Origin of the sequence: Micromonospora sp. DT48, from assembly GCF_049844495.1 — a bacterium.
Taxonomy (GTDB): domain Bacteria; phylum Actinomycetota; class Actinomycetes; order Mycobacteriales; family Micromonosporaceae; genus Micromonospora.
Genome location: NZ_JBNCLE010000007.1, coordinates 115,343 through 344,404 on the forward strand (window position 1 = coordinate 115,343; position 229,062 = coordinate 344,404).

Consider the following 229,062-nt stretch of genomic DNA (forward strand, 5'->3'; position numbering starts at 1 on the left):
ATGCTCGGCCTCTGCACGATCCTGCTGATCACCGGCATGAGCAAGATCGACCCCTCGCTCTACGAGGCCGCGCGCATCGACGGCGCCGGTCCGGTACGCGAGTTCTTCGCGGTGACCCTGCCCAGCCTGCGTCAGGAGATCGGGATCTGCCTGACCGTGACCATCATCGCGGCGCTGGCCAGCTTCGACATCGTCTACATCTCCACCAGCGGTGGACCGGGCATCCAGACCACCGTGCCCGGCCTGGAGATCTATCGGCTCGCCTTCTCCCAGCGTCAGGTCGGCCTCGCCTCGGCCCTCGCGGTGGTGCTGATGCTGCTGGTGCTGGTGTGCGTCCTGCCGATCCAGCGGCTGACCCGGGGAGAGAAGTGATGAACCTGACCACCCGCAGCGAGCGGCTGACCGGACGCATCTTCCTGATCGCGCTGGTCGTGGTCACCCTGCTGCCGTTCCTGAGCATGTTGTCGGCGGCCCTGCAACCACGCGGCACCGTGCCCACCGGCCTGGCCTGGCCCAGCGATCCACAGTGGGGCAACTTCGCCGACGCCTTCACCGCCGCCAACATGGGCGCGCTGCTGAAGTCGAGCGCGCTGATCGTGGCCGGGGTGGTGCCGGCCGGTGTGCTCATCGCGACCATGGCCGGATTCGGCCTCGGTCACCTGCGGGTGCCCGGCGGTCACATCGCCTTCGGGCTGCTGCTGCTCGGCCTCACCCTGCCCTTCGAGGCGGTGGTGACCCCGCTGTACTACCAGATGCGGGACCTGGGCCTGCTCAACACGCGATGGGCGATCGTCCTGCCGTTGATCGGCCTCTACATGCCGTTCGCGGTCTTCTGGATGCGCGCCCACTTCATCAACGTGCCCCGCGAACTGTCCGAGGCGGCACGGGTCGACGGCAGCAACACCTGGCAGCTGTTCTGGCGGGTCCACGTGCCGTTGGCCCGGCCGGCCATCGCCTCGCTGACGATCCTGCTGTTCCTGTGGACGTGGAACCAGTTCCTGCTGGCCATCGTGCTCGTCGACGACGCGACGAAGCGGACGATGGCCGGTGCGCTCGGCGCCTTCCAGGGGCAGTGGGGAACAGATCTGGTGCTGCTCTGCGCTGGCTCTCTGCTCATCCTCACGCCTACCCTCATCGTATTCCTGATCTTCCAACGGCAGTTCATCAAGGCTCTGCTCCAAGGCTCCGTGAAGGGATAGCTGGCGTGAGTGACACCCCCCAGATCCACGGTGACGTCGACGAGGGCTTCGGTCGGGTCGCCGACGTGTTCCGGGACAACTTCGCCCACCGTCAGGAGGTGGGTGCGGCCGTCGCGGTGTACCTGCGCGGCCGGAAGGTCGTCGACCTGCACGGCGGAGTCGCCGACCCGAGGTCGGGACGTGCGTGGTCGGCGGAAACCCCCGCCGTCGTCTTCTCCTGCACGAAGGGGATGATGACGATCTGCGCGTACCTGCTGGTGCAGGAGGGGCGGCTGGACCTCGACGCGCCGGTGACCCGCTACTGGCCGGAGTTCGGCCAGCACGGCAAGGCGGAGATCCCGGTCCGGTGGCTGCTCACCCACCAGTCCGGTCTGTCGGCGTTGGACCGGTCCTTCACCCGCGAGGAGGTGCTCGCCTGGGATCCGGTCATCAAGGCGATCGAGGAACAGGCTCCCCTGTGGAAGCCCGGCACCGCGCACAGCTACCACCCGATCACCTTCGGCTGGCTGATCGGTGAGGTGATCCGCCGGATCACCGGTGAGCTGCCCGGCAACTACTTCCGCCGGGTCCTCGGCGAGCCCCTCGGCCTGCGTACCTGGATCGGACTGCCGGCCGCCGAGCGCGACGCCGTCGCCTGGATGCTGGGGCCGATCGGGGATCCCGGCCCGGACTTCGACCCGGTCTCCGAGCGGGCCATCACCATGGGCGGTGCCTTCCCGTTCCCCGCTGACGCGGACGGCCTGGTCAGCTTCAACGATCCGGCGATCCAGGCCGCCCAGATCCCGGGCGCGGGCGCGGTCAGCACGGCGGAGAGCCTGGCCCGCCTCTACGCCGCCTGCGTGTCCGAGGTCGGCGGCGAGCGGCTGCTCAGCCCCGAGTCCGTCGAGGACGCCATCGCGGTCCGCGTCAGCGGGCAACAGGTCTACGGCCTGCCCGACGCCGGACACCGATGGGGCACCGGTTTCCTGGTGCACTCGGTGCCACGGCCGATGCTCGGCGTACGCAGCTTCGGCCACGACGGTGCGGGCGGGCACCTGGCCTTCGGTGACGACGCCCACCAGGCCGGGTTCGGCTACGTCGTCAACCAGATGGGCGGCGTCGACGACGAACGCGCCAACCTGCTCTGCGCCGCCGTCCGGGACTGCCTGGAGCGTTAGAGCCGGTGCCCGGCCGCGTCCTGTCGACGCGGCCGGGCCCGGTGGACGCCCTGCGAACCAGCCGATCTGCCGAACCTGCGCACCGGACCGGACGGGACCGGTCCGCCGCCGACCGGCGTACGGTGGGCGGATGTCACTCGTCGATGCGGATCTGGCCATCCAGGCCGCGCGGGCCGGTGCCGCGGTGGTGCGCTCGCACTACGGGACGCCGGTGGCCCGGATCGCGAAGTCGGGGTGGGATTTCGCGACCGCGGCGGACATCGAAGCCGAGGCGGCCATCCTCGCCGTGCTGCGGGCCGCCCGGCCCGAGGACGCCCTGTTGGCCGAGGAGAGCGGACTCAGCGGTTCCGCCGGTGACCGGCGCGTCTGGTTGGTCGATCCGCTCTGCGGGACGCTGAACTTCGCCGTGCACACCATGCTGGTCTCGGTCAACGTGGCCCTGCGGGTCGACGGGAAGGTCGTGGTGGCCGCCGCTGCGGACCCGTTCGCGCAGGAGGTCTTCTGGACCGACGGCACCGGCGCCTGGGTGCGGCGTGCCGGCACGGACCAGCGACTCACACCATCGGCCGAGTCCGCGTTGGTGGACGTCAACCTTGATCCGCCCTATCCCAACGAGCGGGTGTTCCGGGCCGCCCGGCTGCTGGCCCAGCAGGGTTTCGCCGAGCGGTTCCGGCCCCGGGTGGTGTCGACCTCGTTGGCGTTGGCCTGGGTCGCGGCCGGGCGGCGGGCGGCGTACGTGACGGACGGCCAGCCGCGCGACAGTGTCCACTTCGCGGCCGGTATCGCGCTCTGCGCGGCAGCGGGTTGTGTGGTGACCGGGATCGACGGCCAGCCGTGGGGGAGCGGCCTGGGTAGGCTCGTCGCGGCGGCCGACGCCGGTACGCACGCCGAACTGGTGGCGCTCATCGCACAGCAGCGCGAGTCGGCGTAGGGCCGGCACGGCTGCCGGCCCTACGCCTCGTGGGTAAGGTCGGCCCGGTGCGGCTCGGCGGCCCGTCAGTCGAGGCAGAACTCGTTGCCCTCGGGGTCGGTCATCACGATGAAACCGGCCTCGAGCGGGGGTGCGGGCTCGACCCGACGCACCTGCGTGGCGCCCAACGCGACCAGCCGATCGCTCTCGGCCTGCAACGCGGCCATCCGTTCCGCGCCGGTGAGCCCGGGTGCGGCCCGTACGTCGAGGTGCACCCGGTTCTTGACCATCTTGTCCTCGGGCACCTGCTGGAAGAAGAGTCGCGGGCCGATGCCCTCCGGGTCCTCGATGGCCGCCCTCGTGTTGCGCTGCTGCGGCGGTACGCCGATCCGGGCGAGGAAGTCGTCCCACGCGGCCAGCGGGTCGGCTCCCTCGGGCAGGTCCACACCGGGCGGGCCGGGATGCACGTAGCCCAGGGTGTCCCGCCAGAACGTCGACAGCGCCGTCGGGTCGTGGGCGTCGAAGGTGACCTGGATGTGGCGGCTCATCGGGTGCCTCCAATCGTCGTGCGTTGCGGATCCACCCTGCCAGCCGGGGCTGACATTCCTGCTGGATTCGCGACGAACGATCGCGGCACCTCCTGGTCGTTCGAGCGGAGGCTAGCAGTATCAACCTCGTCGATGTTAACGTTCGCAGGAGCCTCCTCAGCAGTGGTAACGGCCGTTGTGGCGAGTGCCGATGTGATCGTCAACATCAGGCGACCTCCGACGAGCCGTCCCGAACGTCGCGTGGATGTTCGCCGGATTCGGCCCGGGAAGTGGCCGCTTGCCGGCCGTCATCCATCTGATGTATTCGGCTGGGTTCGTGTCCGTCGGGCAGCCTGATCGCCTTACGGGCAGGCTTTGAAAGCGTTGACGTCACACGTCTGTAACCCCTAACGTCTGATGTCTGAGGTACGCGAACTCCACCACCCATCACCGTGTTCCTGGAGGGATCGCCATGTCCCGTCCCCCTGCCAGCCGTCGGGCCCGGTCGAGGCGTCCCCGGTGCGGGTGGGCGCCCGTGGTCTGGTCCGTCGACCCGCATGAACCCTTCGCACCTCACATCCGAGGTGTACGTCGCCGCCCGGTAGCGGGCGTGACGACGCGCTTCGGGTGATGCCCCGGATATGGAGGAACGACCATGGCAAACAGGGCGCTGCTGAGCCTGGGCCTGACGTTGACACTCGGCGCCTCGGCCACCTTGGTGGCCGGCTGCGGTGACCGTGCGGCCGACGGATCCGGATCGACCGATTCCCCGGTCGTCGGGGTGGACTACCCCCGCTCCGACACGGACTTCTGGAACTCCTACATCACTTACGTTCCGCAGTTCGCCAAGGAACTCGGTGTCGAGATCAAGACGACGAACTCACAGAACGACATCGCCAACCTCATCTCGAACACCCAGACCTTCATCAGCCAGGGGGTCCAGGGGGTGGTGATGGCACCGCAGGACACCGCCGCCATCGCGCCGACGCTGTCCCAACTGGACGACAGGAAGATCCCGGTGGTCACCATCGACACCCGACCGGACACCGGCAACGTGTTCATGGTCGTCCGTGCCGACAACCGTGCCTACGGCATCAAGGCGTGCCGGTTCCTCGGCACCAAACTCGGCGGCACGGGCAAGGTCGTCATGCTCCAGGGCGGCCTCGACTCGATCAACGGCCGGGACCGCACCGAGGCGTTCAACGAGTGCATGCAGCAGGAGTTCCCGGACATCACCGTCTTCGGCGAGGCCACCGACTGGAAAGCGGACGTGGCCGCGTCGAAGCTCCAGACCCGGTTCGCGTCGGACCCGGACGTCAAGGGCATCTACATGCAGTCCTCCTTCGCCCTCTCCGGAACCCTCCAGATCCTCAAACAGCGCGGTCTCCAGGTGCCACCGAGCGATCCCAAGCACGTCTTCGTGGTCTCCAACGACGGCATTCCCGAGGAGCTGAAGCACATCGGTGACGGTCTGATCGACGCCACCGTCAGCCAGCCGGCCGACCTCTACGCCAAGTACGGCCTGGAGTACGTGCAGGCGGCGATCGAGGGCAAGACCTTCCAGCCCGGACCGACCGAGCACGGCAGCACCATCATCCAGGTGCGCGACGGCCTCCTTGAGGACCAGCTGCCGGCGCCGCTGGTGACGCTGGACGGTGCGCCGATCGCGGGCGAGCCCACGGTGAAGTACGACGACGCCTCCCTGTGGGGCAACAACCCGTGAGCGTCGAGCGACCTGGCGACGAGCTGGCCCGAGCCGACCAGCCGGTCGTCGAGGCGGTGAACATCACCAAACGGTTCGGCTCGACCCTGGCGCTGGACGACGCGGGGATCGTGGTCCGGCGGGGCGAGACCCACGCCCTGGTCGGGCGCAACGGTGCCGGCAAGTCCACCCTGGTCAGCATCCTGACCGGGCTACAGGCCGCCGACAACGGCGCGGTGGCCTTCGACGGGCGCCCGGCACCGCCGCTGGGGGATAGGGACGCCTGGCGCAGGCGGGTCGCCTGCGTCTACCAGAAGTCGACCATCATCGGCACGCTGACCGTCGCGGAGAACCTGTTCCTCAACCGGCACGCCCGCGGTCCGGGCGGGTTGATCCGGTGGTCGCGGCTGCGTCGGGAGGCGGAGCAGCTGTTGGCGGAATGGTCGGTGGAGGTCGACGTACGCCAGCCCGCCTCGACCCTCTCGGTCGAGCAACGACAGTTCGTCGAGATCGCCCGGGCGCTCTCCTTCGGCGCCCGGTTCATCATCCTCGACGAGCCGACCGCCCAGCTCGACGGAGCCGGCATCAACCGGCTGTTCGCCCGGATCCGTCAGCTGCGGGCGCAGGGCGTGACCTTCCTGTTCATTAGCCACCACCTCCAGGAGATCTACGAGATCTGCGATCAGGTGACCGTCTTCCGCGACGCCCGACACATCGTCACCGCCCCGGTGGCGCGGCTGAGCCGACCGGCGTTGGTCGCCGCGATGACGGGTGAGGACGTGACGATGCCCGAGGCCGACCACCGCCCGCTGGTAGGCGATGCCCCGGTGCTGTTGTCCGTCCGGGACCTGGTCACCACCTCCGGTGCCGAGCTGTCCCTCGAGACCCGGGCGGGTGAGGTGGTGGGCATCGCGGGCGGTGGCGGCAGCGGCAAGGTCGAGGTCGCCGAGGCGATCGTCGGCCTGGCCCGGCCGGTGGGTGGGACGGTCGTGGTCGACGGTCGGACGCTGCGTCCCGGCAGCGTGCCCGACGCACTCGACGCCGGTGTCGGCCTGGTGCCGCAGGACCGGCACCGGGAGGGCCTGGTTCCGCTGCTGTCCATCGCCGAGAACGTCACCATGACCGTGCCGGGTCGGATCGGCCGACGGGGCCTCATCTCGCCGGCCCGGCGCGACGCCCTGGCCCGGGACACCATCGCCGACCTGGCGATCAAGGCGTCCGGCCCGCAGGTGCCGGTCGCCGACCTGTCCGGCGGCAACCAGCAGAAGGTGGTCATGGGCCGGGCCCTGGCCAGTGACCCGAAGCTGCTGGTCCTGATCACCCCCACCGCCGGTGTGGACGTGCGCTCCAAGCAGACCCTGCTCGGCGTGGTCGAGGAGGTTCGTCGTCGCGGCACCAGCGTGTTGGTCGTCTCCGACGAACTCGACGACCTGCGGATCTGTGACCGCGTCCTGGTGATGTTCCAGGGACGCCTCGTCCGCGAGATGCCCCACGGCTGGAGCGACAACGAGCTGGTAGCCGCCATGGAAGGGGTGGATCTCCACCATGTCTGAGACGCTCTCCACCACGCGGTCGGCGGCCACGCCGCCCGCGTCCGCACCGGGTGCCTCGTCGCGCAGCCTGGCCATCGCCCGACTCCGTGATCTGGCGCTGGTGCCGGCGATCGTCGCGGTCGCGATCGTCGGGTCGATCGTCAGCCCGGTCTTCCTCAGCACCGACAACATCATCAACGTGTTGCAGAGCATGTCGGAGATCGCCATCGTGGTCCTCGCCCAGACCATCGTGCTGATCACCGGCAAGATGGACCTGTCGCTGGAGTCCACCTTCGGTCTCGCGCCCGGCATCGCGGCCTGGCTGGTCGTGGACCCGGCGTTGACCCGGGGCCTCGGCCTCGACCTGCTGCCGGACGCCTGGTCGGTCCCGGTGGTGCTGCTCGTCGGCGCTCTCGTCGGCGCCTTCAACGGGCTGCTCATCGTCCGGTTCGGCCTCAACGGCTTCATCGTCACGTTGGGCATGCTGATCGTGCTGCGTGGTCTGCTCACCGGCATCTCCGGTGGCCAGACCTTCTTCATGCTGCCCGACTCGATGACCTATCTCGGCTCCGCCACCTGGGTCGGCGTGCCGGCCTCGATCTGGTTGTCGCTGCTGCTGTTCGCCGCCGGGATCGTCGTCCTCGGCTACACCCGTGCGGGTCGGGCGCTGTACGCGATCGGCGGTAACGCCGACGCGGCCCGCGCGGCGGGCATCCGCACCGACCGGGTGCTCTGGATGGCGCTGATCGTGGCCAGTGTGCTCGCGGCCCTTGCCGGTCTGCTGATCAGCGGTCGGCTCGCGGCGGTGCCGTCGGCCCAGGGCAGCGGCGCCATCTTCCAGGTGTTCGCGGCGGCGGTGATCGGTGGCGTCAGCCTCAACGGCGGCAAGGGCAGCGTGTTCGGCGCCTTCACCGGCGTGCTGCTGCTTTTCATGATCATAAACGTGTTGACCTTGGCCGGGGTGCCCGCGCAGTGGACGAACTTCCTCAACGGCACCGTCATCCTGGTGGCCCTGGTGGTCTCCCGCATCACCGGAGGCAAGGCGCAGACGTGAGGCGGCCGACCGGCCGGCGTCGCGAGGCAGACAACCAGGGCACACCTGTTCGACCCCTCAGGAGTTGTGGTGAGTGAGCGCGTCTCGTCCGTAGAAACCATCGACGTACGGTTCCCCACGTCCCGGCATCGTGACGGGTCGGACGCGATGAACCCGTTTCCCGACTACTCCGCCGCGTACGTCATCGTGCGGACGTCGGCCGGGGCCGAAGGGCACGGCTTGATCTTCACCGTGGGGCGTGGCACCGACCTTCAGGTGGCGGCGGTGCAGACGCTCGCCTCGATGGTGGTCGGCGAGCGGGTCGACGAGCTGATCGCCGATCCGGGCGCGCTGGCCCGCCGGCTCGTCGGGGACAGCCAGATCCGTTGGCTCGGGCCGGAGAAGGGCGTCGTGCACATGGCCGCCGGTGGTCTGGTCAACGCGGTGTGGGATCTCGCGGCCCGACGGGCGGGGAAGCCGCTGTGGAAGCTGCTCGCCGACCTCACCCCGGAACAGCTGGTCGCGCAGGTCGACTTCCGCTACCTGCGGGACGCCCTCACCGAGGACGAGGCACTGGCGTTGCTGACCGCCGCCGAGCCCGGCCGGGGCGAGCGCGAGCGGCGGCTGCGCGCCGAGGGCTACCCCGCGTACACCACCACCCCGGGCTGGCTGGGTTACGACGACGAGAAGCTGGCCCGGCTCTGCCGGGAGGCGGTCGAGTCGGGCTACCGGCTGATCAAGCTCAAGGTGGGCGGGAACCTGGCCGACGACATACGCCGGATGGGCATCGCCCGGCAGGCGGTCGGTCCGGACGTGCGGATCGCGGTGGATGCGAACCAGATCTGGGGCGTACCCGAGGCGATCGGATGGATGCGGGAGCTGGCCGCGTTCGACCCGTACTGGATCGAGGAGCCGACCTCGCCGGACGACGTGCTCGGGCACGCCGCCGTCCGTAAGGCTCTCGCTCCGGTCAAGGTGGCCACCGGCGAGCACGTGCACAACGCCGTGATGTTCAAGCAGCTGCTCCAGGCCGACGCCGTCGACGTGGTGCAGATCGACGCCTGTCGCGTCGGCGGGGTCAACGAGAACCTGGCGATCCTGCTGCTCGCCGCGAAGTTCGGGGTGCCGGTCTGCCCGCACGCCGGGGGAGTGGGGCTCTGCGAGCTGGTCCAGCACCTGGCCATGTTCGACGTCGTCGCGCTCAGCGGCAGCACCGAGGACCGGGCCATCGAGTACGTCGATCACCTGCACGAACACTTCGTCGATCCGGTACGCGTCAGCGGCGGACGCTACCGCGCGCCCGAGGCTCCCGGGATGGGCGCGCGGATCCGGCCCGACTCGTTGGCGCGGTACCGCTTCCCGGACGGCCCGGCGTGGGTGGACGCGTGGGTCATCGCGGAAGCGCCGGGAACATGACCGGCGGCGGGCGGTCACCGACCGGGTCCGGATGCTGCCCCGTGCCGGTCGGATCATCTGATGTCTGGCGTGGTCCGACCATCCGGGTTAGCGGTGGGTGGCTACTCGTCGGCCGAGCCGGCGGCCAGCACCGTACGCAGCCAGGCCTCCGAGGTGTTGACGTGCAGCAGGGCGCTGGCCTGGGCCAACAACTGGTCCCGGGCGCGCAGGGCGAGGTAGATGGTGTGGTGTTCCTCGATGGTCTGGTGCGCCGCGTTGCCCTCTATCAACCCGCGCCACACCCGGGCGCGCAGCGTACGACCGGAGAGCCCGTCGAGCAGCGAGGTGAGGGTCTCGTTGCCGGTGGTGGCGACGACGGTGTGGTGGAAGGCGGTGTCGTACCGGATGAGCTGCTCGGCGTCATCGGCCGCCGCCCGCATGTCCGCCAGGATCTGGCCCAGCTCGTCGAGGTCGGCATCGGTCATCCGCAACGCCGCCAGGCCGGTCGCCATCGGCTCCAGCATCCGGCGTACCTCCATGACCTCCAGGAGGGTGTCGTCGCGCAGCAGTTCCACCGCGACGCCGAGCCCCTGCAACAGCAGGCGGGGGGCGAGGCTGGTGACGTAGGTGCCGTCGCCGCGCCGTACGTCGAGCACGCGGGCCGATTCGAGCACCTTGACCGCCTCTCGGACGCCGCTGCGCGACAGTCCCATCTGGGCGGCCAGCACCGGCTCCGGTGGCAGTCGCGTCCCGGGGGGCAGCTCACCGCTCTGGATCATGCTCCGGATCTTCGCGATCGCGTCGTCGGTCAGTGCCATCCACGCCCCCTCCGGACCGGTCAGCCGTACGCCCCCGGCCTGGACCCGGAATCCGTGGCCGCCCCGGCGATCCTCACCACTATAGAGACATCGGACGTTTCCCGGCGACGCAAGCGCGGCCGGGGCCGAAAGCGACTCACTGCCCTGGAGGGGGAGACCTGCGACGTGACGCATTGGTGATCCGACCCGGGGCGCAGCACCGGGTCGCCGGTCGGCGACGGCCTGCCGCCGCAGTGGTCTGGCCGCGCCCCGCGCCGGGATACATCTGACGAATACGGTCGACGGATCGCACCTAGCCCGGTGTGCGATCGGGCCCGACAGGGTCGGTTGATGGGTGTGGCGGCATCCTGCCCGAGATGCTGAAATACCTGCTGGAGTGCACTTCTCTGGCTCGACGGCGAGTCTGCGCGTCGCCTGCTATTCGCATAGATCGATCATTGCCTATCGGGATCGGCGGCGGTAACATTCGCGAAACACCTCAGATGTTTGACCGTTCTGGGCCTGCCGGCGATCCGTGGGGCTTCGGATGGCCGGATCGGTCACGGTTGGAGGATCGATGTCAGACCTGACTCGACGGCAGGCCCTCAAGATCGGAGCGGCGGGCGCGGGCGGAGCCCTGCTGCCGGTGCCGTGGACCGCCGTCGCCCGAGCGAACTCGTCGGCGCCGCCCCAGGTGCTCGCCGCCGGTGACCTGGCGCTCTGGTACGACGAACCCGCCGGCACCGACTGGCTGCGGGCACTGCCGATCGGCAACGGCCGGCTCGGCGCCATGGTCTTCGGCAATGTCGACACCGAGCGGCTACAGCTCAACGAGGACACCGTCTGGGCCGGTGGGCCGCACGAACCGAGCAATCCCCGTGGGCTGGGCGCACTGGCCGAGATCCGGCGGCTCGTGTTCGCCAACCAGTGGACCCAGGCCCAGAACCTGATCAACCAGAACATGCTCGGCAACCCGGTCGGGCAGTTGGCGTACCAGACCGTCGGCAACCTCCGGCTGGCCTTCCCGACCTCCGGCGGCGCGTCGCAGTACGACCGGCAGCTGGACCTCACCACCGCGACCACCACCGTGTCGTACGTGATGAACGGCGTGCGGTACCAGCGGGAGACCTTCGCCAGCGCGCCGGACCAGGTCATCGCCATGCGGCTGACCGCCGACCGGAGCGGCTCGATCACCTTCACCGCGACCTTCGACAGCCCGCAGCGGACCTCGGTCTCCAGCCCGGACGGCTCCACCATCGCCCTCGACGGCATCTCCGGCAACCAGGAGGGCGTCAACGGCGCGGTGCGTTTCCTCGCGCTGGCCCACGCCACCGTCAGCGGCGGCAGCGTGAGCAGCTCCGGTGGCACGCTGCGGGTGACCGGTGCCACCAGCGTGACCCTGCTCGTGTCGATCGGCTCCAGTTACGTCAACTACCGCAACGTCAGCGGCGACTACCAGGGCATCGCGCGTGGGCATCTCACCGCGGCGCGGGCCAGCAACTACGACCAGCTGCGCAGTCGGCACGTCGCCGACTACCAGGCGCTGTTCGGGCGGGTCAGCCTCGACCTGGGGCGTACCTCCGCCGCCGACCAGCCGACCGACGTGCGGATCGCCCAGCACAACAGCGTCAACGATCCGCAGTTCTCCGCGCTGCTGTTCCAGTTCGGTAGGTACCTGCTGATCTCGTCCTCCCGACCGGGCACCCAGCCGGCCAACCTCCAGGGCATCTGGAACGACTCGCTGACCCCGGCCTGGGACTCGAAGTACACCATCAACGCCAACCTGCCGATGAACTACTGGCCGGCCAACACCACCAACCTGTCCGAGTGCCACGCGCCGGTCTTCGACATGATCCGGGAACTCGCGGTGGCCGGAGCCCGCACCGCGCAGGTCCAGTACGGTGCCGGTGGCTGGGTCACCCACCACAACACCGACGCCTGGCGGGCCACCTCCGTGGTCGACGGCGCGTTCTGGGGCATGTGGCAGACCGGCGGGGCCTGGCTGGCCACCCTGATCTGGGACCACTACCTGTTCACCGGAGACATCGAGTTCCTCCGGGAGAACTACCCGGCGATGAAGGGCGCGGCGCAGTTCTTCCTCGACACCCTGGTGACCGAGCCGAACCTCGGCTATCTGGTGACCAACCCGTCTAACTCGCCGGAGATCGGCCACCACGCCGACGCCAGCGTGTGCGCCGGGCCGACGATGGATAACCAGATCCTGCGCGACCTGTTCGACGGATGCGCCCGAGCGAGCGAGGTCCTCAACACCGACGCCACCTTCCGGGCCCAGGTGCGGGCCACCCGGGACCGGCTCGCGCCGAACCGCATCGGGTCGCGCGGCAACATCATGGAGTGGCTCTACGACTGGGTCGAGACCGAGCGCAACCACCGCCACGTCTCACACCTGTACGGGTTGGCGCCCAGTAACCAGATCACCCGCCGGGGCACCCCGGCGCTGTTCGAGGCGGCCCGGCGCACCCTCCAGATCCGGGGCGACGACGGCACCGGCTGGTCACTCGCCTGGAAGATCAATTTCTGGGCGCGGATGGAGGAGGGCAACCGGGCCCACGACCTGATCCGCTACCTCGCCACCCCGGCCCGGCTGGCGCCGAACATGTTCGACCTGCACCCGCCGTTCCAGATCGACGGCAACTTCGGCGCCACCGCCGGCATCGCGGAGATGCTGTTGCACAGCCACGTCGGCGAGCTGCACATCCTGCCGGCCCTGCCGGCGGCCTGGCCGAACGGGCAGGTCAGCGGATTGCGCGGCCGGGGTGGTCACACCGTCGGCATCACCTGGCGCAACGGTCAGGCCACCGAGATCCTCGTCCGGCCGGACCGGGCCGGCACGGTCCGGTTGCGGGGCCGCATGTTCACCGGCGACCACACCGTGGTCGACGCCGCCGACGGCAGCACGCCCCGGACCACGAGGATCGAGAGCGACCTGATCGAGGTCACCGTCGCAGCCGGGCGCACCTACCGGGCCACCGGCTCCGGTGCCGGGCCCACCGCGCCGCCGCTGGAGCAGAGCTTCACCAACGTCAGCACCACCAACGACAACAACACCGGTGCCGGGAACTTCGACGGCAACGGGGCCACCCTCTCCGCGCAGGCCCTGGCCCAGGCCGGGGTCACCCCGGGCAGCACGGTGAGCCGCAACGGCGTCACCTTCCGCTGGCCCAACGTCGCACCGGGCGGTGCCGACAACGCCATCGCCTCGGGCCAGTCGATCGGTCTGACCGGCACGGGCCGTACGCTCGGCTTCCTCGCGACCGGCACGTACGGGACCGTGTCGGGCACCGGTGCCGTGGTGTACGCCGACGGCACCCGGCAGACGTTCACGCTCAGCACCCCCGACTGGTACGGCGGACCGCACTCCGGTGGCACGGCGGCCATCGTGATGGCGTACCAGAACCGCCCGGGCAACCAGCGGCAGAACACCACCGCCTGCATCTACTACGTCGGGGTGAGCCTGCAGAACAAGCCGGTGACCCGGGTGGAACTGCCCAACATCAGTGCGGGCCCCGCGGCCTACGTACCGACCATGCACATCTTCGCGATCGCGATCGGCGGCTGAGCCCGGACCACCGTCGACGGATCCGAATGGGCTCGCCGGCCACGACGTACGCCCGTCGTGGCCGGCGAGCCCGGTCTCCTTCCGCTCGACAGGTGCCGGTCGTCAGCGCTGGGCCAGCAGCCAGCGCAGGATGCTCTGGTCGTCGTAGGTCGGGCCGTAGGCCGCGTGGTAGTCGGGCAGCGAGAACGCCTCGTCGCCGTACTCGGTGTAGCGCAGCAGTTCGGCGACGCGCTGCGCCGGCACGCCCCGCGCCTCGTACGCCGACCGCAGCGCCTCCCGCGAGTTGCGGGCCAGCGAGATGTTGAGCAGGTGGTCGCTGACGCCGTGGGTGATCCACAGCGGGATCTCGGCGGCGGCGATGGCCGCCGCCTGACCGGCGCTGACCTGGAATCCACCGGTCACCAGGCCGGCGGTGAACAGGTCGGGGCGCTTGGCGAAGGCCTCCCACAGCAGCCGTGAGCCGTACGACACGGTGGTGGCGTAGACCCGTTCGGTGTCCACCGCGTGGTCCTTGCTGAACTGCTCGACCAGCTTGACCAGCAGGTCCGCCTCGGCCACGTCGCCCACCCGCTGGTTCTGCGGGGCGAGCACGATGACCTCCTCCTGGCTGCCGGTGACACCCGGCTGGAGCCAGGCCGTCGCCGGGATGTCGGCGGCGATCTGCACACCCGTGTTGTCACCGTCCCAGCCCATGCCGTGTCCGGGCAGCACGACCATCAGCGGGTACGTCCGGTCGGTCCGGTAGTTCTTCGGCAGGTGGTAGTGGTACGGCAGCACCATGCCGCCGCTGAGGTACGAGTCGTAGCGGAACTCGTCGACCAGCAGGTTCACCGGCGCCTCGGTTACTCCGTGCGAGGTGTGCGGCGCGCCCTTGGCCAGCACCGGTCCGTTGCCCTTGCCGTTACCCGGCTGGGCGTGCACGTCCTTGCGCTGGGTCACCCGGGTCGGCAGGTCCGGGTTCACCTTGACCGTGCACATGAAGGTCGGGCACTTGGAGACGATGACGGTCCAGCCGGCGTTCTGGTCGGGGTCCAGCTCGACGATGACGTACCGGCCGGGTACGGACTGACGGTCGGCACGGACGGTGGCGGTGCTGTTGGTGTACGTGTGGGTGATCGTCCGCTCGGTCAGCTTGGGCAGGTCCTCGATGGGGTTGAAACGGAAGTTGTAGCTGGTGTCGGAGACCGTGAAGGTCGAGTTGTCGAGCTTGCGGGGGTTGACCGTCGCGTCGTACTCCACGGCGACCGCCGAGACCTTCTGGCCGTAGCTGTAGACCGTGGTGATGGGGGTGATGCTGCGGATGCCACCGGTGTCGCCGCCGTGCTCCCGGGTGGCGGAGTAGGCGGCGGTGCCGGACGTGGCGAGCAGCAGCACCGCAGCGACGGAGACGAGCGTCCTGCGCAGTCTCATCGGCCCTCCTCATTGGACGCGTCCGCCTGGGTCCGGCTCGCGCGAGCGGCATTGCCGGGCGTCGAGAACAGCGGGCGCTAAACTGATTTAGCAGAGCATCGGCGTCCGCCCTTGGGGATGTCAAGACCCCAGGACCGGTCACGGCGCGAACACCGAGCGTCGACGGCGACGACTCGGGTAGGGCGGGTCGCGGGGTGGGCTGAACTGTGCACGGAGGTCGCCGTCGGGGGTGTTCGCGGGCCCTGGCTTGCCGTATTCTTCTCTGTCGATGAGCGTCGCGCGGTCGGGCGGCGCGACTCCGCGGCGAGGCCGGGTCATCACCGACCTGACCTGCGACGACGTAGTCGCCGGGTGGAGCGCGACGTTCGTTACGAGACCGTGACCGCGGTATTTCGAAACAGGTGTTGACCTCCGCAATGTGAGCGCTAACACTTGGGCCCCAAGTGCGACCCGCGCAGCCGCGACGACGGCGCGAGTTCCAGATTGGGGAAGCCAGTGAACAGAAAAGTCCTGGCCGTTCTCGGTAGCGCCGCCCTGGCGCTGAGCATGGCGGCCTGCAGTGGTGAGGGTGCCGGCGGCGGCGGAAACGACGGCGACAAGCCCGCTGAGCTGACCATCGGCGTCTCGATGCCGACGCAGACCTCCGAGCGGTGGATCGCGGACGGCAACTCGGTCAAGGAGAAGCTCGAATCCAAGGGCTACAAGGTCGACCTCCAGTACGCCGGTGACGACATCCCCACCCAGTCCCAGCAGGTCGACCAGATGATCACCCGGGGTGCCGACGTGCTCATCATCGCGGCGATCGACGGCACGGCGCTCAGCGGCCAGTTGCAGGCGGCGGCCGACGCGAAGATCCCGGTCATCGCCTACGACCGGCTCATCCGGGACAGCCCGAACGTCGACTTCTACGTCAGCTTCGACAACTACAAGGTCGGCGTCGCCCAGGCGACCGCGTTGCTGGTCGGCCTCGGGGTGCAGACCAAGGACGGTGGGAAGGGCGAGGCGACCGGGCCGTTCAACATCGAGCTGTTCGCCGGATCGCTCGACGACAACAACGCGCACTTCTTCTTCGACGGCGCGATGGACACCCTCAAGCCGTTCATCGACAACGGCACCCTGAAGGTGACCTCCGGGCAGACCAAGATCGAGCAGGTGGCGATCCTGCGGTGGCAGCAGGAGGCCGCGCAGAAGCGGATGGAGGACCTGCTGACCGCCAGCTACAACAACGGCACCAAGGTCGACGGCGTGCTGTCGCCGTACGACGGGCTGTCGCGGGGCATCATCACCGCCCTGCAGAACGCCGGCTACAAGGGTGCCGACTTCCCGGTGGTGACCGGTCAGGACGCCGAGATCGCCTCGGTCAAGCTGATCGACGACGGGGTGCAGAACTCCACCATCTTCAAGGACACCCGGCTGCTGGCCGAGCAGGCCGTCATCGCCGCCGAGGCGTTCCTGAAGGACACCACGCCGCAGGCCAACGACACCGAGACGTACAACAACGGCGTCAAGGTCGTCCCGTCGTACCTGTTGCCGGTCCAGACCGTGTACAAGGACGACATCAAGCCGGTCCTGATCGACTCGGGCTACTTCACCGCCGAGGAGGTCGCCGCCGGCCAGGCCGGCTGACGGCGCTGCCGGGCTCGGTGGCGCATCGCCGCCGAGCCCGGCACCACCCCCGCCCCCACCCGACGATCCGGAGGCTCAGGATGGTGCCTACCAACGACAACATCCTCGAGATGCGTAGCATCACCAAGACCTTCCCGGGCGTGGCGGCGCTCCAGGACGTCAACCTCGCCGTACGCCGTGGGGAGATCCACGCCATCTGCGGGGAGAACGGCGCCGGCAAGTCCACCCTGATGAAGGTGCTGTCAGGGGTCTACCCGTCCGGCAGCTACGACGGCGAGATCCTGCTCGACGGCGAACCGGTGCACTTCCGGGGCATCCGGGACAGCGAGAGCCAGGGCATCGTCATCATCCACCAGGAACTCGCCCTGGTGCCGTACCTGTCGATCGCCGAGAACATCTTCCTCGGCAACGAGCAACGCGGGCCCGGTGGGCTGATCGACTGGAACCGCACCAACGCCGAGGCGGCGAAGCTGCTCGCCTCGGTGGGGTTGGCCGAGAACCCGGTGACCCCGGTGGTGCAGCTCGGCGTCGGCAAGCAGCAACTGGTGGAGATCGCCAAGGCCATCTCCAAGAAGGTCCGGCTGCTCATCCTCGACGAGCCGACCGCGGCGCTCAACGACGTCGACTCGGCCCACCTGCTCGACCTGATGCGCCGCCTGCGCGACGAGGGCATCACCTGCATCATGATCTCGCACAAGCTCAACGAGATCACCGCGATCGCCGACTCCACCACGGTGCTGCGCGACGGGCGGACGGTGGAACGGCTCGACGTGGCCGCCGGCGAGGTGACCCAGGAACGGATCATCCGGGGCATGGTCGGCCGCGACCTGAACAGCTTCTACCCCGACCGGGTCTCCACGCCGGGCGAGGAGGTGCTGCGGATCGAGAACTGGTCGGTGCGGCACCCGACCCAGGACCGCCTGGTCGTCGACGGCGCGAGCCTGAACGTGCGCGCCGGTGAGGTGGTCGGTATCGCCGGGCTGATGGGCGCCGGACGTACCGAACTGGCGATGAGCGTCTTCGGGCGCTCGTACGGTCGGGACATCACCGGCCGGTTGTTCGTGCACGGCCGCGAGGTCCGGGCGCGCACCGTCGCGGAGGCCATCCGCAACGGCATCGCGTACGCGACGGAGGACCGCAAACGCTTCGGGCTGAACCTCATCGAGGACATCCGGCGCAACGTCTCGGCGGCCGGACTGCGTCGACTCGCCCGGTTGGGCTGGGTGCACGACAACGAGGAGATCAAGGTCGCCGAGACCAGTCGGCGCGACATGAACATCAAGGCGCCGAGCGTGATGTCGGTGGTGGGCAAGCTCTCCGGTGGCAACCAGCAGAAGGTCGTCCTGTCGAAGTGGCTGTTCACCGATCCCGACGTGCTGATCCTGGACGAGCCGACCCGGGGCATCGACGTCGGGGCGAAGTTCGAGATCTACACGATCATCAACCGGCTGGTGGCCGACGGCAAGGCCGTCATCATCATCTCCTCCGAACTGCCGGAGCTGCTCGGCATGTGTGACCGCATCTACACGTTGTCGGCGGGTCGCATCACCGGCGAGGTGCCGGTCGCTGAAGCGACCCAGGAGAAGCTCATGGAACTCATGGCGAAGGACAAGGAAAGCGTCGGATGACCAGCACCAGGCCCTCCTCGGTGGGTAAGAGGCCGACCGAGAGCGCTCCCGCCGCGGCACTGCACGCCGGCACCAGCGACCCACGTACGCTGATCATGAACAACCTGCGGCAGAGCGGCATCTTCGTCGCCCTCGTCGTCATCGTCGCCCTGTTCGCGTTCCTGACCGACGGTCTCTCGCTGAGCCCGGGCAACATCACCAACATCGTCCTGCAGTACTCCTACATCCTGGTCCTCGCCATCGGCATGGTCATCGTGATCATCGGCGGGCACATCGACCTGTCGGTGGGCTCGGTGGTGGCGCTGACCGGCGCGGTCTCCGCCGTGGTCGTCATCCGGCAGGGGCAACCGTGGTGGGTCGGCGTGCTGGCCGCCCTGGTGGTGGGACTCGCGGTCGGTGCCTGGCACGGCTTCTGGGTGGCGTACGTCGGCATCCCGGCCTTCATCGTGACCCTCGCGGGCATGCTGCTGTTCCGTGGCCTCACCCTGCGGGTGCTGGACAACATCTCGCTGTCGCCGTTCCCGGCCGAGTACAACCGGATCGCCGCCGGGTTCCTCAACGGCCTGATCGGTGGTGACGGCTATGACGCCTTCACCCTGCTCATCGGCGGCATCGCGGTGGCCGGCTACGTGGTGAGTTGCTTCCGCACCCGGTCGGCCCGGGTCCGCTACCAGCAGCCCGTCGAGTCGTTCGCGCTGTTCGTCGCCCGGATGGCGCTGGTCGGCGCCGTGGTGATGTGGTTCGCCTGGCAACTGGCCCACGCGCGGGGCCTGCCGATCGTGCTGATCATCCTGGCCGCCCTGGTGCTCGTCTACGGGCTGCTCACCCGGCGCACGGTCTTCGGTCGACAGGTCTACGCGATCGGTGGCAACCTCTCCGCGGCGATGCTGTCCGGGGTGAAGGTCCGCACCGTCAACTTCTGGATCTTCGTCAACATGGGCTTCCTGTCCGCGGTGGCCGGCATCATCTTCTCCTCCCGCTCCAACGGAGCGCAGCCCGCGGCGGGCAACATGTTCGAACTCGACGCGATCGCGGCGGCGTTCATCGGCGGTGCGGCGGTCACCGGCGGCGTCGGGACCGTCGTCGGGGCGATGGTGGGTGGACTCATCATGGCCGTGATGAGCAACGGCATGCAGCTGATGGGTGTGGACCAGTCGTTGCAGTCGGTCGTCAAGGGGCTCGTGCTGCTGGTCGCCGTGGCCTTCGACGTCTACAACAAGCGTCGAGCGGGCGCGAGCCGCTGACCGTGGCCAAGGTTCGCGCTGCCGGTTTCTCCACCGGGGCAGCCGGCCTGAGCAGGGCGAAGAGGTGCCGGAGGCGAGGCGACGCGGTAGCGCGGGGTAGCCGACCGGCGGGTGGGCCTGCGACCATGCAGTCCGTTACGGAGCTGTTGCCGGGGGGTGTCTTGACGACATCGGATGTGAGCGTTAACACTGAGGTCCGTCATCGGCCGGAGGTGAAGATGAGCGGTGTGGCAGCAGGCGACAAGTACGTCGTCGGCGTCGACTACGGCACCCTTTCGGGGCGGGCTCTGGTGGTCCGCGTCCGTGATGGTGCCGAGCTGGGAACCGCGGTGCACGAGTACCGCAACGCGGTGATCAGCTCAGCGCTGCCGGACGGAGGCACGCCGCTGCCGCCGGACTGGGCGTTGCAGGATCCGGAGGACTACCGCGAGGTGCTGCGCCAGGCGGTGCCGGCCGCGGTGGCCGCCGCCGGGGTCGACCCGAACGACGTCGTCGGCATCGGCATCGACTTCACCGCCTGCACCGTGCTGCCGACGCTGGCCGACGGTACGCCGCTGTGCGAGGTGCCGGAACTGCGTCAGCGTCCGCACGCCTGGGTGAAGCTCTGGAAGCACCACGCCGCCCAGCCGCACGCCGACCGGATCAACGCGCTGGCCCACGAGCGGGCGGAGCCCTGGATCGGTCGCTACGGCGGCAAGATCTCGGCCGAGTGGCAGTTCGCCAAGGGCCTGCAGATCCTGGAGGAAGATCCCGAGATCTACCAGCGGGCCGAGCGGTTCATCGAGGCCGCGGACTGGATCGTCTGGCAGTTGTGCGGCGTCGAGACCCGCAACGTCTGCACCGCCGGCTACAAGGGCATCCACCAGGACGGCCGCTACCCCTCGACGGACTACCTCACCGCGCTCAACCCCGACTTCGGCGACTTCGTGTCCAAGCTGGACGGCCCGCTGATGCCCCTCGCCGCTCGTGCGGGTGGACTGACCGCCCGTGCCGCGGCCTGGACCGGGCTGCCGGAGGGGATCGCCGTCGCGGTCGGCAACGTCGACGCGCACGTCACCGCCGCCGCCGCCCAGGCGCTCGACCCGGGCCGGCTGGTGGCGATCATGGGGACGTCGACCTGCCACGTGGTCAACGGCACCCAGCCCGCCGAGGTGGCCGGGATGTGCGGTGTGGTCGACGGTGGCATCAGCTCCGGAGCCTGGGGCTACGAGGCCGGGCAGAGCGGCGTCGGCGACATCTTCGGCTGGTTCGTCAAGCACGCCGCCCCCGCCGGGGTCGACTCGCACGAGCGACTCACCGAGTTGGCCGCCGCCCAGCCCGTCGGCGCGCACGGCCTGATCGCCCTCGACTGGTGGAACGGCAACCGGTCGCTGCTGGTCAACCACGACCTCAGCGGGCTGATCGTCGGGATGACCCTGGCCACCCGGCCGGAGGACATCTACCGGGCGCTGCTGGAGGCGACGGCGTACGGCACCAGGATGATCATCGAGGCGTTCGTCGAGGCCGGGGTGCCGGTCGACGACCTGGTGATCGCCGGTGGTCTCACCTCGAACAAGCTGCTGATGCAGATCTACGCCGACGTCACCAACCGACCGTTGGGGATCATCGGCTCCGCACAGGGCCCGGCGCTCGGCTCGGCGATCCACGCCGCCGTGGCCGCCGGTGCCCATCCGTCCATCCACGCCGCGTCGCAGGCGATGGGTCGGATAGCGGCGGCGGTCTACCAGCCGGACCCGGACCGGGTTCGCGCGTACGACGCCCTCTACGCCGAGTACCGGGCGCTGCACGACCACTTCGGTCGCGGTGCCAACGACGTGATGCTGCGGCTGCGCGCGATCCGTAACGCCGCCGTGGAGTCCTCGCCCCAGGAGGTGTTCGCATGACCGTCGACGTGTCCCGCCAGATCAGCGAGCTGCGCGAGAGCGTGGCCCGGCTGCACGGGGAACTGACCCGGTACGGCCTGGTCGCCTGGACGGCCGGCAACGTCTCCGCGCGGGTTCCCGGCCAGGACCTCATGATCATCAAGCCGAGTGGCGTCGACTACGACGACCTGTCGGCCGACAACATGGTGCTCTGCGACCTCGACGGCAACCCGGTGGAGGGGGAGTTGTCGCCGTCGAGCGACACCGCGGCGCACGCCTATGTCTACCGCGCCATGCCCGAGGTGGGAGGTGTCGTGCACACCCACAGCTCGTACGCCACCGCCTGGGCGGCGCGGGGTGAGTCGATCCCGTGCCATCTGACCGCGCAGGCCGACGAGTTCGGCGGGGAGATCCCGGTGGGCCCGTTCGCCCTGATCGGTGGCGACGACATCGGCAAGGGGATCGTCAGCACGCTCACCGGGCACCGTTCGCCCGCAGTGCTGATGCGCAACCACGGCGTCTTCACCATCGGGCCCAACGCCCGTGCCGCGGTCAAGGCCGCGGTGATGTGTGAGGACGTCGCCCGAACCGCGCACCTGGCGCGCGCGCTCGGGCAACCGGTGCCGATGGCGCAGGCCGACATCGACGCCCTCTACGACCGCTACCAGAACGTCTACGGCCAACGATCTTCGCCTTCGGCGAAGTCCTGAACCGGTCCCGGTCCGACCGGGGCTGTTGGTACCAACCGACGCACAGGATCGCACCACCAGCGCTGGCCGCTTCCGTACCTCCGCAGCCGGCGAGAACAACCGCACCCCCACCCGAGGAGATCCGATGAGGAACATGCGAATGCCCATGGCGCGTCGGCGCGCCATGGCGGTCGTCGCTGCCGTGCTGCTCGCCGGCGGCGTGGCGGCCTGCGGCAACAGCGACACCGGCGGCGACGGCGGCGACGACGGCAAGCTCGTCCTGGGCTTCTCCCAGGTCGGCGCGGAGAGCGGCTGGCGTACGGCCAACACCAACTCCATCAAGGAGGCGGCGGCGGAGGCCGGGATCGAGCTGAAGTTCGACGACGCGCAGCAGAAGCAGGAAAACCAGATCAAGGCGATCCGCAACTACATCCAGCAGAAGGTGGACGTGATCGCCTTCTCGCCGGTGGTGGAGTCCGGCTGGGACACCGTCCTCAAGGAGGCCAAGGACGCCGGTATCCCGGTCATCCTGACCGACCGCGCGGTGGACTCGGCCGACACGTCGCTCTACAAGACCTTCCTCGGCTCGGACTTCGTCAAGGAAGGCCGGCTCTCCGGCGAGTGGCTGGTGGAGAACAAGAAGGACGCGACCGGCGACGTGAACATCGTCGAGTTGCAGGGCACCACCGGCTCGGCCCCGGCCAACGACCGGAAGAAGGGCTTCGCCGAGGCGATCGCCGCCGACCCCAAGCTGAAGATCATTGCCTCCCAGTCCGGCGACTTCACCCGGGCTGGCGGCAAGCAGGTGATGGAGCAGTTCCTGAAGGCTCACCCGAAGATCGACGTGCTCTTCGCGCACAACGACGACATGGGCCTGGGCGCGCTGGAGGCGATCACCGCGGCTGGCAAGGAGCCCGGTAAGGACATCACCATCATCACGATCGACGCGGTCAAGGACGGCATGCAGGCCCTGGCCGACGGCAAGTTCAACTTCATCGCGGAGTGCAGCCCGCTGCTCGGCCCACAGCTGATGGACCTGGCCAAGAAGGTGCACGCCGGCGAGGAGGTGCCGCCGCGGATCGAGACCGAGGAGACCACCTTCACGCAGGAGCAGGCCAAGGAGGCCCTGCCCAACCGTAAGTACTGATGACGCGCGGGGCCGCCGCACGTGAGGTGGTGGCCCCACCGCGTCGCCCATTCCCGGACGGGCTGGGCGTCTGGTCCGACATCCCGCGCCACGCCGTCCGGCCGGCCCGCAGGCCGGTCCGGGCGGCGTGCCGGGATAACTGGCCCTTCCGCATCCATAAAAATTAGAAGAGGATCGATGGGATGACGGATAGTCGTCCGGTCCTGACGATGACCGGGATCAGCAAGTCCTTTCCCGGGGTGCGCGCACTCCACAATGTCGACTTCCGGCTCTTCCCTGGCGAGGTGCACGCCCTGATGGGCGAGAACGGCGCCGGTAAATCGACCCTGATCAAGGTGTTGACGGGCGTCTACGGCATCGACGAGGGCAGCGTCACCCTCGACGGCGAGCAGGTGGCCTTCAACGGACCGATGCAGGCCGCCGCGGCCGGGGTCAGCACGGTCTACCAGGAGGTCAACCTCTGTCCGAACCTGTCCGTGGCGGAGAACATCTTCATCGGGCGGGAGCCGCGCAGGTTCGGTGCCGTCCGCTGGGGCGAGGTCCGGCGGCGGGCCCGACAGCTGCTGGCCCGGCTGGATCTCGACATCGACGTCACCGCGCCGGTGGCGAGTTTCTCGCTGGCCGTGCAGCAGATGGTCGCGATCGCCCGGGCGATCGACGTGCAGGCCCGGGTGCTGATCCTGGACGAACCGACGTCCAGCCTGGACGCCGGTGAGGTCGCGCAACTGTTCCGCATCATGCGGCAGCTGCGTGACGAGGGCATCGCCATCCTCTTCGTGACCCACTTCCTCGACCAGGTCTACGGCATCGCGGACCGGATCACCGTGCTGCGCAACGGCACGCTGGTGGGGGAGTACCCGACCGCCGAGCTGCCGCAGCTCGCGCTGGTCGAGAAGATGATCGGTAAGGAACTCGACGTCCTCGAAGGCATCGAGGAGCAGCCCCGGCCCGAGTTGGCGGCCATCGAACGCGGCACGCCGTTCGTCCAGGTGTCGAAGCTCGGTCGTCGGGGCGCGGTCGCCCCGTTCAGCCTGACCATCCACGCCGGTGAGGTGGTCGGCCTGGCCGGGCTGCTCGGCTCCGGGCGTACCGAGGTGGCGCGGCTGCTGTTCGGCGCGGACCGGGCCGACCGTGGCGAGATCGAGGTGAACGGCACCCGGACGGGTCTGCGTAACCCGGTGCAGGCCATCGACCACGGCATCGGCTTCTGTTCGGAGAACCGCCGCACCGAGGGGATCATCGCCGACCTGTCGGTCCGGGAGAACATGATCCTGGCCATGCAGGCCGCTCGCGGTTGGCTGCGTCCGATTCCGCGCCGCCGCCAGGACGAACTGGTCGACCGGTACATCAAGGCGTTGAGCATCCGCCCGGCCAACCCGGAGATGCCGGTACGCAACCTCTCCGGCGGCAACCAGCAGAAGGTCCTGCTGGCCCGTTGGCTGATCACCGAGCCACGGCTGCTGATCCTCGACGAGCCGACCCGGGGCATCGACATCGGCGCGAAGGCCGAGATCCAGAAGCTGGTGGTGCAGCTGTCCGACGGTGGCATGGCGGTGCTGTTCATCTCCGCCGAGTTGGAGGAGGTCCTCCGCCTCAGTCACAAGATCGCGGTGATGCGCGACCGGGAACTGGTCGCCCACCTCGACAACGACGACACTGTGGACGCCGACCTCGTCATGCAGACCATCGCCAGCGGCACCGCACGTGAGGAGGCGAACCGATGAGCGACGCCGGGAACCGCTTCCGTCCCCTGCTCGGGCACCGACTGTTCTGGCCGGTCGCCGTGCTCGTGGCCATGTTGGCGGCGAACACCATCTACCGTCCGGGGTTCCTCGCCATCGAGGTGAACAACGGGCACCTCTACGGCACCCCGATCGACATCCTGCGGCTGAGCGCCCCGCTGATCCTGGTCGGGCTGGGCATGACCCTGGTCATCTCCACCGGCGGCATCGACCTGTCGGTCGGCTCGCTCTGTGCGATCAGCGGCGCCATCGCCTGCCTCTACATCAGCCGGGCACCGGACCAGAACAACCTGGTCACCGTCCTGACCGCGCTCGCGATGGCGCTCGGGGTCGCGCTGGTGCTCGGCGCCTGGAACGGCGTGCTGGTCTCCGTCATCGGCATCCAACCGATCATCGCCACGCTCATCCTGATGGTGGCCGGTCGCGGCCTCGCACAGCTGATCGCCGAAGGGCAGATCATCACCATCAACTCCGGCCCGTACCGGGCGATCGGGTTGGGGCACCTGCTGACCCTGCCCCTGGCGATCTTCATCGCGCTGGCCGCGGCGCTGCTGGTGGCGGCGTTCACCCGCCGCACCGCGCTCGGCATGATCGTCGAGTCGGTGGGCGGCAACCGGGAGGCCAGCCGGCTGGCCGGCATCCGATCGGGTCGGATCGTCTTCCTGGTCTACGTCGTCAGCGCTGCCTGCGCCGCGATCGCCGGGTTCATGATGACCGCCAACGTCTCCAGCGCCGACGGCAACAACACCGGCCTGTGGGTGGAACTCGACGCGATCCTCGCGGTGGTCATCGGCGGCACCTCGCTCGCCGGTGGCCGGTTCTACCTCAGCGGCACGATCGTCGGCGCGCTGATCATCCAGACCCTGACCACCACGGTGTACGCCATGAACATCTCACCGCAGACGGCGCTGCTGTTCAAAGCGGTAGTCGTCATCGCCGTCTGTCTCATCCAGGCGCCCGCCTTCCGGGCCAAGTTCCGCCGTCGACGGCGCGGGACTCCGCCACCGACGCCGTCGGCACCGCAGCCCCAGAAGGAGCAGGTGACAGCATGAGTGAGCGTCAGCGAGCGAATCATCGGCTCAGTGTGGTGGTGCCTCATGACGGCACGGAGCGAAGCGGAGTGCTGGCATGAGTACGACGGCTTTGAGCAGGGTTCCGAGGTGGGCCAAGGTGCCCCGGCAGCACATGCCGGTGTTGGCGACCCTGGCGCTGCTGCTGGTGATGTACGGCATCGGTGTGTCCCAGTACCGGGCCTTCTCGAACATCCAGGTAATTTTCAATGTCTTCATCGATAACGGTTTCTTGCTGGTCATCGCCGTCGGGATGACCTTCGTGATCCTCACCGGTGGGATCGACCTGTCGGTCGGTTCGGTGGCGGCGATGACCGCGATGGTCTCGGCCTGGTTGCTGCAATCCGGCCTGCCGGCGGCGTTGGTGCTGGTGATCGCGCTGCTCATCGGGCCGACGCTCGGGTTCCTGATGGGCTGTGCGATCCACTTCTTCGACATCCAACCCTTCATCGTCACCTTGGCCGGGATGTTCTTCGCCCGTGGCATGTGCACGTTCATCAGCAACGCGTCGATTCCGATCACCGACGGGTTCTGGACCACGATGTCGCAGCACCGGATCGGTGATCCGCGCGGCAACTTCGTCTCGATCAGCGTGTTGATCGCGTTCGCGGTGGTGCTGATCGCCGCGTACGTGCTGGCGTACACGCGTCTGGGGCGCAACGTCTACGCGATCGGGGGCAACCCCCAGTCGGCGCTGCTGATGGGGCTGCCGTTGGGGCGTACCCGGATCGCCGTCTACACCATCAGCGGTCTGTGCGCGGCGATCGGCGGGATCCTGTTGTCGTTCTACACGCTCTCCGGTGCCCCGCTGATCGCCATCGGTATGGAGCTGGACGTGATCGCGGCCGTGGTCATCGGTGGCACCGTGCTCACCGGTGGTTCGGGATACATCTTCGGCACGGTGCTGGGTGTGCTGGTGCTCGGCGTGATCCAGACCTTGATCACCTTCGACGGCAGCCTCAACTCCTGGTGGACCAAGATCGTGATCGGAGGCCTGCTCTTCGCGTTCATCCTGCTCCAGCGCCTCATCGGCATCCGCCACAAGTGACCGCCCCTCTCGCGGAAGGCAACCCCATGGCAACACACCCTGAACCCGAGGTCTGGTTCCTCACCGGAAGCCAGGCAATGTACGGCGAGGACACGCTCCGGCAGGTAGCCGACCAGTCCCGTCAGATCGCCGCTCTGCTCGACGAATCGCCGCACATTCCCGCCCGGGTGGTCTGGAAGCCGGTCCTGACCACCAGCGCCGACATCCTGCGGATCTGCCGGGATGCCGCGACGCAGGGGGCGGTCGGGGTGATCGCCTGGATGCACACCTTCTCGCCGGCGAAGATGTGGATCTCGGGCCTGGACGCGTTGCAGACCCCGTTGCTGCACCTGCACACCCAGGCGAACGTCCTGCTGCCGTGGGACGACATCGACATGGACTTCATGAACCTGAACCAGGCCGCGCACGGCGACCGGGAGTTCGGGTTCATCCAGACCCGCCTCGGGGTGGCCCGTAAGACGGTCGCCGGGCACGTCTCCGATCCGCGCGTGGTGGCTCGCGTCGGCGCCTGGACCCGGGCGGCGCTCGGCTGGTCGGCCATGCGCTCGTTGCGGCTGGCGCGATTCGGCGACAACATGCGCGACGTGGCCGTGACCGAGGGGGACAAGGTCGAGGCGGAGCTGCGCTTCGGGGTCTCGGTGAACACCTACGGCGTCAACGACCTGGTGCGGGTGGTCGACGAGGTGGCCGATGCGCAGATCGACGACCTGGTCAAGGAGTACGACGACACCTTCCGGGTCGCCGCCGAACTGCGGCCCGGCGGTGAGCGGCACGACTCGCTGCGGTACGCGGCCCGGCTTGAGCTGGGTCTGCGTACGTTCCTGGACGCCGGTGGCTTCCGTGCCTTCACCACCAACTTCGAGGACCTGGGCGGGCTGCGTCAGCTGCCCGGTATCGCGGTGCAGCGCCTGATGGCCGACGGCTACGGCTTCGGTGGTGAGGGGGACTGGAAGACCTCGGTGCTGGTGCACACCCTCAAGGCGATGGCCGTCGGCACCGAGGGTGGGACCTCCTTCATGGAGGACTACACCTACGACCTGACCCCCGGACAGGAACTGGTGCTCGGTGCCCACATGCTCGAGGTGTGTCCCTCGATCGCCGGTGAGGTGCCGAATGTGGAAATTCATCCGCTGAGCATCGGTGGTCGTGAGGACCCGGTCCGGTTGGTCTTCGACGCCGCGCCGGGGCCGGCTGTGGTGCTCGGCCTGGCCGACATGGGCGAGCGGTTCCGCCTGGTGGCCAACGAGATCGACGTGGTCGCTCCGCCGCAGCCGCTGCGCCGCCTGCCGGTGGCCCGGGCGGTCTGGCGGCCCCGTCCGGACCTGCCCGTTTCGGCCGAGGCGTGGATCACCGCGGGCGCTCCGCACCACACCGTGCTGTCCCAGGCGGTGGGCGTGGAGGAGCTGCACGACCTCGCCGAGATGAGCCGGACCGAACTCGTCGTCATCGACGCCGACACCAAGCCCCGGCGGTTCGCCGACGAGTTGCGCTGGAACCAGGCGTACTACCGGCTCGCCCGGGGTTTCTGACCGTCCCTCGACGCCGCGTGGCGTGCCGGGCGCACCTGGCCCGGACGCCGCGTTGGCGGCTGCCCGCTGCTGCGGGCGGCAACGGTCCCCGGCCGGCGCGCCACCCCCGCCGGCCGGGGACCGTTGGTCGTCGATGTTACGTCTTGACGAAGGCCGTGTTATCGCTCACAGTCATAGTGAAGACGGGCGATATCTGTGGCCGTCCGGGACCGGGCACGTCCTGAAGCTGGTGGGTCTATTGATCTCTCCCTTGGGCAGAGCGGTCATGTTAGCGATCACACGCCGCGATGGAACTGGCTGGCGTTGCCGCAGAGACCGTCCCATTGTTCGTTCTGCTCGCATCCTGAAGGAGGATCATGGTTGCCAATGGTGAGGTCCCACGGACCAGGCCAAGCCGACGCGGCCTGCTGTCGCGTGCGGTCGCCATCCTGGCGGCGATGGTGGTGGGTGGTTCCCTCGCAGCGGTGGCGCCGACACCCGCAGTCGCGGCAACGGTCGACACCAACGCGTGGTACGTGTTGGTCAACCGCAACAGTGGCAAGGTGCTCGACGTCTACAACCAGGCCACGAACGACGGCGCGCGGATAACCCAGTGGTCGCGTAACAACGGCGCCTGGCAGCAGTGGCAGTTCGTCGACTCCGGCGGCGGCTATTACCGGCTGCGTTCCCGGCACTCGGGCAAGGTGCTCGACGTGTACAACTTCTCCACCGCCAACGGCGCGTCGATCGTGCAGTGGAGCGACCACAACGGGACCAACCAGCAGTTCCGGTTGGCCGACTCGGCCGGCGGCTACGTCCGGCTGATCAACCGCAACTCCAACAAGGTGCTGGAGGTGCAGAACGCCTCGACCGCCGACGGCGGCAACATCGTGCAGTACGACGACTGGGGCGGGGCCAACCAGCAGTGGCAACTGGTGCAGGTCGGCGGTGGCGACGACAACCCGCCGCCCAGTGGCACGTTCACCAACCCGGTCGTCTGGCAGGACTTCGCCGACGTCGAGGTCATCCGGGTCGGCGAGGTGTACTACATGACCGCCTCCACCATGCACTACTCGCCCGGTGCCCCGATCCTGCGCTCGTACGACCTGGTCAACTGGGAGTTCGCCGGGCACTCGGTACCCCGACTGGACTTCGGCACCAAGTACGACCTGCCCAGCGGGCAACAGGCGTACGTGGAGGGCATCTGGGCCTCCACGCTGAACTACCGACCGAGCAACCAGACCTACTACTGGGCCGGGTGCATCAACTTCGCCCAGACGCACATCTACACCGCAACGGCCGTCGACGGCACCTGGAGCCGGCACGCCACCCTGCCGCAGTGCTACTACGACGCGGGGATGCTGATCGACGACAACGACACCATGTACATCGCGTACGGCAACGGCACCATCAGCGTCGCGCAGCTCTCCGCCGACGGTCGCAGCCAGGTCCGGGCCCAGCAGGTCTACCAAACCCCGTCGAACATCGGCACCCTGGAGGGCGCGCGCTTCTACAAGCGCAACGGCGCCTACTACATCTGGCTGACCCGCCCGGCCAACGGCCAGTACGTCCTCAAGTCCACGAACGGTCCCTTCGGCCCCTACGAGCAGCGCCAGGTGCTGCTCAACATGCAGGGCCCGATCTCCGGCGGCGGGGTGCCCCACCAGGGCGGCCTGGTGCAGCTGCCGAACGGTTCCTGGTACTACATGGCCTTCACCGACGCGTACCCGGGCGGTCGGGTGCCGACGCTCGCACCGATCACCTGGACCGCCGACGGTTGGCCGCAGGTGCAGACGGTCAACGGCGCCTGGGGGGTCAACTACCCGAACCCGCTGCCGCTGCGCCCGGTCAAGCCGCTCACCGGTGCCGACACGTTCGCCGGCACCACCCTCGGCCCGCAGTGGGAGTGGAACCACAACCCGGACAACAGTCGCTGGTCGGTGAACAACGGCCTGCGGCTGGAGACCGCCAGCGTGACCAACGACCTCTACCAGGCACGCAACACCATCACCCACCGCATCCAGGGCCCGACCTCGACCGGCACCGTCGAGATCGACTACTCGACGATGCGAGACGGTGACCGCACCGGCCTGGCCATGCTGCGTGACGTCTCGGCGTGGATCGGCGTACGGCGGGACAACGGGAACACCCGGGTGGTCATGACCAACGGGCTGAACATGAACAGCAACTGGGACACCACCAGCACCGGCAGCGAGATCGCCAGTGCACCGGTCTCCGGCGGGCGGATCTGGCTGCGGGCCAACGCCGACATCCGGCCCGGCTCCGGTCGGCAGGCGCGCTTCTCGTACAGCACCGACGGGGTCAACTTCGTCCCGCTGGGCAACGCCCTCACGCTGAACAACAACTGGACGTTCTTCATGGGATACCGGTTCGCCATCTTCAACCACGCCACCCAGGCGCTGGGCGGTTCGGTGACGGTCCGCCGGTTCGAGTTGAGCACGCCGTGACACGGCGGTGACCGGCCCGGCGCGGGATCGCCGGGCCGGTCACCCACCGGCCGGGGCCTGTCGTCTGCCCGCCGAGCGGACGACAGGCCCCTTCTGTGCGTCCACGGACCGTCGGACACCGCCTCGTACACATCGCCACTGCACCGCCCACCGCAGCCGGAGCAGACCGACCACTGCACCGCGTCACCGCAGCCGGAGCAGACCGTCCGGAGCCGGAGATTAATCGCCTGGACCTGGCGGAGGCCGCCCGGGCTGCGGCCGTCCGGCCGCCGGGTCCGCATCGCCCGTACCCGCAACCGCGAGGCCGCCCGTACCCCCGGGATCCGCTGGGCTGCCCGCCCCGCCCCCGCTTCGGGGCCGACGGACCCGGCCGTGACGTGGCGGTCGGGACGGGCTCCGCGTCCAGCGGGCGGCAGGCCGGACCTCGGGCGCGGGTGACCGGGTCAGTGTCGACGCCCGAAACACGGGTGCCGGGTGGGAAACTCCCACCCGGCACCCGTTCGCGCGCTACCGGTCAGGTGGCGCGGGTCCACTGCATACTGGACGCCGAACTGCACGTCCGCTGCTCCAGGGCGGCGCCGGGAGCGGTGGAACCGCCGACCACGTTCAGGCACTTGTTGCTGTTGACGTTGACCAACTGGTAGTAGCCGTCGCCGGTCGACCGCCAGCTGAACACCTGGTTCAGGCCGTCATGGCAGGTGTACTGGATGATCTGTGCGCCGTCGGCCGTGGAGACGTCACGCACGTCGACACACTTGCCGCTGTGCACGCTCTGCAGCCGTACGTTGCCGTTGCCGACGTCGAGGAAGCGCCACTGCTGCCAGGGGTTGCCGTTGCTGCTCCACTGGCCGATCACCGCGAGATTGTCGAGGTTGGGCTGCTGCACGTCGACGACCTGTCCGCTGTTGCGGTTGATGATCCGGTACGCCGTGGGGGCACTGCCGTTGCCGGCGAACTGCCACCAGTCGACGTTGAACAGGTTGCCGCTGCCGCCGGTGAAGCGCAGGTACAGATCGCGCGTACCGGTGGCTCCGCTGACCCCGCAGCTGGTGGTCGTCCAGTTCTGCCAACCACCGGTACCGGACACCGTGCAGGTGCCGACGATCGGGCCGCTGGCGCTGTCCAGTCGGATCTCGATGCGGCCACCGCTGGTCGCCGAGGCGACCCGCGCGGAGAAGCTGGTCGCGCCGTTGCCGAAGGCGACCCCCTTCACCTTGATGTAGTCGCCGTTGTCGATCCAGCCGACGTTCATGCCACCCTCGCTGGACGGCTCGGTCTCGATGCCGGACCCCCAGGCGATCGTCTCGGCCTCCTGGCGCACGTACGGGTTCAACGTGCCGACCTGCGGAGCCCCGGTGGTGGTCATGTTGATGGTGGGGATGGTCCCGTTCGAGTTGTAGGTGAACTTCTCCACCGCGACCGAACGGGTGTAGCCGCCACCGCCGGGTAGCGCCCCGTTGTGGTAGAAGAAGTACGACCCACCGGCGAAGTCGATCACCCCCGGGTGGTTGGTGAAGCTGGAGCCCTGCCGGGGCATGACCGTTCCCCGGTACGTCCACGGACCGGTCGGGCCGGGTGCCGTCGAGTAGCCGATGAACTCCGAGCAGCACTCCGCCGCGAACACGTTGTAGTAGAGCCCGTTCCGCTTGTAGACCCACGGCCCCTCCTCGTAGAGGGTGGGCCGACTGGCGTTACCGGTCCGGGTACCGAATCCCGCGGTGGTGAGCGGAATCTGGGTCGGGCTGCCGGAGTACGAGATCATGTCGGAGTTGAGCCGGACGTACCACAGGTTCGGGTTGCCCCAGTACAGGTACGCCTGACCGTCGTCGTCGATGAACGCGTGCGGATCGATCTCGCCGTTGCCGACGAGTGGGCGGCCGAGCGCGTCGCGGAACGGCCCGGTCGGGCTGTCCGCGACCCCCACCCCGATGACCATCTGGCCGTTCGAGCGTTGCCGGACCGGCACGTACCAGTAGAACTTCCCGTTCCGGGCGATGACGTGCCCGGCCCACGCGTTGGCGTCCGCCCAGGCGAAGGTCGACAGGCTCATCGGCGTGCCGTGGTCGGTCCAGTTCACCATGTCCGCCGAGGAGAAGACCCGCCAGTCGCGCATGGTGAAGTAGGTGGAGCCGTCCTCGTCGTGGCCGGTGTAGAGATAGATCCGGCCGTTGTGCAGCATGGGCGCCGGGTCGGCGGTGTAGATGTGCTGCACGATCGGGTTGTCCGCCCGCGCGGTACCGGGTAGCAGGGCGAGCGTGCAGGCCAGGGTCGCGAGCGCGGCGACGATCCGCCGCGCCGTGGTACGAGCGGTTGTCATGCCCGGCTCCACCGTTGGTTGGCGTTGCCGTGGCAGGACCACAGGATCACCGCGGTGCCGTTGGCCGTGCCGGCGCCGTTGACGTCCAGACACAGTGACGGGAAGCGGACGCTGCTCACCGTGCCGTTGCCGTTGAACGTCCACTGTTGGTTGGTGCCGCCGTGGCAGTCCCAGATCTGCACCCGGGTGCCGTTGGCCGCGTTCGTCGGCACGTCCAGGCACTTACCGAGGATCCGCAGCGACTGGCCCTCCTGGCTGATCTGCTGGTTGGGGTTGCCGTGGCAGTCCCAGATCAGGGTGCCGGTGCCGTTGGCGGTGTTGGAGTTGTCGAGGTCGAGGCAACGCCCGGACGCCTCGCTGCGCAACCGGAAGGTGGTCGGGAGCGGCGGGTCGGTGGTGTCGCCACCGCTGACCCGGTACACCACCGTGCCGTGCGCCGGGACGCTCGCGGAAATGGTCCCGGTGGTGGTGGAGGTGTTGTTGGTCCATGCGTCGAGCAGGGTGAACGAGCTGCCGGTCTTGCCGATCGCCGCCGCCGTGGTGGAGACCGTCGTGGTGGAGTTGCCCTGGTTGAACAGGGCGACCGCGACGTCTCCGTTGGCCAGACGCTTGGCCAGGACCCGGCGGGTGCCGTCGTGCGAGATCTGGACGGCCTGCAAGGCCAGCGGATCCTGGTTGATCGCGACCAGGTGCTGGTTGCGCAGGATGTTCAGGGTCGCCGTGCTGGCCGAGCGCAGGTCGTTGCCCATCATCAGCGGGGCCGCCATGATCGCCCACAGGGCGAAGTGGCTGCGCATCTCGGTGTCGTTCATGCCACCGTTGCCGACCTCCAGCATGTCCGGGTCGTTGAATCCGCCCGGTCCGGCGTAGCCGGCCAGCGGCACGTTGACGTTGACGATGTTCTGGATACCCATCGGGTAGCCGTTGGTCTGACCGCTGTCCCAGGTGTTGGTGATGTCCTCGGTGGTGCGCCAGAGGTTCGCCACGTCGCTCCAGTTGCGCTGCGGCCCGGTCTTCTCGTGGATGCTGTTCGAGTTGATGCTGTAGACGATCGGCCGGCCGGTGGCCGCCAATGCGTCACGCATGATGCTGAACCGCGCCACCTGGTCGTTGATGGTCCCGGTGGGGGAGCACCAGTCGTACTTGAGGTAGTCCACGCCCCAGGCGGCGAACTGCCGGGCGTCCTGGTACTCGTGGCCAAGGCTGCCGGTGGCGCCGGGGAAGGAGTTGAAGTACTGCGCGCAGGTGCGGTCCAGCGGGACCTGGTAGATGCCGAACAGCAGGCCGCGCGAGTGCAGGTAGTCGCCGAGGGCCTTCATGCCGCTGGGGAACCGCTGCGGGTGGGCCTGGAGGTTGCCCTGCGCGTCCCGGTTTGGGTTGAACCAGCAGTCGTCGACGACGACGTACTTGTAGCCGAGGTCGCGCAGACCGTGGTCGACGATCGCGTCGGCCATCTGGCGGATGAGAGTCTCGTTGATGTTGCAGCCGAACGTGTTCCAGGTGTTCCAGCCCATCGGCGGGGTGCGGGCCACGCCGTTGTTGAGCGCCTGGGCCGGCTTGGGGGAGACGACCCCGTCGGCGAAGCTCGCGGTGAGCGTCACCGCCAGGATGCCGAGGGCGGCGGTCAGCCACCTTCTTGCGCTACGCACGTTGAATTCCTCCTTGTCGGTGCGGTGATCGGTGCGGCCACCGGTCGCCGGTCAGGCGGCGTCGGCGGGGGTGCGGCCGTGGAGCTGTGTTGGTGGAGCCCGGACACCCCGCCGCGCTCACTCGCGCGCTCGTCCGGGGCCGACGCGACCCCCGGGTGGCACCGGATCGTCGCGCTGTTTCGGGCCTGGACGGGGCAGCCCCGGCGTTGCCGACAGGTGCCGTTCCGATGACAGGAATGTTATCGCTATCATCAATGCCTGTAAATTGTCTGGGCGGTCCGGTACGCGCACTCTCGTCAGGCCCCGCGCGGACGGCCGACCGAGCACGACAAAGGCGAGTGTGACCGCTAACAGAGCGCGTCGGAGGAAATGTCGACTCGACTCGGTCGGGGCGGCGGCCACCGGATCGGTTGCTGGCGCTAGACTGTGCGTGATCTAGCGCTCTCCACCCGGACGGCACGGGCCGGTGTGGGCACCGCGCGAGGGGATCTTTGTACTGAGCCGTGCCAGTCATCGCCGACGGGCTGCGGCGAGCGACTGGATTGCGGGGAGTGTGAGATGGCCGTACGCGATCCTGCGATGACGGACGTGGCCCGCCTCGCCGGTGTGTCCCATCAAACGGTCTCACGGGTGCTGAACGGTCATCCGAACGTGCGCGAGCAGACCCGCCTGCGTGTCCAGGCGGCCATCGCGGAGTTGGGCTACCGGCCGAACCGGGCGGCCCGCGCGTTGGTCACCGGGCGTTCGCAAGTGATCGGGGTGGTGGCACAGAACACCACCCTCTACGGTCCCGCCTCGCTGCTGGCCGCGCTGGAACAGGCCGCCGCGGAGTCCGGCTTCGCGGTCAGCGTGGGCAGTGTGCGTGACCTCGACCATCGGTCGATATCCGCGGTGGTCGAGCGGCACCTGGCTCACCGGGTCGCCGGCATCGTGGTGATCGCACCGGTGGAGTCGGCAGGCGAGGCGCTGGAGCGACTGCCCAAGGACGTGCCGCTGGTGACCGTGGACGGGGACCCCCACCGGCCGATGCCGCTGGTGACGGTGGATCAGGCGGCCGGGGCACGGGCCGCCACCCAGCACCTGCTCGACGCCGGTCACCCCACGGTCTGGCACGTCTCCGGTCCGTCGGACTGGTTCGACAGCGCCGGGCGCATCGAGGGCTGGCGGGAAGCGCTGACCGCAGCCGGCGCGGAGGTCCCGCCGCTGGTGCCGGCGGACTGGTCCGCGGCGGCCGGGTACCGGTGCGGACAGATGCTGGCGCGGATGCCGGACGTCACCGCGGTCTTCACCGCCAACGACCACCTGGCTCTCGGGGTGCTGCGGGCCCTGCACGAGCACGGTCGACGGGTGCCGGACGACATCAGCGTGGTCGGCTTCGACGACGTGCCGGAGGCTGCCTACTTCATCCCGCCGCTGACCACCGTACGGCCGGACTTCGGCGCGGTGGCACGGGCGAGCCTGGAGATGCTGCTCACCCAGATCGAGTCGGTCAGCGGCGGCGCGCTGCGCGAGACCGTCGCGCCGACCCTGGTGGCGCGCCGAAGCGTCGCCCCACCTCCCCGTCGCTGACGACCGAGTGAGTTGATCAAGAGGTTTTGGTCGCGTCCGGCCCGGATCGCGACCAAAACCTCTTGATCAACTGGTCAGGGGTCAGGGGTCAGATGAAGCGCCAGCGGTGGTCGGCGGCACCGTTGTCGTCCCAGAGCACGATCTGGGCCCCCTGGCTGGACGAGGCGCCGGTGACGCCGAGCACCCGTCCGCCGTTGGCGGACTGGATCCGGAAGTAGCCGTTCGCGGCGTACCGCAACCGCCACCGGTTGCTGGCCGCCCCGTTGTCGGCCCACTGCACCACCCGCGCGCCGTTACCGCTGCTGCCGTTCTCCACGCCCAGCACCTTGCCGCTGTGCGAGTTGCGCAGGCGCAGGAAACCGCCGTCCACGATCGCGGTCCAGAGGTGGTCGGCGGTGCCGTTGTCACCCCACTGGATCACCAGGCCACCGTCGGCGGTGGACATGTTCTGCACGCCCAGGACGAGACCGGTGGCCAGGTTCTGGATCCGGCGGGCCCCGTTGGGCACGAACCGCCACTGGTTGTCCGGCGTGCCGTTGTCCGGGTCCTGGACCACCCGGGCACCCTGGGCGGTGGAGTTGTTGAGCACGGCGAGCAGCTTGCCCGTGTGCCCGTTACGGATCTTGTGTGTTCCGTCGCCGACGTCCACGATCGTCCATCGGTGGTCGGCCGTGCCGGTGTCCGACCATTGCAGCACCTGCGCGTTGTCGGCGGTCGACATGTTCTGTACGCCGAGCACCTTGGCGCTGTGGGCGTTGCGGAACTTGACCGCGTTGCCGTCGACGACGAGGTGCCAGTCGTGGTCGGCGGTGCCGTTGTCGCCCCACTGCAACGCCGGCGCCCCGTCGGTGGTCGACATGTTCTCGATGCCGAGCACCAGGCCACTGGCGGCGTTGGCGAGCCGGAACGTCGCCGTACCGGTGCCCGGCGACTGGCCGTTGGCGCTCCAGTAGACGGTGTAGTTGTGGCCGTGCGCGTCGTAGAACGGCAGCAGGTTGACCGTCGAGCCGTTGGCGGTGGCGGTGAAGGTCAACGCCGAGGTGCTGGTCCGGTTGACCGAGGTGGTGGCCAGGGCGGGCAGCGCGGAGAGCGCGGTGTTGCCGTAGTTGCCGGAGAGCACCGCCGGGCCGTAGGTCAGGGCGACCACGTTCGGGTCGTCGTTGGCCGCCTCCACGATCACGCGCATCGGCAGCCGGACGGTCACCGTGTCGCCGGAGGACCACGACCGGGTCAACGTCGCGTACGTGCCCGGGGTGGTGGCGATGTCCTGGGCGGTGCCGTTGACGCTGACCGTCGCGCCCTGGGTCCAGGCCGGGATGCGGATCCGCATCGTCCACGATCCGCTGACGTTACCGGTGACGGTGAGGGTCGTGGTGTCGCCGACCGGGTAGGTGGTGGTCTGGGTGACCGTGATGCCGCGCTGCGACCAGTCGAGCACCGAGGGCATGAACATGTTCACCGTGAGGGTGTTGCCGTTGTGGAAGTAGATCGAGTCCATCAACGTGGTGTTGCTCTCCAGCGCAGTGCCCTGGCAGCACCAGAAGGAGTTGTAGTCGGTGCTCCAGGTGCCGCCGCCCCACGCCGGGCCCACGCCTCGCCGTCCACCGGGATTCAGCGGCGTGAAGTAGGTGATGTGACCGTGGCTGTCCGCCGGGTTCTGCGCCCCGATGAGATGGTTGAGCAGCGCCCGCTCGTAGAAGTCGAAGTACGCCACCCGGTTCGGGTCCAGCAGCCACAGTTCCCGGGTCAGCTTCAGCATGTTGTACGTGTTGCACGCCTCGCAGGTGTCGGTGCGCAGGTATCCGGCGATGGCGTTGGGCGGCCGGAAGTGTTCGGCCTGGCTGTTGCCGCCGATGACGTAGGTGTGCGCGTTCACCGTCATGTTCCAGGCGTTGCTGGCGATGTCCCGGTAGCGGGTGGTGCCGGTGGCCTTGTACTCCCGGGCGGCACCGATCCACTTCGGCACCTGGGTGTTGGCGTGCAGCCCGCTGAGCTGGTCGGTGTTGTTCGCGAGCGGGTTGAACACGGCGGCGTGGTCGAACCGTTGGGCGGCGGTCAGCCACCGGCTGTCGCCGGTCTGCTGGTAGAGGTCGGTCAGTACGGCGTTCATGCCCCCGAACTCGGTGCCCAGCATCGCCTGCATCTGGGCGGAGGTCAGTCGGCCGGTGCGCCAGTCGACCCAGCCGGCGAAGGCCAACAGCACGTCGCGTGCCTGGTTGTTGCCGATGAGCCGCCACACGTCGAGCAACCCGGCCAGGGTCTTGTGGATGGCGTAGTACGGCACGTTGCCGTTGTTGAGGGTGCGGTTCTCCACGGCCGTGAAGTCGGACTCGGGGAAGCCGCTGAGGTAACCGGTGTTGAAGCCCGCCGCCGCGTTGTTGGCCTGGCACTTGGCCAGCTCGGCCACCATGTAGTTGGCCTTGTCCCGACAGCTGGTGTCGCCGAGCACGGCCCAGGTGTACGCCCAGGCGCTCAGGAAGTGCCCCTGGGAGTGGGTACGGAACGGGAAGTTGGGGGCCTCCCAACCACCGAGTGCCGCGGCTCCGGCGGTGGAGAGTCGATGGTTGGCGCGGAAGTTGTAGAGCAGCCGGTTGACGTCGACGAAGCGCAGGTAGTTGACCGTACGGTTCTGGTTGTCCAGCCAGCGACTGGCGGTCAACCGCACCTGGCCCGGCTCGAAGGGGTAGGCGGAGACGCCGAGGTCGGGCCGGGCCGGGGGAAGTGCCGCGCTGGCGATGCCATGGGTCAGCGCGGGGCCGACGGCCGCGGCGACGGCCGCCGCGCCGGCGGCCCGGAGCACGTGTCGACGGTTGAGGGACGGGTAGGGCATCACGACCTCCGTGGGGCATGAGGGCAGCGCCGCCCGGCCCGGTGGGGGTGGTGGCCGACCGGACGGCGAGGAACTGTGCGATGACGTCGACGTGTGATGCGCGGCACGCGTCGACCGGACCCGGCGGGTGTTCGTCGCGGTGGCGGCTTATGCCAAGCCCATCGATGTTATCGCTAACATACGCGCTACGTCGGCGCGTTCGCAAGACGCGTGGACGCACCCGACGGTGACTCGCGGGCTCGGGCTGGGATTTCCCGACCGGGATGCTGCCCTCGACGCAATTCCTGACTAAAGTCAGGAATTATGGATCGTGCACTCGTCGACGTGGTGCGGCGTTTCAACCGCACCGTGACCCAGCGCGTCGGCGCGCTGGACGACAGCTACCTCGCCCGCGACCGGCCGCTCGCGCAGTCACGGCTGCTCTGGGAGATCGGTCCCGAGGGCGCCGAGGTGGCGGCGCTGCGGACGCGGCTCGATCTCGACGCCGGCTATCTCAGCCGGCTGCTGCGCACCCTGGAGGGAGCGGGCCTGGTCGTCGTCGGGCCGGGCGAGGGGGACGCGCGGGTGCGTACCGCCCGCCTCACCGAGGCCGGTCGGGCCGAGTGGGAGCTGCTCGACCGCAGCTCCGACGACCTGGCCTGGTCGATGCTGGCGCCACTGACCGACGGCCAGCGGACCCGACTCACCGCCGCCATGGCCGAGGTCGAGCACCTGTTGATGGCGTCGCTGGTCGCCATCGAGCCCTGTCACCCGGGCGAGCCGGGCGCCCGCGCCTGCCTGCGGGCGTACGCGCGGGAACTCGCGGCGCGGTTCGACTCGGGGTTCGACCCGGACAGCAGCGGAGTCGACGACCACGAGGTGGTGCCGCCGGCCGGGTTGTTCCTGGTGGCAACCGTCGGCAGCGAGGCGGTGGGCTGTGGCGCGGTGCGGTTGCCGTCGGGTGAGCCCGCCGAGATCAAGCGGCTGTGGGTGTCGCCGTCGGTGCGGGGACTCGGCGTCGGCCGTCGCCTGCTCGACGAGCTGGAACGGCACGCGGCCGCCGCCGGGGCGGACAGCGTACGGCTGGACACCAACCGCAGCCTCACCGAGGCGATCCAGCTCTATCGCAGGTCGGGTTACCGGGAGATCCCGCCCTACAACCGCAACCCGTACGCACACCACTGGTTCGCCAAATCGCTGACCTGACCGGTCGAGCGGGATCGGGGCCGCTTGTGGTCAAGAAATGAATGATGATTCAATTCTTGCGTGGCGTACCGGAGCACCGAGCGGGTGAGGGCACGGCTGACCGCCTCGCGGGAGCGGATCATCGACGCGGCCCTGGGCATCCTGGCCGAGCACGGCTACGCCGGGTGCTCGGTGGCGGCCGTCGCCGCGCGGGCCGAGGTGGCCACCGGAAGCGTCTACCGGCACTTTCCGACAAAGGCGGACCTCTTCGCCGAGGTGTTCCGCACCGCCAGCCGACGCGAGGTCGACGCCGTCACCCGGGCCGCCGCCGCCGAGGACACGGCCGCCGCCCGGGTCCGGGCGGTCATCGAGACCTTCGCCGGTCGGGCCCTGCGCGCCCCACGACTGGCGTACGCCCTGCTCGCCGAGCCGGTCGACCCGGCGGTGGAGGCCCAACGGCTGGTCTTCCGGCGCGCCCACGCGACGCTGCTGGCCGGCTACATCGCCGATGGTGTGGCCGGTGGCGAGTTGCCCCCGCAGAATCCCGAGCTGACCTCCACCGCCGTGGTCGGTGCCCTGGCCGAGGCGATGGTGGGCCCGCTGGCCGCCGGTGTCGCGGGCCCGGACACCGTCGACGGTCTGATCACCTTCATCCACCGCGCGTTGGGAGTTCCGTCGTGAGCACGCACGAGGTGTTCAACCAGGTTCCGCCGCTGGTCGGCCATGACACCGCGGACGAGCCCGCCCTGCTCGACGCGCTGGAGCGGGAGGGCGCCGGCTGGGCCACGGCCGAGCTGCACGAACTCGGCCGACTGGCCGGCACCGAAGAGGCGGCCGAGCACGGTCGGTTGGCCAACGAGCATCCACCGGTGCTGCGTACCCACGACCGCTACGGCCACCGGATCGACGAGGTCGAGTTCCACCCCTCCTGGCACGAGCTGATGCGTACCGCCGTGACCCACGGCCTGCACGCCGCGCCCTGGGGCGACGAGCGCCCCGGAGCCCATGTGGCGCGGGCCGCGAAGTTCTACGTCTGGCGTCCTGACGCCGGGCACGGCTGCCCGATCTCGATGACGTACGCGGCGGTGCCCGCGCTGCGGCACGCCCCCGACCTGGCCGCGCGTTACGAGCCGCTGCTCACCGCCCGCACCTACGACTTCGGGCTGCGGGTGCCGCTGTCCAAGCAGGGCCTGCTGGCGGGCATGTCGATGACGGAGAAGCAGGGCGGCTCGGATGTGCGGCCGAACACCACCACGGCGCGCTCGGCACCGGACGGCAGCTACCGGCTGGTCGGGCACAAGTGGTTCACCTCCGCGCCGATGTGCGACGTCTTCCTCACCCTGGCCCAGGCGCCGGGTGGGCTCACCTGCTTCCTGGTCCCGCGCGTGCTGCCCGACGGCACCCGCAACCCGATGCGGTTGATGCGCCTCAAGGACAAGCTCGGCAACCGCTCCAACGCCTCCGGCGAGGTGGAGTACGACGAGGCGGTGGCCTGGCGGGTCGGTGACGAGGGTCGGGGCGTACGCACCATCATCGACATGGTGAACCTGACCCGCCTGGACTGCGTGATCGGCGCGGCCTCCGGCATGCGGCACGGGGTGGTCACCGCCGCGCACCACGCGGCCCACCGGCGGGCCTTCGGCCGCTACCTGGTGGACCAGCCGTTGATGCGCAACGTCCTGGCGGATCTCGCGGTGGAGTCCGAGGCCGCCACCGTGCTGATGATGCGGCTGGCCGGGGCGACCGATCGGGCCGCGCACGGTGACCAGTCCGAGGCGGCGTTCAAACGGATCGCGCTCGCCGTGGGCAAGTACTGGGTCTGCAAGCGGTGGCCCGGTCATGCCGCCGAGGCCCTGGAATGCCTGGGCGGCAACGGCTACGTGGAGGAGTCCGGGATGCCCCGCCTGTTCCGCGAGTCGCCGCTCAACTCGATCTGGGAGGGCTCCGGCAACGTCGCCGCGCTGGACGTGCTGCGCGCGCTGGGCGGTCAGCCGGAGGTGATGGCGGCGTTCCAGTCCGAGGTGGACGCCGCTGCGGGCGCCGACGCCCGGCTCGACGCCGCCGTCCGCCAGGTGCGGTCCGCCCTGGCCGATCCGACCGATCTGGAGGTACGCGCCCGTCGGCTGGTCGAGCAGTTGGCGCTGGTCTTGCAGGGGGCGCTGTTGGTGCGCCACGGTCACCCGGCGGTCGCCGACGCCTTCTGCGCCTCCCGGCTCGGCGGCGATCGGGGGCACGCCTACGGCACGTTGCCGGCCGGTGTCGACTTCGCCGCGATCATCGACCGGGCCACCCCGAAGATGGGCTGACCGCCCGGCAGTTGCCGATGATCACCACATGATGTACCGAATCGGGCATTGAGCCGGACCCGATGCTGTGGGATTCTTGGACGCCGATGCGTTGTCGCGCGTGTGAGCGACCGTCGCCCGATGGGCAACCGGGACCGGGTCCCGGGGGACGACGGCCGAAGACGGATTCGTCTCCGTATCCATCGGTCCCGAGCCCGGCCTGCCGGGCTCGGGACCGATGGATCTCCGCGTGATCGACAAGGAAGCCCATGACGTCCTCGAACCGGCACGGCGTTCGACCGCTCACCCCACCTCGACGCTCCACCCGACGCGGGTTCGCCGTCGTCGCGGTCGGTCTGCTGCTCGGCACCGCCGCGGTGGTGGTCGACCAACCGATCGCCGACGCGGCGACCACGCCCGCGACGGTCACCGTCAACACCCGGGCCGGGTTGGCGACCGTGCCCGACACCGCGCTCGGCGTCAACCACGCCATCTGGGACTCGCAGCTGGGGACCACCGAGACGTCGGACCTGCTGCGTGCGGCCGGGGTGCAGATGATGCGTTATCCCGGCGGCTCCTACGCCGACATCTACCACTGGCGGGACCACACCGCCCCCGGTGGCTACGTCGCCCCCGGCACCGACTTCGACACCTTCATGGCCGGGGTACGCCGGGCCGGCGCCCAACCGATGATCATCGCGAACTACGGCACCGGCACCGCCGAGGAGGCGGCCGAGTGGGTCCGGTACGCCAACGTGACCAAGGGCTACGACGCCCGGTACTGGACGGTCGGCAACGAGAACTACGGCAACGGCCACTACGGCGCGTCGTGGGAGGCCGACCACCACCCCGACAAGAGCGCCACCTACTACGCGAACCTGGTGGTCGAGTACGCCGACGCGATGAAGGCCGTCGACCCGAGCATCAAGGTCGGCGCGGTGCTCACCATGCCGGCGAACTGGCCCGACGGGCTGACCGCCGGTGAGGACCCGGGCCCGTGGAACCAGACCGTGTTGTCCATCGCCGGTCAGAAGATCGACTTCGTGGACGTGCACTGGTACCCGGGCGGCAGCGCCGCCGAGTCGCTGCCGCGTACCAGCCACATCACCGACGCGGTCCACCTGCTGCGCGAGCAGATCACCCGGTACGCGGGCCCGAACGCCGGGCGTATCGGCATCAGTCTGACCGAGGTGAACGTCACCTCGGAGGGCATGACCAGCCAGCCGGCCGCGTTGTTCCTGGCCGACGCCTACAGCGGACTGCTGGCCGACGGGGTGTTCACCGTCCACTGGTGGAACGTACGCAACGGCATCGGCCGGGTGTCGACGGTGGCCGGGCAGACCGACTACGGCGACTTCGGCATGCTCTCCAGCGGCACCTGCACCTCGGACGGATCGGTCTGCGAGCCGCCGCTGAACACCCCCTTCGCCCCCTACCACGGGCTGTCCATGATGAGCCGTTTCGCGCGTACCGGTGACCAGTTCATCCGGGCGGCCAGCGACGATCCGCTGGTCGCCGCGCACGCGGTCCGCCGGGCCACCGGCGAGGTCGCGGTGCTGCTGGTGAACAAGGACCCGGACAACGCCCGGGAGGTCGACATCGACTACGCCGGCTTCGCCCCGTCGAGTGGGGAGCCGACGGTCCACACGCACACCAACGGCGCCACCGCCATCGCCACCAGCCGCTCCGGCAGCGCGACCAGTCGGACCCTGCCGCCGTACTCGCTGACCACGATCGTGGTGGCTCCGGCCGGTGCCACCACCGGACAGCCCGGTGCCCCGGGACAGCCCACGGTCACCGACGTCACCGACCGGACCGCCACCATCGCCTGGGCGGCGGCGACCCGGGGCGCGAGCCCGATCGCCAAGTACGAGGTGCACCGGCAGTACGGCGCGGTCAGTGAGCAGCTCGGCGAGACCCCGGGCACCTCGTTCACCGTCGGCAACCTGGTGCCCGGCCGCAGATACACCGTCAACGTGCTGACCCGGGACACCGCAGGCCGGGTCTCCTGGGCGTCGCCGCCGCTGACCTTCACCACCGGCAGCCCGGCAAGCAGCGCGTGCGGGGTCCGCTTCACCAACACCACGGACTGGGGCAACGGGTACGTGGCGAACGTGGACATCGTCAACAACACCGCGCGGCCGATCAACGGGTGGACGCTGACCTGGACCTGGCCGACCACCTGGCAGCAGGTGGGCAGCGGCTGGAACGCCAACTGGGAACAGATCGACACCACCGTCCGGGTGACCCACAACGACGACAGCCGCCAGATCGCCGCCGGAGGCACGGTGAGCGTCGGCTTCGTCGGGGAGTACAGCGGGCCGAACGTCACGCCGACGGCGTTCCGGCTCAACGGCACGCTCTGCACGGCTCTCTGATTCATCCGTGCCGTCGTGAGGCTTCGTGCTTCAACAGCGTTCGTGCGCGCGACTGTTAGGAAGGGGCCCTTCCTCTACCGGAGGCGTTAATAGGGTGCCCTTCCTTTCACCTCCCAGGTCGGGTGGGGACTGGTGATTTTGCCGATGCGGCACCGGCAGGTCGCCCCAAACACTGATCACAGTCGATACCGCTCCAACCCAAGGGAGTATCCGACGTGCGATCAACCACCACCACCCGTCCCCGTACCGTCACTCTCCTGGCCCGGCTGGCGATGGCCGCCGTCCTGGCCGCCGGTGGCGTCGTCGCCACCTCGTCCCCCGCCCAGGCCGCCAACCCGTACGAGCGGGGGCCGGACCCGACCCACGCGATCCTGGAGGCCAGTCGTGGCCCCTTCGCGACCTCGTCGACGAGCGTCTCCTCGCTGGTCCTCGGGTTCGGCGGCGGCGTCATCTACTACCCGACCACCACCACGGCGGGCACCTTCGGCGCGGTGGCCATCTCGCCCGGCTACACCGCCTCCTGGTCGAGCCTGGACTGGCTGGGGCCACGGATCGCCTCGCACGGCTTCGTGGTCATCGGCATCGACACCATCACCCGGCTGGACCAGCCGAGCAGCCGGGGTCGGCAGCTGTTGGCCGCGCTGGACTACCTGACCGAGCGCAGTTCGGTGCGCAACCGGGTCGACGCGAGTCGGCTCGCGGTGGCTGGCCACTCGATGGGTGGCGGCGGCAGCCTGGAGGCTGCGGCGAGCCGGCCGTCGTTGCAGGCCGCCGTGCCGCTGGCACCGTGGAACCTGACCAAGAACTGGTCGAACCTGCGGGTGCCGACGCTGATCATCGGTGGTGAGTCCGACTCCGTCGCCTCGGTCTCCTCGCACTCCGAGCCGTTCTACAACAGCATCCCGGCCGCTACCGAGAAGGCGTACCTGGAACTCAACAACGCGGGTCACTTCTTCCCGAACACGGTCAACACTCCCACCGCCAAGCAGATGGTGGCCTGGCTGAAGCGGTTCGTCGACGACGACACCCGCTACGACCAGTTCCTCTGCCCCGGCCCGAGCGGCTCGGCGATCGAGGAGTACCGGAACACCTGCCCGCACTGAGGCCGACCGGGGGCGGACGTGACGCGTCCGCCCCGGGTCGTCCGGCCGCCGGTCTTCCGTCCCGAGGACCGGCGGCCGTATATTGCATTGGCAGTGCAATAATCCTGGAGGTGGTGAGTGTCCGACCACACGGCCGACGGGCTACGCGAGCTGGTCGCCGCGTTCCTGCGTAGGCACGATCCGGGCGGTGACCGCACCGGTTTCCTGCGCGCCCGCTTCGACGCCGGGCTGGCCTGGGTGCATCACCCACCCGGTCGCGGTGGCCTGGGCGCGCCCGCGCACCTCCAGACGGTGGTCGACGCGGCCTTCGCCGAGGCCGGGGCACCGGACAATCAGCCCCGGCGCAACAGCATCGGTCTCGGGATGGCCGCGCCCACCCTGGTGCGCCACGCCACCGACGCCCAGTGCCGGCGCTGGCTGCGACCGTTGTGGACCGGCGAGGAGGTGTGGTGCCAGCTGTTCAGTGAGCCCGAGGCCGGATCGGACCTGGCGAGCCTGCGCACCCGTGCGGTGCGCGACGGTGACGACTGGGTGGTCGACGGCCAGAAGGTGTGGACCTCCCTGGCCCACCGGGCGCGCTGGGCGATCCTGTTGGCCCGCACCGACCCGGCGGCCCCGAAGCACCACGGCCTCACCTACTTCGTCTGCGACATGAGCGCGCCGGGGGTGCGGGTACGCCCACTGCGGCAGGTCACCGGTGAGGCCGAGTTCAACGAGGTCTTCCTGACCGGGGTCCGGATACCCGACGCCCACCGGATCGGCGAGGTCGGGCACGGTTGGCAGATCGCCCGCACCACGCTGATGAACGAACGCGTCGCCATCGGTGGTCGGCCGTTGCCCCGGGAGGGCGGGATGGTGGGTGTGCTGGCGCGGCTGTGGCGCGAACGACCCGACCTGCGTACCGGTGGGCTGCACGAGGAGGTGCTGCGCGCGTGGGTACGCGCCGAGGCCGCCCGGTTGGCCGCGCTGCGCCTGCGTCAGCTGGTCGCCGCCGGTCAACCCGGTCCCGAGGGGTCCGCGGTGAAGCTGTCCTTCGCCGAGCTCAGCCAGCGGATCAGTGGCCTGGAGGTGGAACTGCGCGGCGCGGAGGCGCTGCGGCACGACGACTGGACGATGCGCCGCCCGGCCGAACCCGACCTGCTCGGCCGCACCGCCACCTACCGCTACCTGCGTGCCCGAGGCAACTCCATCGAGGGCGGCACGTCGGAGATCCTGCGCAACATCATCGCCGAGCGGGTGCTGGGACTGCCCGCCGAACCCCGGGTGGACCGATGACCGACCTGCTCTACGACGCCGACGAGGAGGCGCTGCGCGACAGCGTCCGGGCGCTGCTGGCCGCGCACGCGCCGTGGCAGCGGGTGCTCACCGCCGTCGACGACGGTGACCCGCGCGACGAGACGCTGTGGCGCCGGCTGGTCGACCAGATCGGGGTGACCAGCCTGGCCGTGCCGGTGGAGCACGGCGGCGTGGGGGCCGGCTTCCGCGAGGTCGCGGTGGTGCTGGAGGAACTGGGCCGATCTGTCGCGCCGGTGCCCTTCCTGGGCGCGGTCGTGGCCACCCGGGCGCTGCTCGCCTGCGGCGAGACCACCCTGCTGTGCCAGGTCGCCGCCGCCGAACGCGAGGTGGCCTTGGCGGTCGGTCTGGCCACCGCGCCCGACGCCGACCCGCCGCCGGTGACGGTGGGTCCCGGGCCGACGCTGTCCGGTCGGGTGACCGCTGTGGCCGACGCCGCGCCGCGCGGTCTGCTGCTGGTCCCGGCCGGCGACGGGCTGTACGCGGTCGACGCCGTCGAGCCGGCGGTCCGGTACGAACCGGTGGTGTCGCTGGACGTCACCCGGCCGCTCGTCGACATCGAGTTCACCGCGGCGCCGGCCCGTCCGGTCGCGGTGGGTGCGGCGGCCGAGGCGGCGGTGACGGAGGCGCTGACCGCAGGCGCGGCACTGCTCGCCTCCGAGCAGGTCGGGGTGGCGCAGTGGTGTCTGGACACGACGGTCGAGTACGTGCGGCAGCGGCATCAGTTCGGCCGTCCGGTCGGCTCCTTCCAGGCGGTCAAGCACCGGTTGGCCGACCTCTGGGTGGAGCTGACCGAGGCGCGGGCGGTGGCCCGGTACGCCGCCGACCGGCTCGACGCCGGTGACGAGGCGGCGCTGGCTGCCGCGCTGGCGCAGGCGTACTGCGGCCCGGTGGCGGTCAGGGCGGCGGAGACCTGCGTCCAGTTGCACGGCGGACTGGGCTTCACCTGGGAACACCCGGCCCATCTCTACCTCAAGCGGGCCAAGAGCACCGCGATCGCCTTCGGCACCGCGGATCGGCACCGGGCGGCCCTCGCCCGGCTGGTCGACCTGCCCGCGCCGCCGGTTGCGCAAGGCGCGGCCGTCCGGTGATGACCGCCCTATCGAAGGTGTTGACGAAACACTCGCGAAATGTACACTCCGAGTGTAATAAGTTGACCGCGAGGTGAGAGGCGGGTTGATGGCCGACGGTCTCGCACTGCACCAGGTCGGCGTGCGCTTCGGCGGCCTCACCGCCCTCGACGACGTCTCCCTGGAGGTCAATCCGGGCGAGGTGGTCGGGGTGATCGGCCCCAACGGGGCCGGCAAGACCACGCTGTTCAACGTCGTGTGCGGCTTCGTCACCGCGCACACCGGGACGCTGACCCTCGACGGCCGCCCGTTGCGACCACGACCGCACCGCCTCACCCGGCTGGGCATCGCCCGGACGTTGCAGGGCACCGGCCTGTTCGCCGGGCTCACCGTCCTGGAGAACGTGATGGCCGGGGCCAGCCACACCGCCCGCGCCGGCCTGTTGCCGGCGCTGCTCGGGCTGCCGCGCAGCGACCGCGACGAGCGTCGGCTGCGCGAGCACGCCCGCGCCGTCCTGGACGAGCTGGGCATCGGGGGGTACGCCGACGCCGCGCCCGACACCCTGCCCTTCGCGGTACGCCAGCGGGTCGGGCTCGCCCGCGCACTGGCCGCCCGCCCCCGTCTGCTGTTGCTCGACGAACCGGCCGGTGGCCTCGGCGCGGACGACGTGGACACCCTCGCGGAGCTGATCCGAGGGTTGCCGCACCGGGCCACCGACCCCTGCGCCGTGTTGCTGGTGGAGCACCACATGGACCTGGTCATGGCGGTCTGCGACCGGATCGTGGTGCTCGACTTCGGGCGGGTCGTCGCCGCCGGGCCGCCGGAGGCGGTCCGCGAGAACCCGGCCGTGGTGGACGCCTACCTCGGTGCGACCGTCGACGAGGCCGCCTGATGAGCGGCGACCTGCTCACCGTCGAGACCCTGGCCGCCGGCTACGGGCCGGTGCCGGTGCTGCACGACGTCGACCTGCGGGTGCCCACCGGCACCATCGCCGCCGTCATCGGCGCCAACGGCGCCGGGAAGACCACCCTGCTGCGCACCCTCTCGGGGATGCTGCGCCCTACCTCGGGCCGGATCCTCCTCGACGGCCGTGACCTGCGCGGCACCCCGGTCGAGCAACTCGTCCGGCGCGGGGTGGCGCACGTGCCGGAGGGCCGTGGCGTGATCGGCGAACTCACCGTGGAGGAGAACCTGCGCCTCGGCGCGCTCTGGCGGCGGGACCGCGCCGACGCCGCGCGTGCCCTCGACGAGATCTACGAGCTGTTCGCGCCGCTGGCCACCCGGCGGCGACACCTCGGCCACCAGCTCTCCGGTGGCGAACGGCAGATGCTGGCCCTCGGTCGGGCCCTGGTCGGCCGACCCCGCCTGCTGCTGCTGGACGAACCGTCGCTCGGTCTGGCCCCCCGCGTGGTGGCCCAGACCATGGCGCTGCTGCGCCGACTGCGCGACGACACCGGGCTGACCGTGCTGCTGGTGGAGCAGAACGTGCGCAGCGCCCTGGCCGTGGCCGACCAGGGCATCGTGATGTCGCTCGGCCGGGTCGTCCTGGCGGCCCCGGCCGCCCGGCTGCGCGACGACGCCGACCTGCGCCACGCGTACCTCGGATTCTGAAACTCAAGGAGGACCGTGGACCGCTTCCTCTTCCTCACCCTCGACGGCCTGTCGAGGGGCGCGGTCTACGCCGCGTTCGCGCTGGCCCTGGTGCTCATCTGGCGGGCCGGTCGGATCGTCAACTTCGCCCAGGGCGCGATGGCGGTCGCCGCCGCGTACGTCGCGTACAGCGTCACCGCCGCGACCGGCTCGTACTGGCTCGGTTTCGGCGCGGCGCTGCTCGCCGGGCTGCTGCTCGGGGCGGTCGTCGACCTCGCGGTGATGCGGCTGGTGGACCACCGGTCACCGCTCAACCCGGTGATCGTCGCACTCGGTCTGGTCCTGCTGATCCAGGCGGTGCTCGGCATGGTGTACGGCAACGAGTACCTGCCGGCGCAGGCCCCGTTCAGTCGGACCGCGATGACGGTGGGCGGCACCGCCGTGCTGTCCCCGTACGACCTGTTCGTCTTCGCCACCGTCGGGGTGGTCGTGGCGGCACTCGTCTGGATCTTCACCCGGACCGCGATCGGGCTCCGGATGCGGGCGGCGGCGTTCGCCCCCGAGGTGTCCCGGCTGCTCGGGGTGAACGTGGGCGGCATGCTCACCCTCGGCTGGGCGCTGGCCTCGGGCGTCGGTGCCCTGGCCGGGATGCTGGTCATCCCCACCGAGCTGGGCGTGCACCCGCACGCGATGGACCTGGTCTTCGTCACCGCGTTCACCGCCGCGGTGATCGGCGGGCTGGACAGCCCGCCGGGCGCGGTCGTCGGTGGCCTGGGGGTGGGTCTGTTGCTCTCCTACGTCAGCGGGTACGCCGGCGGCGACCTCATCCCGCTGGCGGTGCTCGCGTTGCTGCTGACGGTGCTGCTGTTGCGCCCCGGCGGGTTGTTCGCCGCGGTCACCGCGAGGCGGGTGTGAGCGCCACCCGGGCGTCGGCGCCGCCCGCCCGAGCCGCCGCCGTCGAGTCCACCCGTCCCGGCTGGACGGTGCCGACCCTGCTTCGCCACCTCGTCGTCGCGGCGGGCGTCGCGTTGCTGGTGTTGGCCGCCAGCTACCAACTCGACTCGTTCCGCAACTTCCAACTGGCAACCGTGGCCGCCTACCTCTGCGCCACCGCCGGGCTGACCGTGCTGACCGGGCTCTGCGGGCAGCTCTCGTTGGGGCACGGCGCGTTGATGGCCACCGGCGCGTACGCCCTGGCGCTCACCCAGAACGCGTTCGCCGACCGGGGGCTGACCGCCGGTGGGTGGCTGATCGTGTCGCTGATGGTGGCGGTGCTGGCGACGGTGGTCGTCGGCGCGGTCGTCGGGGTCGCCGCCGCCCGCCTACGCGGGCCCTACCTGGCCGGTCTCACCCTGGCCGTGGCGGTGGTGGTGCCGGCGTTGACCGTCACCTTCGACGGCGTCTTCAACGGCGAGCAGGGTCTGGGGGTGCCGATGGCGCCCGCGCCGGAACGTCTGGGCGTCTACTTCCCGCACGAGCGGTGGCAGCTCTGGATCGCCGCCGCGGCGACCCTGCTCTGCCTGGTGCTGCTGGCGAACCTGGTCCGCAGCCGGTACGGCCGCTCCTTCCGGGCGGTACGCGACGACGAGGTCGCCGCCCGCCTGGCCGGGATCCACGTGGCGCGTACCCAGGTCATCGCGTTCGTGGTGAGCGCGGCCAGCGCCGGCCTCGGCGGTGCCCTGCTGGCGGTGCTCGCGCAGAGCGTGTCACCCGGCGCCTTCGGCCTGACGTTGTCGCTGTTCCTCCTGATGGCAGTGGTCATCGGCGGTCTCGGTCGCCTCGCCGGGGCGGTCTGGGGTGCCTTCCTGCTGGTCGTCCTGCCCGACCTGACGCACTCGCTGACCAACCTGTTCACCCTCTCACCGGCGGCGGCGCAGCGGCTGGAGGGCAACCTGCCACTGGCGATCTTCGGCAGCACGCTGATCGTGGTCATGATCGCCGCGCCCGGCGGCGTGCAAGGGCTTCTGTCCCGGCTGGCCAGGGCGCTGCGCGCGCGCTGGCCGGTCGGGCGGTCGTAACCGCTCCACCTCCTCACCCCCCAACCAACCATCTACCGCTACCGGACCGATGAAAGGTCGGTGTCCCATGCGCAGCACGACACGGCGCGGTCTCGTGATCGCCACCACCCTCACCCTTTTGCTCAGCTCCACCGCCTGTGGTTCCGACGACGGTCCCGGATCGGGGGAGCCGGTGCCCGGCGTCACCGACACGGAGATCACCGTCGGCACGCACATGCCGCTGACCGGTCCGGCGTCCGCCGGTTACTCGAAGATCTCCCCGGCGACGAAGGCGTACTTCGACTACGTCAACGCCAACGGCGGGGTGCACGGCCGCAAGATCACCTACAAGGTGATGGACGACGGCTACAACCCCGCCACCACGCAGCAGGTGGTCCGGCAACTCGTGTTGCAGGACAAGGTCTTCGCCATCCTCAACGGGCTCGGCACCCCGACCCACACCGGCGTGCTGGACTTCCTGCACACCAACCGGGTGCCCGACCTCTTCGTCGCCTCCGGCAGCCGGAACTGGGACCAGCCCGATCGCTACCCGAACACCTTCGGCTTCAACCCCGACTACACCGTCGAGGGCAAGATCCTGGCGAACCACGTGAAGACCACCATGCCCGGTCGCAAGGTCTGCTTCCTCGGGCAGGACGACGACTTCGGCCGGGACGCGCTGGCCGGCGTGGAGAAGGTGCTCGGCGCCGACGGCGTGGTCGACCGCCAGACCTACGTCACCAGCAACACCAACGTCGCGCCGCAGATCGGTGCGTTCAAGGCGGCCGGTTGCGAGGTCGTCATCCTGGCCACCGTGCCGGGCTTCACCGCGCTGTCCGTCGGCACCGCCGCCCGGCTCGACTACCGCCCGCAGTGGGTGGTGTCGAACGTGGGTGCCGACCACCCGACGCTGGCTCGGCAACTCGGCGACGCCGCCGGGCTGCTGGAGGGCATGGTCGGCCTGAACTACCTGCCGATGCAGAACGACGCCGACGATCCGTGGATCAAGCTGTTCACCAAGGTGAACGCGGAGCACAACGGCGGCGCGGAGTTCGACGGCAACACCGTCTACGGCATGGCGGTGGGGTACCTGTTCGTGCAGGTGTTGCAGGCCGCCGGCAAGGACCTCACCCGCGAGTCGCTGATCGAGGCCGTCCGCAAGGGCGGCTACCAGGGGCCGGGCGTGGCGCCCCTGCGGTTCTCCGACACCGACCACTCCGGCTACGGCGGTGGCCGGCTGAGCCGGGTCGAGAAGGGCGAGCAGCGCTTCTTCGGCCCGACGTACGAGACCGACGAGGCCGACGGTCCGGTCAACGAGTACACCGTGCCGCCGGTGACGCCGCCGGCCAACGGCGTGCCGACCGCCTGATCCGCCCGCCTGGCGCGCACCGACCGGCCCCGGACCCCGGGCGGTGCGCGCCAGGCGAGCGCGGGCCGACGTCCGTGTCCGTCCCGTCGGCGGACGCGGCCTAGACTCGGGCTCGCACGGAACGCAACCCAGGGTGAGGGGACAGCCGGGATGGTCAGTGCGGAGGCGGCCGGTCGGGTCGATGGGCGAACTGCCCGGGCCGAGCGCACCCGGGCGGCGATCGTCGAGGCGCATCTCGCGCTCATCTCCGAGGGCGACCTACGTCCGACCGGTGAGCGCATCGCCGAGCGGGCCGGCATCTCCCTGCGTACGCTCTGGACGAACTTCAAGGACATGGAGACGCTCTTCGAGGCCAGCGGCGCGGAGCTGCTGCGCCAGCAGGACGCCGCGTGGCGGCCCATCTCGACCGCGTTGCCGCTGGCCAAACGGGTCGACGCGTTCTGCCGACAGCGGGCGAAGCTGCTGCAACTGATCGCGCCGTCGGCGCGGGCCGCGCAGATGCGCGAACCGGTCTCCGCGCAGCTGCGCCGCAACCGGCTCAAGCACATCGCCCGGGTACGCGACGAGATCGAGCAGTTGTTCGCCGAGGAGTTGGACCGCGCCGGGACGGCGCGGGAGCAGGTGGTCCACGCGATCGTGGCGGCGAGCACCTGGCCGGCGTGGTCGACCCTGCGGGACAGCCTCGGGTTGGGTGTCGACGCCGCGCGGGCGGTGATGACCCGCACCGTCGGCGCGTTGCTGGCCGAGGCGACCGACCGCTGACCCGCGCCGTCGGCGCCGGTCACCCGATATTCACCCCTTTCCAAGCGCCGGATGATAGGCGAGACTCGATGTATGGTTCATGCATCGACGGTGCAAAAAGCTGTGCTGCGGGGCCGGCAGGCGGAGTGCCGGGAGATCCGAACCTTGCTCGCCGCACCGGCCGGGAAGGCGCTGCTGCTGCACGGTGAGCCCGGCTCCGGGCGCAGTGCGCTGCTGGCGTACGCCCACCGGCACGCGGGGGGTCGCCGGCTGCTCGCCGCCGCCGGTCTGCCCGACGAGGCGATGCTGCCCTACGCGGGAGTGCAGCGGCTGCTCGCCCCCGTGCTCGACCGCACCGGTGCGCTGTCCGACCGACAACGGCAGGTGCTCCGTCGTGCCGTGGCCGGCGAGGGCTGCCCGGACCAGGACCAGTTGCTGCTCTCCCATGCCGTTCTCGGGCTGCTCGCCGAGGCCGCGCACGACGGCCCGCTGCTGTGCACCATGGACGACCTCGACGCGGGAGACGCCCCGACCGCGCGGTTGCTGACCTTCGTGGCCCGGCGGCTGTCGCACCTGCCCGTCGTCTTGCTGCTCACCGCCGGCAGTGACAGCGGCGCGGACGCGATCCCCAGCCGCCGGCTGCTGCCGCTGGACGCCTCGGACGGTCAGGCCCTGCTGACCGAGTGCCGCCCGGGGCCGCCGCCGCCCGCACCGGTGCTGGCGACGCTGAGCGCCCTGGCCGCCGGCAACCCGCAGGCGCTCGTCGATCTCGCGGACTCGCTGACGCCCGACCAGTGGCACGGTGCGGAACCCCTGCCCACGGCACCGCCCGCCGACGGCGGCCTGGGCCGGGCGTACCGCGTCCTGCTGTCCCGGCTGTCCGCCGAGACGCGGCGCGCGTTGCTGCTGGCCGCGCTCGCGGCCCCGACGCCCACGGCCCAGGGGTACGCCGTGGACCCGGTGACGCTGGGCCGGGCGCTGCGCGCGGGGGGTGACAGCCTCGCGGCGCTCGCCCCGGCCGAGGCCGCCGGCCTGATCCGGCTCACCGCCCGGGGTGGCGCTGTCTTTCCCCGGCCGCTTGCCCGGACGATGGTCGAGGCCATCGCCTCCCCGGCCGCGCGTCGTGACGCACATCTGCTGCTCGCCGCCACCCTGGACGGCACCGGGGCCCGGCTGCGTCGGGCGCTGCACCTGGCCGCGGCGACCGACGGACCGGCCCCGGCGCTGGCGGCGGAGCTGGAGGAGGCGGTGGGCGACGACGCGGACCGGTCGGCCGCCGCGACGGTGTTGACCCGGGCCGCCGAACTCAGCGACGACCCGGGGCTCGCGGCCCGGCGGCAGGTCGCCGCCGCCCGCTACGCCTGGCAGGCGGGGGAGCCCGACCGGGCCCAGGCGTTGCTGCATCGCGTCGCGGGTCTGCCGGACACCGCCGTCGGCGGTCTCGCCGACATGCTGCGCGGCGAGATGCGACTGCGGTGCGGCTCGGCGTCGGCCGCCCTACCCACCCTGCTGGCCGCCGCGACCGCGCTGGCCGAGGTCGACCGCGAGTCGGCGCTGGTCGCGCTGGTGCGGGCGGGTGAGGCCGTCTGCTTCTCCGGCGACCAGTACCGCTATGCGGAGGTGGCCCGCCGGATGGCCGCGCTTCGCCGCGCCGGGGATCCGCCGTGGGTGGACCTGCTGACCAGCCTGGTCGCCGGGGTCGCCGCCACGCTGCGCGGCGAGCACGCCGACGGTGGCCCGCTGCTGCGCCGGGCGGTGGTGCTCGGGGGACGGCTGCCCGACGCCGCGTTGACCCCGACCGCGCTGACCGGTGCGGCCGTGGCCGGTCTGCTGGTGGCGGTGGACGCCGCGGCGTACCGGCTCGCCGACCGCGCCATCGACCTGGCGACCGACCGGGGCGAGGTGTCCCTGCTGCCCAGGGCGCTGGAACTGCGCGCGATGAGCGAGTACTGGCTGGGCCAGCACGACGCCGCGACGAGGAGCTGCCGCGAGGGGTTACGGGTGGCGCGGGCCGCCGGCCAGCACACCAGTGCCGGCGTGCACCTGGGCCTGCTCGCCGTGCTCGCGGCGGTCCGGGCCGACCGCGAGGCCAGCCTCGCGTACGTCGCCGAGCTGGGCGACGCCGCCGTACCGGGCAGCCGGTCGCACGCCCTCGCCCAGTGGGCTCTGGCCTTGCTGGACCTGGTCGACGCCAGGTACGCCGACGCGGCGGACCGGCTGGCCGCGCTGGCCCGCTCCGGCACCGGGCGCGGCCAGGTCCTGGTGCAGGTGATGGCCACACCGCACCTGGTCGAGGCCGCCGCGTACGACGGTCGGCCGGCTCGGGCCCGCACCGCGCTCGCCGTCTTCGACCACTGGGCCGGCAGTACCGCCAGCCCGCTGCGTCGGGCCCTGTCGGCCCGCTGCCACGCCCTGCTCGCCCCGCGCGGTAGCGCCGAGGCCGAGCAGCAGTTCCGTAGGGCGCTGTCCCTGCACCCCTCCGACGCGGCGACCTTCGAACGGGCGCGTACCGAGTTGCTGTTCGGTCGGGAACTCCGCCGCGCTCGCCGCCCCCGCGAGGCGCGCGGTCATCTGCACCGGGCCTGGCAGGACTTCACCCTGCTCGGTGCGCAGAGCTGGGCGCGGCAGGCCACCGTGGAGCTGCGGGCGGCGGGGGAGTCCGTCGGCGCGCCGGACCCGCACGCCGTGCGGTTGCTCACCGGTCAACAGCTGCGCATCGCCCGCCTGGTCGCCTCCGGCGCCACCAACCGGGAGGTCGCCACCCAGATGTTCCTGTCCACCCGGACGGTGGACCACCACCTGCGCAACATCTACCACCGGCTGGGCATCCGCTCCCGCACTGAGCTGGTCCGAGCGCTGGGCTGACCACCTTCGAAACCGATATTTAAACGATCCTTGACGGGCGTCAGAATTTCTTGACATTTGCGGGACGGTGGCCGACGATGGCCAACACGGCCGGGTGATCTCACTCACATGCACCGGCCGCAGGTCCCAAGGCACCTGTCGGTGTTCACGCACCCACCACCCCCGCCCAGGAAGGGCCTTGTCGATGAAGAAGGTATTCACGCTCGGGCTGATCGCGGGTCTCGCGGTCGCGCTCGCCGGATGTACGGACTCGGATGCCACCCCCTCGGACGAGAGCAGCGGCGAACTGCGCCAGGTTCGCGTCGCGGCACTGCCCATCACCGAGACCGCCGCGTTGTGGGGCGGGATGAAGGCCGGCATCTTCGCCAAGCACGGGCTCACCGTCGAGGTGCTGCCCGCCCAGGGTGGCGCCCAGGCCATCCCGGCGCTCATCAACGGTGACATCGACTTCGCCATCGGTCAGCCGTTCGGCCCGTTCCGGGCCGACCTGCAGGACCTCGGCGTTGTGATGATCGGCAACTACGCGTCGTCCTACGCCGAGGGCGACGACATCAACGCCGTCGTGGCCTCGGCCAAGTCGGGCATCACCAGGCCGGCGGAGCTCGCCGGCAAGCGGGTGTCGGTCAACAGCCTGGGCGCGGCCGGCGATGTGACGATCATGGCTGCGGTGGAGAAGGACGGTGGTGACCCCAAGAGCATCAAGTTCGTCGAGGTCGCCTTCCCCGACGTCCCGGCCCAACTCGAAGCCGACAACATCGACGCCGCCTGGGTGCCGGAGCCCTTCGTCACCCAGCTGCGCAATCGTGGTGACACCTTCATCGTCGCGCCCTACCAGGCGGTCGCTCCCGGGCTCGCGACGCTGACCACCATCGCGACCAAGGAGCGGCTGGACTCCGACGCCAAGCTGATCGCCGACTTCACGGCGGCGATGAAGGAGACGCTCGCCTGGGCGGAGGACTCCGCCAACGAGGCGGCCGTCCGTCAGGCGATCAAGGACAACCTGGAACTCCCGGAGGCGGTCGCGGACTCGGTGAAGCTGCCCCGGTTCAGCTGGGAGCTGGACCGGGCGAGCCTGGAGTCGCTGGCCACGCTCGCCAGCAAGTACCAGGTGCTCGACCAGCAGCCCAACTTCGATCGCCTCATCCAACAGCAGTAGCCGGCGCGGTCCCGCCCTTCCCGGTGACCGACCGGGAAGGGCGTCGCCGCCGACCACGGGAGCAACATGCACGTCTTGTCCATCCGGCGTCCCCGTTCGCTACGCAAGGTGCTGCTGGGCGTCGTCGGGCTGACCGGGTTCCTCGTCGTCTGGCAGCTGATCCCGACGCTGGGCCTGGTCAACTCGGAGTACCTGCCGTACGTCACAGACGTGCTCGCCCGGCTCGCCGAGGAGCTTCGCGACCTCGCCTTCTGGCGTCGGCTCGGGCACACCATGACCTCCTGGGCGATCGGGCTGACCGTGGCCACTCTCGCCGCGGTCGTCCTCGGCACGATCGTCGGGCTGGTGCCCTTCCTGCGCCGCGCCACCCACACGGTGGTGGAATTCCTGCGGCCCATCCCCTCAGTGGCGCTCATCCCGCTCGCCGTGCTGGTGTTCGGCATCCGGATGCAGGCCGCGCTCCTCATCATCATCTACGCGTCGTTCTGGCAGGTGTTCGTGCAGGTGATCTACGGCGTCGCCGACGTCGACTCGGTAGCCCGAGACACCGCCCGCAGTTTCGGACTCACCCGCCGGGAACGGTTGTCGCACCTGGTGCTGCCGACCGCCCTGCCGTACCTCATGACGGGTGTCCGGCTCGCCGCGGCGGTCGCCCTCATCCTCGCCATCACCGCCGAGATGGTGATCGGCAATCCCGGCCTGGGACGCATGATCGAGCTGTCCCGCTCCGCCGGTGACGCCGTCGGGCTGTACGCCCTCGTGGTGGTCACCGGACTGCTCGGGCTCCTGGTGAACCTGGTCTTCCGGTTCATCGAGCGGCGCTCGCTGTCCTGGCACCAGTCCGTACGCGGAGAGGAGGTCCTGTGACCGGCCACACCGCACGGATCGCCAGCCGGTCGCGCGGTCGCGCCCTCGGGCGTCGCGTCGCCGCCGGCTTCCTCTACTCGCTCGGGCTGCCCTTCCTGCTGCTGGTGATCTGGGCAGTGGCGTCGACCTCGTCGACCAACCGCTTCTTCCCCGGCCCGCTCACCATCCTGGAGGCCTTCCGGGAGACCTGGATCGGCCCCGCGTTCGTCGACGACGTGTTGCCGAGCCTCTACCGGCTCGCCCTCGGCATCGCCGCCTCGATCGTGGTCGGGGTCGCCGCCGGCACGCTCATCGGGCTGTTCCAATGGCTACGCGAACTGCTCGAACCGTTGCTGGAGTTCTTCCGCGCCATCCCACCGCCGGTGTTGATCCCGGTGATGATGCTGCTGCTGGGCATCACCGACACGATGAAGGTGGCCGTCATCGTCTTCGGCGCGGTCTGGCCCATCCTGTTGAACACGATCGACGGGGTCCGGTCCACCGACAGCGTGATGTCCGAGACCGCCGACTCGTTCCAGATCACCTGGTGGGAGCGGCTCTGGTTCCTGGTGCTCCCGGCGGCCAGCCCGCGGATCATGACCGGAGTGCGGCAGGGGCTCTCGGTCGCGCTGATCCTGATGGTCATCTCGGAGATGTTCGCCTCGTCCGCCGGTCTGGGCTACCGGATCGCCTACTTCCAACGTAACTACCTCATCGCCGAGATGTGGAGCGGCATTCTCCTGCTCGGCCTCGTCGGCGTTCTCCTCGCCGCGACCTTCGGTGTCGTCGAGCGACGGGTGCTGCGCTGGTACCACGGAATCAGGGAGGTCAATCGTGCCTGACCGGAGCACGCTGCTGCGGGTGGAGCACCTGCGCAAGGTCTACGAGTCCGCGAACGGCGACGTCGAGGCGATCGGGGACATCAGCTTCACCATGCGCTCGGGTGAACTCGTCTGCATCGTCGGGCCGTCGGGCTGCGGCAAGACGACCCTGTTGAAATGCCTCGCCGGCCTGCTGCGACCCACCAGCGGCCTGGTCGAGATGGACGGGCAGCCGGTGACCGGGCCGAGCCCCGCGATGGCCGTGGTCTTCCAGGAGTACGGCCGCAGCCTCTACCCGTGGCTGACCGTCCGGGGCAACGTGGAGCTGCCGCTGCGCCACAAGCGACTCTCCCGGGCGGCCCGCGAGAAGCTCGTCACCGACGCCATCGAGGCGGTCGGGTTGGGCCACGCGGGACGCAGCCACCCGTGGCAACTGTCGGGCGGTATGCAGCAACGGGTGGCGATCGCGCGGGCCATCGCGTACCAACCCGAGGTGCTCATCATGGACGAGCCGTTCGCCGCGGTCGACGCGCAGACCCGCGCGGACCTGGAGGACCTCGTCCGTGAGCTGCACACGACACGGGGCATCTCGGTCCTCTTCGTGACCCACGACATCGACGAGTCCGTCTACCTTGGCGAGCGGGTGCTGGTGTTGTCCGCGTCGCCGACCTGGGTGCAGGAGGATCTGACCGTTGACCTACCGGCGGAGCGGGACCAGATCAGCACCCGGGCGATGCCGCGCTTCACCGAGCTGCGTACCCACGTCTACGACCAGATCCAGCGGGCGAAGCGCGGGCAGACCGTCGCCCCGTGATCGTGCCGAGGGGCTGTTTCGCCCGGGAGGAAGAGCTGTGCGCAGTCGTCAGCCGAAGCAACTGTTGCTCGCGTTCTTTGGTGAGCACGTCGTCGACGATGATCCGGGCCCCATTCGCGCCAGCGTCCTGATCGGGGTGCTCGAAGGAGCCGGCGTCGCCGCACCGGCGACGCGGGCCACCCTGGACCGGCTGGTGCAGACCGGCATTCTCGACCGGAGCAAGAGCGGCCGGGAGATCCTGTTCTCGCTGACCGAGCACGGGGTGGCGGTGTTGCGCGAGGCCACCGCCCGGGTGCGTGGCCCGCGCCCGTTCGATCCACAGGGCACCGGGTGGACCCTCGTGACGTTCACGATCCCGGAGGGGCAGCGGACCCTGCGGCACCGGTTGCGGTCCACCCTCACCTGGGAGGGCTTTGCGCCGTTGCGCGACGGGCTCTGGCTCGCTCCCGGCGAGGTGGAGCTCGCCGGGTCGTTGGAGCCGCTGTGCCGGGACCTTCCCCCCAAGACGGTCATCGCCTTCCACGCCCGGGAGATGGCCGGGTTCCCGATCGCCGACAGTGTCCGCTCGGCGTGGGACATCGAGGCGATCCGCCGTGAGCACCTGGCGTTCATCGAGGTGTGGGACGACCCGGGGGCCACGGCCCAGGCGTCGAGCGCGTTGACCCTGCGGACGATGCTGGTGGCCGACTGGCTGGCGTTGCTGCGCGCCGACCCGCGACTGCCGCGTGAGTTCATGGACGCGCAGTGGCCGGCCGGGCGTTCCACCCAGGTCTACCGGCAGATGCACGAGCGGTTGGCGGCGGCCTCCGCCGAGGAGTTCGACACGCTCGTCAACGGGGGCGGTGCCGGGTCCCGGGTCGCGGTGCGATCCGGGCGGCGCTCCGGCAAGGTGTAGCGCCGCGCCGGACCGCCCGGCGTCAGGCTGTCACCCGGCCCCACCGAACCGGTTCCGCAGCTCGGCCTTGCGCACCTTGCCCGACGCGGTACGCGGTAGCTCGTCGACGACGATGACGTTCTTGGGCAGCTTGTAGCGGGCGACCTTGCCGTTGAGGAACTGCCGCACGGCGAACACGTCGATCGTCGTGCCCTCCCGTACCGTCAGGATCGCCCAGGGAACCTCGCCCCACTGCTCGTCCGGTACGCCGATGACCGCCACCCCGGTCACCCCGTCGATCTCGCCGATCAGGACTTCGATCTCGGCCGGGTAGATGTTCTCGCCCCCCGAGATGATCATGTCTTTGAGTCGGCCCGCGATGTAGAGGTAGCCGTCGGCGTCCAGGTAGCCGAGGTCGCCGGAGCGGAACCAGCCGTCCTCGGTGAACGCGTCGGCCGTCGCCTCGGGCAGCAGGTGGTAACCGGGGAAGACGTTCGGGCCGCAGATCTGGATCTCGCCGATGCCGTCGTCGGCGATCGGCTTGCCGTGTTCGTCGGCGATCCGCACGCTGGTGAAGAAGTGCGGCAGGCCCACGCTGCCCTGCTTGGCGCGGGTCATCGCCGGTGGCAGCGACGTCGCGCCCGGCGACGCCTCCGTCATGCCGTAGCCCTGCGAGAAGGACAGGCCGCGTTCCTCGTAGGCGGTGAGGATCCGGGTGGGCACGGCCGAACCACCACAGGTCAGCTTGGCCAACGTGGACAGATCGGTGGTGGCCCAGTTCGGGTGGTCGGCCATCAACTGGTAGGTGGTCGGGACGCCGCTGAGCATGGTGACGCCGTGCCGTTCGATCTGGGCGAGCGCCCGACCCGGCTCGAAGCCCTTCTCCAGCACGAGCGTGGCGCCCTTGAGGATCACCGGCAGCGCCCCCATGCCGAGGGACGCGACGTGGAACAACGGCGAGATCATCAGCGCGATGTCGGTCGAGACGACGTCGTAATCGACCACGCAGTTGAGCGCGACCCAGGTGAGGTTGCCGTGGGTCAGCACCGCGCCCTTGGCCCGGCCGGTCGTACCCGAGGTGTAGATGATCGCGGCCGGGTCGTCCATGCCCACCTCGGCGGCGACCGCGTCGTCCCCGGCGACCGTGCTCAGCAGGTGGGCCAGGCCCGGCCGGTCGGCGGTGCCCGCGCCGGTGACGACGACGTGCGGCGACGGCCCGGCGTCGGTGGCGGCCTGCACCCGTGGCGTGAACTCGGCATCGTGGATCAGCACCCGCGCACCGCAGTCGGTGAGGACGTGGGCGACCTCGGGCGGCGCCAGCCGGGTGTTGACCGGGACGAAGACCGCACCCATCCGGGCCGCGCCGAACATCACCTGGAGGAAGTCCGGGCTGTTCTCGCCCAGGTAGGCCACCGCGTCGCCCTTGCCGACGCCGAGGCTCCGCAGCAGCGCGGTGACCCGGTCCGCGCCGTCGGCGAACTGGCGGTACGTCACCGTGGCGTCCTCGCCGTGGACGAGGGCGACCTTGTCGGGGGATTTGAGCCGGCGCTTGGCCAACCAGGCACCGATTCCCTGTTCGTGCATCAGCGGTCTCCCGGTGGTGGAGGGGTGCGTCGGCGCGTGACCGTCCCGGCCGGTCCGCCCGTGCTGCTCAGGCGTAGAAGCGGTAGAGGCCGCGGGCCACCACGGCGGGCTTGGTGCCGCCCTCGATCTCGATCGTCTGGTCGACGGAGATCTGGTAGCCGCCGGTCACCTCGACGACGTCGACGACGGTCGCCTTCATGCGTACCCGGGATCCGACCTTGACGGGAGCCGGGAAGCGCACCTTGTCGAGGCCGTAGTTGACCTTCGTGGTGACACCCTTGACGTCGAGCAGTTCGGTCCAGAAGGGCACCGCCAGGGAGAGCGTCAGGAAGCCGTGGGCGATGGGCGCGCCGAACGGCCCGTTCTTCGCCCGCTCCGGGTCGACGTGGATCCACTGGTGGTCGTCGGTGGCGTCGGCGAAGAGGTTCACCTGGTCCTGGGTCACCGTCCGGTACTCGGTGTAGCCGAGGTCGGTGCCGGCAAGGTCGGTGAGCTGTTCGTAGGTGATCGTCGTCGTCATGAGCTTCCCTCTCGTCGTCAGCTGGACAGGCGCAACAGCCGGACGGCGTTGTCCTTCAGGATGCCGGGGAGCACCTCGGGCTTGAGTTCGGTGCTGCGCACATCCCGGAGCCAACGGTCGGGGGTGAGCAGCGGGTAGTCGGTGCCGAAGAGCACCCGGCGCTTGAGCAGCGAGTTGGCGTACCGCACCAGCTCCGCCGGGAAGTACTTCGGGCTCCAGCCGGACAGGTCGATCCAGGTGTTGGGCTTGTGGGTGGCCACCGACAACGCCTCGTCCTGCCAGGGCACCGACGGATGGGCCATGATGATCTGGAGATCCGGGAACTCGGCCGCGATGGGATCGAGCAGCATCGGGTTCGACAGGCCGAGCCGGAGACCGTAGCCGCCCGGCATCCCGGCACCGATCCCGGTCTGCCCGGTGTGGAACAGCGCGGGCACGCCGGCCTTCTCCAGCAGACCCCACAGCGGGGCGTACTCCTCGTGGCTCGGGTCGAAGCCCTGCACGGTGGGATGGAACTTGAAGCCGCGTACGCCCTCGTCCTCGATCAGCCGGGTGGCGAGGTCCAGCGCCGCCGCCCCGGTGCGCGGGTCGACGGAGCCGAAGGGGATCAGCACGTCGGCGTGCTCGGCCGCCGCGCGGGCGATCTCCACGCTCGACAGCGGCTGGTGGGCCAGCTGGGTGCGGGCGTCCACCGTGAACACCACGGCCGCCATCTGGCGTTCCCGGTAGTACTGCGCCACCGCGTCGATCGCCGGGCGTGGCCCGTCGGCCTTGAAGTACTTCGACACCGCGGCCACCAGGTCGTCGGGCAGCGAGTTGTGGCCGTGCGCGTCGACCTCGATGTGCACGTGCATGTCGATCGCGGTGACGGCGTCGACGTCGATGGCGGGTCGGTACATGGTGGAAGCCTTCGTCCAGCGGGTCAGGAGGCGGCGGTCTTGAACTCCTCGGGGAGATCCGGGAACTGCTCGCCGACACTCTGAACCGCGCCGGCGAACTGCTCCGGCCAGGCTTCGAGCAGGGCATCGTACGTCCAGCCACCGGCACGGTGCGCGGTCAGCGCCGCCTCCGGGTGGGTCCAGATCTGGAGCCGGTCGCCGCCCACCCCGATCACCTGCCCGGTGATGCCACCGGCGGCGTCGGAGCCGAGGAACGCGACCAGCCCGGCGACGTCGTCCGCCGTGCCGAAGCCGAGGTCGTGCCGGAAGAACGCGGGCATCGGCTCGCCCTTGTCGGCTGCCTGCACGGCGGCGGCGAAGTAGGGCACGGTAGCGGTCATGGCGGTCGCGGCCACCGGTACGACGGTGTTGGCGGTGATGCCGGCGCGCTTGAGCTCCAGCGCCCAGGTCCGCGTCATGCCGACGATGCCCGCCTTGGCGGCGGCGTAGTTGGTCTGGCCGAAGTTGCCGCGCTGGCCGGTGGGGGAGCCGATGCAGATGATGCGCCCGCCCTCACCTGCCGCCCGCATGTGCCGCACCGCCGCGCGCACCGTGGTGAAGGTGCCGCGCAGATGCACGTTGATGACGGTGTCGAAGTCCTCGTCGGTCATCTTCCACAGCACGGTGTCGCGCAGGACACCGGCGTTGGTGACCAGGATGTCGAGCCGACCGAAGCTCTCGACCGCGGTGGCGACCAGCTGCTCGGCGGTCTCGGTCGGGCCGACCGGTGCGACCACCGCGACGGCCCGGCCGCCGAGCGCCTCGATCGCCGCGACGGCGTCGGCCGTGGTCTGCGCGTCGACATCGTTGACCACCACGGAAGCGCCCTGCCGGGCCAGCTCCTGCGCGTACGCGAGGCCGAGACCGCGCCCGGATCCGGTGACGATGGCGACCTTGCCGTCCAGGGACATGCGAACTCCTTCGTGTCCACCCGATCTGAGCACGGACCGTTGAAAATGTCAATCATTGGTGAATCTTGCTACCATCGTCGCCATGTCTAGCGGGAAGACCCGGCTGCCGGGGCGCGACGCCCTGCGGGACAGCGTGCTCGGCGGCGACCTGGTCTTTCTGCTGGCCCGCGCCAACGCGCTCACCCTGGCGGCGGCCAACGCCGCCCTCGCCGAGCACGGGCTCAAGGCGCGGTCCTACTCGGTGCTCGCGTTGGCCGCCGACGGGGCCCGACCCACGCAGCGGGAACTCGCCGAGTTCCTCCGCCTCGACCCGAGCCAGGTCGTGGCGCTCGTCGACGGTCTCGAGAAACGTCAGCTGGTGGAGCGCCGTACGGATCCGGCCGACCGGCGGGCCAACGTCCTCGTCGCCACCGACGCCGGGCGGGACCTCTTCGCCCGTGCCCAGCAGGCCGCCCGCGCCGTCGAGTTGGGCCTGCTGGCCACGGTGACGCCCGAGGAGCACGAGCGGCTCGCCGGGCTGCTGCGGCTGCTCGCCTTTCCGGACTGAACCAGGCGGTCACCGCGCCGGGCCCGGTGACGTCGCCTCACCCGACCGACTGCTGCGACCCGTACGGCGTGCCCAGTGCCCGGGAGATCGTCCGGCCCGCCGCCTGCACCAGCGGGGCCAGCGCCACCGGGTCCGCCCGGTGCTGGGCGACCACCAGTGAGATCGCGGCGACCACCGAGCCCTCCGGTCCACAGATCGGCGCGGCGACCGAGAGGGCGTCCATGGTGACCTGCCGGTCGCTGACCGCGTACCCGGTGCGGCGCACCTCGGCGAGACCGCGCCGCAGCCGCCCGGGATCGGTGACGGTCAGCGGGGTGTAGCGCTCCAGCGGCGCGGCCAGCACCTGTTCCTGGACCTCGGCCGGCGCGTACGCCAGCAGCACCAACCCGACCCCCGTGGCGTGCAACGCGAAGCGGCCACCGACCCGGGTGAGTACCGGCACCGCGTGCCGCCCGGCGATGCGTTCGATGAAGACGAGTTCGACGTCCTGCCGCACGGCGAGCTGGACGTTCTCGTGGGTCACCTCGTACAGGTCCTCCATGGTCGGCAGCGCCAGTTCACGCAGCCCGAGTCCCCGGGGCGCGAGCGAACCCACCTCCCACAGCCGCAACCCGATCCGGTACCGCCCGTCGTCGCCGCGTTCCAGGGCACCCCAGGCGACCAACTCGGCGACCCGGCGGGACGCGGTCGGCAACGGCAGCCCGGCACGCCGGGCCAACTCGCTGAGGGTCAGCGCCGGACTGGCCGGGGTGAACGAGTCGAGCAGGGCCAGCACCTTGCTGGTCACCGACCGTCCGGGTTGCGCGCTCATCTCGCCATCATGCCGACCCCGACGGTCACAACTCGAGCGTGAGTCGGGGCGTCACGGCCCGGGAAACGCAGATCATCATGGTGTCGCCGACCGCCCGTTCCGCCTCGGTGAGCAGACTGTCCCGGTGCTCCGGCACGCCGCCCAGGACGCCCGTCTCGCAGGTGCCGCAGGTGCCCTCCCGACACGAGGACAACACCTGCACGCCCGCCGCCTCCACCGCCTCCAGGATCGACGTGCCCGGCGGTACGGTCAGCGTCCGGCCGCTGAGGGCGAGCTCGACCTCGACGGTGGTGTCGGCACCCTCGACGGGAGCCAGCGGCGTGAAGCGTTCGACGTGCAGGGCTCCGGCGGGCCAGGTCCGGCAACGCTGTTCCACCGCCGTGATCAACGATTCCGGGCCGCAGCAGTAGACGAGCCCGTCGACCGGCCGCCCCAGCAGCTCGTCCAGGTCGAGCAGGCCGGTCTCGTCCTGCGGGTACAGGCTCACCCGATCGCCGTACTTCTCCCGCAGGGCGTCGGCGAACGCCATCGTGGCGCGGCTGCGCCCGCCGTACACCAGCCGCCAGTCGGCTCCGGCGGCGTCGGCGGCGGCGACCATCGGCCTGAGCGGGGTGATCCCGATGCCACCGGCGACGAACAGGTACCGCGCCGCCGCCACCAGCGGGAAGTTGTTCCGTGGACCGCGTACCCGGACGGTCGCGCCCGGGGTGAGTCGCTCGTGCACGTGGCGCGAACCACCGCGCCCCTCCGGCTCCAACTGGACCGCGATCCGCAGGGTGGCCCGGTCGGCCGGGTCGCCGCAGAGCGAGTACTGGCGTACCAACCCGGGCCCGAGTTCCAGGTCCAGGTGCGCGCCGGGGGACCAGGCGGGCAGGTCGCCGCCGCCGGGGCGGCACAGGCTCAACACGGCGACACCCGCCGCCGCCCGGTCCCGGTGGGCCACCACCAGCTCCGCGCCGTCCAGCTCGTCGGCGGTCACGCCGGCACCGCCGACCGGGTCGGCGCGGCCGGCGGGCTCGGCGTGACCACCTCCGGCGGCTGGTGGCCGTACGGGTGGGCGAGCAGCCACTCCCACAGCTCGACCGGTTCCTCGGCGACGCGCTCGGCACCGCAGTGACAGATTCCGCGCAGGGTGTCGGTGCCCGGCATCCAGTGGATCCGGTAGATCCGATCGCCGGTGAGCATGCGGGTCGGGCCGGTCATCGGGGCGCCCCCACCGCCCCCGCCTCGACCATCCGCGCGATCAGACGTCGGGCGGCGAGCCCACCGGTGTCGATGTTGATGCTGAGTTCCTGGTACTTGTCCGGCTCGGACGCGATCACCTGCTCCAGGATGTTCAGCGCCGTCACGTCCTGCATGACCACCGTGTGGTTGCTCTGGTGCAGGTACTCGCTCACCGACTCGTCGTCGATGGCGAAGTCGCGGGCCACCGCCCAGAAGTCGTAGGTGGTGTTCTCCGTCGACGGGGTGATGGCGTACACGATCTCGGCGTGGAAGGCGTCGCTGTCCTCACCCTCGGCCGGCGGGTAGACGCCCTGCGGCGCGATCCGGCTGTGCAGCAGGTACAGGCACGGCGGGTGGAACTCGATGTCCTGCCAGCGGGTGATCCGGCCCTGGATGCCGGTCGACTTGGCGTAGAACGGCGGACACTCGGCGTCGTCCATGTGTCGGCTGACATAGACGATGCCCCGTTCCTCGTCCACCTCCGTGGTGATCGGCGTGTTCGCCACCTCGGGGGTGCCGATGTAACCGCCGTGCAGGTAGGTCTCGTGCGACAGGTCCATCAGGTTGTCCACCAGCAGGCCGTACCGGGCGTTCAGCGGCGCCATGCCGCGAACCACCGCATACCGGGGGTCGTCCAACCAGGGCGCGCGGGGGATGGTGGTCGGATCGGCCCGGTCGGCGTCGCCGATCCAGACCCAGATGAGCGAATCCTGCTCCACCACCCGGTACGCGGGAACCCGGGCGGTACGCGGGATGCGCTGCTGACCGGGGACGAAGACGCAGGTGCCGGTCCGGTCGTAAGTGAAGCCGTGGTAACCGCAGACGATGGTGTCGCCGTCGAGGCGGCTCTCCGACAGCGGATAGCGGCGGTGTACGCACCGGTCGGCGAGCGCCACCGCCTCCCCGGACTCGGTGCGGTAGAGCACCAGCGGTTCGCCCAGCACGGTGCGGGCGAGCAGATCCCGCCCGACCTCGTTGCTGTAGGCCGTCACGTACCACTGGTTGCGGGCGAACGCCATGGTGGACCCCACCTCTCTCGCCGACGGGTCGGGGGTGCGGTCGGATGATCCCGTGACCGGGCCGCTGATCGGCAGCTCCGGTTTCACTGAGTGAAAGCTCGGCTGCCGCTGTCGCTGCCGGGATTTGTCTGGCGCTGGCGCTGCCGGTCGCTGGCGGGCGGGATGCTGCGATGATCGGCGGCGTGGCGGGGGTCGAGGAACGTACCGATGAAGGGGCGGCGAGCCGAGTCGACGAGCGCGGACTCGGGGGCCGGTTCTGGCGACTCTGGTCGGCGTCGGCGGTGTCCAACCTGGCTGACGGGATCGTCAAGATCGCACTGCCGTTGGTCGCCGTCGGCTACACCCGCTCACCGGTGCTGGTGGCCGGGGTCGCCACCGCGTACAGCCTGCCGTGGTTGCTGTTCGCGCTACCGGCCGGCGCTCTCGCCGACCGGCTCGACCGGCGTCGGGTGATGCTCGCCGCCAACATCCTGCGCGCGGCACTCATCGGCGCGCCGGCGCTCGCGGTGGCCTTCGACGCCGGGTCGATCTGGCTGCTCTACCTGGTGGCGCTCGGCCTCGGCACCGCCGAGACCCTCTACGACACCTGCGCCCAGTCGATCCTGCCGCAGGTGGTCACGCGCGACCAGTTGCCCCGGGCCAACGGCCGACTGTCCGCGGTGGAAGTGGCCGCCAACCAGTTCGTCGGCCCGCCGCTCGCCGGTTTCCTGGTCGCTGCCGGGGTGACCCTGGCGCTCGCCGGGCCGGCGGTGCTGTGGGCGCTGGCCGTCGTGGCGCTGCTCCTGGTCGCCGGCCGGTTCCGAGTCGAGCGGGACGGGCCGACGACGATCCGCGCCGAGATCGTCGAAGGGCTGCGCTTCCTCTGGCGGCACCGGCTGCTGCGCACCCTGGCCACCATGGTCGGGACCAGCAACTTCATCACCAGCGCCGTCTTCGCCGTGCTGGTGCTCTACGCGGTCGGCCCGGACTCGGCCATCGGCCTTACCGAACCCGGGTACGGCCTCCTGCTCACCACCGTCGCCGCCGGCATCGTGCTCGGCTCGGTCGCCACCAGCCGGATCGAACAACGGCTCGGGCGGTCCCGCACCCTGGTGGTCTCCGTGCTGGCGATGGCCGCCGTCGTCGGCGCACCGGCGCTGAGCACCAACCCCTTCGTGATCGGTACGGTCTTCTTCGCCGGTGGTCTCCTGCTCGCCACCTGGAACGTCATCACCGTCTCGCTGCGCCAGCGGATCACCCCGGACCGGCTGCTCGGCCGGGTGAACAGCGGCTACCGGATGCTGGCCTGGGGGAGCATGCCGGCCGGCGCGCTCGTCGGAGGTGTGGCCGCCGAAGTCTTCGGCCTCCGTGCGGTCTTCGCCATCATGGGAGTGCTGACGCTGACCCTGCTGCTCGGCATGTTCGTCGTCACCGACGCCAATATCGCCGCCGCCGAACGGGACGCTACCGAACGGGACGGCAGGGACTACCACTTTTCTCGCCACCACACGACAAGCAAGCCCACGGCACCCACGAGGACTATGCATCCGATCCCTCCGCAGAGCAGTGCAGCAACGCCACCGAAGAAACCGAAGTCCCCGTAGTCCACCTGCCGGACCCTACGCCTGAGACAAGCCGACGCACAGTGCCCGTCGCCAGGGTCAACCAGGCTCCGGCTCGACGCCGGATCAGGCAGCACGCCCGGCGACGCGACCATGTGCGGGAGGATAACCGCGCCCTCGGACACGCCATTCTCGCTGGCAATCGGGGCACGTCACGAACCGTCTCGAACGGGAGCGATCGCTTCCGTCGGCATTTGTCGTCTCTGCGGAGCCGTTTCCCCGCTGCCATGCGTGGCGCGATAATGCGCAGCACGTGACCCTGGGGAGGTGGCGATTATCCGTGCCTACTCATGAGCGCCGCGATCGTCTCCGCCAGGTGATCAAGCGAGCGCTGATGCCCAAGAACGCGGAGGTGCCCACCGCGCCGCCAGCGCCGACGCGACCTGGGGGCATCGACGTAGAGACCGCCCGCAAGATGTTGCTGATCGACTTCGAGCAGGCGTTCATCCTGCACAACGACTACAAGGACGCCGAAAGGGATCTCTACAAGCTCAGTCTCCGCATACTGGCTTTTCCGGTGCTGGTCGCCGGCGCCCTGGTATCCGCAAAACTGATCTCTTCGGTGGGGCAGGTCGGCACGGTGCTGCGGCTACCGATCATCTATGCGGCGGTGGTGATCGCCGGGGTGTTGAACACGATCGTCCTGCGGGCCTATGTCGTCACCGATCGCGTGCAGACCGAAGCTAAACACCAGGTCAACCGGTTGCGAAGCCTCTACCTGCATGCCCTCGCCGCAGAGTTTCCCGAAGGCTGGAAACCGGTGTGGGGGTCGGCCAACCCATACCTGGAGAGTCGGCGCAAGCTGAAGGCCGCAGCGCTCACTTCAGTGGTGATCGGATCGCTCAACGCCGCGTACGTTGCCGTAGGCACCGACCGTCTCATCAAGTATGGAACAGGGATCTCCTGGACGCCTCTGCTGTCAGCGGCGTTCGCTCTGATCTACTTCCTCCTGCAGATGGAGTTCACCTGGGAGGTCCTCCAGAAGGCGCAACGGAAACGGTCAGTGGGAGCGGGCGGATGAGGCGTTTCTCCACGGGTACTGACCCTGTCGGCTACGACTTCCGGACGATGGTCGAACTTCTCGCGCTATACGGTCGCCCGATCGCGCTGGCCATCAGCCAACTACGCACTATGGACTTCCTGTTTCCTCGGATGTCCCGGCTGTATCAGGATGCCGTTGATCCCGGGTTGCTGTTTCGGCAGACGATGCCGGCGGCGGCGGTTGGTGCCCGGATCGGTGTCGACCCAGAAGCGTTGGCCGAGTACGTGAAGATTTACGCACTGGGTCAGACCCTCATCCTCAACAACATGGATCGCCACCTCGACCTTTCGGCTTCCTACAGCATCCGCGACCCGGCCTTGCTGCTTGCCGACGTCAACTCGACCATGTGCCTCTCGGTTACCAGCCTGCTGACGATGGTCCGCGAGGCGTCGCTCACGCCAGCAGGCGTTCGGGCGCTACCGGTGATGGCCGAGGTGACGGCGGAAATCGTGCAGTCCATGTACGACAACTACGCCGTCCGCTTTGACCCGGCACCGCTCGAAGACGGAGAGAGTCTCGTCAACTGGTATCGAATGGATGCCAGGTCTCGACACCTCGGCTCTGGCTTCTACTCGTCTGGCCTACTCGGACTGCTTGCCTACGTCGGGGAGCCCGTGCCGGACGGCTTGGCCGACCGGCTTTGCGATATGCGCCGGTTGAGGCAGCGGGTGGACGAGTTGGCGGATTTGTTCGAGGACACTGTTACCGGACTGGTGAGCTACCCGGTCGCCAAGGGGCTCGCAGAGCCGACGCTCAACGCGGACCTGCGCCATTCGATCAGCAGGCTGTGGATCCGGGCACAGCAGGTCATCGGCAGCCACGGCAGGCATGCGGGTGTGCTCCACCGCGCGCTGACCGGCGATACCGAGCTGAACGAGACGCACAGCGCCATCTTGGAGATGCTGGTATCGGGTGGCATCATGCGGGAGTGCTATCGAGAGGCGGATCTCCTCTGGCGTGAGATCGCGCTCGGCCTCGATGCCCTGGACCCCCGGTTCGGTGAGCCGCTGTTGGCGATCATTGATCTCAAGCGCGCGCTGCTCGACCGCCTGGCGATGAATGGCTGGCAGGACAACCCACCTCCGCACACGTTCCAGGAGATGATCGAAGCAGCGGGATTGGAAGCGACGACATGACGGGTGCCGAGAGCCGGCTCGAAAACTCCGCCAAGGCTGTCATCCTCGACGGCGACAAGGTGCTTCTACTGAAGTATGTGGACCGCAAGATGGGGCTCGGGGTCTGGTACTCGCTTCCCGGCGGTCGGCAGCAGTACGGTGAGACCCTGACCGAGACCCTGATCCGTGAGTGCCAGGAGGAAATCGGCGCGGACGTGACGCCAGGACGCCTGCTCTTCGTTCGCGAGTACATCCACGCGCACCACGAACTGGCCGGGAAGGGGCGCGATCAGCACAAGGTCGAGTTCTACTTCCTCGCGGAACTCACATCGGAGTTGTCCGCCGACTACCTGGCCGCAGACGATGTCTCCGACGAAGGCCAGCAGGGGATGCGCTGGTGCAATCTAGCCGACCTGCGGCAACTCAACATCTTCCCCACCGGTCTCCGTAATCTGGAGGACGTGGTGAAAACCAGCACTGACACCTACTGGGGTGACACGTACTGACGGAAGGTCCCCGAGCCGCCGGAGACGCAGGTGCGACGGCCCCACAGCGGCCTGCGGAGCGGACTACCGCCGGTCGACGGGGCGGGTCAGTCGAAGACGACCACCGTGCGGGCTCCTTCGCCTCGGGCCATCCGGGTCAGGGCCTCCGGTGCCCCGTCGAGGGTGATCCGGTCGGTGACCAGGAAGTCGAGGTCGAGGGTGCCGTCGAGCACCGCGCGGGCCATTTCGGGCACGTCGCGGTCAGGGTCGGAGGAGCCGTACACCGAGGATCGCAGCGTCCGGGCGGAGTGGAAGATCTCCAGGGCGCTGAGGCCGACCATGTCGTCCTTGGCCCCCATACCGACCACGATGACCTGTCCGCCCCGGCGGGTGGCCCGCCAGGCGGTGCGGATGGTGGCGGCCCGACCGACGCATTCCACCGCGTGGTCGACGCCGCGACCGGCGGTCAGTTTCCGTACCGCGCGGCTGAGGGTGTCGTCGGCGAGCAGGAAGTCGGTGGCACCGGCGGCGTGGGCGAGTTCGGCCTTGGCGGGTGCGACGTCGACGGCGATGACGGTGGCGGCACCGGCCGCGCGGGCGGCGGCGACCGCCGAGAGGCCGACGCCGCCGAGACCGATGACGGCGACGGTGTCGCCGGGCCGGACCTCGGCGGTACGGCGGATCGCGCCGACGCCGGTGAGCACCGCGCAGCCGAGCAGCGCGGCGGTGGGGAAGGGCAACTGCGCCGGTACCGCCACCACGGCGTGCTGCGGCACCACCACCTGTTCGGCCAGCGCCCCGAGGCCGAGGGTGACGTGCAGGGGCTCGCCGTCGATGGTGTGCCCGACGGAGGCTGCCGGGTTTCCGGAGCGTTCGCAGAGCCAGGGCTCGCCGCGTTCGCAGTACCAGCAGGCGCGGCACGGGGGTGCCCAGTTGAGCACCACGTGGTCGCCGACCGCGACCCGGTCGACGCCGTCGCCGACCTCCACGACCACGCCGGCGGCCTCGTGGCCGAGCAGCAGTGGGTACGGCGCGGCGATGGTGCCGTCGACCATGGACAGGTCGGAGTGGCAGACCCCGGCCGCCCGGACCGCCACCCGTACCTGGCCGGCGCCGGTGGTGGGCGGTTCGACCTGCTCGATCGTGGGCGGTGTGCCGGCCACCCGGGCCACCAGGCCCCTCATCGCTGGATCGCCTTCACTTCGCAGAACTCCTCCAGGCCATGCACACCCAGTTCACGGCCGAGGCCGGACTGCTTGTAGCCGCCGAACGGGGCGAGCGGGTTGAACGGAGCGCCGTTGATGTCGACGGCACCGGTACGCAGCCGGCGCGCCACCCGCAGCGCCCGCTCGTCGTCGCCCGACCAGACCGCGCCGGCCAACCCGTAGCGGGAGTTGTTGGCGACCCGTACCGCATGGTCGTCGTCGTTGACGGGGATGACCGCCAGGACCGGACCGAAGACCTCCTCCTGGGCGAGCGCGCTGTCCGGGTCGACGTCGGCGATGACGGTCGGTGCGACGAACCAGCCTCGCTGCGGGACGGGGGCGTCGGGTCCACCGGCGATGAGTCGGCCGCCGTCGGCCAGACCCCGGGCGATGTGGTCGCGTACCCGGTCTCGCTGCTGTGCGGAGACGAGCGGGCCGAGGCGGGTGGCCGAGTCGAACGGGTCACCGACCCGGTAGCCGTCGGTCGCCTTGGCGACCAGGTCGAGGGCCTCGTCGTAGCGGTCCCGGTGCACCAGCATCCGGGTCCACGCGGTGCAGGTCTGTCCCGAGTTGAGGAAGGCGTTGCCGACGCCCACCTTCACCGCGCTGGCCAGGTCGGCGTCGTCGAGGATCACGTTCGCCGACTTGCCGCCCAGTTCCAGCGCCACCCGGGCGATCCGGTCGGCGGCCAGGTGCGTGATCCGGCGGCCGGTGGCGGTGGAGCCGGTGAAGGAGACCAGGTGCACGTCGGGGTGCCCGGCGAGCGCCTCGCCGACCACCGGCCCGGTGCCGGTGACCAGGTTGACCACTCCGGGAGGCAGGCCGGCTTCGTGGATGGCGTCGAAGAGCAGGTACGCGGTCAGCGGGGTCAGTTCGCTCGGCTTCAGCACCAGCGTGCAGCCGGCGGCGAGGGCGGGCGCGAGTTTGGCGACGATCTGGTGCAGCGGATAGTTCCACGGGGTGATCGCGCCGACCACGCCGACGGGTTCGCGTACCACCAGGGAGTTGCCGATGGTCTGTGGCGCGGGCGGGTGGGCGGCCAGGTCGACGAAGCTGCGCAGCACGGTCAGGGGTAGTCCGGCCTGGACGCGGGTGGCGACCTTCAGGGGCGTGCCGAGTTCACTGGCGACCGTGTAGGCGATGTCCTTGGCACGGTCGGTCAGGGCGGCGTGCAGCCGGTCGAGGTGGGCGGCCCGCTCGGCGGGGTCGGTCGCCGCCCAGCCTTCGAAGGCGGCCCGGGCGGCGGCGACGGCCGCGTCGACGTCGTCGGCGGTGCCGGCCGGGACGGTGCCGATGACCTCCTCGGTCGTCGGGTTGTGCACCTCCAGCGGCGGCCTTCCCGTGGCGTCCACCCAGCGTCCGTCGAGGTAGAAGTCGGTCCGTACGGGTTCCATGGGCTCCTCACCTCGACTCGGAGCGGGCGGCGACAGGACTGGTGGGGCTGACGCCGATCGCTCCTAAAACTAGCGGTGCAAGTTGGGACTCTAGTACGCCGACTCCGTCGGCGGGAGGGGTGGCAGCGGCCCGACGACGCGTTCGTACGTGTGGGACAGCCCGTCGATCAGCGCCTCCAGCCCCAGCGCGAAGGCGCCTTCGTCGACGCGTTGTTGATGCTCGGCGAGGCGGTGCGCCTGACTCAGGTGCGGGTACTGGTCCGCGTACAGTCCCGGGTCCTCCACGAAACCCCGGGCGAAGGACCCGAGCGCCGAGCCGGTCACGAAGTAGCGCATGAGCGCGCCGATGTGGGTCGCCCGCGCGGGCGGCCAGCCCGCCGCGACCAGTCCGCCGTAGACGGCGTCGGCCATGGCCAGTGCCGCCGGACGTCGACCGGGGCCCCGGGCCAGGTGCGGCACGATGTTCGGGTGGGCGGCGAGGGCGGCCCGGTAGGAGTGACCCCAGCGACGCAACGCCTCGCGCCAGTCGACCTCGCCGAAGTACGACACGTCGACCTGGCCGGTGATGCTGTCCGCGACCGCGTCGAGGATCTCGTCCTTGGTGGCGAAGTGGTTGTACAGCGACGGCCCGCGTACGCCCAGGGCGGCGGCGAGCCGACGGGTGGAGAACGCGTCCAGTCCCTCGGAGTCGATCAACGCGGCGGCGGCCTCGACGATCCGCTCCCGGCTGAGCAGGGCTTGTCGCGGCCGGGGCATGGGCATCCTCCTTGGGGCGGGTGGTTCGCGGGGAACTTTGCCATACCGGGGTCTGGACAGCTTAAAACTTTCACCGCTAGTTTATCGCCATGGACCTTCAGCTCTCCGCCGAGCAGGTCGCGGTCCGGGCACTCGCCGCGGATTTCGTCAACCGTGAGGTGCTACCGCACGCGGCGGCCTGGGATCGGCGCGAGGCGGTCGACCCGGGCATCGTCGGCAAGCTCGGCGACGTCGGCTTCCTCGGCCTCACCATCGACGAGAAGTACGGCGGATCCGGTGGCGACCAGCTCGCGTACTGCCTGGTGCTGGAGGAACTCGGTCGGGGCGACTCGGCCGTCCGCGGCATCGTGTCGGTCTCGCTGGGCCTGGTCGCCACGTCGATCGCCAAACACGGCACCCCGGAGCAGCGCGAGCGGTGGCTGCCGTCGCTGTGCTCCGGTGCCGCCCTCGGCTGCTTCGCGCTCACCGAGCCCGACAGCGGCTCGGACGCGGCGGCGCTGACCACCCGGGCGGTACGCGACGGCGACGACTGGCTGATCACCGGCCGCAAGATGTTCATCACCAACGGCACCACCGCCGACGTCGCGCTGCTCTTCGCCCGTACCGGCGGCCCGGGACACCGGGGCATCACCGCGTTCCTGGTGCCGACCGACAGTCCCGGCCTCACCCGGTCGGAGATCCGGGGCAAGCTGGGCCTGCGCGGGCAGGCCACCGCCGAACTCGCCCTGGACGGCGTCCGGGTGCCCGACACCGCCCGCCTCGGCGAGTGCGGTGGCGGCTTCCGGCTGGCGCTGTCCACCCTCGCCAAGGGCCGCATGTCGGTCGCCGCCGGCTGTGTCGGCATCGCCCAGGGCTGCCTGGACGCCGCCGTCGCCTACGCCGGCACCCGTACCCAGTTCGGCAAACCCATCGCCGGCCACCAACTCGTACAGCAACTGCTCGCCGGCATCGCGGTCGACACCGCCGCGGCGCGGCTGCTGGTCTGGCGGGTCGCCGACCTGATCGACCGGGGCGAGCCGTTCGCGACCGAGGCGTCGATGGCCAAGCTGTTCGCCAGCGAGGCCGCCGTCCGCGCGGCCAACGACGCCATCCAGGTCTACGGCGGGTACGGCTACATCGACGAGTACCCGGTCGGCAAGTACCTACGCGACGCCCGCGTCGCCACCCTCTACGAGGGCACCAGTCAGATCCAGCAGCTACTCATCGGGCGGGCGCTCACCGGCGTCAACGCCTTCTAGAACCGGGGAGAGGAACCGAGCACATGGACTTCGGGCTGTCCGACGAGGAACGGGCCATCCGCGACACCGCCCGCGACTTCATCACCCGGGAGGTCATGCCACTGGAGCAGGAGCTACTGCGCCGTGAACGGGCCCACCAGCCCGGTCTGGAACGCTCCGAGCTGCGCGAGTTGCAGCTCAAGGCCCGCGCGTTCGGCTTCTGGGGGCTGGCCACACCGACGGAGTACGGCGGTATGGACCTGCCCGCCGTCGTCCAGTCACTGATCTGGACCGAGATCGGCCGCAGCTTCGTGCCGTTCCGCTTCGGCGGCGAGGCGGACAACATCCTCTTCCACGCCACCGAGGAGCAGCGGCAGGAGTTCCTGCTGCCCACCATCGAGGGGGAGCGGTTCTCCTGCTTCGCCATCACCGAGCCCGGCGCGGGCTCCGACGCCGCCAACATCCGGTTCCGTGCCCGACGCGACGGCGACGACTGGATCCTCAACGGCGAGAAGACCTTCATCACCGGCGGCAACGAGGCCGACTTCGCCATCGTCATCGCGGTCACCGATCCCGAGCGGGGAGCCCGCAACGGCGGAGCGACCGCCTTCCTGGTGGACCGGGAGATGGGCTGGCGGTCGGAGTTCATCCCCACCATGGGCGAGGGTGGGCCCGCCTCGCTGTTCTTCGACGACGTACGCGTGCCGAACCGCAACATCCTCGGCGAGGTGGGCCAGGGCTTCTCGCTGGCCATGCAGTGGATCGGCAAGGGGCGCTACACGATCCCCTCGCACGCCGTCGGTATCGCCGAACGCGCGCTGCGGATGGCCATCGACCACGCCAACACCCGGGAGACGTTCGGGGCCAAGATCGGCACCAACCAGGCCATCCAGTGGATGATCGCCGACTCGGAGACCGAGCTGGAGGCGGCCCGCTGGCTCATCCTGCGTGCCGCCTGGACGGTCGACGCCGGTCTGGACCCGAGGCACGCCTCCTCGATGGCGAAGCTCTACGGCGCCGGCATGGTCAACCGGGTGGTCGACCGGGTCATGCAGATCCACGGCGGCATGGGTTACACCCGCGAACTGCCGATCGAACGCTGGTACCGGCAGGTGCGGCTGTACCGGATCTTCGAGGGCACCGACGAGATGCAGCGACTGATCATTTCCCGCGACCTGCTGCGCGGTTACACGAAACTCGGAGGACACCTGGGATGAGGAGTTTCGCCAGCCTCGACGAGTTGGCCGGCGCGGTCGGCGAGCGTCTCGGCCCAGGCGCGTGGTTTCCCATCGACCAGCGCCGGGTCGACCTGTTCGCCGACGCCACCGACGACCACCAGTGGATCCACCTCGACCAGGAGCGGGCGGCGGCCGGGCCGTACGGCGGCACCATCGCCCACGGCTACCTGACGCTCGCCCTGCTGCCCGCGCTGGTCGGCCGCCTGTACCGGGTCGACGGGGTGCGGATGGGGGTCAACTACGGCCTCAACCGGGTCCGCTTCCCCGCACCGGTACGCGTCGGCACCTCGGTGCGGGTCGTCGCCACGATCGACCAGGTGAGCCCGTTCGAGGGCGGCGCGCAACTGGTCACCACGGTGACCGTGGACGGTGACGGCGGTGGCAAACCGGTCTGCGTGGCCGAGACGGTGAGCCGCCTGTACGTGGACGCCCCGCGATGACCGCGCTCTCCCCGGCGACCGTACTGGCCGGATCCGCCCATCGGCACGCCGACACCGTCGCCGTCGTCGACGGGCGGGCCCGCGTCACGTACGCCGAACTGTGGTTGGAGGCCCGCTGCTACGGCACCGGCCTGCGGGCCGCCGGGGTGCGCGACGGCGACAGGGTGGCCCTGCTCGCGCCGAACGTGGTCGACTTTCCCCGGGTCTACTTCGGTGCCCTCGCCGCCGGTGCCGTCGCCGTGCCGGTCGGTGTGCCGGTCGCGCCGCAGGCCGTCCACCTGGCCCGCGACGCCCGACTGCTGGTCTGCCACACCTCGCAGCTGGCCGCCGGGCGGCGGCTCAGCGCCCGGGCCGGTGTCCCACTGCTCACGGTCGGCCCGATGCGGGGCCCGTCGGAGGTGCCCCGGTTGGAGGACCTCGGTGACGTCCCCGGCGAGCCAGCCGCGTTCGCGGGCACCGTCGCGGAACCGGCCCACCGGCCCGACCTGGCCCCGGACAGCAGCGACGTGGTGCTCGGCTGTCTGCCGCTGAGTGGCCGGTTCGGCCAGGCCGTCGCGTTGACCGGCACCTTCCGGGCGGGGGCGACGCTGGTGCTGCTGAGCCGCTTCACCGGCCCGGCGGCGCTGGACCTCATGCTCCGGGAGGAGGTCACCGTCTTCCACGGCACCTCGGCGATGTACGCGGCGCTGCTCGACGCGGCGCGCGGGCGCGACGTGCTGCCCCGGCTGCGTCGCTGCATCAGCAGGGCACCGTTGCCGCCGTCTCTGGGGCAGCGCTTCACGACCGTCTTCGACACCACCGTCGACGTGGCCGGCCAGGAGCAGAGCCGCACCGTACCCACGCCCACCGGCGGCGCTTCGCGCGCCTCCCGCCAGCCCCGCTCCCGGGGCCGCTGGTGTCATGATGGGCAACGCCGGGTGCACCCGGTCCCGGTGGTGAGGGAACGGAGTCGTCTGGTGGCGGATGTGCGGCTGCGGCCGATGACGGCCGACGACGCCGACCGGGTGCTGGAGATCTACCAGGCGGGGCTGGACAGCGGGAACGCCAGCTTCGAGACCGTCGCGCCGTCGTGGGCCGACTTCGACGCCGGTCGGCTGGCGGCGCACCGTCTGGTGGCGGTGGACGCAGCCGGGACGGTCGTCGGTTGGATCGCCGTGTCGCCGACCTCCACCCGCACGGTCTACGCCGGGGTGGTGGAGCATTCCGTCTACGTCGACCCGGCCGCCCAGGGCCGGGGGGTGGCCCGGCTGCTGCTCGACGCGCTGATCGAGTCGACCGAGGCGGCAGGCATCTGGACCATCCAGTCCGGGGTGTTCCCGGAGAACACCGCCAGCCTCGCTCTGCATCGGCGGGCCGGTTTCCGGGTGATCGGCACCCGCGAGCGGGTGGGCCGGCACCACGGCCGCTGGCGCGACGTCGTCCTGCTCGAACGCCGGAGCCCAAAGCTGCTCTGAGCCCTGAAGGTCGCACATTCTTGGACAGTTGCCGTTAGCGCGTAACGACAACTGTCCATGATCTGGTGGTGTGGCCGGTGGTCGCCGCCCACAGTCGACGGATGGTTCCCGATGACGCGGCCGGGGCGCTGGAGTGGCTGGCCTTCGAACAGGCCGGCGTGCTCACCAGCGCGCAGGCCCGCACCGTGCTGACCGACGGCACCGTACGCGGGCTGGTCCGCTCCGGGCGGTGGCGCTCGATCAGTCGCGGTCTGCTGCTGGCGGGCAACGGGCGACTGACCCGCGATCAGCAGTTGTGGGTGGCGGTCCTCGTCGCCGGTGCGGGTGCCGTCCTCGCGGGTGCCACGGCAGCCGCCGAGGCCGGAGTACGCGGCCTGCGGCCCGAGCCCCTGCACGTGCTCGTGCCGGCGGCCCGGCGGCCCGGTCGGACGACGCTGCGCAGGTTGCCGATCGACATGGCCGCTGTCGTGCTGCACCGCACGTCGGTCCTGCCCGCCGCACATCTCCAGGTCGGCCCCCCGCCCCGGACCACCACCGCGCGAGCGCTGGTCGACGCCGCCGGGTGGGCGTCCTCGCCACGGGTGGCGCAGGAGATGCTCGCCGCCGGGTGCCAGCAGCGGCGGGTGTCGCCGCAGGAGTTGGCGGCGGTGCTGGAGGTGCTGCCTCGCGCGCCCCGACGGCGGTTGATCCGGCAGACCGTCGACGACATCGCCGGCGGGGCGCAGGCGCTGAGTGAGATCGACTTCGTCCGGCTCTGTCGCCGGGCCGGTCTGCCCCGGCCCGACCTGCAACAACGACGCACCGACGCGGCGGGCCGGACGCGCTGGCTGGACGCGTACTGGCGGGAGTGGGGAGTGCACGCGGAGATCGACGGCGCACACCACATGGACGTACGCCAGTGGGCGGCGGACATGCGGCGACAGAACGACGTGTGGACGGCCGGCGACCGGATCCTGCGGTTTCCCGCCTGGCTGGTGCGGGCGCACCCCGAGCAGGTGGCCGACACCGTCCGACGCGCACTCCTGGCCGCCGGTTGGCGACCGAACCCCGGAGACACCGAGACCTTGGACAATTCCGGTTAGCGCCGAACGGGAATCGTCCAAGGTCTGCGGAACGGGACGGTCACACCTCGGGTAGGCCGACGTAGTTCTCGGCGAGGCTCGTCGCGTACGCCCGGGAGGTGGTGACGTAGCGCAGGGTCGACGACTGGAGCTTCGCCTCGTACGGGTCGTCGGCGTTGAGCCGGTGCAGCATCGAGGTCATCCACCAGGAGAACTGCTGCGCCCGCCACACCCGCCGCAGCGCCGTACGCGAGTAGTCGTCCAGCAGGTGCGTGCTGCCGTCGGCGTACCAGGCGGCGAAGGCGGCACCGAGCAGCTTGACGTCCGCCAGCGCCAGGTTCATCCCCTTGGCGCCGGTCGGCGGCACGATGTGCACCGCGTCGCCGGCCAGGTAGAGCCGTTGCCACTGCATCGGCTCGACCACCAGGCTGCGCAGCGGAGTGATCGACTTCTCCAGCACCGGACCCTCGTTGAGCGTCCAGTTCGGCACCGTCTCCAACCGGGTACGCAGCTCGGCCCAGATCCGCTCGTCCGGCCAGTCGGCGATGTCCTCGTCGGCCGGGACCTGGAGGTAGAGCCGGGAGATCTGGGGCGAGCGCATGCTGTAGAGGGCGAAGCCGCGCTCGTGGTGGGCGTAGATCAGCTCCTCCACCGCGGGCGGGGCGGCGGCGAGGACGCCCAGCCAGGCGAACGGGTAGGTGCGCTCGTAGGTGGTCAGCACCCCGTCGGGCACGGTCGGGCGGCTCACCCCGTGGTAGCCGTCGCAGCCGACCACGAAGTCACAGTGCAGTTCCTCGCGGCGACCCTGCCGACTGAAGTGGATCACCGGAGCGGAGTCCAGCCCGGACAGGCGCTCGGCCGGTGCCTCGAACAGGATCGTCCCGCCCGCCGCCAGCCGTGCGGCGATCATGTCCTTGACCACTTCCTGCTGGCCGTACACGGTGATCGCCCGGCCGGTCAGCTCGGTCATCGGCACCCGGTGCGACTCGCCGTCGAAGCGCAGCTCGATGCCCTCGTGCCGCATGCCCTCCCGGTCCAGACGCGCCCCCAGCCCGGTCTCCCGCAGCAGGTCGACCGAGCCCTGTTCGAGCACGCCCGCGCGCAGCCGGTGCTCCACGTACTCCCGGCTGCGGCTCTCGACGACCACCGAGTCGATCCCGTGCCGGTGCAGCAGGTGCGACAGCATGAGACCGGCCGGTCCCGCTCCGACGATGCCGACCTGGGTACGCATCCGTGCCTCCTCGTCGCCGATGGTGGGTGGGGGCGACATTGTCGCCCGGTCGCCAGCCTGCCCGTTGCGGCCCCGGGCCGCCGCTGCCGGTTTCCACCCAGTGGAAGCCCGGCTCGGGAGGGTCAGGCGGTGTCGGCGACCGGCGGGGTATCGGCCAGCCGGGCGGCGATCCGGTCGGCCGCGGTCAGCAGCGCCGGCACCAGCTGGCGCGGCGTGGTGCCGAGGCTGTGCCCGACCACGCCGATCGCGGCCAGCACGGCCCCGGTGGCGTCGCGCACCGGGACGGCGACCGAGCAGGAGCCGAGGGTCATCTCCTCGTGGGTCCGCGCCCAGCCGCGTTCGCGTACCGTGGCCAGCTCGCGGGCCAGGCGGCCAGGCTCGGTGATCGTGTACGCGGTGCAGCGGCGCAACGGCCGGCGCAGGTGCGCGGCGAGCACCTCCGGCGGGGCGTACGCGAGCAGCGCCTTGCCGACGCCGGTGGCGTGCAGCGGCAGTCGTCCACCGGCCCGGGAGATGGTCGGCACGGACCGGTGCCCGGTGACCTTCTCCACGTACAGCGCCTCGTCGCCGTCGCGGACGGCGAGGTGCACGTTCTCGCGCACGGCGGTGTACAGCTCCTGAAGGTAGGGCAGTGCCACCTCACGCAGCCGGGTGTGCAGCGGCGAGAGCAGCCCGGCCTCCCACAGTCGTACGCCGATGGTGTACCTGCCGTCGGCGGCGCGGGCCAACGCCCGACCGGCCACCAGCTCGGCGACCAGCCGGTGCGTGGTGGCCAGCGGTAGTCCGCTGCGCCGGGCGATGTCGCTGAGGGTCAACGCGGGGTGGGTGGCGTCGAACGCGCCCAGCACGGCCAGCACCCGCGAGGTCACCGAGGCCCCGGGAGTTCCCGTCCTGCCCGCCATGTCCGCGCTGCTCAGCGGGGGTCGTCGACGTGCCGGGCGCGGCGCGGACCGGGGTCGGGCATGGGTGCTCCTCCTCACGTCGCGGACGGGACGGCCGGCGCGGTGCTCGCGTACGACGGTGCGCGGCGGCCGGGGACCGAGCGTGCGCGACGCGTGTTCGGTAGACGAACAGGCGTTCTCATCTAGGACATTTGCACGGGGACTCGGCTCGCGTCAACGGCTCGCGGCGACATTTCCCGCGATCCGTCGAAGGGGGGCGTCCGCCCGACCTCTACGCGTTGACGAACGCCGCTGTGGCGGATTACGTTCGAGATAAGTACGTGAGTCCGCATAGCGAACACATCTCGGCGGGTGCTCGACACAGGAGGCAGGGAGGCACATGGCGAAGCTCGTCTCGCTGGCCGAAGGGGTCGCGGAGCTGGTCCGGGACGGCGACACGGTGGCGCTGGAGGGGTTCACCCACCTGATCCCGTTCGCTGCCGGACACGAGATCATCCGGCAGGGGCGGCGCGACCTGACCCTGGTGCGGATGACGCCCGACGTCATCTACGACCAGCTCATCGGTGCCGGCTGCGCCCGCCGCCTGGTCTTCTCCTGGGGTGGCAACCCCGGCGTGGGATCGCTGCACCGCTTCCGCGACGCGGTGCAGAACGCCTGGCCGGCCCCGCTGGAGTTGGAGGAGCACAGCCACGCCGGGATGGCCAACCGCTACGTGGCCGGGGCCTCCGGCCTGCCGTTCGCCGTGTTGCGCGGCTACACCGGCACCGACCTGCCCCGGCACACCACCAACATCCGCAGCATCGACTGCCCGTTCACCGGGGAGACCCTGACCGCGGTACCCGCGCTGAACCCCGACGTGACCGTGGTGCACGCCCAGCGCGCCGACCGCGCGGGCAACGTGCAGATGTGGGGCATCACCGGCGTGCAGAAGGAGGCGGTGCTGGCCGCCCGCCGGTCACTGGTCACCGTCGAGGAGATCGTCGACGAGTTGACCCCGGTGGCCGGTCAGGTCGTGCTGCCCGGCTGGGCGGTCAGCGCGGTGGCGCACGTACCCGGCGGGGCCCATCCCTCGTACGCGCACGGCTACTCGGTGCGCGACAACGCCTTCTACGTGGCCTGGGACAAGATCAGCCGGGACCGTGACACGTTCCAGGACTGGATCGCCACGCACGTGCGGACCCCGGAGCGCGATGGAGGGCGGGCATGAGCGAGCAGTACACGGCGGACGAGATGATGACGGTGGCCGCCGCCCGACAACTACTCGACGGCACCGCCTGCTTCGTCGGGATCGGCCTGCCCAGCACCGCGGCCAACCTGGCCCGGGCCACCCACGCCCCCAACCTGGTGCTGATCTACGAGTCCGGTTGTCTCGGGGCCAAGCCGGACCGGCTGCCGCTGTCCATCGGTGACGGTGTCCTCGCCGATACCGCCGACGCCGTGGTCCCGGTACCCGAGGTGTTCAACTACTGGCTGCAACCCGGGCGCATCGACGTCGGCTTCCTCGGAGCCGCGCAGCTGGACCGCTACGGCAACATCAACACCACGGTCATCGGTGGCGACTACACCGGTCCGAAGGTGCGGCTGCCCGGTGCCGGTGGCGCTCCCGAGATCGCCGCCTCCTGCGGTGAGGTGGTGGTGATCGTCCGGCAGAGCCGACGTACCTTCACCGAACGCGTCGACTTCGTGACCTCGGTCGGCTACGGCTCCGGCCCCGACGACCGGGCCCGGCTCGGACTGCGCGGCGGCGGACCTCGCACCGTCATCACCGACCTCGGCGTCCTCGAGGCCGACCCGGTCAGCCGTGAACTCACCCTGACCCGGCTGCATCCGGGCGTCACGGTGGAACAGGTGCACGACGCCACCGGCTGGCCGCTGGCGGTGGCCGACGACCTGAGCACCGGTGAACCGCCCACCGCCGAGGAACTCACCGTGCTGCGCGCCCTCGAAGCGACCATGCGGACGCCCGCGTGAACGGGCGGCGGATACTCGGAGCGACTGAAGGGGAGGAGCGGCCGTGACCCAGGACGCCGACCGGAGACTGATCCTGCCGAGCTACCGGCGCGACGACGTCGACGCCCACCCACCACTGCTCAGCCCCGGCTACCGGTCCACCGTGGCGCGGGCACCGCGGCAGCCGTTGACGTACCTGCCACAGCGGCTCACCGAGATCACCGGCCCGCTGCTCGGCGAGGGCCGCATCGGCGAGTTGGACCACGACCTGACCCGCCAGCACGACGGCGAGCCCCTCGGGCAACGGATCATCGTGCACGGCCGGGTCCTCGACGGCGACGGCCGGGCCGTGCCGCACACCCTCGTCGAGATCTGGCAGGCCAACGCCGCCGGGCGGTACCGGCACGCCGCCGACACCTGGCCGGCGCCGCTGGACCCGAACTTCACCGGCGTCGGGCGTGCGCTGACCGACGCCGACGGCCGCTACCACTTCGTCACCGTGCAGCCCGGGGCGTACCCGTGGCGCAACCACGACAACGCCTGGCGACCGGCGCACATCCACTTCTCCCTCTTCGGTCGGGCGTTCACCCAACGGCTGGTGACCCAGATGTACTTCCCGGGCGACCCGCTGTTCTTCCAGGACCCGATCTTCAATTCGGTCCGCGACGAGCGGGCCAGGCAGCGGATGGTGGCCCGCTACGACCACACCACCACCCGCCCGGAGTGGGCGCTGGCCTACGAGTTCGACATCGTGTTGCGGGGCCGGGAGGCCACCGTGTTCGAGGACGAGGACGACGATGAGTGAGTCGCTGGGCGTCACGCCCGCCCAGACCGTCGGGCCGTACCTGCACATCGGCCTGACCTGGGCCGACGGGGCGTACGTGGTGCCGGAGGGCACGCCTGGGGCGTTCTGGCTGCGCGGACGGATCGTCGACGGCACCGGTGCCGCCGTGGCCGACGCGATGGTGGAGAGCTGGCAGGCCGACCCGGACGGCCGCTTCGACCATCCCGACGATCCGCGCGGGGCGCGGCGGTCGACGATTCCCGGGTTCCGGGGCTTCGGGCGGGCGGCGACCGACAGCGAGGGCCGGTACGCGTTGCACACCGTCAAGCCGGGGCCGCTGCCCACCTTCGACGGCGACACCGAGGCGCCGCACCTGACCCTGTCGGTGTTCGGCCGAGGGCTGCTGCACCGCCTGGTCACCCGGGTCTACTTTCCCGACGAGGTCGCCAACGCCACCGACCCGGTGCTGAGTACGGTCGACCCACGGCGTCGTGACACGCTGCTGGCCAGCCCGGACACGGACGGGTTCCGCTTCGACATCCGCCTTCAGGGAGAGCATGAGACCGTCTTCTTCGCCGTCTGAGGCACTGCTGCGCGGGCTCTCCGGCACACCTGACGTCGACGCGGAGCTCGGCGACCACGCCCTGCTGCGGGCGCTGCTGGACGCGGAGGCCGCGCTGGCCCGCGCCGGTGCCGAGGCCGGGCCGGTGCCCGCCCCGGCGGCCGACGAGATCGTCGGGCAGTGCCGCGTCGAGCGGTACGATCCGGCCGCCCTCGGCGCTGCCGCGGAGGCCGCCGGCAACCCCGTGGTCCCGCTGGTGCGGGAGCTGACCGCGGCGGTCGCCGAACCGGCCCGACCGTGGGTGCACTACGGCGCCACCAGCCAGGACATCCTCGACACCGCCCTGTCGCTGGTGGTGGTCCGTGCCGCCGGGCCACTGGGACGACACGTCGCCGACGCGGCCGACGCCGCCGCCCGACTGGCCCGGACCCACCGCGACACCCTGATGGTCGCCCGCACCCTCGGCCAGCAGGCCGCACCGACCACCTTCGGGCTCAAGGCGGCCGGCTGGCTGGTCGGCCTGGTCGACGCGCAGGCCCGGCTGACCCGCGCGGTCGGTGCCATGCCGGCACAGCTCGGCGGGGCGGTGGGCACCCTCGCCGCGTACGCCTCGGCCGGACCGGCGGTGGTCGAACGCTACGCCGCGCACCTGGGCCTGGCGGCGAGTCCGCTGCCCTGGCACACCCGCCGCCAGCCGCTGCTGGACCTGGCCTCGGCGCTCGGCGGGTTGCTCGCCGCCACCGGGAAGGTCGCGCTCGACGTGGGCCTGCTCGCGCAGACCGAGGTCGGTGAGGTGGCCGAGGGCGGCGACGGGCGCGGTGGCTCCTCGGCGATGCCGCACAAACGCAACCCGGTGGACTCGGTGCTGGTCACCGCCGCCGCCCGGCGCGGTCCCGGGCTCGTCGGCACGTTGTACACCGCCGCCGGTCAGGAACACGAGCGGGCCACCGGCGGCTGGCACGCCGAGTGGGAACCCCTGCTCGACCTGGTGCGCCTCGCCGGTGGGGCCGCGGCCCGTACCGCGCGGATGCTCACCGACCTCGACGTACGTCCGCAGCGGATGCGGGCCAACCTGGACGCCACCGGCGGCCTGCTGCTCGCCGAGGCGGTCGCCGCGCGACTCGCTCCGGCCCTGGGTCGGGTCGCCGCCCACGACCTGGTGCGCCGCGCCGCCGCCGAGCCCGACTTCCGGGCGGCGCTGCTGGCCGACGGGGAACTGCGCGCCCACCTGTCGGCGGCGGACGTCGACGCCGCACTCGACCCGGCCGGTTGGCTCGGCAGCGCCGGGCACCTCGTCGACCGCGCCCTCGACCTGCACCGGGAGTCGTCGTGACCAGCGGATTGCACGCCACCGTGGACGGCCCGCCGGACGCCCCGGTGCTGCTGCTCGGCAGTTCCCTCGGCACCACCGGCGCGATGTGGCAACCACAGGTGGCGGCGCTGGCCGAGCGGTACCGCCTGGTCCGCTACGACCACCTCGGCCACGGCGGTTCGGCGGTGCCGCTCGGGGCGTACACCATCGACCTGCTCGGCCGGAAGGTGCTGCGGCTGCTGGACGACCTGGGCATCGCCCGCGTCCACTACGCCGGGCTCTCCCTCGGCGGCATGGTCGGCATGTGGCTGGCCGCGCACGCTCCCGAGCGGATCGACCGCCTCGCCCTGCTGTGCACCTCCGCCTCGCTCGGACCGGCCGACGGCTGGCGGGCGCGGGCCGCGACCGTGCGGGCCGGACGGCTGCACACCATCGCCGACGCGATCGTGCAGCGCTGGTTCACCGCCGACTTCGCCGCCGCCCATCCGGACGTGGTCGCCGCCCACCGGGACCTGCTGCTCAGCACCCCCGCCGCCGGGTACGCCGGTTGCTGTGAGGCGATCGCCGCGATGGACCTGCGCGCGGACCTGGCCGCCGTACGCGTCCCGACACTGGTGATCGCCGCCGCCGACGATCCGGCGACCCCGCCGGAGCAGGCGGTCGCCATCGCCGAGCGGATCCCGTCGGCCCGCCTGGTCGTGATCGACGACGCGGCGCACCTGGCCAACGTCGAGCAGCCCGAGACCGTCACCCGGCTACTCGTCGACCATCTCGATCCGACAGGCGCGGTGAGCACATGACCGACCAGCAGCGCTACGAGGCCGGCATGGCGGTACGCCGGCAGGTGCTCGGTGACGCGCACGTCGACCGGGCGGTCGCCGGCACCGACGAGTTCACCGCCGACTTCCAGGATCTGATCACCCGCTACGCGTGGGGGGAGATCTGGACCCGGGAGGGGTTGGACCGCCGTACCCGCAGCTGCATCACCCTCGCCGTGTTGGCCACCCTGCACCACGACGAGGAGCTGGCCATGCACGTACGCGCCGCCCTGCGCAACGGCCTGACCCCCGACGAGATCGGCGAGGTGCTGCTCCAGGTGGCCGTCTACGCTGGTGTGCCGGCGGCGAACCGGGCGTTCAAGGTGGCCCAGCAGACTCTGCGGCAGGAGGCCCAGTGACCGACGAGGCAACGGCCCGCTCGGGGGAGTTCGTCCAGTCGTTGGAGCGGGGGCTCGCGGTGATCCGGGCCTTCGACGCCGAGCACCCGCGCCTCACCCTCAGCGACGTGGCCCGTAGCACCGGCCTGACCCGGGCCGCCGCCCGCCGTTTCCTGCTCACCCTGGTCGAACTCGGCTACGTACGCACCGACGGGCGGCTGTTCTCCCTGCGTCCGCGCATCCTCGACCTCGGCTACGCCTACCTGTCCAGCCTGGGGCTGCCCGAGGTGGCCCGACCACACATGGAGGCGCTGGTCGCGCAGGTGCACGAGTCCTGCTCCGTGTCGGTCCTCGACGGCGACGAGGTCGTCTACGTCGCCCGGGTGCCCACCAAGCGGATCATGACGGTGGGGATCAGCGTCGGCACCCGGTTCCCCGCGTACGCCACGTCGATGGGCCGGGTGCTGCTCGCCGCGCAGCCGGCCGAGTGGCTGGACCGCTATCTCGCCACCGCGCGGCTGCGGCCGTTGACCCGGCGCACCGTGACCGACCCGGCCAAACTCCGCGCCATCCTGACGAAGATCGCCACCCAGGGGTACGCCCTCGTCGACCAGGAGTTGGAGGAGGGACTGCGGTCGCTGGCCGCGCCGATCCACGGCGACAACGGCGCGGTGGTGGCGGCGGTCAACGTCTCCGCCCACGCCAGCCGTGGCTCCTTCGAGATGGTCCGCAGGGAGTTGCTGCCGCCGTTGCTGGTCACCGCCAAGCGCATCGAGGAGGACCTGGGCGCGACGCCCGGTCGCTGAACACTACGCACGTCCAGAACGTCCGGCCCTGTGCCGAATCGGCCCGGGGCGGCCCGTCGGCGTACCACGATGTGGGGGACGACGAACGGGGACGAGGTGCGTGAGCTGCTGCTGGTCATCACGTTGGGCGTCATCGTGCTGGTCGGCACCACCATCGGCGGCCGGTACCGGGTGGCGCCGCCGGTGCTGCTCATCTGCATCGGTGCCCTGGTGGCGCTGCTGCCCCCGTTCTCGGAGGTGATGCTCGCACCCGACCTGGTGCTCGTGGTGTTCCTGCCCGCGATCCTGTACCGGGAGAGCCTGGTCATCAGCCTGCGGGAGATCAGGGCGAACATCATCGTCATCGCGCTGCTGGCCGTCGGTCTGGTCGGGGTCACGATGGTCGCGGTGTCGCTGGTCCTCCAGCGGTTCGACATCGACCCGGCGGTGGCCTGGGTGCTCGGTGCGGTGCTCGCGCCGACCGACGCCGCAGCGGTGGCCGGGCTGGCCAAGCGGATGCCGCGCCGCCTGCTGACCACCTTGCGCGCGGAGAGCCTGGTCAACGACGGCACCGCCCTGGTGCTGTTCGCCGTCGCGCTCGGCCTGCTCGGTGGGGGTGCCGCACCGAACGCCGTCGAACTCGTCGAACGGATCGGCCTGTCGTTCCTCGGGGGCATCGCGGTCGGCGTGCTGGTCGGCACGGTGGTGATCCTGATCCGCAAGCGCCTCGACGACCCGCTGCGGGAGGGCGCGCTGAGCGTGCTCACCCCGTTCACCGCTTTCTTCCTCGCCGACAGCATCCACGAGAGCGGTGTGTTGGCGGTGGTGGTCGCCGGTCTGATGCTCGCCTACGCCAGTCCTCGGGTGGTCCGGGCACGTTCCCGGATACTCGCGCTGTCGTTCTGGGACCTGACCACCTTCCTCATCAACGGCGCCCTCTTCGTGCTGGTGGGCATGCAGATTCCTCGGGCGGTGCGGAGTGTCACCAGCGTCTCCCTCGGCCGGGCCGTCACCATCGCGCTGGTGGTGGCCGTGGTGCTGGTGCTGGTTCGGATGCTCTGGCTGCACCTGATCGCCGCCGTGGCCCGGCTGGTGGACTGGCGGCGGTCGAGGGTGGACCGTCAGGTCAGCTGGCGGGTGCGTACGGTCGCCGGCTGGGCCGGCTTCCGGGGTGCGGTCTCCTTGGCGGCGGCGCTCGCCGTGCCGTTGACCATCGACGGTGAACGGGTGCCGGAACGGGACCTGATCATCTTCGCCGTCGCCGCGGTGATCCTGGTGATCATGCTCGTGCAGGGCACCACCCTGCCCCTTCTGCTCCGGTGGGCCGGGTTGGGCGGTGACCCGGAACAGGTCTCGGAGGTGCGACGGGCACAGGTGGCGGCCACCCAGGCCACCCTCGACGCCCTGCCCGATCTGGCCGAGCGGGTGGGTGCGGAGGAGGAGGCGGTGCAGCGGCTCCGGGCCGAGTACACGAACCACCTCAACGCGGTGCAGTCCGAGCCGGAGCAGGACTCGCTCGACGCCCGGGAGGTCGAACGTCAGCTACGCCTGGCGGCCCTCGAGCACAAGCGACGCGAGGTCACCCGGATGCGGAACCGGCGGGAGATCGACGACGCTGTCCTGTGGGAGTTGCAGGCCAGACTGGACGTCGAGGAGATCCGCCTGCTGGGCCCGGTGGTCTCCGAGTGACCGACGGTGTCGGGGCGGCTACCCGGCCAGTGCGCCACCGGCCGGGAACGCGAGCGCGACCGTCAGGTCGAGCAGACTGCGCGGATCGGTGAGGCGGTCGCCGTAGAGCTGGCGCAGCTGGCCCATCCGGTAACGCACGGTCTGCGGATGGACGAAGAGGTCGGCGGCGATGTCGTCCCGTCGGCCCTGGTGCAGCAGCCACGACCGCAGCGTCTCGGTGAGCCGATCGGCGGTGGCGGCGGGCAGCGCGGCGAGCGGTTGCAGGACCCGGGCGCGTAGATCGGCGAGCGCCTCGACGTCGGCGCTGAGCAGCAGCTCGGCCAGGTGCGCCTCGGTGTCCAGGGGTTCGCCGTCGGTGGGCTGGGGGATACCCAGCGCGACGACCCGCAGCACCCGCTGGTACGACGAGCAGACCCGAGCCCAGGGCCGGGAGGGGCCCAGCACCGCGCGGCGCCCGTGCAGCACCCGGACGAGCTGTCGGCGACGGTCGCCGTGCATGTCCGGCACGAGCAGCACAGCGGTCTCCTCGCCGGGCTCGCCGGTCGGCAGTTCCTCGCTGCTCTCCAGGGTGTGCTCGTCCAGCAGGGCCAGTGCCCCGCGCAGCTTCTCCTGCGGCAACAGCGCCACGGTGAGGGTCTCGGGCACCGGCCAGTCGGCCCGATCGGCGCTGCGCAGCAGCACCTCCTCCGCCTCTCCGGCGAGCAACTGCTGGGTGAGGCGTTCCAGGTTGCGCCGTTGGGCCCGACCCACGCTGGCCAGCTCGTCGGCGTGCCCGGCGACGCTGGCGGCGGAGAGTTCGTCGATGTACGCGAACATCAACTCGGCGAACTCGGCGACGGTGGCGGCGGGCAGGCCGGTCGCCACCGTGGCGGCGGCCAACTCCCGCCAGGAGACCCGGGCACCCACCCGGTACGCCGCCAGCAGCGCGTCCACGCTGCGGCCAGACCGGGCCTCGCCGCTGCCCAGGGCGTACGCGGCCTCCAGCGCCGGGGCCAGCGGGGTGCTCGGGTCGCTGGCCGGTGCGTGGTCGGCGGACTGGGATCGTTCGAGCAGTTGCAGGAAGGTACCCAGGGCGATCTGCACCGCGCCCTCGATCTTGTCCCGCATCTGCCCGGTCAAAGTGCCGGAGTAGCTTGGCACCTCGGCGGTGATCGCGGTGACGGTTTGCGCGGCGACCAGCGGCAGCCGGTCGCGCAGCTCACGCGCCACCCGTTGGTCCAGCGCGATGCGAGCCGCCCTTCTGGTCGTTCCGGCTGGTTCCGCCACGGTTGTTCTCCCCGCACAAAAGGGATGGATCGCTTTACCTTCACCGGCCAAGATTTTATGCCAGCCTGCGGCGACCATCGAGTTATGACCGCCACCGTCCCGCGACCGGGCACGACACGATCTCTACGACGCCGCCTGTGGCGGCTCGCCGAGACGGTGACCACGCCGGTCCTGCCCAGCGACTACCTCGACCTGGTCGCCCCGCTACGCGCCGGTGCCGAGCTGCGCGGCCGGATCGTCGCCGTGCACCCGGAGACCCCCGACGCGGCGACCCTGCGGATCCAGCCCGGCCGCAGTTGGCGCGGACACGTCCCCGGCCAGTACGTCCGGCTCGGCGTCGACGTCGACGGGGTCCGCCAGTGGCGGGCCTACTCGGTCACCTCAGCCCCCGGTCGGCGTACCGACCCGATCACGGTGACGGTGAAGGCGATTCCCGACGGCGTGGTCAGCAACCACCTGGTCCGGCGGATCAAGCCGGGCACGATCGTGCAGCTCGACCAGGCACGCGGCGACTTCGTGCTGCCGCAGCGGGCCCCGTCGCGGGTCCTCTTCCTCACCGCCGGCAGCGGCATCACCCCGGTGGCCGGGATGCTGCGCTCCGGTGCGCTGGCCGACAGCGACGTGGTGGTGGTGCACTCCGCGCCCACCGCCGCCGACGTGGTCTTCGGCGCTGAGCTGCGTGACCTCGCCGACCGTGGCGCGATCCGCCTCGTCGAGCGGCACACCGAGGCCGAGGGCCTGCTGGACGTCGCCGAACTCGACACCCTCGTCCCCGACCACCTGGCGCGCGAGACCTGGGCCTGTGGCCCGCTCGGGCTGCTCGACGCGGTGGAGGAGCACTGGTCGGCTCGCGGCCACGCCGCGCGGCTGCACACCGAACGCTTCCGACCCACCGTGATCACCGCGGGTGACGGCGGGACCGTCACCTTCACCCGCTCGTCGGTGACCGTGGACGCCGACGGAGGCACCCCGCTGCTCGACGCCGGCGAGAACGCCGGGGTGCTCATGCCGTCGGGCTGCCGGATGGGCATCTGCTTCGGGTGCGTGCTGCCGCTGCGCCAGGGCGCGGTCCGCGACCTGCGCAACGGCCAACTGACCACCGCCCTGCCGGGTGACGGCGTACGCGTGCAGACCTGTGTGTCAGCCGCCGCCGGCCCGTGTGAACTCGAAATCTGATCGGAGAACCACCGATGACCGTGATCCAGAAGAAGGCCGACAACCCGATCGCCCACCTCACCGCCGAGGACATCGAGAACCTCGGCCGGGAGCTCGACGCCATCCGCGAACGGGTCATCGCCTCCCGGGGCGAACGGGACGCCGCGTACATCCGCAAGGTCATCTCGACGCAGCGGAAGCTGGAGATCGGCAGCCGGGTGGTGCTGTTGTTCTCGCTGTTCCCGCCGGCCTGGATCGTCGGCACCGCCGGGCTGTCGGTGGCGAAGATCCTGGAGAACATGGAGATCGGGCACAACGTCCTGCACGGGCAGTGGGACTGGATGCGCGACCCGAAGATCCACTCGACCAGCTGGGAATGGGACCACGTCGCCCCGGCCGACCAGTGGAAGCAGTCGCACAACGAGCTGCACCACCGCTACACCAACGTGGTCGGCAAGGACAACGACCTCGGCTACGGCATCATGCGCGTCGACGAGGACCAGCCCTGGCACCCGGCGCACCTGGGCCAGCCGTTCTACAACTTCCTCAACGCCTGCTTCTTCGAGTACGGCATCGCCGCGTACGACCTCGAACTGGGCGACCGGCTGAAGAACGGTGGGCTCAAGGACCCGGAGTTCCGCACCCGACTGCGCGCGGTCGGCCGGAAGATCCGCCGCCAGTTCCTCAAGGACTACCTGCTGTTCCCGCTGCTGTCCGGCCCGTCTTTCCTGCACACCCTGGCCGCCAACTTCACCGCGAACCTGATCCGCAACCTGTGGAGCCACTCGGTGATCATGTGCGGGCACTTCCCGGAGGGGGTGGAGACCTTCGAGAAGACCTCCATCGAGGGTGAGACCCGGGGGGAGTGGTACGTGCGGCAGATGCTCGGCTCGGCCAACATCAGCGGCAGCAAACTGATGCACATCATGACCGGGAACCTGTCGTTCCAGATCGAGCACCACCTCTTCCCGGATCTGCCGAGCAACCGCTACCAGGAGATCGCGCCGGAGGTGCAGGCGCTGTTCAAGCGGTACGGGCTGAAGTACACCACCGGCTCGCTGCCCCGGCAGGTCTTCTCCGCCTGGAAGAAGGTCTTCCGGCTGGCGCTGCCGAACCGCCGCCAGCCGACGGCCCCGGCCACCCCGATCGACGACTCCGGCGACCGTCCGACCCGGGCCCTCGTCGCCGCCTGACCGCCGGCACCGGCCCGCCCGGCCCCCCAGGCCCGGCACCGGCCTGCTCGGCTGGGCGGGCCGGGGTCGGTCCCAGGGCCGGGGTCGGTCTCAGCGGCGGTTGGGATAGTTGTGGGCGGACTGGCGGCCCTTGACGAAAGACAGGATGATCACTGCGGCGAGCGCTATGACGCCGATGATGATCAGCCAGCGGACCGCTTCGAGGAGCAGGCCGAGCAGGACCAGCACCCCGGCGACCACGGCCACGACCCAGAGCAGGGCACGCATCTCCACCTCCCACCGGCTGCCCGGCCGATCCGGGCGCAGGTGCCGAGATGCGTACCCGGATCGGGCGGGTTCATGCCGACCGGTGGCGTCTGCCCGGCTCAGGCCGGAAGCTGCCCCAGGTAGACGGTGTTGGTCGACTCGCCGCCGGTCAGCGGGTTGGCGAACCGCACCACCCGGCTGTGCCAGGTGGGGAACACGGCGGCGAGGACGGCTTCGAAGTCCGGATCCGGTGGGTCGTCCGACCAGAGGGCGAACACCCCGCCCGGGAGCAGCAGCCGGGCCAGCCGGCGCAGTCCGTGGGGCTGGTAGAAGGCGGCGTGGCTCGGGTGCAGCGGGTGCCGGGGCGAGTGGTCGACGTCGAGCAGCACCGCGTGGAAGCGACGTCCGGGGTCGTCGGGGTCGAGACCGTCGGGACCGGCCACCCGGGCGAAGAAGTCCGCCCGCACCATCCGGGTACGCGGGTCGGTGGCCAGCCCGGCGGCGAAGGGCAGCAGGCCACGCCGGTGCCAGTCGATCACGTCCTCGATCGCCTCCACCACGAGCAGGGAGGCGACCCGGTCGTCTGACAGGGCGGTACGGGCGGTGTAGCCGAGGCCCAGGCCACCGACGACGACGTCGAGGCGGTCACCGGTCAGCGCCGCCAACGCCGATCGGGCCAACTCGACCTCGCCGACGGTGAACAGACTCGACATCAGGAACTCGTCGTCGAGCTTGACCTCGTACACGTCCAGGTCGAGCCGTGGCTCGCGACGCCGACGCAGGCTGATCTCGCCGATGGGTGTCGGCCGCCAGGCCAGTTCCTCGAAGCGCAGGCTCACCGCCGGGATGCTACCCGGCGGCCACCGATCGGCCCTGATGTGACGCACGGTCCTCGGAACATCGACGCAGCGCATATCCTGTGCCCCGATCGTCTCGCCGGAGGGGACACGATGGCGTCGCGGCAGGACCAGCTGCACTCGTACCAGTTCACCGTCCAACGGACGGTGGCCGCCCTGGTGACGCGGGATCCCGATCCGGCGCGGTCGCCGTTGCGTCGGCTCGCCGGAGCCGGGTTGGCCGGTCTGCTGGTGGCGTCCATCGGGCTCGGTGGCACCGCCCTGTACGGCCTGGTCACCGGCGACGGCGCGACCTGGCGCGACCCGGGTGCGGTGATCGTGGAGCGGGAGTCCGGCGCCCGGTTCGTCTACCGGGAGGACAAGCTCCATCCGGTGCTCAACTACGCCTCGGCGCTGCTCATCATCGGCGTCCAGCGGCCGAAGACCGTCCTGGTGTCCCGCCGGTCGATCGACGGGGTGCCCCGGGGCCTGCCGCTGGGCATCCGCGACGCCCCCGACTCGCTGCCCGCGGCGGCCGGGCTCACCACCGCACCGTGGACGGTCTGCTCGGTCTCCCCGACCGAGCACGCCTCGGCGACCCGGTCGGTGCTGCTGGTGGGCACCAGCGACTCCGGCGGTCGGCCGCTGGGCCGCGATGCCCTGCTGCTGCGTGACCCCGGCGGGCGGCTGCACCTGCTCTGGCAGCAGCGACGCCACCTGATCCGGGACGCCGACCGGGTGCTGGCGGCGCTCGCGATCACCCGCTCCCGGTCCGTGCCGGTCGCCGCCGCGCTGCTCAACGCCGTGCCGGCGGGCACCGACCTGGCCCCGCTGGACCCGCCCGGCGTGGGCCGCCGGTCCGCCCGCGTCGCCGGTGCACGGGTCGGTGACGTGCTGGTGGTGAGCAACCCCGGTGGCGGACGGCAGTACGCGGTGGTACTGCGCGACGGCCTCGCCGCCATCACCGAGCTACAGGCCGGTCTGCTGCTGGCCCGTACCGGTCAGCGGGAGCCGGAGCGGATCAGTCTCGGACGGTTCGCCGCCCTGCCGCAGCTGCCCGACCTCGTCCCCGCCGGGCCCGACGCGCCGCCGGGCACGCTGCCCCGGCTGGCCACGTCTGACTCGTCGACGATCTGCGCGCGGGTCGGCGACGACACCGGCCGGGTGGACCTGCGGCTGGGCGGGGAGCTGCCGCCGCTGCCTCCGGTGTCGGAACGACCGACCGATGCGACCAGCGCCGACCACGTGGTCGTGGAGCCGGGACGGGGTGCGATCGTCGAATCGGTCGCCACGCCGGGCGCCGGTGGCGGCGCGATCTCCGTGGTGACGGACCTGGGCCGCCGGTACGCGCTCGCCGGTCCCGAGGTGACCGGGATGCTCGGCTACGGCGACGTGCCGCCCGTCCGGCTGCCGGCGGGGGTGGTCAGCCTCGTACCCGCCGGTGCGCCGCTCGACCCGACCGTGGCTCGCCGACGTGCCGCGCCCGCCTGACGTGCGCGGACCTGCCGTCCGGCAGTGGTAGGAAATTTTCTGGCGCGCGTTGTCGATTCCGGCGACTCCCGCTCGTCGCACTGATGACAGCACGTCAGACAAGACCGAGGAGCAACCCATGCGTACCCTGATCGCCACCGCGTTCGTCTCGCTCGACGGCGTCGTCGAGGCACCCGGCGGAGAACCGGGCTACCGCAACTCGGGCTGGACCTGCAACGACATCGTGTTCGACGAGGCCGCCTACGAGCTGAAGGGCCGTGAACAGGACGAGGCCACGGCGATGATGTTGGGCCGGGTCAGCTACGAAGCGTTCGCGCCGGTGTGGCCGACGATGACCGACGAGTTCCCCGGCTACAACGCGATGCCGAAGTACGTCGTGTCGACCACTCTGGACGAGCGGGACCTGGTGTCCAACTGGGGGGAGACGGTCATCCTCCGGTCGCTGGACGACGTCGCCGCGCTGAAGCAGACCGAGGGCGGGCCGATCATCATCCACGGCAGCGCCACGCTGAACCGCAACCTGTCCGACGCCGATCTGATCGACCGCTACCACCTGCTGGTCTTCCCGGTTCTGCTCGGCGCGGGCAAGCGGCTGTTCAGCGACACCGACCGGGACAAGCAGAACCTCAAGCTCGTCGAGAGTGAGTCGTACGCCAACGGCATCCAGAAGCTGATCTACGACGTGGTCCGCTGACCGCCTGCGGGCCGACCGTTGTGCGCTCCGGGTGCATCCGCTGCTGTTCCCAGCACCGAGGTGCACCCGGAGCGGCACGGGGATTGGCGTGCTGCGCGATCGCAGTTACCCGGACAGCTCCGCGACGCCACGCGCAACGCCTTCTTCGGTGGCGGCGATCCGGCGCCTGAGTTCGGCGGCGAAGGTTTCGGCGCTGTGCTTCTTGCCTGGGTCGCTTGTGGTGTCCACTGGGTCTCCAACTGCCGTCAGCCGTGCCAGGAGTGCCAGAGGGCGGCGTAGGCGCCACCGGCGCGTACGAGTTCGTCGTGGCTGCCGAGTTCGGTGATCCGGCCGTCCTCCAGCACCGCCACCCGGTCGGCGTCGTGCGCGGTGTTCAGCCGGTGTGCGATGGCGATGACGGTACGCCCGGTGACCACGGCGGCGAGTGCCCGTTCGGTACGCCGGGCGGTCGTCGGATCGAGGGCGGCGGTCGCCTCGTCGAGGATCAGGATGTGCGGGTCGGCCAGCACCAGCCGGGCCAGCGCGAGCTGCTGGGCGTCGGCGGGACCGAGTTCGCGGGCACCGTCGCCGAGTTGCGTGTCGAGTCCGTCGGGCAGGTTGGTGGCCCAGTCGGCGCTCACGGCCTCCAGCGCCGCGCGCATCTGCTCGTCGGAGGCGTCGGGCGCGGCGAAGGCGAGGTTGTCGCGCAGCGTACCGATGAAGACGTGGTGTTCCTGGGTGACCAGGGCGATCCGGCGACGGCGCTCGGCCGGGTCGAGGTCCGTCACCGGTTGACCGTCGAGGCTGACCACGCCCTCGCGTGGCGCGTCGATGCCGGCCAGCAGCCTGGCCAGGGTGGACTTCCCCGCCCCGGACGGGCCGACGATGGCGAGGCGTTCGCCGGGGCGCACCGAAAGGTCGATCCCGTGCAGCACGTCGTGGCCGTCGGCGTACGAGAAGCGGGCCGCGCGCACGACGAGGCTGCCGGATCGCGCGGGCGCCGGGTCGCGCGGTCGTGGCGTCGCGGTGGCGACCGGGACGGCGGCGGGTGCCGACTGCTGGCCGACACCGAGTACGCGGGCGAACGAGGCGAGGCCACGTTGGGCCTGCTCCATCCATTGCAGCAGCCGGTCCAGTGGATCGATCGCCTGCTGGAGGTAGAGCGCGGCGGCGACCACCTCGCCGAGGGTCACCATGTCCCGGTCGAGCAGCACGCCGCCGAACAGCAGGACCGCGGCGATGGGCAGCGCGTAGCTCGCCTCCACGACCGGGAAGAAGACCGAGCGCAGTGCCAGGGTCGCCCGGCGGGTGTCCCACACCCGGCGGATGCGCTTCCTGCCGTGCGCGACCCGGTCGGCACCGAGGCGCAGCGCCTCGATGGTGCGGGCACCCTCCGCGGTCGTGGTCAACGACTCGGTCAGTTCGGCTGTCGCGGCTCCCTCGGCGAGGTACGCCGGCCGGGCTCGGCGTAGATACCAGCGGGTGACCGCGACGATCGACGGCAGGCCGGTCAGGGCGACCAGGCCGAGCAGCGGGTGCAGGAGGAAGATCGCACCGAACAGCAACGTCAGTTGGGTCGAGGCGATGACCATGACCGGCACGACGTCCCGGACGGTGCTCCCGACGGTCGCCACGTCCACCGAACTGCGGGTGGCGAGTTCACCGGTGCCGGCCCGCTCGACGACGGAGACGGGCAGGTCGAGCGTGCGCGTGACGAAACCCTCGCGCAACCGGGCGACGGCACGCTCGCCGAACCGGTGTCCGGTGTACTGGGCGTATCGGGTGAGCAGACCGTGCGCCAGCACGGATCCGACGATCGCGAGCGCCAGGCGATCCAGAGAGGCGGTACCGGCACCGGCCGCGACCGCGTCGACGATCCTGCCCAGCAGCCACGGCGTGGCGAGCCCGGCGACCGCGGCGGCAGCGTGCAGCACCAGCACGACGGCGACCGCGCGACGATCCACGGCGAGCAGACCCAGTGCGGCGCGGCGGACGGTCGACCGGTCGGCGACCGGCAGCCCGCTCACCGCAGCGACCCGTCGACGTCGACGGCCACGCCGTCCCGGGTGACCAGGGCCCGGTAGCCCGGGTCACGGTGCAGCAGCTCGCCGTGGCTGCCGACCGAGACGATCCGGCCCTCGCACAGGTGCGCGACCTGGTCGGCGTGACCGAGCAGCAGTGGTGAGCTGGTCAGCACCACAGTGGTCCGGCCCGCCCGCGCCGCGCGGAGTCGCTGCGCGATGCGTGCCTCGGTGTGTGCGTCCACGGCCGACGTTGGGTCGATGAGGATCAGCACCTCCGGTTCGGCGAGCAGGGCACGGGCCAGGCGTACGCGTTGCCGTTGACCGCCGGAGAGGGTCCGGGCCCGGGTGCTGACCGGCATCGCGAGCCCGTCCGGGTGGGCGTCGACGACGTCCTCCGCCGAGGCTGCACGCAGAGCCGCGCCCAGGTCGGCGTCGCTGCCACCGGCCCCCACCTGAAGGATCTCGCGCAGCGTCCCGGCGAAGATGTAGGAGTCGTGGTCGGCGACGAGGATCCGGGCCCGCACCTCGTCGAGCGCGACCCCGGTCAGCGGTACGCCACCCCAGGTCACGTCGCTGGGCACGAACCGCCCGAGGCGGTCGGCCAGTGCGACGGCCGCGCCCGGATCGTCGGCGGCGACGGCCAGCAGCCGCCCGGCGGGCACGGTCAGGCCGGTGTCGGGGTCGTGCAGGTCGGCGGGGTGCTCCGGTGCGGGTCGAGTCGGCGTCGCGTCGCCCGGCGACGTCGGGCCGACCTCGTCCGGGGTCAGGTTGAGCAGCGCGACGATGCGGCGGGCGGAGACCCGACCCCGGATCAGCTGATGGCCACCTTCGAGCAGGAACCACACCGGCACGATGAGCACCGCCACGTACCCGTACACCGCCACCATCTGCCCGATGCTGATGTCACCGGCGGCGGCCATGCGCGCGGCCAGCCACACCACGGCGGCCAGGAACAGCCCCGGGACGGCGATCGTCAGCGCCTCGATCCAGCTGTTCACGGCACCGACCCGGTAGCCCTCGGCCAACAGCCGCCGGGAGCGGTCCGCGTACCGGCGGGCGAACAGTCCCCGGCCACCGACCCCGGCCAGCACCCGCAACCCGGCGACGATGTCGGCGGCGCGGGTGGTGAGGACGCCCTGCTGGTGACGGTAGACCGACTCGACCCGTTCGAGACGGCGTAGCAGCGGCGCCACGATCAGCACCACCGCCGGCACACCGAGCAGCACGAACACCGCCAGGAGCGGAGCGACCGACCAGAGGACCACGGCGACGAACGCGTACGCGAGCACGGCCCCGACCCCCGGGCCGGTCATCGTCAGCACCGCCGAGGTGTGGGTGATGTCGGCGCCGCCGACGGTGGCGACCTCCCCGGCGGCGAGTCGGCGGGGCAGCACGGCACCGATGCCGGACAGGTGACGCAGCAGGACGGCGGCGGTGCGGGCCGACGCGTCCTCCCGGACGAACGTCATCGTCCGGTGCCGCATGATGCCCAGATAGGCCAGGCCCATCCCGGCGACGACGATGGCGGCCACCCACCACAGCAGCGTCCGGTAGTCGCCGGTGCGCAGCCCGTCGTCGATGGCCCGTGCGATGAGGTACGGCCGGAGCGACAACCCCACCATCCAGGCCGTGCCGATGAGTCCGCCACGCAACACCCGCAGGGGTTGGCAGCGGACCAGCCACCAGATGTACCTCAGTGGCCCCCTCGTATCCGGTGTGCCCGGTTCGGGATGCGGGAGGTGTGGGGGCATCGGTACAGATTACGACCTGGCGCGATCCTTTTTCGACGGCGGCGATAGGCGTCGGGTGGCGGCCGTGCCGTCAGCGCCGAGGCGGGCGGCGTCGGTCAGGCGGGACGACGCAGGATGGTGACGACGAAGTCCGCGTCGTCGTGCCACGGGCGCAGGTCCCAGGTGGCGAAGCGGTGCTCCAGGCGCAACCCGGCACCGACGGCGTCGGCGTCGAAGTCGGTGACCGGATAACCCCGGTCGGTGCCGAATCCGACCGCGAGCACACCGTCCGGGCGGAGGTGGGCGGCCACCCGGCGGAGCACCTGACCTTCGGTGCCCGCGGCCACGAAGGCCATCACGTTGCCGGCCAGCACCGCCGCGTCGAACGGCTCCTCCTCGCCGGCCGCCGGCAGGTCCAGTTCGGCCAGGTCGGCGACGAGCCAGCGGGGCGCGGGATGGTCGGCGCGGGCCGCGTCGATCAGGACCGGGTCGGCGTCCACCCCGACCACCGTGTGCCCCCGCTTGGCCAGCTCGGCACCGACCCGGCCGGTGCCGCAGCCCGCGTCGAGGATCCGGGAGGTCGGCGGCACCAGCGCGTCGAGCAGGCGGGCCTCACCAGCCAGGTCGGCTCCTTCGGCGGCCAACTGGCGGAAGCGGTTGACGTACCACTGTGAGTGCCCGGGACCGGTGTCGGTGACCCAGCGTGTGTTCCTCATGCCGCGCCTCCGCTTCGTCGCGGGGCGGTCTGGGGCACCGTCGGGCCGCGCTGCTGACCCGCTCGCTGTCGCTCGCTCATGAGGGCCACGGTATCCGGGCTGCTCAGGGGAGTCGGGCGACGGTCACGAACTCGTTGTAGGTGAACACCTTGCCGGCGAGGCGTTGGAAGGGGAAGGAGTACTGACGCAACACGGTCAGGCCCAGCTCCCGGCAGGTCTCGGCCGCCTCGGCGAAACCGACGAAGCGAACGTGCGTGGGATCGCTGTGGTAGCCGCGCTCCTGCGGGGTGATGAACACCGCCCGGCCGCCGGGGCGGACGAACGGCAGGTACGACGAGACCACCTCGCGCGCCTGCTCCGCCGGCATGTGTTCCAGCAGGTGCGCGGCGAGCATCGAGTCGAAGGCGTTCGGCCGCGCGTGCTCGGAGCGGAAGAACTCCTCGACGGTGTACGCCTCCAGACCGAGTTCCCGGGAGTGGGCCACCGAGGTGGGGTTGTGGTCCACTCCGACCGCGCCCGTGCCGAGGTTGACCAGGTTCCGGCCGAGCCCCGAGCCGACGTCGAGGGTCCGGCCCAACCGCAGCCGCCGCAGGTTCCACCGGTAGGGCGCCTGTACGTCCAGCACCTGCTTCCAACGCGCCCCGCTGAGGCGTCGCAGTCGCTGGGTGTAGTCGACGCTCTCCGTGTCCGTCGGGTCCTGCCGTGCGTGTGCCACCAGACCTCCCAGTTGCCGTACGACTTGTCCTGGTACACACCCCCATGCACCGGAACCCGCGTCGGATGCCTAGCGTAACTGCGGACACCGCCCTGTCATGTCGTGGCACCTGGCGATCCGCAGTGTTCTGGCGGTCGGGTCGGATTGGCTACGAGTGCCGCGGGCCGACGGGGACCCGGTCGGCGGTGGGGGTGACACGGCCCGGCAGCAGGTAGGTTGCTGTCCAGGGTCGGCCGGCTGCGGCGCCGGTTCCGGGTGCCACCGTGACCGGGTGACCCGGTCGAACGGGAGGGGCGCGCGATGAGCCGGGACAGCTTCGACGAGCAGCTCGCCCGGCTCACCGGCGTACTGGCGGTGATGAGCCGGGACGCCAGCGCGGCGATCCGAGGGGCCAGCACCGCGCTGCTGGAGGTGGACCGGGGTGCGGCCGAGACGGTCCTCGCCGCCGACGTCGTGCTGGACGCACGGCGGGCCGAGGTGGAGACGATGATTCCCGAGGTGCTGGTGCGGCACCAGCCGGTCGCCTCGGACCTGCGGCTGGTGGTCTGCGCGCTGCGGGTCGCCGGTTCGCTGGAACGGATGGGTGACCTCGCGGTGCACATCGCGAAGGTCGCGCTGCGCCGGCATCCGGTGGGAGTGGTCCCGGAGCCGGCGAGGCCGGTGATGACGGCGCTGGCCGAGGCGGCGGCCCGCGTCGCGGACAAGAGCGCGCTCGTGCTGGCGACCCGGGACCGGCTCGACGCGCTGCAACTGGGGCTGGATGACGACGAGGTCGACGCCGCCCAGGAACGCCTGCTGTCGCAGCTCGTCTCCGGCTGGCCGTACGGGGTGGAGTCCGCGATCGACCTCGCTCTGCTCGGCCGGTACTACGAGCGTTACGCCGACCACGCGGTGAGCGTCGCACGCCAGGTCGTCTACCTGGTGACCGGCACGATCCGCCTCTGATCGGGCACCCAGCACCGGGCGGGAAAATCCGGACAATCGGTACGCCCGGCCCGCAATGTCACATCCCCGTTACCGGGTGGCCGGCGTCGAGTCGGCAAGTTCATGTTTCGTTCACCTGGGTCCGGGGGTCCGGCTACCTGGGCCTCCTAGCTTGAGTCGTGTACGGCCCGGACGGGCTGATGCACCCCGATAGAGAGGCTTACCTGGTGAACCGCAACGTGCTTTCGCGGCGCGTCCTTGCCGGCGTCGCGCTTGCCGCGCTCGCGCTTACCGGCTGCGGCAGCAACGACAACAGCTCGCAGTCGGGCGGCAGTGGTGGCGACAGCGCCTACGCCGACCTGTCCGGCGAGTTGAAGGCGTCGGGCGCCAGCTTCCCGGACGCTTACTACCAAGAGGTCGTCGAAGCCTTCAGGGCCGAGGCGTCCGATGTGACGGTCACCTACAACGCGACCGGCTCCGGCACCGGCAAGAAGCAGTTCGGTGAGGGTCTGGTGGACTTCGCCGGCACGGACAGTCTGGTGAAGGACACCGACGGCGTGGCCGCCGGTTCGTTCCTCTACGTCCCGACGGTGGCGGCCCCGATCACGGTTTCCTACCACCTTGAGGGCGTCGAGAAGCTCCAGCTCAGCCCGGAGACCCTCGCCAAGATCTTCCAGACCGACATCAAGACCTGGGACGACGCGGCCATCAAGGCCGACAACCCGGGTGTCGAACTGCCCAACACCCCGATCACCGTCGCGCACCGTTCGGACGGTTCCGGCACCACCAGCAACTTCACCAAGTACCTCGAAGCCGCCGCCGCGGGCACCTGGAAGTTGGGCAGCGGTGACACGGTGGCCTGGCCGGCCAACACCCAGGGCGGCGAGAAGAACACCGGTGTCGCCCAGATCGTCAAGCAGACCAACGGCGCCGTCGGGTACGTCGACCTGAGCGACGCCAAGGCCACCGGCCTGACGTTCGCCGCCATCAAGAACAAGGACGGCCAGTTCGTCGAGCCGTCGCTGGAGGGCACCACCGCCGGCCTGGAGGGTGCCGAGATCGCCGACGACCTGAGCTACAACCCGCTCAACGCCGCCGGGGCCACCGCCTACCCGATCACCGCGCCGACCTTCATCATCGTCAAGACCTCCTACGCCGACGCGGACAAGGCGGCTCTGGTCAAGGGCTTCCTCACCTTCCTGCTCAACGAGGGCCAGGACCTGGCCAAGGACGTGGACTTCGCGCCGCTGCCGGCCTCTCTCAAGGACAAGGCACTCGCCCAGATCGAGAAGATCCAGGGCTGATCGAACCAGGAGCGCTGGGGCGTCCGGCCAGGGACGGGATCTCGTCGATCCCGTCCCTGGCGGAGTACCCGCGGCAGGAGTGAAGATGACCTTGACGAACCCGTCCCCCGCCGCCGAGGCGGCCGTGCGTCGACGCGGCCACGGTGCCCTCGGCGACCGGGTCTTCTCCTGGTGGACGCTCGGCACCGGCCTGCTGGTGCTGGCGATCCTCGGGCTGATCCTGGTCACCACCGTCCGGGAGGCGTGGCCCGCGTTCGATGCGATGGGCCTGCGCTTCATCACCGAACGCGTCTGGGACCCGAACCCGGCGACCGGCGACGCGATCTTCGGCGCGTTGTCGTTCGCGTACGGCACCGCCGTCTCGTCGCTGATCGCGTTGCTGTTCGCGGTGCCGGTCTCGGTCGGCATCGCGCTGTTCCTGACCGAACTGGCACCACGCCGGCTGCGTGGCCCGGCAGTGACCGTGATCGACCTGCTGGCCGCCGTGCCGTCGGTGGTCTTCGGCCTCTGGGGCATCCTGGTCGTGGCACCCGCGCTGGTTCCGTTCTACCAGTGGATGCACGACGTCTTCGGTGGCGTACCGCTGCTCGGCCGTCTCTTCGGACCGGTCGGCAGCGGTCGCAACTTCATGACCGCCGGCCTGATCCTGGCGATCATGGTCACGCCGATCATCACGTCGATCACCCGCGAGGTGTTCAGCACGGTGCCGCGCGCCGACAAGGACGCCGCCCTCGCCCTGGGTGCCACTCGATGGGAAATGATCCGGGGGGCGGTCTTCCCGCACAGCTTCGGTGGGGTCGTCGGCGCGGTCATGCTCGGCCTGGGCCGGGCGATGGGCGAGACGATCGCGGTGGCCCTGGTCATCGGCGGTGCCACGAACATCACCGCCAACCTGTTCGCCCCCGGTAACTCGATGGCCGCCGTCATCGTGCAGCAGTTCGGCGAATCCACTGGCACCTTCACCGCCGCGCTGATCGGGCTGGGCGTGGTGCTGTTCGCGATGACGGTGCTGATCAACGTGTTCGCCCAGGTGGTCGTCCGTCGGGCCGAGGCCCGGATGAAGGGAGGCGTCGCGTGACTGTCACCGCACCACCCGCCACCCGTCCGACGGCCAGCGGACCCGACCTGACCCGGGCGGCACTCTCCGGCCGGCGGCGGTTCACCAACCATCTCGCCACGGCAGCCATCTGGGCCGCCGTGCTGCTCGCCGTCATACCGCTGGCCCTGGTGACCTACACCGTCATCACCAAGGGCGGTGGGGTGATGAGCCTGTCGTTCCTCAACGAGGACATCCCGAACTCCTACCGCCGCGACGGCGGTGGCATGGCCCCGGCGATCGTCGGCACGCTGCTCATTACCGGGATGGCCGCGTTGATGGCGATCCCACTCGGCGTCTTCGGCGCGATCTACCTCAACGAGTACGGCAAGCAGCGACCACTGGCCCGGCTCATCCGGTTGATGTCTGACGTCATGACCGGCGTGCCGTCGATCGTGATGGGTCTGTTCATCTACATCTCCTGGGTGCTGCTCGTCGGTGAGCAGACCGGCTTCGCCGGTGCGTTGGCACTGGCCTGCCTGATGCTGCCGGTGGTCATCCGCAGCAGCGAGGAGATGCTCCGGTTGGTACCGGACGAGCTACGGCAGGCCAGCATGGCGCTCGGTGCCCGCAAGTGGAAGACCACGCTCACCGTGGTGCTGCCGGCGGCGATCTCCGGGATCACCAGTGGCTCGCTGCTGGCCGTCGCCCGCGCGGCCGGGGAGACCGCTCCGATCATCATCGTCACCGGGATCGTCTTCTCCCCGAACTGGAACCTCTTCGACGGGTCCAACACGGCGCTGCCGGCGCAGATCTTCCGCAACGCCAGCCAGCCCTTCGACGCCGCTCAGGACCGGGCCTGGGGTGCGGCGCTGACGCTCATCGTGATCGTGCTCGGCTTCACGATCGTGGCCCGATTCATCTCCAGCCGGTTCGCCATCAAGGAGCGTTGACATGAGCAGCAATGACATCAGCCTCACCACCCGTCCGTCCGTGGCGGTGCACGCTCCCGGCATCACCACCTCCGGCGCAGACCTCGCCGCCGCGTCGGTGATGCGGCTGCGCGACGTCAGCGTCTACTACGGCAACTACGAGGCGGTCCGCCGCACCAGCATGCCGATCCAGCAGAACCAGGTCACCGCGATGATCGGGCCGTCCGGCTGCGGCAAGTCCACTGTGCTGCGCGCTCTCAACCGGATGAACGACCCGATCCCTGGTGCCCGGGTCAGCGGTGACGTCCTCTTCCATGGCCAGGACCTGTATGCCCGCCACGTCGACCCGATCCAGGTCCGTCGCCGGATCGGCATGGTGTTCCAGAAGCCCAATCCGTTCCCCAAGTCCATCTACGACAACGTCGCGTACGGGTTGCGGATCAACGGCATCAAGGGCCGCCTCGACGACCACGTCGAGGAGGCGCTGACCCAGGCCGCGCTCTGGGACGAGGTCAAGGACAAGCTCCGCAAGAGTGCCCTGGCGCTCTCCGGCGGCCAGCAACAGCGGCTGTGCATCGCCCGGACGATCGCCGTCAAGCCCGAGGTGATCCTGATGGACGAGCCCTGCTCGGCCCTCGACCCGATCGCCACTGCGAAGATCGAGGACCTGATCTTCGAATTGACGAACGACTACACCATCGTGATCGTCACGCACAACATGCAGCAGGCGGCCCGGGTCAGCCACTACACGGCGTTCTTCACCGCCGAGGTGGACGAGAAGCAGGAACGGCACGGTCGGCTGGTCGAGTTCAGCCAGACCGGCAAGCTGTTCACCAACCCCACCGACAAGCGCACGGAGGACTACATCACCGGTCGCTTCGGCTGAGGCCCGAACGCGACGGTCGACAGGTGGGCCACCGCGGTCCGCTGTGGCCCTGAACTGAACCGGAGCCGGTGTGCGATGAACAATCTCGTCGAGGCCACCAGGGGTGAGCATCGATCCGACGGGCGTTTCGTGCTGCTCGTGGTGGACGACGACAAGAGCGTCGATGCCGCGTTGGTGGCCCAGTTGGCCGACCACGGGGTACGCGGCCACCACTTCGCGCACGCCGCCGAGGCTTTGCTGGCCGCCGGTGCCCTGCAACCGGACGCGGCCGTGGTCGCCGCAGGGCTGGCCACCATGAACTGCACCGAATTGGTACGGCTGCTCACCCGCCGGGCCGGCATCCCCACAGTGGTCGGGGTGGGTGACGAGGACGGGGAGGTGGCCGCCGCCGCGCTCGGGGCCGGTGCCACTGCCTGCGTACGGCGTCCGTACCGGGCCGAGGAGGTGCTGCCGATCCTGCGGGCCATCCGTCCGGAGACTGCCGGCGCCCTCGATCCGCCGATCGAGTTGGGCGGGCTGCGGGTGGACCCGGCGACATTCGAGGTGCGCCTGCACGGCCGGACGGTGGCCCTGCCGTTGAAGGAGTTCCGGCTGCTCTACTTCTTCATGAGCCACGCCGAGCGGACGGTCACCCGCGAGCAACTGCTCGCCGCCGTCTGGGGCGGCATCTCCGACGACACGTCGAACACCCTGACGGTGCACATCAAGCGACTTCGTCGGCGGCTGACGCTGGACGAGGGCCAGGCCCCGATGATCGTGACGGTACGCGGCTTGGGCTACCGGTTCGTGCCCGCCCAGGCCACGGCGACGCCGTCGACGTCGTGACCAGCGCGCCGGCTGGCCGGCACAGCTCAGCCTCCGGCGATGCGTGAGGCCGCACCATGTCGGTTGCCGGCGGTCACCTCCAGCTGGCGGAGCTGCTCGATCATCGTTGCACGAGGACCGGACACGGAACCCAGCATTGACAGGACTCATTACTGTACGCGTACGATGGCATTCGTTCGGCAACCCCAGCGGCCGGGACGGTTCCGGCTCGGCGGGTTGCCAGCGTGGTCTTTCGGGCCGGCACACGTGGTGGCGAACGGGGGCGCGACGTGTGCGGGCGAGTCGCACACGACGGCCGAGAGACTCCGGGCGGCGCTCGTCCCACCGGCCCCGCACCTGGTCGGTGCCTGACGGGCCCGCCCGGGACCGTACGGTCGTCCGCGCGTTTGTCCGCCGCCGAGACGGGTAGCCACCGCCGTGCGGTTTCCGCTGTTCGTCGCCGCGGTGTCCCGCCGTTCAGGGCTGGCGCCCGAACCTGCGGCCGTCGTCGCGCGTGCGGTGCTCCAGACCGTCGTGGAACGGATGACCGGTAGCGCGCCGACCGATCCGACCGGCTACCTGCCGACCGAGCTGACCGACGCGATCTCGCCGGGCGGACCGGGTGATTTCCTGCGCCGGGTCGCCGACCGGGCCGGCGTCGACGAGAGTACGGCGGCGGCCGGTGCCGCCGCGGTGTTCGCCACCCTCCGCGAGACGGTGACCGTCGGCGAGTTCCAGGAGATGGTGGCGCGGCTACCGAGCGCCGGCGGTGGCACCGAGCCGTTCGCCGGGTGACATCTGACCGGCACGCGGTGCGGCCGAGCACTCCCTGCCGGCGAGGGGACCGGCGGCAGCGGATAGGCTGCCGCCGTGGCAGGTCTGTTGAGGAGTATGGCGTCCCGCGTCGGCGCGGTGATCCCGAAACCGCGGTCGGCGGGGCCCTCCCCGGCCAAGCTCGCGCGACCGCGCCAGGTCAGCGCGTTGCAGCGCCGCGAGCTGTCGTACGCCCCGGAGCTCGACGGCCATGCCGACCCGGGGGAGATCGTCTGGACCTGGGTGCCTTACGAGGACGACCCCCGGCAGGGCAAGGACCGGCCGGTGCTGGTGGTGGGTCGACACAGCCGGACGCTGTTCGGGCTGATGCTCTCCAGCCAGGACCGCCAGGGTGAGCGGCACTGGCTGGCCCTCGGGCCGGGTGAGTGGGACCGCGAGCGGCGGCCGAGCTGGGTACGCCTGGACCGGGTGCTGACCATGCGGGAGGACGGCATCCGGCGGGAGGGCGCGGTGCTGGACCGGGCCCGGTTCGACCGGGTGGGTCAGGCGCTGCGCGCCGGGTACGGCTGGCGCTGACCGCCCGCCCCGGAGCCTGCTGGCGCATTCGACCGCGCGACGGCGGAACGACGCGCGACAGTGGGACGGCGTTCGGGGTGGCGTCAGCACTCGGCGAGGTGCGCGGCGTCGCGTAGCGCCCGGCCGGGTCGGCCGCTGCCGAGCGCCTTGGCCTCGTACATCGCCGCGTCGGCGCGGTCGAGCGCCTCGGTGAGCTGGCAGTCCTGCACAGGGGCGAGGCCGACCGAGGCGGTCACCCGCAGCGTGATGGTGCCCATCGGAATGGGCGCGGCGAGCATGTCGTACAACCGGCGGGTGGCATGGTCGATCCACCGCCGGTCCAGTGTCGGGCTGGCCAGCAGCCCGGCGAACTCGTCGCCGCCGAGGCGGGCCACCAGGTTGTCACCGGCGAAGGTGGCCAGTCGCTCGGCGACGCTGACCAGCACCTGATCGCCGGCGGCGTGCCCGTACCGATCGTTGATCTGCTTGAAGTCGTCGACGTCGAGCACCACGGCGATCAGGTGGCAGCCGGACCGGTTGGTGAGCAGCGTCGCGGCGAGGCGGTAGAAGGCCCGCCGGTTGGGCAGACCGGTGAGTGGGTCGTGGCTGGCGGCGTGCCGCTCGGCGGTGAGTTCCGCCTGTAGCCGCCCGATCTCGGCTTCGGCCCGGATGGCCCGCCGCCCCAACTGCCAGGAAGAGAGCAGGGCTCCGGCGGCGCAGATGCCGGACGCGACGGTCAGCGGATCCGGCACCACCATCTCCCTTCTCCGCGACACTCGCCCGGCGTCGAGCGGCGGACGTTGCCAGGCACCCCGTTTCCCCTGATGGCTGTCATGCGTGCGGGACAAAAGTGAGCAGGTAGTCGTCCCGCACGTGCGTTATCATCCCCGGTGTCCATTGCAGATGCAATAGCAGATGCACGTGCATAACGAGCCGACACCGTCCCTCAAGCCGCTACCGCTCCTCCCACGGCACCGGCGCCCATCGGAGAGAACAGAAAAGCCTCATGCAGCAGCCGCCCAACGGTGTTCCCGTTAACCACTTGCCTCCCCTCGCCTGGCAGAAGAGTCGGCGCAGCAATCCCAGCGGTAACTGCGTCGAGCTGGCCGAACTGCCCGGGGGAGCGGGCATCGCCATGCGTAACTCCCGGCACCCTGACGGACCCGCGCTGATCTACACGGTGGACGAGATCGCCGCGTTCGTGCTCGGGGCCCGAGATGGTGATTTCGATCACCTGATCGGCTGACCCGGCATCCCATCCACGGGATTCACCCTGCACGGGATGGGTGGTTCACCTCACTGATGGTTCATGGCATGCTTACACGTCGGTCGAGCCAGTCCACCGGCTCCGACTCTTGACTGCCTTGCGGAGGACGGTAGGTGACCATGGTTTCCGCCGAGGAGGGCCCGGCGGCCGGCCCGACCGTGCTGCGGATGCTGCTCGGTGCCCAGTTGCGGCGGCTACGCGAGTCGCGGGGGGTGACCCGGGAGAGCGCCGGCTGGGAGATCCGGTCATCGGAATCGAAGATCAGCCGGATGGAGCTGGGGCGCGTCGGGTTCAAGGAGCGCGACGTCGCCGATCTGCTCACGCTCTACGGCGTCACCGCCGAGCAGGAGCGCTCGGCGCTGCTCAAACTGGCCCGGGACGCGAACAACCCCGGCTGGTGGCACCGCTACGGCGACGTGCTGCCGTCGTGGTTCCAGTCCTATCTCGGCCTGGAGGCCGCAGCCGCTCTCATCCGTAGCTACGAGGTCCAGTTCGTCCCCGGCCTGTTGCAGACCCGGGAGTACGCCCGAGCCGTGGTCCTGCTCGGTCACAGCACCGCCGGGCCCGAGGAGATCGACCGTCGGGTGGACCTGCGGATGCGTCGGCAGGAACTGTTGACCAGGCCGCGCCCACCCCGACTGTGGGCGGTCGTCGACGAGGCGGCGCTGCGCCGCCCGATCGGTGGCCCCGAGGTGATGCGCGGGCAGCTGGAGGCGCTGCTCAAGGCGACCCGGACGCCGAACGTCAGGTTGCAGGTGATCCCGTTCGCCGCCGGTGGGCACGCCGCCGCCGGGGGAGCGTTCACCATCCTGCGCTTCGGCGACCAGGACCTGCCCGACATCGTGTACATCGAACAGTTGACCAGTGCCATCTACCTGGACAAGCGCGAGGACCTCGACTTCTACGCGGTGGCCATGGAACGGCTCTGCGTCGAGGCGGAACCACCGGAGCGTACCCCGGAGATCCTCGAACAGATCCTCGCCGACCTGAACTGATCCCACACCGCGTGCCGGCCACGAGTGCGACCGTGCGCTGACCGGGAGATCGTCGCCCGGGGCGGCCACCGGTGCTGGCCGCCCCATGATCACCGGTCGTGGTCAGCGGTCGAGCTGAAGTCGGGCCCAGGCGGCGAGGGTCAGTGCGGCGAAACCTGCTGGCACGACGGCGACCAGGGCGAGTTGGACCGCGTTCACGGCGTGCGGCTGCAACGCCCACAGGGCTGGCGCGGCGATGGGCAGCCAGGCGCCGGCACCGCCGATGACAGCGACTTGTGACCTCGGCGTAACAGGTCAGGTCGAGCTCGATCAGTGCCTGTTCGACCAGCCTGGTGGCGTGCGCGGTCGGGATCCGGCGTAGTCGTGCGGCCAGCAGCAGGTTGGTCCGCACGGTGAGGTCGGGGTAGGCGAACGGATGCTCGACCAGGTGGCCGACCCTGGCCCAGTCGTCGGCGGCGAGGTGAGCGAGCTGGCGGCCGTTGATCCGGCAGTGGCCGGCGGTGGGGCGGAGCATGCCGAGGACCATCCGCATCAGGGTCGTCTTGCCCGCGCCGTTGAGGCCGACGAGGGCGTGAATCTCGCCGGGGCGCACCGTGAGGTCGACGCCGAGCACGCCCGCGCCGGTCCCGAAGGCCCTGACCAGACCGTGGACCGCCAGCCGGTCAGTCATGGCGACCTGCCTCGATGGTGTCCAGGGCGGTGGTGACCGCGAGGGTGAGGTCGCCGCCCTGTTCGCTGGTGGCCCAGTCCAGCAGGGCGCAGGTCAGCGCGGCGAGGACGACGGCGGCGGCGACCCTGGCCGGCAGCGACGCGGTGCCGTCGGCGATCAGTCGGTCGGCGATGGCCGTCTCGGTGGCCGCGTTGATCCGGGTCATGCCGCCCCGCAGGGCCGGGCTGTTCGCCGCGATCCGGATCCGGCGCCGGGCGGTCTGGTCATCCAAGTCGTCCAGCTGGGTGAGCGCCGCGCGCAGTCCCCGTACCGCCCGGATCAGCGGCGGCAACGTGGCCGGCTGGCGGGCGACCGCGTCGACGATCACCGGATCGTACGGGTCGTCGAGGACCACCATCTCCTTGCTCGGGAAGTAGCGGAAGAACGTCATCTCCGATACGCCCGCCCGCGCGGCGATCTGACCCACGGTGGTCTGCTCGAATCCGTTGTCCTCGAACAGGTCCAGGGCATGGGTGACCAGGCGGTCCCGCGTACGGGCCCGCCTGCCCCGGAGTTTCGGAAGCGTCACCCGGCAAATGTTGGTCACTAACATTCAAGCCGTTGGAAGGGGGGCCACCACCGCGCGCCGCACCGGGTCCGACCGGCTAGAGTGATCGTCGGTGCGCCGGGAAGCCTGGTCGGCATGCCCGTCGGTGACCACACCGAGGAGGCGTCGACCGGATGGAGCACGGTGATGGCTGACCTACCTCACGCGTCCCGGCATGGCCGCTTTCGTCGTTGGATCTCCCTCGAAACCACGAGTGGCGCGCTGCTCCTGGTGGCGGCGGTCGCGGCGTTGGGAATCGCCAACTCGCCCTGGCGGTCCTCCTACACGTCGGTCTCCGACCAGGTCATCGGCCCGGCCGCTCTACACCTGGACCTGTCCGTGTCGGCCTGGGCAGCCGACGGGCTACTCGCGATCTTCTTCTTCGTCGTGGGCGTCGAACTCAAGCACGAGATCGTCGCCGGCAGTCTGCGTCGGCTCGGCGAGGCGGCGGTTCCCGTGGTCGCGGCCGTGGGTGGGATGATCCTGCCCGCAGCCGCGTTCGTGGTGCTCGTCATGGCGCTGGGGGATACGGCCGCGTTGCGCGGGTGGGCGATTCCCACCGCCACGGACATCGCGTTCGCCCTGGCGGTTCTGGCCATCTTCGGTCGGGGACTACCGGTCGCGCTCCGCACCTTCCTGCTGACCCTGGCGGTGGTCGACGACCTTCTCGCCATCATCGTCATCGCCGTCTTCTACACCGGCAGCCTCGACTGGGTCGCGCTCCTGCTTGCCTTCGCCGCGATCGCGGTGTTCAGGGTGGTGGTCCGTTCCGCACGACCCAGATGGTGGCTGCTGCTGCCCATCGGAGTGATCGCGTGGGTGTTCATGCACGCTTCCGGCGTGCACGCGACCATCGCCGGCGTCCTGCTCGGGCTCTGTGTGACCGCCCGCCCCGTGCACGGTGAGTCGGCCGCCCGTACGCACCGGTTCGAACACGCCGTCCGCCCCGTCTCGTCTGGATTCGCGTTGCCGGTGTTCGCGTTCTTCGCCGCCGGTGTCACGTTCGTCGGTGGCGACGGCGACGACGCCGTGCTCACGCAGCCGGTGCTCATCGCGATCATCGTTGCCCTCGTGGCAGGCAAGCTCGTCGGCGTACTCGGGGTCACCGCGCTGGTCACCCGATTCACCAAGCTGCGCCTGCCGGACGCGATCGGCCTGCGGGACCTGCTCCCGGTCGGGTTCCTCACCGGCATCGGCTTCACCGTCTCGTTGCTGATCAGTGAGCTCTCCTTCTCCGACTCGGCGCACACCGATGGCGCGACCATCGGCGTGCTCACCGGCACGGCGCTGGCCGCGATCCTCGCTGCGGTCACCCTGCGGTGGGACGCCCGCAAGGCACGACACCGGGACATGAACGAGGACGGGATCGTCGACACCGATGTCCGGCCGATCCGCGACCCTGCGGAGGAGACCTGAGCGAGCCCGCCCCGGTCCGAACTCGCTGAGCCTCCGCTGCCGGGCGGGCCGCCGAACGCTGATGTCGGCTCGGCGGCCCGCCCGGTCGCGGTCAGCCGCCGCTGACCAGGTCGCGCCGACGGAACACGACCAGGGCGGCCTGGAGTAGCGCGCCGGAGAGCACGGTCAGCACCACGACCGCGACGACGTTGATCTCCTCCAGCGGGTAGTCCCCGACGTGCTCGAACGGTGACAGCCGCAGTGCGGCCTCGGGGAGGTCGAGGAGCGGGGCGAAGTAGCCGGCGATCAGCCCGTAGCTGACCACGGCCCAGATCGCCGGCAGCGCCCTGGGATCCGTCGCGTACAGCAGGGCGGCGGCGGCGAGAACCAGCCACACCGCCGGAGCGTGCGCCACGTGGCCGAGGAGCAGGTCGCCGACCAGCGCCGCGTCACCGGTGCTCGCGGCGGCCCCCACGCCGACCCCCAGACCGGCGACGAGCAGCAGCCACGGTACGCCGAGGGCCACCACGGCGACGTGGCTGCCGAGCCAGGCGCGCCAGCTGACCGCGGTGGCGAGGACCGGCTCGGTGCGCCCCTCGACCTCCTCGGCGCGTAGCGTCTGGACGGCGAGTACCGCGTAGACACCGACGGCGAGCGCCATGGTCAGGCCCATCATGGCCAGGTACCCGGCGAGCAGGTTCCCCGGTCCACCCATGACCGCGAGCAGGTCCTCGGGCGCGTTGTCGAGCCCGTCGAGCAGCGGCTCGGCGAACGAACCGTAGGCCAGCCCGGCGACCAGCAGCGCCATGCTCCAGCCGACCAGGCTCGCCCGGTGCAGGCGGAACGCGAGGGCGATCGGGGTGGCCAGCCAGGCCGCCGCGCGCGGCGAACCCGGGCGGGGCGGTGCCAGGCCGCCACCGAAGTCCCGCCGCGCGGACAGGAGGTAGGCGATGGCGGCGGTAGCCGCCGCGAACACGAGTGACACCGCGAGCGGCCACCACCGGTCGTGGACGTACGGCGCGGTCTGCTGCGACCAGCCCAACGGCGACAGCCAGGACAACCACGACGGTCCGCTACCCTGCACCGCCGCCATGTCGCCGAGTCCCCGCACGACGAACGCGGCACCGAGAGCCGCGCCGGCCAGGCCGGAGGCGGCCCGTGGATACTCCGACAACTGCACGGTGACCGCCGCGATGCCGGCGAAGGCGAGGGCCACCGCCGCGACGGACGCGCCGAACAGCAGCGAACCACGGCCGTCGAAGCCACGGCTGATCATCGTCGCGCCGATCAGCACCGCGACCAGCACCGCCATCAGGGCGGTCAGGGTCAGCGCGGCGGTGAGTTGGGCGTGCCGGCCGACCACGTTGGCGCGGATCAGCTCGGCCCTGCCGGAGCGCTCCTCGACCCGGGTGTGCCGTACGACGGTGAGCAGTCCCATCAGGCCCGCGCCGAGGGCCACGTAGAGGCCGTACTGGCCGGCGAGGAACCGCTCGATGGTCAGCTCGTCGAAGCCGAAGCCCCGTCCGCCGAACACCGCGCCGACCGGGCTGCTGGAGAACGCGGTCAGCCCTTCGAGATCCTCCGGGCTCTGCACGATGGCGTCCAGCGCGGTCGCGAAGTACATCATGAGCAGCGTCAGCCCGAGCGTCCACGCGGGGAACCGGATCCGGTCACGGCGGATCATGAAGCGCAGGAGCGTGCCCGTTCCGGTGACGGCGTTGCCGCCACCGACCGCGACGCGCTCCGGAGGGCTGGGCACCTTCGTAGTCATCGGGCCGCCACCTCCGTCGCACCGTGGTGGGTGACCTGGTCGCCGTAGTGACGCAGCAGCAGTTGCTCCAGGGTCGGCGGCCGGACCGTCAGCCCCTGTACGCCGAGCTCGCCGAGGTGACGGACAACGGCGGCGAGGTGGTCGCCGTCGACCTCGAAACGGACGTGTCCGTCGTCGGAGCGCAGGTTGTGTACGCCGGGCAGGCCGGTGAGGGCGTCGGCGGGGCGATCGGTGATCGCGTCGACCGAGGTCCGGGTCAGGTGACGCAGGTCGGTCAGCGAGCCCGTCTCGACGATGGTGCCCTGACGAATGATCGAGATCTGGTCGGCGAGCACCTCGACCTGCGCCAGGATGTGGCTGGACAGCAACACGGTGCGGCCGGCCTCCTTGGCCTCGCGGATGCACTCCTGGAACACCGCCTCCATCAGCGGGTCCAGCCCGGCGGTGGGCTCGTCGAGCAGCAGCAACTCGACGTCGCTGGCCAGGGCCGCGATCAGGGCCACCTTCTGCCGGTTGCCCTTGGAATAGGTGCGACCCTTCCTACTCGGGTCCAGGTCGAAGCGTTGGCACAGTTCGTCGCGGCGGCCCGCGTTCACCGCGCCGCGCAGCCGGGCGAACAGGTCGATCGCCTCGCCCCCGGTGAGGTTGGGCCACAACTCCACGTCGCCCGGGACGTAGGCGAGCCGGCGGTGCAGCGTCACCGCGTCCGCCCACGGGTCACCGCCGAGCAGCCGGGCCCGGCCGGCATCGGCACGGAGCAGCCCGAGCAGGATCCGAATGGTGGTGGACTTGCCCGCGCCGTTGGGCCCGAGGAAGCCGTGCACGGTGCCGGTGGCGACCCGGAGGTCGAGCCCGCTGAGGGCCTTGACCCGCCCGAATGACTTGTCAAGGTGCTGGATGTCGATAGCAGGAGTCATCGTCGTAGACCTCGTCTGAGGAGAGCCCAGGGGCGTCCCGGGAAACCGACGTCGTGAGACCGTGAACTCGCGGAGAAAAGGTGGCCACGCCGGGGCGTGGTGGCTAGCGTGCGGCGTTACCCGCGTCGCCCGTCGCAGGCGGATCCGGCACGTACATCAGGTACTCGTCCAACATCGACCGGTCGACGAGCAGCCCTTGCGTGAACAGTTCCAGAGCGGGGAGCACGAGGTCGTCGATGTACCGACGGAACAGGACCGGGAATTCTTCCGGGGCGGCGGCGGACCCGTGCAGGGTGAACCACAGCACCATGCTGCCTGTCGCCTGATAGGCCAGGTATCGCGCCCGCGCGGCCCGATCTCGGCTGGGCCGGACCACGCCGGCCGCCTCACCCGTCGACAGGTATTCCTCCGCATCGGCGATCATGTGGTCGAGCATGCTGAGCGCCAACTCGCCGCCGGCCTGCATGCTGCGCAGCAGGTACTGCACCATCGGCGCGAAGCGCGCGATCTCGGCCATCTGCGCCAGCAGCGTCGTGCCGGTGTTGCTGGTCAGCGCCTTCGCCTTCTCCTCGCGCATGAACGCGAGCACGTGCGCGTCGCAGGCGCGACGCAGTCCGTCCTTCGAGCCGAAATGGTGCACGATCAGGCCGGCGGTGACGTCGGCGTCGGCGGCGATGGCGCGCAACCCGGCACCGAAACCGTCTCGGGCGAACCGGGCGATGGCGGCGTCACGGATCCGACTCACGGTGGCGAACTCGCCATCGTGCGCCCCTGACCTCACGCCATTCGACGCCACGAACCCAGATTAAACCGGTGTTCAATGAACCTGCAAGGGCGCTGCCCACCGGTTTCCCAGCCCTCGCGACGGCGACCCGAGACAGGGGTGGTGCGCCAACTGGTGCAGCGGGCACACTGGGGGCCCATGTCGCCGTTCACCCCCAGCCTGCGGTTGCACGACCGCTACGTGCTGCACGACCGCATCGGCCTCGGCGGAATGTCCGAGGTGTGGCGGGCCGACGACGAGGTCCTCGGCCGACCGGTCGCGGTGAAGATGCTCGCCGGGACGTTCGCCGTCGACCCGGACCTGCGGGCCACCCTCCGGCGGGAGGCCCGCGCCGCGGCGCGACTGACCCACCCACACGTCACCCAGGTGTACGACTACGGCGAAGCGGCCCTGGCCGGCGGAAGCGTCGTGCCGTACCTGGTGATGGAACTGGTCGACGGGCAGAGTCTCGCCGACCGCCTGGCCGAGGGGCCACTGCCCTGGCGACCGGCCCTGCGGATGGCCGCCGAGGTGGCCGCCGCCCTGGCCGCCGCGCACCGCCTGGGCGTGGTGCACCGGGACATCAAACCGGGCAACGTGATGCTCACCGACAACGGTGCCAAGGTTCTCGACTTCGGCATCGCCGCGCTGGCGGGCGCGCCGACGCCCGGCGGCCGACCGGCGAGCGGCATCCTGATGGGTACGCCCGCGTATCTCGCGCCGGAACGGTTGAGCGCCGCCCCACCGCATCCGGCCAGCGACGTGTACGCCCTCGGCGCGCTGCTGTACCGCACCGTCACCGGTGACGTGCCGCTGCCGGTACGCAGTTGGTCCGACGCCGTCCGGGTGCACGCGGACCGCCCGAGCGTGGCACCCCCACGGGCACCGGGACTGCCCGACGACCTCGCCGAACTGGTGCTGGCCTGCCTCGACCCGGACCCGGAACGACGCCCCACCGCCGGGCGACTGGCCACCCGGCTCCGCGCCGCCGCTGCCGCCGAGGCGGCGACGGCCACGTTCGACCCCCCGGTCACCGACGGCGACCCGGACGCCACCCGGCCGCTGCCGCACCACCCACCGACCCTGGTCGAGCCGGCGGCCCGCCCGGCGCGGGTCACGTCCGTCGTCAGGCCCCGTTCCGTGACCGGTAGACCGCTGCGCGGGCCGGCACCCGGACGACCACGGGCCCGCCGGGGGAGTACCGGCCCGCCCACCGGAGCGTTGGTCACGTTCGCGCTGGTGCTGCTCCTGGGCCTGGGCGCGATGGTGGTTCTCGGTGACCGGGGCGACGGGCAGCCGACCACCGCTCCGCTGACCCCGACGACCGCTCCACCGCCCCCGTCGGCGGCGAATTCGCCACGACCGGCCACCACGTCGCCCGCCGAGCGCACGGAGCCGGTGAACCTGCGCCGGGCGGCGGTGGAACTCATCGCGTTGCTCACCGAGGCGCAGCTCACCGGCGAGGTCGACCGTAAGGTCGCCGACCGGCTGCGCAAGCACCTGACCGACCTCGTCGAGGGGCGACCTAAGGACCAGGAGAAGCGCCTCGAGGACCTGCGTGATCGCCTCGACGACGAGGTGGCACGCGGTCGGCTGCCGAGCGACGTCGCCGACCGGGTCGACGACGTGCTGGACCGGCTCGAGGCGACCCTGCCGAGGCGGTGAGCCGTCCGGCCGCTCAGGTCAGGCTCACTCCGACGACCTCGCCCGGTGCGGTCCCGGCGCGAGCGAGCACCGAACCGTCCGCCGCCCAGATCGCCGATCGCCCGGCCGCCGTGGTGTAGCCACCACCGGTGGAACCGGCGAAACTGGCGACCGCGACCACGACCCGGTGGGTGGTGGAGATCCGCGCCGCCCGCTGGTCCGGCACGTGCGCCTCCGTCGCGGCGTCGAGGATCGAGGCCGCGTACACGTCGATGCCGGCGGCGCAGGTGCGTGCCGCGTGGTCCGCGACTCCGGTGTCCTTGCAGATCGCCAGGCCGATCCGCCAACCGTCGACGTCCAGCACGACCGGTGCCGGTCCCGGGCGGAACCGGCGGGCCTCGACGTCGCCCAGCCACATCTTTCGGTACGCCACCCGGGCCCCGGTGCCGTCCACCGCGAGGGTGGCGATGTGCTCGCCGGCCACCGGCGCGCCGACCAGCGCGAGCGTCCCCGTCGCCGCGCATGCCGCGACCAGCGGCGCGAGTCGCGGATCGGCCGGGTCGACCGGCTCGGCGTCGAGTTCGTAACCGGTCAGCGACAACTCCGGGAAGACCACCACCCGGGCCGCAGCGGTCCGCAGCAACGCGGCGTGCGCCGCCACGTTCGCGTCGACGTCGTACGCCACACACGAGGGCTGGGCGACGGCGATGCTCAGCGGAGGGCGCGACATCCGTGCAGCTTAAGCCCCGTAGGTCGGAAAGGTCGATGCCGGGCGAGCGCCGTCGCGGCGAGGTTCGTAGCGTGTAGCCCATGACGCATGCCCGGCACGCCTCCTCCGTCGTCCTCGGCCAGTCCGCACCGCCCGAGGACGGTCTGGTCGGTTTCGTCACCGACCTGGTCGAGCGGCTCGGTGGCCCCGGGGCGGGGCTGGCCGTGGCGCTGGAGAACCTGTTCCCCCCGATTCCCAGCGAGGTGATCCTGCCGCTGGCCGGGTTCGTCGCGGCGCAGGGGCGGATGAACGTCATCGGCGCCATCTTCTGGACCACCCTCGGCTCGTTGGTCGGTGCCGTGGCGCTCTACTGGATCGGCGCCGCCCTGGGCCGGGAGCGGACGCGGGCCATCGCGGCGCGACTGCCGCTGGTGAAGCTCACCGACATCGACCGGACCGAGGAGTGGTTCCTGCGGCACGGCGTCAAGGCCGTCTTCTTCGGACGGATGATTCCGATCTTCCGAAGCATGATCTCCATTCCGGCCGGGGTGGAACGCATGCCGCTGCTGACCTTCGCGGTCTACACCACGCTGGGCAGTCTGATCTGGAACACCACCTTCGTGATGGCCGGTTACCTGCTCGGTGACAACTGGCACCTGGTGGAGGGGTACGCCGGTATCCTGCAGAACCTGGTCATCGTCGCCACGCTGCTGGCTCTCGTCTGGTTCGTCGTCACCCGGCTGCGCCGCTCCCGCCGAGCCGGCGGTCTGCGGTCCAACGACAGCGGGGCCGGTCTGACCGAGGTGGGGTCCACCGGAGTCCCCGACCCCGACGGGCGGGGCACCATCTACCGCAGTGTCTGGTCGGACGGCTACCGGCAGGGCGACCAGGAGCGGTGAACGGCGGACTGTGACAACATCCGGCCGGACCGGCCAACTCGGGAGAGGTCGTGGTGGTGGAGAGGCGAGCCTGGTCGGACGAGGCCGGTGTGGTGGAACTGCCCGGCGGGGTGCGGGTACGGGGCCGACGCATCGGTGACCACGCCTCACCGGCCGAGTTCAGCCTGCTGCTCGCCCCCGGGCCGGTGCCGGGCTGGGCGTACCGGCGGATCCGGTGGCCGGACTTCTGGGTTCCGCTGGACCGGGCGGACGCCCTGGACGCGTTGCGCGAGGCGCTGCGCCGTGGGTACGCCGGCGAGCGGGTGGAGGTGGCCTGTCTGGGTGGCCGGGGACGGACCGGCACCGCGCTGGCCGCGCTCGCCATCCTCGACGGGCTACCTGCGGAGCGCGCGGTCGACTGGGTACGCGCCGCCTACCGGCCGGGCGCGGTGGAGACTCCCTGGCAGCGGCGCTGGCTGCGCCGGGTGGTCGGCGCGTCGACCCGCTAGGCGGTGACGCCCGGCCGGTCGGGCCACGGGCACCGGGGCCGGTAGGCGACGCGCCGACCGGCCCCGGCGGAGGGTCAGGGCGTCTCGTCCACGCCCACCGAGGTCCCGCTCGGTCAGTGCGTCGAACAGGGCCGGGCCAGGTTGACCAGGTCGGCGGGGCGGTTGCCGTCGACCCGGCCGATCGCGGTGGCGATGCGGTTGATCGCCGCGACGCGTCGGTCCTCCAGTGGGCCGATGATGGCGTTGCGGACGAAGTTCGGGCCGCCCTGGGGGTTGGCGGCCTGCTGGGCGAGGCGGGCGTCGGCGTCGGCGATCTGGTTTTCCAAGTTGGCCAGTTCCCGTCGTACCTCCGCTGCCGCCTGTGCCGGCACTGCCGGAAGCCGGTCGGCCACCGTCGGGCAGCTCACCCGCTGGGCGACCCCGTCACCCGCGTTCCCGGCGCCGCCGTCGCCCGCGTTCCCGGCGTCCCCGGCGTTGCCGTTGCCCGTGTTTCCGGCGTCGCCGTTGCCCGCGTCGCCGTTGACGGCGCTGGGTACCCCCGGGGCGTTCAGGCCGCAGGTGGCCAGGGCGGCGAGGTCGGGGCGTTGGCCACCGGCACGGTTGATGGTGATGCCGATGCGGTCGAGGGCGGCGGTGCGCTTGCTGGCCAGCGGGCCGAGGATGGCGTTCTGGATGAAGTTCGGGCCGCCCTGGGGGTTGGCGGCCTGTTGGGCGAGGCGGGCGTTGGCGTCGGCGATCTGCTTGTCGAGGTTGGCCAGTTCCTGTTCCACGCCGTCGCGGGCGGCTGCGGGCACACTGGACAGCTTGTCCCGCACCGTGGGGCAGTTCGCCGTCTGTGGCCCGGCGGCCTCGTCAGCGGAGGCCAGCGCCAGGCCACCGCCCAGCAGCACCACCGCCAGGACACCGACGCCGCCAAGCTTCAGGGCGGCGTGCTTCTGGTGCGTGCGGGTACGCCTGACCATGTTCTTCTCCTCATGATGTGACCGCCGGAGGACACGCCCGGTCGGCGGGTGTGCGCAGTGGGATGCCCGGGAGGACGATTCGACAGCGGCGGCCGGCCCCGCCCCGCGTGCCGAGGACCTTCGGGTGCTGCCGGACCTGCTGCGGGAGCGCTCCCGCAGCAGGTCCGGGCGTTTCGTGTGTTCGGTCGTGGATACGCGAAGACACCGGGGACGGTTCAACAGATCCCCGCGAAGATCGCGGCTGTCGGCGGGGCGATCCCGGCCCGGCGGGGTGGACGGCATCGGCGATCGTGCCGTTAGTCTGCGTCTTCATGAGAGTTCGGGCTCTGGTCGCCGGCTGCGCCGCCGTCGCCGCAGTGACGATATCCATGACTCCCGGTGTTGCCGCGAACACTGCGGGTTCCGGACGGTCCGTCCCGCTCGCACGTCCGGCTGCCGCCGTGACACCGCCGCCCGCACCGGACTCTGCCGGGTCGGCCCCGACGGCGGTGCCCTGCCCGAAGGCGGTGGCGCCGAAGGTGACCCGATCACCGAAACCGACACCGCCGCCGCCCGTTCCGGAGCATCGGGTGGTCGGCGGTGACGCACTCGCCACCCCCGGCCTGATCGTGCCGCCCGGAGTGCCCGCGCCACCGAAGGTGACCGCGTCGTCGTGGCTGGTGGCCGATCTGGACAGTGGCGAGGTGTTGGGTGGTTGTGGGCCCCACGAGTACGCCACCCCGGCCAGTGTGCAGAAGCTGCTGCTGGCCGCGACCATGCTGCCGAGGCTGGACCCGGCCGAGGTCGTCACGATCACCAAGGAGGACCTGGACATTGCCCCGGGCAGTTCGGCGGTCGGCCTGCTGCCGGGTGGCCGGTATCGGGTGGAGACGCTCTGGCTGGGCCTGCTGCTGCAATCCGGCAACGAGGCGGCGAACGCGCTGGCCCGTCTCGGTGGCGGCGCGGACGGTGTGGCCGGTGGGGTACGCGCGATGAACGAGCAGGCCCGGCTACTCGGTGCCCGGCAGACCCACGCGGTCACCCCGTCCGGGCTGGACGCACCCGGTCAGTTCACCAGCGCGTACGACCTGGCCCTGATCGCGCGGGCCTGCTTCGCCGATCCGGCGTTTCGCCGGTACGTGCTCACCGAACGCACCCGCATTCCCGCGCAGAAGGCGCTGCGGGGCAAGGGCTTCGAGATCCAGAACGAGAACCAGCTCGTGTACCGCTATCCCGGTGCGCTGGGCGGCAAGACCGGCTTCACCGACTACGCGCGACACACGTACGTCGGCGCGGCCGAGCGGGACGGTCGGCGGCTGGTCGTCACGCTGCTCGGTGCCGAGCCTCGGCCGCTGCGTGGGTGGGAGCAGGGTGCCGCGTTGCTCGACTGGGGGTTCTCGCTGCCCCGGCAGACCAGCGTCGGCCGACTGGTGGAGCCGGGGGAGTCGGACGCCGAACCGACGCCGGCCGGGGCCGGGCCGATCGCGGCGGCACCGCCGGCCGGCGGACCGTCGAACACCGACCGGCCGGGTGCGGGCATGTTCGTGGCGCTGGCGGTGGGTGCGGTCGCGATCGCGGTGGCGATCCTCGCCGGGCGACGATCCCGCGTCGCACCGACCTCCGCCGAATAGGTGGTGGCGCGAAACCGCCGTCCAGGCTGGTCGATTCGCCAGACTCGCCGGAATTCACCCGATAGTGTCGGCGATTGTGAGAGTTTCCGCGCTCGCAGTCGCGGTGGCTGCCGCCCTGCTGACCACGCCCGTGGTGCCCGCCTCCGGCGCCAACGCGGTCGCGCCGGTGCCGTGCCCGCGTCCAGCGCCACCGGCTCCCGGACCCACTCCGCCGGTGACACCCTCTCCGGACCCGGTGCAACGGGCCGTCGGTGGCCCCCGACTGGCCACCTCCGGCCTGGTCGTGCCTCCGGGCGTGCCGAAGCCGCCGAAGGTGGCCGCCGCCTCGTGGCTGGTCGCCGATCTGGACAGCGGCGAGGTGCTCGGTGGTTGTGGGCCCCACGAGTACGCCACCCCGGCCAGCGTGCAGAAGCTGCTGCTGGCCGCGACCATGCTGCCCAGACTGGACCCGGCCGACGTCGTCACCATCACCGCCGGTGACCTCGACATCGAGCCGGGCAGTTCGGCCGTGGGGCTGGTCGAAGGGGGCCGCTACCGGGTCGAGACGCTCTGGCTCGGGCTGCTGCTGCGCTCGGGAAACGAGGTGGCGAACGCGCTGGCCCGCCTCGGTGGCGGCGTGGACGGCATGGCCGGTGGGCTACGGGCGATGAACGAGCAGGCCCGCCTGCTCGGCGCGTACCAGACCCACGCCGCGACCCCGTCCGGGCTGGACGGTCCGGGTCAGTTCACCAGCGCGTACGACCTGGCTCTGATCACCCGGGCCTGCTTCGCCGACGCGCGTTTCCGGCGGTACGTGGCCACCCGGGAGGCGACCATCCCGGCCCAGCCGAGGCAGCGCGCCAAGGGGTTCACCATCGTCAACGACAACCAACTGCTCTACCACTATCCCGGCGCGCTGGGCGGCAAGACCGGCTACACCGACCTGGCCCGGCACACCTACGTCGGTGCCGCCGAACGCGGTGGGCGTCGCCTCGTGGTGACGCTGCTGGGCGCGGACGTGATCGACCAGCGGGCGTGGCAACAGGGCGCTGCCCTGCTCGACTGGGGCTTCGCGTTGCCCCCGGCGGCTTCGGTGGGCGTCCTGGTGAGCCCCGGCTCGACGACCGCCTCGGCGGCACCGGCGTCGGTGCCCCCGCAGGCGCTGCCCGGTGGCGCGTCCGGGGCGGAGACGGACGATCCGCGTGCCTTCGCCGGTCGGCTCCGGGCGGCCTCCCTGGTCGGTCTCGCCGCCGGTCTGACGCTGCTCGTCGTGGGTCTGGTGGGCCGCCGCCGGCGGCTGCGCACCGCCGGGACGGGACGGCCGCCGCGTACCGAATGACCGGGACGGCGGCCGTCCGGGGATGGCTGGCCGCGGCGGTCGCGGCCGTCGCGCTGGTGGTGGCCGGGTGTACGCGCGACGAACCGCACCCTGCGCCCACGTCGCCGACCCGGGCCGGGCCGGGCTTCGTCGTGCTGTCCGATGTGGATCACCGAATCCTCACCGACATCCGGTACGCCACGGCGCACAACTTCGTCGGCCGCCGCATAGCCGGTTACCAGGAGCCGTTGTGCCTGCTCACCGCCCGTGCCGCCGAGGCGTTGCGCGCGGTGCAGGAGGCCGCGCTCGCCGTCGGCCGCAGCCTCAAGGTGTACGACTGCTATCGCCCACAGCGGGCCACCGAGGACTTCATCGACTGGACCGGTCAGCCGGGCCAGGACGGCATGAAGACCGAGTTCTACCCACGGGTGGCCAAGACGCAGCTGGTGGAGCGCGGCTACCTCGGCGCGCCCAGCGCCCACAGTCGGGGCAGCACCGTCGACGTCACCCTGGTCGACCTGCCGGCACCCGAGCCGAGCCGCTACGAACCCGGTCAGCCGCTGGTGGCCTGCACCGCCGAAGCCGGACAGCGCTTCGCCGACGCCAGCGTCGACATGGGCACCGGCTTCGACTGCTTCGACCCGCTGTCGCACGTCGACGCGGACCGGGTCAGCGCCATCGCCCGCGAGAACCGGCGGCAGTTGCGACAGTTGATGGTCGACGGCGGTTTCGTCGGCTACGACAGGGAATGGTGGCATTTCCGCTACCGCGACGAACCCTGGCCGGACACCTACTTCGACCTGCCGGTGGCCCGCTCCTCGGCGGGCTGACCGGCCCAGCGGCGGCACGTGTCACCGGCGGCTCGCCGGACAACGCGGCGGGGCTCCACTCAGGTCCGACCCGACGTGCCGGGGCGTGGGTGGGCTGGCTTCCGGTGCACCGGAGGGGCGTCGGGCGGGTCACCCGCCGCCCCGTAGGCTGTCGGCCATGATTGCCGTACGTCAGCACGCCGACGACGCACGGTGCGCGGTGGCGCCGAATCCGGTAGCCGCGCCGGGGCCGGTCGCCCGATGAGGGGCAGGCGCCTGCCGGTCCCGCGACGCGGGTCGGCTCGGAGCTCCCACGGATTGTTCGACCTCTGCGCCCGGCTCGCCGCCTCCCGCTCCTTCGAGATCGCCATGGTGGTGGTCATCCTCGCCAACGGGGTGGTCCTCGGCCTGGAGACCTATCCGGACCTGGGGCGCGCCGGCCCCGCGCTCCGGCTGCTGGAGTGGGGCTTCCGGTCGATCTTCGTCATCGAGATCACCATCCGGATCCTGGCCTACGGCCGCCGCCCGCAGGACTTCTTCCGGCACGGCTGGAACGTCTTCGACTTCCTGGTGATCGCCGCGATCTTCCTCCCCGGACTGCACGGCGACTCGGCGCTGCTGCGGGTGGTCCGGGTGCTGCGGATCGTCCGGCTGGTGCGGTTCTCACCCGGCCTGCGGACGATCGTCGCCGCGTTGTGGCGCAGCCTGCCCGGCATCGGTGGCTTCTTCGCACTGGCCGTGGTTACGCTCTACGTCTACGGCATGGCCGGCTGGCTGATCTTCGGCGAGGTCTATCCGGACCAGTACGGGGACATCGGCCGGTCGTTGCTGACGCTGTTCGTGCTGCTGTCGTTGGAGACCCTCCCGGAGCTGATCGAGCAGGGGATGGCGTTCTCGCCGTGGACGGTGCTGTACTACGCCAGCTTCGTGGTGATCACCGTGAACCTGCTGCTCAACATCCTCATCGCGGTCTTCGTCAACTCGATGGAGGAGGCGCGTCGGCTGGAGATGACCGAGGGGCTCGGCCCCGGTTACGACTCCGACGGCGACGGCGTACCCGACGAGGTGGACCGGATAGCGATCAGTCAGCGTCTCGACGACCTGCGTACCCTGATCGTCGAGCTGGAACGGGAGTTGCGTATCGACCGTGACGACGGTCGACTGCGGCGGGTGGGAAAGGAGTGACGGCCACCGGCAGGTCTCGTTACGACGTGTCCGCGTTTGATCAGTATCACGACGGATGCGGATAACGGCTGTGACCGGATAAGGTCGTTACACCGTCTGATGATCTCTGGGGAGGCTGTGTGCTGGCACTGGTGGCGGTCCATGCGTTGGCAGCTGTGATCGCCCCGGGGCTGGTGCGGCTCTGGGGACGCAACGCTCTTTACCTGGTGGCGCTGCCACCCGCTGCGGCGCTGATCTGGGCACTCAGCCACACGAGCGGGGTGCGCGGCGGTGAGCCGGTGGTCGAGACGGTGCCGTGGGTGCCGCAGCTCGGGCTCGAACTCGCACTGCGGATGGGCACGGTGTCCTGGCTGATGGTGGCCCTGGTCGGTGGGGTCGGCGCACTGGTGCTGGCCTACAGCGCCCGCTACTTCCGCACCGACGATGCCGGTCTGGGTCGTTTCGCCGCCGTCTTCGTCGCCTTCGCCGGCGCGATGCTCGGCCTGGTGGTCTCCGACGACCTGCTGCTGCTCTACGTGTTCTGGGAACTGACCACCGTCTTCTCGTACCTGCTGATCGGCTACGACCCCGTGAAGCGCGCCGGTCGGCGGGCGGCCATGAAGGCCCTGCTGGTGACGACGCTGGGCGGTCTGGCGATGCTCGCCGGGTTCGTCATGCTCGGCCAGCACGCCGGCAGCTACCGCTGGTCGGAGGTCGCGGAGAACCTGCCCAGCGGCGGTTACCTCGCGGTCGCCGTGGTGCTGGTACTGCTCGGCGCGCTCAGCAAGTCCGCGATCTTCCCATTCAGCTTCTGGCTGCCCGGCGCGATGGCCGCCCCGACGCCGGTCAGCGCGTACCTGCACGCCGCCGCGATGGTGAAAGCCGGTGTGTTCCTCGTCGCCCTGATGGGACCGGCGGTCGCCGACGTCGCGCCGTGGCGACCGGTGCTGCTGGCCACCGGCTTGATCACCATGTTCCTCGGCGGCTGGGCCGCGTTGCGCCAGGTCGACCTCAAGCTGCTGCTGGCGTACGGCACGGTCAGCCAGCTCGGTCTGCTGATGGTGATCCTCGGCGGCGGCACCCGGGACGCCGCGCTGGCCGGTGTGGCCATGGTGCTGGCCCATGCGCTGTTCAAAGCCACTCTCTTCCTCACCGTCGGCGTCGTCGACCACGCCACCGGCACCCGGGACCTGCGTGAACTCAGTGGCCTCGGCCGCCGGTCACCGGCCCTGGCGGTGGTGGCGGGACTCGCCGCCGCCTCGATGGCCGGGCTCCCGCCGATGGCCGGGTTCGTCGCCAAAGAGGCCGCGCTGGAGGCGCTGCTGCACGGCGGCACCGCCGACCTGGTGGTGCTGGCCGGTGTGGTCTTCGGCTCGGTGCTGACCGTCGCGTACACCCTGCGGTTCCTCTGGGGTGCGTTCGCCGACAAACCCGGCATCGAGGCCACCGAGGTCCGGCCGGTCTCCTGGTCGCTGCTCGCTCCGGCGGCCGTGTTGGCCCTCGCCGGGGTCACCGTCGGCGTGCTCGCCCCGGCCGTGGACCGCCTGCTCGCCCCGTACGCGGACCTCTACCCCTCCGCCGAGACCGGTTACCACCTGGCGCTCTGGCACGGTTTCACGCCGGCGCTCGGCCTTTCGGTGCTCGCCGTGGCCGGTGGTGTCGGGCTGTTCCAGCTGATGCGCCGTGAGCGGGTGCGGGCCACCCTGCGGCTGCCGTTCGACGGTGCGGACGTCTACCGCAAGTCGATCGGGCTGGTCGACCGGCTGGCGGTGGAGCTGACCGGTGCGACCCAGCGTGGTTCGCTGCCGTTCTACCTCGGCGTCATCCTGGTGGTGCTGGTCCTGCTGCCGGGCGGCACGCTGGTGGCCGGCAGCCCCTGGCCGCAGCGGTTCCACCTCTGGGACACGCCGTTGCAGGGGGTCGCCGCCGCCGTGGTGGTGGTCGCCGCCGTGATGGCCGCCCGCGCGCTGCGCCGGCTCACCGCGATGATCCTGGTGGGCGTCGCCGGATACGGCATCGCGCTGCTGTTCATCCTGCACGGCGCGCCGGACCTGGCGTTGACCCAGTTCCTGGTGGAAACCGTCACCATCGTGATGTTCGTGCTGGTGCTGCGGCGGCTACCGGCGAAGTTCTCGGAGCGACCGATCCGGTCCAGTCGGCGCGGTCGGGTGGCCTTGGGGGTCGCCGTCGGCGCGATCACCGCCGGCATGGCGTACGTCGCCGCCGGGGCCCGGCAGGCCGTCCCGATCTCCGTCGGCTTCCCCGACGAGGCGGTGTCGTACGGCGGCGGCAAGAACGTGGTGAATGTGACCCTGGTGGACATCCGGGCGTGGGACACCATGGGCGAGATCGCGGTGCTGGTGGTGGCCGCCACCGGCGTGGCCAGCCTGATCTTCCGCCACGCGCGCGACCTGGACCGGCGCAGTGACATCCCCGGCGGCGGTCGGGCCGAGTCGCCCCGTCCCCGCTGGCTGACCACCGGCGCCACCGCCCGCGCGCAGTCGGTCATCCTCCAGGTGATCACCCGGCTGCTGTTCCACGCCATCATGCTCTTCGCCATCTACCTGCTCTTCAGCGGCCACAACGCGCCCGGTGGCGGCTTCACCGCCGGCCTGGTCGCCGGTCTCGCCCTGGCCGTGCGCTACCTGGCGGGCGGGCGTACGGAGCTCAACGGGGCGGCGCCCGTCGACGCGGGCATGGTGCTCGGTGCCGGGCTCTTCGTGGCCGTCGGTACCGGTCTGGCGGCGCTGCTGCTCGGCGGCGAGTTCCTGCAGAGCGCGCTGCTCGACTTCCACCTGCCGGTGCTGGGGCACGTCCACTTCGTCACGTCGGCCTTCTTCGACGTCGGTGTCTTCCTGATCGTCGTCGGCCTGGTGCTGGACATCCTGCGCAGCCTCGGCGCGGAGATGGACCGCCAGCACGAGACCGAGGACAACGAGGTACGGGAAAAGGAGCTGGTGTGACACCGAACCTCACCTACGTCATCGTGATCGGCGTGCTCGTCGCGGCCGGCGTGACGTTGCTGCTGGAACGCAGCCTCACCCGGGTGTTGATGGGGGTCATCCTGCTCGGTAACGGGGCCAACCTGCTGCTGCTCACCGGTGGGCGGGCCGGCGCGCCGCCGATCGTCGGCAGTTCCTCGCAGGAGGAGATGAGTGATCCGTTGCCGCAGGCGATGATCCTCACCGCCATCGTGATCACGCTCGGCATGACGGCGTTCCTGCTCGCCCTGGCGTACCGCAGCTGGCACCTCAACGGGCACGACGAGGTGCAGGACGACGTCGAGGACCGCCGGATCATGGACCTCGCCGAGCGCGACGAGGTCCCGGACGACGACGTCGACGGTGACGATGACGACGACAACGAGGAAACCGGTGCCGACCGGACCCTGGCCGGCACGGTGGACTCGGGGAGGGCCGGATGACGCACCTCGTTCCGCTGCCGGTGGTGATGCCACTGCTCGGCGCGGCATTGACACTGCTGCTGCTCGGGCGTCCGCGCGCCCAGCGGTGGGTGAGCCTGACCGTGCTCACCGCCACCGTCGGGGTGGCCGCGACGCTGCTGGTGCAGTCCAGCAAAGACGGGCCGCTCGTGGTGGAGGTCGGCGGCTGGGTCGCACCGTTGGGCATCGTCCTGGTGGCCGACCAACTCGCTGCCCTGATGCTGGTGGTCTCCGCCGCGGTGACCCTCTGCGTGCTGGTGTACTCCATGGGTCAGGGCATGGCCGACGGCAACGAGGAGACGCCGCTGTCGGTCTACCACCCGACCTACCTGGTGCTGACCGCCGGTGTGTGCAACGCGTTCCTCTCCGGTGACCTGTTCAACCTCTACGTCGGCTTCGAGATCCTGCTGGTCGCCAGCTACGTGCTGCTCACCCTGGGCAGCACCGAGACGCGAATCCGGGCCGGCACCACGTACGTCGTGGTGAGCCTGCTCTCGTCGGTGATCTTCCTGGTCGCGATCGGCCTGGTGTACGCCTCGACCGGGACGCTCAACCTGGCCCAGCTCGTCGACCGGCTGGACGCCCTACCGGACGACCTGCGGCTGTTGTTGCAGGGCATGCTGCTGCTGGCCTTCGGCATCAAAGCGGCGGTCTTCCCCCTGTCGGCCTGGCTGCCGGACAGTTACCCGACCGCCCCGGCCCCGGTCACCGCCGTCTTCGCCGGACTGCTCACCAAAGTCGGTGTGTACGCCATCATCCGGACCGAGACGCTGCTCTTCCCCGGCGGTCGGACCGCGACCCTGCTGATGGTGACGGCGGTGCTGACCATGGTGGTCGGCATCCTCGGCGCGGTCGCCCAGTCGGACATCAAACGGTTGCTGTCGTTCACCCTGATCAGCCACATCGGCTACATGCTCTTCGGAGTCGGGTTGACCTCGGCTCTCGGGCTGTCCGCGGCGATCTTCTACGTGGTGCACCACATCACCATCCAGACCACCCTCTTCCTCGCCGCCGGCCTGGTCGAACGTCGAGGTGGCAGCACCAACATGGAACGCCTCGGTGGCCTGGCGAGACTCTCGCCACTGCTGGCCATCCTGTTCTTCGTGCCCGCGCTGAACCTCGCCGGCATCCCACCCTTCTCCGGGTTCCTCGGCAAACTCGGCCTGGTCCAGGCCGGTATCGACGACGGTGGGGTGTTGGCCTGGATCCTGGTCGCCGGTGGGCTGATCACCAGTCTGCTCACCCTGTACGCGGTGGCCCGGGTGTGGAACCTGGCGTTCTGGCGGGCCCCGCACGCGGAGATGCCGGACGCCGACGAGGCGGAGCAGGCATCCCAAGTCGACGGCTCGGTCCAGCCGCAGCAGCCGTTGCCCGCCGGGCGCTCCGGCGCCGTGCTGCCCAAGCTGATGATCGCGCCGACCGTGGCGCTGGTGGTCTTCGGCCTGGTGCTGACCGTGGTCGCCGGTCCACTCTTCGATGTCAGCAGTGACGCCGCCAACGACCTGCTGCGTCGGACACCGTACGTCGACGCCGTCTTCCCGGGGGGTACGCCGTGAGCGCCGACCAGATGACCCCCGCCGAACCGGTCGACCCGCCGAACCCGCCGCTGAGCCGATCGGCCCGGCACCGCAACCAGATCATCGCGATGACCGGTCTGGTGACGGTCTGGGTGCTGCTCTGGGGCACGCTCTCCTGGGCCAACGTGATCAGTGGGCTGGTGGTGGCCGCGATCCTCATCGCGGTCTTCCCGCTGCCGCCGGTGACGTTCGCCGGGCGGATCCACCCGCTCGGGATGCTGCGTTTCTGGCGACGCTTCCTCAGCGACCTGGTGGTCGCCTCGGCGCAGATCGCCTGGCTGGCCCTGCGGCCGAAACACGTGCCGCGCAGCGCCATCATCGCGGTCCCGTTGCGGGTGAACACCGACCTCAACCTCACCCTCACCGCCGAGGCGCTGACCCTCGTCCCGGGCAGCCTGATCCTGGAGGCCGACCGCACCACCGGCACCCTGTTCGTCCACGTCATCGGTGTGAACAGCCGGGACGAGGTCGAACAGTTCCGGCGCAGCGTGTACGACCTGGAGGCGCGCATCATCGAGGCCGTCGGCTCAGCCGACGAGCTGCGCCGAGTCCGCACCGCCGGGTACCCGAACCCGTTGGCGCACCTGGAAGGGGAACCGACATGACCACCGTCGCCGTGACCGTCACCGTGTTGTTGGCGGTGGCCGGTGGGCTGACCCTGAGCCGCATCATCCGGGGTCCGTCGATCCTGGACCGGGCCGTGGCCACCGACGTGCTGCTGGCCATCATCGTCGCCGCGATCGCCACCGAGGCCGCCTACAGCCGTGACGCCACCGCCCTGCCGGTGCTGGTGGTCCTCGCGGTCCTCGGGTTCGTCGGGTCGGTCAGCATCGCCCGTTTCGCCACGCGGAGGAAGAGCGAATGACCCTCGACGCCGTCCTCGACATCGTCGCCGCCGTCTGCCTGATCAGCGGCGCGCTCCTCAGTCTCGCCGCCGGGGTGGCCCTGGTGCGCTTCCCGGACCTGCTCACCCGGATGCATGCCGCCGCCAAGCCGCAGGTCCTCGGACTGCTGCTGGTGCTGGTCGGCTGCGCGCTGCGGCTGCGGACCGGCGTGGACATCACCACGCTGGTGCTGGTCGGCATCTTCCAGCTGGCCACCGCCCCGGTGGCCGCGCACATGATTGGTCGGGCCGGGTACCCGCACGAGGAGATCCGCACCGACCTGTTGCTCACCGACGAACTCGCCGCCCACCTGGACCGGCTCGCCGGTGAGCGGGACGAGGTCCGGGCCTGAGGGCCGGGCGATATCCATTGCGGGGCGGCAACGCAACCACTACCGGCCGACTGGCGTACTCGTGCCCACCGGCGCACCAGCTGGCCTGATCACATCGCCCCGGCGATCGGACGGACGCAGCTAGCCAGCGCGTCGGCCGACGCCGAGGGCCGCCCCACCCGCCACGGGTCGGGGCGGCCCTCGTGTTCTCCGCACCCCGCGTGCCTGGCGGCGCAGACGTCGGGTGTGGAGTGCCGCAAGGACGCCGGAGTTCTCGACGAGATCCCCGGCGCGTACAAGGACATCACCGAGGTGATGGCGCAGCAGGATGACCTGGTCGAGGTGGTCGCCCACCTCAAGCAGGTGATCTGTGTGAAGGGTTGAGCTGCGGTCGACGCCCGTCGGGGGCAGGCGTCGACCCTACGTCCCGTCGGCCGCGCTGATCTCCGTGTGCCAGTCCGGCACATGTGCCTCGGCGAGGCGGTGCCACGTCGCCGGGCCGCCCCGCAACGGCCAGGCACGGGTGGTGCCGTAACCGGTTTCGATACCGCGTAGGTCGCGGGCGAGGCGGCGGTGCGCGGCGGCGAGGGCCTCCGCCGCGCCGGGCGTACCGGCGGACACCTGGTGCCGTACGGTCCGGGTGGTCGTCGCGTAGCGGCGCACGGTGGTGTCCGTGTCGACGTCGACCTGGTGCTGGTCCACCAAGGAGAGCGTGAGCACCGGCGGCTGTCCGTCCTCGGCGGCAGCGGCGACGAGTCGATCGTGACCGTCCAGCACGACGGGGCAGTCGAGACCACTGATCCACCAGAGCAGCACAGGGGGGAGGATGCCCTCCCGGAACTGCTTCCGATAGGCCCTGACCCGCCCGGCCTCAGGGTTGGCCAGCGGGCGCAGCGGCAGAATCTGCCGGTGCCGGTCTCCGCTGAACCAGTCGATCCAGCCCCGGTCGTGCGGCAACAGGACCGGGGTCCGGTGCCGCGCCGCGTCGCCGGCCGGGTGGGCGATGTCGCCGCCGATCACCCAGCGACCCGCGTGTAACGGCCCGTCGACGGTTCCGCTCAGCGCGGCAGCGAAGTGGTGCGCCCACCGCCCCTGCCAGACGCCGCCCGCGTCGGCGGTGCCGAAGGTCGCCGCCTGGGCGGCGCGGATCGGCGCGACCGGCGGGCGGTGCTGCCCTGTTGCGGCGTACGCGACGCCGAAGCGGTCATCCGCCACGCTGGCCAGGAGCACGATCTCGGTGCCGTGCCGCAGCACGAGCAGGCCGCGGCCGGCTACCTCCACCCGCAGTGCGGGGCGAGCTGGCTGTTCGACGTCGAGGACCAGCGCATGCCACGCCCCCTCCGCGCTCGACGTGGGAAGGTTCCTCCGGCGTACCGCGTGCTGCTGCTGGGCCACGGACCCATCATCGGTCACCGCAGGCCGGCCTCCGCGCCGAGGTGGTCAAGCGGCAGGCGCTCGCCCGACGGGGCATGAACCAGTACGCGCCGCCGAGTCGCCTGCACGTCTGGCTGAACGAGGTCACGATCCGCGCGGTCACCCTGCCCGGCATCCGTGACCTCGTCCGTCGCGGCATCGAACGCCAGAACCGCTGAGCCTCACGTGGAGAGGGGATCGCCGCTTCGGTGCGGACCATTTCGTCAGGGGGACAGAACGCCACGTCGTGGCTCACGACGACGGCGGGTAGGTTACCTGCCCGTCCGTGCCGATCGACGGATCCGCACCCCACATACCGAGTTCGTGCCGCCGAGGCGCGGCGTTGCCGATCAGGTGCCACACCGTCCAGCCGTCAGCGGTGAGCGTGTTGGCGATGAGCAGCCGGTGGCAGCGCCACGGCATCGGCTCGCCGCACATGATGGCGGTGCGGTGCTGTGTGGCGAGGTCGGCCAGTCGGCTGATGCCTGCCTGATACTGGGGCGTCAGGGTGTAGTCGGCGTAGTTCTTGAAGCTTGGTTGCCGCCAGCCCGCGTTGACCTGCGGGTCCACGTCCTGTTTGCGGCGTCGGCCGCCCAGCTCGGGCAGGTGCAGGTAGTCGATGCCGGCCCGCTCCAACCAGTGCGGCAGCGCGTCGCGGCTGAACTGCGGGTTGCGTCGCGACCCGGGCTGCGCGCGGACGTCGACGAGCAGAGTGATGTCGTGCTCGTGCAGCGGCTTCAGGAACGCCGGCTCGGGGCATGTCCAGTGCCCGATGGTCCAGATCTCCCGCGATGTCACTGTCGGCCTCGTTCGGTGGAACTCCTCGTCGTCGCGTCGGCTGGCGGCACTCGCCGCCGTCAGGCCGAACAGTCCGAGCGTACGGCCACAGGGGCACGCGGCCGCCCGACTTGGGCGTACAGCGGCGGATCGCAGCCATGCCCGGGAAGCCGTCGCCGGTAGGGAACGGTGGTCTACCCGGTGGCGGCCAGGGTCACCGGTACGGCGACGGTCTTCGTGCGGGAGCCGTCGTCGGCGGACACCTCGTACACCTCGATCGTGCCGGACTGGTCGCGGGAGAGCCGGTAGCGCACGTTGACCCGGTAGCTGCCTCGGCATCCGGTGCCGCAGGTGGCGGTGGTGAAGGCGGTGGCGAGCTGGCGGCCGGTGGCGTCGAGCACCCGGACGTTGACGGTCGCCTCGAACACGTCCGCGCTGCCGGTGACGGTGACCGGGCTGGTCACCCGGTCGCCGATGGTCGGGCTGGTCACCACGATCGGCGGCAGCAGGTCGGCGTAGTCGGCGCGGTCGGTCGGTGTGGCGGTGCCGAAGGCGACCTGCCGGACGGTGGGGAACTGGGTGAGGGTGTAGACCACCTGGGCCTCCCGTAACCTGCCGACCACCGGATCGGGCGCGGCGGCCAGCCGGACCGTGGCGACACCCGCGACGATGCGGCTCACCTGCGTGCCGTCGGGCACGAGGGTGACCAGGCCGGTGGCGGACTCGGCAGTGGTCGGTCCGGCGGCCAGTTCCTCCAGGGCGAGCCGTGAGGTGGCCACGGTGGTCGGCCGGGTACGCCGGGTCGGTGCGAGTCGCCCGTCGCGGACGTACCACAGTTGCAGGGTGAGGGTCGCCGCCCGGCTGGCGGCGGTGGTGCCGGGGTCGCGCGTCGGCCGGGCGGGGGTGTCGGTGTTCGGGGGCGTGCTGGTCGACGCCGCCGTGGTGGGCGGCTCTCCGACGCTGGTGGAGCTGGGCGGGCCCGGCGCGGCGGTGGGTGCCGGGCCGAGCGAGCCGGACCGCGGCGGCGCGCACCCGGCGACCAGGACCAGCAGGGCGAGCAGCGACGCGGTACGGCGGCGGGTCATCCGGCACCGCCGCTCGACTCGGCCGGTTGCGGGTGCCCCGACTCGGCGTCGTCGGCTGTTACGGGCAGGTCGAGGCGGAACCGGGTGCCCGCACCGAGGGCGCTGTGCACGGTCAACCGGCCACCGAGCAGGCGGGCGTTCTCCCACGCGATGGCCAGACCGAGCCCGCTACCGCCACCGGAGCGCGCCGGGTCGACCTTGTGGAACCTGTCGAACAGGCGGGGCAGGTGCTCGGCCGGGATGCCCGGCCCCTGGTCGGTCACGTCGACGTGCACCCGGTCGCCGGACCGGTTCGCCCGTACCCGGATCTCACCCGCGCCGTGCTGTACCGCGTTGGCGATCAGGTTGCCCAGCACCCGTTCCAGTCGGCGCGGGTCGGTGCGCAGCCGCAGCGGGGCGCCGTCGATCGCCACCTGGTCCGGCCGGCCGCGCGCGGCCACGATCCGGTGGACCAGGGCCGGTACGTCCACGTCGGTCAGGTCGACCACCTCCCGCCCGGCGTCCAGCCGGGAGATCTCCATCAGGTCCTCGACCAGGCGGCGCAGCCGGACCACGTCGGTGACCAGCAGCTCACCGGCGCGCCGGGCGTCGCCGGGCAGGTGGTCGAGGTGGTCGCCCAGCAGCGAGGCCGCGCCCACCAGGGCGGTCACCGGGGTACGCAGCTCGTGCGCCACGTCGGCGGTGAAGCGTCGCTCCCGTTCCTGTGCGCGGTGCAGGGCCGCGATCTTCGCCTCCAACGCCTCGGCCATCTCGTTGAACGAGGCGGCCCAGGCGCTGAACTCGTCGCGTCCGCGCACCGGCAGCCGGGTGGCGAGCAGGCCCTCGGTGATGGCTCGTGCGGCCCGGCTGGCCCGCCCCACCGGTTCCAGGGTGCGCCGGGCGAGGGTGTGCCCCACCGCGGCGGCGAGCAGCACCACCAGCACCCAGCCGGCCGCGAGGGCGTTGCGGAGTTGGTCCAGTCCGGCGGCGAGGTCGTCCTCGCCGGTGATGACGTACAGCTCGGCGGTCGAGCCGGGGATCCGGCCACCCACCACGAGCAGCCGGGTCGGCTCGGCACTGCGCTGGTAGCCGAGCTGTCCGGCGGCGACCATGCCGCGCAGCCGCTCGGTCAGGGGTGGTGCGTACGCCGGGTCGGAGGGCCAGCTGTCCTCGGCGACCAGCACCACGTGCCGACCGCTGTCCTCGAAACTGGTCAGCAGGTCGGTGCGGCGCTGCTCGGTCAGCGGCAGGAACTGCCGGGCCAGCACCAACTGGTACCGGGCGTCGGCGGCGGCGGCGTGCAGCGACGCGTCGTAACGGGTCTGCCGCAGCAGCAGGTACGACCCACCGGCGAGCACCCCGGCGGAGATCCCGGCGACCAGGACGAACGCGATGGTCAGCCGACGGCGCAGCCGACCGGGCCGTACGGTCTGCCGGTGCGCCCTCGCCGGTGCGGGGGGCTTGTCCGGCGTCGTGGCCCGTACCCCGGTGGTGTCCATCGTGGCTGCCCGGTCATCCGGCGACGAGCTTGTATCCGGCGCCGCGTACGGTGCGGATCAGCCGGGGGTTGCCCGGATCCGTCTCGACCTTGGCGCGCAGCCGTTGCACCGCGACGTCGACCAACCGGCTGTCGCCCAGGTAGCTGTGGTTCCAGACCCGGTCGAGCAGCAGTTCGCGGGTGAACACCTGGCCGGGGCGGCGGGCGAGCTCCAACAGCAGCCGGAACTCGGTCGTGGTCAGCGGCACCTCCTGACCGGCGCGGCGGGCCACGAACGCCCCGGGGTCGATCTCCAGGTCGCCGACGCGGAGCGGGGCGGGCTCCGGCGGCACCGCCGTGCGGCGCAGCACCGAACGGACCCGGGCTACCAGTTCGGGCAGGTCGAACGGCTTGCGCAGGTAGTCGTCGGCACCGCATTCGAGGCCGACCACCACGTCGATGGTGTCGGTACGGGCGGTCAGCATGAGGATCGGCACCGCACTGCTGCGCCGGATCTCGCGGCACACCTGGAGGCCGTCGAGGCCGGGCAGCATGACGTCCAGCACGATCAGGTCCACGGTTGCGGCCCGCCAGACGGCCAGGGCCTGCCGTCCGTCGGCTGCGGTGTCCACCCGGAAACCGGCGCGGCGCAGCCCGAGGGCGGTGACCTCCCGGATGGAGGCGTCGTCCTCGACCACCAGTACGCGGCCGTCCATGATGCACTCAGGGTAGTCCCGGTATGCCGGTGGGCCGCTCGACGTGACGGGCGGTGACGGGGGACCGGTCGGTGCCGAACCCCCGTCCCCACGGTCGGTCACTCCTGCCACTGGTGTGCCACGTCGAGCACGATCCGGCTGTGGCCTTCCGGCCCGGCCAGGACGAACACCCGGAACGGCAACCGGGCGCGGACCCCGACGGCGAAGGTGCTGTAGCCCTCGAAGCTGCCGCCGAAGACCACGTCGCGCAGCGTCGGGTAGCGCAGCACGTTGGCCACGTGCTCGCCGGTGCGGTACGGCACCGTCGCCAGGTGCTCGTCGTCGTAGGCGGGGGCGCGCAGCGAGACCCGCAGCAGCGCGTCACCGGCGGTGTACGGCGACAGCGCCAACCCTTCCCCGTCGGTGTACGTCTCGCCGTAGGCGACGGCGTAGCCGGTGACCGGGCCGGCGAACTCGAACACCACCCGGTCGTAGCAGTCGTGTCGGCCGACGCGTACGTCGACCAGCGGGGCGGAGCTGAGCGCCCCGGCCGTCTTGTCGCCGCTGCCCCAGGTGATCCCGCAGTAGGGCGCCCCGGTCGCCGCCTGCTTGGCGGTGGTGGGCGGGGCCGTGGCCGTCGCGGCGACCAATGCGGCGAGCGCCACGAGCAGCGTGGCGGCGGTCCTTCTGATCGGCATCCTCATCTCCTTTCTCGTCCCGCCGCGACCTATCGCGCGAGCGGGTGTGAGCTGGTGGAATCCACCGTCGTGGTGCCCCGCCACCGCAGTTTCACGGTGGCGTAACACGCGAGTAACAGCGCCCGGGCGGTATGACACTTTCGCGATGAGAACCGGCGAAGAATGACTATTAACATTCACGCATATCGATTGCGACGCGTTGGTGCGCCGCTCAGTCCCAGGGGAGTGCGTGATGATCCGACGACAACTGCTGCGCGCGGCCACCGCCGCGCTGGCGGCGGTGCTGGCGGCAGCCGGGGTGCAGGTGGTTACCGCCGCCAGCGCCTCCGCCGCCCGGACCGTCTACTACGACGCCAGCCGGGCCGGTGAGTTCCGGACCAACTTCGACCAGGCCGCCCAGATCTGGAACAGCCGGGTCAGCAACGTCCGGCTCGTGGCCCGCACGCCCGGCAACATCACCATCTACGTCGACAACGGCTGGCCCCGGGCGCAGACGACCAGCCTCGGCAACGGCCGGGTCTGGATGGGATGGGAGGCGGTCAACCAGGGCTACCACCGTACCCGGATCGCCACCCACGAGATCGGCCACATCCTCGGCCTGCCCGACCGGCGCACCGGCCTCTGCTCGGACCTGATGTCCGGCAGCAGCGCACCGGTCTCCTGCACCAACGCCTACCCCAGCGCCGCCGAGGCGAGCCGGGTCAACCAGCTCTTCGCCGGCAGCCGGAGCGTCTCGGCCGCCACCGGCACGTTCACCTGGACCGAGGACTCCGGCGTCGGGACGCTGGTGGTCAACGGTCGGCCGGCCACCGAGAACTACCCCTGGCTGGTCTACACCTCCGGCTGCACCGCAACCCTGATCAAGTCCAACTGGGTGGTCACCGCGAAGCACTGCTCGACCCCGTCCTCGGTGCGGGTGGGCAGCATCAACCGCACCAGCGGCGGCACGGTCGTCCGGGTCAGCCGGGCGGTCAACCACCCGAGCATCGACGTCAAGCTGCTCCAGCTGGCCAGTTCGGTCAGCTACGCGCCCGCGCCGATCCCGAGCACCTCCGGCGCGGTCGGCACGGCCACCCGGATCATCGGCTGGGGCCAGACCTGCGCGCCCCGTGGCTGCGGCTCCGCGCCCACCGTGGCACACGAACTGGACACCTCGATCGTGGCGGACAGCCGGTGCCTCGGCATCAACGGCCCGTACGAGATCTGCACCAACAACACCAACGGCAACGCCGGTGCCTGCTACGGCGACTCCGGCGGCCCGCAGGTGCGTCGGATCAACGGCGTGTGGAACGTCATCGGCGCGACCAGCCGGGCGGGTAACAACAGCTCCACCTGCGCCACCGCCCCGTCCATCTACGGTGACCTGCCCTCGATCCGCTCCTGGATCAACACCCAGGTCGGCGGTCTCCCCGCCTGACACCACCCCGCCGGGTGTGGCACCTCGCGAACGCCTCGAACGGGGTGTTCCGGGTGCCACATCCGCGTGATCGGCGCGGGGTGGGATAGTGGGCGGCTGTGGCTAGGTATGGGGTACTGAGTCTGCCGTCGAGTAACCGGGTGTACTCGGGGGCGGCGGTGGAGTTGACCTGCGCGGAGCTGGAGATCTTCGGCGACGCGGTGCTCGACGGCCGGATCGGTGACGTGGCCACCGAGACCATCGGCGGCGCGCGCTACATCACCTTCGACGTCGCCGGGGGTCTGAGTGAGCGGGACGCCGCGCTGCTGGGCAACCTCTCCAGCGCGTACGCGATCTTCGAGTTCGTCGGCGATCTGCTGCGGCCGGTGCCGGTGGCCCGGCTGGACCGCTTCGACGACGACCTGCTCACCATTCAGAAGTATCCGGGCAAGACCAACGAACAGTTCACCAAGCTGCTGCTCAACGTCACCCTGCTCGCCTCCGACTGGGCCGGCGACCTGCTGACCCGGCGGTTCCGGGTGCTGGACCCGCTGTGCGGTCGGGGCACCACGCTCAACCAGGCGATGATGTACGGGTTCGACGCCGCCGGGATCGACCGGGACAGCAAGGACTTCGAGGCGTACCAGACGTTCCTGAGCACCTGGCTCAAGCGCAAGCGGATCAAGCACCGGGTGCTGGAGTCCGGCCCGATCCGCCGGGAACGCAAGGTCGTCGGGCGGCGACTGCGGATGGAACTGGCTGCCTCCAAGGAGGCGCACAAGGCCGGTGACGTGCAGACGGTGGACGTGGTCAACGCCGACACCACCCGGGTGGGTGAGTTCTTCCGCCCGGAGACGATCGACGTGGTGGTGGCCGACGCGCCCTACGGCGTGCAGCACGGCAGCCGTACCGTCGAAGGTCTGGCCCGCGACCCACTCGCCCTGCTCACCGCCGCCGCGCCCGGGTGGGCGCGGGTGCTGCGCCCGGGCGGCGCGTTGGGCGTCTCGTGGAACACCAACGTCGCGCGCCGGGAGGCGGCCGCCGAACGGCTGACCGCCGCCGGCCTCACCGTTCTCGACGACGGCCCCTGGCGGGGCCTGTCCCACCGGGTCGACCAGGCCATCGTCCGTGACGTTCTGGTCGCCCGCAAACCCGCCCCCTAGGGCCTCTCCCGCCCTGCCTGGTCCCGTCCCCGCGCCTCGGACACTTGCTGGTCTCCGAGGTGCGGGGGCGGCGACGTGTGCGGGGACACGCACTGCACGATCGGACAGGGGGCGGGGGCGGGGAGACGGATGTATATCGACTTGTGTGACTGTTAGCGTTCACCTGACAGGTGTCGGCTTTCGACGCGATGTCGGAGCTGGTCACGCCCGGAGAACAACGGCAGGAGTTGATGATGCGTACGAGGGCACGATTGTTCGCGGCGGTCGCCGCGCTCGGTCTGGTGGCCGCCGGTGTGGTGGTGCAACCCGGCGCGGCCAGCGCGGAGTCCAACGGCGGGGTACGGGTGATGCCGCTCGGCGACTCGATCACCGAGGGCACCCAGATCCCGGGCGGCTACCGGATCGGCCTCTGGCAGCGCCTGGTCAACGGCGGGTACACCGTGGACTTCGTCGGGTCGCAGTTCAACGGGCCGGCCAACCTCGGTGACCACGACCATCAAGGGCATCCCGGCTGGCGTATCGACCAGATCGACGCCAACATCGGCGGGTGGCTGAACACCCAACGGCCGCGGACCGTCCTGCTGCACATCGGCACCAATGACATCCTGCAGAACTACAACGTGAGTACCGCGCCGAACCGGCTCTCCACGCTGATCGACCGGATCACCACCACCGCCCCTGACGCGGACGTGTTCGTCGCGCAGATCATCACGCTCTCGAACGCCAACCAGGCGGCGGCCGTACGCACCTTCAACGCGGCGATTCCCGGCATCGTGCAGAGCAAGGTGAACGCGGGCAAGCGGGTCCACCTGGTGGACATGCACAGCGCCCTGACCACCGCCGACCTGATCGACGGGGTCCACCCGACCGCCAACGGCTACGACAAGATGGCCGCGGTCTGGTACAGCGCGCTGCAGTCGGTTCCCGGCAGCATCGGCACCCCGGGCAGCGGCGGGGGATCGACCACCGGGATCGTCGGCGCCGCGTCCGGCCGGTGCCTCGATGTGCCGGGCTCCAGCACCGTCAACGGCACTCAGCTCCAGTTGTGGGACTGCCACGGCGGCGCCAACCAGCAGTGGAGCTACACCTCCGGGCGGGCGCTGACCGTCTACGGCAACAAGTGCCTCGACGCCGCGGGCTACGGCACCTCGCCGGGCACCCGGGTCACCATCTACGACTGCCACGGTGGGACCAACCAGCAGTGGCAGCTGAACGCCGACGGCACCATCACCGGCGTACAGTCCGGTCTCTGCCTGGACGCCAACGCCGCCGGTACCGCCAACGGCACGAAACTCATCCTCTGGACCTGCAACGGTCAGGCCAACCAGCGGTGGAGCCGGCGGTAGCCGCAGCTACCGCCGGCCCGGGTTCCAGGGCTCGCACGCCCGGCCGGAACGCCGCTCGCGCCGGCTGCCCCCGACCGCGTCGACCGGTACCGGGGTCGCGTTCAGCGGCCCTGGGCCCGAGGTCGGTCGGGGGTGGGGCCGAAGGCGGTGAGGAAGCGGTCGCGGAACTGGTCCATCGGCCAGACCGGCGCCTTCGCGTCCGGGGTCAGGCCGTCCTGCCAACCCCAGTCGCCGATGCGTTGCAGCACCGCCGAATCCTTGGTCACGATGTGGATCGGCACGTCGTGGCTCGGATTCTCGCCGGTGACCACCGGCGCGGGCTGGTGGTCACCGACGATGACCAGCACCGTGTCGTCGTCACCGTACGTCTCCACGTAGGAGATGAGCGTGCGCAACGTGTAGCTGATCGAGTGCCGGTAGCCGGTGCGGGCCTGCGCCGTCGGCGTACCGATGATGCCCCGCCGGAACACCTCGCCGTCGTCGATGGCGTCCCACTCGACAAGTGACGGCACCTTCGTCCAGGGGGAGTGGCTGGAGACCAGGGACAGCTCGACCATCACCGGACGGTCCCGAGCGCCGGTCAACTCCCGCTGGTGGAACTGGTGGATGGCGAACTGGTCGGGCATCGGCGCGAAGGCGAACCTGGGGCCCTGGTAGTCCAGGTCGGGCCCGCTGTAGAACTGTTCGTAGCCGTAGAAGGCGCCCTCCGGCCAGGGCTGGTTCACCGCCGGCATCACCCCGACCGTACGCCAGGAGGCACGCCGGAACGCGTCACCGAGGGTGAACCGGTCGCTGGCGAGCAGGTTCCGGTACCGCTGGTTGTTGTCGACCCAGAGACCGGACAGCAGGGTGGCGTGTGCCAGCCAGCTCGCGCCGCCGATGGTCGGCGAGGTGAGGAAGCCACTGCGGGTGGCGAACCCGGCGGCGGACAGCCGACCCGCGCCCTCGTCGAGCATCCGGGGGATGGCGGCGAACTCGGGATCGGTGACCGCGCTGCGGCCGTAGCTCTCCACGAAGGCGATCAGCACGTTCTTCCCGCGTAGCCCGGTGAGCAACTGGTCGGCGGGCAGATCCCGGAACGGGTCCACCCCCACCTCCTTGGCGAACACCTGACGGTCGGACAGCCGGTCCCACACCTCGGCGGCGTGCTCCTGGACGAGGATGCTGGCGTTGGTGTCCGCGATCGGCATGGCGGGCACGATCCGCACCCCGAACACGGCCAGCACCGCCCAGACCAGCACCAGCGTGGCGATGGCCCGCGTGCTACCGGTCCGGTGCCGGGTCAACAGGCTGGACAGCCGTACCGTGGACAGGGCGGTCAGCACCGGCACGGCCAGCAACGACAGCCCGACCCCGAGCGCGATGGCGATCGCGCCGGGCCGGCCGATCGACTCGGCCACGAAGGTGAACGCCTCGTCCAGCAGCGACCAGTCCAGCACCAGGTCGAACGGACGTCCCAGCGACGCGTAGAAGCCCAGGTCGCCGACCTTCACCACGACGACGAGTCCGAGCAGCGCACCGGTCAGCGCGGCCACCACCCGCCGGGGGCGACCGGGCAGCGCGAGCAGCAGCGCGGCGAGCAGCAGCGCCTCCAACGGGATCCGCATCAACGCGCCGGGCTCCAGCTGCCACGGCCGGTTGGGCAGGGTGAACGCGCCCAGCACCAGCACGGCGGCGAGGGCGGTGACCACGCGGGTCACGACCCGGCGGCGCACGCCCCGTCGGCCCACCCCCGCCTCGGTCGGCTCGGTGTCTGTGGTCGGGCGCGCGGGCGCCGGGTCCGTGATCAACAACTGCTTCTCCCGGGTCAGCGCAGCGACAGGGCGGGGGCGGTGGACTGGTCATGCTCGTCGGATCGGTCGACCCGGCGCACGTCGATCGGCACGGTCGGCATCGCCAGGGCCGGTGCGGTCGACGTCGTCCGGTGCCGCCACAGCCACCGGACATCCCGCCCGAACGACTCGACCAGCAGGCCCAGCGCGGTCACCAGCAACGCGGTGGTCACCATTCCGGGCAGGACCTGGGCGGCGGCGACCGCGAGCATGATCCCCTGGACGGCGGCGACCACCTTACGCCAGTACCGGGGCGGTAGCTGGGCGACCATCCAGGGCAGCACCCAGCCGGCGGCCAGGAAGACGTACCGCATCAGGCCGATGGCGAGTACCCAGGGCCCGACCGAAGGGGCCACGTAGAGGCTCAGCATCAGCACCAGGAACGAGTCGACCTCCATGTCGAACCGGGCGCCGAGGGCACTGGTCGTCCCGGTGCGGCGGGCCACCTTGCCGTCGACCGCGTCGAGGGCCAGCGCCACGCCGGTCATCGCCACCAGCAACGCCACCGGCGCGGTACGACCACTGCTCAGCGCGTCGGCGATCAGGGCGGTCACCGCCCCGACCAGCATTCCGCGCCCCATCGTCACCCAGTCGGCAGGTCCGAGCCGCGGCGTGCCCGCACGACGCAGACCACGCAGCAGCGCCAGACAGGTCACCACGCCGTACGCCGTGCCGGTCAGCCAGCCCGCGACACCGAGACCGACTGTCGCGGCGACCCCCGCCAGCAGAACGATCTGGACGAAGAGCCCGATTTGCGGACCGGTTCGAACTGTGGACACCGTGCCTCCGTGTTTATGATCGACGACCCCTGTCAGGGAACTACGGAAAATACGACGGATCGGTTCGGTCCGGACGCGGTAGAGGAGAAAAAACCGGTGACGCAAACCGCCCGCGCCTTCTGGCTCCGGGCTCCCGGTGTGGGCGAGATCCGCCCGGTGACGCTGCCGGAGCCGAGCACCGGGGAGGTCCTGGTGCGCAGCCGGTACTCCGGGGTGAGCCGGGGCACCGAGACTATCGTCTTCACCGGTGCCGTGCCCGCCAGCCAGTACGCCGCGATGCGCGCACCGTTCCAGGAGGGCGACTTCCCGGCCCCGGTCAAGTACGGCTATCTCAGCGTCGGCGAGGTCGAGCAGGGCCCGGCGCACCTGCTCGGGCGTACCGTGTTCTGCCTGCACCCGCACCAGAGCGCGTACGTGGTGCCGGTCGAGGCGGTGACCGTCGTACCGCCACAGGTCCCGGCGGCGCGCGCCGTGCTGGCCGGCACGGTGGAGACCGCCGTCAACGCGTTGTGGGACGCCCCGCCCCTGGTCGGCGACCGGGTCACCGTGATCGGCGGCGGGATGGTCGGCTGCGCCGTGACCGCCCTGCTGGCCCGCTTCCCCGGGGTGCGGGTGGAACTGGTCGACACCGATCCGGCCCGCGCCGAGGTGGCCGCCGCGCTGGGTGTCGACTTCGCCGCGCCGGGTACCGCCGCCGACGGCCGTGACCTGGTCGTGCACGCCAGCGCCACCGCCGCCGGCCTGCAACACGGCCTGGACCTGCTCGCGCCGGAGGGCACCCTGCTGGAACTGAGCTGGTATGGCGACCGACCGGTGCAGCTGTCGCTCGGTGGCGCGTTCCACTCCGGTCGGTTGACCATCCGCAGCAGTCAGGTGGGCATGGTCGCGCCGGCACGACGGGGCAGTCGCGGCTACGCCGACCGGATGGCGCTCGCCCTGGACCTGCTCGCCGACCCGGCGTTCGACACGTTGATCACCGGCCGGTCGCCGTTCGCGGAGCTGCCTGACGTGCTCGCCCGACTCAGCGCGGGCGACCTGCCCGCACTGTGCCATCTCATCACCTACGACGGGGAGTGAACCGTGTTCAGCGTGACCGTCCGTGACCACATCATGATCGCTCACAGTTTCCGTGGCGACGTCTTCGGCCCCGCCCAACGGCTGCACGGCGCGACGTTCGTCGTCGACGCCACCTTCCGCCGCCCCGACCTGGACGACGACGGCATCGTGGTCGACATCGGGTTGGCCACCGACCAGCTCAAGGCGGTGCTCGGCGAGCTGAACTACCGCAACCTCGACGACGAGCCCGCGTTCGCCGGCACGAACACCACCACCGAGGTGCTGGCCCGCACCATCGCCGACCGCCTCGCCGACCGGGTGGCCGCCGGTCAGCTCGGCGCCGGTGCCCGGGGCCTGACCGGGATCACGGTCACCCTGCACGAGTCGCATGTGGCCTGGGCCAGCTACGAGCGGGCGCTGCCCGGACCGAACGCCGTCGGTGAGGGCGCCGCCTGACGTGCTGATGCTGCACGTGATCCTGCCGGGCGACATCGACGACCCGGCGTCACCCAGCGGCGGCAACGGCTACGACCGGCGGATCTGCGCCGGGCTCGCCGCCGCCGGCTGGTCGGTGCGGGAGCATCAGGTACCCGGCGACTGGCCGCAACCGGCCCCGGCGGCGCGGGCCGCGCTGGCGGGGGTCCTGCGCGGACTGCCGGACGGCGCGTTGGCCCTGGTCGACGGCCTGGTCGCCTCGGTGGTGCCGGACGAACTCGCCGCGCACGCCGACCGGTTGCGGCTGGTCGCGTTGGTGCATCTGCCCCGCGACGACGACGCCGAGGCCCGGGCGCTGGAGGCGGTCACCTCGGTGGTGGCCACCAGCGCCTGGACCCGACAGGCGCTGCTGCGGCGGTACGCGCTGCCCGCCGACCGGGTGCACGTGGCCCCGCCCGGGGTGGACCCGGCGGCACCGGCGACCGGTTCGACGACCGGGTCGGCGCTGCTGTGCGTCGCGGCGGTCGCCCGGCACAAGGGCCACGACGTGCTGGTCGAGGCGTTGACCAGGGTGGCCGACAGATCTTGGACGCTGACCTGCGTCGGACCGCTGCACCGGGAACCGGCGTTCGTCGAGCGACTGCGGGAGCGGATCACCGCCGGGGGGCTCGCCGACCGGATCCGGCTGACCGGACCGTTGGCCGGTGACCGGCTCGCCGCCGCGTACGCCGCCGCCGACCTGCTGGTGCACCCGTCACGCGGCGAGACGTACGGGATGGTGGTCACCGAGGCGCTGGCCCGTGGCGTACCGGTGCTCGCCACGGCCGTCGGTGGACTGCCCGACACCCTCGGGCACACGGCGGCGGGCGACCGGCCGGGCCTGCTGGTGCCGCCCGAGGACCCGGCCGCCCTCGCCACGGCTCTGCGCCGCTGGCTCGACGACGCGGCGTTGCGCGAGCACCTGCGGTACGCCGCCGGCCAGCGACGACACACCCTCGCCGGTTGGCAGCGCACCGTCGCCCAGATCATCACGGCCCTGAAGGAGGCGTCGGCATGAGCATCGAACTCCCGCCGGATTTCGCGCAGTGGCTCGCGCTGCGGGAACCGGCCGACGTGGCGGCCCGGTCCACGGACCTGGTCGACATGCTGCGCGCGGCGTTGCCCGGCGGCGGACCCCTGGTGGTGCACGACCTCGGGGCGGGGACCGGGTCGCTGGCCCGCTGGCTGGCCCCGCTGCTGCCCGGCCCGCAGCACTGGATCCTGCACGACCAGGACGCCGACCTGCTGGCCCGGGCCCGCGCCGCGGTGCCCCCCACCGCCGCCGACGGCGCGCCGGTGACCGTCGAGACGCGCCGGGGCGACCTGACCCGGCTGGCCGCCGCCGAGCTGGCCGCCGCCGAGCTGGCCGACGCCGCGCTGGTCAGCGCCTCGGCCCTGCTCGACATGCTCACCGCCGAGGAACTCGACGACCTGATCGCCGCCTGTGCGAAGGCCGGGTGCCCGGCACTGTTCCTGATCTCCGTGACCGGCACCGTGCGACTGACCCCGGACGATTCACTGGACGACGAGATCGCCGCCGCCTTCAACGCCCACCAGCGGCGTACCGCCAACGGTCGTCGGCTGCTCGGACCGGACGCCGTCGACGCCTGCGTCGCGGCCTTCGCCCGGCATGGGGTGGAGGTGCAGCTACGGCCGAGCCCGTGGCAGCTCGGGCCGGACCAGGCGGCCCTGGCGGCGCAGTGGTTCACCGGGTGGCTCGACGCGGCACGGGAGCAGGACCCCGAGCTGAGCACCCGCACCGAGGAGTACGCACGACGTCGGCTGGCCGAGGCTGAAACCGGTCGCCTCGGGGTAATGGTCGATCACGTCGACCTGCTGGCGCTGCGCCGTTGAACCGGCAGTCGATCAGCTACGTGCGTACAGTCAGGGAAGATCGCCATGTCGGGGAGGCGCGAGTGGGGGATGAAGGTGGCAGTGCCGTGCCCGAGGCGACCCCGGTGGGCCGCTCGTTCTGGGGCTGGGCCCGTCTGGCGCTGGGTGCGGGCGTCCTGGTGGGGCTGCTCTGCTGGCTCGGCACCGGCCCGTTCCTCGCCGGTCTGCGGCTGATCGACGCGCCGGCGCTGGCCGCCGCGCTCGCCATCGGCGTCCTCACCACGGTCTGCGCCGCCTGGCGGTGGAGCCTCGTCGCCGATGGTCTGGGCGTGCGCCTGCCCCTGACGGAGGCGGTCGCCCACTGCTACCGGGCGATCTTCCTCAACGCGACCCTGCCCGGCGGGATCCTCGGTGACGTGCACCGCGCGGTGCGTCACGGCCGCGACGTCGGTGACGTCGGGCGCGGCATCCGGGCGGTGGTGTGGGAACGGACGGCGGGGCAGGTGGTGCTGGTCGCGGTCGCCGCGGTGCTGCTGTTCGCCTTCCCGTCGCCGGTGCGACCGTTCCTGCCGGTGGCCACCGCGGTGGCGGTGGCGGTGCTGGTCGCCGTGGTGGCGGCGGCCCGGCTGCTGCCGCGCTCCGGCGCCTCCCGGTGGGCCCGCGCCCTGGGTACCGCCGTCTCCGACGTCCGCAACGGCCTGCTGGCGCGGCGGACCTGGGCCGGGGTGCTTATCGCCTCCGCGCTGGCGGTCGCCGGGCACCTCGCGACGTTCCTGGTGGCGGCACGCACGGCGGGTTCCACCGCACCGCTGAGCCTGCTGCTGCCGCTGACCCTGCTGGCCCTGCTCGCGATGGGGGTGCCGGCCAACGTCGCCGGGTTCGGCCCGCGCGAGGGGGTGGCCGCGTGGGCGTTCGCCGCCGCCGGCCTGACCGCCGCCGAGGGGGTGGCCACCGCGACGGTGTACGGCGCTCTGGTGCTCGTCGCGAGCCTGCCCGGAGCCGCCGTGCTACTGGCCCGACGTGTCCGTGTACCCGCCACCGTCTGACGAGGAGACCCATGTCCGAATCACTGCCTGTCGCCACCGTCCGGACGCAGGTGACCGTGCCGTTGCGGTTCCCTGACGGCTACAGCACCACGGCCCGGCTGTTCACCTTCGACGGGCTGGTCGACTCTCGGGAGCATCTCGCCTTCGCCCTCGGCGACCCCGGCGCGGCGGAACGCGACGGCGGCGTGCCGCTGGTGCGTCCGCACAGCGAGTGCCTCACCGGCGACGTGTTCGGTAGCCAGCGCTGCGACTGCGGGCCCCAACTGCGCGAGGCGGTGCAGCGGATCGCCGACGTCGGCGGCTACCTGCTCTACCTGCGTCAGGAGGGTCGGGGCATCGGGCTGTACGCCAAGCTCGACGCGTACGCGTTGCAGGACGCGGGGCTGGACACCTTCGAGGCCAACGTGGCGCTCGGCCACGCCGAGGACGAGCGCGACTACACCGTGGCGGCGCAGATGCTCGCCGCGCTCGGTGTCGGGCCGATCGCGGTGCTGAGCAACAACCCGGAGAAGACCGAGCAGTTGGGTCGGCTCGGGGTCACCGTGACCGAGCAGGTGCCCACCGGCGTGTTCCTGTCCCCGGCCAACGCCGAGTACCTCGCGGCGAAGGCCAGCCGTGCGGCCCGCGCCGCCGACCTCCCCGTCGCCCGGTGATCGGCCCGCCGGAGGTGGCGCGGCCGTACGTGCTGCTCAGCTGCGCCACCTCGATCGACGGCTATATCGACGACGCCACCGACGAGCGGCTGCTGCTGTCCAACGACGCGGACCTCGACCGGGTCGACGAGGTCCGCGCCGGCTGCGACGCGATCCTGGTCGGCGCCGGTACGGTCCGCCGGGACGACCCCCGGTTGCTGGTGCGGTGCGAACGGCGTCGGGCCGAACGGGTCGCTCGGGGTCTGCCGTCGTCACCGACCCGGGTGACCATGACCGCCTGCGGAGACCTGGATCCGGACGCCCGGTTCTTCACCGTCGGCGACACCGAGCGGATCGTCTACAGCGCCAGCGGCGCGGTGGAGAAGACCCGACACCGGTTGGGCGAGCGGGCCACCGTGCTCGACGCCGGTGAGCCGGTGGACCTGGCGCGGATGTTGACCGACCTCGCCGAGCGGGGGGTGGGTCGGCTGCTGGTGGAGGGCGGCGCGGGCGTGCACGGGCAGTTCCTCGCCGCCGGGCTCGCCGACGAACTCCACCTGGTGGTCGCCCCCTTCTTCGTCGGCGACCGACGGGCGCCCCGGTTCGTCGGCGAGGGCAGCTTCCCGTGGCACCCGGGACGACGGGCGCAGGTGGTGGAGGCACGCCAGATCGGCGACGTGGTGTTGACCCGTTACGCGCTGTCGGATCGCTGCGACCTGGGTTAGGCCGACGAACGTCGATGTCGCCTCGGCGGCGAGCGGCTACCGCACGTCGTGCCGGTCCGCCGGTCGCGGCAGGAACATCAGCCGGGCCCGTTTGTCGGGCAGGTCCACCACCGGGCCGTCGACGAAGCCGGCCCGGCGCAGCCGCGCGATCGCCTTGTCGTTGCGGGCGTCCGGCTCCATCACCAGCCGTTGCCGGCGAGGATCGGCGAAGACGAAGGCGATGAACTCGTCCAGCAGCGTGCCGGTGAAACCGGGCTCGGGCCGCACCGGAGTGCCGATCAGCAGGTGACCGCCGTGGTCGCCGGGACGTACCGGATAGCACTCGCCGACCGGATCGTGTTCCGGCTCGTAGGTCTGGAACAGCGCCACCGGCTGCCCGTCGCGTCGGGTGAGGTACGCGTGATGGGTGGCGAGCGAGTCGACGTACCGGTAGATCTCGGCGACGCGGTCCCGGTCGGCGTCGAGCATCCCCCAGAACCGGGCCCGCTCCTGGCTGACCCAGGAGTGGATCACGTCGGCGTCGGCATCCGGGTCGACCGGCCGGAAGGTGACCACACCGAACCCGGGCACCTGCCGTTCGTAGTGGTGGGGGTCAGTCATCGTGCTCCTCGGTCAGCCGGTCCCAGTCGCAGGTCACCGTGATCAGCTCCCCGTCGACCCACAGTGGTAGCTGGTCGTCGCGGTGCGGCCCGGCCCCGGTGGCGCCCAGCGGCACCACCCAGCGGCTGTCCTCCCGCCGGGCCAGGTCCCACACGTAGCGGGCCGTCGGCCCGCGCAGACACAGGTCGGTCACCCCGGGCACGCTGGAGGTGGCCAGCACACAGTCGTGGTCACCGGCGAGCGCCGGACCCGGTGGCGCGGCCGGGTCGGGCAGCGCCCGCCACGGCAGGAGCCGGTGCCGGTCGCCCCAGGGCCGGGTGTCGTCGGCCGCGGCGATCTCCGCCAGGGCCCCACGCAGCAGGTCGGCCCGATCCAGGCCGGGCAGGTCCGCGGACAGCAGTGAGATCACCGCGTACCCGACCCGGGAGGTCAGGGTCAGCCAGGGCCGGAACACCTCCGGGTAGCCGGGCGGTTCGGCCAGCTCGGCCAGCGCGGGATGGGCGGCGAGCCGGCGGGTCACCGCGGCCCGCAGGTCGGCGAAGGCGGCGGCGTCGACGCTGTCGGCGGCCATCCGGCGGTCCCAGGCCAGCAGCCGGTCCCGTAGCCCGGCGGCGGCCGGGTCGAGCCCGTCCAGCGTGGCGAGCAGGTCCAGCAGCGGCCCGGCGGCGGCCAGGTATGTGTCGGTGTGCACGCTGGCCATCTGCCCGGCCTGCCAGTCGTCGACGGCGTCCAGCAGGTGGCGGATCCGTTCGGCCCGGTACGGCGGCGCGAACTCCACGCCGAGCCCGGCGGAGATGCCCCGCTCGTTGGCCATCACCGCCACCTGACCGACCGGGGCGCTCGGCATGTCGTGCCAGCCCTGCCAGGCGTGGTCGGCGCCCCAGGCGGGGACCACCCGTCGCCCGTTGTCCGGATGGCGTCGGGGCACCCGACCGGCCACCCGGTGCAGCAGCCCGCCGACGGTGTCGGCCGCGAGGACCACGTTGACCGGCTCGACCCAGCCGTCCAGTGCCGCGTCGACGTCGTCGACGGTGCGGGCCCGCAGCAACGCGGGCAGGACGGCGAAGCCCAGCTCGCCGAGGACCCGGGGTGGGTATCGCAGGCTGATCGTGGTGGCCGGGTCGTCGTCCGGCCCACCGGAGACCACCGGGCCTCGCTCGGTCTCGATCACCTCGACCTCGACCGGTTCGGCACCGGACACCTCGATGGTCTCGACGTGGCGGTGTGCGAGTCGCCATCCGTCGGGTCCGTACGCCTCGACCCGGTCGCCCCGGCGGCGCAGTCGTTCGGCGTACCCGTCCTGGTAGTCCGCCATCGCGTTGGTGATCGCCCAGGCGACCGCACCGGCATGGCCGAAGTGCGGGATGCCCGGAACACCGGGCACGGCGAAGCCGACCACGTCGTACTCCGGGCAGGCCAGGCGGATCTGCTGGTAGATGCCGGGTGCCTCGATGAACCGGTGTGGGTCACCGGCGATCAGGGCGGCCCCGGCGGCGGTGCGGTCGGCGGCCACCAGCCAACCGTTGCTGCCGGAGGTGACGTGGTTGTCGACGGCGAACAGGCGGGCCGCCGCCGGACCGAGTCGGCGGGCCACCAGGTCACGCCAGAGTTTGGTGCCGAACCCGGCGAAGAGAACGTGGTGGCTGAGCCAGAGCGCGAGTGGCGTCCACGGCTGCCAGCGACCCGGCCGTAGGCCTGTGGCGGCGAACTCCGGGGCCCGCGCCGCACCGGCGGCCAGCGCGTCGTTGACTCCGTCGACGTAGTGGCCTACCCACTCGGCGGTGGCCGGGTCGAGGGCGGCGTGGCAGCGGCGCGCGGTGTCGTCGAGCCTCGCCCGGCGGGCGAAGCTGTCCCAGGCCACCGCCTCGACACCGAGGAACGAGGCGGAGGTGCCCTGCGCGCGGTGCCGTTCCACCTCGATCTGCCAGGCCCGGTCCAGGGCGGTGACCTGCCCCTGGGCGAAGGCCAGCGAGGTGTGGTCGACGGCGCGCAGGTGCGGGATGCCGTAGTCGTCGCGATAGCGGCGCGCGCTCACCGCGTCACCGTACCGGCTCGGACGCGGACTGCGGGAGCCACCAGCGGGGTACCGGCACGGCGGTCGCGGGGTGGTGCGGTCGGCCTGGACGGCGTCTCGTACCGTGGCGTATCGATGACGGACAGTGTGAACTCCAGTGTGGTGCGGAAACGCCGTCGGGACTTGACAGGAGCCGAGTCCGGGCAGGAAGTTAGGTTAGGTTAGCCTAACCGCTCTGCCTGGTCCGAGCCCCTGATCGAAAGACGACACGAATGCCTGAGCACCTCGCCGCCCGCCGCCCCTCCCACCGGGGATCGCTCGCTGTCGGCGGCACCGCCGTGCTGGTCGACTTCGGACTCGACGGTGCGGCGGGCGGCGGCGCGGCGCCGCTGCCGGAGAACCTCGCCACGGCGATCCGGGGGGCGAAGAAGCCCACCTGACGCCGCCGCGCGGCCGGGCGCGATCCGTCCCCGGCCGCTGTGCACCTCCCAGACCCGAACCACCCGCCGCCCACCTGTCGTGCGGCGGTTCACGGCTGCTCCGAACATCGAATCGCCGAGCGTGAAGGACACGTCCATGACCTTGCCGGTGCACCCCGCCGAGGCAACGCCGAGCAACCCGAAGCCCCGGCCCACACCCGCCCGGGCACACCTGCTCAGCGACGAGACAGTGGAGCAGTATCGACGAGCCGTGGCCGACGGCACCGAGCGGGTGGCCCGTCGCGTCGCCGAGGTGACCGGACCCTTCACCGGCGTACGCCCGGACGAACTCGCCCCGCAGATGGAGGCGATCGACCTGGACCAGCCGCTGGGTGACACCACCGCTGCCCTCGACGAACTGGAGGACGTCTACCTGCGCGACGCCGTCTGGTTCCACCACCCACGCTACCTGGCCCACCTCAACTGCCCCGTGGTGATCCCGGCACTGCTCGGCGAGGCGGTCCTCAGCGCGGTCAACTCCTCCATGGACACCTGGGACCAGAGCGCCGGTGGCACCCTGATCGAACGCCGACTCATCGAGTGGACCGCCGACCGCATCGGCCTCGGCCCGGCCGCCGACGGCGTGTTCACCAGTGGTGGCACCCAGTCCAACCTGCACGCCCTGCTGCTGGCCCGGGAGGAGGCGCTGGCCGCGGCGACCCCGGCCGACCGGCGGATCCTGCTGCCCCGCCTGCGGATCATCGCATCGTCGGCCGGTCATTTCAGCGTGCAGAAGGCGGCCAAGCTGCTCGGCCTGGCCCCGGACGCGGTCGTGGTGGTGGAGACCGGCCCCGACCGGCGGATGCGACCCGGCGCGGTCCGGCACGAGATCGCCCGCTGTCGGCGTGCCGGGCTCACCGTCATGGCGGTGGTGGCCACCGCCGGCACCACCGACTTCGGCACCATCGATCCGCTCGACGAGATCGCCGAGGTGTGCGCCACGGCCGGTGTGTGGCTGCACGTCGACGCCGCGTACGGCTGCGGCCTGCTGGTCTCGCCCACCCGTCGGCACCTGCTCCACGGCATCGAGCGCGCCGACTCGGTCACGGTCGACTTCCACAAGTCCTTCTTCCAGCCGGTCAGCTCCAGCGCACTGCTGGTCCGCGACCGGCGGACCCTGCGGCACGCCACCTGGCACGCCGACTACCTCAACCCGGCCCGGATGGTCGCCCAACGCATCCCCAACCAGGTCGACAAGAGCTTGCAGACCACCCGCCGGTTCGACGCGCTCAAGCTCTGGCTGACGTTGCGGGTGATGGGGCCCGACGCCGTCGGTGAACTCTTCGACGAGGTCTGCGACCGGGCCGCGCAGGCGTGGCAGCTGCTCGCCGCCGACCCCCGCTTCGAGGTGCTGACCCGCTCACAGCTGAGCACAGTGGTGTTCCGCTGGCAGCCCACCGGGCCGGGCCGGGAACTCGCCGACGCGGCCAACCTGCGGGCCCGTGAGGCGTTGGCCGCCTCCGGCCTCGCCGTGGTCGCCGGCACCCGGGTCGACGGCCGGCAGTACCTCAAGTTCACCGTGCTCAACCCGGCGACCACCGTCGACGACATCGCCTACGTGCTCGACCTGATCGCCGAGCACGCCGGACGCTACGTCCACGAACACGCCGGATCGTCCGCGGCGGGCCTGACCTGCCCGGTCGGCTGACCATGTCACCTGCGAACCCGAGCCTGGAGGGCCGGATGTCCAGTTACGACTTCATCGGGATCGGCCTCGGGCCGTACAACCTCGGCCTGGCCTGCCTGACCGCACCCGTCGCCGACCTCGACGGGCTGTTCCTGGAGGCGCGCGACGACGTCTCGTGGCATCCCGGCATGCTGCTGGAGTCGGCCCGGTTACAGACGCCGTTCCTGGCCGACCTGGTCACCCTCGCCGACCCCACCTCACCCTTCTCCTTCCTCAGCTACCTCAAGGAGATCGGCCGGCTCTATCCCTTCTACATCCGGGAGAACTTCTTCCCGCTGCGGGCGGAGTACGACGCGTACTGCCGCTGGGCCGCCGCCAAGCTGCCCAACCTGAGGTTCGGGCACCGGGTCACCACCGTCGAGTACGACGCCACCGACGACCGGTATGTGGTGACCGCCACCGTCGACGGCGGCACCGTCACCCACCGGGCCCGCCACCTGGTGCTCGGTACCGGCACCCCGCCCCACCTGCCGGCCGCCTGCGCCGGTCTGACCTCCGACGCGGTGCACAACTCCCGGTACCTGGAGCACCGGGACGCGTTGCGGGCCAAGCGGAGCATCACCATCGTCGGCAGTGGACAGAGCGCCGCCGAGATCTACCACGACCTGCTCGGCGACATCGGCACCCACGGCTACCAGCTGAACTGGGTGACCCGCTCGCCACGGTTCTTCCCGCTGGAGTACACCAAGCTCACGCTGGAGATGACCTCGCCGGACTACGTGGACTACTTCCACGCGCTGCCCGAGCCCACCCGGTACCGGCTGGAGGCCGAGCAGAAGGGGCTGTTCAAGGGCATCTCCGCCGACCTGATCAACGACATCTACGACCTGCTCTACGCCTCCAGCCTCGACGGCCCGGTGAGCACCCGGTTGCTGACCAACACCGAGTTGACCTCGGTGACCCACGACGAGAGCACCGGCGTGCACATGCTCCGGCTGCGCCACGTCGAGCAGGAACGGGAGTTCACGCTGGACACCGAGGGGCTGGTGCTGGCCACCGGCTACCGGTACGAGGTGCCCGAGTTCCTGGCACCGGTCCGGGACCGGTTGCGCTTCGACGACCACGGCCGGCTCGACGTGGCCCGCAACTACAGCGTGGACTCCACCGGGCGCGGGGTGTTCCTCCAGAACGGTGGCACCCACACCCACAGCATCACCTCGCCCGACCTGGGCATGGGCCCGTACCGCAACAGCTGGATCATCCGCGAACTGCTCGGCCGTGAGGTCTACCCGATCGAGAAGTCGATCGCCTTCCAGGACTTCGGGGTGACCGGGTGACGCAGCTCGTCTACACCCGCCACGACCGGCGGCTCGGCGAGTTCGCCCTGCGTACGCTCGACGTGGCCGCCGACGCGCCGGTGCTGCACCGGTGGGTGACCCACCCCAAGGCCGCCTTCTGGCTGATGCAGGACGCCGACGTCGACGCGGTTGCCGCCGAGTACCAGCGCATCGCCGAGCACCCGCACCACGAGGCGTACCTGGGCCTGTGGCGCGCCGAGCCGACGTTCCTCGCCGAGCGGTACGACCCGGCGCACGTCGAACTGGTCGGCCTGTACGACGCCCGCCCCGGTGACGTCGGGATGCACTTCCTCTGCGCGCCCACCGACACCCCGGTGCCCGGTTTCACCCGGGCCGTCATCACCACCGTGATGGCCTGGCTCTTCGCCGACCCCGCCACCGAGCGGGTCGTGGTCGAGCCGGACGTACGCAACACCGCCGTGCACGCACTCAACGCGGCGGTGGGCTTCGAGGTGATCGGACCGATCACCAAGCCGGAGAAGACGGCGTTGCTGAGCATCTGCACCCGGCAGCGATTCCTGGCCACTATCGGCGCCGCCACCGATACCGACGCCGCCACCCGAGCCGGTGCCGCCGGCAGCGACGCGAAGGAGCATCACCTTGACCACGCGTGACCCGGTCGCCCACCTACGTCCGGAGACCTGGGAGCGAGCCAACCGCCTGCTGGTGCGCAAGGCGCTCGCCGAGTTCACCCACGAGCGACTGCTCGCCCCCGAACCGGACGGTCCGACCGCCGACGACACCGGTCGCCGGTGGTACGCCCTCACCGCCGCCTCCGGCGCGGTCCGGTACCGGTTCGCGGCCCGGGTGATGACCCTGGAGCACTGGGACATCGACCCGGAGAGCATCACCCGGCACCGCGACGGCGAACCGACGCCGCTGGACGCCGTCGACCTCTGCCTCGACCTGCGCGACGCGCTCGGCCTCACCGACCGGATCCTGCCGGTCTACCTCGAGGAGATCACGTCCACCCTCGCCGGTCTGGCGTACAAGCTGGACCGGGCGCTGCCCAGCGCGGCGAAGCTGGTGGAGGCCGACTTCCAGACCATCGAGACGTCGATGACCGAGGGCCACCCGTGCTTCGTGGCCAACAACGGGCGGCTCGGCTTCGGCATCGACGAATACCACCGCTACGCCCCCGAGGCGGCCCAGCCGGTACGGCTGATCTGGCTCGCCGCCCACCGCGACCACGCCACCTTCACCAGCGCCGCCGACCTGGACCAGGAGACGCTGCTGCGTACCGAACTGGACGAGGCGACCCTCGCCCGGTTCGCCGGGACCATGACCGAGCTGGGGCTGGACCTCGCCGACTACCACCTCATCCCGGTGCACCCCTGGCAGTGGTGGAACAAACTGTCGGTCACCTTCGCCGGTGAGGTGGCGCGCCGTCGGCTGGTCTGCCTCGGTGAGGGCCCGGACGAATACCTCGCCCAGCAGTCCATCCGCACCTTCTTCAACGTCAGCCACCCGGAACGGCACTACGTCAAGACCGCGCTGTCCGTGCTGAACATGGGCTTCATGCGGGGCCTGTCGGCCGCGTACATGGAGGCCACCCCGGCGATCAACGACTGGCTGGCCGGTCTGATCGACGGCGACGAGGTGTTCCGGGCCACCGGACTGACGATCATCCGCGAGCGGGCCGCCGTCGGCTACCGGCACCGGCAGTACGAGGTCGCCACCGACCGCTACTCGCCGTACCGCAAGATGCTGGCCGCCCTCTGGCGGGAGAGCCCGGTGCCTGACCTGGCTCCCGGCCAGCGGCTGGCCACCATGGCGTCGCTGCTGCACGTCGACACCGACGGGCGGTCGTTCGCCGCGGAGCTGATCGCCGCCTCCGGGCTGGCACCGGCGGTCTGGCTACGGCGCTACCTGAACGCCTACCTGACCCCGCTGCTGCACGCCTTCTACGCCTACGACCTGGCGTTCATGCCGCACGGCGAGAACGTCATCCTGGTGTTGCGCGACGGGGTCGTGGAGCGGGCGATCTTCAAGGACATCGCCGAGGAGATCGTGGTGATGAGCGCCGAGGCGCAGCTGCCTCCGGCGGTCGAGCGGATCCGCGCCGACATCCCGGAGGACATGAAGCTGCTGTCGATCTTCACCGACGTCTTCGATTGCTTCTTCCGCTTCCTCGGTGCGACGCTGGCCGCCCAGGGCGTCATCAGCGAGGAGGAGTTCTGGCGTACCGTGGCCGACTGCGCCACCGAGTACGCCGCCCGGGTGCCGCACCTGGCCGACCGGCTGGCCCGCTACGACCTGTTCGCCCCGGAGTTCGCGCTGTCCTGCCTCAACCGGCTGCAACTGCGCGACAACCAGCAGATGGTCGACCTGGCCGACCCGTCCGCCGCGCTGCAACTGGTGGGCGCGCTGGCCAATCCGCTGGCGCGCTTCGCGCCCGCCGACGGGTAACCCGCTGCCCACCGGGTCAGTGGGAAGGGTCTGCCGGGTCCGGCACGTGTTCGAGCAGCACCGCCCGCAGGTGGCGCGGAGTGGTCGGGAGGGTGGCGGCTCCGACCGCGAACATCTGCGGGCTCTCCGGGGCTGCGGAGATGCCGTGCAACCTCATGCCGACCGCGTCCGGCGGCTGCGGTGCCGGCAGGCCGCGCCAGGCACCCGCGTACGTGGCCAGCGTCGCCTGCGACGCCGGAGAGTTCTCGACCAGCCACGGCTGTCCGGTCGGGTCGGTCGTCACGTCGGCCAGCGCGCCACCGGGCGCGTCCCGGATCGGCTCGAAGGATCCGGCCCGGCCGCGTACCGCCAACCCTCCGTCGCCGACCGCCCACAGCTCACCCGACGAGCGGCCCGCGAGGGCCGTGAACGAGGAGTCCTGTTCGCTTATGCCCACACCGACCGTACGCCAGCCGGAGCCGTCCCAGTGAAAGAGCAGGGGGCCCTTGAACCCCTGCCACGCGCCGTTGCCCGCTGCCCAGACGTCATCCGGGCGGAAGGCCCGGATCGCGGTGACGGTGCAGACGTTCGGCGTGCCGCCGAAGGACGTACCACCGGTGCGGCATTCGGCGGGTGACGGGTGCGACCGCCAGGAGTCACCGTCCCACTGCTCGATGATGACCTCGCTGCGGTCGTTGCCCACCACCCAGGTGTGCCCGCCTGCGACGGTGAGGCCGGTGACCAGCGCGACGTGTCCGCCGTGCCCCCGGGGAACGGCACCTCGCGCCACACGGTGCCGTCGAAGCGCAGAATGTGCGTCACCTGCTCCTCCGGAGTGGGTCCGGCGGTGCTGCCGACCACCCAGACGTTGGTGGGCGAGTCGGCCGCGACGAGCTCGAACCGACCGTGCCACGCGATCTCCGGCAGGGCGGCGCGTGCCCAGTTCGTCCCGTCCCACTGGAGGACCAACGGGGTGCCGGTGTCGTCCGGCTGTTCGGGGGAGTAGCCCTCGCTGCCGACCGCCCACGCGTGCGTGGCGTCCACCGTCACGACGTCCCACAGCACGCTGGTCGGCCCGGCCAGCTCCGGCAGCGTGGCCGGGCGCCAGGTGGGTGGGACCGCCTCGGCGACGGCCTTCGGTGAGCCGCCGGTGGCGGTCACCGAAGGATCCGCGGACGATGCTGTCCGGCTCGGTCTGTCACCGCAGCCCGACACCAGCAGCACGGCGACCATCGTCGCGGCGATCCTGCGCACGGCACTGATGATCGCAAGGCGATGCCACCCGGACATTCCCGCTGACCAACGGTCGCCGCCCGAGGACCACGCCCGCAGTGATACGAGCGGATCGCCGTCGGAGGGTCAGACCTCGCCGGGGTCGGTGCGCCGCGCGACCGTCAGCGCGGTCCACGACACGGGTGGCAGCTCGACGGTGAGTAGACCGTCGGAGAGCCGTGCGGTGTCGTTGGTCCGCAGCCCCACCCGGTTCGGGTCGCGCAGGTCGTTGGCGGCGCGTACGTCGGTGTCCCAGATCCCCCGGGCCGAGACCGCACCGGTCGGCTGGCAGGCGCTCAGGTCGATCGTCACGGTCGTGGCCTCGGTGAGGTGCCGGTTCTGGAGGAAGATCGACATCTCGTCCCCGGCGCTGGTGGCGGCGGCGGCCACCACCGGCACCGAGCCGAAGGTCGCGGTGGTCGTCTCGTCGGTGTCGGCCAGGACCCGCAGCGCGTCGCCCCGGGCGGCGTGCGAGGTCACCGAGAACGGGAAGAACGTCGTCTGCCGCCACGCCGGTCCACCCGGCTCGGTCATGATCGGTGCGATCACGTTGACCAGTTGCGCGAGGTTCGCCGAGGTGACCCGGTCGGCATGGTTGAGCAGGCTGATCAGCAGGCCGCCGAGGACGACGGCGTCGGCGACGGTGTAGCGGTCCTCCAGCAGGCGCGGGGCCACCGGCCAGTCGTCGATGGTGAAGGTGCGGGCCCGCTCCTGCCACCGGGTCATGTACCAGATGTTCCACTCGTCGAACGCGAGATCGACGCGCTTGGGCGAGCGCTTGACCGCGCGGACGTGGTCGACGGTCGCCACCACGGACTCGATGTAGGTGTCCATGTCGATCCCGGAGGCGAGGAAGCTGGCGAGATCCCCGTCGTGCTCCTCGTAGTACGCGTGGCAGGAGATGTAGTCGACGTCGTCGTACGCGTGCGTCAGCACCACGCGTTCCCACTCGCCGAAGGTGGGCATGCCCCGGCCGGACGAGCCGCAGGCGACCAGTTCCAGGTCCCGGTCGACCTGTCGCATCGCCTTCGCGGTCATCGACGCGAGCTTGCCGTAGTCCTCGGCGTTGCGGTGGCCGAGCTGCCAGGGCCCGTCCATCTCGTTGCCGAGGCACCACATGCGGATGTCGAACGGCTCCTGGCGACCGTTGGCGGCCCGCTGCGCGGCGCGGGCGGTGCCGGCCGGCACGTTGGTGTACTCCAGCAGCTCGACGGCCTCCTTCGGGCCCCGGGTGCCGAGGTTGACGGCCAGCATCAGCTCACTGCCGACGAGTTCCAGCCAGTGCTGGAACTCGTGCAGGCCGACCTGGTTCGTCTCGGTGGAGTGCCAGGCCAGATCGAGGCGGTGTGGACGCTCGGCCACCGGCCCGATGCCGTCCTCCCAGTTGTAGCCGGAGACGAAGTTGCCGCCCGGGTACCGGATCGTGCTGACCCCGAGCTCCTTGACCAGCTCGACCACGTCCCGCCGGAACCCGTCCGGTCCGGCGCTCGGATGCCCGGGCTCGTGGATGCCGTCGTAGATGTGCCGACCGAGATGCTCGACGAATCCGCCGAAGAGGCGGCGACGGACCGGTCCGATGGTGAAGGCCGGGTTGACGGTGAGGTGCGCGCGGGGCATGGGTCTCCTAACGGTGCTCAGCCACGATAACGTTTTCGGTGACGGTAGACGAGCCCCGGAAAGGGCACTACATGCGCTTCTCTCGCCTTGCCGGCATCGCCGGCATCGGGTTCGTCGCGATCCTGGTCGCGGCGAACCTCCTCCTGACGGCGGCGGGTTTCCCGACCCCGTCCGAGCGCGCATCCGTCGAGGAGATCGCCGCGGTCTACGCCACCGGGGCCGGGTCACTGCGACTGGCATCGGCGCTCCTACCGGCGGCCTGGTTGCTGGCCACCGTCTTCGCCGTCGGGGTCTGCGCCCGCCTCGGACGCTCCGAGCGGGGCGGCGTCGACCCGTGGTCCCTGGTCGGTCTCGCCGGCGTGCTCATGCAGTCGGTGGTGTTCACCAGCGTCGAGGCCACCCGCCTGGCCCTGATGTCCGCCGCCGAGGACGGCTCGGGCGACGTCGCCGGACTGTGGGGCCTGCACACCGCCCTGTTCGGCTTCAACCAGGTGTTCCTGGCGACGGCACTCGTCGGCTTCTCGATGGCCGGCGTCCGTAACGGCGTCATCGCCCGCTGGCACGCCGTCATCGGCTTCCTCGCCGCTGTGCTGCTGTTCGTCACCGCGACGACAAGCCCGTACGGCGTCGGCGACACCAACCCGCTCGCCCTGCTCGGCCTCGTCGGCTGGCTGCTCTGGTTGGTGTGGATCGTGGCGTACAGCGTCACCCTGATCCGGCACGCACCCGAGCCGTCGGCGTCCACCACCGGTGCCGACACCGCCTCCGCCGGTACGTGACCGCACGACGATCGCCGACGGAGACCGGCAGGCGTGTCACCTCGGGGCGGGACCGGCGCTGTCGCGGAAGATCAGCTCGGCGGGCAGCGACTCCACCCGGGGCCCGGCGGCTCCCGGGTCGAGGGCCAGCGCCATCGCGCGGGAGCCCATCTCGACCAGCGGCAACCGGACGGTGGTCAGCGCCGGTGTGACGTCGCGGGCCATCGGCATGTCGTCGAAACCGAAGACACTGACCCGCTGGGGCACCGGCACCGCGCGGTCGCGCAGCAGGGCCAGCGCGCCGATCGCCATCGAGTCGTTGAGTGCCGCGATGGCGGTCAGCCCGGGCTCCGCGTCGAGCAGCGCCGCAGTGGCCTCGGCACCGCCGTCACGGTCGAAGTTCGCGTACCGGACGCGGTGTTCCGGCAGTTCCCGACCGTGCTCGGCGAGGGCGGCGCGTAGCCCGGTGAGCCGGTCGGTCGTGGTGGTCAGCACCCGGGGGCCGGCGACCACACCGATGTGTTCGTGGCCGAGGCGGCACAGTTCCCGCCCGAGCAGCTCGCCGCCGCCCCGGTTGTCCGGCATCACCGCGTCGCCGGAGTGCTCGTGGCGGCCGATCACCGCGACCCGTCCGCCGGTGGCCTCGTACGCGGTGAGCTTGCCGTTGAGCAGCCGGGTGAAGTCGGCGTCGTGGTATCCGGAACCGGCCAGGATGATGGCGGCGACCTGCTGGCCGCGCAGCAGCTCGACGTACTCCAGTTCCCGTTCCGGGTCGCGGTAGCTGTTGCAGATCATCAACAGTCGGCCCTGGTCGGTGGCGACCCGTTGCAGACCTCGGGTGATCTCGGCGAAGTACGGGTCGGAGACGTCGTGCACGATCACGCCGACGGCGCCGCGATGCGAGCGGGCCAGCAGTTGGGCGTGGGCGTTGGGCACGTACTGCAACTCGGCGACGGCCCGCAGCACCCGCTCGCGCAGCTCCTCGGTGACCGGCTTGCTGCTGCCGTTGATCACGCGGGAGGCGGTGGCCGGTGAGACACCGGCCCGTCGGGCCACATCGGACAGCGTCGCCACACCCGCCCCCTCACGCGTCGCGTCGGCCGCTGCCGTGGCGACCAGCCACACCGTACCGCAGTGAGGATGCTTCTCAGGTGCCCGGTAAACGCAGGTCATGGCGGCGGGCCGGGGCCGCTGCCGAGCGCTCCGGCGGTGGATCCGCGGTGACGCAAGCCGAAACTTCCGCGGTCAGGTAAGCCCTTGCCTGGCTGTGACGGCACCACCTAGGCTTGTAGGAAAGCGCTTACCTGACCGCTTCGGGTGGGTACGACGGAAGGATCCCCATGACCCGTAGGTCGATCGGCATCATCGTGAACGGCGTCACCGGCCGGATGGGATACCGGCAGCACCTGGTGCGCTCCCTGCTGGCCATCCGCTCCGCCGGTGGCGTGCCGTTGGCCGACGGCACCACGATCTGGCCACAGCTCGTCCTCGTCGGCCGCAGCGAGGCCAAACTGCGCCAGATCGCCGAACGGCACGGCCTGGACGACTGGACCACCGACCTGAGCGCCGCGTTGTCCCGCGACGACGTGCAGGTCTACTTCGACGCGCAGGTGACCCAGCAGCGGGAGAAAGCCATCCGGCAGGCCATCGAGGCCGGTAAGCACATCTACACCGAGAAGCCCCTCGCCGAGGACACCGCCGCCGCTTCGGACCTGGCCCGCGCCGCGCGGGCCGCCGGCGTACGCACCGGTGTGGTGCAGGACAAGCTCTTCCTGCCGGGGCTGCGCAAACTCAAGCGCCTGCTCGACGGGGGCTTCTTCGGCCGGGTGCTGTCGGTGCGCGGCGAGTTCGGCTACTGGGTCTTCGAGGGCGACTGGCAGCCGGCGCAACGGCCGTCCTGGAACTACCGGGCCGCCGACGGCGGCGGCATCGTGGTGGACATGTTCCCGCACTGGCACTACGTGCTGGCGGAGCTGTTCGGCGAGGTGCGCGCGGTCTCCGCGACCGTCGCCACGCACATCCCGCGCCGCGTGGACGAGGCCGGACGCCCCTACGAGGCCACCGCCGACGACGCCGCCTACGGCGTCTTCGAGCTGGAGGGTGGCGTGATCGCCCAGCTCAACTCGTCCTGGTGCGTGCGGGTGTTCCGCGACGAACTGGTCGAGTTCCAGGTCGACGGCACCGAGGGCAGCGCGGTGGCCGGGCTGCGGCGCTGCCGGGTGCAGCACCGGGCGGTCACCCCCAAGCCGGTCTGGAACCCGGACCTGCCGATCACCGAGGACTTCCGTTCGCAGTGGACGGAGGTGCCGGACAACGAGGACTTCGACAACGGCTTCAAGGTGCAGTGGGAGGCGTTCCTGCGGCACGTCGCCACCGGCGAGCCGTTCCGGTGGGACTTCCTGGCCGGTGCCCGTGGGGTGCAACTGGCCGAGCTGGGCCTGGTGTCGGCCCGCGAGGGTCGCCGCGTCGAGGTGCCGGAGCTGTCCCTGTGAGCGGCGCGGAGGTGACCCTGCCCGGCGGACGTCGCCTGCGGCTCTCCGGCGGCGCCGGACATCCCCGCCCGGAGAGCCCGCCGACCTGCCGCATCGCGTACGCCGCCGCGCACGTGGTGGCCGACCCGACCGCCGACAACACCCCGGGTGCCCCGGCGGTGCTGGACTGGGAGCGGACCCTCGCCTTCCGTCGGCACCTCTGGTCCTACGGGCTGGGGGTGGCCGAGGCGATGGACACCGCGCAGCGCGGCATGGGCCTGGACTATCCCGCCACCCGGGAGCTGATCCGCCGCAGCGCGGCGCAGGCCCGCGCCGCCGGTGGGCGGATCGTCGCCGGGGTCGCCACCGACCAGCTGCCGCCCGGCCCGGCGACCCTCGCCGAGGTCACCGCCGCCTACCGCGAACAGCTCGACGACGTGCAGGCCGCCGGGGCGGTGCCGGTGCTGATGTGCAGCCGGCACCTGGCCGCCGCCGCCCGTGGCCCCGAGGACTACCTGCGGGTGTACGACGAACTGCTGGCCGCCGCCGACCGACCGGTGGTGCTGCACTGGCTCGGCCCGATGTTCGACCCGGCGCTGTCCGGTTACTGGGGCACCACCGACCTGGACCTGGCCGCCGACACCGTGGTCGAGCTGCTGAAGACCCACGCGTCGAGAGTGGACGGCATCAAGGTGTCGCTGCTCGACGCGGGGCGCGAGGTGGCGTTGCGCCGCCGACTACCGGCGGGGGTACGCCTCTACACCGGCGACGACTTCCACTACCCGGAACTCATCCGGGGCGACGAGGTCGGCCACTCCGACGCGTTGCTCGGGGTCTTCGCCGCCATCGCACCGGCCGCGTCGGCGGCGCTGGCCGCCCTCGACCGTGGCGACCACGGCGCGTACGACCAGATCCTCGCCCCGACCGTGCCGCTGGCCCGGCACCTGTTCGCCGCACCCACCTGGTACTACAAGACGGGCATCGTGTTCCTCGCCTGGCTGGCCGGGCACCAGGAGCACTTCACGATGGTCGGCGGGTTGCAGTCCGGCCGCTCCCCGGAGCACCTGGGCGTCCTGCTCACTCTCGCCGACGCCGCCGGCCTGCTGCCCGACGCCGAGTCGGCCGCCGCCCGGGCTCGTGCCTTCTTCACCGTGGCCGGGGTGGCCCAGTGAGCGGGGACCGGGCGGCCCTGCGCCGGTTCTCGTTCAACCAGGCCACCGCCCAGCACTGGCCGCTGCCCGACGTCGTCGCCGGGTGCGTCGCCGCTGGCGTACCGGGTATCGGCCTGTGGCGGGAACCGGTCGCCGAGTACGGGCTCGGGCGCGCCGCGAAGCTGGTCCGCGACGCCGGGCTGACGGTCACCAGCCTGTGCCGGGGCGGGTTCTTCACCGCCGACGACTGGCGGGAGCAGAACCTGCGCGCCATCGACGAGGCGGTCACCCTCGGCGCCCCGGTCCTGGTGCTGGTCTCCGGTGGCCTGGCGGCGGGCAGCCGGGACATCGACGGTGCGCGAGCCCGGGTGGCCGACGCGGTCGCCGAACTCGCTCCGTACGCCGACGACGCCGGGGTGAGGCTGGCCATCGAACCGCTGCACCCGATGTTCGCCGCCGACCGGTGCGTCATCGCCACGCTCGGCCAGGCGCTGGACATCGCCGAGCGGTTCGACCCGGGGGTGGTGGGTGTGGTGGTGGACGCCTACCACGTGTGGTGGGACGACACCGTCTACGACCAGATCGCCCGCGCGGGCCGGTGGATCGCCGCCTTCCAGGTCTGTGACTGGGTCACCCCGTTGCCGGAGGGGGTGCTGCTCGGCCGGGCGCTGCCCGGTGACGGCTGCATCGAGCTGCGGCGGCTGCGTGAGGCGGTGGACGCGGCGGGCTACACCGGGCCGATCGAGGTGGAGGTCTTCAACGCCGAGGTCTGGGCCCGGCCCGGCGACCAGGTCCTGGCCGCCGCCATCGACGGCTACCTGCACGCGGTCACCTGACCCGGTTCGGTACCGCGGGACGCCCGGTGTCCGGCGGTACCGGACCGAGCGGGTGCTGACGGACGTGGGCCACCTGGTTCCGGTGACCGGGGCAGCCGTGAGAGTCTTACCCGGCTCAGCTCTCGCGGTTTCACCGTTCTCGAGGGACTCGCCATGCAGACCCATGTTCTCCGCCGGTGGCTCGCCGGCACGGCCGTCGTCGGCATGCTCGTCACGGTGGCCGCCGGTGCGCCGGCCGCCGCCGAGCCGGCGGCGACCACAGTGGTGAGCGTCAACAACGTCCTGGTCGCCGCCGACGGCCCACCGAAGTGGGTCTCGCTGCGCCTACGCGGCGACCAGCAGGTCGGCACCTACGCCGTGCGGGTGGACCGCAGCGCCGTCATGTCGTTCGCAGAGGTCGACCAGGGTGACGACGGGGAGTTCTGCACGGTGGAGGGCGCGATCCTCACCTGCCGGTTGACGATCGGCAGCGACTGGGGATCGGAGCTGTTCAGCCTCGCGGTGCGGGCGACCACGGACGCGCAACTGGGCCAGCAGGGGGATCTGCTGTTCACCGTCACCACGCCGGACGGGACCACCGGGACCTACCGGTCCACGGTCACCGTGGGCGAAGGGGTCGATCTCGCCACCGAGCGGACGCTGACCCTCGACAGCCCCCTGGGCGCCCGCGTCGACGTGCCGTTGACGGTGCGCAACCGGGGCACGACGACCGCGCACGGCCTGGTGTTGTACCTGTCCGGGTCGTACGGGTACACCCCCTCGAAGCGGTACGAGAACTGCGAGTACAGCGAACCGGACCTCGACAGCAGCTCCTTCGCCTGCACCTTCGACAACTCGGTGGAGCCCGGCGAGGTGCTCCAGGTGGACTCCACCTTCGGCGGAACGGTCCCGGCCGACAGCTGGGCGCCGAACCTGCACCACAGCTACGCGCTCTGGTTCACCCCCGCCGACTGGGCGGAGTACCGCTCCCGGTTGTCCTCCACCGGGCCGCTCGGTCCGAAGGGGAGCGACGACGCCCTGACGCTGGTGCCGGTCAGCGCGGCGCAGGCCAGAGCGCACCGGCAGACCGACACCGACAGCTTCGACAACGAAACCCGGATCACGCTGACCGTCGACGGCGACCAGCGGGCCGACGTGGCCGCCGAGGGGGCCACCATCACCGCAGCGGTCGGCGACACCGTCACGATGCGGGTCGGCTACCTCAACCACGGCCCGGCGAGTGCCGGGCCCAACGGTCAGCGGGGCCTCAACATCGAGACCATCGTGACCCTACCGACCGCCGTCACCGCGGTCACCGCTCCGCAGTCCTGCGTCGACCAGGCGGAGGACGAGTGGCAGCCCGGCAAGCCGGGCGCGCGGGTCTACCTGTGCCTTGCTCGCGGCACGATCAGCGTTGGTGAGCAGATGGGTTACGAGTTCGACGTGCGGATCGACCGGGCCGGTGGCAAGGACGGCACGGTCCGGCTGCGCACCTTCGACGGTGACGGCGCGGTCGCCGACCTCGACCCGGCCAACGACACCGCGACGATCCAGGTGCGGCTCTCCGGCGGCGGCGGAGGCGGAGGGTCGTTGCCGATCACCGGCACCCCGATCGGCCTGATCGTCGGTGTCGGTCTCGTGCTGATCGTCGCCGGGGCCCTCGGCTACCTGCTGGCCCGCCGCGGCCGGATCCGGTTCATCGTCTGAGCCGGGTCAGCCCGCCGGGGTACGGGAGGCGAGCGCGTCGACCAGGCGTCGGGTGGAGCCGGCGAGGTTCCACCGCTCGGCCAGGTCGAGCAGCCGTCGCGGGTCGGCCGGTGCCGCCGGCAGCTCGGTCGCCAGGGCGGGCAGCGGCACGTCCAGGGCGACCCGCACCACCTTCGGTGCCACGGCCAGGTAGTCGCGTGCCGCGTTGAGCTTGGTCCGCAGCCCGGGTGCGAAACCGGCGGCCGGGTCGTCGAGGGCGGCGAGGATGCCGGCGATGTCGCCGTACCTGTCGATCAGCCGGGCGGCGGTCTTCTCGCCGACCCCGGCCACTCCGGGCAGCCCGTCGGAGGGGTCGCCACGGAGCGCGGCGAACTCGGCGTACCGGTCGGCGGGCACCCCGTAGCGGGCGCGTACCGCGGCGTCGTCGCAGTCGTCCAGCTTGGCCACGCCCCGCCCGATGTAGAGCAGCCGCACTCCCCGGGCGTCGTCGACCAGCTGGAACAGGTCCCGGTCGCCGGAGACCACCTCCACCGGGCCGGGTTGGGTGACCGACAGGGTGCCCAGCACGTCGTCGGCCTCGTAGCCGGCCGCCCCGACGACGGTCACCCCCAGCGCGTCGAGCACCTCCAGGATCATCGGCACCTGCGGGGTGAGGGTGTCCGGCACCACCTCGCCGCCCTCGGGAGCGACCCGGTGTGCCTTGTACGACGGCAGCAGCGCGACCCGCCAGTCGGGCCGCCAGTCGTGGTCCATCGCGCACACCATCCGACCGGGCCGCCGGGTGCGTACCAGGCTGGCGAGCATGTCGAGGAACCCACGCACGGCGTTGACCGGCTGACCGTCGGTGGTCTTCGCGGCGGATTCGGGGATGCCGTGGAACGCCCGGAAGTAGAGACTGGGCGCGTCGATGAGCATGATCGGGGTCTGCGCTGTCACGCTCGACAGCCTGGCACACCCCACTGACGTTCACCGCGCACGGCAGGCCGTCGGGGCGTTGCGGGTGATGCGACGAAGGAGGCACCGATGACCGTTCCGGCCCGGTCGCGCGGTCAGCTCGCACCGGCCGGGCCCCGCCCGCCGCGCCGCTTGACCACGTACGGCAGCACGAACAGGTACAGACCGGTGAACATGAGCAGGGCCAGCGGCAGCAGCGGTAGGTAGGAGATCCAGACGATCGGATCCTCCTGGGCGAGCGCGACGAAGGTGACGATGACGGTCACCGTGAACACGATCGCCAGCCACCGGTGGATCTGCCGGATCCAGTTGTTCCCGCTCATCGGTACCTCCTGTGTGTGGCGGTATCAGCTCGGGCGATCGCCCGGCCGGGAGAAGCTGATGGCCAAGCTAGTGAGGTCCGACGGTCGATGCTTCTCGAATCCTGACCGGTCCGCGTCGGTGGCTTCGACACCGTCCGCCCACCACACCCAAACGACCGTTAAGCTAGCTGGGTGGGGTTCGAGGACCTGTATCCGCCGGGGCGACTGGTCACCGCGCAGCGTGCCGTCGCCGCCGCCGGGCTGGACGCGTTGCTGCTCAGCCCCGGCTCCGATCTGCGTTACCTGACCGGGTACGACGCGCACGCCGGTGAGCGGCTGACCCTGCTGGTGCTGCCGGCCGAGGGTGAACCGACGCTGATCGTGCCGACCCTGGAACGGCCGGCGGCCGAGGCGTCGCCGGCACCGGCCACCGGGGTACGCATCGTCGACCACGCCGACGGCACCGACCCGTACCCGCTGGTGACCGCCGCCCTCGGCGGACCGGTCGGCGAGGTCGGTCTGGCCGACCGGATGTGGGCCGAGCAGGTGCTGGCGCTGCGGGCGGCACTGCCCGACGCCCGGCAGCGGCTCGCCTCGTCGGTGCTGCGGGAACTGCGTGTCCACAAGTCGGCCGCGGAGGTGGAGGCCCTGGCCGAGGCGGGCGCGGCGATCGACTCGGTACACGCCCGGATGGGGGAGTGGCTACGGCCGGGGCGCACCGAGGTGGAGGTGGCCACCGACATCGCCGCCGCGATCCGGGCGGCCGGGCACGTCACCGTCGACTTCGTCATCGTGGCCGCCGGGCCGAACGGCGCCAGCCCGCACCACGGCACCTCCGACCGGCCGATCGGCCGGGGTGAGCCGGTCGTGGTGGACATCGGCGGCACCATGCCCTCGGGCTACCGTTCCGACTGCACCCGCACCTACCTGGCCGGCGGCACCGCACCGCCCGGGTTCCTCGACTACTACGCGGTGCTGCACGAGGCACAGTGTGCCGCCGTGGCGGCGGTCCGCCCCGGGGTGAGCGCCGCGACCGTGGACGCCGCCGCCCGTACCCCGATCACCGCAGCCGGGTACGGCGAGGCGTTCCTGCACCGCACCGGTCACGGCATCGGCCTGGACGGCCACGAGGAGCCGTACGTGGTGGCCGGAAACGATCGGCCGTTGGCGGCGGGAATGACCTTCTCCGTCGAGCCCGGCATCTACCTGGCCGGGCGGCACGGTGCCCGGATCGAGGACATCGTCGTCTGCACGACGGACGGCGTACGACGGCTCAACACCACCCCCACGGAGCTGATCACACTATGACTGTCGACCGGATCCTGCCCTCCGACGAGGCACACGACCTGCTGGAGTTGGCCACCGAGTTGGCCGACCGGGAACTCGCGCCGAAGGTGGTCGAGTACGAACGGCGGGGTGAGTTCCCCCGGGAGGTGCTGCGCACGCTGGGCCGAGCGGGCCTGCTCGGCCTGCCCTACCCGGAGGAGTACGGGGGCGCCGCCCAGCCGTACGAGGTCTACCTACAGGTGCTGGAGATCCTGGCCAGCCGCTGGCTCGGGGTCGCCGAGGCGGTCAGCGTGCACACCCTGTCCTGCCACCCGGTCGCCACGTTCGGCAGTGAACAACAGCGCAAGCTGCTGCCCGACATGATCGGCGGCGAGTTGCTCGGGGCGTACTGCCTGTCGGAGCCGCAGGGCGGCTCGGACGCGGCGTCGCTGACCACCCGGGCGGTGCGCGACGGGGACAGCTACGTGGTCACCGGCACCAAGGCGTGGATCACGCACGCGCAGGTGGCCGACTTCTACAACATCTTCTGCCGTACCGGCGGGCCGGGCTCGCGTGGCATCTCCTGCCTGCTGGCCGACCGGGCCACTCCCGGCATCCTTCCGCAGGCCGCCGAGCGCACCATGGGGTTGCGTTCCTCGCCCGTGGCGCAGGTGGTCTTCGACGAGGCCCGGGTGCCGGCCGACCGGCTGATCGGTGACGCGGGGGCGGGTTTCACCATCGCCATGTCCGCTCTGGACTCTGGGCGGCTGGGCATCGCCGCCTGCGCGGTCGGGCTGGCCCAGGCGGCGCTGGACTACGCGGTGGACTACGCCCGGCAACGCGAGCAGTTCGGGAAGGCGATCATCGACTTCCAGGGCCTCGGCTTCATCCTGGCCGACCTGGCCACCCAGATCTCCGCCGCCCGGGCGTTGACCCTGTCCGCGGCGCGGCTGCGGGACGCCGGGCGGCCGTACTCGATCGAGGCGGCCAAGGCGAAGTTGTTCGCCACGGACGTGGCGATGCGGGTGACCGTGGAGGCGGTGCAGGTCCTCGGCGGCGCGGGATACGTCGCCGACCACCCGGTCGAGCGGTACCTGCGGGAGGCGAAGGTGTTGCAGATCGTGGAGGGCACCAACCAGATCCAGCGCCTGGTGATCTCCCGGGCGTTGGCGAAGGGCTGACCGACCGCGACCGTCGACCTGCGGATGGCGACGGCGGGCGGCTTGTCGGTCGCGTTGACCGGCCGTAGGCGGTAGGTTCCACGCCGTGGAGGAGATCGACCGCGCCATCGTGGTGGCGCTGACCGCGGACGGCCGACTGTCGTACACGGATCTGGCGGAGAAGGTCGGCCTGTCGGTCTCGGCGGTGCACCAGCGGGTGCGTCGGTTGGAGCAGCGCGGGGTCATCAAGGGCTATGCGGCGCGGGTCTCCTTCGAGGCGCTGGATCTGCCCCTGACGGCGTTCGTGGCGATCCGGCCGTTCGACCCGTCGCAGCCGGACGACGCGCCGGAACGGCTGGCTCACCTGCCGGAGATCGACTCGTGCTACTCGGTGGCGGGGGAGGACTTCTACCTGCTGCTGGTCCGGGTGGCCGGTCCGGCCGATCTGGAGCGGGTGCTTCAGGAGATCAGGACGGCGGCCAACGTCACCACCCGGACGACGGTCGTGCTGTCCACCCCGTACGAGCATCGGCCACCGAAGGTGGGGCGGGAGCCGACGGTCCCGCCGCCCCGCTGATCGACGGCTGGTCAGTGGCGGGCCGTGGCGGCGCGTTGTTCGGGCGGTGCGGGCGGTGGTTGGTTCCACCGGAGGATCACCGGGCGGCCGTGTTCGTGGCCGAGCACGCTGAGGGTGGCGGTGTCCAGGCGGAACAGCCCGCCGGCGGACGGGGGCAGGCCGAGCCAGCGGGCCCCCAGCACGCGTAACGCGTGTGCGTGGCCGACCAGTGCGACCGGTCCCTGGTCGAGCAGGGGGTGCAGCTTGGCGAGCAGCCGGTCGAGGCGTGCGCCGATCTCGTGGGGTGACTCGCCGCCCGGACACCCGTCGGTCCACACGCTCCAGCCGGGGTGTTCCTGCTGGATCTGCGCGGTGGTGCGGCCCTCGTAGTCGCCGTAGTGCCATTCGGCGAGGTCGTCGTCGGTGTCGGTGACGGCCAGCCCGGCCAGCTGCGCGGTGCGTCGGGCCCGTAGCCGGGGGCTGGTCAGCACGGCGGCGAACCGCCGTCCGGCCAGGGCCGGTCCGAGTGCGCGGGCCTGCCGCTCGCCGTCGGGGGTGAGGGGCAGGTCGGTGTACGAGGTGTGCCGACGGCTGGCGCTCCAGCTGGTCTCCCCGTGCCGGACGAGCACGATCTCGCTCATGCCGTCGAGCCCTGACGTCGCCCGGCACACACCGCCGGGTGGTCTCCGGTTCGCAGGCCCATGGCCTCAGTCAACCAGCCGGGCGGGCCCCGCTGCCGGACACCGTCAGGATCTACCGCCCACTTTCTAGTATCCTAGGATGGCTTAGCGGATGTGGCAGCCACCACCCACCCGCACAGCCGTTTCAGCTCGCCGCACCGGGGGACACGACACACAGCGGAGCGGTCCGCTCCGTGCTACGCCGACCAGGCAGGGGAGACGACATGAGCTTCACCGACAAGGCGAAGAACAAGGTCGAGGAACTGAGCGGCGCCGCCAGGGAGCGCATCGGCGAGATGACCGACAACGAGCGCATGCGGGCCGAGGGCGCCAGTCAGCAGAGCGAAGCGCGCGCCCGTGAGGCCGGTGAGAAGGTCAAGGAGGCCGGGCGGAACGCGAAGGACGCCGTCACGAAGTGACCGTCCAGCCGAACGGGCCGCCGGGTTGAACCCGGCGGCCCGTTCGTGCTCGGTGACGGCCAGCAGGTGGTGTCGCCGCCGGCTCGGCTGCTGTGGTCAGTCGTCGCGGTGGTCGCGCCACCACTGCTGACCGGCTTCGGGGAGGGTGTCGATCGGGTCGTAGTAGGCGTAGCGCTTGCTGAGCGCCTCCAGGTCGGCGGACTCGATGGAGGTGCGGTAGTTCTTCGTCCAGTAGGAGATGCCGCGGTCCCGGTCGTACTCGGTGACCATGTGCACCCAGCGCTTGCCGACGAAGGGCACGTCGCAGACGATCCGTGGGGTGGCGTACCCGGGCAGGTAGCCCATGATGTCGTGCTGGAGCTGCTGGGCGTGCCAGACGGGGACGCGCCAGTGCTCGGCGTTGGGGATCATGTCGCACATGTAGAAGTAGTAGGGCAGGATGCCCGCTTCGCCTTGGAGCGCGAAGCAGAGGTCGAGTAGGTCGGTGCTGGTGGCGTTGACCCCGCGCATCAGCACGCCCTGGTTGCGTACGTCGCGTACGCCGATGTCGAGGGCGGTCTGGGCGGCCCTGGCGACCAGTGGGGTGAGGGACTGGGCGTGGTTGACGTGGGTGTGGATGGCGAGGTTCACGCCGCGCCGGGCGGCGGTGCGGGCGACCCGCTCCAGACCCTCGACGACGTCGGGTTGCAGCCAGTGCTGGGGTAGGCCCATGAGTGCCTTGGTGGCGAGCCGGATGTCGCGGATGGTTTCGATCTCCAGCAGGCGCATGAGGTAGGACTCGAGGTTGCGCCAGGGCACGTTGGCCACGTCGCCGCCGGAGACGACGACGTCGCGGACTCCGGGGTGTGCCTTGAGGTAGCTGATGTGGGCGTTGTAGCGGTCGACGGGTTTGAGGGTGAGTTTGAGTTTGTCGACCGTGGGGGTGGAGTTGCCGACCAGGTCCATGCGGGTGCAGTGGCCGCAGTACTGCGGGCAGGTGGAGAGCAGTTCGGCGAGGACTTTGGTGGGGTAGCGGTGGGTGAGTCCTTCGGCGACCCACATGTCGTGTTCGTGGAGTGAGTCGCGGGTGGCGTACGGGTGTGACGGCCAGTCGGTGCGTCGGTCGGAGGCCACCGGGATCATGTAGCGCCGGATCGGGTCGGCGAGCAGCGCTTCGGTCGTGGGTGGCGCGTCCGGCGTCATGGTGTTGATCATTTGTGGGGTCACCAGCATGGACATGGTGGCCAGGGCGCGCTGGTCGGCTTCGAGGTCGGCGTAGAAGGTGTCGTCGACGGTGTCGCCGAGCACGGTGCGTAGTTGCTTGATGTTCTTGACGCAGTTGACGCGTTGCCACTGGGCGTTCTCCCACTGGTCGCGGGTGATGTCGCGCCAGCCGGGATAGCGGGTCCAGTCGGGTTCGACGAGTGGGGTGCGGCGGTATTCGTAGGGCTGGCCGGTGCGGGCGGTGGTGGGGGCCGGCGGTGGTGCCGGGATGGTCTGCACCGGCGGTTGGGTCTGGGTCACGGCCCCTCCTCTGGTCTGTCCGGGTGGTCAGCGGCCCGAAGGCTACTGGAAAAATTTCGGTAGAGAAATTAGTCTGCCGTAAGTTTTCCCGCCACGCGAGCCGAAGGCGGGGCTTCAGGCGGTCGGACAGGGGAGGTCGGCGTGACGTCACCGGTGGGCCTGCACCGCGTCGTGGAACCGGCGGGTGTGCTGCCGCAGGCTGCCTGGCGGCTGGACGCGAGTGCGGAGATCGCGCCGAACGAGGTGCGGATCCGGGTGGAGCGGTTGAACCTGGACGCGGCGAGTTTCCGGCAGTTGTCGGTCAAGCACGGGGGGGACGGTGACGCCGTGCGGGCCGAGGTGCTCGACATCATCGCCACCCGGGGGAAGATGCAGAACCCGGTGACCGGGTCGGGTGGCATGTTGATCGGCACTGTCGAGGAGGCGGGTCGTCGGTCGCCGTTGGGGTTGGCGGTGGGCGATCGGGTGGCCACGTTGGTGTCGTTGACGTTGACTCCGCTGGTGGTGACCGACGGGTTGGCCCGTTGGGACGGTCGTAGTGAGCAGGTGCCGTGCGAGGGGTGGGCGATTCTGTTCGCCCGGTCGGTCGCGGCGGTGCTGCCGACGGATCTTGATCCGCAGCTGTCCCTGGCGGTGCTGGACGTGTGTGGTGCGCCGGCGTTGACGTCGCGGGTGGTGTCGCAGTACGTGGCGCAGCGGTCGGCCGAGGGCGGTGACCGGCCGGTGGCGGTGGCGGTGGTCGGCGGGGCGGGTAAGAGCGGTTCGTTGTCGTTGGCGGCGGCGCGGCGGGCGGGTGCGGGTCGTACGGTCGGTGTGGTGCCGGTGGTCGGGGAGCGTGACGCGCTGGTGGCGGCCGGTGTTGCGGATGCGGTGGCGATGGCCGACGCGCGTGATCCGGTGGCGTTGTCGACGGCGGTGACGTCGGCGTTGGGGGTGCCGGCGGACGTGACGGTGGTGTGTGTGGATGTGCCGGGTTGTGAGCATGGCGCGGTGTTGGCGACCGCGGACGGCGGCACGGTGATCTTTTTCTCGATGGCGACGAGTTTCGCGGCGGCGGCGTTGGGTGCGGAGGGTCTGGCGGCGGACGTGACGATGCTGGTCGGTAACGGTTATGTGCCGGGGCACGCGGAGTTGGCGTTGGGTCTGCTGCGGGGTGAGCCGGGGGTGCGTGGGCTGTTCGAGGCGCGGCTGGCGGCAGACTGAGGCCATGATGAACAACCCCTCGACCTTGTATCGCGCCGGTGTGTTGCATTGTCCGGCGGATCCGTCCGCGACGGCGTTGCTGGTGCGTGATGGGCGGATCGCCTGGCTGGGTTCGGATGCGGAGGCGCCGTCGGCGGATCGGGTGGTGGATCTGGCTGGTGCGTTGGTGACGCCGGCTTTCGTGGACGCGCATGTGCATGTCAGCGACACGGGGTTGGTGTTGTCCGGGCTGGATCTGTCCGGGGTGCGTTCGGCTGGTGAGTTGTTGGACGCGGTGTCGGCGTTCGCGGCGGGGTTGCCGGCGGACGCGGTGGTGTTGGGGCACGGGTGGGACGAGTCGACGTGGTCGGTGGGGTGTCCGCCGTCGGCGGAGGAGTTGGGGCGGGCGGCGGCCGGGCGGCGGGTGTATCTGTCGCAGGCGTCGATTCATTCGGCGTTGGTGTCGTCGGCGTTGTTGGCGGCGTGTCCGGAGGCGGCCGGTGTGCCGGGGTACGACGGGTCGGGTTGGCTGCGTCGTGATGCGCATCATGTGGTGCGGGCGGTGGCGCGGGCGTCGGTGACGCGGGCGCAGCGGGTGGCGGCGCAGCGGGTGGCGTTGCGGCGGGCGGCGTCGTTGGGGATCGCGGCGGTGCACGAGTGTGGTGGGCCGGAGATTTCCGATGAGGAGGATTTCACCGGTTTGTTGGCGATTTCCGGTGCGGGGGTGCCGGAGGTGTACGGGTACTGGGGTGAGTTGGGTGGTGCGGCTCGGGCGCGGGAGTTGGGTGCGGTCGGTGCCGGTGGTGATTTGTTCGCTGATGGTGCGTTGGGGTCGCGTACGGCGTTTCTGTCGGAGTCGTACGCCGATGGTGACGGGTGTGGTCACGGTTATCTGAGCGCGGACCAGGTCCGTGATCATTTGTTGGATTGTGCGGCGCATGGGATGCAGGGCGGGTTCCATGCGATCGGTGACGCGGCGGTGTCGACGGTGTTGGAGGGTTTCGCGGCGGCGGCCCGGCAGGTGGGTACGGATCGGTTGCGGGCGGCGCGGCATCGGGTGGAGCACGCGGAGATCGTGGATCGGCGGTTGATCGCCGGGTTCGTGGAGTTCGGGGTGGTGGCGTCGATGCAGCCGGCGTTCGACCGGTTGTGGGGTGGCGCGGGTCGGATGTATGAGGCGCGGTTGGGGTTGGCGCGGGCGTTGGCGTCGAATCCGATGGGTGCGATGCACGGGGTGGGTGTGGCGTTGGCGTTCGGGTCGGATTCGCCGGTGACGCCGTTGGATCCGTGGGGTTCGGTGCGGGCGGCGGTGGCGCATCACAACCCGGTGCAGCGGATGAGTGTGCGGGCTGCGTTCGCGGCGCATACCCGGGGTGGTTGGCGGGCGGTGCATCTGGACAGCGAGGGGGTTCTGGCGTTGGGTGCGCCGGCGACGTTCGCGGTGTGGTCGACGCCGGCTGGGGTGGAGCGGGGGTTGCCGGTGTTGCAGGCCGAGGATCCGGAGGCGCGGGGTGCGGATGATCCGACGCCGTTGCCGGTGTGCCGGCGCACGGTGTTGCGTGGCGAGGTGATTTATGAGGAAGGGTCCGCGTGACTGGGAAGCTTGATCTGGATCCGGTGCTGGTGGCGCGGGCGCGTCAGTTGGCGCGGCGGGCCGGGCAGCCGGTGGTGGAGTTGGCGCGTAGCCATACGACGGTGTCGGTGGAGCGGGCGGTGCTGCGGCTGGCGGGGGTGGCCGGTGCTGATCCGGATGGCATTCCGTGGGTGAACCGTCTGGTGGAGGCGGTGGTGGCGGATGTCGGTTTGGGTCACGGGGTGGCGCTGCCGGTGTTCGACGCGTTGGTGCGGGAGCAGTGCGCGGATGTGACGTTGTTGGCGCAGAAGGCGGCGGCGGGGTCGGTGCGGTTCGTGGTGCCGTCTGGTCGGGCGGCGACGGCGGCGCGGCGGGCGGCGCGGCGGGCGGTGGCGGCGGGGATTCGGCGTATCGATCGGCGGCGGGCCGAGCGGGAGCGGTTGGTGCGGCGGTTCGGGGATCCGCCGCGGCGGCCGTGGATTTATCTGATCGTGGCGACGGGGGACATCTACGAGGACATCCCGCAGGCGCAGGCGGCGGCGCGGGCCGGGGCGGATGTGATCGCGGTGATCCGGTCGACGGGGCAGTCGTTGCTTGATTACGTGCCGGAGGGTGCGACGCGGGAGGGGTTCGCCGGCACGTACGCGACGCAGGAGAACTTCCGGTTGATGCGGGCGGCGTTGGATGTGTCGTCGAAGGAGTTGGGCCGGTATGTGCGGCTGACGAACTACGCGTCGGGGCTGTGTATGCCGGAGATGGCGACGTTGGCCGGGTTGGAGCGTCTGGACATGATGCTCAACGATTCGATGTACGGGATTCTGTTCCGGGACATCAATCCGGTGCGGACGTTCGTGGACCAGCGGTTCTCGCGGCAGGTGCACGCCCGGGCGGGGATCATCATCAACACCGGTGAGGACAACTATCTGACCACTGCGGACGCGGTGGACGAGGCGCACACGGTGACGGTGTCGCAGTTGCTCAACGAGTACTTCGGGCATGAGGCGGGGTTGGCGGACTGGCAGTTGGGGTTGGGGCACGCCTTCGAGATCAACCCGGATGTGCCGGAGTCGTTGCGGTTGGAGTTGGCGCACGCGTTGTTGGCGCGGGAGTTGTTCCCGGATGCGCCGTTGAAGTGGATGCCGCCGACGAAGCACATGACCGGTGACGTGTTCCGGGGGAATCTGCTGGATGGTTTCTTCAACCTGGTGGGTGCGCTGACCGGGCAGGGGATTCTGCTGGTGGGGATGATGACGGAGGCGGTGGTGACGCCGTGGTTGTCGGACCGGGACATCGCGTTGCAGAACGTGCGGTACGTGTTGGGTGCGGCGGGCGGGATGGCGGAGGATTTCCGGCCGGTGCCGGGCGGGTTCGTGCAGCAGCGGGCGAACCGGGTGTTGTCCGAGGCGGTGGAGTTGTTGGAGCGCATCGGTGAGCAGTCGTTGTTGACGGCGATCGCCGAGGGCACGTTCGGGATCATGAGGCGGCCGGCGGATCGGGGTAAGGGTCTGGACGGAGTGGCGCGGCATGAGCCGGGTTACTACAACCCGGCGACGGAGATTCTGGAGCAGTCGTCGTGAGTGGTGGCAGTGTCGTGCGGCCGTACGGGGACACCACGGGTGACGGCATGGTGCAGGTGTCGTTCACGTTGCCGGTGCCGCATGACAAGCGGGCCGAGGGTGCGGCGGCGCAGTTGGCCAACAAGATGGGTATCGACCCGGCGATGGTGGTGCACGCGAAGCCGATCGGTGACGGGTTCACGTTCTTCGTGGTGTACGGGCGGGTGAACCATCTGGTGGACCTGTCGGCGGTGCGGGTGGTGGAGCGGGATTTTCCGTTGCTGAGCGCCAAGGAGGTCAACGCGATCGTCAAGCGGCGGTTGCGGCGCAAGTTGTCGGTGGTGGGGGCGTGTATCGGCACGGACGCGCACACTGTCGGCATCGACGCGATCCTCAATGTGAAGGGCATCGCGGGGGAGAAGGGTCTGGAGTACTACCGGGAGTTGTCGGTGACGAACCTGGGTGCGCAGGTGAGTGTGCCGGAGTTGGTGGAGGCGGCGCGGGTGGCGCGCGCCGACGCGGTGTTGGTGTCGCAGGTGGTGACGCAGCGGGACGCGCATGTGCACAACACGCGGGAGATGTCGGCGGCGTTCCGGGAGGCGATGCCGGCGGGTCGGCGGCCGTTGCTGGTGGTGGGTGGGCCGCGGTTCGACGAGTCGCAGGCCGCCGAGCTGGGGGTGGATCGGATCTTCGGTCGGGGGACGACTCCGGGTGAGGTGGCGTCGTACCTGGTCCATGCGTTGATCACGGGCAGGGAGGCGAGGGTGGCATGACGGATCCGCGGTTGGGTGTGACGGTGACGCATCGGCGGTATGTGCCGTACGCGCACGCGCACTATGCGGGCAACCTGGTGGACGGGGCGTACGCGTTGGGTCTGTTCGGGGATGTGGCCACCGAGGTGTGTATCCGCACCGACGGTGATGAGGGGTTGTTCGCGTCGTATTCGGATGTGCAGTTCCGGGCGCCGATGAGGGCCGGTGACGTGTTGGAGGTGGTGGCGACGGTGACGCGCGTGGGTAGCCGGAGCCGCACCATCGACTTCGAGGCGCGGGTGGTGTGTCGGGGTCGGCCGGATCGGGGTGAGTCTGCGGCGGAGGTGTTGGCGGAGCCGTTGGTGGCGGTGACGGCGACCGGCACGGTGGTCGTGCCCGCTGCGGCGTGAGTGTCGCGGTCTGCGCCGACGTCGGTTCGACGTACACGAAGGTCGCGGTGGTCGACCTTGACGGTGGTGGGTTGGTGTCGGCGGCGGCGGCGCCCACCACGGTGGGCTCGGATGTGTGGTATGGGCTGGCCGCGGCGGTGGGTGCGGCCTGCGCGGGGGTGACCTCGGGTGAGGTGCCGTGGTTGGTGTGTTCGTCGGCCGGGGGTGGGTTGCGGCTGGCGGTGATCGGTTACGAGCCGTTGGTGACGGCGCAGGCGGGTCGCCGGGTGGGTCTGTCGGCGGGGGCCGACGTGGTGCATGTGGCGGCGGGGCGGCTGGGTCGGGCCGAGTTGACGGCGTTGCGGGCGGCCCGCCCGGACGTGGTGTTGCTGGTGGGTGGCACCGATGGTGGGGACGCGGACACGTTGACGCACAACGCGACGCGGCTGGCGCGGGCACGGTGGCGGGTGCCGGTGGTGTTGGCGGGCAACGTCGACGTGCGGGACGAGTTGGGCGGGTTGTTGGCCGCGGCCGGGGTGCCGGTGACGGTGGCGGACAACGTGTTGCCCCGCATCGGGGTGTTGGCGCCGGAGTCGGCGCGGGCGGCGATCCGGCAGGTGTTCCTGCGGCATGTCATCGGCGGTAAGGGGTTGTCGCGGGGTGGCCGGTTCGCGCGGCTGGTGCGGGCGGCGACGCCGGATGCGGTGCTGTCGGGGGTGGAGGTGCTCGCCGACGTGGCCGGTGGTGACCTGGCGGTGGTCGACGTGGGTGGGGCGACCACGGACGTGTACTCGGTGCTCACCCCGGACGAGCGGGCCAGCGGGCCGGGCCGGGAGGTGGCCGGGGAGTTGTGGCGGGCCCGGACGGTGGAGGGGGATCTGGGGGTGCGGTGGAGCGCGCCGGGGGTGGTGCGGGCGGCTGTGGAGGAACGTCTGGTCTCGGCGGCCGATGGTGACGCGTTGGCGGTGGACGCGGCGGTGCGGGCCGCCGATCCGGGGTTGTTGCCGGTCGACGCCGCCGGGCGGGCGGTCGACGCACAGTTGGCGGCGTTGGCGGCGACGGTGGCGTTGCGTCGGCATGCCCGTGGGGTGGGCACCGGTGAGCGGGCCGGTCGGGATCTGCGGGACGTGCGGCTGCTGGTCGGTTCCGGTGGGGTGTTGCGGCATGCCCCGGGCGGCGACGCGGCGGGGGTGTTGGCGGCGGTGTTAACCGATCATGCCGGTGGGTGGGCGTTGCCTCGGGCGGCCCGGCCGGTGGTGGACACCGACTATGTGTTGGCCGCTGCGGGGTTGCTCGCCGAGGAGCATCCGGTGGCGGCGCGGGCGCTGGTGCGGCCGTTGCTGGGGTGAGCAGGGTGGACGGTGGCCGGTCGGGAGCGACACGCCGAGGGCGGTGCGACGACTCGTCGGGGGTGGGTTGACAAGCCCGGGGGTGGGCCACGTACCGTCTTTGAGTCCTACCACGGGAAGCGGCTGTTGTTCGCTTCGTCCCTTCGTCCGCTGGCCGAGCGACACGGTGCATCGTCAGTCGCGGCGGCCAGGTCCAGCGGGCGGGGGTCGGCGGGGCGGCGCGAACCGGCCGCGGTTACCGGTGTACGGGCAGGATGGGGTGCACGGCCAGTAGACAACGGCCAGGCGGAGACAGCCAGTCATCGTCCGGTCGGTCCGAAGGTCGGCGTGTCACATTCCGCCGCACCGGCCGGGAGGGGCCTGGGAGCATCGGGGCGCGGCGTATGCCGCGCCCCGACTTCGTGGGTGACCATCGCCACTGACCGACGCAGCGGCGGCGGGAGGGGCCGATGCGGACGCGGTGCGTCGAGCATCCGTCGGGTCGCCCCGCACCCGCTGACGATCAGCGTCAGCGGGTAGCCTTCGGCGCGTGATCGCGTCCGACCCGCCCGTGACGACCGTGGACCGTGCCGCCGGATCCCACCCGCCGACGCCCGTGCCGGTGGCCGGGCCGGTGCGCCTGCCGGTGGCGGTGGTCATGGCGGTGGCCGCCGGGCTGGCGCTGCTGCTGGCCTTCCCGCCGTACGGGTGGTGGCCGCTGGCACCGGTCGGGGTGGCCCTGCTGGCCGCGGCGACGCACCGGCGGCGGCTGCGGGCCGGTGCCGGGTTGGGTTTTTTGGCCGGTCTGATCCTGTTCGCGCCGATGCTGGCCTGGACGAACCTGCACACCGGCTACCTGCCGTGGGTGCTGCTGTCGCTGTTGCAGGCGGCGTATGTGGCGCTGCTGGGTGCGGCCACGGCGTGGGTGTCGCCGCTGGTCGACCGGTTCCCGGCGGGGTGGCCGGCGGTGACCGGTGTGTTGTGGGTGGGGCAGGAGGCGTTGCGTGACCGGACACCGTTCGGCGGGTTCCCGTGGGGGCGGTTGGCGTTCGGTCAGGACGAGTCGCCGCTGCTGCGGCTGGCCGCGGTGGGCGGTGCGCCGCTGGTGACGTTCGCGGTGGCGGTGGCCGGTGGGCTGCTGGTCACCGGTGTCTGGTGGGCGGCGCGGGCCCGTCGAGTCGACGGCCGGGGGTGGTGGGTGCCCGCCGCCGGGTGCGCGGCGACGGTGGTGCTGCTGCTCGCCGGTGGGCTGCTGGTGCCGGTGGCGACGACCCGCGACGCGACGAGCGTGACGGTGGCGATCGTGCAGGGCAACGTGCCACGGCTCGGGTTGGACTTCAACGCGCAGCGGCAGGCCGTGCTCGACAACCACGTCGACGCCACCATCGCCCTGGCCGCCGAGGTGGCCGCCGGTGCCCGACCCCGACCGGATCTGGTGGTGTGGCCGGAGAACTCCAGCGACATCGACCCGCTGCGCAACGCCTCGGCCGGGGCCCGGATCTCCGCCGCCGCGGACGCGGTCGGGGTGCCGATCCTGGTGGGTGCGGTGCTGTTCGGGCCGCAACAGGGGCAGGTGCGCAACGCGGGACTGCTGTGGCGGCCCGGCAGCGGCCCCGACCTGGAGCAGCTGTACATCAAACGTCATCCGGTGCCGTTCGCCGAGTATGTGCCGCTGCGTCGCATCGCCCGGATGGTCAGCGACCAGGTCGACCGGGTGCGGGCCGACTTCGTGGCCGGCACCGAGGCGGGGGTGGTGCACAGCGGGCCGGTGGTGCTCGGCGACGTGATCTGTTTCGAGGTCGCCTACGACGGGCTGGTCCGCGACACCGTCGTCGGTGGGGCGCAGCTGCTGGTGGTGCAGACCAACAACGCCACCTTCGACGAGGCGGAGGCCCGCCAACAGTTGGCCATGGTGCGGCTGCGGGCGGTCGAGCACGGCCGTGCCGCGTTGATGGCCTCCACGGTCGGAGTGTCCGGGTTCGTCGCCCCGGACGGGCGGGTAAGCGACGCCACCGGGTTCAATACCCGCGCGGTCGTGGTGCGGCAGCTTCAGCTGACCGAGGGACGCACGCTGGCCACCCGGGTCGGGGTGCTGCCGGAGGTGGTGCTGGCCGGGCTGGCGGTGGCCGCGCTGGCCGGCGCGGCGGTGCTGCGGCGCCGGCGGGACGGCTGAACCGCACCGGTGGCCGCCCACCCGGGGTGAGGGGGCAGCGGTGAGGCACGGAACGGACATCCGGCCGGTGACGACCGGGGTGCCCGGCGTGGGTCGGGTGCTGGTGGTCATCCCCACCTACAACGAGGCCGACAACGTCACCGCGATCGTGCGGCGGGTCCGCCGGGCCGCACCGCAGGTGGACATCCTCATCGCCGACGACAACAGCCCCGACGGCACCGGCGAGATCGCCGAGGGCATCGCCCGCACCGACCAGCGGGTGCACGTGCTGCACCGGCAGGGCAAGCAGGGACTCGGCGCGGCGTATCTGGCCGGGTTCGCGTGGGCGCGGCGGCGTGGGTTCGACGCGGTGGTGGAGATGGACGCCGACGGCTCACACGCCCCGGAGGACCTGCCGGCGTTGCTGGCGGCGGCCCGCGACGCCGACGTGGTGATCGGCTCGCGGTGGACCCGGGGTGCCCGGGTGGTCAACTGGCCGCTGCGGCGGCTGCTGCTGTCGCGGTGCGGCAACCTGTACGCGCGGTTGGCGTTGGGGATGCCGGTCGCCGACGCCACCGGCGGCTACCGGGTCTACCGGGCCGGGGTGTTGGACGCCCTGGACCTGGATTCGGTGTGTTCGCAGGGGTACTCGTTTCAGGTGGAGTTGTCGCGGCTGGCGCACCGGGCGGGGGCCCGGATCGTGGAGGTGCCGATCACCTTCGCCGAACGGGAACGCGGCGCCAGCAAGATGAGCCCGCTGATCGTCGTGGAGGCGTTGTGGCGGATCACCGGTTGGGCGTTGCGTGACCGGCGCACCGCGGTGCGGCGGGGACTGCACGGGGTCACCGCCGGGCAGGCGCGGTGGCCCTGAGCGGGCGGCGTGTCATGCTGGACAGACCAGACGGCTGCGCCGCCGGGCGCGCCGCGACGACGAGGCGCCGTGAGGCGGATGGGGTGATATGCGCCGAGCACTGAGGTTCGTACCGTTGGCTCTGCTGGTGTCCACGGCCGTGGAGATCGCCGTTTTCGTGGCGGTGGGTCGGGCGTTCGGGTTCGGTACGGCGATGCTGCTGGTCTTCGCGGCTTCACTGCTGGGCCTGGTGCTGCTGCGCCGGGAGGGTGTGCGGGCGTGGCGCGGTTTCCAGCAGGCGGCCCAGGCGGGTCGGCCCCCCGGTCGGCAGGTGACCGACGGGCTGGTGGGGCTGCTCGGCGCGCTGCTGCTGGCGACCCCGGGCCTGGTCAGCAGTGTGGTGGGGTTGTTGTTGCTGGTGCCGCCGGTGCGCGGGTTGATCCGTGGTGGGGTGCAGCGGGCCGCCGAGCGGCGGGTGTCGTCGATGACCGCCGGTGACCTGTTCGGGCCACGCCGGGTGCGGGTGTATCGGGGTGGGCCGCAGCAGCCGCCACCGTCGCAGCCCACGACGTCGCCGACGCCCGGCACGGCCGTCGAGGGGGAAGCCATCGAGGGTGAGATCGTGGAGCCGCGCTGACGCGGCCGGACACGACGGTGCCCCCGGGGAATTCCCGGGGGCACCGTCGACGTTTCGCCGTCAGGCACGACCGCGACGGGTGCGGACCTCCTGCAGCCGCTCGGCGAGGATGTCCTCCAGTTCGGCGATCGAACGCCGCTCCAGCAGCATGTCCCAGTGGGTGCGCGGCGGCTTGGCCTTCTTCTGCTCCGGCTCACTGCCGTCGACGAGTCGGGCCACGCTGCCGTCGAACTTGCATTCCCAGGTGGTCGGCACCTCGGCGTCGACGGCGAACGGCACCTCGAACTGGTGACCCTTGGCGCACAGGTACTCGCGGGTCTGCCGCGGCGCGAGCTCCGTGTTGCGGTCGGACTCGTAGCTGACCGCGCCCAGCCGGCTACCGCGCAGCATACGCTCGCCCATGATCGACTTCCCCTCTTCGGTGGTGCAGGTCCTATCGGTGTAACGGTCCGTCTCCGTCGGGCCATTCCCACGGCCACGCCTCGACGCCCGCAGACCCGGGTGCGCAGTCAAGGGTAACCGGCCATGACGTACGCCCGGCGGGGTCGTCCCAGCCGGGTCGTCTCAGCGGACCGTCGCCGCCAGCGGGAATGGTAACCGGCGCGGGCCAGGTGGCGGGGACGCGACGGCAGACGCGCCGCGTCGTAGCCGAAGGTGTCGCGGCACGGTCAGCCGGTTCGGGGTGTCGGCGGCAGCGGCAACGGCAGCCCGGGCAGGCCGTCGATGCTGGTGGCGATGTCGTCCTTGCCGGCGAAGTAGGTGTCCAGCGACGTGTCGTCCTCCCGGCCGAACCGGCGGGCGTGCAGGTCCCGGTCACCGTCGTAGGTCATCAGCGGCACCGCGAACCCGCAGGTGTCGCGGATCAGCCGGGCGTGCACCACGATGATCGCCCGGAGGCCGTGCTGGGTGGTGTCGATGTCGGTGAAGCGTGCCAGCAGGTCGGGGAAGCGGGGGTCGTCACGGAACACCGGCTCGCCCCGGCCGTGCACCCGCACGATGGTGGGCGGGCCGGTCAAGGCGCACCACATCAGCGTGATACGGCCGTTCTCCCGCAGGTGGGCGATGGTCTCGGCGTTGCCGCCGGCGAAGTCCAGATAGGCCACCGTCTGCTCGTCGAGCACCGTGAGGCTGCCGCGCAGCCCCTTGGGCCTGTCCGTAGCTTCCAGCGAAAAACCAACGCTAAGGTCCATTGATCTTCGTGGTGGGTGACCCGTAGCGTGCCGTCCGTTCGGTGACGGTCGCTGTGCGGGCGGTGGTGGGTGGCGACTCGGGATGTGTTCTCCGAGGAGGAGCTGGCGCGGCTTCGGGGGTTCCCGGAGGTCACGCGGGCTGAGTTGATCCGCTACTTCACGGTGACCGGCCCGGACGAGGCGTTCCTGCGGAAGTTCCGGACCGGCCGCAACGTGCTGGGCGCGGCGGTGCAGTTGTGCACGCTGCCGTGGTTGGGGTTCGTGCCGGACGAGGTGGTCTCGGCGCCGGCGGCGGTGGTGGGCCGGTTGTCGCAGCGGCTGGGTGTGCCGATGGGCGAGTTGCGCGGCTACGGGGAGCGGGAGCAGACCCGCACGGATCATCTGCGGCAGGTGGTGGCGTACTGCGGGTGGCGGGCGATGGACACCGCCGAGTGGAAGGACCTGGACGAGTTCCTGTTCGCGCGGGCGATGGAGCACGACTCGCCGAAGCTGCTGTTCCGGCTGGCCTGTGAGTATCTGATCTCGTCGCGAGTGGTGCGGCCCGGTGTGGTGCACCTGCTGGAGCACGTGGCCACGGCGCGGGCCCGGGCGCGGGCGGAGACGTGGACGCGGGTGGCGCATCTGCTGACCGACCGTCGCCGGGCGGAGCTGGACCTGCTGCTGGTGCCCGACGCCTACCTCGGGCGCACCCCTCTCGCCTGGTTGGGGGTGGGGCCGACGTCGTCGAGTCCGATGGCGGTGAAGGCGGAGTTGGAGAAGCTGGCCTACCTGCGCCGCCTGGACGCGCGCACCCTGGACTTGTCGATGCTGCCGACCGAGCGTCGCCGGTTCCTGGCGGGCGTGGGGCGGCGGCTGACCGGGCAGGCGTTGCAGCGCCGCGAGCCGGAGCGGCGGTATCCGATCCTGTTGACCCTGCTCGCCCAGTCCGCCGTTGATGTCCTCGATGAGACGTTGCTTCTGTTCGACCAGGCCGTCTCCGGACGTGAGTCGGCCGCGCGGCAGAAGGTCGTCGAGGCCCTGGCGGAGCGCGCTAAGGGTGGGGAGAACCGGCAGGCCCTGCTCGACGAAATCCTGACCATCGTGCTCGACCCAGGAGTGGGTGATGAGCAGATCGGTGGGCTGCTGCGCGGCCGGATCGGGATGGAGCGGATGCGCGCGGCCTGGACCGAGCGGCGTGAGCGGCTGCCGCGTGATCACGGGCATTTGGCGATGATGCACGCCTCGATGACCTACCTGCGCCAGTTCGCCCCGGCTGTGCTGGCGGCGGTGCGGTTTGCCGGCGGGCCGGGCACCGAGCAGCTCTTGCAGGCGGTGGCGGTGCTGGCGGAGTTGTACGCGACCGGGACCCGGAAGGTGCCGGCCGGGGCGCCGGTGGGGTTCGTGCCCACGAGGTGGGCCGGGTACCTGGCCGCTGCGGCGGAGGCCGGGAACGTGACCGAGTATCGGCACTACTGGGAGATCGCGGTGCTGATTGGCCTGCGCGATGGGCTGCGCTCCGGTGATGTGTTCGTGCCAGGGTCGCGGCGGTACGCCGACCCGGCGTCGTTCCTGCTGACCGCTGAGGCGTGGGCGCCGCAGCGCACCGAGTTCTGCCACCTGGTCGGCAAGCCGGCCCCCGCCGCCGACGCCCTCGCACAGGCCGACGAGGAGCTGCATACCGCCCTGGCCGACCTGGAGACCCAGCTGGCCAAGGGCGATCCGGGCGAGGTGCGGCTCACCGACGACGGGGAGCTGATCATCCCGCCGTTGACGGCCGAGGACGTACCGGCCGAAGCCGACGCGCTACGCGCCGAGCTGGCCGCGATGCTGCCCCACCTACCTCTCGCGTCGGTGCTGGTGGAGGTCGACGCGCGGACCGGGTTCACCGACCATCTGGTGCACGCGGGCGGGAAGGTGAACCGGCCGGCGGAGCTCAAGCGCAACCTGCTGTATGTGATCATCGCCGAGGCCACCAACATGGGCCTGTCCGCGATGGCCGAGTCCTGCGGCGTACCGTACGACGTCCTCGCGTGGACCGCCGAGTGGTACTTCCGACCCGAGACTCTGGAGGCGGCCAACGCCGCGGTGGTGAACTACCATCACCGGCTGCCGTTGACCCGGGCGTTCGGGTCGGGGGCGCTGTCGTCATCCGACGGGCAGCGGTTTCCCGTGAAGGGCAAGTCCATCACCGCGCGGCACCTGTCGCGGTATTTCGCCCGCGGGCAGGGCGTGTCGACCTACACCCACGTCTCCGATCAGCATTCGACGTTCGACACGAAGGTCATCGTGGCCACCGCCCCGGAGTCGCACTACGTCCTGGACGGGCTGCTGGGCAACGCCACGGACCTGCCGACGTTCGAGCACGCCACCGACACCCACGGCGCCACCCTGGCCAACTTCGCCCTGTTCGACCTGGTCGGCAAGCAGCTCTCGCCGCGCATCCGCGACCTGGGGAAGATCACCCTCTACCGCACGGGCGCGAAGGCCGACGTCCTGGCCCGGTATCCGCGGTCGGGCCCGCTGCTGACCCGCCGGCTGAACACCGACCTCATCGTCAGCATGTGGGACGACCTGCTGCGGGTCGCCGCCTCGGTGCAGGGCGGGCATGCCACCGCCGCCCTGGTGGTCGGGAAGCTGTGCTCGTCGAAGCGGCAGCAGAACGCCCTCACCTCGGCGATCAAGGAGTACGGGGCGCTGCGCCGCACCGTGTACGCGGCCCGGTACTTGGCTGACGAGACCTACCGGCGCAGGATCGCCCGGCAGTTGAACAAGGGCGAAAACCTGCACGCCCTGCGCCGCTCCCTGGCCTACGCCGGGGAGGGGGCGATCCGCCGCCGGCACCACGAGCAGCAGACCGAGCAGATGTGGTGCCTGACCCTGGCCACCAACGCCATCGTCTGCTGGTCCACCGAATACCACGGCCTCGCCGTCGGCGCGCTGCGCACCGGCGGCCGCCAGGTCGACGACGAGGTCCTCGCCCACATCTGGCCCACCCACCACGCCAATGTGCACTTCTACGGCACCCACTCCGTGGACATCGACGGCGAACTCGCCCAGCTCGACGCCGACGGCTACCGGCCGCTGCGCCTACCCGGTCCGGCGGAGTTCGCCTGAGCCGGCCCCGGGTAGCCGCCGTTGCCGGCGGGGGTTGCGGTCATACTGCGCGGGCGGGCAACGTCGACGGTTGAGGTCTCGACCGGATCCTCTACTCGAGTTCGACGCGCGCCGCATGCAACGCTGAGGCGCGTCGGCGCGTGGGGCTGGCGAAGGCTGCCAGTCCGGTGAGCAGGAGCGCGGTGCTGACGGCCCAGGATGCCGGGTCTGTGTCGCTGCGGGCTGGCCAGTCCAGCGGCGGAAGGTCGGTGCCGGTGCCCGCGACGACCAAACCGATGCCGAAGGCCGTGATCGGGACCATCCAGCCCATGCTGAGGCGGAAGGCGGCGGCTCCGAGCAGGGAGTAGCCGAGCAGGCCCAGGTAGTTGCGTAGCGCGCCGGGTTCGGTGATGGTGCCGGTGAGCGGCTGGGCTGCCCAGGCGACCAATGCGGCGCCGATGAGGACGGCCGCGGCCAGGTAGAGCAGGTCGTACAGGTCGACGCGGCGCACGGCGAGGTGTTCCTGCATCGGCAGCGCCGACCACGCTGCGGCGGTGGTGAGGTAGGCGGTGATCGCGGGCAGAACGGCGGCCCAGGGTAGCGGGATCGGCTCGCTGGCGCCGATGAACAGGTGTTGGCCTGCGAGCTCGCGGGCGACGACTGCGACGGTGATGAGGGCCAGCAGCAGGGGCGCCGCTCGTCGGGACTTCAGGAGTAGTCGGGGGCCGATCATGTGAACGACTGCGGGGCCAGGGAGCAGGTACGCACGGCGCCGGCGTGGGCGGTGAGCCACTGCTGCTGGTTTCTCAGGGGCAGACTGAGGAAGTTCACTTTGGCCTGCTGCTGGTCGGGGGTGCGTGGTGTGAACAGGTTGTCGTCGCCGACGGCCCACGCCACGACGAGTTGCGCCATGGCGTGAGCGGTGTTGTCCCGTCGAGGCCCGTGGGCGCATGAGTCGACGCCGAGGGCGGCGATGGCGATGTCGAGGCTCGCGCGGTCGTAGTGCTCGACGGTGGGGGCGTCGAGGGCGTAGGCGATCGCGCCTGGTGTGGGTAGGCCGCCCACGCCTCGGGGGCGCTGTTCCACCCGGCTAATGGCGAATGGTGTGGCGGCTAGGCGCTGGGTGATCGCCTGCGCCCGCTGACTGATCGGCGAGAAGCTGTTGGCGAAAGCGGGATGGATGCACACCTGGGGTGAGCTGCCGGAGCAGGACCAGACGATGTGGCGGTTCACGTCGACGTAGCGGCCGTTCTCGCCGATGACGATCGCGGCGCCGCTGACGGCCAAGGCCAGGGACGCCCCGACTGCCGGGATCACCACTCGGGCCGAGGAGCGCACCTTGACGGCGGCCAGGGCCAGGGCCAGCAGCGCCAGGCCGGTGAACCACAGCATCTGGCCGCGCATGGTCGGAGCATGCGGTGCGCTGAACGGTGGGATCAGCTCGACGGTGAACGGGAACATCGCGTACCAGGTGCCGTACTGCCCGAGGTTCCAGGTGGTGGCCAGGTAAGTGACCAGCGCGGCGATGAACGGGGTGAACCGACCTGGCAGCAGCACGCCCACGCCGTAGGCGACACAGATGGCGGCGGTGAAGCCGACCCCGGCCGAGGCCAGCCACCACCAGAACGGGCCACCCCACGTCGCGGTCGCCGCCGTGGGCACCAGCGTCACCATCGCGACCAGGGCGTAGGCCACGGTGGCGCATGCCGCCAGCACGCCGGCCTCGACCAGCGGCGCCTGCGCCGGATCGCGGCCCGCCAGCAGCCAGGCGTGGCGTGCGGCGCGGCGCTGCGAGCGGCCTCCCGCCCAGGCGGCAACACCCACGGCCAGCGGAGCCATCAGCACCGGGGCGCTCGTCACCGCGCCGGTGGCGTACGACCAGACATTGTCCGCGCTCATCTGGGCGCGGGCCATGAACACGCCGATCCCTACCAGGACAGGCAGGCTCCACAAGCCCGGCCCTCGGCGCAGCTCGATGCGGACCGGGGTCACGCGCGCACCGCCGGCTGCCGCAGCGCGGCCAGATAGCCGCGCTCCAGATCGCTGTCCCCGTCCGTTCCTGTCCTGGCAAGGCCTTCCAGCCCGGCCACCGTCCCGGTGAACACCACCGAACCCTCGTTGAGCACGATCAGGGTGTCCGCGACGTGCTGGGCGTCGTCCACCACGTGCGTACTGACCAGCACGGCGGCCGTGTCGGCAACCTTCCGCAGGACACGACGCAGCTCGATGCGCTGCTGAGGATCGAGACCGGCCGCCGGCTCGTCGAGAATGAGCAGCGCCGGCTCGTGCACGATCGCCTGCGCGATACCGGCCCGGCGCAGCAGCCCGCCTGACAAGCTGCCCATGCGTGAGGCGGCCCGCCCGGACAGATTCATCAACCGCAGCGCCCGGTCCACCTTCACGCCGATGTCTCGCTCCGGTACGCCCTTAAGCCAAGCGGCGTAGCCGACGAAATCCCGGACGGTGTAGCCGGGGTAGTGTGACACCGTCTGTGGCAGGAAACCGATTCGCGCCGCGACGGCCCGAAGACCGCCGCGGCGCAGCACATCACGACCGAGAACGTGAAGGTTCCCCGCCACCGGACGCTTGAGACCCACGATGGTGTGCAGCAGTGTCGTCTTCCCGGCCCCGTTCGGGCCCAACAGAACCGTCACCCCGCACGGAACCACGACGTCGAGATTGCGAAACACATTCCGCTTCCCGTACCGCTGCGCCAGTCCGTGTCCGATGACTGGGTCATCCATCGCGGGCCCCCCGAATGCGTCAGGATCAGCACGTGGTCACCTGAAGGTTGCCGGTGTCCTCATAGGTCGGGTGAGAGGTGAAAAATGAACGACCGTAGTAGTTCGCGGTCCGTCCGCCGTCGCAGCTGCTGGTCTCAGCGTAGTAGACGGTGCCCGTGTAGTGGTCGTCGTAACTGGACACCACCGGGTCGGGCAGAACGCTCACGTTCCTCTTGATCTCGATGCGGAAGGTGCGGGTCGCGGACGTGGAGCAGTACGCGTCGTTGTAGGCAGTCATGTAGCCGCCGCTCTGGGAAATCACCGGGTTGCCCTGGGAGCAGCCCGACGGGTTCGCCCATGCCGGACTGGCCACCGCGATAGTGGACAGCCCGAGGGCGACCGTCATCACGGCCGCCGTCGATCGCCTCATGCGATTCTCCGATCCTCGCTACGGATGGCAAATGCGCATGGCCGTGATGATGACTAGTCGAATTCACCCAAGCACTGTCAGTCGCCGCCGTCAATGGCTGACGATTCGCTGTCTGCCATTTGCATGACTTGGAGGTCCGCTCCCTGCCTGGAGACGCACGAGAATTAAAGACGAAGAGAGTATCTCCGACTCATGCGTCTATGTGCGCCAATTTCCCTTGCAGGGGCATGTCGACGCAGTGACGCCGCCACCCGGCAATCTCACGTCCCCTGGGCAAGAACGTGCCGATCATGACAGCCGACCGCCGCGGCTTCTCAGCGCTCACTGCCCAGCGTGGGGCCCGCCTCGGCCACGCGGAGAGGTGCTGAGCAGAGGATCGTACAGGGCGAGGTCGGGCGCGGGCCGGGTGTCGTCGGGCAGGGCGGCGATCTGGGCGGCGAGGCGCGGCTGCGCTAACTGCGGTGGCAGCAGTTCGGGCAGTGCCTTGTATATGGTGCTGCGCGAGACGCCGACGAGCTTGGCGATGGCGCTGATGGACCGGTCCGGCTCGGTGAGCAACTGGCGGGCGTAGGCGAGCTTCTCCGGGGTCATCGCCGGTGGCCGGCCCAAGCGCTGGCCGCGGGCGCGGGCGGCGGCCAGGCCCTCGTTGGTGTTGGCCACGATGATCGTGCGGATGAACTCGGCCAGGGCGGCGAAGACGTGGAAGACGAACATGCCGCCGGCGGTGGTGGTGTCCAGCTTCTCGTGCAGCGACAGGAACCCCACCCCCTGGCGCTTGAGTCGACCCACGATGCCGATCAGGTCCTCCAGGGACCGGCCGAGCCGATCCAGCGACACCACGGTCAGGGCATCACCGGGCCGGGCGTAGTCGAACATCCGGGCCAGCTCCGGCCGGTCGGCGTTCTTGCCCGAGGCCTTGTCGAAGAAGCAGCGCGCGCAGCCGGCCGCAGTCAGCGCGGCCTCCTGGCGGGCGAGGTTCTGCTCGCGGGTCGACACCCGGCCGTAGCCGACGAGCACCCCGGCAAGCGGAGCGGGCGCGAGAAGGTCCACCGGAACGGGCGTGGGGGTGGTCATGCCATCCATGGTGCCCAACAAACGCTGCGGCGGATTCTTGGACACGCCCGGTTTCTGGACAGGTTTGTTGGACAGCCCTGACCGATCGCCGATCTACTTTTTGATCTTGTTCGGGAAACGGTCGATTCTCGGACACCCCTGCGCCAAGTCCTGCCCGCATTCGCACTCGCCGACGCCGGACCGTCACTCACCACCACGCCCGATCGATGCACAAGGCGAAGGGGTCGCGCGTCGACGGCCCGGTGCCACCTCTGCCGCACCACCGTCAACGACGCGCAGCATGTGGCCGGCACCCGGGGGGTGGGTGCCGGCCACATGCTGCGTTGGGGTCGGCGGTCCGCAGAGGGCCACGCCGCCCCACTCGCCTAGATCAACTTCTTAGCGTTGATTTTTCGCTGAAAGCTACGGCTGGGCCCTTGGGTGAGAGGTTGACCGTGCCGTCACCGGCCAATGGCGCGGTCGCGGTGAAGAACATCGGCTGCGCCTCGATGAACTCCCGTAGCCGCCCATCGATGCGCTCATACGTCATCCCCATACCCCCATCCTCGCCCACCCACCCGAGGTTCGCGAGGTCCTGGTCAGGGGGTGGAGTGGGTCAGGGCGGTGGCCAGGTCGGCGACCTTCGCGGCGAGCTGCGCCACCTGCTCACGGGCGTCGTCGCGGTCGGCCTCGACGGCACGCAGGCGTACGGTCAGCTCGGTCACCTGGCGCTGCGCGGCGCCGAGCGTTGCGCGTACGCCGGCCAACTCGTCGTCCAACCGGTCCGCGCGGGCGGTGACGGCGGCCTGCTGCTCCCCGGCCTGGTGGGCCTGCGCCCGCGCCCGGTCCCGGTCGGCCTCGGCCAGCCGACGTGCCTGCTCCGCCCGCTCGGCCTCGACGCGCGCCGAGGCCGTGTCCGCCCGGGACCGTTCAGCGTCCACCCGGGCCTGGTCGGCTTCCGCGCGGGCCTTCTCGGCGTCGACGCGGGCGGCGTCGGCGTCGGCCCGCGCCTGCGCCAGCTCACCCCGCAGCCGCTCGACCTCGGCCAGCGCCGCCGCTGCGGCGTCGGCGGCCCGCTCGGCGTCGACGCGTGCGGCGTCACGATCCGCGGCCACCTCGCCGCTGCGGCGCTGCTCGGCGGCCAGGTCGGCGCGCAGCGCGGCCAACTGACTGCGGGCGGCGTCCCGGTCGGCCTCGGCCTGCGACCGCAACGCCTGCGCCGCCGCCGCCTCCCGCAGCGCCTCGTCCCGGGCCGTCTCGGCGTCCTGCGCCCGCTGCTCGGCGGCGGTCACCTGCGCGCCCGCCCGGGTGACCTCGACACGAGCGGCGTCCCGCTCGACGGTCGCCGCCTCGCAGCGCCGGCGCTGCCGTTCGGCCTGCGCCACGGCGTCCTCGGCGGCCCGCACCGCCTCGTCGCGTTCGGCCTGCGCCGCCGCGACCTCCCCGGCGGCCTCCGCGCGTAGCTGCGACAGCTGCCGCTGCACCCCGGCCGGGGACAACTCGGCGTGCAACGCCTCGGTCAGCGTCGCCACGATCTGGTCGAGCCGATCCACGGCCTCCCAGGTGCGCGCCACCTGACCGGGCAGGCCCGGGGCGTTGCGGTGACGCATCCGGCTGTTGCGGGAGGCCCGCTGGCAGGCGCCGTCGTTGTCCCGGCAGTACCGGAACGGGCGGCCCGCACCGGCCCGCTGCGGCACGTCACGCCCACAGTGGGCGCACGGCCGCGTCTCGGGGGCGGAAATCGACTCGGCGTCCATCGAGGCGGCAGTCTAGTGGGCCCTGTCGGCGACGGCGACGAGGTCACCGCAGGGCCACCGGAGAACCCGGCGCATCCGGTCAGCGGGCCGCCGTCCGATCGTCGAGCACCGCCGGGGCGGTGCTGTCGCGCACGGTCAGCTGAGGTTCCAACAACGTCACCTGCGGGGTCGCCTCGTCGCGTACCTTCCGCATGAGCAGCGACACGGCCTGCCGGCCGATCTCCTCGGCGGGCACCGGCACGGAGGTCAGGCGCGGGTTGGCGTGCTCGGCGAACTGGTCGGGGCAGACGGCCACCACCGACACGTCATCCGGCACGCGTCGACCCAGCGCGGCCAGCGCCGCCTGCACCGGGCCCACCGCGGCCTCGTTCTGCACCACCAGGGCGGACAGCTCCGGCTGCCGGTCGAACAGCTCCACCACCCGGCGGTGCACCTCGGCGGCGTTCTCCTCGCAGGGCAGCGTCACCGCCTCGACCCCGTGTCGGGTCGCCGCCTCCACCACGCCCGCGCGGGTGCGGTGGGCGAAACCGGTGCCCCGGTCGTAGACGGCTTGCGGCGCGCCGAGCAGCGCGATACGGCGGTGACCGAGGCTCGCCAGGTGCTCCACGCACACCTGGCCGGCGCGGTGGAAGTCCAGGTCCACGCAGGTCAGTCCGTCGGTGTCGGCGGGCACCCCGATCAGCACGCTGGGGCGGCCGAGCTGCCGCAGCAGCGGCACCCGCACGTCGTGCAGTTCCACGTCCATCACCAGCACCCCGTCGACCAGGGCACCGGCGGCGATGCGGTGCAACCCCTGCGGGCCCTCGTCGGAGGTCAGCAGCAGCACGTCGTGGTCGTGGCTGCGGGCGGAGGTCACCACCGCCGTGGCGAACTGCATCACCACCGGCACCTGGATGCCCGAGCGCAGCGGCAGCACCAACGCGATCACGTTGGCGCGTCGGCTGGCCAGGGCCCGCGCACCCGCGTTGGGGTGGTAGCCGAGCAGCCGGACGCTGGCCAGCACCCGGTTGCGGGTCACCTCGGAGATGGCCCGTTTGCCGCTGAGCACGTACGACACGGTGCTCACCGCGACACCGGCGTGCCGGGCCACGTCGGAGATGGTGGGTTGACCGGACGGCACCCGGCCCCGCCCGCTCACCGGACCCCGCTCACCGCGTGCGGCCGGCTCGGGTGGGCCGGTGACTCACCGCGTACGGCGAGGGCGCCGACCAGCCGGATGTCGGTCGCGGAACGCCCGACCAGCACGGTGTGGGTGGCCTCCTCCACCACGGTGCGGCCCCGCTCGGCGTCCCACCAGCCCAGCTCGGCGCTGCGCAGCCGCAGCGTGACGGTGCGCCGTTCACCGGCGGCGAGGACGACCCGGGTAGCGTCGCGCAGTTGCCGCAGCGGCTGTTTGACCCGGGAACGCCGCTGTCGGGTGTAGAGCTGCACCACCTCCACGCCGGGGCGGTCACCGGTGTTGACGACGTCCACACTCACCTCGACATCCTCGCCGACACTCACCGATGTGGCGTTCAGCCGTAGGTCGCGGTAGTCGAAGTCGGCGTAGGACAGTCCGTGCCCGAACGGGTACAACGGTTCGCCCCGGTAGTACAGGTAGGTGGAGTCCGCGCCGATCACGTCGTAGTCGAGCAGGTCCGGCAGTTCGGCGGCGTCGGCGTACCAGGTCTGGGTGAGCCGGCCGCCGGGCTCGGCGTCGCCGAGCAGCACCTCGGCCAGGGCGTGGCCGTGTTCCTGCCCGCCGTGGGAGGACCAGAGCACCGCCGGCAGGTGCTCCCGCGCCCACCCGATGGCGTACGGGTAGCTGCTGGTGACCACCAGCACGGTGCGCGGGTTGGCGGCGTGCACGGCGCGCAGCATCGCCTCCTGCCGGGCCGGCAGGGACAGGTCGAGCCGGTCCTCGGTCTCCCGACCGTTGACCATCGGGTGGTTGCCCAGCGTCACCACCGCCACGTCGGCGGCGGCGGCCAGTTCGGCGGCCCGTGCCGCGCCGTCGACGACCACGTCGATGTCGAAGGGGGTGCCGGCCTGCCGGTCGTCGCCGTCGACGCGCAGCAGGCCGTCGTCGTCGACGGTGACGTACCGGTCGGTGGCCAGGTGACGCAGCAACACGGTGCCGTCGGGCAGCGGGTCGAACTGGAAGGTCTCCCGGACCACCCAGCCGCCGGGGCCGGGCCGGTCGTTGACCAGTGTGCCGTCGTCGTCGACGCCGACGTGGCGGCCGTTGCCGGCGGCCCGCAACGCCACCGTGTCCCGACCCCAGTCGAACACGTCGAAGCAGGCGACTGCCTCCCCGACACGAAGTGGCCCACCGTCGGCGTCGTCGGGGCAGCCCACGTGCCGGTCGCCCACCCGCAACCCGATCCGGTCGGTGCCGGGGTGGCTGGTGACCTGCGGCAGCCGCTGCGCCAACCCGTCACTGACGCTGACCGCGTACGGCAGGGTGCCGCTGTACCAGTCGGTGTGCACGATGTCGGCGAGCGGGCCGAGCACGGCGACGCGCAGGTCGGACGGCAGTGGCAGCAACCCTTGGTTGCTCAGCAGCACGATCGACTGTCGGGCGGCTTCCCGGGCCAGGTTCTGGTGCGCCGCGCAGTTGATCACCTCTGGGCCGACGGTGGCGTACGGGTCGGTGTGTGGTGGGTCCAGGTCACCGAGCCGCAACCGGATGGTGAGCGCCCGCCGGACCGCCCGGTCCACGTCCGCCTCGGTGATCAGCCCCCGGTCCAGGGCTTCGGTCAGGTATCGGCGGGTGGGGGCGCTGTCGGCGTCGTGCTCGGTGAAGCTGTCGATGCCGGCACGCAGCGCGGCGGCGAATCCGCTGACGTCGTCGGGCAGGTGGCCCTGCACTCCGGCGATGTTGCTGACCGCGCCCGCGTCGCCGACGACCAGCACCTCGCCGGGCGCCCACCGGCGCAGTTCGTCGTCGATCAGTGGGCTCAGGTGTGCCGGCACCCCGTCGACCAGGTTGTACGAGGCCATCGCGGCGACCGCCGCGTCGGCGGCGATGGGGGCGCGGAACGCCGGTAGTTCGTACTCGTGCAGCACCCGGGGTGGCAGGTTGCTGGAGGTGGTGGCCCGGTCGGTCTCGTTGTTGTAGCCGAGGAAGTGTTTGACCGTGGGGGCGGTCCGCAGCCGTTCGGGGTGCTCACCGCGGAGCCCCTGGGCGTAGGCGGTGGCGAGCCGCCCGGTCAGCCACGGATCCTCCGACCAGCCTTCCTCGTTGCGTCCCCAGCGTGGGTCGCGCAGCGGGTTGACCACCGGTGCCCACACGTTGAGGCCGACCTGGTGCGGGTCGGCCTGGTGTTTGGCGCGTACCTCGTCGCCGACGGCGGCGCCGACGGCGCGGATCAGGTCGGGGTTCCAACTGCTGGCCAGGCCGATGGCCTGGGGGAAGACGGTGGCCGCGCCGAGCCAGGCGACGCCGTGCAGCGCCTCGGTGCCGGTGCGGAAGCCGGGCAGGCCGAGGCGGGGGACGGGTGCCTGCCACTGGTGCAGCAGCCCGATCTTCTCGGGCAGGGTGAGTCGGGTGAGCAGGTCGTCGACCCGCTCCCGGATGGCGGTGGTGGTGGTGCGGTCGGTCATGGTGGTTCGCCTTCCCGTGCCCGGCGCGCGCCGGGGGTCGAAGCGCTTCGACGGCGGATGGCCGGGCGGCCTCACAGGTCGTGGTGGGGTGACGGTCGTCGGCCCGGACGCTGGCGAAGCGCTTCGACAAACCGTGGAAATCAAGCCGCCCCAGGTGCCCGTGTGGAGCGGCTCACGTCGAGGTTGGCACTCGCGGCGGGTCGGGTCAAGACTCCGACCGGCCGAGCGGGCATCGACCGCAGCGGGTGTCCGCCGGTCAGCCGGCGGGCAGGCGTCCGGCCTCGACGGTGGCCAGGGCGGCGGTGGCGCCGCCGAGGGCGCCGGCGGTGTCCAGGGTGGAGGCCTCCAGGCGGCAGCCGCCCGCGCCCGGGGCGTGGGCCCGGGCGGCCAACTCCGACCGGGCGGCCGGCAGCAGCCACGGCGCCAGCGCGGCGAAGTGGTCGCCGAGCACGACCGTCTCCGGGTTGAGCAGGTCGGCCAGGACGGCGACGCCCCGGCCGAGGTGGCGGCCGATCTCGGCCAGGCCGCCGCACACGACCGGGTCGTCCTGACGGGCGAGCGCCACGATCCGGGTCAGCTCCGGCAGGTAGTCGGTGACCGGGCCGTCGGCCTCCGCGTCGGGCAGCAGTCGACGTACCACGGCGGGTAGCCCGACCAGGGCGGACAGGCAGCCGTGGTGGCCGCAGGCGCAGGACGGCCCGGCCGGGTCGAGCGGCAGGTGCGCGATCTCCCCGGCGAAGCCGCGACCGCCGCGCAGCAGTCGCCCGGCGGCGATGATGCCGGCGCCGACGGTGAGCCCACCGGTCAGGTGCACCAGGTCCGAGCTGCCCGCGTGGCCACCGTGGCGCTGCTCGGCGAGGACGGCGAGGTTGGCGACACTGTCGACGGCGACGGTGAACTCCGGCTCCCGCAGGATGGTCCGTAGCTGCGCCGCGACCGGCACGTCCCGCCAACCCAGGGCGCTGGCCAGCGGCACCGCGCCGGAGGGGTCGACCAGCCCCGGCACGCCGACGGTGAGACCCAGCACGGTGCGCCCCTGGGCGGTGACCCGGCCGACGGCCCGCCGGGCGAGCGCGGCCAGGGCGCGCAGCGTCTCGGTGGGGGAGACGGTGGTGGCGGCGAAGGCCCGCCGCCAGGTGAGCAGCCGGTTGCCGCCGAGGTCGACGGCGACGGCCACCAGTTCGTCGGCGCCGATCTGAAGGCCCAGGGCGGCGTACGGCTCACCGTCGAGCACCAGCATGGTGGCGGGTCGACCGACCCGGTTCTCGGTGAGCCCGGTCTCGCGGAGCAGCCGTTGGTCGATCAGCTCGGTCACCAGGCTGGAGACGGTGGCCTTGTTCAGCCCGGTCCGGGCCGCGATGTCCGCGCGGGAGCAGGGGGAGTGCAGACGTACGTGCCGCAGCACCACCGCCCGGTTGGCGACGCGTACGTCACCGAGGTCGCTCGGCTGCGGTTCGTTGTGGATGCTGATCACGTTCTGCCCGCTCCCTGCGCCGGTGTCGCGCGGCGCGCGTCCATCTTCGCGTACCGCGCTGGCGGGACTGACCAGGCCGCCCGCCTGTCTTGTGGGACGGATAGCCGTCGATTAGTTTGTTCGGCTAGAACCCCAACTAATCCTAGCCTGAGCCTCCGGCTCCGCAAACCGATACCGATGACGAAGGGAGTGCGCCGTGAAGCCTTCCCTGCCGAGCGCATCCACCGACCGACGGACCATGCTGCGGCTGCTCGGCCTCGGCGCGGCCGCGACCATGGGCGGCGGCGCCCTGGCCGGTTGCAGCAAGGAAGCCGGCAGCCAGGGCAGCGCCACCAGCGCCGACGCCATCAAGGCGGTGCTGCCCACCTACCAGCGGGCCGAACTGCTCAAGCCGGACATCCCAGGCGAGGGCCCGATCCCGGACGGCTACCTGAGCTATCCGACCGAGCTGGTCGACGCGATCACCGAGCAGCCCGGCCGGGGCGGCCCGCCGATCCAGACGATGAGCCCGTGGTGGGGCCCGACCCCGCCGCCGCTGGGACGCAACTCCTACCTGAGCGCGGTCAACGGCAAACTCGGCGTGGAGGTCAACCCGAGCCTGCAGGACGGCCTGACCTACGCCGACAAACTCAACGCCATGCTCGGCGCCCGCGACGTGCCGGAGCTGCTGTCCGCGCCGAACTGGGAGGTGGACAAGGTCGCCCGGTTCTCCGACGCGGTCAAGGCGCTGTTCACCGACCTGACCGACCACCTCCAGGGCGACAACGCGGCGAAGTACCCGTACCTGGCGGCGCTGCCCACCGGCGCCTGGGAGTACTCGGTCTGGGGTGGGCGGCTCTACGCCGTGCCGTTCCCCACCGACGGCCCGTTCGCGTGGGCCATGTTCTACCGCAAGGACCTGCTCGACGCCGCCGGGATGGCCGCCCCCACCAGCCCCGAGGAGCTGTACGAGTTCGGCAAGAAGGCCACCGACCCGGCCAAGGGCGTGTGGGCCTTCGGCAGCGTCTTCGAGATGGTCCAGCAGTACTTCGGCTGCCACCAGACCTGGCGCAAGAAGCCCGACGGCGGCCTGGAGCACAAGTTCGAGGATCCGGCGTTCGAGGCGGCGTTGGAGTTCACCGCCCGGCTGTTCGCCGAGGGCCTGGTGCACCCGGACACGGTGGCCAGCAAGGGCGCCGACGAGAAGCAGCTGTTCAACTCCGGGAAGATCCTGATGTACCGGGACGGGCTCGGCGCCTGGCAGGGCATGCAGAGCGAACGGTCCAAGGAACTGCCCACCTTCAACATGCAGCCGCTGCCGGTCTTCGGCGCGCAGGGCGCCCAGCCGGTCATCTGGGGCAGCGAGAAGCCGGTCTTCTACACCTTCCTGAAGAAGGACCTGTCCGCCGAGCGGGTCGACGAGGTGCTGCGGGTGCTCAACTGGTGCGCCGCCCCGTTCGGCAGCCGCGAGTTCGAACTACGCGAGTACGGCGTGGAGGGACAGCACTTCACCCGGGGCGCCGACGGCACGCCGACGCTGACCGAGCGGGGACGCGCCGAGCTGGGCGCGCAGTACACCCACATCGGCGGCCGGGTGCCGGTCAAGGTGCGCAGCGGCGACACCCCCAACTTCGTGCAGGACTACCTGGGCTACTACCGCAAGCACATCGACCAGATGGAGAAGGACCTGTTCGCCGGGATCAAGCTGGAACTGCCGGCGAACTGGTCGAAGATCATCCAGCCGACCGACGACAAGCTCCGCGACATCCTGCGCGGTCGTCGCCCGGTCAGCGACCTGGCCCAGGTACGCAAGGAGTTCCTCGACACCGGCGGCGAGGAGGGCCGCGCGTTCCACGAGAAGGCGCTCGCCGACAACGGCCGATGAATGAGCAGGTAGACGTGCCGCCGACCGACCGGGAGCCGGCATGAGCGCCACCGACACCGTCGACACCCGACCACCCGCCGGGCGTACGCCGTCGCCGCGGCGTCCCCGGCGGGGTCGCCGGCGCAGCCTGCGGTCCCGGCTGCGCCGCGACTGGCCGCTGCTGGCGATGGCCGCGCCGGCGGCGGCGCTGCTGCTGGTCTTCCACTACCTGCCGACGCTCGGCAACATCATCGCCTTCCAGGACTACAACCCGTTCGTCGGTGACAACCCCCTCGAGGCGTTCCTCAACAGCGAGTGGATCGGCTTCGGCAACTTCGAGGCGCTCTTCCGCGACCCACTGTTCTGGGACGCGGTACGCAACACCCTGAGCATCACCGCGTTCCAGCTGGTGTTCTTCTTCCCGCTGCCGATCATGTTGGCGATCCTGCTCAACAGCGTCGTCTCCGGGCGGGTGCGCGGTTTCGTGCAGAGCGTGGTCTACCTGCCGCACTTCTTCAGCTGGGTGCTGGTGGTGACGTTCTTCGTGCAGATGCTCGGCGGAGCCGGGCTGCTGGCCCAGGAGATGCGCCAGGCCGGCTACGAGCCGTGGAACATCATGACCAACCCGGACACCTTCATCGTGCTGGTCACCGCCGAGGCGGTGTGGAAGGACCTCGGCTGGGGCGCCATCGTCTTCCTGGCCGCGCTGTCCGCGATCGACCAGAACCTGTACGAGGCGGCGGCGGCCGACGGCGCGGGCCGGTGGCGTCGGCTGTGGCACATCACCCTGCCCGGACTGCGGCCGGTGATCGTGCTGCTGCTCATCATGCGGCTCGGTGACGCGCTGTCGGTCGGCTTCGAGCAGTTCATCCTGCAACGGGAGGCGGTCGGCCGGGAGGCCGCCGAGGTGCTCGACACCTTCGTCTACTACCAGGCGATCAGCACCCAGCAGTGGGGGCTCGGCGCGGCGGCGGGCCTGTTCAAGGCGGCGGTCGGGCTGGCGCTGATCCTCACCGCGAACAAGGTCGCGCACCGGCTCGGCGAACAGGGGGTGTACTCGAAATCATGACCGCTCAACTCAGTGGCGCCGGACCGGTGCCCACGGCACCGACCACGGCGGGGCCACCCGCGCCACCGCGTCGACGTCGCCACCCCGATCGGCCGATATGGGCGGGCAGCCCGTCGACACCCCTGACCATCGGCAAGGGGATCGTGCTCACCCTGCTGGTCGCGGCGGTGCTGGTGCCGCTCTGGGCGGTGCTGGTCACCAGCCTCGCCTCCCGAGGCACCATCGACGACGCGGGCGGCATGGTGATGATCCCCCGGGAGTTCGACCCGTCGGCGTACATCACCATCTTCAGCGGCGGCGACGTGACCCGGGCGGTGTGGATCAGCACCCTGGTCACCGTGGTCGGCACCACGGTCAGCCTGGTGCTCACCGTGCTGGCCGCGTACGGGCTGTCCCGGCCGGGCTCGGTGGCCCACCGTGGCCTGCTGTTCTACTTCCTGCTGACGTTCCTGATCTTCCCCGGACTGGTGCCGAGCTACCTGGTGGTGACCGGGCTGGGCCTGAAGGACAGCATCTGGTCGCTGATCCTGCCCAGCGCGATCAGCGTGTTCAACCTGGTGGTGATCCGCGCGTTCTTCATGAACGTGCCGTCCGAACTGCTCGACAGCGCCCGCATCGACGGCGCGGGGGAGCTGCGGATCCTCACCCGGATCGTGCTGCCGCTGTCCAAGGCGGTGATCGCCGTGGTCGGGCTCTTCTACGCGGTCGGCTACTGGAACGTGTACTTCAACGCGGTGCTCTACATCGACTCCAACGACAAGTTCCCGATCCAGCGGGTGTTGCAGAGCTACATCCTCGCCGGGCAGTCACCGAACGTCTCCGGCGCGACGGTGAACCTGCCCGGGGTGACCGCGTACCCGCCGACGCTCGCGGTCAAGATGGCGGTGGTGGTGGTGACGGTCATCCCGGCCGTGATCATCTACCCGTTCGTGCAGCGTCACTTCACCAAGGGCGTGATCACCGGAGCGGTGAAGGGCTGACCCATCGCGTGGGGCGGCCCCGTCCGCGCGACGCCCGACTCCGTCCAGTCGGGCGTCGCGCGGACGGTCAACCCTGCGCGGGGAAGAACCCCGTGAAGGGCACGACGGTCACCGCCGCACCGTTGAGCAGTGACCGGGCCGGTCGGTCGGCATCGCCGACCCCCGCGAGCGCCAGCTGCCCCACCAGCACTGGGCCCCGGGTCTGGATCCGCAACTCGTCGCCGTCGCGGACTGCCTCGATGATCGTGTCTGCGTCCACGTCGTGCACCACCGTACGTCCGTCCACCGCGCCCCAACTGACCAGGGTCACCGGTGGGAAGGGCCCGTCGCCGACGGTGGCCCCGGGCTCGACCAGCGGCAACAGCGCGCCCCGACGAACGTACAACGGCAGCCGCTCCAGCGGCGACCGCACCCGTAGGTGCCGGCCGCCCGGATGCAGCTCACCGGTGGCGGCGTCGAACCAGTCGTCGCCGACGGGCAGGTACACGTCCCGCTCCCCGGACGCGTCGATGATCGGCGCGACCAGCAGATCCGAGCCGAGGCGGTACTGCAACTCGGTGGTCCAGGCCGTCGGATCCTGCGGCGTGTCGACGAGCAGGGCCCGCATCATCGGTACGCCGGTGCGGGCCGCCTGCACCGCCGCCGACCAGAGGTACGGCATCAGCCGGTAACGCAGCCGCAGGGCGGCCACCGCGAGTCGTTCCGCCTCGGCCGGGAAGTCCCACGGCAGTCGGCTGGTGGTGCCGTGCAGCCGCACCAGCGGCGACAGCGCCCCGAACTGCGACCAGCGTACGTAGAGGTCGGGCTCGGGAGTGCCGTGGAAGCCGCCGGTGTCGTGGCTCCAGAACGGCACCCCCGACAGTCCGTGCGACAGGCCGCCCCGCAGCGTGCTGGCCAACGCCGGCCAGGTGGCGTTGACGTCGCCACTCCACTGCGCGCTGTGCCGCTGCCCACCCAGATACGACGAGCGTGCCCACACCGCCCGGTGACCGGCCACCTCCTCGGTGACCCCGGCGACCACGTCGTTGAACAGCAGGGCGTAGACGTTGTGCAGCTCGACGCCGGTCATCCCGTTGTGGGCCACCGCGTCGGCGGGCACCCCCTCGGCGAAGTCGGTCTTGAACACCGCCACCCCCTGCCGCAGCAGAGGCCGTAGCAGCCCGGTGAACCAGTCGACCGCCTCCGGGTTGGTCAGGTCCACGATGGCCGAGGCGGGGTAGCTGCCGTGCCACACGTCGGCGACGTAGGTGCTGCCGTCGGCGCGGCGCAGGAAGTACCCGGCCGCGTCGGCCTCGGCGTACAGGGGGCTGCCCGTCATCAGGTAGGGGTTCATCCAGAGGCAGACCCGGAAGCCCTGCTCGGTCAGGGTCCGCAGCATCCCGGCCGGGTCGGGGAACGCCTCGGCGTCCCAGCGCAGGTCCGACCAGCTGCCGGCGACCTGCCAGTAGCAGTCCAGGTGCAGCACGTCGCACGGAATGTCGCGTTCCCGGATGCGCCGGGCCCGCTCCAGCACCCGTTCCTGACTGTCCGGGTAGAAACCCGAGGAGACCCAGGTGCCGAAGGCCCAGCGCGGCGGCAGGTACGGCTTGCCGGTCAACCGGTGCAGCCGGTCGAGCACCTCGGCGGGGGTCGGTCCGGCCAGCACGTAGTAGTCGAGCAGGTCGTCGGGGACGAGGATCTGCACCGCGCTGTGGGTGGACTGGCAGACGTCGAACTGCACCGGCATCCCGCTGTCGACCAGGACTCCGTAGCCACGGTTGGACAGGTAGAACGGGACGTTCTTGTGCGACCGGTCGGATTCGCTGCCGAAGGCGTCGAAGTTCCACATCAGGGCCCGCTGGCCACGCTTGTCCAGTGGGGTGAACTTCTCGCCGAAGCCGACGAAACGTTCGTCGCCGGGGGCGAGGAAACTCTCGTGCCAGGCGACACGGACACCGTCGGTGGTGGAGTGCCCGAACGGCAGGGTGCGCTGCCGGCCGCTGATGTCGACCGTGCCCGGATCCTGCTCCAACAGCAGCGAGCCGTCGGGACGCAGGAACCGGATGTGCCACGGGTCGAGCCGGATCTCGGCGATCACCGCTCCGGCGTCGACGCGGATCCGCTGGTCCTCGACGGCGACGGTGGCCGGGTGGGTGCCGGGGTGCACCAACGGCATCAGTCGGGCCGACCGGCTGCGGGCCTGGGGGTCCTCGGCCAGGCGTACCCGGATCACGCCGTCGCCGGCCGCGTCGACGCGGACCACCGCCGTCACCCCGTCGGCCAGCACCGCCTTGACGGTCGCGCCGTACGCGTCGGTGCCGGCGACCTCGGCCCGGCTCACCACGGCCGGACCGCTCTCGCCGGGAGCACGCACCGGCAGATCGGGTGGGTCGGCGACGAAGGTCTCGTAGGGCACCAACGGCGGGCGGTACGGCATCAGCTCTCCTCGACGGGGTTAGCGGCGGTGCCGCCAGTTTCTTTAATTACCCAACGAACTGTCAACGATGATCGTTGATGTGGCCGTATGTCGGGCGGTTGACATGCGCAGGGATGATCCATAGTTTGGATGGGTCCCCAACTAACAGCGGGCTGGTGGTGCTGATGTGGATCGACGGCCCGCTGTGCTACGGCGGTGACTACAACCCCGAGCAGTGGTCGGCGCAGGTCTGGTCCGAGGACGTCGCGCTGATGCGTCAGGCCGGTGTCAACCTCGTCACCGTGGGGGTCTTCGCCTGGTCCCGACTCGAACCGGCGCCCGGCCGCTACACCTTCGACTGGCTCGACCAGGTGCTCGACCTGCTGCACGGCGCCGGTGTCCGAGTCGCCCTGGCCACCCCCACCGCGTCACCGCCGCCGTGGTTCTCCCTGGCCCATCCGGGTGCGCTGCCGGTCACCGCCGACGGGATCCGCCTGCACCACGGCAGCCGGGACACCTACTGCGCCGCCACCCCCGCCTACCGGGAGGCCGCGCGGCGCATCACCGCCGCCCTGGCCGACCGGTACGCCCACCACCCGGCGCTGGCCGGCTGGCACGTGCACAACGAGTACGGCACCACCTGCCACTGCGAGCACACCGCCCGCGCCTTCCGCCGATGGTTGGCCGACCGCCACGGGGACCTGGCCGCCGTCAACGACGCCTGGGTCACCAGCTTCTGGAGCCAGCACTACTCCGACTGGGCGCAGATCAGCACCCCCCGGGCCACCCAGTACCTGCCCAACCCCGGTCAACTGCTCGACTTCCGGCGCTTCTGGTCGGACACCCTGCTCGCCGCGTACACCGAGCAGCGCGACCTGCTGCGCACGGCGAACCCGGCGCTTGCGATCACCACCAACTACGTGCTCGGCGACTGGGTACCGGTCGACCACGCCCGCTGGGCCACCGAGGTCGACCTGGTCGCCGTCGACCACTACCCGTCCGCTGTGGACGGCGGCGCCGAGGAACAGACCGCCCTCGTCGGTGACCTGGCCCGTGGCTGGGCCCGCCACGCCGCCGCCCACCGCCGACCCACCCCGCCGGGCGCGTCGACCTGGCTGCTGATGGAGAGCGCACCCAACCAGATCCACACCGCCGGACGGATGCACACCAAGGAACCGGGGCGGATGATGCGGCACAGCCTCGCCCACGTCGCCCGTGGTTCGCACGGCGCGCTGTTCTTCCAGTGGCGGGCACCGGCCGGCGGGGCTGAGCGCTTCCACTCCGCCCTGGTGCCGCACGCCGGCCCACAGAGTCGGGTGTTCCGGGAGGCCGTCGCACTCGGTGCTGCGCTGCGCCGGCTCACCGAGGTCCGAGGTGACGTCGAGGCGTCCGTGGCGCTCGTGGCCGACGCGGCCAGCGGCTGGGCGCTGCGGCATCCGGGCCTACCGTCGACCCTGCCGGACCACCACGACGAACTCGCCACCGCGCACCGTCTGCTCTGGCGAGCCGGCTACGGCTGCGACACCGTGACCCCGGGCGACCCCCTCGACGGGTACCGGCTGCTGATCCTGCCCGCCCTCTACCTGATCGACGACGCCACCGCCGACTGGTTGCGCGGGTACGTCCACGCCGGAGGTCACCTGCTGGCCACCTTCCTCAGCGGCGTCGCCGACGAACACGCCCGGGTACGCCTCGGCGGCTACCCCGGCGCGCTGCGGGACCTGCTCGGGGTCTACGCCGAGGAGTTCCACCCCCTCGCCGCCGACGACCACGTCCGGCTCGACGACGGCGGCACCGGGCGGATCTGGTCCGAGACGCTGCACCTGACCGGTGCCGATCCCGTCCTGTCCTACGCCGGAGGCGTACTCGACGCGATGCCCGCCGTCACCCGGCACCAGGTCGGCGACGGCGTCGCCTGGTACCTGTCCACCCGCCTCGACGACACCAGCCACCGCCGGCTGCTCGACACCGCCGCCCGCGCGGCAGGTGTCGAGCCGGTCTGCCCCGGCGCACCCGAGGGCGTCGAGGCGGTCCGCCGCCGCCACGGCGACACGAGCTGGCTGTTCCTGCTCAACCACACCGACCGTGAGCAGCGCGTACCGGCACGAGGCTGGGAGCTGCTCCACGCCACCCCGGCCGAGGACGCGGTGACCCTGCCGCCCGGCGGTGTCGCGGTGCTCCGCGAGAGCGCGGACTGACCCGACGACCTACCGGCCCCGGCTGGCTCAGCCGGTGGCGACGGCGGCGCGCGAACGGTCGGCGGCGATGCGTACCGCCAGCGCCGCCAGCACCGTACCCATCACCATCCGCTGGACACGCAGCCACAGCGGCCGTCGGCTGAGGAAACCAGCGATACCACCGGCGGTCAGCACGATCAGCGCGTTCACCGTCAACGCCACGGTGATCTGGGTCAGCCCCAGCAGCAGGCTCTGGACGGCCACGTTGCCGCGCGCCGGATCGATGAACTGCGGCAGCAACGACACGTACAGGATGGCGATCTTCGGATTGAGCAGGTTGGTGACCATCCCCATGGTGAACAGTCGCCGGGCCGGATCCGGCGGCAGCGGCACCGGGGCGAACGGCGACTGCCCACCCGGGCGCAACGCCTGCCACGCCAGCCACAGCAGGTACGCCGCGCCGGCCAGCTTGACCGCCGTGTACAACGCCGGCACCACCCCGAACAGTGTGGCGATGCCCGCCACCGCCGCCACCAGGTAGACCGCGAACCCGGCGGCGACGCCGAGCAGCGAGATCAACCCGGCCCGCCGACCCTGGGTCACCGAGCGGGACACCAGGTAGACCATGTTCGGCCCCGGCGTCAGCACCAGCCCCAGGGCAACCAATGCGATTCCGACAACACCCGCCGTACTCACCATGCTCTTGACCCCCGTCCTGTTTCTGCGGCTGAGCCTAGTGCGACGGGAAGGCCGGACGTTCCCGTGACGCTGCGTCGTCGGGAGACGGTGGTCACGTTACGGTTGACCGGGGAGGTGGCGACGGTGGAGCTGCGGTGGGAGGCGTCGGTCGAGGCGCAGATCAGGTCGGCTCAGGAGCGCGGCGAGTTCGACAACCTGCCCGGTGCGGGCAAGCCGATCGCCGGGCGGGGCCTGCCGTACGACGAGTCCTGGTGGATCAAGAGTTTCCTGGAGCGCGAACAGGTGCCGACCGACCTGTTGCTGCCCACTCCGCTGCTGCTGCGTCGCCGCATCGAGCACCTCGCCGACGAGGTCCGGGACCTACCGACCGAGCAGGCCGTACGCGCGGTCGTGGCCGAGCTCAACGCGGAGGTGCTGGCCTGGCTGCGTAACCCGTCCGGCCCGCAGGTCGCGGTACGCCCGGCCGACGCCGACGCGGTGGTGCGGCGCTGGCGAGACGACCGCCGAGCCGCCACCCCACCGGCGCCCGCCCCTGCACCGGCGCCGTCGCGACGGCGCTTCTGGTTCCGCCGCCGCACCACGTGACGGGACGACGTCGCCGGTCGCCGACGCCTCGCCGAGCCCGGCCCGGGTCGCGCGGGCGACACCGGCCGTCGGGCGAAGCGTCGGCGGGGACACCCCTTTCCCCGCCGACGCTTTCAGGGCCCCCGTCAGGCGATCACACGCCGGCCCTGGACCCGCGGTGGCGTTCGCCGCGGTGCCAGTTGGGCGAACGCCGCACCGCCGGTCACCACCCACCATCCGGGTGAGGCCCTGCGCGAATCTTGCGAACCTCTTGAATCCGCAGATCAGCGGTGCTGGCAGCCGCCCGAGCGGCGTACCGGTGGTGGCCGGGTCACGCGAGCGGCTGCTCGGGTGTGGTCACTAGCGGACACCCCTTGAACACTTCCTGTGGAAAACTTGAATCCGCCGGTGGGGTGGCAGGTGCGACAGTGGGGGCTCATGTCCGTGGAGTTCAGGCTGCTTGGCGAGGTCGTGGCACTCGCCGACGGCAACCCGGTCGACATCGGTCACGCCCGGCAGCGCTGCGTGCTGGCGGTGCTGCTGGTCGAGGCGAACCGGGTCGTCCACGTTGACCAGTTACTTGAGCGGGTGTGGCCGGACCGGCCACCGCAGCGGGCACACAGTTCGCTCTACAGTTACCTGTCGCGGCTACGCCGCTGTCTCGCCGGGTTCCCCGACGTCCGCATCGACCGACAGCGCAGCGGCTACCTGCTGGCGGTGGATCCGATGACGGTGGACCTGCACCGCTTCGAGAAGCTAATCGACCGGGCTCGGCGAAGCGCCGACGACGGGACCGCCCTCGACCTCTTCGACGAGGCGATCGGTCTGTGGCGCGGGGAGCCGTTCGCGCCGCTGGACACGCCGTGGTTCCACAACCTGCGTACCGCCCTGCAGCAGCGTCGACGGGCGGCGGAGCGGGACCGGACCGACGTCGCGCTACGGCATGGTCAGCATGCGACGTTGGTGGCGGAGTTGTCGCGCGAGGTCGTCGAGCATCCGTTGGACGAGCGTCTCGCCGGTCAGCTCATGCTGGCGCTGTCCCGTTCCGGGCGGCAGGCCGAGGCGCTCGACCACTACCAGCGGATGCGGCACAGCCTGGCCGAGGCGCTGGGCGTCGATCCCAGTCCAGACCTACAGGAACTACATCTGCGGATCCTCCACGGCGACCCCGAGTTCGCCGCATCGTCGCGGGCACGAGCGGTCGGCACGGCGGTGGTCCCGCAGCAGCTGCCGCCCCGACCGGCGATGTTCGCCGGTCGTACGCATGAGCTGGCGACGCTGACCGCCGCCCTCGACCGGCAGCTGGCGAACGACGGCGGTGTCGCCGTCTGCGTGGTCGGGGGAATGGGTGGGATCGGCAAGACCTGGCTGGTGCTGCGGTGGGCCCACGACAACCTGGACCGTTTCCCCGATGGGCAGCTGTATGTCAACCTGCGGGGCTTCGAACCCTCGGCGGAGGTGATGCCACCGCCGGTGGCGCTGCGCGGCTTCCTCGACGCTCTCGGTGTGCCACCGGCGTCGATGCCGACGGAGCTGGACGCGTTGGTCGGCCGGTACCGCAGCCTGGTCTCCGGTCGGCGGATGCTGATCGTGCTCGACAACGCCCGGGATGCCGAGCAGGTACGCCCACTGCTGCCCGGTGCCCCGGGATGCGCGGTGGTGGTGACCAGCCGCCAACAGCTGTCCGGCCTGGTGGCGGTCGAGGGCGCCAGCCAGATCTCCGTCGACCTGCTCACCGCCGCCGAGTCACGCGAGCTGCTGGCCCGGCGGCTGACCGAGTGTCGGCTGGCGGCCGAACCGGCCTCGGTGGACGGCATCATCGAGCGCTGCTCCGGGCTGCCGCTGGCGTTGGCGGTCGCGGCGGCCCGAGCGGCGGCGCGTCCCGACTTCCCGCTCGCCGTCCTCGACCGGGAACTCGCCGAGGTCCAGGGCAGCCTCGACGGCTTCGCCAGCGGCGGCGACCCCGCCACCGACCTGCGAGCGGTCTTCTCCTGGTCGTACCGGGCGCTCGGCGCGCCGGCGGCGCGGCTGTTCCGTCTGCTCGGGCTGCATCCGGGACCGGACATCTCCGCACCGGCGGCGGCCAGCCTGGCGGCGCTGCCCGAGCGACAGGTGCGTCCGATCCTCAGCGACCTCGTCCGGTTCCAGTTACTGGTGCAGCGGGTGCCGGGCCGGTACACCTGCCACGACCTGCTGCGGGCGTACGCGGCGGAGATGGTCGAGTCGCAGCCCGCGGCGGAGCGCCGGGCCGCCCTGCACCGGATCGTGGACCACTACCTGCACAGTGCCGTCCGGGCCGACCGGTGCCTGTCTCCGCTGCGGGATCCGATCGCGACACCGCCGCCACAGCCAGGGGTGGCGCCGGAGGATCCCACGGACAACACCGAGGCGATGGCCTGGTTCACCACCGAGCTGCCGGTGCTCGTCCAGGTGGTGGGGCTCGCCGCGAGGAGCGGCTTCGAGCAGCACGCGTGGCAGGTGGCGTGGGCGATGAGCACGTTCATGGGCCGGCGGGGCTGCTGGGCCGACCTGATCACCGTACAGAGTCACGCGTTGGCCGCCGCCGAACGTCGCGGCGATTGGGCGGCGATGGCCCAGGCGCACCGCGACATCCTGCCGGCCTACTCGGAGACCGGCCGCTTCGCGACGGCACGGGCTCACCTGGAGGCGGCGCTGGTGCTGTTGGACGACCTCGCCGACCAGGTCGGCCAGGCGCACACGCTGCTGGGGCTCAGTTGGATCAGCGAGAAGGAAGGGGACCAGGCCGCTGCGTTGCGCCACGACGAGCGGGCGCTGCAACTCTTTCGGGACAGTGGGCACGAGGCGGGGCAGGCTCGGGCGCTCAACGCGCTGGGCTGGGACCACGTCATCCTCGGCGAGTACGCGGAGGCGATCCGTTACTGCGAGCAGGCGGTCACCGTGCAGCGGCGCCTCGCCGATCGCACCGGCGAGGCGAACAGCTGGGACACCCTCGGCTACGCCCATCACCATCTCGGTGAGTACCAGCGGGCGGCGCGTTGCTATCAGCGTTCGCTGACCCTCAGCCGGGAACTCGGCCACCGCTACAACGAGGCGGAGGCGCTGAACCACCTGGGGGACACCCACCAGGCTCTCGGCGAGCCGGAGGCCGCCGAGCGTTGCTGGCGGCAGGCGTTGCAGATCCTCACCGAGCTACAACACACCGAGGCCGATCAGTTGCGGGAGAAACTCGCCGCCGTCCACGCCGCCGGAAGGTGACGAGCGGCCCGCCATCTGCGGCGCATCCGGGCTCGTGGTCTGCCCTGCTGCACGGGGCGTGCGACGCGGATCGACCCACCCGCTGCGCGCGGAAACCGGATGCAGCCGGGCGGTCGTCGCTGTTGGATCTCCGTATGAGGCGTGATCTGGTCCATCCCCGCAAGGCCCGTCCAGGAGATCGCGTCGCGGTCGTCTCGCCGTCGTTCGCTGCGGCGGGCGCCTACCCGGCGATCCATGAGCAGGCCATGCGACGCCTCACCGAGGTCACCGGCCTGCTACCGGTCGAGTACCCGACCACCCGGCAGGTGGGTGCGACACCGCAAGCGCGGGCAGCCGACATCAACGCCGCCTTCGCGGACCCCAGTGTCCGTGGCATCCTCGCGGTCATCGGAGGGGACGACCAGATCACGGTCATCCCTCACCTGGATGCCGAGCTCGCCCGCGCCGACCCGAAACCCTTCCTCGGCACCAGCGACAACACCAACCTGCACCACTGGCTGTGGGGGCTCGGGATCACCAGCTTCTACGGCGGATCGTCACAGGTTCACCTCGGTCCCGGCCCCGCCGTGGACGACGTCCACGCGCGGTCGTTGCGGGCGGCTCTCCTGACCGGTGAGCGCCTGGAGATCACGGACCCGGGTGAATCCGAGGACATCGGGGTCGACTGGGCCGACCCGCGAGCACTGCGGCACTTCGGCGAGCGGGAGCCGACTGAGCCGTGGACCTGGCACGGACCGTCCCGCTCGGTGACCGGTGCGACCTGGGGTGGTTGCCTCGAAGTCATCGAGTGGATCCTGACCGCCGGGCGTTTCCCGTTCGCCCCGGACGTGCTGGACGGCGGGGTGCTGATCATCGAGACCTCCGAGGAACTGCGTCCCGCCCGCGACATCGGACGGATCGTCCGTGCCCTCGGCGAACGGGGGATCCTCGCTGCGGTCGACGCGGTCCTGGTCGCACGCCCACCGGCTTCGAACCTCACCAGCCAGCCGTCAGCCGCCGAGCGGGCCCGACTGCGCGAGCAGCAGCGCGACACGGTCGTCGAGGTGGTGACCCGCTACAACCCGCAGGCCGTGATCTGTGTCGGCGTTCCCTTCGGACACACCCGACCGCAGTGGATCCTGCCCCATGGCGGGTCCATCACCGTCGACGGCCGCGATCGCCGAATCGTCGCCGACTACCGATAGACCCGAGCGGGCGCTCGGCGGCACGCCACCCGGAGCACCGTGGCGTGCCGCCGCTTCCCGCTGACGCCCTGAACAGCTCAGCGCAGCTCACCGACGAACCGTGACGCCTTGCACTCCAATTATCGGATTATCGTTTACAGCAATCCGATAATTGGAGTGCAGAAAACCGGCAAATCGACCATGCATCATAATGACAGTTAAGGTGCGTAAGCACTCAGGCTGTTGTCATCGCCTGCCGGACACCAGCCCGACCGGGCCACCTGCGCCCAGACGGCCGTGAGTCCCAACCGCATCACGATCAAAGATGTGGCGGGCCCCAAGCGTGCGGGCCACCGGGTCGACGCCTCGATCCGTAAGGTTGTCGGATGGCATTGCGGCTTGTTCAGGTGAACTACAAGGCTCGGGACGACGCGGCCCTCGGCCAGTTCTGGGCAGATGCGCTCGGCTGGGGCGTCTCCAGCGAGGGGCCCGGGGTGACCAACATCGAACCGGTGGGATTCTCCTGGCCGGACCCGACCGCGGTCTGCATCGACGTGGTCCGCGTCCCGGATCCGGAGACGGTGCGTTACCGCGTACACCTCGATCTCGCCACCACCTCCGAGGCCCATCAGGCGGAGCTGGTCGCCCACCTGCTCTCCCTCGGTGCCACCCATGCCGACATCGGCCAGGGTGACGTGCCGTGGACGGTGCTGGCCGACCCGGAGGGCAACGTGTTCTGCGTGCTGGAACCTCGGGAGATCTACCGGGACACCGGGCCGATAGCCACGGTGGTGGTCGACTGCGCGGATCCGCGCGCCATGGCCCGGTTCTGGGGCGAGGCGACCGACTGGATCGTGCACGAGGTGACCGACGACCACGCCCGGCTGCGGTCGGCCGCGGGCGTCGGGCCGTACCTGGAGTTCCTCCGGACGTCGGGGGAGCGGACCTGGTGGAGCCGGGCCCACCTAGACCTGAAGCCGTACGCCGGTGACGACCAGGCGGCGGAGGTGGCCCGGCTGACGGCGCTCGGCGCCACCGTCATCGACGTCGGCCAGGGCGACGACGTGTCGTGGAAGTGTCTCGCCGACCCGGAGGGCAACGAACTCTGCGTCCTCTCCCCGGGCTGACCCCAGCCCGCGACCTGATGCCCGAGCGGTGTACGTCGGCTACCCGCGACCGTACGCCGCTCGGGCTTCGGCGACCTGTGCCGCCTGGCGCTCACGCCAGCGTTTCTGCGCCAACCGGTTGCAGCTGCGGCAGACCCGCCGCAGGCGACCCGTGGCGGGGTCGATCTCCCGTTCGTGCCCGTTGCGGCAGTGTTGGCGTTGGGCCCGCCGCCGAGCGCTGTCCGCGTGGCTGAGCTGGCGCAGGTGGGTCGGCTCGATGCAGTCCGGCACCGCGCAGTCGTGGTGGACCTCCAGGGTCGGGTCGTAGCCGCCGACGAAGACCGCGTACGCCGCGATGTGCGCCCACGCCCGACCCGCGAGCTTCTGGTGCACGCCGCGCCGGGCGCCGTAGCCGCGCACGATCAGGCATCCGGTGTCGCTGCGGGTCGCGCGACTGAGCAGGTACGCCCGGAGGGTCTCCTCGGTGAATCGTCGGGACAGACCGTTGACCTCAGACAGCACAGAGTCAGGGTAAGGGCCGGGAATCCCAGCTGCACGATTTGCCGATCATGAAATGTCGGCGCGCCTGATCGTCAACCCACAACAGGGCTGAGAGCATTTTTCGCATGCGTGGGTCCAACACTGTGGTGCAGCAACGCCCATCGGCCTATCCGGCCCTGCCAGACGGGCCGATGGCCGTCACCGACGCGTGGTTGCGTAACCGGCGGTTGAGCGAGCACACCCGTGACGCGTACCGCCGCGACGTCGCCGGCTGGCTGGCCTGGTGCGAGGCCCGTCGGCTGGATCCGCTGCGCGCGAACTTCCTGCACGTCAACGAGTACGGGCGAGCCCTGGAGAGCAGCCTGGCCGCCCGGACCGGCCGTCCACTGACCCCGGCGACCGTGGCCCGGAAACTGTCCGCGCTGTCGAGCTGGTACGACTTCCTGGTCAAGCTGCGGGCGGTCGAGTCCAACCCGGTCTCCGGGGCCGACCGGCCGCGCGTGGATCGGGACCACTCGGTCACCGTCGGGCTGACCCCGGACGAGGTGGATGCGCTGCTCGCGGTCGCCGAGGCCGAGACCGGCCCGACCGCCGCCCGTAACCGCGCCGCCGTCGCCCTCCTCGCCGACCTGGGACTGCGGGTGGGCGAGTTGGTCTCGCTCAACCTGGAGGACCTGGGCGCCGAGCGGGGGCACCGCAGTGTGCGGTTCGTCGGCAAGGGCGGCCGGCCCCGTCGCCGGGCACTGACCCCGGGCACGGCGTACGCCGTCGACGCGTACCTTGCCGAGCGGGCCGCCGCGCAGGGGGTCGAGGTGAGTCAGTTGACCGGTCCGCTGCTGGTCACCGCCAGCGGTGCCCGGCTCGACCGGCACTCGGTGTTCCGGCTGGTCCGACGGCTCGCCCGCAGTGCGGGGATTCCGGCCTGGTCGCGGCTGTCCCCCCACTCTCTGCGGCACGCCTTCGCCACCACCGCCCGCGCCGAGGGGGTGCCGTTGGAGGACGTGCAGGACGCGATGGGGCACGCCGACCCGCGTACCACCCGCCGCTACGACCGGGACCGGCACAACCTGGACCGGGATCCGGCGTACGCCATCTGGGCGGCCCGGGCCCGCCGTCGCGGCTGACCCCGTCAGCCGCTGGTCGTCGAGACGCAGTACACGTCGCCGGAGTTGGCCTCGTGCGGCAACGCGAGCAGGTGCGCGGCCATCTCCCCAGCGTCGACCCACCGCCCGAGGGTCAACGCCTTGTCGTCGCCGAGGGCCACGTCGAACCCGCCGAAGCCGAGCGTGGTGAGCCGGTCCAGGCACCGCAGCGCGACCGCCCGTCCGATCGTGGTGAACTCGAACGACAGGGCGGGCAGCGGGTGGCTCAGACCGGCGAGCACGGCGTCCTCGAAACCCTCCACGTCGATCTTGACGAAGGCCGGTGTGCCGTGCTCGGCGATCAGCGTGTCGACGGTGGTCACGGGTACCTCGATCTGACCGTCCCAGACCTGGTCCTCCCAACCGCCCGCACCGGCGGCGGCGCTCACGAAGTCGGTGGAGGCGGTGGAGACGGTGGGGTTGGCCGAGTTGACCAGGAAACCGATCCGGCCGGGTGCGGCTCCGCAGGCCGCCTCGACCAGCGTCACCTCGTCGTCGTCGGCGTAGATGGCCCGTAACGCCCGCAGGCACAGCGGTTGCGGTTCGACGGCGACGACCCGGGCGCCGAGCCGCCGGAAGCTGCCGATGTGGTCGCCCACGTGTGAGCCGATGTCGAAGACCAGGTCGCCGGGGTGGACGAAGCGGGAGTAGAAGGAGTCCATCGCCGCGTCCCGGTCCGGGTTGCCGTAGTAGACCTCCAACGAACGGCGCAGCGAGGCGGTGCGCGGGTCTGTCTTGAGCGCCTCGACCGCGGCGGAAAGGGTACCCATCGCAGCACCCTAACCCGCCCGACGTGCGCGTCGTGGCGGTCCGCGTGGCTGCCGTTCACCCGGTGTGACGTACCTCGGTGTCCCAGATGTCGGCCCACGGACGCCGCAGTCCCCGGCACACCCAGATCGGCCCGCCGTTCTCGTCGTTGTCCACCGTCACCCCCAGGTCCACCCGACCGGCGAGGGTGACGTCAGTGAACCAGGACCGCAACCGGTCCGGCCGTGCGAACCCGACGGCGATCACCACGTCGGCGTCGTCCGGCGGCCGACCGAAGTCGGCCATGCTGTTGTGCCCGGAGTACGCGGCCGGCAGCCCGCGCCGCGCACCGAAGCGGGCGACCGCGCCCGCCTCCCCGTAGTTGCCGGTGAGGATGACCGCCCGGTCCCGCTCGGGCTCCGGCAGTGCCCGGTGCACGGCGGCGAGCGAATCGGTGAACGCCGGCCAACCGATGGTCTCCCCGGCGTCGTAGTTGATCGCCACGACGAAGTCGGGCAGCCCGTCGGGAGGCAGCACCGGCAGCAGCAGCACCGCGTTGCTGGCGGCGGTGAGCGCGACGACCGCCGCCAGCAGGGCGCGACGTAGGCGACCGCGTGCCGCCCAACCGACCGCGACGACCGCACCGGCGGCGGTGAGCACCAGCAGCAGCGGGGCGTCGTAGTAGCCCTTGCCCCCGACGAGCAGCACGATGCCGGTCACCACCAGCCAGGCCCAGCCGAGCGCCCGGTGGCCACGCCAGCCGGGCCGACGCAGCAGCACCACCAGGCCGGTCAGCCAGATCGGCACCACGAACGGGCTGATGATCACGAATTGCAGCAGCAGGGCGTCGAGCCGACCACTGTAGGAGCTGTCCCCGTCGGAGATCGCCGCGGCGACGTCCAGTTGGGGAAAACCGTTGGCCGCCTGCCAGCTCAGGCTCGCGGCGGCGAGCAGCCCGAACAGCGCGGCAGCGGTCAGCACCCACCGGTCACGCAGCAGCCGCCGTGGCCCGGCCACCGTCAGCCCGGCGACCAGCCCCACGGCGAGCAGCGCGGGTAGCAGCTTGTTGAACATGCCGACGCCGAGCAGCAGCGCGACGGCGAGGGCCCAACGGCCGTTGCCGCCCCGCAGCAGTCGCACCGTGCACAGCGCGGCGGCCAGCCAGATCACCACGTCGACGGTGGTGGTGCTGAGCAGGTGGCCGGGCGCCAGCACGATGCCGGACGTGGCAGCGAGCAGGGCGGCGAAGGTCTGGGTGCCCCGGTCCGCGCCGAACTGCCGGGCGATCGCGGCCACCAGCAGCACCGCACCGGCGGCCAGCAGCGCCGATGGGGTCCGGAGGGCGAGCAGGCTGCCGGGGGCGAGGGTGTCGGCGAGGCGGGCCAGCACCGGCACCAGCGGACCCTGGTCGACGTACCCCCAGTCGAGGTGCCGGCCGGCGAGCAGGAAGTACAGCTCGTCGCGGTGGTAGCCGTACCGGGGGGAGAGGATCAGCAGGACCAGGGCGAGCGACCCGGCGACCAGCCACGGACCGATGCTCGGCGGGCCGGGCGCGGGAACCGGCGGCGGCCGGTCTGTCGTACCGGTTCGGACCTGCGGCGTGGCCGTCGTCACCGTTCCATTGTCACCCGTGAACGCCCGATCGGTGGTCCCCCGACGGGGGCGGCCTCGCCGACTTGACGGTCGGTACGGGGCGAGCTAATAAGGAAGTGGAAGTTGAGTCAACCGGACTCAACTAAGAACCTTCGGCCAGGAGAACCGAGGAGGCATCCCGATGCTGATGCGTACCGACCCGTTCCGTGAGATCGATCGGCTCGCCGAGCAGTTCTTCGGCAGCACCAGCCGTCCCGCCGTCATGCACATGGACGCCTACCGCGACGGCGACTACTTCTACGCCGCCTTCGACCTGCCCGGAGTCGACCCGGAGAGCATCGACTGCACGGTCCAGCGCAACGTGCTGACCGTCCGCGCCGAACGTCGCCGCCCCGTCGACGACAACGTCGAGCTGGTCGCCGCCGAGCGTCCGATGGGCGTCTTCAGCCGCCAGCTCTTCCTCGGCGACACCCTCGACACCGACAGGCTCGAAGCCGGCTATGACAACGGCGTGTTGACGCTGCGCATCCCCGTGGCCGAGCGCGCCAAGCCGCGCCGGATCGCCATCAGCGCGAACGGCAACGGCCGCAAGGAGATCAGGGCCTGACGAGCAGCACCCGGCGTGGCCGGACGGGACACGGCGCGGTCCCACCCGGCCACGCCCACTTTCCGCCCGCCACGGCGACCGATTCTCTACCGTCGGATGGTGTGGGCGCTGCGCAACCGTGGAGCAGACCAGCCCGGCGACGACATCCGATGCGGACCGGCCTCGCCGTCGTCGGAGTCGGCGTGGCACTGTGCTGCGTCGGGGTGGCCGGGCTGGGCGCCTGGAACCTGCAACTGGTCACCCAGGCCGCCGCCCCGGTCCGGGAGACCGCCGAGGGGTTCCTGCGCGAGGTCACCACCGGCGACACCGACAGCGCGTACGAGCGGCTCTGCGCCGACGCCCGGACCCGATGGAGCGAACTCGGCTTCACCAGCTGGGTACGCACCCCGCCGGTGGTGCGCGACTACGAGATCGTGGACGTGTCGGTGGCCACCCGCGCCGGCCGACCACACGGCAAGGTCACCGTCCTGCTGACCCGCGACACCGGCAGCACCGAACAACGTGACCTGCTGGTGGTGCGGGAGGACGGCGGCTGGCGGGTCTGCGGCGACCCGTACTGAAACCGGTCACACCGGGACCGGCTCGGCCGCCTCGACCAGCCGACCGTCACGCAGCACCACCACCCGGTCGGCCATCTCCACCAACGTCGGGTCGTGCGTGGCGACCAGGGCGGTCATCCCCCGGGCGTGCACCAGGGCCCGCAACAGGTCCATCACCGCGCGGCCGGTCTCCGAGTCCAACTGGCCGGTCGGCTCGTCGGCGATCAGCAACGCCGGGTCGTTGGCCAGCGCCCGGGCGATCGCCACCCGCTGCTGCTGCCCGCCGGACATCTCGTAGGGGCGCTGCGCTGCCTGTCCACCCAGCCCGACCAGTTCCAACAACACCGCCACCCGCTCGTCGCGCTGCGCGGCCGGGACCTTCGCCAGCCGCATCGGCACGCCCACGTTCTCCGCCGCGGACAGGATCGGGATCAGCCCGAACGACTGGAACACGAACCCGATGGTGTCCCGGCGCAGCCGCAGCAGCTCCCGCTCGCCGGCCGAGGTGACCTCCTGACCGGCCACCCACACCCGGCCGGCGGTGGGCCGGTCCAGGCCACCGACGAGGTTCAGCAAAGTGGTCTTGCCCGCCCCGGAACGGCCCCGCACCGCGACCAGCTCACCCCGCCCGGCGCGGAACGACACGTCCCGTAGCGCGCGGACCACCCGATCGCCACCGCCGTAGTCACGGCTGAGCCCCTCCACCCGGACCAGATCCTGCTCGCTCACCGCGCACCCCTCTCCTCGCCGGAGCGGACCTGCACGTGATCCGGCTCCAAGGTCAGCCTCACCCGGTCCCGCAGGGCCAACGCGTCGACGAAGCTCGTCGGCAGCTGCATCCGCCCGGCCCGGTCCAGCACCGCGTACTCCTCGGTGATCAGTTCCTCGACGCCGTCGGCGCCCACCCGCGCGGTGCGGTGCACCTCGGAGGCGGTGCGGCCGTCGCGGATCGCGACTGTACGCCGCACCTGGGAGGCGACCTGCGGGTCGTGGGTCACCACCACCACGGTCACGCCCAACTCCGCGTTGATGGTGCGCAGCGCGCCGAAGACCTCCCCGGCCGTCGCCTCGTCCAACTCCCCGGTCGGCTCGTCGGCGAAGAGCACCTCCGGGTCGTTGGCCACCGCCACCGCGACGGCGCAGCGTTGCTGCTCGCCACCGCTCATCTGCCCCGGCCGACGGTCCGCGCAGTACGCGACGCCGACCATCTCCAGCAGCTCCGCCGCCCGCTGCCGCGCCGCCCGGCGACCACGGCGCGCCAGCCGCATCGGCAGCTCCACGTTCTCCCGGGCGGTCAGGTACGGCAGCAGGTTGCGTGCGGTCTGCTGCCACACGAAACCGACGGTGTGTCGCCGGTACCGCAGCCGTTTGGCCGCCGACATGGTCAGCAGGTCGTAGCCGGCCACCCGGGCGATGCCCGCGGTCGGCGTGTCCAACCCGGACAGGATGTTCAACACCGTCGACTTGCCGGAACCGGACGCACCCACGATGGCCAGCAGCTCACCACGGTCCACCACCAGGTCGAGGCCCTGCAACGCGACGACCTCCACACCCTCGCTGGTGAAGATCCGCACCAGTCCGTCGCAGACGATGTGCCCACGCAGCCGATCGGCGCCACCGGCACGGGCGGCGGCCCGTTCCGCGGCACGCCGCTGCAACGTCGCCAGGTCCGGAACATCCGGCACCACGGTCATGAGTTCTCCTCTCCCAGACGCAGCGCATCACCGAGGCGCATCCGTCGGTTCATCAGGCTCTCCACCGCCAACCCGGCCGCCAGGCCCACCACCACCAGCCCCAGGACCGAGGCCAGGACCAGCGGATCCAGGTGCTCGCGGATCGGCACCCCGGGGGCGAACGCCGACAACCCCAGAGCGGATCCGAGGATCCGGGGCAGGGCCGCACCCACCGCCGCCCCGGTCACCGCCGCGACCAGCACCAACGGCACCAACTCGTACACCAGCAACCGGCGGCCCCGCCCGGCCGACAGGCCCAGGGTGCGCAACCGGGACAGCATCCGACCTCGACCGCCGGCATCGGCGGCCACCGCGAAGCCGACCGCGAGGACGGCCAGCGCGCTGCCCCCGGCGGCACCGGCGGTGAACGCCAGCGTCAGCACGTCGTTGGCCCCGGACCGGTCCAGTTCCCCGCGGTAGGCCCGCCAGGTCTGCAACGACGCCGGCAGCTGCGTGCGTGTCACCGGCACGCCGAGCACCTCGGACTGCCGCTGCCGCTGGGCCTCGTCGGCCACCTCCAGCAGGTGCGCGGCGTCGATGTCGTCACCGGCGACCAGATACCGGTTCGGGATGATCGGTGTGTGCTCGTACTCGGGCAGCGCCTGCCAGGGCAGCACCACGAACCGTTCGGTGCCGACCCCCACCCCGGGGAAGGTGTCGGTCACCCCGGCCACCCGGAACTCGTACCACCTGCTCTGCACGTCGACGGCGGCCCGGTCGCCGAGCCCGTCGGCCACCGCCGGGGACACCACCGCCGGCACCGGCCCGTCGCCCCGGGCGGCCGAGGTCAGCGCGGCGGGCACGTCCACGTCGACGCCACTGCGCGCCACCACCTCGGCGAAGGCGGGGGCGTCCACCACCAGCACCCGCGCCGTGCCGAGCTGCCGCGACGGCGTCGCGGCGTCCGCCACCAGCCGCCGGTTCGAGTCCACCCACACCCGGGCCAGCGCCGTCACCCCGGGCGTGCGGGCCAACGCGTGCTCCGCGTCAGGGGAGAAGGTGTACCCGGTCAGCCAGGCATCCGCCGGCACCGTCAACGTGGTCGCCCGGTCCCGGGCCGCGTCGACGGCCGTGGTGACCACCCCGCCGAAGACCCCGGTGCTGACCGCGACGATCAACACCGCCAGCGGCCCCAACGCCACCGGCGCGCCGCGCCCGGCGCGGGCCACCCCGAGGAACAGCGACACACCCCGGGCCCGCGCCGCCAGCCGACCGGCCAGCCGCAGCGGCCACGGCAGCAGTCGTACCGCCACCACCGCGGCGGCCACCGCGACCAGCACCGGCACCGAACTGAGGTACGCGTCGACACCGGCGCCCGGATCGAGGCCACGGCGGCGCAACAGCACCACCCCGATCCCGGCCACCACCAGCACACCCGCCTCG

At 71.1% G+C, this 229,062-nt stretch carries 200 protein-coding genes and 8 pseudogenes (2 of these 208 only partly in view); 136 read left to right on the forward strand and 72 right to left on the reverse strand.

Annotated elements, in window-relative coordinates; all coding sequences use genetic code 11:
* From ACLQ2S_RS08590 to ACLQ2S_RS08605, 4 genes are all read left to right on the forward strand, one after another.
* A protein-coding gene (locus ACLQ2S_RS08590; RefSeq protein WP_155216568.1) for a carbohydrate ABC transporter permease crosses the window boundary here: on the forward strand, nt 1-372 show its end. 597 nt of this gene lie to the left of the window's left edge; only the last 372 of its 969 coding nucleotides appear in the window; its start codon lies beyond the left edge, outside the window; its stop codon occupies nt 370-372.
* Nucleotides 372-1,199 carry a carbohydrate ABC transporter permease gene (locus tag ACLQ2S_RS08595; RefSeq protein WP_155216566.1) on the forward strand — a complete coding sequence of 276 codons (828 nt, stop codon included), beginning with the start codon at nt 372-374 and terminating at the stop codon, nt 1,197-1,199. Before ACLQ2S_RS08590 ends, ACLQ2S_RS08595 begins: the two co-directional genes overlap by 1 nt.
* Nucleotides 1,200-1,204: 5 nt before the next feature.
* Nucleotides 1,205-2,356: a serine hydrolase domain-containing protein gene (locus ACLQ2S_RS08600; protein ID WP_309223005.1), complete on the forward strand. Its 1,152-nt coding sequence runs from the start codon at nt 1,205-1,207 to the stop codon at nt 2,354-2,356.
* A gap of 130 nt (nt 2,357-2,486) precedes the next feature.
* Complete coding sequence (locus tag ACLQ2S_RS08605; RefSeq protein ID WP_155216564.1) at nt 2,487-3,287, forward strand: inositol monophosphatase family protein; 801 nt, start codon at nt 2,487-2,489, stop codon at nt 3,285-3,287.
* Between the two features lie 65 nt (nt 3,288-3,352).
* Here the strand turns inward: ACLQ2S_RS08605 and ACLQ2S_RS08610 are convergent, their stop codons facing one another.
* On the reverse strand, nt 3,353-3,814 hold the full coding sequence (locus ACLQ2S_RS08610) for a VOC family protein (RefSeq protein WP_155216562.1): 462 nt from the start codon (nt 3,812-3,814) through the stop codon (nt 3,353-3,355).
* Between the two features lie 634 nt (nt 3,815-4,448).
* Between ACLQ2S_RS08610 and ACLQ2S_RS08615 the strand changes: the two genes are divergently transcribed.
* The 4 genes from ACLQ2S_RS08615 to ACLQ2S_RS08630 all read left to right on the forward strand — a co-directional run bounded on the left by ACLQ2S_RS08615 (nt 4,449) and on the right by ACLQ2S_RS08630 (nt 9,476).
* Nucleotides 4,449-5,516, forward strand: coding sequence for a sugar ABC transporter substrate-binding protein (locus ACLQ2S_RS08615; protein WP_155216560.1), 1,068 nt, complete (start codon nt 4,449-4,451; stop codon nt 5,514-5,516).
* A complete protein-coding gene (locus ACLQ2S_RS08620; RefSeq protein WP_425701474.1) occupies nt 5,513-7,048 on the forward strand; it encodes a sugar ABC transporter ATP-binding protein in 1,536 nt (511 codons plus the stop codon). The genes ACLQ2S_RS08615 and ACLQ2S_RS08620 overlap by 4 nt, the downstream gene beginning before the upstream one ends.
* Nucleotides 7,041-8,081: an ABC transporter permease gene (locus tag ACLQ2S_RS08625; protein WP_155216558.1), complete on the forward strand. Its 1,041-nt coding sequence runs from the start codon at nt 7,041-7,043 to the stop codon at nt 8,079-8,081. Before ACLQ2S_RS08620 ends, ACLQ2S_RS08625 begins: the two co-directional genes overlap by 8 nt.
* A 66-nt stretch (nt 8,082-8,147) precedes the next feature.
* On the forward strand, nt 8,148-9,476 hold the full coding sequence (locus ACLQ2S_RS08630) for an enolase C-terminal domain-like protein (protein WP_425701475.1): 1,329 nt from the start codon (nt 8,148-8,150) through the stop codon (nt 9,474-9,476).
* 101 nt (nt 9,477-9,577) lie between these two features.
* Here the strand turns inward: ACLQ2S_RS08630 and ACLQ2S_RS08635 are convergent, their stop codons facing one another.
* The gene (locus ACLQ2S_RS08635; protein ID WP_155216554.1) at nt 9,578-10,273 is read right to left on the reverse strand and encodes a FadR/GntR family transcriptional regulator; all 696 of its coding nucleotides are present in this window, start codon (nt 10,271-10,273) and stop codon (nt 9,578-9,580) included.
* Nucleotides 10,274-10,829: 556 nt separating this feature from the next.
* Here ACLQ2S_RS08635 and ACLQ2S_RS08640 point away from each other — a divergent pair.
* On the forward strand, nt 10,830-13,832 hold the full coding sequence (locus ACLQ2S_RS08640) for a glycoside hydrolase family 95 protein (protein ID WP_425701476.1): 3,003 nt from the start codon (nt 10,830-10,832) through the stop codon (nt 13,830-13,832).
* Between the two features lie 102 nt (nt 13,833-13,934).
* Here the strand turns inward: ACLQ2S_RS08640 and ACLQ2S_RS08645 are convergent, their stop codons facing one another.
* Nucleotides 13,935-15,242 (reverse strand): hypothetical protein, encoded by a 1,308-nt coding sequence (locus ACLQ2S_RS08645; protein WP_155216550.1) that lies wholly within the window; start codon nt 15,240-15,242, stop codon nt 13,935-13,937.
* Between the two features lie 495 nt (nt 15,243-15,737).
* Between ACLQ2S_RS08645 and chvE the strand changes: the two genes are divergently transcribed.
* From chvE to ACLQ2S_RS08700, 11 genes are all read left to right on the forward strand, one after another.
* Nucleotides 15,738-16,868, forward strand: coding sequence for a multiple monosaccharide ABC transporter substrate-binding protein (chvE, locus tag ACLQ2S_RS08650; RefSeq protein ID WP_309223002.1), 1,131 nt, complete (start codon nt 15,738-15,740; stop codon nt 16,866-16,868).
* 110 nt (nt 16,869-16,978) lie between these two features.
* Nucleotides 16,979-18,496, forward strand: coding sequence for a multiple monosaccharide ABC transporter ATP-binding protein (mmsA, locus tag ACLQ2S_RS08655; protein WP_305070130.1), 1,518 nt, complete (start codon nt 16,979-16,981; stop codon nt 18,494-18,496).
* Nucleotides 18,493-19,740 (forward strand): multiple monosaccharide ABC transporter permease, encoded by a 1,248-nt coding sequence (mmsB, locus tag ACLQ2S_RS08660; RefSeq protein ID WP_155216546.1) that lies wholly within the window; start codon nt 18,493-18,495, stop codon nt 19,738-19,740. Before mmsA ends, mmsB begins: the two co-directional genes overlap by 4 nt.
* A gap of 218 nt (nt 19,741-19,958) precedes the next feature.
* Complete coding sequence (araB, locus tag ACLQ2S_RS08665; RefSeq protein WP_155216544.1) at nt 19,959-21,623, forward strand: ribulokinase; 1,665 nt, start codon at nt 19,959-19,961, stop codon at nt 21,621-21,623.
* The gene (locus ACLQ2S_RS08670) at nt 21,620-22,312 is read left to right on the forward strand and encodes an L-ribulose-5-phosphate 4-epimerase (protein ID WP_155216542.1); all 693 of its coding nucleotides are present in this window, start codon (nt 21,620-21,622) and stop codon (nt 22,310-22,312) included. Before araB ends, ACLQ2S_RS08670 begins: the two co-directional genes overlap by 4 nt.
* 124 nt (nt 22,313-22,436) lie before the next feature.
* Complete coding sequence (locus ACLQ2S_RS08675; protein ID WP_375335319.1) at nt 22,437-23,438, forward strand: ABC transporter substrate-binding protein; 1,002 nt, start codon at nt 22,437-22,439, stop codon at nt 23,436-23,438.
* Nucleotides 23,439-23,620: 182 nt separating this feature from the next.
* Entirely contained in the window at nt 23,621-25,162 is a 1,542-nt protein-coding gene (locus tag ACLQ2S_RS08680; protein WP_425701477.1) for a sugar ABC transporter ATP-binding protein, read from the forward strand.
* Nucleotides 25,159-26,232 carry an ABC transporter permease gene (locus tag ACLQ2S_RS08685; protein WP_155216538.1) on the forward strand — a complete coding sequence of 358 codons (1,074 nt, stop codon included), beginning with the start codon at nt 25,159-25,161 and terminating at the stop codon, nt 26,230-26,232. The genes ACLQ2S_RS08680 and ACLQ2S_RS08685 overlap by 4 nt, the downstream gene beginning before the upstream one ends.
* Nucleotides 26,233-26,308: 76 nt before the next feature.
* Nucleotides 26,309-27,298 (forward strand): galactofuranose ABC transporter, permease protein YjfF, encoded by a 990-nt coding sequence (yjfF, locus tag ACLQ2S_RS08690; protein WP_155216535.1) that lies wholly within the window; start codon nt 26,309-26,311, stop codon nt 27,296-27,298.
* Between the two features lie 26 nt (nt 27,299-27,324).
* Nucleotides 27,325-28,827, forward strand: coding sequence for an L-arabinose isomerase (gene araA / locus ACLQ2S_RS08695; protein ID WP_425701478.1), 1,503 nt, complete (start codon nt 27,325-27,327; stop codon nt 28,825-28,827).
* Between the two features lie 356 nt (nt 28,828-29,183).
* Complete coding sequence (locus ACLQ2S_RS08700) at nt 29,184-31,274, forward strand: RICIN domain-containing protein (protein WP_155216531.1); 2,091 nt, start codon at nt 29,184-29,186, stop codon at nt 31,272-31,274.
* A 514-nt stretch (nt 31,275-31,788) separates the two neighbouring features.
* Here the strand turns inward: ACLQ2S_RS08700 and ACLQ2S_RS08705 are convergent.
* Together ACLQ2S_RS08705 and ACLQ2S_RS08710 are read right to left on the reverse strand one after the other, a co-directional pair.
* Entirely contained in the window at nt 31,789-33,591 is a 1,803-nt protein-coding gene (locus tag ACLQ2S_RS08705) for a family 43 glycosylhydrolase (RefSeq protein ID WP_425701479.1), read from the reverse strand.
* Entirely contained in the window at nt 33,588-35,240 is a 1,653-nt protein-coding gene (locus ACLQ2S_RS08710; RefSeq protein ID WP_425701480.1) for a glycoside hydrolase family 27 protein, read from the reverse strand. The genes ACLQ2S_RS08705 and ACLQ2S_RS08710 overlap by 4 nt, the downstream gene beginning before the upstream one ends.
* A 579-nt stretch (nt 35,241-35,819) precedes the next feature.
* Here ACLQ2S_RS08710 and ACLQ2S_RS08715 point away from each other — a divergent pair.
* Entirely contained in the window at nt 35,820-36,809 is a 990-nt protein-coding gene (locus ACLQ2S_RS08715; protein WP_196222510.1) for a LacI family DNA-binding transcriptional regulator, read from the forward strand.
* 88 nt (nt 36,810-36,897) lie between these two features.
* Here ACLQ2S_RS08715 and ACLQ2S_RS08720 read toward each other — a convergent pair whose 3' ends face one another.
* Entirely contained in the window at nt 36,898-39,639 is a 2,742-nt protein-coding gene (locus ACLQ2S_RS08720; RefSeq protein ID WP_425701481.1) for a beta-L-arabinofuranosidase domain-containing protein, read from the reverse strand.
* Between the two features lie 303 nt (nt 39,640-39,942).
* Between ACLQ2S_RS08720 and ACLQ2S_RS08725 the strand changes: the two genes are divergently transcribed.
* The 20 genes and pseudogenes from ACLQ2S_RS08725 (at nt 39,943) to ACLQ2S_RS08820 (ending at nt 62,026) form a co-directional block, all read left to right on the forward strand.
* Nucleotides 39,943-40,824, forward strand: coding sequence for a bifunctional helix-turn-helix transcriptional regulator/GNAT family N-acetyltransferase (locus ACLQ2S_RS08725; RefSeq protein WP_155216523.1), 882 nt, complete (start codon nt 39,943-39,945; stop codon nt 40,822-40,824).
* Nucleotides 40,825-40,884: 60 nt separating this feature from the next.
* Entirely contained in the window at nt 40,885-41,484 is a 600-nt protein-coding gene (locus ACLQ2S_RS08730; RefSeq protein ID WP_309223001.1) for a TetR/AcrR family transcriptional regulator, read from the forward strand.
* Nucleotides 41,481-43,109 (forward strand): isovaleryl-CoA dehydrogenase, encoded by a 1,629-nt coding sequence (locus ACLQ2S_RS08735; protein ID WP_309223000.1) that lies wholly within the window; start codon nt 41,481-41,483, stop codon nt 43,107-43,109. Before ACLQ2S_RS08730 ends, ACLQ2S_RS08735 begins: the two co-directional genes overlap by 4 nt.
* A gap of 248 nt (nt 43,110-43,357) precedes the next feature.
* The gene (locus ACLQ2S_RS08740) at nt 43,358-45,466 is read left to right on the forward strand and encodes a cellulose binding domain-containing protein (RefSeq protein ID WP_425701482.1); all 2,109 of its coding nucleotides are present in this window, start codon (nt 43,358-43,360) and stop codon (nt 45,464-45,466) included.
* A 272-nt stretch (nt 45,467-45,738) separates the two neighbouring features.
* The gene (locus ACLQ2S_RS08745; protein WP_155216932.1) at nt 45,739-46,569 is read left to right on the forward strand and encodes an alpha/beta hydrolase family protein; all 831 of its coding nucleotides are present in this window, start codon (nt 45,739-45,741) and stop codon (nt 46,567-46,569) included.
* A gap of 117 nt (nt 46,570-46,686) precedes the next feature.
* The gene (locus tag ACLQ2S_RS08750) at nt 46,687-47,844 is read left to right on the forward strand and encodes an acyl-CoA dehydrogenase family protein (RefSeq protein WP_309222999.1); all 1,158 of its coding nucleotides are present in this window, start codon (nt 46,687-46,689) and stop codon (nt 47,842-47,844) included.
* Entirely contained in the window at nt 47,841-48,953 is a 1,113-nt protein-coding gene (locus ACLQ2S_RS08755) for an acyl-CoA dehydrogenase family protein (RefSeq protein ID WP_155216519.1), read from the forward strand. The genes ACLQ2S_RS08750 and ACLQ2S_RS08755 overlap by 4 nt, the downstream gene beginning before the upstream one ends.
* 88 nt (nt 48,954-49,041) lie before the next feature.
* The gene (locus ACLQ2S_RS08760; protein WP_155216517.1) at nt 49,042-49,824 is read left to right on the forward strand and encodes an ABC transporter ATP-binding protein; all 783 of its coding nucleotides are present in this window, start codon (nt 49,042-49,044) and stop codon (nt 49,822-49,824) included.
* Nucleotides 49,824-50,543 (forward strand): ABC transporter ATP-binding protein, encoded by a 720-nt coding sequence (locus ACLQ2S_RS08765; RefSeq protein WP_155216515.1) that lies wholly within the window; start codon nt 49,824-49,826, stop codon nt 50,541-50,543. Before ACLQ2S_RS08760 ends, ACLQ2S_RS08765 begins: the two co-directional genes overlap by 1 nt.
* 15 nt (nt 50,544-50,558) lie before the next feature.
* Nucleotides 50,559-51,437: a branched-chain amino acid ABC transporter permease gene (locus tag ACLQ2S_RS08770; RefSeq protein ID WP_309222998.1), complete on the forward strand. Its 879-nt coding sequence runs from the start codon at nt 50,559-50,561 to the stop codon at nt 51,435-51,437.
* Nucleotides 51,434-52,540 (forward strand): branched-chain amino acid ABC transporter permease, encoded by a 1,107-nt coding sequence (locus ACLQ2S_RS08775; RefSeq protein ID WP_375335317.1) that lies wholly within the window; start codon nt 51,434-51,436, stop codon nt 52,538-52,540. Before ACLQ2S_RS08770 ends, ACLQ2S_RS08775 begins: the two co-directional genes overlap by 4 nt.
* 67 nt (nt 52,541-52,607) lie before the next feature.
* Nucleotides 52,608-53,888: an ABC transporter substrate-binding protein gene (locus ACLQ2S_RS08780; RefSeq protein ID WP_155216513.1), complete on the forward strand. Its 1,281-nt coding sequence runs from the start codon at nt 52,608-52,610 to the stop codon at nt 53,886-53,888.
* A gap of 150 nt (nt 53,889-54,038) precedes the next feature.
* Nucleotides 54,039-54,650 carry a TetR/AcrR family transcriptional regulator gene (locus tag ACLQ2S_RS08785; RefSeq protein ID WP_155216511.1) on the forward strand — a complete coding sequence of 204 codons (612 nt, stop codon included), beginning with the start codon at nt 54,039-54,041 and terminating at the stop codon, nt 54,648-54,650.
* Nucleotides 54,651-54,722: 72 nt separating this feature from the next.
* Nucleotides 54,723-55,205, forward strand: a pseudogene (locus ACLQ2S_RS08790) (ATP-binding protein); the annotation flags it as partial.
* Between the two features lie 1,695 nt (nt 55,206-56,900).
* Nucleotides 56,901-57,494: a response regulator transcription factor gene (locus ACLQ2S_RS08795; protein ID WP_425701572.1), complete on the forward strand. Its 594-nt coding sequence runs from the start codon at nt 56,901-56,903 to the stop codon at nt 57,492-57,494.
* Nucleotides 57,495-57,678: 184 nt separating this feature from the next.
* Nucleotides 57,679-58,650, forward strand: coding sequence for an ABC transporter substrate-binding protein (locus ACLQ2S_RS08800; protein ID WP_155216507.1), 972 nt, complete (start codon nt 57,679-57,681; stop codon nt 58,648-58,650).
* Nucleotides 58,651-58,716: 66 nt separating this feature from the next.
* Nucleotides 58,717-59,517, forward strand: a complete 801-nt coding sequence (locus ACLQ2S_RS08805) for an ABC transporter permease (RefSeq protein WP_155216506.1) — start codon at nt 58,717-58,719, stop codon at nt 59,515-59,517.
* A complete protein-coding gene (locus ACLQ2S_RS08810; protein ID WP_425701483.1) occupies nt 59,514-60,338 on the forward strand; it encodes an ABC transporter permease in 825 nt (274 codons plus the stop codon). Before ACLQ2S_RS08805 ends, ACLQ2S_RS08810 begins: the two co-directional genes overlap by 4 nt.
* On the forward strand, nt 60,331-61,131 hold the full coding sequence (locus ACLQ2S_RS08815; protein WP_309222995.1) for an ABC transporter ATP-binding protein: 801 nt from the start codon (nt 60,331-60,333) through the stop codon (nt 61,129-61,131). Before ACLQ2S_RS08810 ends, ACLQ2S_RS08815 begins: the two co-directional genes overlap by 8 nt.
* A 37-nt stretch (nt 61,132-61,168) precedes the next feature.
* Nucleotides 61,169-62,026: a PaaX family transcriptional regulator gene (locus ACLQ2S_RS08820; protein ID WP_309222994.1), complete on the forward strand. Its 858-nt coding sequence runs from the start codon at nt 61,169-61,171 to the stop codon at nt 62,024-62,026.
* Nucleotides 62,027-62,056: 30 nt separating this feature from the next.
* Here the strand turns inward: ACLQ2S_RS08820 and ACLQ2S_RS08825 are convergent, their stop codons facing one another.
* The 4 genes from ACLQ2S_RS08825 to ACLQ2S_RS08840 all read right to left on the reverse strand — a co-directional run bounded on the left by ACLQ2S_RS08825 (nt 62,057) and on the right by ACLQ2S_RS08840 (nt 65,958).
* Nucleotides 62,057-63,589 carry an acyl-CoA synthetase gene (locus tag ACLQ2S_RS08825; RefSeq protein ID WP_155216502.1) on the reverse strand — a complete coding sequence of 511 codons (1,533 nt, stop codon included), beginning with the start codon at nt 63,587-63,589 and terminating at the stop codon, nt 62,057-62,059.
* Between the two features lie 67 nt (nt 63,590-63,656).
* A complete protein-coding gene (locus ACLQ2S_RS08830) occupies nt 63,657-64,109 on the reverse strand; it encodes a MaoC family dehydratase (protein WP_155216500.1) in 453 nt (150 codons plus the stop codon).
* Nucleotides 64,110-64,126: 17 nt separating this feature from the next.
* Nucleotides 64,127-65,008: an amidohydrolase family protein gene (locus ACLQ2S_RS08835; protein ID WP_155216497.1), complete on the reverse strand. Its 882-nt coding sequence runs from the start codon at nt 65,006-65,008 to the stop codon at nt 64,127-64,129.
* Between the two features lie 23 nt (nt 65,009-65,031).
* Complete coding sequence (locus ACLQ2S_RS08840; RefSeq protein WP_155216495.1) at nt 65,032-65,958, reverse strand: SDR family oxidoreductase; 927 nt, start codon at nt 65,956-65,958, stop codon at nt 65,032-65,034.
* 82 nt (nt 65,959-66,040) lie between these two features.
* Between ACLQ2S_RS08840 and ACLQ2S_RS08845 the strand changes: the two genes are divergently transcribed.
* Entirely contained in the window at nt 66,041-66,505 is a 465-nt protein-coding gene (locus ACLQ2S_RS08845; RefSeq protein ID WP_155216493.1) for a MarR family winged helix-turn-helix transcriptional regulator, read from the forward strand.
* Between the two features lie 37 nt (nt 66,506-66,542).
* Here the strand turns inward: ACLQ2S_RS08845 and ACLQ2S_RS08850 are convergent, their stop codons facing one another.
* From ACLQ2S_RS08850 to ACLQ2S_RS08865, 4 genes are read right to left on the reverse strand one after another with little or no spacing between them, the layout of a single operon-like run.
* On the reverse strand, nt 66,543-67,316 hold the full coding sequence (locus tag ACLQ2S_RS08850) for an IclR family transcriptional regulator (RefSeq protein WP_196222499.1): 774 nt from the start codon (nt 67,314-67,316) through the stop codon (nt 66,543-66,545).
* A 25-nt stretch (nt 67,317-67,341) separates the two neighbouring features.
* Nucleotides 67,342-68,295, reverse strand: coding sequence for a PDR/VanB family oxidoreductase (locus ACLQ2S_RS08855; protein ID WP_309222993.1), 954 nt, complete (start codon nt 68,293-68,295; stop codon nt 67,342-67,344).
* The gene (locus ACLQ2S_RS08860) at nt 68,292-68,519 is read right to left on the reverse strand and encodes a hypothetical protein (protein WP_155216491.1); all 228 of its coding nucleotides are present in this window, start codon (nt 68,517-68,519) and stop codon (nt 68,292-68,294) included. The genes ACLQ2S_RS08855 and ACLQ2S_RS08860 overlap by 4 nt, the downstream gene beginning before the upstream one ends.
* On the reverse strand, nt 68,516-69,559 hold the full coding sequence (locus ACLQ2S_RS08865; protein ID WP_155216915.1) for an aromatic ring-hydroxylating dioxygenase subunit alpha: 1,044 nt from the start codon (nt 69,557-69,559) through the stop codon (nt 68,516-68,518). Before ACLQ2S_RS08865 ends, ACLQ2S_RS08860 begins: the two co-directional genes overlap by 4 nt.
* Nucleotides 69,560-69,729: 170 nt before the next feature.
* Here ACLQ2S_RS08865 and ACLQ2S_RS08870 point away from each other — a divergent pair.
* The 4 genes and pseudogenes from ACLQ2S_RS08870 to ACLQ2S_RS08885 all read left to right on the forward strand — a co-directional run.
* A pseudogene (locus ACLQ2S_RS08870) lies at nt 69,730-71,016 on the forward strand (MFS transporter); the annotation flags it as partial.
* Nucleotides 71,017-71,476: 460 nt separating this feature from the next.
* The gene (locus ACLQ2S_RS08875; RefSeq protein ID WP_155216487.1) at nt 71,477-72,181 is read left to right on the forward strand and encodes a hypothetical protein; all 705 of its coding nucleotides are present in this window, start codon (nt 71,477-71,479) and stop codon (nt 72,179-72,181) included.
* Complete coding sequence (locus ACLQ2S_RS08880; protein ID WP_155216485.1) at nt 72,178-73,338, forward strand: hypothetical protein; 1,161 nt, start codon at nt 72,178-72,180, stop codon at nt 73,336-73,338. The genes ACLQ2S_RS08875 and ACLQ2S_RS08880 overlap by 4 nt, the downstream gene beginning before the upstream one ends.
* The gene (locus ACLQ2S_RS08885) at nt 73,335-73,823 is read left to right on the forward strand and encodes an NUDIX domain-containing protein (protein ID WP_155216483.1); all 489 of its coding nucleotides are present in this window, start codon (nt 73,335-73,337) and stop codon (nt 73,821-73,823) included. Before ACLQ2S_RS08880 ends, ACLQ2S_RS08885 begins: the two co-directional genes overlap by 4 nt.
* Before the next feature lie 86 nt (nt 73,824-73,909).
* Here ACLQ2S_RS08885 and ACLQ2S_RS08890 read toward each other — a convergent pair whose 3' ends face one another.
* The 3 genes from ACLQ2S_RS08890 to ACLQ2S_RS08900 all read right to left on the reverse strand — a co-directional run bounded on the left by ACLQ2S_RS08890 (nt 73,910) and on the right by ACLQ2S_RS08900 (nt 77,157).
* Entirely contained in the window at nt 73,910-74,986 is a 1,077-nt protein-coding gene (locus tag ACLQ2S_RS08890) for an alcohol dehydrogenase catalytic domain-containing protein (protein WP_155216481.1), read from the reverse strand.
* Entirely contained in the window at nt 74,983-76,401 is a 1,419-nt protein-coding gene (locus tag ACLQ2S_RS08895) for an aldehyde dehydrogenase family protein (RefSeq protein WP_425701484.1), read from the reverse strand. Before ACLQ2S_RS08895 ends, ACLQ2S_RS08890 begins: the two co-directional genes overlap by 4 nt.
* Before the next feature lie 90 nt (nt 76,402-76,491).
* Nucleotides 76,492-77,157, reverse strand: a complete 666-nt coding sequence (locus ACLQ2S_RS08900; RefSeq protein ID WP_155216477.1) for a TetR/AcrR family transcriptional regulator — start codon at nt 77,155-77,157, stop codon at nt 76,492-76,494.
* Between the two features lie 89 nt (nt 77,158-77,246).
* Between ACLQ2S_RS08900 and ACLQ2S_RS08905 the strand changes: the two genes are divergently transcribed.
* The 6 genes and pseudogenes from ACLQ2S_RS08905 (at nt 77,247) to ACLQ2S_RS08930 (ending at nt 82,588) form a co-directional block, all read left to right on the forward strand.
* Nucleotides 77,247-78,395 carry an acyl-CoA dehydrogenase family protein gene (locus ACLQ2S_RS08905; protein WP_425701485.1) on the forward strand — a complete coding sequence of 383 codons (1,149 nt, stop codon included), beginning with the start codon at nt 77,247-77,249 and terminating at the stop codon, nt 78,393-78,395.
* Between the two features lie 23 nt (nt 78,396-78,418).
* Nucleotides 78,419-79,591 carry an acyl-CoA dehydrogenase family protein gene (locus ACLQ2S_RS08910; protein ID WP_155216473.1) on the forward strand — a complete coding sequence of 391 codons (1,173 nt, stop codon included), beginning with the start codon at nt 78,419-78,421 and terminating at the stop codon, nt 79,589-79,591.
* Nucleotides 79,588-80,052: a MaoC family dehydratase gene (locus tag ACLQ2S_RS08915; RefSeq protein WP_155216471.1), complete on the forward strand. Its 465-nt coding sequence runs from the start codon at nt 79,588-79,590 to the stop codon at nt 80,050-80,052. The genes ACLQ2S_RS08910 and ACLQ2S_RS08915 overlap by 4 nt, the downstream gene beginning before the upstream one ends.
* Nucleotides 80,049-80,837: pseudogene (locus tag ACLQ2S_RS08920) on the forward strand (AMP-binding protein); the annotation flags it as partial. The gene ACLQ2S_RS08915 and the pseudogene ACLQ2S_RS08920, both read left to right, overlap by 4 nt.
* A gap of 171 nt (nt 80,838-81,008) precedes the next feature.
* Nucleotides 81,009-81,506, forward strand: coding sequence for a GNAT family N-acetyltransferase (locus tag ACLQ2S_RS08925; RefSeq protein WP_309223054.1), 498 nt, complete (start codon nt 81,009-81,011; stop codon nt 81,504-81,506).
* Between the two features lie 101 nt (nt 81,507-81,607).
* Entirely contained in the window at nt 81,608-82,588 is a 981-nt protein-coding gene (locus ACLQ2S_RS08930) for a hypothetical protein (RefSeq protein WP_425701486.1), read from the forward strand.
* A gap of 40 nt (nt 82,589-82,628) precedes the next feature.
* Here the strand turns inward: ACLQ2S_RS08930 and ACLQ2S_RS08935 are convergent, their stop codons facing one another.
* Nucleotides 82,629-83,798 (reverse strand): 4-hydroxybenzoate 3-monooxygenase, encoded by a 1,170-nt coding sequence (locus ACLQ2S_RS08935; RefSeq protein ID WP_155216467.1) that lies wholly within the window; start codon nt 83,796-83,798, stop codon nt 82,629-82,631.
* Between the two features lie 122 nt (nt 83,799-83,920).
* Nucleotides 83,921-84,700, reverse strand: a complete 780-nt coding sequence (locus ACLQ2S_RS08940) for an IclR family transcriptional regulator (protein ID WP_155216465.1) — start codon at nt 84,698-84,700, stop codon at nt 83,921-83,923.
* 379 nt (nt 84,701-85,079) lie between these two features.
* Between ACLQ2S_RS08940 and ACLQ2S_RS08945 the strand changes: the two genes are divergently transcribed.
* From ACLQ2S_RS08945 to ACLQ2S_RS08985, 9 genes are read left to right on the forward strand one after another with little or no spacing between them, the layout of a single operon-like run.
* Nucleotides 85,080-85,907 carry a CoA transferase subunit A gene (locus ACLQ2S_RS08945; RefSeq protein ID WP_155216463.1) on the forward strand — a complete coding sequence of 276 codons (828 nt, stop codon included), beginning with the start codon at nt 85,080-85,082 and terminating at the stop codon, nt 85,905-85,907.
* On the forward strand, nt 85,904-86,671 hold the full coding sequence (locus tag ACLQ2S_RS08950) for a CoA-transferase subunit beta (RefSeq protein ID WP_425701487.1): 768 nt from the start codon (nt 85,904-85,906) through the stop codon (nt 86,669-86,671). Before ACLQ2S_RS08945 ends, ACLQ2S_RS08950 begins: the two co-directional genes overlap by 4 nt.
* A 43-nt stretch (nt 86,672-86,714) precedes the next feature.
* Entirely contained in the window at nt 86,715-87,455 is a 741-nt protein-coding gene (gene pcaH, locus ACLQ2S_RS08955; protein WP_309222991.1) for a protocatechuate 3,4-dioxygenase subunit beta, read from the forward strand.
* Nucleotides 87,448-88,017: a protocatechuate 3,4-dioxygenase subunit alpha gene (gene pcaG, locus ACLQ2S_RS08960; protein ID WP_425701488.1), complete on the forward strand. Its 570-nt coding sequence runs from the start codon at nt 87,448-87,450 to the stop codon at nt 88,015-88,017. The genes pcaH and pcaG overlap by 8 nt, the downstream gene beginning before the upstream one ends.
* Nucleotides 87,992-89,329 carry a 3-carboxy-cis,cis-muconate cycloisomerase gene (pcaB, locus tag ACLQ2S_RS08965; RefSeq protein ID WP_425701489.1) on the forward strand — a complete coding sequence of 446 codons (1,338 nt, stop codon included), beginning with the start codon at nt 87,992-87,994 and terminating at the stop codon, nt 89,327-89,329. The genes pcaG and pcaB overlap by 26 nt, the downstream gene beginning before the upstream one ends.
* A complete protein-coding gene (gene pcaD, locus ACLQ2S_RS08970) occupies nt 89,326-90,108 on the forward strand; it encodes a 3-oxoadipate enol-lactonase (protein WP_425701490.1) in 783 nt (260 codons plus the stop codon). Before pcaB ends, pcaD begins: the two co-directional genes overlap by 4 nt.
* The gene (gene pcaC / locus ACLQ2S_RS08975) at nt 90,105-90,485 is read left to right on the forward strand and encodes a 4-carboxymuconolactone decarboxylase (protein WP_155216455.1); all 381 of its coding nucleotides are present in this window, start codon (nt 90,105-90,107) and stop codon (nt 90,483-90,485) included. The genes pcaD and pcaC overlap by 4 nt, the downstream gene beginning before the upstream one ends.
* Complete coding sequence (locus tag ACLQ2S_RS08980; protein WP_309222989.1) at nt 90,482-91,270, forward strand: IclR family transcriptional regulator domain-containing protein; 789 nt, start codon at nt 90,482-90,484, stop codon at nt 91,268-91,270. The genes pcaC and ACLQ2S_RS08980 overlap by 4 nt, the downstream gene beginning before the upstream one ends.
* 30 nt (nt 91,271-91,300) lie before the next feature.
* A complete protein-coding gene (locus ACLQ2S_RS08985; RefSeq protein ID WP_425701491.1) occupies nt 91,301-92,938 on the forward strand; it encodes a Na+/H+ antiporter in 1,638 nt (545 codons plus the stop codon).
* A gap of 18 nt (nt 92,939-92,956) precedes the next feature.
* On the opposite strand, the gene ACLQ2S_RS08990 is transcribed toward ACLQ2S_RS08985, so the two are convergent.
* Nucleotides 92,957-94,204: a PucR family transcriptional regulator gene (locus tag ACLQ2S_RS08990; RefSeq protein WP_425701492.1), complete on the reverse strand. Its 1,248-nt coding sequence runs from the start codon at nt 94,202-94,204 to the stop codon at nt 92,957-92,959.
* Nucleotides 94,205-94,288: 84 nt separating this feature from the next.
* Between ACLQ2S_RS08990 and ACLQ2S_RS08995 the strand changes: the two genes are divergently transcribed.
* Both ACLQ2S_RS08995 and ACLQ2S_RS09000 read left to right on the forward strand, forming a co-directional pair.
* On the forward strand, nt 94,289-95,380 hold the full coding sequence (locus ACLQ2S_RS08995; protein WP_425701493.1) for a ferredoxin reductase: 1,092 nt from the start codon (nt 94,289-94,291) through the stop codon (nt 95,378-95,380).
* A gap of 14 nt (nt 95,381-95,394) precedes the next feature.
* Complete coding sequence (locus tag ACLQ2S_RS09000; protein ID WP_155216449.1) at nt 95,395-96,552, forward strand: fatty acid desaturase family protein; 1,158 nt, start codon at nt 95,395-95,397, stop codon at nt 96,550-96,552.
* A 90-nt stretch (nt 96,553-96,642) separates the two neighbouring features.
* Here ACLQ2S_RS09000 and ACLQ2S_RS09005 read toward each other — a convergent pair whose 3' ends face one another.
* Both ACLQ2S_RS09005 and ACLQ2S_RS09010 read right to left on the reverse strand, forming a co-directional pair.
* Nucleotides 96,643-96,819 carry a hypothetical protein gene (locus ACLQ2S_RS09005; RefSeq protein WP_196222498.1) on the reverse strand — a complete coding sequence of 59 codons (177 nt, stop codon included), beginning with the start codon at nt 96,817-96,819 and terminating at the stop codon, nt 96,643-96,645.
* Nucleotides 96,820-96,917: 98 nt separating this feature from the next.
* Nucleotides 96,918-97,637, reverse strand: coding sequence for a spermidine synthase (locus ACLQ2S_RS09010; RefSeq protein WP_425701494.1), 720 nt, complete (start codon nt 97,635-97,637; stop codon nt 96,918-96,920).
* Nucleotides 97,638-97,748: 111 nt separating this feature from the next.
* Here ACLQ2S_RS09010 and eccB point away from each other — a divergent pair, with 111 nt between their 5' ends.
* Entirely contained in the window at nt 97,749-99,125 is a 1,377-nt protein-coding gene (gene eccB / locus ACLQ2S_RS09015; protein ID WP_155216447.1) for a type VII secretion protein EccB, read from the forward strand.
* 118 nt (nt 99,126-99,243) lie between these two features.
* On the forward strand, nt 99,244-99,819 hold the full coding sequence (locus ACLQ2S_RS09020) for a dihydrofolate reductase family protein (protein ID WP_425701495.1): 576 nt from the start codon (nt 99,244-99,246) through the stop codon (nt 99,817-99,819).
* A 105-nt stretch (nt 99,820-99,924) separates the two neighbouring features.
* Here the strand turns inward: ACLQ2S_RS09020 and ACLQ2S_RS09025 are convergent, their stop codons facing one another.
* From ACLQ2S_RS09025 to ACLQ2S_RS09045, 5 genes are all read right to left on the reverse strand, one after another.
* Nucleotides 99,925-100,047: a hypothetical protein gene (locus ACLQ2S_RS09025; RefSeq protein WP_425701496.1), complete on the reverse strand. Its 123-nt coding sequence runs from the start codon at nt 100,045-100,047 to the stop codon at nt 99,925-99,927.
* 17 nt (nt 100,048-100,064) lie between these two features.
* Nucleotides 100,065-101,825, reverse strand: coding sequence for an ABC transporter ATP-binding protein (locus ACLQ2S_RS09030; RefSeq protein WP_309222985.1), 1,761 nt, complete (start codon nt 101,823-101,825; stop codon nt 100,065-100,067).
* Nucleotides 101,822-103,573, reverse strand: a complete 1,752-nt coding sequence (locus tag ACLQ2S_RS09035) for an ABC transporter ATP-binding protein (RefSeq protein ID WP_155216443.1) — start codon at nt 103,571-103,573, stop codon at nt 101,822-101,824. The genes ACLQ2S_RS09030 and ACLQ2S_RS09035 overlap by 4 nt, the downstream gene beginning before the upstream one ends.
* 95 nt (nt 103,574-103,668) lie before the next feature.
* A complete protein-coding gene (locus ACLQ2S_RS09040; RefSeq protein WP_155216441.1) occupies nt 103,669-104,268 on the reverse strand; it encodes a class I SAM-dependent methyltransferase in 600 nt (199 codons plus the stop codon).
* A 103-nt stretch (nt 104,269-104,371) separates the two neighbouring features.
* Nucleotides 104,372-104,983, reverse strand: coding sequence for a class I SAM-dependent methyltransferase (locus ACLQ2S_RS09045; protein ID WP_425701497.1), 612 nt, complete (start codon nt 104,981-104,983; stop codon nt 104,372-104,374).
* A 300-nt stretch (nt 104,984-105,283) separates the two neighbouring features.
* On the opposite strand from ACLQ2S_RS09045, the gene phoU reads away from it, so the two are divergent.
* The 8 genes from phoU to ACLQ2S_RS09085 all read left to right on the forward strand — a co-directional run bounded on the left by phoU (nt 105,284) and on the right by ACLQ2S_RS09085 (nt 112,219).
* The gene (phoU, locus tag ACLQ2S_RS09050; RefSeq protein WP_425701498.1) at nt 105,284-105,928 is read left to right on the forward strand and encodes a phosphate signaling complex protein PhoU; all 645 of its coding nucleotides are present in this window, start codon (nt 105,284-105,286) and stop codon (nt 105,926-105,928) included.
* 206 nt (nt 105,929-106,134) lie between these two features.
* Nucleotides 106,135-107,211, forward strand: coding sequence for a phosphate ABC transporter substrate-binding protein PstS (pstS, locus tag ACLQ2S_RS09055; protein ID WP_425701499.1), 1,077 nt, complete (start codon nt 106,135-106,137; stop codon nt 107,209-107,211).
* 85 nt (nt 107,212-107,296) lie between these two features.
* Nucleotides 107,297-108,289, forward strand: a complete 993-nt coding sequence (pstC, locus tag ACLQ2S_RS09060; protein WP_425701500.1) for a phosphate ABC transporter permease subunit PstC — start codon at nt 107,297-107,299, stop codon at nt 108,287-108,289.
* Entirely contained in the window at nt 108,286-109,200 is a 915-nt protein-coding gene (pstA, locus tag ACLQ2S_RS09065) for a phosphate ABC transporter permease PstA (RefSeq protein ID WP_425701501.1), read from the forward strand. Before pstC ends, pstA begins: the two co-directional genes overlap by 4 nt.
* Nucleotide 109,201: 1 nt before the next feature.
* Nucleotides 109,202-110,065 (forward strand): phosphate ABC transporter ATP-binding protein PstB, encoded by an 864-nt coding sequence (pstB, locus tag ACLQ2S_RS09070; protein WP_425701502.1) that lies wholly within the window; start codon nt 109,202-109,204, stop codon nt 110,063-110,065.
* A 75-nt stretch (nt 110,066-110,140) separates the two neighbouring features.
* A complete protein-coding gene (locus ACLQ2S_RS09075; RefSeq protein ID WP_425701503.1) occupies nt 110,141-110,890 on the forward strand; it encodes a winged helix-turn-helix transcriptional regulator in 750 nt (249 codons plus the stop codon).
* Between the two features lie 417 nt (nt 110,891-111,307).
* Nucleotides 111,308-111,664: a DUF2267 domain-containing protein gene (locus ACLQ2S_RS09080; RefSeq protein WP_309222982.1), complete on the forward strand. Its 357-nt coding sequence runs from the start codon at nt 111,308-111,310 to the stop codon at nt 111,662-111,664.
* A gap of 75 nt (nt 111,665-111,739) precedes the next feature.
* Entirely contained in the window at nt 111,740-112,219 is a 480-nt protein-coding gene (locus tag ACLQ2S_RS09085; protein ID WP_309222981.1) for a type II toxin-antitoxin system PemK/MazF family toxin, read from the forward strand.
* Nucleotides 112,220-112,302: 83 nt separating this feature from the next.
* On the opposite strand, the gene ACLQ2S_RS09090 is transcribed toward ACLQ2S_RS09085, so the two are convergent.
* Nucleotides 112,303-112,950, reverse strand: coding sequence for a GGDEF domain-containing protein (locus ACLQ2S_RS09090; protein WP_309222980.1), 648 nt, complete (start codon nt 112,948-112,950; stop codon nt 112,303-112,305).
* A 254-nt stretch (nt 112,951-113,204) separates the two neighbouring features.
* Between ACLQ2S_RS09090 and ACLQ2S_RS09095 the strand changes: the two genes are divergently transcribed.
* Nucleotides 113,205-113,444 carry a DUF397 domain-containing protein gene (locus ACLQ2S_RS09095; protein WP_155216430.1) on the forward strand — a complete coding sequence of 80 codons (240 nt, stop codon included), beginning with the start codon at nt 113,205-113,207 and terminating at the stop codon, nt 113,442-113,444.
* Nucleotides 113,445-113,584: 140 nt separating this feature from the next.
* The gene (locus ACLQ2S_RS09100; protein ID WP_155216893.1) at nt 113,585-114,460 is read left to right on the forward strand and encodes a helix-turn-helix domain-containing protein; all 876 of its coding nucleotides are present in this window, start codon (nt 113,585-113,587) and stop codon (nt 114,458-114,460) included.
* A 352-nt stretch (nt 114,461-114,812) separates the two neighbouring features.
* Here ACLQ2S_RS09100 and ACLQ2S_RS09105 read toward each other — a convergent pair.
* Together ACLQ2S_RS09105 and ACLQ2S_RS09110 are read right to left on the reverse strand one after the other, a co-directional pair.
* Nucleotides 114,813-115,130, reverse strand: a pseudogene (locus ACLQ2S_RS09105) (ATP-binding cassette domain-containing protein); the annotation flags it as partial.
* Nucleotides 115,123-115,698: a TetR family transcriptional regulator gene (locus ACLQ2S_RS09110; protein WP_425701504.1), complete on the reverse strand. Its 576-nt coding sequence runs from the start codon at nt 115,696-115,698 to the stop codon at nt 115,123-115,125. The gene ACLQ2S_RS09110 and the pseudogene ACLQ2S_RS09105, both read right to left, overlap by 8 nt.
* Nucleotides 115,699-115,812: 114 nt before the next feature.
* Between ACLQ2S_RS09110 and nhaA the strand changes: the two genes are divergently transcribed.
* Complete coding sequence (gene nhaA, locus ACLQ2S_RS09115; RefSeq protein WP_425701505.1) at nt 115,813-117,132, forward strand: Na+/H+ antiporter NhaA; 1,320 nt, start codon at nt 115,813-115,815, stop codon at nt 117,130-117,132.
* 91 nt (nt 117,133-117,223) lie between these two features.
* Here the strand turns inward: nhaA and ACLQ2S_RS09120 are convergent, their stop codons facing one another.
* The 4 genes and pseudogenes from ACLQ2S_RS09120 to ACLQ2S_RS09135 form a co-directional block, all read right to left on the reverse strand.
* Entirely contained in the window at nt 117,224-118,882 is a 1,659-nt protein-coding gene (locus tag ACLQ2S_RS09120) for an ABC transporter permease (RefSeq protein WP_155216420.1), read from the reverse strand.
* Nucleotides 118,879-119,799 (reverse strand): ATP-binding cassette domain-containing protein, encoded by a 921-nt coding sequence (locus ACLQ2S_RS09125; RefSeq protein WP_425701506.1) that lies wholly within the window; start codon nt 119,797-119,799, stop codon nt 118,879-118,881. Before ACLQ2S_RS09125 ends, ACLQ2S_RS09120 begins: the two co-directional genes overlap by 4 nt.
* Before the next feature lie 103 nt (nt 119,800-119,902).
* Nucleotides 119,903-120,376 (reverse strand): hypothetical protein, encoded by a 474-nt coding sequence (locus tag ACLQ2S_RS09130; RefSeq protein WP_425701573.1) that lies wholly within the window; start codon nt 120,374-120,376, stop codon nt 119,903-119,905.
* Nucleotides 120,377-120,409: 33 nt separating this feature from the next.
* Nucleotides 120,410-120,595 (reverse strand): annotated as a pseudogene (locus tag ACLQ2S_RS09135) (TetR/AcrR family transcriptional regulator); the annotation flags it as partial.
* Between the two features lie 126 nt (nt 120,596-120,721).
* On the opposite strand from ACLQ2S_RS09135, the gene ACLQ2S_RS09140 reads away from it, so the two are divergent.
* The gene (locus tag ACLQ2S_RS09140; RefSeq protein WP_425701507.1) at nt 120,722-122,227 is read left to right on the forward strand and encodes a serine/threonine-protein kinase; all 1,506 of its coding nucleotides are present in this window, start codon (nt 120,722-120,724) and stop codon (nt 122,225-122,227) included.
* 13 nt (nt 122,228-122,240) lie between these two features.
* On the opposite strand, the gene ACLQ2S_RS09145 is transcribed toward ACLQ2S_RS09140, so the two are convergent.
* The gene (locus ACLQ2S_RS09145) at nt 122,241-122,936 is read right to left on the reverse strand and encodes a carbon-nitrogen hydrolase family protein (protein ID WP_155216414.1); all 696 of its coding nucleotides are present in this window, start codon (nt 122,934-122,936) and stop codon (nt 122,241-122,243) included.
* Between the two features lie 80 nt (nt 122,937-123,016).
* On the opposite strand from ACLQ2S_RS09145, the gene ACLQ2S_RS09150 reads away from it, so the two are divergent.
* A complete protein-coding gene (locus tag ACLQ2S_RS09150; protein WP_155216412.1) occupies nt 123,017-123,814 on the forward strand; it encodes a DedA family protein in 798 nt (265 codons plus the stop codon).
* Nucleotides 123,815-123,864: 50 nt separating this feature from the next.
* Complete coding sequence (locus ACLQ2S_RS09155; protein ID WP_425701508.1) at nt 123,865-124,302, forward strand: protein-tyrosine phosphatase family protein; 438 nt, start codon at nt 123,865-123,867, stop codon at nt 124,300-124,302.
* Nucleotides 124,303-124,415: 113 nt separating this feature from the next.
* On the opposite strand, the gene ACLQ2S_RS09160 is transcribed toward ACLQ2S_RS09155, so the two are convergent.
* Entirely contained in the window at nt 124,416-125,264 is an 849-nt protein-coding gene (locus tag ACLQ2S_RS09160) for a hypothetical protein (protein ID WP_155216410.1), read from the reverse strand.
* Nucleotides 125,265-125,632: 368 nt separating this feature from the next.
* On the opposite strand from ACLQ2S_RS09160, the gene ACLQ2S_RS09165 reads away from it, so the two are divergent.
* The 11 genes and pseudogenes from ACLQ2S_RS09165 to ACLQ2S_RS09215 form a co-directional block, all read left to right on the forward strand.
* Nucleotides 125,633-126,874, forward strand: a complete 1,242-nt coding sequence (locus ACLQ2S_RS09165) for a D-alanyl-D-alanine carboxypeptidase family protein (protein WP_425701574.1) — start codon at nt 125,633-125,635, stop codon at nt 126,872-126,874.
* Nucleotides 126,875-126,950: 76 nt separating this feature from the next.
* Nucleotides 126,951-128,192 carry a D-alanyl-D-alanine carboxypeptidase family protein gene (locus ACLQ2S_RS09170; RefSeq protein ID WP_425701509.1) on the forward strand — a complete coding sequence of 414 codons (1,242 nt, stop codon included), beginning with the start codon at nt 126,951-126,953 and terminating at the stop codon, nt 128,190-128,192.
* The gene (locus tag ACLQ2S_RS09175) at nt 128,189-129,001 is read left to right on the forward strand and encodes a M15 family metallopeptidase (protein ID WP_425701510.1); all 813 of its coding nucleotides are present in this window, start codon (nt 128,189-128,191) and stop codon (nt 128,999-129,001) included. Before ACLQ2S_RS09170 ends, ACLQ2S_RS09175 begins: the two co-directional genes overlap by 4 nt.
* Before the next feature lie 297 nt (nt 129,002-129,298).
* Nucleotides 129,299-130,165, forward strand: a complete 867-nt coding sequence (locus ACLQ2S_RS09180; protein ID WP_425701511.1) for an ion transporter — start codon at nt 129,299-129,301, stop codon at nt 130,163-130,165.
* A 119-nt stretch (nt 130,166-130,284) separates the two neighbouring features.
* On the forward strand, nt 130,285-133,107 hold the full coding sequence (locus ACLQ2S_RS09185; protein WP_425701512.1) for a Na+/H+ antiporter subunit A: 2,823 nt from the start codon (nt 130,285-130,287) through the stop codon (nt 133,105-133,107).
* Entirely contained in the window at nt 133,104-133,568 is a 465-nt protein-coding gene (locus ACLQ2S_RS09190; RefSeq protein WP_309222974.1) for a Na(+)/H(+) antiporter subunit C, read from the forward strand. The genes ACLQ2S_RS09185 and ACLQ2S_RS09190 overlap by 4 nt, the downstream gene beginning before the upstream one ends.
* Nucleotides 133,565-135,142 (forward strand): Na+/H+ antiporter subunit D, encoded by a 1,578-nt coding sequence (locus tag ACLQ2S_RS09195; protein ID WP_425701513.1) that lies wholly within the window; start codon nt 133,565-133,567, stop codon nt 135,140-135,142. Before ACLQ2S_RS09190 ends, ACLQ2S_RS09195 begins: the two co-directional genes overlap by 4 nt.
* Nucleotides 135,139-135,768 carry a Na+/H+ antiporter subunit E gene (locus ACLQ2S_RS09200; RefSeq protein WP_425701514.1) on the forward strand — a complete coding sequence of 210 codons (630 nt, stop codon included), beginning with the start codon at nt 135,139-135,141 and terminating at the stop codon, nt 135,766-135,768. Before ACLQ2S_RS09195 ends, ACLQ2S_RS09200 begins: the two co-directional genes overlap by 4 nt.
* Nucleotides 135,765-136,028 carry a monovalent cation/H+ antiporter complex subunit F gene (locus ACLQ2S_RS09205; protein WP_155216400.1) on the forward strand — a complete coding sequence of 88 codons (264 nt, stop codon included), beginning with the start codon at nt 135,765-135,767 and terminating at the stop codon, nt 136,026-136,028. The genes ACLQ2S_RS09200 and ACLQ2S_RS09205 overlap by 4 nt, the downstream gene beginning before the upstream one ends.
* Nucleotides 136,025-136,399: a monovalent cation/H(+) antiporter subunit G gene (mnhG, locus tag ACLQ2S_RS09210; RefSeq protein WP_155216398.1), complete on the forward strand. Its 375-nt coding sequence runs from the start codon at nt 136,025-136,027 to the stop codon at nt 136,397-136,399. The genes ACLQ2S_RS09205 and mnhG overlap by 4 nt, the downstream gene beginning before the upstream one ends.
* A 201-nt stretch (nt 136,400-136,600) precedes the next feature.
* Nucleotides 136,601-136,762 (forward strand): annotated as a pseudogene (locus ACLQ2S_RS09215) (RtcB family protein); the annotation flags it as partial.
* A 36-nt stretch (nt 136,763-136,798) separates the two neighbouring features.
* Here ACLQ2S_RS09215 and ACLQ2S_RS09220 read toward each other — a convergent pair.
* A complete protein-coding gene (locus ACLQ2S_RS09220) occupies nt 136,799-137,773 on the reverse strand; it encodes a hypothetical protein (protein ID WP_196222497.1) in 975 nt (324 codons plus the stop codon).
* A gap of 41 nt (nt 137,774-137,814) precedes the next feature.
* Here ACLQ2S_RS09220 and ACLQ2S_RS09225 point away from each other — a divergent pair, with 41 nt between their 5' ends.
* Nucleotides 137,815-137,970, forward strand: coding sequence for a hypothetical protein (locus ACLQ2S_RS09225; protein WP_196222496.1), 156 nt, complete (start codon nt 137,815-137,817; stop codon nt 137,968-137,970).
* Nucleotides 137,971-138,043: 73 nt separating this feature from the next.
* Here the strand turns inward: ACLQ2S_RS09225 and ACLQ2S_RS09230 are convergent, their stop codons facing one another.
* The 5 genes from ACLQ2S_RS09230 to ACLQ2S_RS09250 all read right to left on the reverse strand — a co-directional run bounded on the left by ACLQ2S_RS09230 (nt 138,044) and on the right by ACLQ2S_RS09250 (nt 142,502).
* Nucleotides 138,044-138,589: a DUF488 family protein gene (locus tag ACLQ2S_RS09230; protein ID WP_425701515.1), complete on the reverse strand. Its 546-nt coding sequence runs from the start codon at nt 138,587-138,589 to the stop codon at nt 138,044-138,046.
* 173 nt (nt 138,590-138,762) lie between these two features.
* Nucleotides 138,763-139,653, reverse strand: a complete 891-nt coding sequence (locus ACLQ2S_RS09235; protein WP_155216394.1) for a Gmad2 immunoglobulin-like domain-containing protein — start codon at nt 139,651-139,653, stop codon at nt 138,763-138,765.
* A complete protein-coding gene (locus tag ACLQ2S_RS09240; protein ID WP_425701516.1) occupies nt 139,650-141,131 on the reverse strand; it encodes an ATP-binding protein in 1,482 nt (493 codons plus the stop codon). The genes ACLQ2S_RS09235 and ACLQ2S_RS09240 overlap by 4 nt, the downstream gene beginning before the upstream one ends.
* Nucleotides 141,132-141,144: 13 nt before the next feature.
* Entirely contained in the window at nt 141,145-141,825 is a 681-nt protein-coding gene (locus ACLQ2S_RS09245; protein ID WP_155216390.1) for a response regulator transcription factor, read from the reverse strand.
* A 98-nt stretch (nt 141,826-141,923) separates the two neighbouring features.
* Nucleotides 141,924-142,502, reverse strand: a complete 579-nt coding sequence (locus tag ACLQ2S_RS09250; RefSeq protein ID WP_155216388.1) for an AMIN-like domain-containing (lipo)protein — start codon at nt 142,500-142,502, stop codon at nt 141,924-141,926.
* 232 nt (nt 142,503-142,734) lie between these two features.
* Here ACLQ2S_RS09250 and ACLQ2S_RS09255 point away from each other — a divergent pair, with 232 nt between their 5' ends.
* The 3 genes from ACLQ2S_RS09255 to ACLQ2S_RS09265 all read left to right on the forward strand — a co-directional run bounded on the left by ACLQ2S_RS09255 (nt 142,735) and on the right by ACLQ2S_RS09265 (nt 146,407).
* Nucleotides 142,735-143,919 (forward strand): snapalysin family zinc-dependent metalloprotease, encoded by a 1,185-nt coding sequence (locus ACLQ2S_RS09255; RefSeq protein WP_155216386.1) that lies wholly within the window; start codon nt 142,735-142,737, stop codon nt 143,917-143,919.
* A gap of 98 nt (nt 143,920-144,017) precedes the next feature.
* Entirely contained in the window at nt 144,018-145,061 is a 1,044-nt protein-coding gene (locus ACLQ2S_RS09260; RefSeq protein ID WP_309222971.1) for a TRM11 family SAM-dependent methyltransferase, read from the forward strand.
* Between the two features lie 233 nt (nt 145,062-145,294).
* Nucleotides 145,295-146,407, forward strand: a complete 1,113-nt coding sequence (locus tag ACLQ2S_RS09265; protein WP_155216879.1) for a ricin-type beta-trefoil lectin domain protein — start codon at nt 145,295-145,297, stop codon at nt 146,405-146,407.
* A gap of 101 nt (nt 146,408-146,508) precedes the next feature.
* On the opposite strand, the pseudogene ACLQ2S_RS09270 reads toward ACLQ2S_RS09265, so the two are convergent.
* A pseudogene (locus tag ACLQ2S_RS09270) lies at nt 146,509-149,054 on the reverse strand (CDP-alcohol phosphatidyltransferase family protein).
* A gap of 60 nt (nt 149,055-149,114) precedes the next feature.
* Between ACLQ2S_RS09270 and ACLQ2S_RS09275 the strand changes: the two are divergent.
* From ACLQ2S_RS09275 to ACLQ2S_RS09305, 7 genes are all read left to right on the forward strand, one after another.
* On the forward strand, nt 149,115-150,095 hold the full coding sequence (locus ACLQ2S_RS09275; protein ID WP_309222970.1) for a zinc-dependent alcohol dehydrogenase: 981 nt from the start codon (nt 149,115-149,117) through the stop codon (nt 150,093-150,095).
* A 3-nt stretch (nt 150,096-150,098) separates the two neighbouring features.
* Complete coding sequence (locus ACLQ2S_RS09280; protein ID WP_309222969.1) at nt 150,099-150,530, forward strand: 6-pyruvoyl trahydropterin synthase family protein; 432 nt, start codon at nt 150,099-150,101, stop codon at nt 150,528-150,530.
* 7 nt (nt 150,531-150,537) lie between these two features.
* Entirely contained in the window at nt 150,538-151,566 is a 1,029-nt protein-coding gene (locus ACLQ2S_RS09285; protein WP_155216873.1) for a glycosyltransferase family 4 protein, read from the forward strand.
* The gene (locus ACLQ2S_RS09290; protein ID WP_425701517.1) at nt 151,563-152,402 is read left to right on the forward strand and encodes an SAM-dependent methyltransferase; all 840 of its coding nucleotides are present in this window, start codon (nt 151,563-151,565) and stop codon (nt 152,400-152,402) included. Before ACLQ2S_RS09285 ends, ACLQ2S_RS09290 begins: the two co-directional genes overlap by 4 nt.
* An 86-nt stretch (nt 152,403-152,488) precedes the next feature.
* Nucleotides 152,489-153,427: a lysylphosphatidylglycerol synthase domain-containing protein gene (locus ACLQ2S_RS09295; RefSeq protein ID WP_309222968.1), complete on the forward strand. Its 939-nt coding sequence runs from the start codon at nt 152,489-152,491 to the stop codon at nt 153,425-153,427.
* A gap of 11 nt (nt 153,428-153,438) precedes the next feature.
* Nucleotides 153,439-154,080 (forward strand): GTP cyclohydrolase II, encoded by a 642-nt coding sequence (locus tag ACLQ2S_RS09300; protein WP_155216380.1) that lies wholly within the window; start codon nt 153,439-153,441, stop codon nt 154,078-154,080.
* Complete coding sequence (locus tag ACLQ2S_RS09305) at nt 154,080-154,784, forward strand: RibD family protein (protein WP_425701575.1); 705 nt, start codon at nt 154,080-154,082, stop codon at nt 154,782-154,784. Before ACLQ2S_RS09300 ends, ACLQ2S_RS09305 begins: the two co-directional genes overlap by 1 nt.
* A 36-nt stretch (nt 154,785-154,820) precedes the next feature.
* Here ACLQ2S_RS09305 and ACLQ2S_RS09310 read toward each other — a convergent pair whose 3' ends face one another.
* The gene (locus ACLQ2S_RS09310) at nt 154,821-155,384 is read right to left on the reverse strand and encodes a GNAT family N-acetyltransferase (RefSeq protein ID WP_155216378.1); all 564 of its coding nucleotides are present in this window, start codon (nt 155,382-155,384) and stop codon (nt 154,821-154,823) included.
* Nucleotides 155,377-157,419 carry a penicillin acylase family protein gene (locus ACLQ2S_RS09315; protein ID WP_425701518.1) on the reverse strand — a complete coding sequence of 681 codons (2,043 nt, stop codon included), beginning with the start codon at nt 157,417-157,419 and terminating at the stop codon, nt 155,377-155,379. The genes ACLQ2S_RS09310 and ACLQ2S_RS09315 overlap by 8 nt, the downstream gene beginning before the upstream one ends.
* A gap of 251 nt (nt 157,420-157,670) precedes the next feature.
* On the opposite strand from ACLQ2S_RS09315, the gene ACLQ2S_RS09320 reads away from it, so the two are divergent.
* The 5 genes from ACLQ2S_RS09320 to ACLQ2S_RS09340 all read left to right on the forward strand — a co-directional run bounded on the left by ACLQ2S_RS09320 (nt 157,671) and on the right by ACLQ2S_RS09340 (nt 163,271).
* On the forward strand, nt 157,671-157,838 hold the full coding sequence (locus tag ACLQ2S_RS09320) for a hypothetical protein (RefSeq protein ID WP_155216376.1): 168 nt from the start codon (nt 157,671-157,673) through the stop codon (nt 157,836-157,838).
* Between the two features lie 136 nt (nt 157,839-157,974).
* Nucleotides 157,975-159,525, forward strand: a complete 1,551-nt coding sequence (locus ACLQ2S_RS09325; protein ID WP_155216373.1) for a pyridoxal phosphate-dependent decarboxylase family protein — start codon at nt 157,975-157,977, stop codon at nt 159,523-159,525.
* A gap of 35 nt (nt 159,526-159,560) precedes the next feature.
* Entirely contained in the window at nt 159,561-160,841 is a 1,281-nt protein-coding gene (locus tag ACLQ2S_RS09330; protein ID WP_425701519.1) for a lysine N(6)-hydroxylase/L-ornithine N(5)-oxygenase family protein, read from the forward strand.
* Nucleotides 160,838-161,476 carry a GNAT family N-acetyltransferase gene (locus tag ACLQ2S_RS09335; RefSeq protein WP_309222966.1) on the forward strand — a complete coding sequence of 213 codons (639 nt, stop codon included), beginning with the start codon at nt 160,838-160,840 and terminating at the stop codon, nt 161,474-161,476. Before ACLQ2S_RS09330 ends, ACLQ2S_RS09335 begins: the two co-directional genes overlap by 4 nt.
* Nucleotides 161,463-163,271, forward strand: a complete 1,809-nt coding sequence (locus tag ACLQ2S_RS09340) for an IucA/IucC family protein (RefSeq protein ID WP_155216369.1) — start codon at nt 161,463-161,465, stop codon at nt 163,269-163,271. Before ACLQ2S_RS09335 ends, ACLQ2S_RS09340 begins: the two co-directional genes overlap by 14 nt.
* 16 nt (nt 163,272-163,287) lie before the next feature.
* On the opposite strand, the gene ACLQ2S_RS09345 is transcribed toward ACLQ2S_RS09340, so the two are convergent.
* Both ACLQ2S_RS09345 and ACLQ2S_RS09350 read right to left on the reverse strand, forming a co-directional pair.
* Nucleotides 163,288-164,040, reverse strand: a complete 753-nt coding sequence (locus ACLQ2S_RS09345; RefSeq protein WP_425701520.1) for a hypothetical protein — start codon at nt 164,038-164,040, stop codon at nt 163,288-163,290.
* 569 nt (nt 164,041-164,609) lie between these two features.
* Complete coding sequence (locus ACLQ2S_RS09350) at nt 164,610-166,139, reverse strand: alpha-N-arabinofuranosidase (protein WP_155216365.1); 1,530 nt, start codon at nt 166,137-166,139, stop codon at nt 164,610-164,612.
* A gap of 71 nt (nt 166,140-166,210) precedes the next feature.
* On the opposite strand from ACLQ2S_RS09350, the gene ACLQ2S_RS09355 reads away from it, so the two are divergent.
* A complete protein-coding gene (locus tag ACLQ2S_RS09355) occupies nt 166,211-166,918 on the forward strand; it encodes a hypothetical protein (RefSeq protein ID WP_425701521.1) in 708 nt (235 codons plus the stop codon).
* Nucleotides 166,919-166,954: 36 nt separating this feature from the next.
* Here ACLQ2S_RS09355 and ACLQ2S_RS09360 read toward each other — a convergent pair whose 3' ends face one another.
* A complete protein-coding gene (locus ACLQ2S_RS09360) occupies nt 166,955-167,971 on the reverse strand; it encodes a LacI family DNA-binding transcriptional regulator (RefSeq protein ID WP_309222965.1) in 1,017 nt (338 codons plus the stop codon).
* A 266-nt stretch (nt 167,972-168,237) separates the two neighbouring features.
* On the opposite strand from ACLQ2S_RS09360, the gene ACLQ2S_RS09365 reads away from it, so the two are divergent.
* The 4 genes from ACLQ2S_RS09365 to ACLQ2S_RS09380 all read left to right on the forward strand — a co-directional run bounded on the left by ACLQ2S_RS09365 (nt 168,238) and on the right by ACLQ2S_RS09380 (nt 173,041).
* Nucleotides 168,238-169,389 carry a Gfo/Idh/MocA family protein gene (locus ACLQ2S_RS09365; protein WP_155216359.1) on the forward strand — a complete coding sequence of 384 codons (1,152 nt, stop codon included), beginning with the start codon at nt 168,238-168,240 and terminating at the stop codon, nt 169,387-169,389.
* Entirely contained in the window at nt 169,386-170,540 is a 1,155-nt protein-coding gene (locus ACLQ2S_RS09370; protein ID WP_309222964.1) for a dihydrodipicolinate synthase family protein, read from the forward strand. The genes ACLQ2S_RS09365 and ACLQ2S_RS09370 overlap by 4 nt, the downstream gene beginning before the upstream one ends.
* Nucleotides 170,537-171,355 carry a sugar phosphate isomerase/epimerase family protein gene (locus ACLQ2S_RS09375; protein ID WP_309222963.1) on the forward strand — a complete coding sequence of 273 codons (819 nt, stop codon included), beginning with the start codon at nt 170,537-170,539 and terminating at the stop codon, nt 171,353-171,355. Before ACLQ2S_RS09370 ends, ACLQ2S_RS09375 begins: the two co-directional genes overlap by 4 nt.
* Before the next feature lie 153 nt (nt 171,356-171,508).
* Nucleotides 171,509-173,041, forward strand: coding sequence for a cell wall anchor protein (locus ACLQ2S_RS09380; protein WP_425701522.1), 1,533 nt, complete (start codon nt 171,509-171,511; stop codon nt 173,039-173,041).
* A gap of 6 nt (nt 173,042-173,047) precedes the next feature.
* Here ACLQ2S_RS09380 and ACLQ2S_RS09385 read toward each other — a convergent pair whose 3' ends face one another.
* On the reverse strand, nt 173,048-173,956 hold the full coding sequence (locus ACLQ2S_RS09385; protein WP_155216860.1) for a 5'-3' exonuclease: 909 nt from the start codon (nt 173,954-173,956) through the stop codon (nt 173,048-173,050).
* A 134-nt stretch (nt 173,957-174,090) separates the two neighbouring features.
* A complete protein-coding gene (locus ACLQ2S_RS09390) occupies nt 174,091-174,318 on the reverse strand; it encodes a hypothetical protein (protein WP_155216355.1) in 228 nt (75 codons plus the stop codon).
* A 171-nt stretch (nt 174,319-174,489) separates the two neighbouring features.
* On the opposite strand from ACLQ2S_RS09390, the gene ACLQ2S_RS09395 reads away from it, so the two are divergent.
* From ACLQ2S_RS09395 to ACLQ2S_RS09405, 3 genes are all read left to right on the forward strand, one after another.
* A complete protein-coding gene (locus tag ACLQ2S_RS09395) occupies nt 174,490-175,605 on the forward strand; it encodes a M24 family metallopeptidase (RefSeq protein WP_309222962.1) in 1,116 nt (371 codons plus the stop codon).
* Nucleotides 175,602-176,744, forward strand: a complete 1,143-nt coding sequence (locus ACLQ2S_RS09400) for an acyl-CoA dehydrogenase family protein (protein WP_425701523.1) — start codon at nt 175,602-175,604, stop codon at nt 176,742-176,744. Before ACLQ2S_RS09395 ends, ACLQ2S_RS09400 begins: the two co-directional genes overlap by 4 nt.
* A gap of 85 nt (nt 176,745-176,829) precedes the next feature.
* Nucleotides 176,830-177,300, forward strand: coding sequence for an Lrp/AsnC family transcriptional regulator (locus ACLQ2S_RS09405; protein ID WP_309222961.1), 471 nt, complete (start codon nt 176,830-176,832; stop codon nt 177,298-177,300).
* Nucleotides 177,301-177,311: 11 nt separating this feature from the next.
* Here ACLQ2S_RS09405 and ACLQ2S_RS09410 read toward each other — a convergent pair whose 3' ends face one another.
* On the reverse strand, nt 177,312-177,920 hold the full coding sequence (locus ACLQ2S_RS09410; RefSeq protein WP_155216351.1) for a histidine phosphatase family protein: 609 nt from the start codon (nt 177,918-177,920) through the stop codon (nt 177,312-177,314).
* Between the two features lie 263 nt (nt 177,921-178,183).
* On the opposite strand from ACLQ2S_RS09410, the gene ACLQ2S_RS09415 reads away from it, so the two are divergent.
* Nucleotides 178,184-178,378: a CsbD family protein gene (locus tag ACLQ2S_RS09415; protein WP_155216349.1), complete on the forward strand. Its 195-nt coding sequence runs from the start codon at nt 178,184-178,186 to the stop codon at nt 178,376-178,378.
* A 96-nt stretch (nt 178,379-178,474) separates the two neighbouring features.
* Here ACLQ2S_RS09415 and ACLQ2S_RS09420 read toward each other — a convergent pair whose 3' ends face one another.
* Nucleotides 178,475-179,881: a KamA family radical SAM protein gene (locus ACLQ2S_RS09420; protein WP_425701524.1), complete on the reverse strand. Its 1,407-nt coding sequence runs from the start codon at nt 179,879-179,881 to the stop codon at nt 178,475-178,477.
* Between the two features lie 153 nt (nt 179,882-180,034).
* Here ACLQ2S_RS09420 and ACLQ2S_RS09425 point away from each other — a divergent pair, with 153 nt between their 5' ends.
* From ACLQ2S_RS09425 to ACLQ2S_RS09465, 9 genes are all read left to right on the forward strand, one after another.
* The gene (locus ACLQ2S_RS09425) at nt 180,035-181,084 is read left to right on the forward strand and encodes a zinc-binding alcohol dehydrogenase (protein WP_309223052.1); all 1,050 of its coding nucleotides are present in this window, start codon (nt 180,035-180,037) and stop codon (nt 181,082-181,084) included.
* A gap of 7 nt (nt 181,085-181,091) precedes the next feature.
* Nucleotides 181,092-182,657 (forward strand): amidohydrolase, encoded by a 1,566-nt coding sequence (locus ACLQ2S_RS09430; protein ID WP_155216852.1) that lies wholly within the window; start codon nt 181,092-181,094, stop codon nt 182,655-182,657.
* A complete protein-coding gene (locus ACLQ2S_RS09435) occupies nt 182,654-184,213 on the forward strand; it encodes a lysine 5,6-aminomutase subunit alpha TIM-barrel domain-containing protein (protein WP_309222959.1) in 1,560 nt (519 codons plus the stop codon). The genes ACLQ2S_RS09430 and ACLQ2S_RS09435 overlap by 4 nt, the downstream gene beginning before the upstream one ends.
* Entirely contained in the window at nt 184,210-184,965 is a 756-nt protein-coding gene (locus tag ACLQ2S_RS09440) for an OAM dimerization domain-containing protein (protein ID WP_425701525.1), read from the forward strand. The genes ACLQ2S_RS09435 and ACLQ2S_RS09440 overlap by 4 nt, the downstream gene beginning before the upstream one ends.
* The gene (locus ACLQ2S_RS09445) at nt 184,962-185,354 is read left to right on the forward strand and encodes a hotdog domain-containing protein (RefSeq protein ID WP_425701526.1); all 393 of its coding nucleotides are present in this window, start codon (nt 184,962-184,964) and stop codon (nt 185,352-185,354) included. Before ACLQ2S_RS09440 ends, ACLQ2S_RS09445 begins: the two co-directional genes overlap by 4 nt.
* A complete protein-coding gene (locus tag ACLQ2S_RS09450; protein WP_309222957.1) occupies nt 185,351-186,682 on the forward strand; it encodes a glutamate mutase L in 1,332 nt (443 codons plus the stop codon). Before ACLQ2S_RS09445 ends, ACLQ2S_RS09450 begins: the two co-directional genes overlap by 4 nt.
* A 559-nt stretch (nt 186,683-187,241) precedes the next feature.
* Nucleotides 187,242-188,834 (forward strand): apolipoprotein N-acyltransferase, encoded by a 1,593-nt coding sequence (lnt, locus tag ACLQ2S_RS09455; protein WP_425701576.1) that lies wholly within the window; start codon nt 187,242-187,244, stop codon nt 188,832-188,834.
* A 40-nt stretch (nt 188,835-188,874) separates the two neighbouring features.
* On the forward strand, nt 188,875-189,684 hold the full coding sequence (locus ACLQ2S_RS09460) for a polyprenol monophosphomannose synthase (RefSeq protein WP_309222956.1): 810 nt from the start codon (nt 188,875-188,877) through the stop codon (nt 189,682-189,684).
* An 88-nt stretch (nt 189,685-189,772) separates the two neighbouring features.
* The gene (locus ACLQ2S_RS09465) at nt 189,773-190,300 is read left to right on the forward strand and encodes an FxsA family protein (RefSeq protein ID WP_155216345.1); all 528 of its coding nucleotides are present in this window, start codon (nt 189,773-189,775) and stop codon (nt 190,298-190,300) included.
* 60 nt (nt 190,301-190,360) lie between these two features.
* Here ACLQ2S_RS09465 and ACLQ2S_RS09470 read toward each other — a convergent pair whose 3' ends face one another.
* Together ACLQ2S_RS09470 and ACLQ2S_RS09475 are read right to left on the reverse strand one after the other, a co-directional pair.
* Nucleotides 190,361-190,702, reverse strand: coding sequence for an RNA polymerase-binding protein RbpA (locus ACLQ2S_RS09470; RefSeq protein ID WP_046564157.1), 342 nt, complete (start codon nt 190,700-190,702; stop codon nt 190,361-190,363).
* A 266-nt stretch (nt 190,703-190,968) separates the two neighbouring features.
* Entirely contained in the window at nt 190,969-191,490 is a 522-nt protein-coding gene (locus tag ACLQ2S_RS09475) for a pyridoxamine 5'-phosphate oxidase family protein (protein ID WP_425701527.1), read from the reverse strand.
* Nucleotides 191,491-191,559: 69 nt separating this feature from the next.
* On the opposite strand from ACLQ2S_RS09475, the gene ACLQ2S_RS09480 reads away from it, so the two are divergent.
* Complete coding sequence (locus ACLQ2S_RS09480) at nt 191,560-194,583, forward strand: Tn3 family transposase (RefSeq protein WP_425701528.1); 3,024 nt, start codon at nt 191,560-191,562, stop codon at nt 194,581-194,583.
* Nucleotides 194,584-194,674: 91 nt separating this feature from the next.
* Here ACLQ2S_RS09480 and ACLQ2S_RS09485 read toward each other — a convergent pair whose 3' ends face one another.
* From ACLQ2S_RS09485 to ACLQ2S_RS09530, 10 genes and pseudogenes are all read right to left on the reverse strand, one after another.
* A complete protein-coding gene (locus tag ACLQ2S_RS09485) occupies nt 194,675-195,295 on the reverse strand; it encodes a hypothetical protein (protein ID WP_155216343.1) in 621 nt (206 codons plus the stop codon).
* Nucleotides 195,292-196,554 carry a hypothetical protein gene (locus ACLQ2S_RS09490; RefSeq protein ID WP_155216341.1) on the reverse strand — a complete coding sequence of 421 codons (1,263 nt, stop codon included), beginning with the start codon at nt 196,552-196,554 and terminating at the stop codon, nt 195,292-195,294. The genes ACLQ2S_RS09485 and ACLQ2S_RS09490 overlap by 4 nt, the downstream gene beginning before the upstream one ends.
* Nucleotides 196,551-197,306, reverse strand: a complete 756-nt coding sequence (locus tag ACLQ2S_RS09495; protein WP_155216339.1) for an ATP-binding cassette domain-containing protein — start codon at nt 197,304-197,306, stop codon at nt 196,551-196,553. The genes ACLQ2S_RS09490 and ACLQ2S_RS09495 overlap by 4 nt, the downstream gene beginning before the upstream one ends.
* Before the next feature lie 25 nt (nt 197,307-197,331).
* Nucleotides 197,332-197,691, reverse strand: coding sequence for a hypothetical protein (locus ACLQ2S_RS09500; RefSeq protein WP_230462425.1), 360 nt, complete (start codon nt 197,689-197,691; stop codon nt 197,332-197,334).
* A gap of 345 nt (nt 197,692-198,036) precedes the next feature.
* The gene (locus ACLQ2S_RS09505; protein WP_375335315.1) at nt 198,037-198,789 is read right to left on the reverse strand and encodes a recombinase family protein; all 753 of its coding nucleotides are present in this window, start codon (nt 198,787-198,789) and stop codon (nt 198,037-198,039) included.
* Between the two features lie 394 nt (nt 198,790-199,183).
* Nucleotides 199,184-199,324, reverse strand: a pseudogene (locus ACLQ2S_RS09510) (pyridoxamine 5'-phosphate oxidase family protein); the annotation flags it as partial.
* Nucleotides 199,325-199,367: 43 nt separating this feature from the next.
* Nucleotides 199,368-200,525, reverse strand: coding sequence for a hypothetical protein (locus ACLQ2S_RS09515; protein WP_155216335.1), 1,158 nt, complete (start codon nt 200,523-200,525; stop codon nt 199,368-199,370).
* Nucleotides 200,526-200,604: 79 nt separating this feature from the next.
* Entirely contained in the window at nt 200,605-201,663 is a 1,059-nt protein-coding gene (locus tag ACLQ2S_RS09520) for a LacI family DNA-binding transcriptional regulator (protein ID WP_309222955.1), read from the reverse strand.
* On the reverse strand, nt 201,660-204,110 hold the full coding sequence (locus ACLQ2S_RS09525; protein WP_425701529.1) for a glycoside hydrolase family 3 C-terminal domain-containing protein: 2,451 nt from the start codon (nt 204,108-204,110) through the stop codon (nt 201,660-201,662). The genes ACLQ2S_RS09520 and ACLQ2S_RS09525 overlap by 4 nt, the downstream gene beginning before the upstream one ends.
* Nucleotides 204,111-204,366: 256 nt before the next feature.
* Nucleotides 204,367-205,584 carry an ROK family transcriptional regulator gene (locus tag ACLQ2S_RS09530; protein WP_309222954.1) on the reverse strand — a complete coding sequence of 406 codons (1,218 nt, stop codon included), beginning with the start codon at nt 205,582-205,584 and terminating at the stop codon, nt 204,367-204,369.
* A gap of 196 nt (nt 205,585-205,780) precedes the next feature.
* Between ACLQ2S_RS09530 and ACLQ2S_RS09535 the strand changes: the two genes are divergently transcribed.
* Genes ACLQ2S_RS09535 through ACLQ2S_RS09545 form a run of 3 tightly spaced genes read left to right on the forward strand, consistent with a single transcriptional unit; the run spans nt 205,781 to nt 209,476 of the window.
* Entirely contained in the window at nt 205,781-207,448 is a 1,668-nt protein-coding gene (locus ACLQ2S_RS09535) for an extracellular solute-binding protein (RefSeq protein ID WP_309222953.1), read from the forward strand.
* 40 nt (nt 207,449-207,488) lie between these two features.
* The gene (locus ACLQ2S_RS09540) at nt 207,489-208,496 is read left to right on the forward strand and encodes an ABC transporter permease (RefSeq protein ID WP_155216330.1); all 1,008 of its coding nucleotides are present in this window, start codon (nt 207,489-207,491) and stop codon (nt 208,494-208,496) included.
* Nucleotides 208,493-209,476, forward strand: a complete 984-nt coding sequence (locus ACLQ2S_RS09545; protein WP_155216328.1) for a carbohydrate ABC transporter permease — start codon at nt 208,493-208,495, stop codon at nt 209,474-209,476. The genes ACLQ2S_RS09540 and ACLQ2S_RS09545 overlap by 4 nt, the downstream gene beginning before the upstream one ends.
* Before the next feature lie 67 nt (nt 209,477-209,543).
* Here the strand turns inward: ACLQ2S_RS09545 and ACLQ2S_RS09550 are convergent, their stop codons facing one another.
* Complete coding sequence (locus ACLQ2S_RS09550; RefSeq protein ID WP_425701530.1) at nt 209,544-211,892, reverse strand: TIM-barrel domain-containing protein; 2,349 nt, start codon at nt 211,890-211,892, stop codon at nt 209,544-209,546.
* Nucleotides 211,893-212,056: 164 nt separating this feature from the next.
* On the opposite strand from ACLQ2S_RS09550, the gene ACLQ2S_RS09555 reads away from it, so the two are divergent.
* Complete coding sequence (locus tag ACLQ2S_RS09555; protein WP_425701577.1) at nt 212,057-214,069, forward strand: beta-galactosidase; 2,013 nt, start codon at nt 212,057-212,059, stop codon at nt 214,067-214,069.
* Nucleotides 214,070-214,096: 27 nt separating this feature from the next.
* On the opposite strand, the gene ACLQ2S_RS09560 is transcribed toward ACLQ2S_RS09555, so the two are convergent.
* Complete coding sequence (locus ACLQ2S_RS09560; protein WP_155216324.1) at nt 214,097-214,747, reverse strand: LysE family translocator; 651 nt, start codon at nt 214,745-214,747, stop codon at nt 214,097-214,099.
* A gap of 63 nt (nt 214,748-214,810) precedes the next feature.
* Here ACLQ2S_RS09560 and ACLQ2S_RS09565 point away from each other — a divergent pair, with 63 nt between their 5' ends.
* The 4 genes from ACLQ2S_RS09565 (at nt 214,811) to ACLQ2S_RS09580 (ending at nt 220,838) form a co-directional block, all read left to right on the forward strand.
* The gene (locus tag ACLQ2S_RS09565) at nt 214,811-215,332 is read left to right on the forward strand and encodes a DUF1992 domain-containing protein (RefSeq protein WP_309222952.1); all 522 of its coding nucleotides are present in this window, start codon (nt 214,811-214,813) and stop codon (nt 215,330-215,332) included.
* A 417-nt stretch (nt 215,333-215,749) separates the two neighbouring features.
* Nucleotides 215,750-218,548: a BTAD domain-containing putative transcriptional regulator gene (locus tag ACLQ2S_RS09570; protein ID WP_425701531.1), complete on the forward strand. Its 2,799-nt coding sequence runs from the start codon at nt 215,750-215,752 to the stop codon at nt 218,546-218,548.
* Nucleotides 218,549-218,682: 134 nt separating this feature from the next.
* Nucleotides 218,683-219,732, forward strand: coding sequence for a S66 family peptidase (locus ACLQ2S_RS09575; protein ID WP_155216320.1), 1,050 nt, complete (start codon nt 218,683-218,685; stop codon nt 219,730-219,732).
* Nucleotides 219,733-220,097: 365 nt separating this feature from the next.
* Nucleotides 220,098-220,838 carry a VOC family protein gene (locus ACLQ2S_RS09580; RefSeq protein WP_155216318.1) on the forward strand — a complete coding sequence of 247 codons (741 nt, stop codon included), beginning with the start codon at nt 220,098-220,100 and terminating at the stop codon, nt 220,836-220,838.
* Nucleotides 220,839-220,877: 39 nt separating this feature from the next.
* Here ACLQ2S_RS09580 and ACLQ2S_RS09585 read toward each other — a convergent pair whose 3' ends face one another.
* Nucleotides 220,878-221,339 carry an HNH endonuclease gene (locus ACLQ2S_RS09585; protein ID WP_309222951.1) on the reverse strand — a complete coding sequence of 154 codons (462 nt, stop codon included), beginning with the start codon at nt 221,337-221,339 and terminating at the stop codon, nt 220,878-220,880.
* 104 nt (nt 221,340-221,443) lie between these two features.
* On the opposite strand from ACLQ2S_RS09585, the gene ACLQ2S_RS09590 reads away from it, so the two are divergent.
* Nucleotides 221,444-222,442, forward strand: coding sequence for a tyrosine-type recombinase/integrase (locus tag ACLQ2S_RS09590; RefSeq protein WP_425701532.1), 999 nt, complete (start codon nt 221,444-221,446; stop codon nt 222,440-222,442).
* Nucleotides 222,443-222,447: 5 nt separating this feature from the next.
* Here the strand turns inward: ACLQ2S_RS09590 and ACLQ2S_RS09595 are convergent, their stop codons facing one another.
* Entirely contained in the window at nt 222,448-223,230 is a 783-nt protein-coding gene (locus ACLQ2S_RS09595; RefSeq protein WP_155216314.1) for an FkbM family methyltransferase, read from the reverse strand.
* Between the two features lie 55 nt (nt 223,231-223,285).
* Nucleotides 223,286-224,821: an ArnT family glycosyltransferase gene (locus ACLQ2S_RS09600; RefSeq protein ID WP_425701533.1), complete on the reverse strand. Its 1,536-nt coding sequence runs from the start codon at nt 224,819-224,821 to the stop codon at nt 223,286-223,288.
* A gap of 160 nt (nt 224,822-224,981) precedes the next feature.
* On the opposite strand from ACLQ2S_RS09600, the gene ACLQ2S_RS09605 reads away from it, so the two are divergent.
* Together ACLQ2S_RS09605 and ACLQ2S_RS09610 are read left to right on the forward strand one after the other, a co-directional pair.
* Nucleotides 224,982-225,407 carry an Hsp20/alpha crystallin family protein gene (locus tag ACLQ2S_RS09605; RefSeq protein WP_155216312.1) on the forward strand — a complete coding sequence of 142 codons (426 nt, stop codon included), beginning with the start codon at nt 224,982-224,984 and terminating at the stop codon, nt 225,405-225,407.
* Between the two features lie 101 nt (nt 225,408-225,508).
* The gene (locus ACLQ2S_RS09610) at nt 225,509-225,967 is read left to right on the forward strand and encodes a hypothetical protein (protein WP_309222949.1); all 459 of its coding nucleotides are present in this window, start codon (nt 225,509-225,511) and stop codon (nt 225,965-225,967) included.
* 6 nt (nt 225,968-225,973) lie between these two features.
* Here the strand turns inward: ACLQ2S_RS09610 and ACLQ2S_RS09615 are convergent, their stop codons facing one another.
* The 3 genes in view from ACLQ2S_RS09615 to ACLQ2S_RS09625 are tightly spaced (each overlapping or abutting the next) and all read right to left on the reverse strand, a layout consistent with a single transcriptional unit that may run on beyond the window.
* A complete protein-coding gene (locus ACLQ2S_RS09615; RefSeq protein ID WP_309222948.1) occupies nt 225,974-226,675 on the reverse strand; it encodes an ABC transporter ATP-binding protein in 702 nt (233 codons plus the stop codon).
* Nucleotides 226,672-227,640, reverse strand: a complete 969-nt coding sequence (locus tag ACLQ2S_RS09620; RefSeq protein WP_425701534.1) for an ABC transporter ATP-binding protein — start codon at nt 227,638-227,640, stop codon at nt 226,672-226,674. The genes ACLQ2S_RS09615 and ACLQ2S_RS09620 overlap by 4 nt, the downstream gene beginning before the upstream one ends.
* Nucleotides 227,637-229,062 carry the 3' portion of an FtsX-like permease family protein gene (locus tag ACLQ2S_RS09625; RefSeq protein ID WP_425701535.1) on the reverse strand. Its footprint extends 1,256 nt past the window's final position, so only the last 1,426 of its 2,682 coding nucleotides appear in the window; its start codon lies off the right edge, out of view — the gene reads right to left on this strand; its stop codon occupies nt 227,637-227,639. Before ACLQ2S_RS09625 ends, ACLQ2S_RS09620 begins: the two co-directional genes overlap by 4 nt.

Excerpts from the sequence above, each read along its gene's own strand:
- ACLQ2S_RS08595 (WP_155216566.1), top strand. The coding sequence starts at position 372 with ATGAACCTGACCACCCGCAGCGAGCGGCTGACCGGACGCATCTTCCTG.
- ACLQ2S_RS08605 (WP_155216564.1), top strand. The coding sequence starts at position 2,487 with ATGTCACTCGTCGATGCGGATCTGGCCATCCAGGCCGCGCGGGCCGGT.
- ACLQ2S_RS08610 (WP_155216562.1), bottom strand. The coding sequence starts at position 3,814 with ATGAGCCGCCACATCCAGGTCACCTTCGACGCCCACGACCCGACGGCG.
- ACLQ2S_RS08615 (WP_155216560.1), top strand. The coding sequence starts at position 4,449 with ATGGCAAACAGGGCGCTGCTGAGCCTGGGCCTGACGTTGACACTCGGC.
- ACLQ2S_RS08625 (WP_155216558.1), top strand. The coding sequence starts at position 7,041 with ATGTCTGAGACGCTCTCCACCACGCGGTCGGCGGCCACGCCGCCCGCG.
- ACLQ2S_RS08635 (WP_155216554.1), bottom strand. The coding sequence starts at position 10,273 with ATGGCACTGACCGACGACGCGATCGCGAAGATCCGGAGCATGATCCAG.
- ACLQ2S_RS08640 (WP_425701476.1), top strand. The coding sequence starts at position 10,830 with ATGTCAGACCTGACTCGACGGCAGGCCCTCAAGATCGGAGCGGCGGGC.
- ACLQ2S_RS08645 (WP_155216550.1), bottom strand. The coding sequence starts at position 15,242 with ATGAGACTGCGCAGGACGCTCGTCTCCGTCGCTGCGGTGCTGCTGCTC.
- mmsA (WP_305070130.1), top strand. The coding sequence starts at position 16,979 with ATGCGTAGCATCACCAAGACCTTCCCGGGCGTGGCGGCGCTCCAGGAC.
- mmsB (WP_155216546.1), top strand. The coding sequence starts at position 18,493 with ATGACCAGCACCAGGCCCTCCTCGGTGGGTAAGAGGCCGACCGAGAGC.
- araB (WP_155216544.1), top strand. The coding sequence starts at position 19,959 with ATGAGCGGTGTGGCAGCAGGCGACAAGTACGTCGTCGGCGTCGACTAC.
- ACLQ2S_RS08670 (WP_155216542.1), top strand. The coding sequence starts at position 21,620 with ATGACCGTCGACGTGTCCCGCCAGATCAGCGAGCTGCGCGAGAGCGTG.
- ACLQ2S_RS08675 (WP_375335319.1), top strand. The coding sequence starts at position 22,437 with ATGAGGAACATGCGAATGCCCATGGCGCGTCGGCGCGCCATGGCGGTC.
- ACLQ2S_RS08680 (WP_425701477.1), top strand. The coding sequence starts at position 23,621 with ATGACGGATAGTCGTCCGGTCCTGACGATGACCGGGATCAGCAAGTCC.
- ACLQ2S_RS08685 (WP_155216538.1), top strand. The coding sequence starts at position 25,159 with ATGAGCGACGCCGGGAACCGCTTCCGTCCCCTGCTCGGGCACCGACTG.
- yjfF (WP_155216535.1), top strand. The coding sequence starts at position 26,309 with ATGAGTACGACGGCTTTGAGCAGGGTTCCGAGGTGGGCCAAGGTGCCC.
- araA (WP_425701478.1), top strand. The coding sequence starts at position 27,325 with ATGGCAACACACCCTGAACCCGAGGTCTGGTTCCTCACCGGAAGCCAG.
- ACLQ2S_RS08700 (WP_155216531.1), top strand. The coding sequence starts at position 29,184 with ATGGTTGCCAATGGTGAGGTCCCACGGACCAGGCCAAGCCGACGCGGC.
- ACLQ2S_RS08705 (WP_425701479.1), bottom strand. The coding sequence starts at position 33,591 with ATGACAACCGCTCGTACCACGGCGCGGCGGATCGTCGCCGCGCTCGCG.
- ACLQ2S_RS08715 (WP_196222510.1), top strand. The coding sequence starts at position 35,820 with ATGACGGACGTGGCCCGCCTCGCCGGTGTGTCCCATCAAACGGTCTCA.
- ACLQ2S_RS08720 (WP_425701481.1), bottom strand. The coding sequence starts at position 39,639 with ATGCCCTACCCGTCCCTCAACCGTCGACACGTGCTCCGGGCCGCCGGC.
- ACLQ2S_RS08725 (WP_155216523.1), top strand. The coding sequence starts at position 39,943 with ATGGATCGTGCACTCGTCGACGTGGTGCGGCGTTTCAACCGCACCGTG.
- ACLQ2S_RS08740 (WP_425701482.1), top strand. The coding sequence starts at position 43,358 with ATGACGTCCTCGAACCGGCACGGCGTTCGACCGCTCACCCCACCTCGA.
- ACLQ2S_RS08745 (WP_155216932.1), top strand. The coding sequence starts at position 45,739 with ATGGCCGCCGTCCTGGCCGCCGGTGGCGTCGTCGCCACCTCGTCCCCC.
- ACLQ2S_RS08755 (WP_155216519.1), top strand. The coding sequence starts at position 47,841 with ATGACCGACCTGCTCTACGACGCCGACGAGGAGGCGCTGCGCGACAGC.
- ACLQ2S_RS08760 (WP_155216517.1), top strand. The coding sequence starts at position 49,042 with ATGGCCGACGGTCTCGCACTGCACCAGGTCGGCGTGCGCTTCGGCGGC.
- ACLQ2S_RS08765 (WP_155216515.1), top strand. The coding sequence starts at position 49,824 with ATGAGCGGCGACCTGCTCACCGTCGAGACCCTGGCCGCCGGCTACGGG.
- ACLQ2S_RS08780 (WP_155216513.1), top strand. The coding sequence starts at position 52,608 with ATGCGCAGCACGACACGGCGCGGTCTCGTGATCGCCACCACCCTCACC.
- ACLQ2S_RS08785 (WP_155216511.1), top strand. The coding sequence starts at position 54,039 with ATGGTCAGTGCGGAGGCGGCCGGTCGGGTCGATGGGCGAACTGCCCGG.
- ACLQ2S_RS08795 (WP_425701572.1), top strand. The coding sequence starts at position 56,901 with ATGGCCACACCGCACCTGGTCGAGGCCGCCGCGTACGACGGTCGGCCG.
- ACLQ2S_RS08800 (WP_155216507.1), top strand. The coding sequence starts at position 57,679 with ATGAAGAAGGTATTCACGCTCGGGCTGATCGCGGGTCTCGCGGTCGCG.
- ACLQ2S_RS08805 (WP_155216506.1), top strand. The coding sequence starts at position 58,717 with ATGCACGTCTTGTCCATCCGGCGTCCCCGTTCGCTACGCAAGGTGCTG.
- ACLQ2S_RS08825 (WP_155216502.1), bottom strand. The coding sequence starts at position 63,589 with ATGCACGAACAGGGAATCGGTGCCTGGTTGGCCAAGCGCCGGCTCAAA.
- ACLQ2S_RS08830 (WP_155216500.1), bottom strand. The coding sequence starts at position 64,109 with ATGACGACGACGATCACCTACGAACAGCTCACCGACCTTGCCGGCACC.
- ACLQ2S_RS08835 (WP_155216497.1), bottom strand. The coding sequence starts at position 65,008 with ATGTACCGACCCGCCATCGACGTCGACGCCGTCACCGCGATCGACATG.
- ACLQ2S_RS08840 (WP_155216495.1), bottom strand. The coding sequence starts at position 65,958 with ATGTCCCTGGACGGCAAGGTCGCCATCGTCACCGGATCCGGGCGCGGT.
- ACLQ2S_RS08845 (WP_155216493.1), top strand. The coding sequence starts at position 66,041 with ATGTCTAGCGGGAAGACCCGGCTGCCGGGGCGCGACGCCCTGCGGGAC.
- ACLQ2S_RS08850 (WP_196222499.1), bottom strand. The coding sequence starts at position 67,316 with ATGAGCGCGCAACCCGGACGGTCGGTGACCAGCAAGGTGCTGGCCCTG.
- ACLQ2S_RS08860 (WP_155216491.1), bottom strand. The coding sequence starts at position 68,519 with ATGACCGGCCCGACCCGCATGCTCACCGGCGATCGGATCTACCGGATC.
- ACLQ2S_RS08865 (WP_155216915.1), bottom strand. The coding sequence starts at position 69,559 with ATGGCGTTCGCCCGCAACCAGTGGTACGTGACGGCCTACAGCAACGAG.
- ACLQ2S_RS08880 (WP_155216485.1), top strand. The coding sequence starts at position 72,178 with ATGAGGCGTTTCTCCACGGGTACTGACCCTGTCGGCTACGACTTCCGG.
- ACLQ2S_RS08885 (WP_155216483.1), top strand. The coding sequence starts at position 73,335 with ATGACGGGTGCCGAGAGCCGGCTCGAAAACTCCGCCAAGGCTGTCATC.
- ACLQ2S_RS08890 (WP_155216481.1), bottom strand. The coding sequence starts at position 74,986 with ATGAGGGGCCTGGTGGCCCGGGTGGCCGGCACACCGCCCACGATCGAG.
- ACLQ2S_RS08895 (WP_425701484.1), bottom strand. The coding sequence starts at position 76,401 with ATGGAACCCGTACGGACCGACTTCTACCTCGACGGACGCTGGGTGGAC.
- ACLQ2S_RS08900 (WP_155216477.1), bottom strand. The coding sequence starts at position 77,157 with ATGCCCCGGCCGCGACAAGCCCTGCTCAGCCGGGAGCGGATCGTCGAG.
- ACLQ2S_RS08905 (WP_425701485.1), top strand. The coding sequence starts at position 77,247 with ATGGACCTTCAGCTCTCCGCCGAGCAGGTCGCGGTCCGGGCACTCGCC.
- ACLQ2S_RS08910 (WP_155216473.1), top strand. The coding sequence starts at position 78,419 with ATGGACTTCGGGCTGTCCGACGAGGAACGGGCCATCCGCGACACCGCC.
- ACLQ2S_RS08915 (WP_155216471.1), top strand. The coding sequence starts at position 79,588 with ATGAGGAGTTTCGCCAGCCTCGACGAGTTGGCCGGCGCGGTCGGCGAG.
- ACLQ2S_RS08930 (WP_425701486.1), top strand. The coding sequence starts at position 81,608 with ATGGTTCCCGATGACGCGGCCGGGGCGCTGGAGTGGCTGGCCTTCGAA.
- ACLQ2S_RS08935 (WP_155216467.1), bottom strand. The coding sequence starts at position 83,798 with ATGCGTACCCAGGTCGGCATCGTCGGAGCGGGACCGGCCGGTCTCATG.
- ACLQ2S_RS08940 (WP_155216465.1), bottom strand. The coding sequence starts at position 84,700 with ATGGCGGGCAGGACGGGAACTCCCGGGGCCTCGGTGACCTCGCGGGTG.
- ACLQ2S_RS08945 (WP_155216463.1), top strand. The coding sequence starts at position 85,080 with ATGGCGAAGCTCGTCTCGCTGGCCGAAGGGGTCGCGGAGCTGGTCCGG.
- ACLQ2S_RS08950 (WP_425701487.1), top strand. The coding sequence starts at position 85,904 with ATGAGCGAGCAGTACACGGCGGACGAGATGATGACGGTGGCCGCCGCC.
- pcaG (WP_425701488.1), top strand. The coding sequence starts at position 87,448 with ATGAGTGAGTCGCTGGGCGTCACGCCCGCCCAGACCGTCGGGCCGTAC.
- pcaB (WP_425701489.1), top strand. The coding sequence starts at position 87,992 with ATGAGACCGTCTTCTTCGCCGTCTGAGGCACTGCTGCGCGGGCTCTCC.
- pcaC (WP_155216455.1), top strand. The coding sequence starts at position 90,105 with ATGACCGACCAGCAGCGCTACGAGGCCGGCATGGCGGTACGCCGGCAG.
- ACLQ2S_RS08995 (WP_425701493.1), top strand. The coding sequence starts at position 94,289 with ATGACCGCCACCGTCCCGCGACCGGGCACGACACGATCTCTACGACGC.
- ACLQ2S_RS09000 (WP_155216449.1), top strand. The coding sequence starts at position 95,395 with ATGACCGTGATCCAGAAGAAGGCCGACAACCCGATCGCCCACCTCACC.
- ACLQ2S_RS09005 (WP_196222498.1), bottom strand. The coding sequence starts at position 96,819 with ATGCGTGCCCTGCTCTGGGTCGTGGCCGTGGTCGCCGGGGTGCTGGTC.
- eccB (WP_155216447.1), top strand. The coding sequence starts at position 97,749 with ATGGCGTCGCGGCAGGACCAGCTGCACTCGTACCAGTTCACCGTCCAA.
- ACLQ2S_RS09020 (WP_425701495.1), top strand. The coding sequence starts at position 99,244 with ATGCGTACCCTGATCGCCACCGCGTTCGTCTCGCTCGACGGCGTCGTC.
- ACLQ2S_RS09035 (WP_155216443.1), bottom strand. The coding sequence starts at position 103,573 with ATGCCCCCACACCTCCCGCATCCCGAACCGGGCACACCGGATACGAGG.
- ACLQ2S_RS09040 (WP_155216441.1), bottom strand. The coding sequence starts at position 104,268 with ATGAGGAACACACGCTGGGTCACCGACACCGGTCCCGGGCACTCACAG.
- phoU (WP_425701498.1), top strand. The coding sequence starts at position 105,284 with ATGAGCCGGGACAGCTTCGACGAGCAGCTCGCCCGGCTCACCGGCGTA.
- pstC (WP_425701500.1), top strand. The coding sequence starts at position 107,297 with ATGACCTTGACGAACCCGTCCCCCGCCGCCGAGGCGGCCGTGCGTCGA.
- pstB (WP_425701502.1), top strand. The coding sequence starts at position 109,202 with ATGAGCAGCAATGACATCAGCCTCACCACCCGTCCGTCCGTGGCGGTG.
- ACLQ2S_RS09075 (WP_425701503.1), top strand. The coding sequence starts at position 110,141 with ATGAACAATCTCGTCGAGGCCACCAGGGGTGAGCATCGATCCGACGGG.
- ACLQ2S_RS09095 (WP_155216430.1), top strand. The coding sequence starts at position 113,205 with ATGCAGCAGCCGCCCAACGGTGTTCCCGTTAACCACTTGCCTCCCCTC.
- ACLQ2S_RS09100 (WP_155216893.1), top strand. The coding sequence starts at position 113,585 with ATGGTTTCCGCCGAGGAGGGCCCGGCGGCCGGCCCGACCGTGCTGCGG.
- nhaA (WP_425701505.1), top strand. The coding sequence starts at position 115,813 with ATGCCCGTCGGTGACCACACCGAGGAGGCGTCGACCGGATGGAGCACG.
- ACLQ2S_RS09120 (WP_155216420.1), bottom strand. The coding sequence starts at position 118,882 with ATGACTACGAAGGTGCCCAGCCCTCCGGAGCGCGTCGCGGTCGGTGGC.
- ACLQ2S_RS09125 (WP_425701506.1), bottom strand. The coding sequence starts at position 119,799 with ATGACTCCTGCTATCGACATCCAGCACCTTGACAAGTCATTCGGGCGG.
- ACLQ2S_RS09130 (WP_425701573.1), bottom strand. The coding sequence starts at position 120,376 with ATGCGCGAGGAGAAGGCGAAGGCGCTGACCAGCAACACCGGCACGACG.
- ACLQ2S_RS09140 (WP_425701507.1), top strand. The coding sequence starts at position 120,722 with ATGTCGCCGTTCACCCCCAGCCTGCGGTTGCACGACCGCTACGTGCTG.
- ACLQ2S_RS09145 (WP_155216414.1), bottom strand. The coding sequence starts at position 122,936 with ATGTCGCGCCCTCCGCTGAGCATCGCCGTCGCCCAGCCCTCGTGTGTG.
- ACLQ2S_RS09150 (WP_155216412.1), top strand. The coding sequence starts at position 123,017 with ATGACGCATGCCCGGCACGCCTCCTCCGTCGTCCTCGGCCAGTCCGCA.
- ACLQ2S_RS09160 (WP_155216410.1), bottom strand. The coding sequence starts at position 125,264 with ATGGTCAGGCGTACCCGCACGCACCAGAAGCACGCCGCCCTGAAGCTT.
- ACLQ2S_RS09165 (WP_425701574.1), top strand. The coding sequence starts at position 125,633 with ATGACTCCCGGTGTTGCCGCGAACACTGCGGGTTCCGGACGGTCCGTC.
- ACLQ2S_RS09175 (WP_425701510.1), top strand. The coding sequence starts at position 128,189 with ATGACCGGGACGGCGGCCGTCCGGGGATGGCTGGCCGCGGCGGTCGCG.
- ACLQ2S_RS09195 (WP_425701513.1), top strand. The coding sequence starts at position 133,565 with ATGACGCACCTCGTTCCGCTGCCGGTGGTGATGCCACTGCTCGGCGCG.
- ACLQ2S_RS09205 (WP_155216400.1), top strand. The coding sequence starts at position 135,765 with ATGACCACCGTCGCCGTGACCGTCACCGTGTTGTTGGCGGTGGCCGGT.
- mnhG (WP_155216398.1), top strand. The coding sequence starts at position 136,025 with ATGACCCTCGACGCCGTCCTCGACATCGTCGCCGCCGTCTGCCTGATC.
- ACLQ2S_RS09235 (WP_155216394.1), bottom strand. The coding sequence starts at position 139,653 with ATGACCCGCCGCCGTACCGCGTCGCTGCTCGCCCTGCTGGTCCTGGTC.
- ACLQ2S_RS09240 (WP_425701516.1), bottom strand. The coding sequence starts at position 141,131 with ATGGACACCACCGGGGTACGGGCCACGACGCCGGACAAGCCCCCCGCA.
- ACLQ2S_RS09245 (WP_155216390.1), bottom strand. The coding sequence starts at position 141,825 with ATGGACGGCCGCGTACTGGTGGTCGAGGACGACGCCTCCATCCGGGAG.
- ACLQ2S_RS09250 (WP_155216388.1), bottom strand. The coding sequence starts at position 142,502 with ATGCCGATCAGAAGGACCGCCGCCACGCTGCTCGTGGCGCTCGCCGCA.
- ACLQ2S_RS09255 (WP_155216386.1), top strand. The coding sequence starts at position 142,735 with ATGATCCGACGACAACTGCTGCGCGCGGCCACCGCCGCGCTGGCGGCG.
- ACLQ2S_RS09265 (WP_155216879.1), top strand. The coding sequence starts at position 145,295 with ATGCGTACGAGGGCACGATTGTTCGCGGCGGTCGCCGCGCTCGGTCTG.
- ACLQ2S_RS09285 (WP_155216873.1), top strand. The coding sequence starts at position 150,538 with ATGCTGCACGTGATCCTGCCGGGCGACATCGACGACCCGGCGTCACCC.
- ACLQ2S_RS09290 (WP_425701517.1), top strand. The coding sequence starts at position 151,563 with ATGAGCATCGAACTCCCGCCGGATTTCGCGCAGTGGCTCGCGCTGCGG.
- ACLQ2S_RS09300 (WP_155216380.1), top strand. The coding sequence starts at position 153,439 with ATGTCCGAATCACTGCCTGTCGCCACCGTCCGGACGCAGGTGACCGTG.
- ACLQ2S_RS09310 (WP_155216378.1), bottom strand. The coding sequence starts at position 155,384 with ATGACTGACCCCCACCACTACGAACGGCAGGTGCCCGGGTTCGGTGTG.
- ACLQ2S_RS09320 (WP_155216376.1), top strand. The coding sequence starts at position 157,671 with ATGCCTGAGCACCTCGCCGCCCGCCGCCCCTCCCACCGGGGATCGCTC.
- ACLQ2S_RS09325 (WP_155216373.1), top strand. The coding sequence starts at position 157,975 with ATGACCTTGCCGGTGCACCCCGCCGAGGCAACGCCGAGCAACCCGAAG.
- ACLQ2S_RS09330 (WP_425701519.1), top strand. The coding sequence starts at position 159,561 with ATGTCCAGTTACGACTTCATCGGGATCGGCCTCGGGCCGTACAACCTC.
- ACLQ2S_RS09350 (WP_155216365.1), bottom strand. The coding sequence starts at position 166,139 with ATGCCCCGCGCGCACCTCACCGTCAACCCGGCCTTCACCATCGGACCG.
- ACLQ2S_RS09355 (WP_425701521.1), top strand. The coding sequence starts at position 166,211 with ATGCGCTTCTCTCGCCTTGCCGGCATCGCCGGCATCGGGTTCGTCGCG.
- ACLQ2S_RS09365 (WP_155216359.1), top strand. The coding sequence starts at position 168,238 with ATGACCCGTAGGTCGATCGGCATCATCGTGAACGGCGTCACCGGCCGG.
- ACLQ2S_RS09380 (WP_425701522.1), top strand. The coding sequence starts at position 171,509 with ATGCAGACCCATGTTCTCCGCCGGTGGCTCGCCGGCACGGCCGTCGTC.
- ACLQ2S_RS09385 (WP_155216860.1), bottom strand. The coding sequence starts at position 173,956 with ATGCTCATCGACGCGCCCAGTCTCTACTTCCGGGCGTTCCACGGCATC.
- ACLQ2S_RS09390 (WP_155216355.1), bottom strand. The coding sequence starts at position 174,318 with ATGAGCGGGAACAACTGGATCCGGCAGATCCACCGGTGGCTGGCGATC.
- ACLQ2S_RS09400 (WP_425701523.1), top strand. The coding sequence starts at position 175,602 with ATGACTGTCGACCGGATCCTGCCCTCCGACGAGGCACACGACCTGCTG.
- ACLQ2S_RS09410 (WP_155216351.1), bottom strand. The coding sequence starts at position 177,920 with ATGAGCGAGATCGTGCTCGTCCGGCACGGGGAGACCAGCTGGAGCGCC.
- ACLQ2S_RS09415 (WP_155216349.1), top strand. The coding sequence starts at position 178,184 with ATGAGCTTCACCGACAAGGCGAAGAACAAGGTCGAGGAACTGAGCGGC.
- ACLQ2S_RS09430 (WP_155216852.1), top strand. The coding sequence starts at position 181,092 with ATGAACAACCCCTCGACCTTGTATCGCGCCGGTGTGTTGCATTGTCCG.
- ACLQ2S_RS09445 (WP_425701526.1), top strand. The coding sequence starts at position 184,962 with ATGACGGATCCGCGGTTGGGTGTGACGGTGACGCATCGGCGGTATGTG.
- ACLQ2S_RS09465 (WP_155216345.1), top strand. The coding sequence starts at position 189,773 with ATGCGCCGAGCACTGAGGTTCGTACCGTTGGCTCTGCTGGTGTCCACG.
- ACLQ2S_RS09470 (WP_046564157.1), bottom strand. The coding sequence starts at position 190,702 with ATGGGCGAGCGTATGCTGCGCGGTAGCCGGCTGGGCGCGGTCAGCTAC.
- ACLQ2S_RS09475 (WP_425701527.1), bottom strand. The coding sequence starts at position 191,490 with ATGGACCTTAGCGTTGGTTTTTCGCTGGAAGCTACGGACAGGCCCAAG.
- ACLQ2S_RS09485 (WP_155216343.1), bottom strand. The coding sequence starts at position 195,295 with ATGATCGGCCCCCGACTACTCCTGAAGTCCCGACGAGCGGCGCCCCTG.
- ACLQ2S_RS09495 (WP_155216339.1), bottom strand. The coding sequence starts at position 197,306 with ATGGATGACCCAGTCATCGGACACGGACTGGCGCAGCGGTACGGGAAG.
- ACLQ2S_RS09500 (WP_230462425.1), bottom strand. The coding sequence starts at position 197,691 with ATGACGGTCGCCCTCGGGCTGTCCACTATCGCGGTGGCCAGTCCGGCA.
- ACLQ2S_RS09505 (WP_375335315.1), bottom strand. The coding sequence starts at position 198,789 with ATGACCACCCCCACGCCCGTTCCGGTGGACCTTCTCGCGCCCGCTCCG.
- ACLQ2S_RS09515 (WP_155216335.1), bottom strand. The coding sequence starts at position 200,525 with ATGGACGCCGAGTCGATTTCCGCCCCCGAGACGCGGCCGTGCGCCCAC.
- ACLQ2S_RS09525 (WP_425701529.1), bottom strand. The coding sequence starts at position 204,110 with ATGACCGACCGCACCACCACCACCGCCATCCGGGAGCGGGTCGACGAC.
- ACLQ2S_RS09540 (WP_155216330.1), top strand. The coding sequence starts at position 207,489 with ATGAGCGCCACCGACACCGTCGACACCCGACCACCCGCCGGGCGTACG.
- ACLQ2S_RS09545 (WP_155216328.1), top strand. The coding sequence starts at position 208,493 with ATGACCGCTCAACTCAGTGGCGCCGGACCGGTGCCCACGGCACCGACC.
- ACLQ2S_RS09550 (WP_425701530.1), bottom strand. The coding sequence starts at position 211,892 with ATGCCGTACCGCCCGCCGTTGGTGCCCTACGAGACCTTCGTCGCCGAC.
- ACLQ2S_RS09555 (WP_425701577.1), top strand. The coding sequence starts at position 212,057 with ATGTGGATCGACGGCCCGCTGTGCTACGGCGGTGACTACAACCCCGAG.
- ACLQ2S_RS09560 (WP_155216324.1), bottom strand. The coding sequence starts at position 214,747 with ATGGTGAGTACGGCGGGTGTTGTCGGAATCGCATTGGTTGCCCTGGGG.
- ACLQ2S_RS09570 (WP_425701531.1), top strand. The coding sequence starts at position 215,750 with ATGTCCGTGGAGTTCAGGCTGCTTGGCGAGGTCGTGGCACTCGCCGAC.
- ACLQ2S_RS09575 (WP_155216320.1), top strand. The coding sequence starts at position 218,683 with ATGAGGCGTGATCTGGTCCATCCCCGCAAGGCCCGTCCAGGAGATCGC.
- ACLQ2S_RS09580 (WP_155216318.1), top strand. The coding sequence starts at position 220,098 with ATGGCATTGCGGCTTGTTCAGGTGAACTACAAGGCTCGGGACGACGCG.
- ACLQ2S_RS09590 (WP_425701532.1), top strand. The coding sequence starts at position 221,444 with ATGCGTGGGTCCAACACTGTGGTGCAGCAACGCCCATCGGCCTATCCG.
- ACLQ2S_RS09595 (WP_155216314.1), bottom strand. The coding sequence starts at position 223,230 with ATGGGTACCCTTTCCGCCGCGGTCGAGGCGCTCAAGACAGACCCGCGC.
- ACLQ2S_RS09605 (WP_155216312.1), top strand. The coding sequence starts at position 224,982 with ATGCTGATGCGTACCGACCCGTTCCGTGAGATCGATCGGCTCGCCGAG.
- ACLQ2S_RS09620 (WP_425701534.1), bottom strand. The coding sequence starts at position 227,640 with ATGACCGTGGTGCCGGATGTTCCGGACCTGGCGACGTTGCAGCGGCGT.